The 227,112-nt window shown below is 72.2% G+C and carries 207 protein-coding genes and 1 tRNA gene (2 of these 208 cut by a window edge); 132 read left to right on the top strand and 76 right to left on the bottom strand.

Annotated features, from left to right (window positions below):
• The 3 genes from hrpA to ACYU8V_RS19320 all read left to right on the top strand — a co-directional run.
• A protein-coding gene (hrpA, locus tag ACYU8V_RS19330) for an ATP-dependent RNA helicase HrpA (RefSeq protein ID WP_460849664.1) crosses the window boundary here: on the top strand, window positions 1–2,279 show its 3' portion. It extends 1,474 nt beyond the left edge of the window; only the last 2,279 of its 3,753 coding nucleotides appear in the window; its start codon lies beyond the left edge, outside the window; its stop codon occupies window positions 2,277–2,279.
• Between the two features lie 5 nt (window positions 2,280–2,284).
• On the top strand, window positions 2,285–2,875 hold the full coding sequence (locus ACYU8V_RS19325) for a hypothetical protein (RefSeq protein WP_460849662.1): 591 nt from the start codon (window positions 2,285–2,287) through the stop codon (window positions 2,873–2,875).
• A gap of 191 nt (window positions 2,876–3,066) precedes the next feature.
• On the top strand, window positions 3,067–4,440 hold the full coding sequence (locus ACYU8V_RS19320) for an ABC transporter substrate-binding protein (RefSeq protein ID WP_460849661.1): 1,374 nt from the start codon (window positions 3,067–3,069) through the stop codon (window positions 4,438–4,440).
• A gap of 21 nt (window positions 4,441–4,461) precedes the next feature.
• Here ACYU8V_RS19320 and ACYU8V_RS19315 read toward each other — a convergent pair whose 3' ends face one another.
• The 3 genes from ACYU8V_RS19315 to ACYU8V_RS19305 all read right to left on the bottom strand — a co-directional run bounded on the left by ACYU8V_RS19315 (window position 4,462) and on the right by ACYU8V_RS19305 (window position 9,395).
• A complete protein-coding gene (locus tag ACYU8V_RS19315; protein ID WP_460849659.1) occupies window positions 4,462–7,365 on the bottom strand; it encodes a beta strand repeat-containing protein in 2,904 nt (967 codons plus the stop codon).
• Window positions 7,366–7,512: 147 nt separating this feature from the next.
• Window positions 7,513–8,784 (bottom strand): ribonuclease D, encoded by a 1,272-nt coding sequence (locus ACYU8V_RS19310; RefSeq protein ID WP_460849658.1) that lies wholly within the window; start codon window positions 8,782–8,784, stop codon window positions 7,513–7,515.
• Window positions 8,781–9,395 carry a DUF3000 domain-containing protein gene (locus ACYU8V_RS19305; RefSeq protein WP_460849656.1) on the bottom strand — a complete coding sequence of 205 codons (615 nt, stop codon included), beginning with the start codon at window positions 9,393–9,395 and terminating at the stop codon, window positions 8,781–8,783. The genes ACYU8V_RS19310 and ACYU8V_RS19305 overlap by 4 nt, the downstream gene beginning before the upstream one ends.
• 78 nt (window positions 9,396–9,473) lie before the next feature.
• Here ACYU8V_RS19305 and hemE point away from each other — a divergent pair, with 78 nt between their 5' ends.
• The 5 genes from hemE to ACYU8V_RS19280 all read left to right on the top strand — a co-directional run bounded on the left by hemE (window position 9,474) and on the right by ACYU8V_RS19280 (window position 14,383).
• Window positions 9,474–10,523 (top strand): uroporphyrinogen decarboxylase, encoded by a 1,050-nt coding sequence (hemE, locus tag ACYU8V_RS19300; RefSeq protein ID WP_460849823.1) that lies wholly within the window; start codon window positions 9,474–9,476, stop codon window positions 10,521–10,523.
• Between the two features lie 178 nt (window positions 10,524–10,701).
• The gene (locus ACYU8V_RS19295; RefSeq protein ID WP_460849655.1) at window positions 10,702–11,577 is read left to right on the top strand and encodes a DUF559 domain-containing protein; all 876 of its coding nucleotides are present in this window, start codon (window positions 10,702–10,704) and stop codon (window positions 11,575–11,577) included.
• Window positions 11,578–11,803: 226 nt separating this feature from the next.
• Window positions 11,804–13,147, top strand: coding sequence for a ferredoxin reductase family protein (locus tag ACYU8V_RS19290; RefSeq protein ID WP_460849653.1), 1,344 nt, complete (start codon window positions 11,804–11,806; stop codon window positions 13,145–13,147).
• Between the two features lie 10 nt (window positions 13,148–13,157).
• The gene (locus tag ACYU8V_RS19285) at window positions 13,158–13,637 is read left to right on the top strand and encodes an FMN-binding protein (protein WP_460849651.1); all 480 of its coding nucleotides are present in this window, start codon (window positions 13,158–13,160) and stop codon (window positions 13,635–13,637) included.
• Window positions 13,634–14,383: an FAD:protein FMN transferase gene (locus ACYU8V_RS19280; RefSeq protein ID WP_460849650.1), complete on the top strand. Its 750-nt coding sequence runs from the start codon at window positions 13,634–13,636 to the stop codon at window positions 14,381–14,383. The genes ACYU8V_RS19285 and ACYU8V_RS19280 overlap by 4 nt, the downstream gene beginning before the upstream one ends.
• A gap of 38 nt (window positions 14,384–14,421) precedes the next feature.
• Here ACYU8V_RS19280 and ACYU8V_RS19275 read toward each other — a convergent pair whose 3' ends face one another.
• A complete protein-coding gene (locus ACYU8V_RS19275) occupies window positions 14,422–15,357 on the bottom strand; it encodes a LysR family transcriptional regulator (RefSeq protein ID WP_460849649.1) in 936 nt (311 codons plus the stop codon).
• Window positions 15,358–15,625: 268 nt separating this feature from the next.
• Between ACYU8V_RS19275 and sfnG the strand changes: the two genes are divergently transcribed.
• From sfnG to ACYU8V_RS19220, 11 genes are all read left to right on the top strand, one after another.
• Window positions 15,626–16,750, top strand: a complete 1,125-nt coding sequence (gene sfnG / locus ACYU8V_RS19270; protein WP_460849647.1) for a dimethylsulfone monooxygenase SfnG — start codon at window positions 15,626–15,628, stop codon at window positions 16,748–16,750.
• Window positions 16,750–17,964 carry an SfnB family sulfur acquisition oxidoreductase gene (locus ACYU8V_RS19265; protein WP_460849646.1) on the top strand — a complete coding sequence of 405 codons (1,215 nt, stop codon included), beginning with the start codon at window positions 16,750–16,752 and terminating at the stop codon, window positions 17,962–17,964. Before sfnG ends, ACYU8V_RS19265 begins: the two co-directional genes overlap by 1 nt.
• A gap of 56 nt (window positions 17,965–18,020) precedes the next feature.
• Window positions 18,021–19,172 carry an LLM class flavin-dependent oxidoreductase gene (locus tag ACYU8V_RS19260; RefSeq protein WP_460849645.1) on the top strand — a complete coding sequence of 384 codons (1,152 nt, stop codon included), beginning with the start codon at window positions 18,021–18,023 and terminating at the stop codon, window positions 19,170–19,172.
• Window positions 19,169–19,678 carry an NADPH-dependent FMN reductase gene (locus tag ACYU8V_RS19255; protein ID WP_460849643.1) on the top strand — a complete coding sequence of 170 codons (510 nt, stop codon included), beginning with the start codon at window positions 19,169–19,171 and terminating at the stop codon, window positions 19,676–19,678. Before ACYU8V_RS19260 ends, ACYU8V_RS19255 begins: the two co-directional genes overlap by 4 nt.
• Entirely contained in the window at window positions 19,675–20,229 is a 555-nt protein-coding gene (locus ACYU8V_RS19250; RefSeq protein ID WP_460849641.1) for a flavin reductase family protein, read from the top strand. The genes ACYU8V_RS19255 and ACYU8V_RS19250 overlap by 4 nt, the downstream gene beginning before the upstream one ends.
• Window positions 20,226–21,233: a methionine ABC transporter ATP-binding protein gene (locus ACYU8V_RS19245; RefSeq protein WP_460849640.1), complete on the top strand. Its 1,008-nt coding sequence runs from the start codon at window positions 20,226–20,228 to the stop codon at window positions 21,231–21,233. The genes ACYU8V_RS19250 and ACYU8V_RS19245 overlap by 4 nt, the downstream gene beginning before the upstream one ends.
• Window positions 21,230–21,907 (top strand): methionine ABC transporter permease, encoded by a 678-nt coding sequence (locus ACYU8V_RS19240; RefSeq protein WP_460849638.1) that lies wholly within the window; start codon window positions 21,230–21,232, stop codon window positions 21,905–21,907. Before ACYU8V_RS19245 ends, ACYU8V_RS19240 begins: the two co-directional genes overlap by 4 nt.
• Window positions 21,908–21,956: 49 nt before the next feature.
• On the top strand, window positions 21,957–22,886 hold the full coding sequence (locus tag ACYU8V_RS19235; RefSeq protein ID WP_460849637.1) for a MetQ/NlpA family ABC transporter substrate-binding protein: 930 nt from the start codon (window positions 21,957–21,959) through the stop codon (window positions 22,884–22,886).
• 36 nt (window positions 22,887–22,922) lie between these two features.
• Window positions 22,923–24,158, top strand: coding sequence for an acyl-CoA dehydrogenase family protein (locus ACYU8V_RS19230; protein WP_460849635.1), 1,236 nt, complete (start codon window positions 22,923–22,925; stop codon window positions 24,156–24,158).
• 22 nt (window positions 24,159–24,180) lie between these two features.
• Window positions 24,181–25,410 (top strand): acyl-CoA dehydrogenase family protein, encoded by a 1,230-nt coding sequence (locus ACYU8V_RS19225; RefSeq protein WP_460849632.1) that lies wholly within the window; start codon window positions 24,181–24,183, stop codon window positions 25,408–25,410.
• Window positions 25,411–25,523: 113 nt separating this feature from the next.
• Window positions 25,524–26,849 (top strand): protoporphyrinogen/coproporphyrinogen oxidase, encoded by a 1,326-nt coding sequence (locus ACYU8V_RS19220; RefSeq protein WP_460849631.1) that lies wholly within the window; start codon window positions 25,524–25,526, stop codon window positions 26,847–26,849.
• Window positions 26,850–26,877: 28 nt separating this feature from the next.
• Here ACYU8V_RS19220 and ACYU8V_RS19215 read toward each other — a convergent pair whose 3' ends face one another.
• A complete protein-coding gene (locus ACYU8V_RS19215; RefSeq protein WP_460849630.1) occupies window positions 26,878–27,393 on the bottom strand; it encodes a cyclic nucleotide-binding domain-containing protein in 516 nt (171 codons plus the stop codon).
• 116 nt (window positions 27,394–27,509) lie between these two features.
• Between ACYU8V_RS19215 and ACYU8V_RS19210 the strand changes: the two genes are divergently transcribed.
• The 6 genes from ACYU8V_RS19210 (at window position 27,510) to ACYU8V_RS19185 (ending at window position 32,859) form a co-directional block, all read left to right on the top strand.
• Window positions 27,510–30,269, top strand: coding sequence for an AAA family ATPase (locus ACYU8V_RS19210; RefSeq protein ID WP_460849628.1), 2,760 nt, complete (start codon window positions 27,510–27,512; stop codon window positions 30,267–30,269).
• Between the two features lie 41 nt (window positions 30,270–30,310).
• A complete protein-coding gene (gene hemQ, locus ACYU8V_RS19205) occupies window positions 30,311–31,036 on the top strand; it encodes a hydrogen peroxide-dependent heme synthase (protein ID WP_460849626.1) in 726 nt (241 codons plus the stop codon).
• Window positions 31,037–31,100: 64 nt separating this feature from the next.
• On the top strand, window positions 31,101–31,553 hold the full coding sequence (locus ACYU8V_RS19200) for a cysteine dioxygenase (RefSeq protein ID WP_460849625.1): 453 nt from the start codon (window positions 31,101–31,103) through the stop codon (window positions 31,551–31,553).
• Window positions 31,550–31,987: a rhodanese-like domain-containing protein gene (locus ACYU8V_RS19195; RefSeq protein ID WP_460849624.1), complete on the top strand. Its 438-nt coding sequence runs from the start codon at window positions 31,550–31,552 to the stop codon at window positions 31,985–31,987. Before ACYU8V_RS19200 ends, ACYU8V_RS19195 begins: the two co-directional genes overlap by 4 nt.
• 21 nt (window positions 31,988–32,008) lie before the next feature.
• Window positions 32,009–32,410, top strand: coding sequence for a peptide-methionine (R)-S-oxide reductase MsrB (gene msrB, locus ACYU8V_RS19190; RefSeq protein ID WP_460849622.1), 402 nt, complete (start codon window positions 32,009–32,011; stop codon window positions 32,408–32,410).
• A gap of 14 nt (window positions 32,411–32,424) precedes the next feature.
• Window positions 32,425–32,859, top strand: a complete 435-nt coding sequence (locus ACYU8V_RS19185) for a rhodanese-like domain-containing protein (protein ID WP_460849621.1) — start codon at window positions 32,425–32,427, stop codon at window positions 32,857–32,859.
• Between the two features lie 200 nt (window positions 32,860–33,059).
• Here the strand turns inward: ACYU8V_RS19185 and ACYU8V_RS19180 are convergent, their stop codons facing one another.
• From ACYU8V_RS19180 to ACYU8V_RS19150, 7 genes are all read right to left on the bottom strand, one after another.
• Entirely contained in the window at window positions 33,060–34,139 is a 1,080-nt protein-coding gene (locus ACYU8V_RS19180; RefSeq protein ID WP_460849620.1) for a DNA polymerase domain-containing protein, read from the bottom strand.
• 81 nt (window positions 34,140–34,220) lie between these two features.
• Window positions 34,221–35,762: a S53 family peptidase gene (locus ACYU8V_RS19175; protein WP_460849619.1), complete on the bottom strand. Its 1,542-nt coding sequence runs from the start codon at window positions 35,760–35,762 to the stop codon at window positions 34,221–34,223.
• 128 nt (window positions 35,763–35,890) lie between these two features.
• Entirely contained in the window at window positions 35,891–36,457 is a 567-nt protein-coding gene (locus ACYU8V_RS19170) for an ester cyclase (RefSeq protein ID WP_460849617.1), read from the bottom strand.
• A gap of 8 nt (window positions 36,458–36,465) precedes the next feature.
• On the bottom strand, window positions 36,466–37,191 hold the full coding sequence (locus tag ACYU8V_RS19165; RefSeq protein WP_460849616.1) for a lysophospholipid acyltransferase family protein: 726 nt from the start codon (window positions 37,189–37,191) through the stop codon (window positions 36,466–36,468).
• Between the two features lie 58 nt (window positions 37,192–37,249).
• A complete protein-coding gene (locus ACYU8V_RS19160; protein WP_460849615.1) occupies window positions 37,250–38,158 on the bottom strand; it encodes an alkaline phosphatase family protein in 909 nt (302 codons plus the stop codon).
• A gap of 9 nt (window positions 38,159–38,167) precedes the next feature.
• Window positions 38,168–38,758, bottom strand: a complete 591-nt coding sequence (locus ACYU8V_RS19155; protein ID WP_460849613.1) for a mismatch-specific DNA-glycosylase — start codon at window positions 38,756–38,758, stop codon at window positions 38,168–38,170.
• A 21-nt stretch (window positions 38,759–38,779) separates the two neighbouring features.
• Window positions 38,780–40,024 (bottom strand): phosphodiester glycosidase family protein, encoded by a 1,245-nt coding sequence (locus tag ACYU8V_RS19150; RefSeq protein ID WP_460849611.1) that lies wholly within the window; start codon window positions 40,022–40,024, stop codon window positions 38,780–38,782.
• A 70-nt stretch (window positions 40,025–40,094) separates the two neighbouring features.
• Between ACYU8V_RS19150 and ACYU8V_RS19145 the strand changes: the two genes are divergently transcribed.
• Window positions 40,095–41,270: a site-specific DNA-methyltransferase gene (locus ACYU8V_RS19145; protein WP_460849610.1), complete on the top strand. Its 1,176-nt coding sequence runs from the start codon at window positions 40,095–40,097 to the stop codon at window positions 41,268–41,270.
• Here the strand turns inward: ACYU8V_RS19145 and ACYU8V_RS19140 are convergent.
• On the bottom strand, window positions 41,263–42,777 hold the full coding sequence (locus ACYU8V_RS19140; protein WP_460849609.1) for a WS/DGAT/MGAT family O-acyltransferase: 1,515 nt from the start codon (window positions 42,775–42,777) through the stop codon (window positions 41,263–41,265). The two genes, ACYU8V_RS19145 and ACYU8V_RS19140, sit on opposite strands and share 8 nt — an antisense overlap.
• Window positions 42,778–42,871: 94 nt before the next feature.
• On the opposite strand from ACYU8V_RS19140, the gene ACYU8V_RS19135 reads away from it, so the two are divergent.
• Window positions 42,872–44,383: an FG-GAP-like repeat-containing protein gene (locus ACYU8V_RS19135; protein ID WP_460849607.1), complete on the top strand. Its 1,512-nt coding sequence runs from the start codon at window positions 42,872–42,874 to the stop codon at window positions 44,381–44,383.
• Between the two features lie 76 nt (window positions 44,384–44,459).
• Here ACYU8V_RS19135 and ACYU8V_RS19130 read toward each other — a convergent pair whose 3' ends face one another.
• Both ACYU8V_RS19130 and ACYU8V_RS19125 read right to left on the bottom strand, forming a co-directional pair.
• Entirely contained in the window at window positions 44,460–45,302 is an 843-nt protein-coding gene (locus tag ACYU8V_RS19130) for an SDR family NAD(P)-dependent oxidoreductase (RefSeq protein ID WP_460849605.1), read from the bottom strand.
• The gene (locus ACYU8V_RS19125; RefSeq protein WP_460849603.1) at window positions 45,299–46,801 is read right to left on the bottom strand and encodes a flavin-containing monooxygenase; all 1,503 of its coding nucleotides are present in this window, start codon (window positions 46,799–46,801) and stop codon (window positions 45,299–45,301) included. The genes ACYU8V_RS19130 and ACYU8V_RS19125 overlap by 4 nt, the downstream gene beginning before the upstream one ends.
• A 50-nt stretch (window positions 46,802–46,851) precedes the next feature.
• Here ACYU8V_RS19125 and ACYU8V_RS19120 point away from each other — a divergent pair, with 50 nt between their 5' ends.
• Complete coding sequence (locus tag ACYU8V_RS19120; RefSeq protein WP_460849601.1) at window positions 46,852–47,442, top strand: TetR/AcrR family transcriptional regulator; 591 nt, start codon at window positions 46,852–46,854, stop codon at window positions 47,440–47,442.
• Window positions 47,443–47,680: 238 nt separating this feature from the next.
• On the opposite strand, the gene ACYU8V_RS19115 is transcribed toward ACYU8V_RS19120, so the two are convergent.
• Complete coding sequence (locus tag ACYU8V_RS19115) at window positions 47,681–48,928, bottom strand: C39 family peptidase (RefSeq protein ID WP_460849599.1); 1,248 nt, start codon at window positions 48,926–48,928, stop codon at window positions 47,681–47,683.
• A gap of 22 nt (window positions 48,929–48,950) precedes the next feature.
• Here ACYU8V_RS19115 and cysS point away from each other — a divergent pair, with 22 nt between their 5' ends.
• Genes cysS through ACYU8V_RS19095 form a run of 4 tightly spaced genes read left to right on the top strand, consistent with a single transcriptional unit; the run spans window position 48,951 to window position 53,986 of the window.
• On the top strand, window positions 48,951–50,339 hold the full coding sequence (gene cysS / locus ACYU8V_RS19110; protein ID WP_460849597.1) for a cysteine--tRNA ligase: 1,389 nt from the start codon (window positions 48,951–48,953) through the stop codon (window positions 50,337–50,339).
• Window positions 50,339–51,292, top strand: coding sequence for a 23S rRNA (guanosine(2251)-2'-O)-methyltransferase RlmB (gene rlmB, locus ACYU8V_RS19105; RefSeq protein ID WP_460849595.1), 954 nt, complete (start codon window positions 50,339–50,341; stop codon window positions 51,290–51,292). Before cysS ends, rlmB begins: the two co-directional genes overlap by 1 nt.
• Before the next feature lie 20 nt (window positions 51,293–51,312).
• Entirely contained in the window at window positions 51,313–52,815 is a 1,503-nt protein-coding gene (locus ACYU8V_RS19100; RefSeq protein WP_460849592.1) for a metallophosphoesterase, read from the top strand.
• 22 nt (window positions 52,816–52,837) lie between these two features.
• On the top strand, window positions 52,838–53,986 hold the full coding sequence (locus ACYU8V_RS19095; protein ID WP_460849590.1) for an acyl-CoA dehydrogenase family protein: 1,149 nt from the start codon (window positions 52,838–52,840) through the stop codon (window positions 53,984–53,986).
• 130 nt (window positions 53,987–54,116) lie between these two features.
• Here the strand turns inward: ACYU8V_RS19095 and ACYU8V_RS19090 are convergent, their stop codons facing one another.
• A complete protein-coding gene (locus ACYU8V_RS19090; RefSeq protein ID WP_460849589.1) occupies window positions 54,117–54,704 on the bottom strand; it encodes a TetR/AcrR family transcriptional regulator in 588 nt (195 codons plus the stop codon).
• Window positions 54,705–54,800: 96 nt separating this feature from the next.
• On the opposite strand from ACYU8V_RS19090, the gene ACYU8V_RS19085 reads away from it, so the two are divergent.
• Window positions 54,801–56,174, top strand: a complete 1,374-nt coding sequence (locus ACYU8V_RS19085) for a cytochrome P450 (RefSeq protein WP_460849588.1) — start codon at window positions 54,801–54,803, stop codon at window positions 56,172–56,174.
• Window positions 56,175–56,219: 45 nt separating this feature from the next.
• Here the strand turns inward: ACYU8V_RS19085 and ACYU8V_RS19080 are convergent, their stop codons facing one another.
• Window positions 56,220–57,092 carry a poly(ethylene terephthalate) hydrolase family protein gene (locus tag ACYU8V_RS19080; RefSeq protein WP_460849586.1) on the bottom strand — a complete coding sequence of 291 codons (873 nt, stop codon included), beginning with the start codon at window positions 57,090–57,092 and terminating at the stop codon, window positions 56,220–56,222.
• 149 nt (window positions 57,093–57,241) lie between these two features.
• On the opposite strand from ACYU8V_RS19080, the gene ACYU8V_RS19075 reads away from it, so the two are divergent.
• Window positions 57,242–57,316: transfer RNA gene (locus ACYU8V_RS19075), tRNA-Gln, on the top strand.
• A gap of 4 nt (window positions 57,317–57,320) precedes the next feature.
• Here ACYU8V_RS19075 and ACYU8V_RS19070 read toward each other — a convergent pair.
• A complete protein-coding gene (locus tag ACYU8V_RS19070) occupies window positions 57,321–57,515 on the bottom strand; it encodes a hypothetical protein (protein WP_460849584.1) in 195 nt (64 codons plus the stop codon).
• 116 nt (window positions 57,516–57,631) lie between these two features.
• Here ACYU8V_RS19070 and ACYU8V_RS19065 point away from each other — a divergent pair, with 116 nt between their 5' ends.
• On the top strand, window positions 57,632–58,240 hold the full coding sequence (locus ACYU8V_RS19065; protein WP_460849582.1) for a 2'-5' RNA ligase family protein: 609 nt from the start codon (window positions 57,632–57,634) through the stop codon (window positions 58,238–58,240).
• On the opposite strand, the gene ACYU8V_RS19060 is transcribed toward ACYU8V_RS19065, so the two are convergent.
• Window positions 58,201–59,220, bottom strand: coding sequence for a hypothetical protein (locus ACYU8V_RS19060; protein WP_460849580.1), 1,020 nt, complete (start codon window positions 59,218–59,220; stop codon window positions 58,201–58,203). The two genes, ACYU8V_RS19065 and ACYU8V_RS19060, sit on opposite strands and share 40 nt — an antisense overlap.
• A 61-nt stretch (window positions 59,221–59,281) precedes the next feature.
• Window positions 59,282–61,630, bottom strand: coding sequence for a lamin tail domain-containing protein (locus tag ACYU8V_RS19055; protein WP_460849579.1), 2,349 nt, complete (start codon window positions 61,628–61,630; stop codon window positions 59,282–59,284).
• A gap of 289 nt (window positions 61,631–61,919) precedes the next feature.
• On the opposite strand from ACYU8V_RS19055, the gene ACYU8V_RS19050 reads away from it, so the two are divergent.
• Window positions 61,920–63,101, top strand: coding sequence for a S53 family peptidase (locus ACYU8V_RS19050; RefSeq protein WP_460849577.1), 1,182 nt, complete (start codon window positions 61,920–61,922; stop codon window positions 63,099–63,101).
• Window positions 63,102–63,168: 67 nt separating this feature from the next.
• Here ACYU8V_RS19050 and ACYU8V_RS19045 read toward each other — a convergent pair whose 3' ends face one another.
• Complete coding sequence (locus ACYU8V_RS19045) at window positions 63,169–63,783, bottom strand: TetR/AcrR family transcriptional regulator (protein ID WP_460849575.1); 615 nt, start codon at window positions 63,781–63,783, stop codon at window positions 63,169–63,171.
• 97 nt (window positions 63,784–63,880) lie between these two features.
• Between ACYU8V_RS19045 and ACYU8V_RS19040 the strand changes: the two genes are divergently transcribed.
• The 4 genes from ACYU8V_RS19040 to ACYU8V_RS19025 all read left to right on the top strand — a co-directional run bounded on the left by ACYU8V_RS19040 (window position 63,881) and on the right by ACYU8V_RS19025 (window position 69,257).
• Window positions 63,881–65,362, top strand: coding sequence for an MFS transporter (locus ACYU8V_RS19040; RefSeq protein WP_460849574.1), 1,482 nt, complete (start codon window positions 63,881–63,883; stop codon window positions 65,360–65,362).
• A 31-nt stretch (window positions 65,363–65,393) separates the two neighbouring features.
• Window positions 65,394–66,890, top strand: coding sequence for a bifunctional UDP-N-acetylglucosamine diphosphorylase/glucosamine-1-phosphate N-acetyltransferase GlmU (gene glmU, locus ACYU8V_RS19035; protein ID WP_460849573.1), 1,497 nt, complete (start codon window positions 65,394–65,396; stop codon window positions 66,888–66,890).
• Window positions 66,891–66,923: 33 nt separating this feature from the next.
• Window positions 66,924–67,913: a ribose-phosphate diphosphokinase gene (locus ACYU8V_RS19030; RefSeq protein WP_460849571.1), complete on the top strand. Its 990-nt coding sequence runs from the start codon at window positions 66,924–66,926 to the stop codon at window positions 67,911–67,913.
• A gap of 96 nt (window positions 67,914–68,009) precedes the next feature.
• Window positions 68,010–69,257 (top strand): hypothetical protein, encoded by a 1,248-nt coding sequence (locus tag ACYU8V_RS19025; protein ID WP_460849569.1) that lies wholly within the window; start codon window positions 68,010–68,012, stop codon window positions 69,255–69,257.
• 16 nt (window positions 69,258–69,273) lie between these two features.
• On the opposite strand, the gene ACYU8V_RS19020 is transcribed toward ACYU8V_RS19025, so the two are convergent.
• Both ACYU8V_RS19020 and pepN read right to left on the bottom strand, forming a co-directional pair.
• A complete protein-coding gene (locus ACYU8V_RS19020; RefSeq protein ID WP_460849567.1) occupies window positions 69,274–70,461 on the bottom strand; it encodes an ATP-binding protein in 1,188 nt (395 codons plus the stop codon).
• Window positions 70,462–70,528: 67 nt separating this feature from the next.
• Complete coding sequence (pepN, locus tag ACYU8V_RS19015) at window positions 70,529–72,949, bottom strand: aminopeptidase N (protein ID WP_460849566.1); 2,421 nt, start codon at window positions 72,947–72,949, stop codon at window positions 70,529–70,531.
• A gap of 178 nt (window positions 72,950–73,127) precedes the next feature.
• On the opposite strand from pepN, the gene ACYU8V_RS19010 reads away from it, so the two are divergent.
• From ACYU8V_RS19010 to ACYU8V_RS18990, 5 genes are all read left to right on the top strand, one after another.
• The gene (locus ACYU8V_RS19010; protein WP_460849564.1) at window positions 73,128–73,766 is read left to right on the top strand and encodes a 50S ribosomal protein L25/general stress protein Ctc; all 639 of its coding nucleotides are present in this window, start codon (window positions 73,128–73,130) and stop codon (window positions 73,764–73,766) included.
• Window positions 73,763–73,915, top strand: coding sequence for a hypothetical protein (locus tag ACYU8V_RS19005; RefSeq protein WP_460849563.1), 153 nt, complete (start codon window positions 73,763–73,765; stop codon window positions 73,913–73,915). Before ACYU8V_RS19010 ends, ACYU8V_RS19005 begins: the two co-directional genes overlap by 4 nt.
• 3 nt (window positions 73,916–73,918) lie before the next feature.
• Entirely contained in the window at window positions 73,919–74,518 is a 600-nt protein-coding gene (pth, locus tag ACYU8V_RS19000) for an aminoacyl-tRNA hydrolase (RefSeq protein WP_460849561.1), read from the top strand.
• 106 nt (window positions 74,519–74,624) lie between these two features.
• A complete protein-coding gene (locus ACYU8V_RS18995) occupies window positions 74,625–75,407 on the top strand; it encodes a 3'(2'),5'-bisphosphate nucleotidase CysQ (RefSeq protein ID WP_460849560.1) in 783 nt (260 codons plus the stop codon).
• 39 nt (window positions 75,408–75,446) lie between these two features.
• Window positions 75,447–76,265 (top strand): hypothetical protein, encoded by an 819-nt coding sequence (locus tag ACYU8V_RS18990; RefSeq protein WP_460849559.1) that lies wholly within the window; start codon window positions 75,447–75,449, stop codon window positions 76,263–76,265.
• 83 nt (window positions 76,266–76,348) lie between these two features.
• Here ACYU8V_RS18990 and ACYU8V_RS18985 read toward each other — a convergent pair whose 3' ends face one another.
• The gene (locus ACYU8V_RS18985; protein ID WP_460849558.1) at window positions 76,349–76,963 is read right to left on the bottom strand and encodes an alpha-ketoglutarate-dependent dioxygenase AlkB; all 615 of its coding nucleotides are present in this window, start codon (window positions 76,961–76,963) and stop codon (window positions 76,349–76,351) included.
• 132 nt (window positions 76,964–77,095) lie between these two features.
• Here ACYU8V_RS18985 and ACYU8V_RS18980 point away from each other — a divergent pair, with 132 nt between their 5' ends.
• Complete coding sequence (locus ACYU8V_RS18980) at window positions 77,096–77,788, top strand: GntR family transcriptional regulator (RefSeq protein ID WP_460849557.1); 693 nt, start codon at window positions 77,096–77,098, stop codon at window positions 77,786–77,788.
• Here the strand turns inward: ACYU8V_RS18980 and ACYU8V_RS18975 are convergent.
• Window positions 77,763–78,407: an HD domain-containing protein gene (locus ACYU8V_RS18975; protein WP_460849556.1), complete on the bottom strand. Its 645-nt coding sequence runs from the start codon at window positions 78,405–78,407 to the stop codon at window positions 77,763–77,765. The two genes, ACYU8V_RS18980 and ACYU8V_RS18975, sit on opposite strands and share 26 nt — an antisense overlap.
• Window positions 78,408–78,465: 58 nt before the next feature.
• Here ACYU8V_RS18975 and ACYU8V_RS18970 point away from each other — a divergent pair, with 58 nt between their 5' ends.
• Window positions 78,466–78,765, top strand: a complete 300-nt coding sequence (locus ACYU8V_RS18970; protein WP_460849554.1) for a chorismate mutase — start codon at window positions 78,466–78,468, stop codon at window positions 78,763–78,765.
• Between the two features lie 70 nt (window positions 78,766–78,835).
• A complete protein-coding gene (gene lon, locus ACYU8V_RS18965; protein WP_460849553.1) occupies window positions 78,836–81,175 on the top strand; it encodes an endopeptidase La in 2,340 nt (779 codons plus the stop codon).
• Between the two features lie 27 nt (window positions 81,176–81,202).
• Here lon and ACYU8V_RS18960 read toward each other — a convergent pair whose 3' ends face one another.
• Complete coding sequence (locus ACYU8V_RS18960; RefSeq protein WP_460849552.1) at window positions 81,203–82,858, bottom strand: DNA repair helicase XPB; 1,656 nt, start codon at window positions 82,856–82,858, stop codon at window positions 81,203–81,205.
• A 174-nt stretch (window positions 82,859–83,032) separates the two neighbouring features.
• The gene (locus ACYU8V_RS18955; RefSeq protein ID WP_460849551.1) at window positions 83,033–85,291 is read right to left on the bottom strand and encodes a helicase-associated domain-containing protein; all 2,259 of its coding nucleotides are present in this window, start codon (window positions 85,289–85,291) and stop codon (window positions 83,033–83,035) included.
• 137 nt (window positions 85,292–85,428) lie between these two features.
• On the opposite strand from ACYU8V_RS18955, the gene ACYU8V_RS18950 reads away from it, so the two are divergent.
• Window positions 85,429–86,775: an FHA domain-containing protein gene (locus ACYU8V_RS18950; protein WP_460849550.1), complete on the top strand. Its 1,347-nt coding sequence runs from the start codon at window positions 85,429–85,431 to the stop codon at window positions 86,773–86,775.
• Between the two features lie 91 nt (window positions 86,776–86,866).
• On the top strand, window positions 86,867–87,262 hold the full coding sequence (locus tag ACYU8V_RS18945; RefSeq protein ID WP_460849547.1) for a cold-shock protein: 396 nt from the start codon (window positions 86,867–86,869) through the stop codon (window positions 87,260–87,262).
• Between the two features lie 7 nt (window positions 87,263–87,269).
• On the opposite strand, the gene ACYU8V_RS18940 is transcribed toward ACYU8V_RS18945, so the two are convergent.
• Complete coding sequence (locus ACYU8V_RS18940; protein ID WP_460849546.1) at window positions 87,270–88,703, bottom strand: MFS transporter; 1,434 nt, start codon at window positions 88,701–88,703, stop codon at window positions 87,270–87,272.
• Between the two features lie 63 nt (window positions 88,704–88,766).
• Here ACYU8V_RS18940 and ACYU8V_RS18935 point away from each other — a divergent pair, with 63 nt between their 5' ends.
• Window positions 88,767–89,546, top strand: coding sequence for a DUF3027 domain-containing protein (locus ACYU8V_RS18935; RefSeq protein ID WP_460849545.1), 780 nt, complete (start codon window positions 88,767–88,769; stop codon window positions 89,544–89,546).
• 55 nt (window positions 89,547–89,601) lie between these two features.
• On the opposite strand, the gene ACYU8V_RS18930 is transcribed toward ACYU8V_RS18935, so the two are convergent.
• Window positions 89,602–90,204 carry a class I SAM-dependent methyltransferase gene (locus tag ACYU8V_RS18930; RefSeq protein WP_460849544.1) on the bottom strand — a complete coding sequence of 201 codons (603 nt, stop codon included), beginning with the start codon at window positions 90,202–90,204 and terminating at the stop codon, window positions 89,602–89,604.
• Window positions 90,197–90,487: a DUF2530 domain-containing protein gene (locus tag ACYU8V_RS18925; protein WP_460849542.1), complete on the bottom strand. Its 291-nt coding sequence runs from the start codon at window positions 90,485–90,487 to the stop codon at window positions 90,197–90,199. Before ACYU8V_RS18925 ends, ACYU8V_RS18930 begins: the two co-directional genes overlap by 8 nt.
• A 70-nt stretch (window positions 90,488–90,557) precedes the next feature.
• Between ACYU8V_RS18925 and ACYU8V_RS18920 the strand changes: the two genes are divergently transcribed.
• From ACYU8V_RS18920 to ACYU8V_RS18880, 9 genes are all read left to right on the top strand, one after another.
• Window positions 90,558–92,003: an NCS2 family permease gene (locus ACYU8V_RS18920; protein WP_460849541.1), complete on the top strand. Its 1,446-nt coding sequence runs from the start codon at window positions 90,558–90,560 to the stop codon at window positions 92,001–92,003.
• 86 nt (window positions 92,004–92,089) lie between these two features.
• Window positions 92,090–92,515, top strand: coding sequence for a MarR family winged helix-turn-helix transcriptional regulator (locus tag ACYU8V_RS18915; protein WP_460849539.1), 426 nt, complete (start codon window positions 92,090–92,092; stop codon window positions 92,513–92,515).
• Window positions 92,516–92,609: 94 nt separating this feature from the next.
• Window positions 92,610–93,902 (top strand): MFS transporter, encoded by a 1,293-nt coding sequence (locus tag ACYU8V_RS18910; protein WP_460849537.1) that lies wholly within the window; start codon window positions 92,610–92,612, stop codon window positions 93,900–93,902.
• Window positions 93,903–94,054: 152 nt separating this feature from the next.
• Window positions 94,055–94,426 (top strand): 30S ribosomal protein S12, encoded by a 372-nt coding sequence (rpsL, locus tag ACYU8V_RS18905; protein ID WP_460787709.1) that lies wholly within the window; start codon window positions 94,055–94,057, stop codon window positions 94,424–94,426.
• A gap of 2 nt (window positions 94,427–94,428) precedes the next feature.
• Window positions 94,429–94,899: a 30S ribosomal protein S7 gene (rpsG, locus tag ACYU8V_RS18900; RefSeq protein WP_460849536.1), complete on the top strand. Its 471-nt coding sequence runs from the start codon at window positions 94,429–94,431 to the stop codon at window positions 94,897–94,899.
• 77 nt (window positions 94,900–94,976) lie between these two features.
• The gene (gene fusA, locus ACYU8V_RS18895; RefSeq protein ID WP_460849534.1) at window positions 94,977–97,091 is read left to right on the top strand and encodes an elongation factor G; all 2,115 of its coding nucleotides are present in this window, start codon (window positions 94,977–94,979) and stop codon (window positions 97,089–97,091) included.
• 113 nt (window positions 97,092–97,204) lie between these two features.
• Window positions 97,205–98,398 carry an elongation factor Tu gene (gene tuf / locus ACYU8V_RS18890; protein ID WP_460849532.1) on the top strand — a complete coding sequence of 398 codons (1,194 nt, stop codon included), beginning with the start codon at window positions 97,205–97,207 and terminating at the stop codon, window positions 98,396–98,398.
• A gap of 360 nt (window positions 98,399–98,758) precedes the next feature.
• Window positions 98,759–99,424 (top strand): response regulator transcription factor, encoded by a 666-nt coding sequence (locus ACYU8V_RS18885; RefSeq protein ID WP_460849530.1) that lies wholly within the window; start codon window positions 98,759–98,761, stop codon window positions 99,422–99,424.
• A 40-nt stretch (window positions 99,425–99,464) separates the two neighbouring features.
• Complete coding sequence (locus tag ACYU8V_RS18880) at window positions 99,465–99,821, top strand: response regulator transcription factor (protein ID WP_460849528.1); 357 nt, start codon at window positions 99,465–99,467, stop codon at window positions 99,819–99,821.
• An 18-nt stretch (window positions 99,822–99,839) separates the two neighbouring features.
• Here ACYU8V_RS18880 and ACYU8V_RS18875 read toward each other — a convergent pair whose 3' ends face one another.
• The 6 genes from ACYU8V_RS18875 to ACYU8V_RS18850 are packed head-to-tail and all read right to left on the bottom strand — an operon-like array spanning window position 99,840 to window position 111,017.
• On the bottom strand, window positions 99,840–101,552 hold the full coding sequence (locus ACYU8V_RS18875) for a GAF domain-containing sensor histidine kinase (RefSeq protein ID WP_460849526.1): 1,713 nt from the start codon (window positions 101,550–101,552) through the stop codon (window positions 99,840–99,842).
• A gap of 10 nt (window positions 101,553–101,562) precedes the next feature.
• Entirely contained in the window at window positions 101,563–103,992 is a 2,430-nt protein-coding gene (locus ACYU8V_RS18870; protein WP_460849524.1) for an FtsX-like permease family protein, read from the bottom strand.
• The gene (locus tag ACYU8V_RS18865) at window positions 103,992–106,403 is read right to left on the bottom strand and encodes an ABC transporter permease (RefSeq protein ID WP_460849520.1); all 2,412 of its coding nucleotides are present in this window, start codon (window positions 106,401–106,403) and stop codon (window positions 103,992–103,994) included. The genes ACYU8V_RS18870 and ACYU8V_RS18865 overlap by 1 nt, the downstream gene beginning before the upstream one ends.
• Complete coding sequence (locus ACYU8V_RS18860) at window positions 106,403–108,880, bottom strand: ABC transporter permease (protein ID WP_460849519.1); 2,478 nt, start codon at window positions 108,878–108,880, stop codon at window positions 106,403–106,405. The genes ACYU8V_RS18865 and ACYU8V_RS18860 overlap by 1 nt, the downstream gene beginning before the upstream one ends.
• Window positions 108,880–109,623 (bottom strand): ABC transporter ATP-binding protein, encoded by a 744-nt coding sequence (locus tag ACYU8V_RS18855; protein WP_460849517.1) that lies wholly within the window; start codon window positions 109,621–109,623, stop codon window positions 108,880–108,882. Before ACYU8V_RS18855 ends, ACYU8V_RS18860 begins: the two co-directional genes overlap by 1 nt.
• Window positions 109,620–111,017 carry an adenylate/guanylate cyclase domain-containing protein gene (locus ACYU8V_RS18850; protein WP_460849515.1) on the bottom strand — a complete coding sequence of 466 codons (1,398 nt, stop codon included), beginning with the start codon at window positions 111,015–111,017 and terminating at the stop codon, window positions 109,620–109,622. The genes ACYU8V_RS18855 and ACYU8V_RS18850 overlap by 4 nt, the downstream gene beginning before the upstream one ends.
• 133 nt (window positions 111,018–111,150) lie before the next feature.
• Here ACYU8V_RS18850 and ACYU8V_RS18845 point away from each other — a divergent pair, with 133 nt between their 5' ends.
• The 4 genes from ACYU8V_RS18845 (at window position 111,151) to ACYU8V_RS18830 (ending at window position 115,312) form a co-directional block, all read left to right on the top strand.
• On the top strand, window positions 111,151–112,152 hold the full coding sequence (locus tag ACYU8V_RS18845) for a cyclic nucleotide-binding domain-containing protein (protein ID WP_460849514.1): 1,002 nt from the start codon (window positions 111,151–111,153) through the stop codon (window positions 112,150–112,152).
• A gap of 29 nt (window positions 112,153–112,181) precedes the next feature.
• The gene (gene trmB / locus ACYU8V_RS18840) at window positions 112,182–112,904 is read left to right on the top strand and encodes a tRNA (guanosine(46)-N7)-methyltransferase TrmB (RefSeq protein ID WP_460849513.1); all 723 of its coding nucleotides are present in this window, start codon (window positions 112,182–112,184) and stop codon (window positions 112,902–112,904) included.
• A 209-nt stretch (window positions 112,905–113,113) separates the two neighbouring features.
• A complete protein-coding gene (locus ACYU8V_RS18835) occupies window positions 113,114–114,469 on the top strand; it encodes a PhoH family protein (RefSeq protein ID WP_460849512.1) in 1,356 nt (451 codons plus the stop codon).
• 174 nt (window positions 114,470–114,643) lie between these two features.
• Window positions 114,644–115,312: an aggregation-promoting factor C-terminal-like domain-containing protein gene (locus ACYU8V_RS18830; RefSeq protein WP_460849510.1), complete on the top strand. Its 669-nt coding sequence runs from the start codon at window positions 114,644–114,646 to the stop codon at window positions 115,310–115,312.
• A 56-nt stretch (window positions 115,313–115,368) separates the two neighbouring features.
• Here the strand turns inward: ACYU8V_RS18830 and ACYU8V_RS18825 are convergent, their stop codons facing one another.
• Window positions 115,369–116,790 carry an acyl-CoA synthetase gene (locus ACYU8V_RS18825; RefSeq protein WP_460849509.1) on the bottom strand — a complete coding sequence of 474 codons (1,422 nt, stop codon included), beginning with the start codon at window positions 116,788–116,790 and terminating at the stop codon, window positions 115,369–115,371.
• A 124-nt stretch (window positions 116,791–116,914) separates the two neighbouring features.
• Between ACYU8V_RS18825 and ACYU8V_RS18820 the strand changes: the two genes are divergently transcribed.
• Window positions 116,915–117,235: a hypothetical protein gene (locus ACYU8V_RS18820; protein WP_460849508.1), complete on the top strand. Its 321-nt coding sequence runs from the start codon at window positions 116,915–116,917 to the stop codon at window positions 117,233–117,235.
• Here the strand turns inward: ACYU8V_RS18820 and ACYU8V_RS18815 are convergent.
• The gene (locus tag ACYU8V_RS18815; RefSeq protein WP_460849507.1) at window positions 117,232–118,623 is read right to left on the bottom strand and encodes a class II fumarate hydratase; all 1,392 of its coding nucleotides are present in this window, start codon (window positions 118,621–118,623) and stop codon (window positions 117,232–117,234) included. The genes ACYU8V_RS18820 and ACYU8V_RS18815 overlap by 4 nt on opposite strands.
• A 73-nt stretch (window positions 118,624–118,696) precedes the next feature.
• On the opposite strand from ACYU8V_RS18815, the gene ACYU8V_RS18810 reads away from it, so the two are divergent.
• Window positions 118,697–120,460, top strand: a complete 1,764-nt coding sequence (locus tag ACYU8V_RS18810; protein ID WP_460849506.1) for a DUF429 domain-containing protein — start codon at window positions 118,697–118,699, stop codon at window positions 120,458–120,460.
• A gap of 27 nt (window positions 120,461–120,487) precedes the next feature.
• Here the strand turns inward: ACYU8V_RS18810 and ACYU8V_RS18805 are convergent, their stop codons facing one another.
• The 4 genes from ACYU8V_RS18805 to ACYU8V_RS18790 form a co-directional block, all read right to left on the bottom strand.
• Window positions 120,488–122,269 carry a hypothetical protein gene (locus ACYU8V_RS18805; RefSeq protein ID WP_460849505.1) on the bottom strand — a complete coding sequence of 594 codons (1,782 nt, stop codon included), beginning with the start codon at window positions 122,267–122,269 and terminating at the stop codon, window positions 120,488–120,490.
• Between the two features lie 121 nt (window positions 122,270–122,390).
• Complete coding sequence (locus ACYU8V_RS18800; protein ID WP_460849504.1) at window positions 122,391–122,831, bottom strand: hypothetical protein; 441 nt, start codon at window positions 122,829–122,831, stop codon at window positions 122,391–122,393.
• 12 nt (window positions 122,832–122,843) lie between these two features.
• Window positions 122,844–124,535, bottom strand: coding sequence for a fumarate hydratase (locus tag ACYU8V_RS18795; RefSeq protein WP_460849502.1), 1,692 nt, complete (start codon window positions 124,533–124,535; stop codon window positions 122,844–122,846).
• Window positions 124,536–124,607: 72 nt separating this feature from the next.
• Window positions 124,608–125,876, bottom strand: coding sequence for a choice-of-anchor P family protein (locus ACYU8V_RS18790; protein ID WP_460849501.1), 1,269 nt, complete (start codon window positions 125,874–125,876; stop codon window positions 124,608–124,610).
• 121 nt (window positions 125,877–125,997) lie between these two features.
• Here ACYU8V_RS18790 and ACYU8V_RS18785 point away from each other — a divergent pair, with 121 nt between their 5' ends.
• On the top strand, window positions 125,998–126,576 hold the full coding sequence (locus ACYU8V_RS18785; RefSeq protein WP_460849499.1) for a carboxymuconolactone decarboxylase family protein: 579 nt from the start codon (window positions 125,998–126,000) through the stop codon (window positions 126,574–126,576).
• Window positions 126,577–126,578: 2 nt separating this feature from the next.
• Window positions 126,579–127,457, top strand: coding sequence for an RNA polymerase sigma-70 factor (locus ACYU8V_RS18780; RefSeq protein ID WP_460849497.1), 879 nt, complete (start codon window positions 126,579–126,581; stop codon window positions 127,455–127,457).
• Here the strand turns inward: ACYU8V_RS18780 and ACYU8V_RS18775 are convergent.
• A complete protein-coding gene (locus tag ACYU8V_RS18775; RefSeq protein WP_460849496.1) occupies window positions 127,454–128,134 on the bottom strand; it encodes a YdeI/OmpD-associated family protein in 681 nt (226 codons plus the stop codon). The genes ACYU8V_RS18780 and ACYU8V_RS18775 overlap by 4 nt on opposite strands.
• Before the next feature lie 49 nt (window positions 128,135–128,183).
• On the opposite strand from ACYU8V_RS18775, the gene ACYU8V_RS18770 reads away from it, so the two are divergent.
• The gene (locus tag ACYU8V_RS18770; protein WP_460849495.1) at window positions 128,184–129,008 is read left to right on the top strand and encodes an arylamine N-acetyltransferase family protein; all 825 of its coding nucleotides are present in this window, start codon (window positions 128,184–128,186) and stop codon (window positions 129,006–129,008) included.
• A 56-nt stretch (window positions 129,009–129,064) separates the two neighbouring features.
• Complete coding sequence (locus tag ACYU8V_RS18765) at window positions 129,065–130,705, top strand: glycoside hydrolase family 13 protein (protein WP_460849493.1); 1,641 nt, start codon at window positions 129,065–129,067, stop codon at window positions 130,703–130,705.
• A gap of 3 nt (window positions 130,706–130,708) precedes the next feature.
• Here the strand turns inward: ACYU8V_RS18765 and ACYU8V_RS18760 are convergent, their stop codons facing one another.
• A complete protein-coding gene (locus tag ACYU8V_RS18760) occupies window positions 130,709–131,545 on the bottom strand; it encodes a class I SAM-dependent methyltransferase (RefSeq protein WP_460849492.1) in 837 nt (278 codons plus the stop codon).
• 99 nt (window positions 131,546–131,644) lie between these two features.
• Window positions 131,645–132,550, bottom strand: coding sequence for an alpha/beta fold hydrolase (locus ACYU8V_RS18755; RefSeq protein ID WP_460849491.1), 906 nt, complete (start codon window positions 132,548–132,550; stop codon window positions 131,645–131,647).
• 69 nt (window positions 132,551–132,619) lie between these two features.
• Between ACYU8V_RS18755 and ACYU8V_RS18750 the strand changes: the two genes are divergently transcribed.
• Complete coding sequence (locus ACYU8V_RS18750) at window positions 132,620–133,420, top strand: esterase/lipase family protein (protein WP_460849490.1); 801 nt, start codon at window positions 132,620–132,622, stop codon at window positions 133,418–133,420.
• 111 nt (window positions 133,421–133,531) lie between these two features.
• Here the strand turns inward: ACYU8V_RS18750 and glpX are convergent, their stop codons facing one another.
• Entirely contained in the window at window positions 133,532–134,542 is a 1,011-nt protein-coding gene (gene glpX / locus ACYU8V_RS18745) for a class II fructose-bisphosphatase (protein WP_460849488.1), read from the bottom strand.
• A gap of 72 nt (window positions 134,543–134,614) precedes the next feature.
• Here glpX and ACYU8V_RS18740 point away from each other — a divergent pair, with 72 nt between their 5' ends.
• Entirely contained in the window at window positions 134,615–135,205 is a 591-nt protein-coding gene (locus ACYU8V_RS18740) for a DUF4245 family protein (protein WP_460849486.1), read from the top strand.
• A gap of 4 nt (window positions 135,206–135,209) precedes the next feature.
• Here ACYU8V_RS18740 and ACYU8V_RS18735 read toward each other — a convergent pair whose 3' ends face one another.
• Window positions 135,210–135,413 carry an exodeoxyribonuclease VII small subunit gene (locus tag ACYU8V_RS18735; RefSeq protein ID WP_460849485.1) on the bottom strand — a complete coding sequence of 68 codons (204 nt, stop codon included), beginning with the start codon at window positions 135,411–135,413 and terminating at the stop codon, window positions 135,210–135,212.
• A complete protein-coding gene (gene xseA, locus ACYU8V_RS18730; RefSeq protein ID WP_460849483.1) occupies window positions 135,410–136,645 on the bottom strand; it encodes an exodeoxyribonuclease VII large subunit in 1,236 nt (411 codons plus the stop codon). Before xseA ends, ACYU8V_RS18735 begins: the two co-directional genes overlap by 4 nt.
• A gap of 83 nt (window positions 136,646–136,728) precedes the next feature.
• Between xseA and truA the strand changes: the two genes are divergently transcribed.
• Entirely contained in the window at window positions 136,729–137,565 is an 837-nt protein-coding gene (gene truA / locus ACYU8V_RS18725; RefSeq protein WP_460849482.1) for a tRNA pseudouridine(38-40) synthase TruA, read from the top strand.
• Complete coding sequence (locus tag ACYU8V_RS18720) at window positions 137,562–138,164, top strand: class I SAM-dependent methyltransferase (protein ID WP_460849480.1); 603 nt, start codon at window positions 137,562–137,564, stop codon at window positions 138,162–138,164. The genes truA and ACYU8V_RS18720 overlap by 4 nt, the downstream gene beginning before the upstream one ends.
• On the opposite strand, the gene ACYU8V_RS18715 is transcribed toward ACYU8V_RS18720, so the two are convergent.
• The 4 genes from ACYU8V_RS18715 to ACYU8V_RS18700 all read right to left on the bottom strand — a co-directional run bounded on the left by ACYU8V_RS18715 (window position 138,148) and on the right by ACYU8V_RS18700 (window position 142,398).
• Entirely contained in the window at window positions 138,148–139,032 is an 885-nt protein-coding gene (locus ACYU8V_RS18715) for a universal stress protein (RefSeq protein WP_460849479.1), read from the bottom strand. The two genes, ACYU8V_RS18720 and ACYU8V_RS18715, sit on opposite strands and share 17 nt — an antisense overlap.
• Before the next feature lie 73 nt (window positions 139,033–139,105).
• Entirely contained in the window at window positions 139,106–140,311 is a 1,206-nt protein-coding gene (locus ACYU8V_RS18710) for an MgtC/SapB family protein (protein ID WP_460849478.1), read from the bottom strand.
• Window positions 140,312–140,386: 75 nt separating this feature from the next.
• Window positions 140,387–141,046 carry a maleylpyruvate isomerase family mycothiol-dependent enzyme gene (locus ACYU8V_RS18705; protein ID WP_460849477.1) on the bottom strand — a complete coding sequence of 220 codons (660 nt, stop codon included), beginning with the start codon at window positions 141,044–141,046 and terminating at the stop codon, window positions 140,387–140,389.
• Window positions 141,047–141,054: 8 nt separating this feature from the next.
• Complete coding sequence (locus tag ACYU8V_RS18700; protein ID WP_460849476.1) at window positions 141,055–142,398, bottom strand: ABC1 kinase family protein; 1,344 nt, start codon at window positions 142,396–142,398, stop codon at window positions 141,055–141,057.
• Between the two features lie 46 nt (window positions 142,399–142,444).
• On the opposite strand from ACYU8V_RS18700, the gene ACYU8V_RS18695 reads away from it, so the two are divergent.
• From ACYU8V_RS18695 to ACYU8V_RS18675, 5 genes are all read left to right on the top strand, one after another.
• Window positions 142,445–143,212, top strand: a complete 768-nt coding sequence (locus tag ACYU8V_RS18695) for a TSUP family transporter (RefSeq protein WP_460849475.1) — start codon at window positions 142,445–142,447, stop codon at window positions 143,210–143,212.
• Window positions 143,209–143,595, top strand: coding sequence for a pyridoxamine 5'-phosphate oxidase (locus ACYU8V_RS18690; RefSeq protein ID WP_460849473.1), 387 nt, complete (start codon window positions 143,209–143,211; stop codon window positions 143,593–143,595). The genes ACYU8V_RS18695 and ACYU8V_RS18690 overlap by 4 nt, the downstream gene beginning before the upstream one ends.
• A gap of 321 nt (window positions 143,596–143,916) precedes the next feature.
• Window positions 143,917–144,966 (top strand): DUF222 domain-containing protein, encoded by a 1,050-nt coding sequence (locus ACYU8V_RS18685; protein ID WP_460849471.1) that lies wholly within the window; start codon window positions 143,917–143,919, stop codon window positions 144,964–144,966.
• A 12-nt stretch (window positions 144,967–144,978) separates the two neighbouring features.
• Window positions 144,979–145,122 (top strand): hypothetical protein, encoded by a 144-nt coding sequence (locus tag ACYU8V_RS18680; RefSeq protein ID WP_460849822.1) that lies wholly within the window; start codon window positions 144,979–144,981, stop codon window positions 145,120–145,122.
• 129 nt (window positions 145,123–145,251) lie between these two features.
• Window positions 145,252–145,545, top strand: coding sequence for a hypothetical protein (locus ACYU8V_RS18675; protein ID WP_460849469.1), 294 nt, complete (start codon window positions 145,252–145,254; stop codon window positions 145,543–145,545).
• Between the two features lie 51 nt (window positions 145,546–145,596).
• Here ACYU8V_RS18675 and ACYU8V_RS18670 read toward each other — a convergent pair whose 3' ends face one another.
• A complete protein-coding gene (locus ACYU8V_RS18670; RefSeq protein WP_460849467.1) occupies window positions 145,597–145,965 on the bottom strand; it encodes a YciI family protein in 369 nt (122 codons plus the stop codon).
• Between the two features lie 140 nt (window positions 145,966–146,105).
• Between ACYU8V_RS18670 and ACYU8V_RS18665 the strand changes: the two genes are divergently transcribed.
• Window positions 146,106–146,306: a hypothetical protein gene (locus tag ACYU8V_RS18665; protein ID WP_460849465.1), complete on the top strand. Its 201-nt coding sequence runs from the start codon at window positions 146,106–146,108 to the stop codon at window positions 146,304–146,306.
• An 8-nt stretch (window positions 146,307–146,314) separates the two neighbouring features.
• On the opposite strand, the gene msrA is transcribed toward ACYU8V_RS18665, so the two are convergent.
• Window positions 146,315–146,959: a peptide-methionine (S)-S-oxide reductase MsrA gene (gene msrA, locus ACYU8V_RS18660; protein WP_460849463.1), complete on the bottom strand. Its 645-nt coding sequence runs from the start codon at window positions 146,957–146,959 to the stop codon at window positions 146,315–146,317.
• 44 nt (window positions 146,960–147,003) lie between these two features.
• Between msrA and ACYU8V_RS18655 the strand changes: the two genes are divergently transcribed.
• From ACYU8V_RS18655 to ilvA, 4 genes are read left to right on the top strand one after another with little or no spacing between them, the layout of a single operon-like run.
• Window positions 147,004–147,453, top strand: a complete 450-nt coding sequence (locus ACYU8V_RS18655) for a hypothetical protein (protein WP_460849462.1) — start codon at window positions 147,004–147,006, stop codon at window positions 147,451–147,453.
• A 10-nt stretch (window positions 147,454–147,463) separates the two neighbouring features.
• Complete coding sequence (locus tag ACYU8V_RS18650) at window positions 147,464–148,636, top strand: cystathionine gamma-synthase (protein WP_460849460.1); 1,173 nt, start codon at window positions 147,464–147,466, stop codon at window positions 148,634–148,636.
• A complete protein-coding gene (locus tag ACYU8V_RS18645; protein WP_460849459.1) occupies window positions 148,633–149,919 on the top strand; it encodes an AI-2E family transporter in 1,287 nt (428 codons plus the stop codon). Before ACYU8V_RS18650 ends, ACYU8V_RS18645 begins: the two co-directional genes overlap by 4 nt.
• On the top strand, window positions 149,912–151,126 hold the full coding sequence (gene ilvA, locus ACYU8V_RS18640; protein ID WP_460849456.1) for a threonine ammonia-lyase: 1,215 nt from the start codon (window positions 149,912–149,914) through the stop codon (window positions 151,124–151,126). Before ACYU8V_RS18645 ends, ilvA begins: the two co-directional genes overlap by 8 nt.
• Window positions 151,127–151,129: 3 nt before the next feature.
• Here the strand turns inward: ilvA and greA are convergent, their stop codons facing one another.
• The 3 genes from greA to ACYU8V_RS18625 all read right to left on the bottom strand — a co-directional run bounded on the left by greA (window position 151,130) and on the right by ACYU8V_RS18625 (window position 154,278).
• On the bottom strand, window positions 151,130–151,630 hold the full coding sequence (gene greA, locus ACYU8V_RS18635; RefSeq protein ID WP_460849455.1) for a transcription elongation factor GreA: 501 nt from the start codon (window positions 151,628–151,630) through the stop codon (window positions 151,130–151,132).
• Between the two features lie 107 nt (window positions 151,631–151,737).
• A complete protein-coding gene (locus ACYU8V_RS18630) occupies window positions 151,738–153,786 on the bottom strand; it encodes a hypothetical protein (RefSeq protein ID WP_460849453.1) in 2,049 nt (682 codons plus the stop codon).
• 78 nt (window positions 153,787–153,864) lie between these two features.
• Window positions 153,865–154,278: a DUF4307 domain-containing protein gene (locus ACYU8V_RS18625; RefSeq protein ID WP_460849452.1), complete on the bottom strand. Its 414-nt coding sequence runs from the start codon at window positions 154,276–154,278 to the stop codon at window positions 153,865–153,867.
• A 41-nt stretch (window positions 154,279–154,319) separates the two neighbouring features.
• On the opposite strand from ACYU8V_RS18625, the gene mca reads away from it, so the two are divergent.
• Genes mca through ACYU8V_RS18605 form a run of 4 tightly spaced genes read left to right on the top strand, consistent with a single transcriptional unit; the run spans window position 154,320 to window position 156,544 of the window.
• Entirely contained in the window at window positions 154,320–155,216 is an 897-nt protein-coding gene (mca, locus tag ACYU8V_RS18620) for a mycothiol conjugate amidase Mca (protein WP_460849451.1), read from the top strand.
• 4 nt (window positions 155,217–155,220) lie between these two features.
• Window positions 155,221–155,478: a hypothetical protein gene (locus ACYU8V_RS18615; RefSeq protein ID WP_460849449.1), complete on the top strand. Its 258-nt coding sequence runs from the start codon at window positions 155,221–155,223 to the stop codon at window positions 155,476–155,478.
• Window positions 155,479–155,481: 3 nt separating this feature from the next.
• Window positions 155,482–156,129, top strand: coding sequence for a LysE family translocator (locus ACYU8V_RS18610; RefSeq protein WP_460849448.1), 648 nt, complete (start codon window positions 155,482–155,484; stop codon window positions 156,127–156,129).
• 46 nt (window positions 156,130–156,175) lie between these two features.
• On the top strand, window positions 156,176–156,544 hold the full coding sequence (locus ACYU8V_RS18605; RefSeq protein ID WP_460849446.1) for an MmcQ/YjbR family DNA-binding protein: 369 nt from the start codon (window positions 156,176–156,178) through the stop codon (window positions 156,542–156,544).
• 7 nt (window positions 156,545–156,551) lie between these two features.
• Here ACYU8V_RS18605 and ACYU8V_RS18600 read toward each other — a convergent pair whose 3' ends face one another.
• Window positions 156,552–156,920, bottom strand: a complete 369-nt coding sequence (locus tag ACYU8V_RS18600; protein ID WP_460849444.1) for a hypothetical protein — start codon at window positions 156,918–156,920, stop codon at window positions 156,552–156,554.
• Window positions 156,921–157,159: 239 nt separating this feature from the next.
• Here ACYU8V_RS18600 and ACYU8V_RS18595 point away from each other — a divergent pair, with 239 nt between their 5' ends.
• The gene (locus ACYU8V_RS18595; protein WP_460849443.1) at window positions 157,160–157,624 is read left to right on the top strand and encodes a phage tail protein; all 465 of its coding nucleotides are present in this window, start codon (window positions 157,160–157,162) and stop codon (window positions 157,622–157,624) included.
• 5 nt (window positions 157,625–157,629) lie between these two features.
• On the opposite strand, the gene ACYU8V_RS18590 is transcribed toward ACYU8V_RS18595, so the two are convergent.
• Entirely contained in the window at window positions 157,630–157,959 is a 330-nt protein-coding gene (locus ACYU8V_RS18590) for a lipopolysaccharide assembly protein LapA domain-containing protein (RefSeq protein ID WP_460849441.1), read from the bottom strand.
• A 168-nt stretch (window positions 157,960–158,127) separates the two neighbouring features.
• On the opposite strand from ACYU8V_RS18590, the gene ACYU8V_RS18585 reads away from it, so the two are divergent.
• The 3 genes from ACYU8V_RS18585 to ACYU8V_RS18575 all read left to right on the top strand — a co-directional run bounded on the left by ACYU8V_RS18585 (window position 158,128) and on the right by ACYU8V_RS18575 (window position 163,056).
• A complete protein-coding gene (locus tag ACYU8V_RS18585) occupies window positions 158,128–160,638 on the top strand; it encodes a WD40/YVTN/BNR-like repeat-containing protein (protein WP_460849440.1) in 2,511 nt (836 codons plus the stop codon).
• A 124-nt stretch (window positions 160,639–160,762) separates the two neighbouring features.
• Complete coding sequence (locus ACYU8V_RS18580) at window positions 160,763–162,601, top strand: hypothetical protein (protein ID WP_460849439.1); 1,839 nt, start codon at window positions 160,763–160,765, stop codon at window positions 162,599–162,601.
• Complete coding sequence (locus ACYU8V_RS18575; protein WP_460849438.1) at window positions 162,598–163,056, top strand: hypothetical protein; 459 nt, start codon at window positions 162,598–162,600, stop codon at window positions 163,054–163,056. The genes ACYU8V_RS18580 and ACYU8V_RS18575 overlap by 4 nt, the downstream gene beginning before the upstream one ends.
• A 43-nt stretch (window positions 163,057–163,099) precedes the next feature.
• Here the strand turns inward: ACYU8V_RS18575 and ACYU8V_RS18570 are convergent, their stop codons facing one another.
• The 3 genes from ACYU8V_RS18570 to ACYU8V_RS18560 all read right to left on the bottom strand — a co-directional run bounded on the left by ACYU8V_RS18570 (window position 163,100) and on the right by ACYU8V_RS18560 (window position 167,003).
• Window positions 163,100–165,226, bottom strand: coding sequence for a putative bifunctional diguanylate cyclase/phosphodiesterase (locus ACYU8V_RS18570; RefSeq protein WP_460849436.1), 2,127 nt, complete (start codon window positions 165,224–165,226; stop codon window positions 163,100–163,102).
• 62 nt (window positions 165,227–165,288) lie between these two features.
• Window positions 165,289–166,368, bottom strand: a complete 1,080-nt coding sequence (locus tag ACYU8V_RS18565) for a response regulator (RefSeq protein WP_460849435.1) — start codon at window positions 166,366–166,368, stop codon at window positions 165,289–165,291.
• A 125-nt stretch (window positions 166,369–166,493) separates the two neighbouring features.
• Window positions 166,494–167,003 (bottom strand): hypothetical protein, encoded by a 510-nt coding sequence (locus ACYU8V_RS18560; protein WP_460849434.1) that lies wholly within the window; start codon window positions 167,001–167,003, stop codon window positions 166,494–166,496.
• A gap of 306 nt (window positions 167,004–167,309) precedes the next feature.
• Between ACYU8V_RS18560 and ACYU8V_RS18555 the strand changes: the two genes are divergently transcribed.
• The 6 genes from ACYU8V_RS18555 (at window position 167,310) to ACYU8V_RS18530 (ending at window position 173,254) form a co-directional block, all read left to right on the top strand.
• Window positions 167,310–167,690, top strand: coding sequence for a nuclear transport factor 2 family protein (locus tag ACYU8V_RS18555; RefSeq protein WP_460849432.1), 381 nt, complete (start codon window positions 167,310–167,312; stop codon window positions 167,688–167,690).
• 107 nt (window positions 167,691–167,797) lie between these two features.
• Window positions 167,798–168,292, top strand: coding sequence for a MarR family winged helix-turn-helix transcriptional regulator (locus ACYU8V_RS18550; protein WP_460849431.1), 495 nt, complete (start codon window positions 167,798–167,800; stop codon window positions 168,290–168,292).
• Between the two features lie 99 nt (window positions 168,293–168,391).
• Window positions 168,392–169,198, top strand: coding sequence for an MBL fold metallo-hydrolase (locus ACYU8V_RS18545; protein WP_460849430.1), 807 nt, complete (start codon window positions 168,392–168,394; stop codon window positions 169,196–169,198).
• Window position 169,199: 1 nt separating this feature from the next.
• Window positions 169,200–169,610 (top strand): nuclear transport factor 2 family protein, encoded by a 411-nt coding sequence (locus tag ACYU8V_RS18540; RefSeq protein WP_460849428.1) that lies wholly within the window; start codon window positions 169,200–169,202, stop codon window positions 169,608–169,610.
• Window positions 169,611–169,721: 111 nt separating this feature from the next.
• Window positions 169,722–171,230, top strand: coding sequence for an MFS transporter (locus ACYU8V_RS18535; RefSeq protein WP_460849427.1), 1,509 nt, complete (start codon window positions 169,722–169,724; stop codon window positions 171,228–171,230).
• A gap of 29 nt (window positions 171,231–171,259) precedes the next feature.
• On the top strand, window positions 171,260–173,254 hold the full coding sequence (locus ACYU8V_RS18530) for a thioredoxin domain-containing protein (RefSeq protein WP_460849426.1): 1,995 nt from the start codon (window positions 171,260–171,262) through the stop codon (window positions 173,252–173,254).
• A 24-nt stretch (window positions 173,255–173,278) separates the two neighbouring features.
• On the opposite strand, the gene ACYU8V_RS18525 is transcribed toward ACYU8V_RS18530, so the two are convergent.
• Genes ACYU8V_RS18525 through ACYU8V_RS18515 form a run of 3 tightly spaced genes read right to left on the bottom strand, consistent with a single transcriptional unit; the run spans window position 173,279 to window position 175,964 of the window.
• Window positions 173,279–173,464, bottom strand: coding sequence for a hypothetical protein (locus tag ACYU8V_RS18525; protein ID WP_460849425.1), 186 nt, complete (start codon window positions 173,462–173,464; stop codon window positions 173,279–173,281).
• A 53-nt stretch (window positions 173,465–173,517) separates the two neighbouring features.
• Window positions 173,518–174,834 (bottom strand): flavin-containing monooxygenase, encoded by a 1,317-nt coding sequence (locus tag ACYU8V_RS18520; RefSeq protein WP_460849423.1) that lies wholly within the window; start codon window positions 174,832–174,834, stop codon window positions 173,518–173,520.
• Window positions 174,831–175,964 carry a serine hydrolase domain-containing protein gene (locus ACYU8V_RS18515; RefSeq protein ID WP_460849421.1) on the bottom strand — a complete coding sequence of 378 codons (1,134 nt, stop codon included), beginning with the start codon at window positions 175,962–175,964 and terminating at the stop codon, window positions 174,831–174,833. The genes ACYU8V_RS18520 and ACYU8V_RS18515 overlap by 4 nt, the downstream gene beginning before the upstream one ends.
• An 84-nt stretch (window positions 175,965–176,048) precedes the next feature.
• Between ACYU8V_RS18515 and ACYU8V_RS18510 the strand changes: the two genes are divergently transcribed.
• Both ACYU8V_RS18510 and rlmC read left to right on the top strand, forming a co-directional pair.
• A complete protein-coding gene (locus ACYU8V_RS18510; RefSeq protein ID WP_460849420.1) occupies window positions 176,049–176,918 on the top strand; it encodes a DUF1353 domain-containing protein in 870 nt (289 codons plus the stop codon).
• Window positions 176,919–176,928: 10 nt separating this feature from the next.
• Window positions 176,929–178,059 (top strand): 23S rRNA (uracil(747)-C(5))-methyltransferase RlmC, encoded by a 1,131-nt coding sequence (gene rlmC / locus ACYU8V_RS18505; RefSeq protein WP_460849419.1) that lies wholly within the window; start codon window positions 176,929–176,931, stop codon window positions 178,057–178,059.
• A gap of 7 nt (window positions 178,060–178,066) precedes the next feature.
• Here the strand turns inward: rlmC and trhA are convergent, their stop codons facing one another.
• Together trhA and ACYU8V_RS18495 are read right to left on the bottom strand one after the other, a co-directional pair.
• Window positions 178,067–178,774, bottom strand: a complete 708-nt coding sequence (gene trhA, locus ACYU8V_RS18500; RefSeq protein WP_460849417.1) for a PAQR family membrane homeostasis protein TrhA — start codon at window positions 178,772–178,774, stop codon at window positions 178,067–178,069.
• Window positions 178,775–178,783: 9 nt separating this feature from the next.
• A complete protein-coding gene (locus tag ACYU8V_RS18495) occupies window positions 178,784–179,890 on the bottom strand; it encodes an AIM24 family protein (protein ID WP_460849416.1) in 1,107 nt (368 codons plus the stop codon).
• 80 nt (window positions 179,891–179,970) lie between these two features.
• Between ACYU8V_RS18495 and ACYU8V_RS18490 the strand changes: the two genes are divergently transcribed.
• Entirely contained in the window at window positions 179,971–180,744 is a 774-nt protein-coding gene (locus ACYU8V_RS18490; protein WP_460849415.1) for an isoprenyl transferase, read from the top strand.
• Between the two features lie 36 nt (window positions 180,745–180,780).
• Entirely contained in the window at window positions 180,781–181,290 is a 510-nt protein-coding gene (locus tag ACYU8V_RS18485) for a hypothetical protein (protein ID WP_460849414.1), read from the top strand.
• A gap of 8 nt (window positions 181,291–181,298) precedes the next feature.
• Here the strand turns inward: ACYU8V_RS18485 and ACYU8V_RS18480 are convergent, their stop codons facing one another.
• Window positions 181,299–181,853, bottom strand: a complete 555-nt coding sequence (locus tag ACYU8V_RS18480; RefSeq protein WP_460849413.1) for an RNA polymerase sigma factor — start codon at window positions 181,851–181,853, stop codon at window positions 181,299–181,301.
• Between the two features lie 71 nt (window positions 181,854–181,924).
• Here ACYU8V_RS18480 and ACYU8V_RS18475 point away from each other — a divergent pair, with 71 nt between their 5' ends.
• The 15 genes from ACYU8V_RS18475 (at window position 181,925) to ACYU8V_RS18405 (ending at window position 202,135) form a co-directional block, all read left to right on the top strand.
• Entirely contained in the window at window positions 181,925–183,637 is a 1,713-nt protein-coding gene (locus ACYU8V_RS18475; RefSeq protein ID WP_460849412.1) for a serine/threonine-protein kinase, read from the top strand.
• 189 nt (window positions 183,638–183,826) lie between these two features.
• Window positions 183,827–184,843 carry a phosphate ABC transporter permease subunit PstC gene (gene pstC, locus ACYU8V_RS18470; RefSeq protein ID WP_460849411.1) on the top strand — a complete coding sequence of 339 codons (1,017 nt, stop codon included), beginning with the start codon at window positions 183,827–183,829 and terminating at the stop codon, window positions 184,841–184,843.
• An 8-nt stretch (window positions 184,844–184,851) separates the two neighbouring features.
• Window positions 184,852–186,069, top strand: coding sequence for a phosphate ABC transporter permease PstA (gene pstA, locus ACYU8V_RS18465; RefSeq protein WP_460849409.1), 1,218 nt, complete (start codon window positions 184,852–184,854; stop codon window positions 186,067–186,069).
• Window positions 186,062–187,732: a phosphate ABC transporter substrate-binding protein PstS gene (gene pstS, locus ACYU8V_RS18460; protein ID WP_460849408.1), complete on the top strand. Its 1,671-nt coding sequence runs from the start codon at window positions 186,062–186,064 to the stop codon at window positions 187,730–187,732. The genes pstA and pstS overlap by 8 nt, the downstream gene beginning before the upstream one ends.
• Window positions 187,732–190,365, top strand: a complete 2,634-nt coding sequence (locus tag ACYU8V_RS18455; protein ID WP_460849406.1) for a hypothetical protein — start codon at window positions 187,732–187,734, stop codon at window positions 190,363–190,365. The genes pstS and ACYU8V_RS18455 overlap by 1 nt, the downstream gene beginning before the upstream one ends.
• Before the next feature lie 131 nt (window positions 190,366–190,496).
• The gene (locus ACYU8V_RS18450) at window positions 190,497–192,407 is read left to right on the top strand and encodes an Ig-like domain repeat protein (protein WP_460849405.1); all 1,911 of its coding nucleotides are present in this window, start codon (window positions 190,497–190,499) and stop codon (window positions 192,405–192,407) included.
• A 2-nt stretch (window positions 192,408–192,409) separates the two neighbouring features.
• On the top strand, window positions 192,410–193,381 hold the full coding sequence (locus tag ACYU8V_RS18445) for a sortase (RefSeq protein WP_460849403.1): 972 nt from the start codon (window positions 192,410–192,412) through the stop codon (window positions 193,379–193,381).
• 25 nt (window positions 193,382–193,406) lie between these two features.
• On the top strand, window positions 193,407–194,267 hold the full coding sequence (locus tag ACYU8V_RS18440) for a phosphate ABC transporter ATP-binding protein (protein WP_460849401.1): 861 nt from the start codon (window positions 193,407–193,409) through the stop codon (window positions 194,265–194,267).
• A 10-nt stretch (window positions 194,268–194,277) separates the two neighbouring features.
• On the top strand, window positions 194,278–194,961 hold the full coding sequence (locus tag ACYU8V_RS18435) for a lytic transglycosylase domain-containing protein (protein WP_460849400.1): 684 nt from the start codon (window positions 194,278–194,280) through the stop codon (window positions 194,959–194,961).
• 49 nt (window positions 194,962–195,010) lie between these two features.
• A complete protein-coding gene (locus ACYU8V_RS18430) occupies window positions 195,011–195,328 on the top strand; it encodes a hypothetical protein (RefSeq protein ID WP_460849398.1) in 318 nt (105 codons plus the stop codon).
• A gap of 91 nt (window positions 195,329–195,419) precedes the next feature.
• Window positions 195,420–195,890 (top strand): DUF3817 domain-containing protein, encoded by a 471-nt coding sequence (locus tag ACYU8V_RS18425; RefSeq protein ID WP_460849397.1) that lies wholly within the window; start codon window positions 195,420–195,422, stop codon window positions 195,888–195,890.
• A gap of 54 nt (window positions 195,891–195,944) precedes the next feature.
• Window positions 195,945–197,285 carry a serpin family protein gene (locus ACYU8V_RS18420; RefSeq protein WP_460849395.1) on the top strand — a complete coding sequence of 447 codons (1,341 nt, stop codon included), beginning with the start codon at window positions 195,945–195,947 and terminating at the stop codon, window positions 197,283–197,285.
• A 37-nt stretch (window positions 197,286–197,322) separates the two neighbouring features.
• Window positions 197,323–200,892, top strand: coding sequence for a transcription-repair coupling factor (gene mfd, locus ACYU8V_RS18415; RefSeq protein ID WP_460849394.1), 3,570 nt, complete (start codon window positions 197,323–197,325; stop codon window positions 200,890–200,892).
• 30 nt (window positions 200,893–200,922) lie between these two features.
• Window positions 200,923–201,534, top strand: a complete 612-nt coding sequence (locus ACYU8V_RS18410) for a hypothetical protein (protein ID WP_460849391.1) — start codon at window positions 200,923–200,925, stop codon at window positions 201,532–201,534.
• Window positions 201,535–201,541: 7 nt separating this feature from the next.
• Window positions 201,542–202,135 (top strand): nucleoside triphosphate pyrophosphohydrolase, encoded by a 594-nt coding sequence (locus tag ACYU8V_RS18405; protein WP_460849390.1) that lies wholly within the window; start codon window positions 201,542–201,544, stop codon window positions 202,133–202,135.
• On the opposite strand, the gene ACYU8V_RS18400 is transcribed toward ACYU8V_RS18405, so the two are convergent.
• From ACYU8V_RS18400 to ACYU8V_RS18380, 5 genes are all read right to left on the bottom strand, one after another.
• On the bottom strand, window positions 202,127–203,125 hold the full coding sequence (locus tag ACYU8V_RS18400) for an ABC transporter permease (protein WP_460849389.1): 999 nt from the start codon (window positions 203,123–203,125) through the stop codon (window positions 202,127–202,129). The genes ACYU8V_RS18405 and ACYU8V_RS18400 overlap by 9 nt on opposite strands.
• Entirely contained in the window at window positions 203,122–204,630 is a 1,509-nt protein-coding gene (locus ACYU8V_RS18395; protein WP_460849387.1) for a sugar ABC transporter ATP-binding protein, read from the bottom strand. The genes ACYU8V_RS18400 and ACYU8V_RS18395 overlap by 4 nt, the downstream gene beginning before the upstream one ends.
• A gap of 25 nt (window positions 204,631–204,655) precedes the next feature.
• Window positions 204,656–205,678, bottom strand: coding sequence for a sugar ABC transporter substrate-binding protein (locus tag ACYU8V_RS18390; protein ID WP_460849385.1), 1,023 nt, complete (start codon window positions 205,676–205,678; stop codon window positions 204,656–204,658).
• A 16-nt stretch (window positions 205,679–205,694) separates the two neighbouring features.
• Window positions 205,695–206,822: a class II histone deacetylase gene (locus ACYU8V_RS18385; protein WP_460849383.1), complete on the bottom strand. Its 1,128-nt coding sequence runs from the start codon at window positions 206,820–206,822 to the stop codon at window positions 205,695–205,697.
• A gap of 115 nt (window positions 206,823–206,937) precedes the next feature.
• Window positions 206,938–208,005 (bottom strand): helix-turn-helix transcriptional regulator, encoded by a 1,068-nt coding sequence (locus tag ACYU8V_RS18380; protein WP_460849382.1) that lies wholly within the window; start codon window positions 208,003–208,005, stop codon window positions 206,938–206,940.
• A 194-nt stretch (window positions 208,006–208,199) separates the two neighbouring features.
• On the opposite strand from ACYU8V_RS18380, the gene ACYU8V_RS18375 reads away from it, so the two are divergent.
• Together ACYU8V_RS18375 and ACYU8V_RS18370 are read left to right on the top strand one after the other, a co-directional pair.
• The gene (locus tag ACYU8V_RS18375) at window positions 208,200–209,810 is read left to right on the top strand and encodes an amidase (RefSeq protein ID WP_460849380.1); all 1,611 of its coding nucleotides are present in this window, start codon (window positions 208,200–208,202) and stop codon (window positions 209,808–209,810) included.
• A 65-nt stretch (window positions 209,811–209,875) separates the two neighbouring features.
• On the top strand, window positions 209,876–210,604 hold the full coding sequence (locus ACYU8V_RS18370; protein ID WP_460849378.1) for a gamma-glutamyl-gamma-aminobutyrate hydrolase family protein: 729 nt from the start codon (window positions 209,876–209,878) through the stop codon (window positions 210,602–210,604).
• A gap of 585 nt (window positions 210,605–211,189) precedes the next feature.
• Here ACYU8V_RS18370 and ACYU8V_RS18365 read toward each other — a convergent pair.
• The gene (locus ACYU8V_RS18365) at window positions 211,190–211,690 is read right to left on the bottom strand and encodes a MarR family winged helix-turn-helix transcriptional regulator (RefSeq protein WP_460849377.1); all 501 of its coding nucleotides are present in this window, start codon (window positions 211,688–211,690) and stop codon (window positions 211,190–211,192) included.
• A 179-nt stretch (window positions 211,691–211,869) separates the two neighbouring features.
• Between ACYU8V_RS18365 and ACYU8V_RS18360 the strand changes: the two genes are divergently transcribed.
• Genes ACYU8V_RS18360 through ACYU8V_RS18340 form a run of 5 tightly spaced genes read left to right on the top strand, consistent with a single transcriptional unit; the run spans window position 211,870 to window position 217,783 of the window.
• Entirely contained in the window at window positions 211,870–213,342 is a 1,473-nt protein-coding gene (locus ACYU8V_RS18360) for an APC family permease (protein ID WP_460849375.1), read from the top strand.
• Window positions 213,343–213,374: 32 nt separating this feature from the next.
• Window positions 213,375–214,727 carry a glutamine synthetase family protein gene (locus ACYU8V_RS18355; protein ID WP_460849373.1) on the top strand — a complete coding sequence of 451 codons (1,353 nt, stop codon included), beginning with the start codon at window positions 213,375–213,377 and terminating at the stop codon, window positions 214,725–214,727.
• Window positions 214,728–214,758: 31 nt separating this feature from the next.
• Window positions 214,759–215,721 carry a PDR/VanB family oxidoreductase gene (locus ACYU8V_RS18350; protein ID WP_460849371.1) on the top strand — a complete coding sequence of 321 codons (963 nt, stop codon included), beginning with the start codon at window positions 214,759–214,761 and terminating at the stop codon, window positions 215,719–215,721.
• A gap of 10 nt (window positions 215,722–215,731) precedes the next feature.
• Complete coding sequence (locus ACYU8V_RS18345; protein ID WP_460849369.1) at window positions 215,732–216,751, top strand: Rieske 2Fe-2S domain-containing protein; 1,020 nt, start codon at window positions 215,732–215,734, stop codon at window positions 216,749–216,751.
• 27 nt (window positions 216,752–216,778) lie between these two features.
• The gene (locus ACYU8V_RS18340; protein WP_460849368.1) at window positions 216,779–217,783 is read left to right on the top strand and encodes an enoyl-CoA hydratase/isomerase family protein; all 1,005 of its coding nucleotides are present in this window, start codon (window positions 216,779–216,781) and stop codon (window positions 217,781–217,783) included.
• 3 nt (window positions 217,784–217,786) lie between these two features.
• Here ACYU8V_RS18340 and ACYU8V_RS18335 read toward each other — a convergent pair whose 3' ends face one another.
• Window positions 217,787–219,052, bottom strand: coding sequence for a cytochrome P450 (locus ACYU8V_RS18335; RefSeq protein ID WP_460849366.1), 1,266 nt, complete (start codon window positions 219,050–219,052; stop codon window positions 217,787–217,789).
• A gap of 143 nt (window positions 219,053–219,195) precedes the next feature.
• Between ACYU8V_RS18335 and ACYU8V_RS18330 the strand changes: the two genes are divergently transcribed.
• The 8 genes in view from ACYU8V_RS18330 to ACYU8V_RS18295 are tightly spaced (at most 31 nt apart) and all read left to right on the top strand, a layout consistent with a single transcriptional unit that may run on beyond the window.
• Window positions 219,196–220,017, top strand: coding sequence for an acetoacetate decarboxylase family protein (locus ACYU8V_RS18330; RefSeq protein ID WP_460849363.1), 822 nt, complete (start codon window positions 219,196–219,198; stop codon window positions 220,015–220,017).
• On the top strand, window positions 220,014–221,501 hold the full coding sequence (locus ACYU8V_RS18325; protein ID WP_460849362.1) for an aldehyde dehydrogenase: 1,488 nt from the start codon (window positions 220,014–220,016) through the stop codon (window positions 221,499–221,501). Before ACYU8V_RS18330 ends, ACYU8V_RS18325 begins: the two co-directional genes overlap by 4 nt.
• A complete protein-coding gene (locus ACYU8V_RS18320) occupies window positions 221,501–222,460 on the top strand; it encodes a DODA-type extradiol aromatic ring-opening family dioxygenase (protein ID WP_460849361.1) in 960 nt (319 codons plus the stop codon). Before ACYU8V_RS18325 ends, ACYU8V_RS18320 begins: the two co-directional genes overlap by 1 nt.
• 31 nt (window positions 222,461–222,491) lie before the next feature.
• Window positions 222,492–223,352 carry a fumarylacetoacetate hydrolase family protein gene (locus ACYU8V_RS18315; protein WP_460849360.1) on the top strand — a complete coding sequence of 287 codons (861 nt, stop codon included), beginning with the start codon at window positions 222,492–222,494 and terminating at the stop codon, window positions 223,350–223,352.
• A 10-nt stretch (window positions 223,353–223,362) separates the two neighbouring features.
• Entirely contained in the window at window positions 223,363–224,295 is a 933-nt protein-coding gene (locus ACYU8V_RS18310; protein ID WP_460849358.1) for a TIGR03619 family F420-dependent LLM class oxidoreductase, read from the top strand.
• The gene (locus ACYU8V_RS18305; protein ID WP_460849357.1) at window positions 224,295–224,999 is read left to right on the top strand and encodes a type 1 glutamine amidotransferase; all 705 of its coding nucleotides are present in this window, start codon (window positions 224,295–224,297) and stop codon (window positions 224,997–224,999) included. The genes ACYU8V_RS18310 and ACYU8V_RS18305 overlap by 1 nt, the downstream gene beginning before the upstream one ends.
• On the top strand, window positions 224,996–225,814 hold the full coding sequence (locus ACYU8V_RS18300) for an SDR family NAD(P)-dependent oxidoreductase (protein ID WP_460849356.1): 819 nt from the start codon (window positions 224,996–224,998) through the stop codon (window positions 225,812–225,814). Before ACYU8V_RS18305 ends, ACYU8V_RS18300 begins: the two co-directional genes overlap by 4 nt.
• Window positions 225,815–225,824: 10 nt before the next feature.
• Window positions 225,825–227,112, top strand: the 5' portion of a protein-coding gene (locus ACYU8V_RS18295) for an NAD-dependent succinate-semialdehyde dehydrogenase (protein WP_460849354.1). 56 nt of this gene lie beyond the right edge of the window; only the first 1,288 of its 1,344 coding nucleotides appear in the window; the start codon lies at window positions 225,825–225,827; its stop codon lies beyond the right edge, outside the window.

Below are 227,112 nucleotides of genomic sequence, written 5' to 3'. Positions count from 1 at the left end.
ACCTGTGGCGCTACGTGCGCGAGCAGCAGCGCGAGCTGTCCTCGAGCGCGTTCCGGCGGATGTGCAAGCGGGAGTTCCTCAACTACCTGCGGATCCGCGAGTGGCAGGAGCTGGAGAGCCAGCTGCGGCGGATCGCCAAGGAGATCAAGCTCCGGGTGGAGGCGCCCGGGGAGCCCGACGCGGACGGGATCCACCAGGCGCTCCTCTCCGGCCTCCTCTCGCACATCGGTCTGCTCGAGGAGCGCGAGAAGCCCGCCCCCGGAAGGCCCCGCGACAAGCGCCGGCCCGGGCCGCGCGAGTACCTGGGCGCGAGGGGCGCGAAGTTCGCGATCTTCCCGGGCAGCGGGCTGGCGCGGAGGAACCCGGCGTACGTGATGAGCGCGGAGCTGGTCGAGACCGGTCGGCTCTGGGCCCGCCAGAACGCGGAGATCAAGCCGGAGTGGGCCGAGCGGATCGGCGCGCACCTGGTCAAGCGCAGCTACTCCGAGCCGCACTGGTCGCAGAAGCGGCAGGCGGTGATGGCCCGCGAGCGGGTCACGCTGTACGGCGTACCGCTGGCGGCCGACCGTCTCGTCAACTACGGCAAGGTCGACCCGCCGATGGCGCGCGAGCTCTTCATCCGCCATGCGCTGGTCTACGGCGAGTGGGCGACCCGGCACCGGTTCTTCGCCGACAACCGCCGGCTGCTGCAGGAGGCCGAGGAGCTCGAGCACAAGGCCCGCCGCCGCGACCTGGTCGTCGACGAGCACACTCTGTTCGACTTCTACGACGCCCGCCTGCCCGACACCGTCGTCAGCGGGGCGCACTTCGACCAGTGGTGGAAGCAGGAGCGGCGCGAGCATCCGGACCTGCTCACCTTCGACCCGGCGATGCTCGTGCGCGACGCCGCCGGCGAGGTGAGCGCCGAGGCCTTCCCGGACCGCTGGGTCAGCCAGTCCCACGACTTCACGGTGCGCTACCACTTCGAGCCGGGCGCGGCCGACGACGGCGTGCTGATCGACATCCCGCTGGCCACCCTCAACCGCGTCGACGACGACGACTTCTCCTGGAACGTCCCGGGGCTGCGCGAGGAGCTGGTCACCGAGCTGATCCGCGCGCTGCCCAAGGCGATCCGGGTGCAGTGCGTGCCGGCGCCGAACACGGCGCGCGAGTTCCTGGCCGCCGTACCGGCCGGTGACGAGCCGCTGCTGACCGCGCTAGAGCGCTTCCTGCGCGGCACCCGTGGCGTCCACATCCCGCCCGGCACCTGGGATCCGGCGAACCTGCCGGCCCACCTGCGCCCGACGTTCCGGGTGGTCGACGAGCGCGGCCGTGAGCGATCGCGCGGCAAGGACCTCGACGAGCTCAAGGCGCCGCTGAGCGGCGACTTCGCGAAGGCGATGGCCGAGGTCGCCACGGACACCGGACTGGCGCGGACCGGCGAGACGGAGTGGGTCTTCGGCGACCTGCCGGAGGTGGTCGAGGAGAAGCGCGCCGGCCACGAGGTCGAGGCGCACCCGGCGCTGGTCGATGAGGGCGGCACGGTCGGGCTGCAGATCTTCGGCTCGGCCGCGGAGGCCACCGCACGGCACCGGTACGGCGTCGCGCGACTGCTCCTGCTCGCCCTGGGCTCGAGCCCGACGAAGGGGATCGTGGACGGGCTGTCGATGGCGGACAAGCTCGGGCTGGCGGGGTCGCCGTACCCGAACGTCGACGCACTGCTGACCGACTGCCTGCGCTGCGTGGTGCTCGACGCCGTCGGCGAGCAGGGCCCCCGCACCGAGCAGCAGTACGCCGACCTGCTGGCCGCGCTGCGCCGCGACGCCGGGCCCCGGGTGCGCGAGCTCGTCACGGGCAGCGTGCTGCGCGTGCTGGAGGGGTGGCGCGAGACCGACAAGGCGCTCAGCGGCCGGGTCGAGATGGCGCTGCTGCCGGCGCTCACCGACCTGCAGGCCCAGCTCGGCCGGCTGGTCCACGCGGGCTTCGTCGGCGAGGCCGGAAGCGCGCAGCTGGCCCGCTATCCGGCGTACCTGCGGGCGATGCGGGTGCGGCGCGACAAGCTCGCCGAGTCCGCCGCCAACGTGCACCGTGACCGCGAGGCGATGGAGCGGATCGGCCCGCTGCAGGACGCCTACCTGCATCGGGTGGAGGCGCTCGCCGAGGGGCGGCCGCCGGGCCCCGGGTTGCGCGCGGTGCGGTGGATGCTCGAGGAGTACCGGATCTCGCTGTGGGCCCAGCAGATCGGCACCGCCGGCCCGGTGAGTGACGTCCGGATCCGCAAGGCCCTGGAAGTAGCCTGAGGACGATGTCCGAGGATCGTCACCGCCACCACCGCCCGGCCCCCGTCGAGGGTCGGTTCTTCGACGACCACGCGGGCGGGCCCGACCCGGCGCTGGTGACCGAGGCGGGGGAGCGGGCGGCCGAGATCCTGGTCCGCGGGGCGCGCTCCAGCGGCGACGACGCGGTCGCCGACCGGCTGGTCCATCTCGCCGACACCGAGGGCATCGAGGCGATCGCCGAGGTCTGGTCCGGCGCGCCGTCCGACTCGCTGGCCGGCTGCCTGTGGCGGCTCTACCTGCTCCGCAGCTGGGTGTACGCCGACCCGGCCGGCGTCGCGCGGCAGTTCGACCAGGGGCGTCGTACCGATGCCTTCGCCGAGGTGGTCGCCGGCGTCGCCGACCCGCCCGGACCCGAGGAGCTGCGCACGATGATCGACGCGGTGCTGCGCGGCATCGCGTCCGGCGACTTCGCCGACGTGCTGTTCCGTGCCTCCGCGTTCGCGCGGATCGTCGCGGCCGGCCGCGCCGCCGAGGCCGACGGCGACGTACGCCGGATGCTGGGCCTGGCCGAGCAGCTCGAGGCGGCCGGTCACGCGGAGCTCGCGCGCGGCGCCTGAGACCGGCCACTCCCCGCAGGGGTGGGGACACGAGGAGGCCTGCGGATGACCACGGGTTCGGTAGAGTGGGCCACTGCACGCTGGGCCGCGGCAGCCCCGGGTCCCAATATCAGCCGCTACGAGCGGCCATGCGCCGTGAGGCGCTCCCGGTCCAGCGTGCTCAACATGACGGTCGGTGCTGAGGACGGCGGATGAGCTCGGAGCGGGTCGGCCGGCCGACGTACGTCGCCGCCGGGTGCCTGGCGCTCGCCGTGGTGGTCGCCTCGATCGTCGTCGCCGCGACCTCCTCGGGGCGGCACGCCGGCCGGACGCCGGCGCCGTCGCCGACCACGGCCGTCGTGAGCGGCGACCTCACCTTCGGCGTGTGGGGCACGGCGGCCGAGCTGGCGGCGTACCGCTCCATCGTGGCGACGTACAACGCGAGCGGGCCCACGGAGCCCGTGCGGCTGCAGACGTACGCCGACGCCGCCGCTCTCGAGGCCGCGGTCGCGGGCGACGACGCCCCGAACGTCTACCTGCTTCCCCGCAGCGGGCTCGGCGAGGTGATGGCCGACCACCGGAACCGGCCGCTCCAGGACCTGCTGTCGGACCGCGGCGTCAGCCTGGGCGACGACTACTCGCGCGACGCGATCACCGCGTTCTCGGCCGACGACGACCTGCAGTGCATGCCCTACACCGTCTCGCCGATGGTCATCTACTACAACACCGACCTGATCGACCTCGACGCGATGCGCCGGCGCGGGATGAACGTGCCGCCGGTCGACCGCTCGACGCTCACCCTGGAGGAGTTCCGCGGTCTGGCCCGCTACGCGGCCCGTGACGGCGCGGCCGGCCTGGCGATCGAGCCGACGCTGCGCGGGCTGGCGCCGTTCATCTACTCCGGCGGTGGGCAGCTGTTCGACAACACCACCACGCCGACCAGCCTGGCGCTCGGTGACGGCGGGTCGGTCAGCGCGCTGCGGAGCACCCTGGAGATCCTGCGCGACGCGCGGCTCACGCTCACCTCCTCCCAGCTCGCCGCACACAGCGCGGTGCAGTGGTTCGAGCGAGGGCGGGTCGGCATGGTCGCGGGCTTCCGCAGCCTGGTCCCCGAGCTGCGGCGTACCAGCGGGCTGCACTTCGACGTGCTGCCGATGCCGGCCGTCGGCGCGAACCGCACCGTCGGCGACTTCACCGGCGTCTGCCTGCTCGCCGGCCACCGCCACCAGCCGGCCCGGTCGGCCGACTTCCTCGCCTACCTGGTGGGCGACCGCGCGATGACGAGGCTGGCCGCTGCGGACTCGGTGCAACCCAGCAACCTGCACGTGGCGTACGCCGACAGCTTCCAGCAGCCCGGGCAGCAGCCGGCGCACGCGTCGGTCTTCACCGAGACCCTGCGCAACATCGTGGCGCCGCCCCTCGGCGTGCCGTGGGACCGGCTGGAGGCCCTGGTCGACCCCGACCTCACGGCGCTGATGTACCAGCCCGGCGACCTCGGCGACCTCGGCCAGCGGCTGGACGCGATCGACGTGGAGTCGGCGCAGATCCTGGCGCCGGCCGCGGCGAGCGCGACCGCCACCCCCTGAGCGGACCGGGCCGGGCCTCAGCTACCGGACGACATGGATCCGGATCACGTGGAGCCGGTCGCCGACCCGTACGCCGATGTTCCACCACGACTGGTGGAGCATCGCCGGCGAGAAGGTGACCCCGATCGCCCAACGTCCGCGGCCGATCCGGTGGAGGAAGTTGTCCTCGCCCACCGGCCGCCGGGGAGAGGGCATCGCGTCGACGTATCGCGGCGCCGTCGCCGCCGCTGCCAGCAGCGTCGACGTGTGGCCCGCGTGGACGACGTAGGCCCCACTGCGGAAGGGCGCGCCCGCGATGACGAAGTTGCTCACCCGGACGGTGCGCCGGGTCGTCGCGACGTTCCCGGCCCGGTCCCTCGCCGTCGCCGTGTAGACCTCGGTCGTGCCGCGACGCTGCTGCGTGAGGCTGCAGGAGGCGACGCCCGAGAGTGTGTCGCGGGCGTCGCAGTGGCCCACCGGGGCCGAGGCGAAGTACGGCGCCCGCGCGTCGATGCCGGTGATCGCCACCGTGGGCCGCACCCGGTCGATGTCGATGCCGCTGACGGCCACCGTCGCGACGCCTCCGTCGACGGCCCTGATCGTCCGCGCGACCGACTGCGCGGCAGCATTCCGCGACAGGGTGACGGCGCCCGGGCACGGAGCCGTCAGGCCGGCGCCGTTCGTGGCGCACGTGAAGTGGACGGTGACCGGGCTGCGGTACCACCCGCTGCGGGTGCGCGGGTGGGCGCTGGACAGGGTCGCCGTGATCGTGGGGTCGTGACGGGTGGTCGACGCGGACGAGGCCAGGAAGTCGGCGTCGCCGGCGTACTCCACGGAGACCTGGTCGGCCTTGCCCGTGGGCAGTGCGTAGGACAGCGTGCCGACCCCGGAGGCGAGGACCGCGGTGCCGACCGGGCTGCCGTCCACCGAGAACGTGACGGTGCCGCTCGGCGTACCCGCACCCGGCGCCACCGGCGCCACGGTCACGGTGAGCGAGTCGGCGTGCAGGGTCAGCGTGGACGTGGTGGCGGCCTGGTCGACGGTGAGCGTCTGGGGGACCGCGCTCGAGGAGCCGTACGACGTCGGGTCGCTGGGCGTGAACGTCGCACCCACCTGATGGGCCCCGGGGGCGAAGGTCCCGATCGCGGGGATCGTCGCCTGGCCGGCGGTCACCGTGACCGGCGCGCCCACGGCGTTGCCGTCGACGGAGAACTGCACGGTTCCGGCGAGACCGTCCGCGACCGTGGCGGTGGCCGACGTCGACTGGCCGACGACCGTGCCGGTGTCGCCGAGCGCGACCGACACCGAGGTGGCGACGACGTCGACGGTGACCGTCTGCGGTACCTCGGGGGCGGCGGCGTAGTCGTCGTCTCCGGCCTGGTCGGCGGTGACGACGCAGCTGCCGGCATGGTCGAAGGTCACCGTGGTGCCGGTGATCGAGCAGGCCGCGCCGGTCGTGCCGGACCCGACCGCGAAGGCCACCGGGTTGCCGGACGCGCCGCCGACGGCGGAGAGGGTCTGCTGGTCACCCACCGTTGCCGGCGAGGTGAGCGGGGTGAACGTGATCGCCTGGGCGCCGGGCCCGACCGTGATCGTCTGGCTGTCGCTGATCGCGTCGGGGGAGACCCCGTTGCTCGCGGCGACGGTGAAGGTCGATGCTCCGCTGCCGGTCGGGGTGCCGGAGAGCACGCCGTCACTGGCCAGGGTGAGACCCGCCGGCAGGGTTCCGGAGGACACCGCGAAGGTGGGCCCGCCGGATGCGGTGAAGGTGTAGGAGTAGGGCATCCCCACGGTGGCGGTCGAGGGTGCGCTGTCCGCGGTGAAGAGCGGGGCCGGCAGGTAGCTGAAGGCTCCGACGGCGGGCAGGGTGACGCCGCCGGCCGTCGTCACGCCGACCGTCTGCGGGTCGGTCGGCAAGGTGGCCGGTGCCGGAACGGTGGCCACCACCTCGGTGTCGGTCGAGGACGTCACCGTCGCGGCGAGTCCGCCGATCGTCACGGTCGCCCCCGCGAGGCCGGTGCCGTCGATGGTCACCGAGTCGCCGGCCTTTCCGGACGTCGGTGAGACCGAGGTGAGGTTCGAGGGGTAGTACACGGTGACGACACCGGCACCGCCGTGGTTGGTGACCGCGCCGGTCAGGGTGCCGGCGAAGTAGGAGCCACCGCCTCCGCCGCCGCCGGCGCTGGAGCCGTCGAAGGTGCCGCCACCTCCGCCGCTGTAGCCGCCGCCACCGCCACCGGCGTACCCCTGCGACCCGCCTCCGCCGCCGAAGCCGCCGTCGCCGAGGAAGCCGTAGAAGCCGGAACCGCCGGACGCGCCGGCCGCGACGGACTGGCCGCCGCCGCCGTCGGCATCGCCGCCGTTGGTGAGCAGGCCGCCGCCACCGCCGGCGCCGCCACCGAAGCCACCTCCGCCGCCGCCACCGCTGCCGCCGGTGCCACCCGCGCCGCCGCCGACGTCCCCGGCCGTGCCGGAGGTGCCGGTGCTGGCCGAGAAGGGGTACCGGTTCGATCCCGCGCCGCCACCGCCGCCCGCGGCGGCGAGGATGCCGCTCTGGTCCGCGGTGGTGTAGATGAACGAACCGCCGCCGCCCCCGGCGCCGGCGCCGTACTCGATGCCGTCCTGGCCCATGCCGCCGGCGATGATGTGCAGCGTCTCGCCGGGGGTGACGGAGAGGGTGCCGGTCAGCTCGGCTCCGCCACCGCCCCCGCCGAACGAGGCACCGCCCTGCGCACCGCTGATGTCGACGTAGAGCTGCGTGACGCCGGCCGGCACGGTCCAGTCCTGGACGCTGCCGGTGGCGGAGAAGGTCTGTGCCGTGTCGGAACCGGCTGCGAAGGACGGCGCGGCCGCGATCGTGGCCGTGGCCACGACGGTGCCGAGGAGGGTGGCGACGGACGTACCGCCGGCGAGGAGGCGGAAGCTTCGAGAGTTCCGAGAGTTCATGGGGGTGCCGTTCTGGATGGAGGCGGGACCAGCGAGGATCGCCAGTACAACACCGCCCGGAACCGCCCATATCGGTTTCGGGATCGCCCCGGGACTAAGGCCCGGAACGGCCGACCGAAGGGCCCATCGAGGGGCCCGTCGAAGGGATCAGGCCTGGTCGGCCTGGAGCACCGCCCGCGCCAGCGCCGCCCCGGTCAGGCCCACCTGCCAGCCGCGGGCGCCGTAGCCCTGGAGCTGGTCGATGATGGCCTCGAGCAGGGCCACCGGGTCGCGGGTCGCCGGCGGGGTCCACATGACCCGGCGCAGCGTGTCAGGGGTGAGCAGGTTCTCGAGCGGCAGGTTGTTGGTCTCCGCGATCTCCGAGACGGCGGCGCGGGCGTGCTCGAGCCGCCGGGCGGCGACCGGGTCGCGCTCGGCCCAGTTGCGCGGCGGCGGCGGGCCGTCGCTGCGCGCGGTGCGCACCGGCAGGTCCTCCTCGGGCATCTCGGCGGCCTGTTGGATCGCCGCCAGCCACTGCGCGGCGAAGCGCGACGCGCCGCGACCGTGGAAGCCGTCGGTGCTCATCATCGCGCCGCGGGTGGTCGGCATCGCGGTCGCGACGGCGACCATCGCGGAGTCGGGGATGAGCCGGCCCGGCGTGACGTCGCGCTCGCGGGCGATCTCGTCGCGCGTCTCCCACAGCAGCTTCACCGCGGCCAGCGAGCGGCGGCCGCGGACCCGGTGCAGCCCGCTGGTACGCCGCCACGCGTCCACCCGCGGGGTCGGCTCGAACCCGCGCAGGTGCTCGAACTCCTGGGCGGCCCAGTCGGCCTTGCCGGTCTCGACCAGCTCCGCGGCGATCAGGTCCCGCAGCTCGACCAGGACCTCGACGTCGAGGGCGGCGTACTCCAGCCACGGCTCGGGCAGGGGCCGCGTCGACCAGTCGACGGCGGAGTGCTCCTTGAGGAGGTGGACGCCGAGCAGGGTCTCGACGAGCGTCGCCAGCCCCACCCGCGGGTAGTTCAGCAGCCGCCCGGCGAGCTCGGTGTCGAACAGCGCGGCCGGCTTCAGGCCGACCTCGGCCAGGCAGGGGAGGTCCTGGGTGGCGGCGTGCAGGATCCACTCGGAGTCGCCGATGGCCTCCTGCAGCGGGGCGAGGGACTCGAACGGGATCGGGTCGATGAGGCCGATGCCGGCGCCGGCCCGCTTGACCTGGATCAGGTAGGCGCGGTTGGAGTAGCGGTAGCCCGAGGCGCGCTCGGCGTCGATCGCCACCGGTCCGGTGCCGCCGGCGATCTGTGCGCAGTACGCCGCCAGCGCCTCGTCGGTCTCGATGACCGGGGGCAGGCCGCCGGCCAGTCGGAGCAGAGGGACCTCGACGGGCTCCACGTCCTCGACGGGCGTGGGCTCCTCGCTGGGGGACTCGACGGAGTCGGTCACGAGGGAGCGCCTCGCTGGCCGCGGCGCGACGGCATCACGGCGACACCGTCCGGCACGGGCTCCAGGCCGCCGGCGGTGCACAGCAGGTCGCCCCACGCCTCGACGTGGCGGGTCAGCTCGGTGGGGTCCACGGGGGTCCACGAGGCCCGGATCTCGAGCTGGGCGTTGCCCGGCTCGTCGGCCATCGAGCCGAAGCTCTCGGTGGCCACGCGCGTGACGGTGCCGGATGCGGCGACGTGCTCGGCGCCGAAGGCATCCAGGGCCTCCATCAGCCAGGTCCACCCGACGTCGGCCAGCAACGGGTCGGTGGCCAGCTCGCCGTCGATCTCCGCGCGGCAGTAGGCGACGCAGCGGAAGGTGCCCTCCCATGCGTCGTTGCCGGCGGGGTCGTGCAGCAGCACGATCCGGCCGGTGGCCACCTCCTCGTCGTCCACCGTCACGTCGGCGGACAGCGCGGCGGCGTACGGCGCGATGCGCTGGGGCGCCGGCATCTCCTCGCACCAGACCTCGGGGCGGAAGGTCGCTGCGTGCAGGCAGGCGACCGCAGCGTCGAACTCCGGGGGACCGCCGGCCGTGCCGGAACCCCGGTGAGTCTCCTGCCGGGCCACCATGGGTCCAACATAGGCCGCCCCGCCCCCGGCGATGTGCGTCCCACGCCGTCCACCTGCGACCCTGACCCCGTGAGTGGGATGGTGAGTGACCTGTCGCAGAGTGCTTTCCTGGCGGCCGCGCGCGGCGAGACGCCCGCGCACACCCCGGTCTGGTTCATGCGTCAGGCGGGTCGCTCCCTGCCGGAGTACCTCAAGGTCCGTGAGGGCGTCGCCATGCTCGACAGCTGCATGGACGCCGAGATGATCACCGAGATCACCCTCCAGCCGGTCCGTCGGTACGCCGTCGACGCGGCCATCTTCTACTCCGACATCGTGCTGCCGCTCAAGGCGGTCGGCATCGACCTCGAGATCAAGCCCGGCGTCGGGCCGGTCATCGCGAACCCGGTCCGGACGCTGGCCGACGTCGAGGCGATCCCGGACCTCACCCCCGAGCACGTCCCGTTCATCACCGAGGCGGTCTCGACCCTGGTCGGCGAGCTCGCGTCGATGAACGGCGGCACCCCGTTGATCGGGTTCGCGGGCGCGCCGTTCACCGTGGCGTCGTACCTCGTCGAGGGTGGGCCGTCCAAGGAGTACGCCAAGACCAAGGCCCTCATGTTCGGCGCCCCCGACCTGTGGGACGCGCTGATGCGCAAGATCGCGGGCATCTCCGCTGCCTTCCTCGAGGTCCAGGTCGCGGCCGGCGCCTCGGCGATCCAGCTGTTCGACTCCTGGGCCGGCGCGGTCACGCCCGACGACTACCGGCAGTACGTCCGGCCCTACTCCTCGCTCGTGCTCGACCGGGTCGGCGCCCTCGGCGTCCCGCGGATCCACTTCGGCGTGAACTCCGCGCTCCTGCTCGACCAGATGGGGGAGGCCGGCGCCGACGTCGTCGGTGTCGACTGGCGCACCCCGCTGTCGTGGGGCATCGAGCGGATCGGCCCCGACCGCTGCGTCCAGGGCAACCTCGACCCGGCGCTGGTCTTCGCGCCCACCGAGGTCATGACCGAGCGCGCGGGCGCGATCATCGAGGCCGGCCGGGCCGCCAAGGGCCACATCTTCAACCTCGGGCACGGGGTCATCCCGTCGACGAACCCCGACCAGCTCAAGCGGCTCACGGACTTCGTGCACTCCTACCCGCTGGACTGACGTACAGGATCGCCCGCCCGGGCGATCGTGACCTCGGTCCAGTGGCGTACGGCGTACAAGATCGCCCGTCGGGTCGATCCTCGTGCCCTGTGGATGACGCCCGACGCCCGCGGCCGGTTCGGTTCATGCTGGTCCGGTGCTCGATCTCGGACGGCCCTTCCGCCGTACTGACGCCCTTGTGGCCGGGCTGACCGACCGCCAGCTCCGGTCGCCGCGCTTCGAACGGCTGCATGCCGGGATCTACCTAGCGGCCGACTCGGCGCCCACGCCGCTCCTGCGAGCCGAAGGGGCGCTCCTCGCGTTCGGCGAGGGCGCCTTCGCCAGCCACGCAACCGCCGCGCGGGTCTGGCGCCTCCCGGTTCCGACCCTCCCCGACGAGCACGTCACGGTGCTGACGGATGCGGATCGCCGCCGTCGGGCAGGCATCCGGTGCCATCTCGCGTCGGCCGAGCGGGATGTCGTGATGGTGGACGGTGTGCCGGTGTCGCCCCCGGAACAGACCTTCGCCGAGCTCGCCGAGCAGCTGTCCCTGGTCGATCTCGTGGTGGTCGGTGACCGCCTGGTCCGGAGCGGGCGGGTGCGGCTGCAGGCGCTGCGGGACTTCTGCGCCGCGTGGACCGGCCCTCGCGCGGCCCAGGCCCGCGCGGCGGCGGCGTTCGTGCGCGAGCGCGTCGACTCACCGATGGAGTCGCGGCTCCGGATGCTCATCGTGCTGGCGGGCCTCCCGGAGCCGCTCGTGAACGTCACCTACGGCGAGGAGGACGGACTGGTGCTCCGCCGCTACGACCTGAGCTGGCCCGAGATCCGCTTGATCGTCGAGTACGACGGCCGCCACCACATCGAGCGGATCGAGCAGTGGGAGTCGGACCTCGAGCGCCGCGAGGCGATCGACGAGTCCGGGTGGCGCATCCTCGTGGTGGTCTCATCGGGGATCTACGGGAACCCCGGCCGCACCCTGGAGCGGATCCATCGCGTGCTGCTCGAGCGCCGGATGCCGGGCGTCCCCAAGCGGCTGCGGTCGGACTGGCAGCGGCACTTCCCAGGGCGCTCCTGAACAAGATCGCCCACAGAGGGCACGATGTACGCCGCCAGCCGCTGATCGGGCGCGAGCATCGCCCGTGTGGTCGATCCTGCACTCCTACCCGCTGGACTGACCCACTCACAGGCAGCCCACAGCCCGCCCCCACCTGCGCTGAAGGTGGGCGGCCGAGAGTCGTGGTGTGAGCACGCCGACCCAGGCCCGACCGGTATCCCCGACCGTCCGGACGGTCCCGTCGCCGGTGACTCACGATGCCGCCGTCCGCGTCCTCGCCGGCCTCGGTCTGTGGAGCGGGCTGTTGCTGGTCACCTTCTGGTGGGTGGCGGACGGCGGCATCTCCGAGCTCTCGACCCGCGCGGGTGCGCTCACCGGCGTGGGTCAATCGACGGGTCTGGTCGCCTCGGTCCTGCTGCTCGCGCAGGTGCTGCTGATGGCACGCATCCCGGTGCTGGAGCGGGCCTACGGGCAGGACCGGCTGGCCCGGATCCACCGGGTCGTCGGGTTCGTCTCGTTCGACCTGATGCTGGTGCACGTCCTCACCGTCACCTGGGGGTACGCCGCCGGGTCGCTCCTCCGGCTGCCCGCCGAGCTGTGGGACCTGACCTGGGGCTACCCCGGCATGCTGCTCGCCGTCGCGGGCACGGCCTGCCTGGTGCTGGTGGTCGCGACGAGCGTGCGCGCCGCCCGGCGCCGGCTGCGCTACGAGTCGTGGCACCTGCTGCACCTCTACGCCTACCTCGGCGTCGGGCTGGCGCTGCCGCACCAGCTGTGGACCGGGCAGGACCTCACTCGCTCGACGGCCCGCACCGTGTTCTGGTGGACCGCCTGGGCCCTGACCGCCGCCGCGGTGCTGGTGTGGCGGATCGGCGTACCGGTGGCGACGAACCTGCGTCACCGGCTGCGGGTCGCGGCCGTCGTACCGGAGGGACCCGGCACCTGGTCGGTCCACGTCACCGGCCGTCGCCTCGAGCGGCTCCGGGTGGAGGCCGGCCAGTTCCTCGGCTGGCGGTTCCTGGGTCGCCCGGGCTGGACCCGCTCCCAGCCCTACTCGCTCTCCGCGGCGCCGGACGGCCGCTCGCTGCGGATCACCGTGGCCGCGGTCGGCGACGGCAGCGCGACCGTCGCCGCCCTCCGGCCCGGCACCCGGGTCCTCGTCGAGGGGCCCTTCGGCCGGCTCACCCCACGCGCCCGCCGCGGCCGGAAGGTCGCGTTCATCGGCGCGGGCGTCGGCGTCACCCCGCTGCGGTCCCTGCTGGAGGGGATGGCCTACGCGCCCGGCGAGGCCGTGTACGTCGAGCGCTTCCGGGACGAGCCGCTGTTCCGCGCCGAGGTCGATGCGATCGCGGAGCGGCGCGGCGCACGGGTCCTGCGGCTGCGCGGCCCGCGCCGGGCCGAGTGGTCCTGGCTGCCCCCGCTCAACCAGCCCGTCGACGACCTCGAGGCGCTGCGGCGCTGGATACCCGACATCGCCGAGCGGGACGTCTACCTGTGCGGGCCGGAGGCCTGGACCGGTCTCGTCCGCGCCACCCTCACTGCCGCCGGGGTCCCCGGCGAGCAGATCCATCTCGAGCTCTTCACCTGGTAGGGAGCACACCTTGCGCCGCATCGCCCTCTGGTTCGCCAGCACCGTCTCGGTCGTCGTCCTGCTGTTCGGCTACCACACCTCCACCGAGGGGGTCGCCGTGTCGGCGAGCGCGCCGCCGGCCGTCGTCTCCTCGGCCGGCGCCACGACTGCCTCCTCGACCGGCACCTCCTCGACCGGCACCTCCTCGACCGGCACCGCCAAGAAGAGGTCCACGACATCCACCGTCACCGGCGACGTGGCGCAGACCCAGTGGGGACCGGTCCAGGTCACGCTGACGATCACCGACGGGAGGATCACCGCGGTGGCGGTGCCGCAGTACCCGAACGGCAACCCCAAGGACCAGGAGATCAACTCCTACGCCCTGCCGACGCTGGTCCAGGAGACGCTGAGCGCCCAGGGCTCCGGGATCGACATGGTCAGCGGCGCGACGGTCACCAGCACCGGCTACCTGCAGTCGCTGCAGTCCGCGCTCGACAAGGCGAGCCTGTGACCATCCTTGCTCCGCCGGAGCGGCGGACCCTCGAGGTGATGGGCACCGTCGTCAGCCTGGCGATCCGCGGCCGGCACACCGCCGACAGCCGCGCCGACGAGGCGTGGGCCGAGGCGGTCGAGGTGCTCGAGGAGGCCGACCGGGTGTTCAGCACCTACCGTGCCGACTCGCCCACCGCCCAGTGGGCACGTGGCGAGAGGGCCCTCGCGAGCTGCCCGCCGGAGCTGGCCGAGGTGGTCGCGCTGGCCGAGCAGGCGAAGGACGTCTCCGACGGCGCCTTCGACATCGGGTACGCCGGCGGGCCGGCCGATCCCTCCGGCGTGGTCAAGGGCTGGGCGGTCCAGCGCGCGGCCGACGTGCTCGCCGAGCTGCCCGGGACCGACTTCTGCCTCTCCGCGGGCGGGGACCTGGTGTGCCGCACGGTGCGCCCGGAGGCGGGTCCGTGGCGGATCGGCATCGAGGACCCGCGCGACCTGCGCCGGGTACTGGCGACGGTGCCGGTCCGCAACGGTGCCGTCGCGACGTCGGGCACCGCCCAGCGCGGCAGCCACATCCTCGACCCGCGGACCGGCCGTCCGCCGGGCGAGCTGCTCCAGGTGACCGTGGTCGGGCCGGACCTGACCTGGACCGACATCGAGGCGACCGCGGCGTTCGTGCTCGGCCGGGAGGCGCGCCGCTGGCTGCTCGCCCGCCGGCGTACCGCCGTGATCGTGCCGGTCCACGGGGAGCCCGAGGTGGTCGGCTAGGCCCGTCGTACCTGACGAACGCGTTGCATTCCGGGGCGCTACCCAACGCGTTGGTCAGGTACGACGGCGAGCCCGCCCGCGTACTCCTCGGCCCGCGCCACCAGGATCGCCTGGAACTCCCGGACCGGCAGCGGCGCCTGGGCGGTCCGGCGCTCGCGCAGCACCAGCCGGACCACGGTGTGGTCGTCGGCGACGGGGCGGGTGTCGAGCAGGCCGGCGCGGTGCAGCGGGTCGCCGTGGACCGAGTAGTCCGGCAGCACGGTGATCCCGAGGCCGTCGACGACCAGCGCCTTGCCCATCTCCGCGCCGTCGGTGGTCTGGGTGATCGGCGGCAGGTCCGGTCCGAGCGCGCGATGGACCCACCGGTGCATCAGGTAGCCGGCGCGCATCATCACGAACCGCTCCGCCCGCAGCTCGTCCAGCGTCACCTCGGTGCCGGCGAGCAGGTGATGCCCGTCCGGCAGTACGACGACGGGCCGGCCGCGCAGCAGCTCGATCCCGCTCAGGCCGGCCGCCAGGTCGTCGCCGTCGAGCACGTTGACCAGACCGAGGTCGAGGCTGCCTTCGACCAGGCCCTCCTCGATCTCGGTCTGCTGCAGCGTGAGCACCTCGACCGTCGTACCGGGGTGGCGGTCCTGGAAGGTGCGCACGGCCGGCACCAGCAGCGTGGACGTGGCCGCGTGGACGGTGCCCAGCCGGATCAGCCGGCGGTCGGTGCGCTGCTCGCCGGCGGCGGAGCGCAGCCGGTCGACGGCGGTCAGCACCTCGGTCATGTAGGGGAGCAGGTCGCGGCCCTCGCGGCTGATCCGGGCACCGGAGCGACGCCGGTCGAGCAGGGTCACCCGCAGCTCACGCTCCAGCTTGGTGATCGCCTCGCTGAGGGCGGGCTGGGAGAGGTGCAGCCGGTCGCTGGCCCGGCGCAGCGAGCCGTGCTGGGTCACCGCGGCCAGGTACTCCAGCTGTTCGATCCGCATCCGCTCCTCCTGAGCACAACCACCGCCGGCACGTCAATGTCTAGTAATCTGATGTAGAAAGTAACACAGACCGGCCGTCCGCCCGGGATCCCCGCACTCACGCAGCAGCGGGGGCCCGGGCGGGGCCGTGGCAGGGGGTCGGTGATCGGTTCCGCCGATCACCGGTTCGCCTGAACCGAGGGTCCGCGGGCTCGTGTCGCGGCCACTCGGTCGCTAATGTCTATCGAAGTAGTCGACTTTATGTTTCCCCGTCCTCGAAGGAGTCGCCATGAGCGCGCAGCAGCACCCCGACCCGGCCGCCCTCGCCGAGCCGCTGAAGTTCGCCTACTGGGTGCCGAACGTCAGCGGGGGCCTGGTGGTCAGCAAGATCGAGCAGCGCACCGACTGGGGCTACGACTACAACGTCGAGCTCGCGCGGCTGGCCGAGAACAACGGCTTCGAGTACGCGCTCTCACAGGTGCGCTACATCGCGTCGTACGGCGCGGCGTACCAGCACGAGTCGACCTCCTTCAGCCTCGCGCTGCTGCTCGCCACCGAGCGGCTCAAGGTCATCGCCGCGGTCCACCCCGGCCTGTGGCAGCCGGGCGTGCTCGCCAAGTTCATCGCCACCGCCGACCAGATCTCGGGCGGCCGAGCCGCGATCAACGTGGTGTCCGGCTGGTTCAAGGACGAGTTCACCAAGCTCGGCGAGCCGTGGCTCGAGCACGGCGAGCGCTACCGCCGCGCCGAGGAGTTCATTCGCTACGTGCGCGAGATCTGGACCTCCGACCACGCCGAGCTCAACGGCGACTTCTACAACCTCCACGACTTCGACCTCAAGCCGAAGCCGGTCACCGGTCCCGGCCGGCCGCACCCGGAGATCTTCATGGGCGGCAACTCGACCGACGCCCGCGGCATGGGCGGCCGGGTCACCGACTGGTACTTCGCCAACGGCAACACCCCCGAGGGCATCGCCGAGCAGATCCGCGACGTCTCCGACGTCGCCACCGTCCACGGGCGGAGCGTGAAGTTCGGGGTCAACGGCTTCCTCATCGGCCGCGACACCGAGGCCGAGGCCCGCGACGTGCTGCGCGAGATCATCGACAAGGCCGACCACGAGGCCGTCGAGGGCTTCGGCTCCGCGGTCAAGCAGGCCGGCCAGTCCACCGGCGACAAGAAGGGCATGTGGCAGGACTCCGAGTTCGCCGACCTGGTCCAGTACAACGACGGATTCCGCACCGGCCTCATCGGTACGCCGGAGCAGATCGCGCACCGGATGCTGGAGTACAAGCGGCTCGGCGTGAACCTGTTCCTGCTGGGCTTCCTGCACTACCACGAGGACGTGCAGTACTTCGGCCGCGAGGTCCTGCCGATTGTCCGTGAGCTCGAGGCGCGCGAGCTGGAGCGGGTGTGATGGTGGCCCAGTCCGTCGTCGAGCTCGAGCACCGCGTGCCGGTGCTGTCCGCCGAGCAGGCCGTCGAGGCGGCCCGCGACCTCGGCGCCCGCTTCGCCGCCGGCGCCGCCGAGCGCGACCGCGCGCGGATCCTGCCCGTCGACCAGATCGACGCACTCTCCGCGTCCGGGCTGCTCGCGCTCACCGTCCCGCAGGAGTACGGCGGAGCGGGGCTGGGCGCCGGCGTACTGGCGGAGGTCGTGCGGCTGATCGCCGCGGGCGACCCCAACATCGCCCAGATCCCGCACAGCCACTTCGTCTACGTCAACGCGATGCGCGAGCAGGGCACGCCCGGCCAGAAGGCGTTCTTCTTCGGCGAGGTGCTGGCCGGCAAGCGGTTCGGCAACGCGCAGTCGGAGATCTCGTCCAAGCACGTGCGCGACCACGCCACGACGCTGCGGCCGGCCCCGGGCGGCGGCTGGGTCCTCTACGGCGAGAAGGGCTACTGCACCGGAGCGCTCTTCGCGCACTGGATCCCGGTGCTCGCCCACCTCGGCGAGGACGGCCCGCTGCACGTCGCGTGGGTCGCCCGGCACGCGCCCGGCGTCACGGTCGTCGACGACTGGGACGGCCTCGGGCAGCGGACCACCGCCAGCGGGCGGGTCCAGCTGGCGGGGGTGCGGGTCCCGCAGGACCAGGTCACGCCGTACCACCTCACCTTCGAGCGCCCGCAGACCTACGGCGCCTTCGCGCAACTGCTCCATGCCGCCATCGACGCCGGCATCGCGCGGGCTGCCCTGACCGACGCCGCGGAGTTCGTCACCACGCGGAGCCGGCCCTACCCGGACGCCGGCGTGGAGCGCGCGGCGGAGGACCCGCTGGTCGTGCACGCCTTCGGCGAGATGGAGCTCGCAGTACGCGGCACCGAGGCGCTGCTCGCCGAGGCTGGCCGGGCCGTGGACGCCGCCGACGCGCGGCTCACGGCCGAGTCGGCGGCGGCGGCCAGCCTCGCCGTCGCGGCCGCCCGTGCCAGCTCCACCGCGGTCTCCGTCGACGTCGCCAGCCGGCTCTTCGAGGTGGCGGGCACCCGCTCCGCACTGTCCTCGCTCGACCTGGACCGGCACTGGCGCAACGCCCGCACCCACACCCTGCACGACCCGGCGGCGTGGAAGGTGCAGCACCTCGGCCGGTTCGCGGTCGACGGCACCCCGCCGCCCAACCACGGCCAGATCTGAATCTCGATACGCCGCTCGCTGGCGCTCGCGGCTACTCGATCACCGAAAGGGATCCCATGTCTTTGAAGTTCCACTGGTTCCTGCCCACCAACGGCGGGGACGGCCGGCACGTGGTCGGCGGCGGGCACGGGCTCGCGCCCGGCCACTCCGGCCGGCCCGGCGACATCGCCTACCTGACCCAGGTGGCGCGGGCCGCCGAGGACAACGGCTTCGAGGCCGCGCTCACCCCGACCGGTGCCTGGTGCGAGGACGCGTGGCTGAGCACCGCGATGCTGTCGCAGACCTCGGAGCGGCTGAAGTTCCTGGTCGCGTTCCGGCCGGGCCTGGTCTCGCCGTACCTCGCCGCCCAGATGGCCGGCACGTTCCAGAACCTCTCCGGCGGCCGGCTGCTGCTCAACGTCGTCACCGGCGGGGAGAGCCACGAGCAGCGGATGTACGGCGACTTCCACGACAAGGACGCGCGCTACGAGCGGTGCGACGAGTTCCTCGAGATCGTGCGCCGGCTCTGGGCGGGGGAGACCGTCGACCTCGACGGCAAGCACCTCTCCGTGGAGGGCGCCAGCCTCGACCAGATCCCGCACCCGCTGCCGGAGATCTACTTCGGCGGGTCCTCGCCCGCGGCCGGCCGGGTCGCGGCCAAGCACGCGGACGTCTACCTGACCTGGGGCGAGCCGCCGGCCGCCGTCGCGGAGAAGATCGCCTGGATCCGCGAGCTCGCCGGCGACCGGCCGATCCGCTTCGGCATCCGCATGCACACCATCACCCGCGACACCTCCGCCGAGGCGTGGGCCGAGGCCGACCGGCTGCTCGCCCAGATCTCGCCGGACGCGATCGCGCAGGTGCAGCAGGGCCTGCGGCTCAGCGAGTCCGAAGGCCAGCGCCGGATGCTGGACCTGCACCACGGATCCACCGACGACCTCGAGATCTACCCCAACGTGTGGGCCGGGGTCGGCCTGGTCCGCGGCGGCGCCGGCACGGCGCTGGTGGGCTCGCACGAGGAGGTCGCCGACCGGATCGAGGAGTACGCCGACCTCGGCATCGAGGAGTTCGTGCTGTCGGCGTACCCGCACCTCGAGGGGGCCTACTGGTTCGGCGAGGGCGTGCTGCCGATCCTCGAGCAGCGCGGGCGCTGGAAGAGCCCAGTGCCGGCCCGCCACCACAACGCGGCGGTGCCGTTCCAGGCCGCCGGGAAGGTGGCGGTCTCATGAGCCGCACAGCCGTCGTCGTCGGCAACCCGAAGGCCGCCAGCCGCACCCTGGTGGCCGCCCAGCACCTCGCTGAGCGGCTCACCGGCCGCGCACCCGACCTGGTCGTCGACCTCGCCACCTACGGCGGCGAGCTGCTCGACTGGAAGAACCCGGAGGTCGACCGCGTGGTCGCCGAGGTCGGGTCCTCGGACCTGGTGGTCGTGGCGTGCCCGACGTACAAGGCGACCTACACGGGGCTGCTGAAGCTGTTCCTGGACCGCTTCGCGGTCGGACAGCTCTCCGGGGTCGCCGTGCCGCTCATGCTCGGCGGCGGCCCGGCGCACGCCCTGGCGCCCGAGCTGGGCCTCACCTCCCTGCTCACCCACCTCGGCGCGACCGTGCCGACCGGTGGCCTCTACGTCCTCGACCAGCAGTACGACGACCCGTCGGCGTACGACGCGTGGCTGGCCCGCGCCCGGCCGGTCGTGGACTCCCTGCTGCGCGCACCCGAAGGAGCCCCCGCATGACCGCCGCCACCGTCCAGCCCGTCCCGCCCACCCCCGACTTCTCCACCAACCAGGACCTCGACCCGTCCCGGCTGCGTCAGGCGTTCGGTGCGTTCCCGAGCGGCGTGGTCGCGGTGGCGGCCGAGGTCGACGGCGAGCTCGTCGGCCTGGCGGCCAGCTCCTTCACCTCGGTGAGCCTGGACCCGCCGCTGGTGTCCTTCTCGATCGCGAACACCTCCAAGACCTGGCCGGACCTGCGCCGCGCGCCGCGGCTCGGGGTCACGGTCCTCGCCGACCACCACGGCGAGACCTGCCGGCAGCTGGCGGGCCCGGTCGCCGACCGGTTCACCGGCGTCCCGGCGACCGTGTCGCACCGGGGCGCGGTCACGATCGACGACGGCCTGGCCCGCTTCGACACCTCGATCTACCGCGAGGTCGAGGCCGGCGACCACACGATCATCCTGCTCGAGCTGCACAGCGTCGCCCACGACTCCGGCGAGGCCGCGGTCCGCCCGCTGGTCTTCCACCGGTCGGGCTTCCAGCGGCTGCACGGCAAGGACGGGCCGCGATGATCGAGATCGCCGGCCTTACCAAGTCCTACGGCGGCGCCGTCGTCCTCGACGGCATCGACCTCTCGGTCGCCGAGGGCCGGATCGCCGCGGTCGTCGGGCCCAGCGGAGCCGGCAAGAGCACGCTCGCCCGCTGCGTGAACCTGCTCGAGCGCCCGACCTCCGGCTCGATCACCGTGGCCGGCCAGGACCTCACCCGGCTCTCGCGCGCCGACCTGCGCTCGGCCCGTCGGCAGATCGGCACCGTCTTCCAGTCGGCCAACCTGCTGCGCCGGCTGACCGCCGCGCAGAACGTCGCCCTCCCGATGCGGTACGCCGGCCTGCCGGACGCCGATGTGCGCCGCCGCGTCCACGACCTGCTCGAGCGGGTCGGCATGCTGCACCGCGCCAACCACTACCCGTCCCAGCTCTCGGGTGGCCAGCGCCAGCGGATCGGCATCGCCCGCGGCCTCGCGCTGCGGCCGCCGGTGCTGCTGTCGGACGAGGCCACCTCCGGCCTCGACCCCGAGTCGACCCGTGCGATCCTCGCCCTGCTCACCGGGCTGCGCGACGACCTCGGCGTGACGATCCTGGTGATCACCCACGAGATGGACGTCGTGCGCGGCATGGCCGACCACGTCGCCCAGCTGGACCACGGCCGGATCGTCGAGCAGGGCACGGTCGCCGACGTCGTACGACGCTCCGACTCGGTGCTCTCGCGCTCGCTGCTCCCGCTGCCGCCGGCCCAGGCCGCGGAGGGCCTGCGGACCTGGACGGTCCGCTACGAGGCGGAGCGGGTGTCGCCCACCTGGCTCGGGACGGCGGGCCGCGAGCTCGGCACCGACATCGCGGTGCTCGCCGCGCTCGTCGAGGAGACCGGCGCGACCCCGGTCGGCCGCCTCACGCTCGGTCTGGACCGCCGGCTCGACGAGCGCCGGGTGACCGAGGTGCTCGGCCGGCTCGGGATCGTGGCGGAGGCGGGACCGGACACGGTCGGCCGGCCCGTCCTCACCGAGGCCGTGGCATGAGCGTGCTGCCGCTGCTGGGCACCGCCTGGCCCGACGTACCGTCGCTGCTGGGGCCGGCGCTCTGGGAGACCTTCCGGATGGTCGGCCTGGTGATGGCGATCGTGGTGCTGCTGGGCGGCCCGCTCGGCCTGCTCATCTTCAACACCTCCCCGCTCGGGCTGGCGCCCCACCGGGCCGTCAAAGCCTCGATCAGCTGGGTCGCGAACCTCGGCCGCTCGCTGCCGTTCCTGGTGCTGATGGCCGCCGTCATCCCGGTGACCAAGCTGGTCTTCCACACCACCATCGGCTTCACCGCGGCGATCATCCCCATGTCCATCGCGGGCACCGCGTTCTTCGCGCGGCTCACCGAGAACGCCGTCCGCGAGGTGCCGCGCGAGCTGCTCGACGTCGGCCTGGCCAGCGGTGCCACCAAGACCCAGATCGTCACCGGCATCCAGCTGCGCGAGGCGCTCCCCGGGCTCGCGGCGGGGCTGACCCTCAACGTGATCGCGATGATCGAGTACTCCGCGATCGCGGGCGCGATCGGCTCCGGCGGGCTCGGCTACCTCGCGGTCAACTACGGCTACCGGCGCTTCGACAACCACATCATGATCGCCTGCATCGTGCTGCTCATCGCAATGGTCCAGGCCCTCCAGTTCACCGGCGACCGCGTCGTACGACGCCTGTCGCACTGACCCCTCTCGGCCCTGACCCGGCACGCCCGGCTTGATGAAAGGCACCACCATGTCCAGCACCCAACAGCGGCCGCACGCGGACGGCGACACCACCGAGATCGACCTCGGCGGTCGGGGCCGCAAGTGGCTCGTGCCCACCGCCCTCGCCGTCGTCCTCCTGGTCCTGGCGGGCGTCCTCGTCGCCAGGTTCAGCGGCGGCGGCGACAGCAAGACGGTCGCCGGCAGCCACTTCGGCACCGACTTCAAGATCTCCTACCAGGCCTCGAGCGCGAGCGAGGGCGCCTTCCTGGCCTACCTGAACAAGGAGATCGCGCCGAAGTACGGCGTCACCATCACCGGCGAGCCCATCGAGGACGGCAACCAGCTCGACCAGGCGACCGCCGACGGCCAGTACATCGCCAACATCTACCAGCACAAGCACTGGCTGCAGCAGGTCACCGACTCCACGGGCATGAAGCTGACCGCCCTGGGCCCGGTCTTCCAGTGGTCGTACTCGGTCTACTCCTCGAAGTACAAGACGATGGACGAGATCCCCGACGGCTCCACCATCGCGCTGCTCAACGACCCCGCGAACACCGCGCAGGCGCTGTGGATCCTCGAGCGCGGCGGCTACCTGACCTTCAAGCCCGGCGTCGACCCGTGGGCCGCGACCGACCAGGACATCGCGAGCAACCCGCACGGCTGGAAGTTCACCTACATGGAGTACGGCGCCGGTCCGCGCACGCTCGACTCCGTCGCCGCGGTCGTCGACTACAACATGTCCTTCGTCGACGCCGGTACGCCGGACTCCGACCGCATCTACAGCCCGCCGGCGCCGCGCGAGTTCGCCGGCCAGCTCGTGGTCGGCACCGACTACGTCGACGACCCGCAGGTCGCGACCCTCAAGAAGATCTTCTTCGACCCGGCCGTGCAGAAGTACCTGGCCGACAACGACGACCCCGACCTGTTGGGTCAGCTCGCCCCCGTCTCCCCGAGCTGACCCGGCTCGTCCCTCCCACACCGAGGAGCACCTCCCATGACCATCACCAGTCCCACCGCGACCACCGCGACCGCCGCGCCCATCCGCCCCGGAACCCCCGAGTGGACGGCCCTGCTCGCCCGCATCGCCGAGGGGGCCGCCGACCGCGAGCGCCACCGGGTCGCGCCGCACGAGATCATCGGCTGGCTCAAGCAGGCCGGCGTCGGGCGGCTGCGGCTGCCCGTGGCGGACGGCGGAGCCGGGCTCACCATCCCCGAGCTGTTCGCCGCGCTCGTCGACCTCGCCGAGGCCGACTCCAGCGTGCCGCACATCCTGCGCACCCACTTCTGGTTCGTCGAGCAGCACCTGCAGGCGGGTTCCGACCCGGCGTACCGCCGTCGGCTGCTGGACCTCGCCGGCACCGACAAGCTCGTCGGCAACGGCTTCAGCGAGCAGAGCAGGAAGCCCGTCGGCCTCTACTTCGACACCGCCTTCACCCCCGACCCGGCGGGCGGCTACCGGCTCAACGGCACGAAGTTCTACTCGACCGGCTCGATCTACTCCGACCACACCCAGATCTGGGCGGCCGCACCCGACGGGCGGATCGCCGGCGCGGTGATCCCGGTGGACCGCCAGGGCGTCACGATCCTCGACGACTGGGACGGCTTCGGCCAGCGGCTGACCGGCACCGGCACCACCCAGCTCGACGACGTCAAGGTCGAGGAGTCGGAGTTCTTCGACCTCGGCGAGCCCGACGGCGAGCCGGTCCCCGGCTACCAGGGCGCGTTCCTGCAGCTGTTCCTCCAGGCCGTGACGGCCGGCATCCTGCGCAGCGTCCGCAACGACGCGGTCGCGCTGGTCAAGCGCCGGCAGCGCAACTACAGCCACGCGGGTGCCCCGCAGGCGCCGACCGACGACCGCCAGGTCCTCCAGGTCGTGGGCGAGATCGCGGCGTCGGTGTTCGCCGCCGAGGCGATCGTGCTCCGGGCCGCCGAGGCGCTGCAGGTCGCGGCGGACTCGGTCGTCGACGGCGTACCGGGCAAGGAGGAGGCGGAGGCCGCGCAGCTGGCCGCCGCCGAGGCCAAGGTCGCGATCGACCGCTTCTCCTACGCCACCGCAGCCCAGCTCTTCGACGTCGGCGGCACCTCGGCCACCCAGTCGGTGCACAACCTCGACCGGCACTGGCGCAACGTCCGCACCATCTCCACCCACAACCCGACGTTCCTCAAGGCCTCGGCCGTGGGGGACCACCACGTCAACGGCACCGCCTTCCCGGCGAACGCCTACTTCTGATCACCCGAAAGCGAGCACACGCATGTCGATCGCAACGACCCCACGTTTCACCACCGTCCCGACCACCGCCGAAGGCTGGATCGAGCGCGCCCGCGAGGTCGGCACCCAGCTGGCCGTGGACGCGGTCGAGCGGGACCGCGCCAACCAGACGCCGTACGCCGAGGTCCAGCTGCTCAAGGACAGCGGACTCGTCACCCTGCTCGGTCCGGTCGAGCACGGCGGCGCCGGCCAGGACTGGACGACCGCCCTGCGCGTCATCCGCGCCGTCTCGGCGGGCGACGGCTCGATCGGGCAGCTGCTGGGGTACCACTACCTGTGGGCCTGGGCCGCGCGCCTGGTCGGCACGCCCGAGCAGATCGCTGCCGTGGAGCAGGCCGCGACCACGGACACCTGGTTCTTCGGCGGTGCCGTGAACCCGCGCGACGCCGACCTGACGATCCGTGAGGAGGGCGAGGAGCTCGTGTTCACCGGTCGCAAGTCGTTCTCGACCGGTGGCCGGGTCTCGGACGTGACCGTGCTCGAGGGCGTGCTGGAGGGGACCGACAAGCACATCTTCGCGATCGTTCCGACCGACCAGCCGGCCATCCGGTTCCTCGGGGACTGGGACAGCCTCGGCCAGCGGCTCACCGAGAGCGGCGGGGTCTCCATCGAGGGCGTGCGAGTGCCCTGGGCGGCGGCCGCGGGCTACGTCGAGCGCGACGGGGAGCACGTCTTCGAGCCGCGGGTCTACAACACCCTCAACGTGCCGCTCATCCAGCTCATCTTCGCGAACCTCTACGTGGGCATCGCCGAGGGTGCGCTCGCCACCGCGGCGACGTACACCCGCGACGTCACGCGTGCCTGGCCGTACGCGGGCGACGTGAAGCAGCGGGCCGCGGAGGAGTTCTACGTGCAGGAGGTGTACGGCGACCTGCGCTCGAAGCTGTGGGCCGCCGAGGCCCTGGCGGAGCGGGCCGCGGTGCTCATCGAGGAGATCAACGGCCACGCCGACACGGTCACGGAGACCGAGCGGGGCGAGGCGGCCGTGGTGATCGCTGCGGCCAAGCAGGTCGCGATCGACGCCGCCCTCGAGATCGGCACCAAGGTGTACGACGTCACCGGGGCCCGGGCGACCGCGAGCTCGGTCGGGCTCGACATCTACTGGCGCAACGTCCGCACGCACAGCCTGCACGACCCCGTCGCGCACAAGCGGGCCGAGGTCGGCAGGTACGCGCTGCTCGGGGAACTGCCCGAGCCCACCTGGTACACCTGAGCGGCCGTGGGTCCCGGGAGCGGACCGACGGGTGCGGGGGTGACGGGGGTCCGCGCGCGCTGAGGACCTACGCCCCTTGCGCCCCGAGCGGTCCGCTCTGGGACGCTGGCGGTGTGCAGGTGGTGGTGATCGGCGGAGGAATCGCTGGACTGGCGGCGGCGTACGAGCTGACCCGGGCCGGCCGCGACGTCATCGTGCTGGAGGCGACCGACAGCCTCGGCGGCAAGCTGCGCCGGGGCGAGGTCGCGGGGGTCACCGTCGACGTCGGGGCCGAGGCGATGATCAACCGCCGCCCCGAGGCGGTCGGCCTGGCGCGCGGCCTCGGCCTCGACCTCGTCCACCCGACCGGCGCGACCAGCCGGATCTGGACCCGCGACGCCCTCCGCCCGCTGCCGCGCACCCTGATGGGCGCGCCGGTCGACCTGGACGGGCTCGCGGCGTCCGGCATCCTCTCGGATGAGGGTCTGGCCCGCGCGCGCAACCAGACCCCGCAACCGATCGAGGGCGACGCGTCCGTCGGCGACCTGGTCGCGGCCCGCTTCGGTGACGAGGTCGCCGACCGCCTCGTCGAGCCGCTGCTCGGTGGCGTCTACGCGGGACGCGCCCGGGACATCTCGATCCGGGCCGCCGCGCCCCAGCTGATCGCGCCGCTCGCCGCGGCCACCTTCGAGGCGCCGGCCGGCCCGGCGACCGCGGAGTCGCCCGTCTTCGCGAGCATCCCGGGCGGGATGTGGCAGCTGCCCGAGGCGCTGGCCGGCGCGATCCGGGCCGCGGGTGGCGAGATCCGGACGGGAGCCACGGTGACCGGGCTGCGGCGTACGGCCGACGGGTTCGCGATCGCCCTCCCCGACGAGGAGGTCACCGCCGACCAGGTCGTGGTCGCCCTGCCCGCCCCGCCCGCAGCGCGGCTGCTCGCACCCGTCGCCCCGGCCGCCGCGGAGCTCGCCGCGATCGACTACGCCTCGAGCGCCGTGGTGACCTTCGCGTTCCGCGCCACCGACGCCGCGGACGCCCTCGACGTCGGCGCGTCCGGCTTCCTGGTGCCCACGGTCGACCACCGCCGGATCAAGGCGGCGACGTACTCCTTCGCCAAGTGGTCATGGGTCCGGCAGGCCGGGGAGGGGCTGTTGATCATGCGCACCTCGCTCGGACGGTTCGGCGAGGAGGAGACCCTGCAGGTGCCCGACGAGGAGCTCGTCGCCGCCAGCCTCGCCGACCTGCACGACGCGACCGGCCTGACCGCGACGCCGGTCGACGCCGTCGTCCAGCGATGGGGCGGCGGCCTCCCGCAGTACGCCGTCGGCCACCTCGACCGGGTCGCCCGCATCCGCGCGGCCGTGGCCGAGGTGCCGGGCCTGGCGATCTGCGGGGCGGCGTACGACGGCGTCGGGATCGCGCCGACGGTGGCGTCGGCGCGCAAGGCCGTCGCGACCCTCTGAGACCGGGCGCCCTCACAGGCGCCCGGGCTCAGAAGGCCTGGCCGAGGACGTCCTCGATCGGGCTGAGGGCCCGGGACCGGTCCGTGACGGCGGTACGCCGGTCCGCGACGTCGAGGATCGCGCGCAGGTCCTCGGCGGGGACGGCCACGCCGCGGACGCGGTCGGCCGTGACCACGCTCGTCGGCGCCGCGCGGTCGACCAGGGCGTGCAGCGCGACGAAGTCGCCGGTCGCGGCACCACCCACCTCGACGCCGTCGCGGCGGAAGGTGACCGACCCCTGGGTGAGCAGGTAGCAGTGGGTCGATCGGCTCGACTGGGCGATCATCGTCCATCGCGCCGGATACGCGAACCACACGCAGTGCTGGGCCAGCCGCCTCAGCTCGCGCTCACCGAAGCCGGCGAGGCGCGGGCAGTCCTGCAGGGCTGCGACGAACGCGCGCTCGTCCGCGCGGCTGAGCTTCCTCGGCTTGCCGCTGGGGAGCTTCAGCCCGGCCAGCCGCCAGTCACGGGGTGCCAATCGGTAGTCGTCCTGGTGCTCTCGCATCGACCTTCTCCTTGTTCTCCTGCCTCGGTCTCCCCTGTATGCGAGTCTTGGACGAAACCCCCGGGCTCGGGACAGGGGAGCACCCTGGTGTTAGGACCGGCCGAAGGACATGGGGGATGGACGAGGCCCTGATCGTCGAGCGCGACGTCGAGCGCTCGGCCCTGAGCGCGGCGCTCCACGCCGCGGTGCACGGCGACGGCGCGATGGTGGTGGTCGAGGGCCAGGCGGGCATCGGCAAGTCGACCCTGCTCGAGGTGGTGGCCGCCGAGGCGGCGCGGCTGGGCATCGCCCGACTTCGGGGCGCGGGCGGGCCGGTGGCGGGCGCGGTCCCGTTCGCGGTCGCCCGCGACATCCTCGTCCCGGCACTGCGCCCGGGCTCGGGTTGGGACCGCGCGGCGGTCCTCGCCGATGCGGCGGGCCTCGCCGCGCCCGCGCTCCAGGCGACCGGCCTGACCGGGTTGACCGGTGAGGACGTCGGACACCTCCAGGCCCGCGCCTCGGCGGTCCACGGGCTCTGCTGGCTGGCCCTCAACCTGGCGTCCCGCCCGCTGTTGATCACCATCGACGACCTGCACCAGAGCGACCCGGAGACCCTGGACTGGCTCGGCTACCTGCTGGGCCGGCTCGACGGGACGCGCCTCCTCGTCGTCGGGGCCACCCGCCCGTGCGAGCCCGGTACGCCGGCCGACCGGCTGCTCGCCCGGTTGCCGGCCGGCCGGCGGCTGACCCCGCCGCCGCTCAGCGCGGCCGCCGTGCAGGCGCTCGGCGCCGCCCGTGCCGTGTCGCTCAGCACCGCCGAGGCGGAGGAGATCGTCGCGGCGACGGGCGGCAAGCCGTTCCTGGTCGAGGCGATGCTGGCCGGGTCGACGACCGACCCGTTGCGCGACGTCGTACGACGCATCGCCGAGGCCGCTCCGCACGCGCTGGACGTGGCGCGGGCGTCGGCGGTCCTCGGCGAGGGTGCCTCCGCGCGCCACGTGGCCGGGCTGACCGGGCTGTCCCGGGAGGTCGTCGGTCATGCCGTCGCCGGTCTGTCGGCCGCCCACCTGATGAGCGGTCCGGACCCCGTGCGGCTGGCGCACCCGCTGCTCGAGGAGGCGGTGCTGCGGGTGGCGACCGACGAGCAGCGCGGCGGCGCCCACCGCCGGGCGGCCGAGCTGCTCGCGGCGGACGGCGCCCCCGTGGACCGGATCGCGGCGCACCTGGTCCTGGCGCCGCCGAGCGACGATCCCCGGCACGCGGGGTGGTTGAGCGACGCGGCCGACGACGCCGCAGCGGCGGGTGCGCCCACGACGGCCGCGGCGTACCTCCGGCGGCTCCTCGACGAGGACCTCGACCCGCCCGCCCGCGCGCACGCACTGCACCGGCTCGGACTCGCCGAGGTCGAGACCATGGCGCCGCGGGCCGCCGAGCACCTGGCCGCGGCGGCGAGCCTGACGGTCGGCGACGATCGCCACGCCACGGTCCGGCACGACCTCGCGATGGCACTGATCCTCGCCGGTGATCTCCCCGGGGCACGCGACGTACTCATGGAGCAGCGGGGTGGGGAGGGCGTGGCGCTGGACGCGCTTGCCGACGCCCTGGGCATCAGCCTGATGAACTTCGCCGACGACGCGGCCCTGCGCGACCTGGAGGAGCGGGTACGCCGGGAGCGGACGTACGACGGGTCGCCCGGCGACCGCCGTGCCGCGGCGGCCCTCGCCTTCGCCGGCGTCCGGGTCGGTGCGCCGGCCACCGAGTGTCTCGCCGAGGCGCGCTACGCGTTCGACCAGCCGCCCGGCGCGCTGGCCCGGGCGGCGTTCGCGCCGGCGTACGTCGTCGGCCATCTCGCGCTGAAGAGCTCCGGCGCGGCGAGCGAGGCGCGCGCCCTCGCCGAGCGCAGCCGCGACTGGGCGGCGGCGCGCGGTGCGCACGCGCTGTTCCACGTCAGCGCCTTCCGGGCGGCCGATGCGGCGTTCGGTCAGGGCGACCTGCTCGCCGTCCAGGGACTGGCCGACGACATGTTCCGGGCCGCCGCGGACGGCCTCATGCCGCTGCTGCTGCTCGGCGTGGCGCTGCCGTTGTGCGTCCGCACCCAGGTCGAGCACGGAGACGCGACGCTGGCCCGGGACATGCTCACCCAGTTCGGGATGTGGGACGCGCCGCTGGACGAGCACGCCTTCACCGAGCCGCTCCTCGCGCGGGGCCTGGCGCGGCTGGCGCTGGGCGACGCGTCGGGCGCACTCGCCGATCTCACGGCGTGCGGGCGCCGTCAGATCGAGACCGGCCATCACAACGGGGCCACCCTCTCGTGGCGGCTGGGCGCTGCCGAGGCGCTGCTGCGCCTGGGCCGGGCGGCGGAGGCCGCTGCGGTGATCGCCGACGAGGTGACGGTCGCCGAGCGGTTCGGCGCTCCGCACGCGCTCGGCACCGCACTGGTGGCGCGCGCCCGCGTCGAGCCGGACCGGGAGGCCGAGCAGACCCTGGCCGAGGCGGTCACCCTGCTGGCCGAGAGTGGCGCGCGGCTCGCCGAGGCCAAGGCGCTGGTCGCGTACGGGGCCCACCTGCGCCGCACGCAGCGCCGCCGCGAGGCGCGCGATCAGCTGCGGAGGGCGCGCGAGATCGCGGCGGCCTGCGGCGCTCCGCCCGTCGTCCGCGCGGCCGAGGAGGAGCTCGCGGCAGCCGGCGCACGTCTCGTCGAGCGACCCGTCACCGGCGTCGGCGCGCTGACCCCGTCCGAGCGCCGCGTCGCCGATCTCGCCGCATCGGTGATGACCAACTCGCAGATCGCGCAGGCGCTGTTCGTCTCGCTCAAGACCGTGGAGATGCACCTCGGCAACGCCTACGCCAAGCTCGGCGTCCGCGGCCGGCACGAGCTCGCGGAGGCGCTGGGCTGACCGGTGGTCCCGGGGCTTCCGGGGGTCGTCACAATGGAGCCATGACCGACCCGCAGGCCCACATCCAGAGCAACGCCGCCAAGATCAACGAGCTCAACGACACCGTCCGCTTCACGATGTGGTCGGTCTTCAGGCTCGAGCGGACGCTCGGGCCGAACGAGGTCGAGCGCAAGGCCGAGGCCGCCGAGGTCGAGACCCTCATCGAGGAGCTCGCCGTCGAGGACGTCGTCGTGCGCGGTGTGTACGACGTCGCCGGGCTGCGTGCCGACGCGGACCTGATGGTCTGGTGGCACGCCGCGGACTCCGACCAGCTGCAGAGCGCGTACCACCGCCTGCGACGGACCGCCTTCGGCGCCCGGCTCGCCCCGGTGTGGTCGCAGATGGCGCTGCACCGCCCCGCGGAGTTCAACCGCAGCCACCTGCCGGCGTTCCTGGCCGACGAGCGCGTGCACGACTACGTGGCGGTCTACCCGTTCGTGCGCTCCTATGAGTGGTACCTCCTCGAGGACGCCGAGCGTCGCCGCCTGCTCGCCGAGCACGGCCAGATGGCCCGCGGCTACCCCGACGTCCGCGCCAACACGGTGCCGAGCTTCGCGTTGGGCGACTACGAGTGGATCCTCGCCTTCGAGGCCGACGACCTGACCCGGATCGTCGACCTGATGCGGCACCTGCGCGGCTCGGAGACCCGCCGGCACGTGCGCGAGGAGGTGCCGTTCTACACCGGTCGACGGGTCGACGTCGCGGAACTGCTGGAGCGGCTGCCGTAGCCGACTTCCACTCGCGGGCGAGGGAAAGTTTTTAAAGTCTAGCGAGTTAGTGCATTATTGGAGCATGTCCATCGACACCGCCCCTCTCCCGCTGCTCGAGGCGGTCCGCGCGCAGGCCGCAGACCCGGACCTGCTCGACCTCCTCGACCCCGCCCCGGGGGACCGCACCTGGATCCGGCTGCTCGCCACCCCCGAGCACGAGCTGTGGCTGATCGCCTGGCCGCCGGGAGCCTCCACGGACTGGCACGACCACGGCACGTCCGCCGGTGCCTTCACGGTCCTCCGGGGCACGCTCACCGAGCACACCTTCCCCGGCTGCCTGCACATCCAGGACGTCGGTGTCGGTGACGGGCGCGCCTTCGGTCCGGGCTACGCGCACGACGTGCGCAACGAGACCGACGAGCCCGCGCTGTCGCTGCACGCCTACGGCCCGCGGCTCTCGACCATGACCCGGTTCCGCTTCCGCGGCGACCGGCTCGAGGTGCTCGGCATCGAGCAGGCGGGGGAGGACTGGTGAGCGCGCTCGCCGTCGAGCCCCGGCGCCTGGCGCGGTACGACGGCATCGACGCCATGCTCGCCGCCGCCCGCACCGGCCTGGACCGGCTCTCGCCGCGGGCCGCCTTCCAGGAGGTCATCACCGACGGGGCGGTGATCGTCGACATCCGCCCGGCCGCCCAGCGCGCGGCCAAGGGCGAGGTCGCGCCGTGGCTGGAGCCGCGGATCATCGAGCGCAACGTGCTCGAGTGGCGCTTCGACCCGCGCTCGGACGCACGGCTCCCCGAGGCGGCGTACGACCTCCGGGTGATCGTGCTGTGCCAGGAGGGCTACACGTCCTCGCTGGCCGCGCACGCGCTGCGCGAGATCGGGGTGCTGCGGGCGACCGACGTGGTGGGCGGCTTCGCCGCGTGGCAGCACGCGGGCATGCCGATCCTCGGCCCCGCTCCGGTGTGACCCGCTGAGTAGGCTGGGGACATGGCCTACAACGTGGAGAAGTCGGATGCGGAGTGGCGCGAGGAGCTCTCCCCGGAGGAGTACGCCGTCCTCCGCAAGGCCGGCACCGAGCGCGCCTTCACCGGCGAGTACACCGACACCGAGACGACCGGCGTCTACCGCTGCAAGGCGTGCCAGGCGAAGCTCTTCGAGTCGGACACCAAGTTCCACTCCGGCTGTGGCTGGCCGAGCTTCTACCAGCCGATCAGCGACACCATCGAGTACATCGACGACACCAGCCATGGCATGAAGCGGGTCGAGGTCCGCTGCGCCAACTGCGGCTCGCACCTGGGCCACGTCTTCCCCGACGGCTACGGCACCCCGACCGGCGACCGCTACTGCATCAACTCGATCAGCCTCACGCTCGAGCCCAAGGACGCCTGAGTGAGCGGTCGCCGATGACCGCGCCGCTGTCGTCCCGTTACGACGGCATCGACGCCCTCCTGGCCGAGGTGCGCGCGAACCTGGACCGAGTCTCCCCGTCGGCCGCGTTCGAGGAGGCGTCCTCCGGCGTGGCGGTGATCGTCGACACCCGTCCGGCCGCCCAGCGCGCGGTCGAGGGCGAGATCGCGCCCTGGCTGCCCGTGGTCCACATCGAACGCAACGTCCTGGAGTGGCGGCTGGACCCGCGCTCCGATGCGCGGCTCGACATCGCGTCGTACGACGCGCGGGTACTCGTCCTGTGTCAGGAGGGCTACTCGTCGTCCCTGGCCGCCGACACCCTCCGACGCCTCGGCCTGCAGCGCGCCACCGATGTCGAGGGCGGCTTCGAGGCCTGGCGGGCCCAGGGCCTGCCGACTCTCGCCGCTGAGGACGCCCGCACTCAAGACTGACCTGGGGCCGCCCCGAGCCGGATGCGTAATCGGCGGGGCGGCCCCGTGCGGCGGCCAGGAGGAGGGGGGTCCTCAGGACACTCCGCCCGCTCGAGCGCCAGGGGTGTGCATCACCTCGACCGGGAGCAGCGTCCTGAACGGCGCCGCGGCGCTCGGTACCCGGTCGGTGGCCGCGCATGCACACGCCCGAGAACTTTTCTTCAGGACGGGATCCGGTTCCCGTCCGCGTCCCAGTGCCCGGCCACCTTCTTCGACGGCTGCACACGCGGCGGCTCGCCCGGCATCTTGGGATAGTCCGGAGGGAAGTTGAGCTCGACGGGGTGGGCCTCCCACAGGTCGAGCAGCGGCCGGAGGGAGTACGCCGTCGCGTCCATGTCGCTCCACGCGTTCCCGTCCGCGAGGCGGTCGGGGACGGTGAGCAGGTTGAGCTCGCGGGGGTCCTTCAGGTCGGCCAGCTCGGCCCAGGTGAGCGGCGTGGACACCGGCGCCCCCGGGCGGGGGCGCAGCGACCAGGCCGACGCGATGGTGCGGTCGCGGTTGTTCTGGTTGAAGTCCACGAAGATCCGCTCGCCGCGCTCCTCCTTCCACCAGGCGGTGGTGACGCCGGGATCGCGTCGCTCCAGCTCGCGGCCGAAGCCGATGGCGGCGTGCCGCACGTCCTCGAAGGTGTGGTCCGGGCGGATCCGGACGTAGATGTGCACGCCGCGGTTGCCGCTGGTCTTGGCGTAGCCGCGCAGCCCGAGCTCCTCGAGCAGCTCGCGGGCCACGCCCGCCACCCGCACCGCGTCGCCGAACCCGGTGCCGGGCTGGGGGTCGAGGTCGATGCGCAGCTCGTCGGGATGGTCGGTGTCGGGGCGGCGTACCGGCCAGGGGTGGAAGGTGAGCGTGCCCATCTGGGCCGCCCACACCAGCGCCGCGGCCTCGGTCGGGCACAGCTCGTCGGCCGTGCGCCCGCTGGGGAAGGTGACCTCCACGGTCTGCACCCACTCGGGAGCACCGCGGGGGAGCCGCTTCTGGTAGAAGCCCTCGCCCTCCTTGTCCATCGGGCCGGTGGCGAGCCGCCAGCCCTCGCGGTAGCCGTCGGGCCACCGCTCCATCGCGGTGGGCCGCTCGCCGAGGGCGAGCATCAACGCGTCGCCGACGCCCGCGAAGTACTCGCACACCTGCAGCTTGGTGATCTCGGGGGTCCGGTCGGTGGCCTCGTAGATCACCCGGTCCGGGCTGGAGACCCGGACCTCGCGCTCACCCACCACGACCATCGCGGCCGCGCTCTTCGCCATGACCTCACCGTAGCGACCCGGGCCGACACGCAACGGTGCCCTCGCCGCAGGAGCGAGGGCACCGTGCTTGTCGGGTGATCGTTACGGCTGGGCGACCAGCTGACCGATGTAGCCGGGGGCCCGCGGGGCGCCCCAACCGGTCGTCAGGTCGTAGCCGGTCGTGGACGGGTAGCCGGGCACCGCGTCGGGCGTGACCGAGCCGTCGGCGAGCGTGTCCCACATCCGGTTGTCGTCGACCACGCCGCTCGGCGTCGTGCCGTAGGTCTGCGGCACGATGTCGGAGAAGGCGCTGGAGTGGTCGAAGCCGGCCGAGTAGATGGCCTTGTTCAGGTCACCGATCGGGCCCTTGCCGGCCGCGGCGCGGGCCTGGTTGGCCACCGCCGTGAGAGCTGCCGCCTGCGGCGAGGCCGCCGACGTACCGCCGTAGACCGACCACTGGTTGCTGCCCTCGACCTCCGGGAAGAAGGTGTGGAAGACGAGCACGCCGCCGTTGACGGCCGCGTTCCACGCCAGGTCCGGGACGCCGCGGTGGCTGCCCACGACGCTCGCCACACCGTCCTGGTACGCCGGCCGCGGGTAGACCGTCGACAGGCCGCCGCCGGTGCCGATGCCGGCCCAGCTCTCGTTCCAGGTCGCCTCGGTGTCGCCGCCGGCGACCCAGTTCCAGTACGCGAGGTTGCGCGAGCCGTCGGCGTTGAACGGCACGTCCTGCTGCGGGTCCCAGGTCCAGCCGTCCTGCACCTGGGTGCCACCGACCGAGGTCACGTACGGCGACACGTTCGGGTAGCTCACCTGCGGGTCCGGGGACGTGGAGCTGGCCCGGTGGGCGCGGGTGACGCCGATGCTGCCGTTGTCACCGGACGAGGCGAAGAACGTGTCGCCCTTGGCCTGACCGCGCTGGAAGGTCTGGTCGAACTTGGCGAACGAGGCCCTCGCCGACGCCTTCGGGAAGGCCGACTCGTCGGTGCCGAAGGACATCGAGAAGACCGTGCCGGCCGGGTACTTCGTGATCGCCCAGTCGATGGCCTTCATCAGGTTCGGCACGCCCTGCACGCCCTGGGTCTCGGCGACCGGGGTGGCGAGCAGCACGATGTGCGCCTTGGGTGCCATCGCGTAGGCCCACTCGATGTCGAGGTTGGCCTCGCCGGCCCAGCCGTCGGCCGAGACCGGGCCGGACTGACCCGAGCCGTTGCCGGTCGTGGTCGTGAAGCCCGGCTGGCCGAGCGGGAAGACCTGCTCGAAGCTCGGCGCCGGGCCGCCGAAGGTGGAGGCGAAGGTGGCCAGGTCGCTGGCCGCCGTCGGGGAGCCGTAGGAGTCGACGAGCACGATCGTCTGACCGGCGCCGTCGTTGCTGCCGGCGAGCGGGCCGAGGCCGTAGTGCGCGCGCAGCTGGTCGGGGTTGTAGCAGTGGATCGTGCTGGAGACCGACCCGTTGGGCCGGGCGCACGCGACGCCGAGGCTGCCCGCGTCGCCCGTGTGGAACGCCGACTCGGGCGCCCGGGTCACGGACGGTCCGGAGGGCGTGCTCGGTGTCGCCGTGCCCGCGAACGACGGCGGGGCGGTGGCGGCGGCGAGGCCGACCGCCGCTGTCGCAGCGATCGCCGCGACCTTGGAGTGCAACATCTTCTGACCTTCCCGGAAGGGCACTGCGTGGGGATCACCGTGTGCCTTGGGCGACGCTAGCCCCGGAAGATCCTTCGGCGGAAGGGGTGTGGGGCAAGGAAATATCGCGCCCCGGACCGGGGGTTCGCTCAGCGCTCCCGGACGTAGGTGTAGCCGGGGAACTCCGGCGGAGTGGTCTCGGTGATCCTCGGGTCCGGGGCCCCGCCGGACATCCGCAGCAGGCCCGCGACGACCCGGCCGAGGGTGAGCCATCCGCGCGGGCGCTTGAGGTCCAGGCCCCCGATCAGCTGCGCGACCATCGTGAGCCGGTCGAAGTAGACGCGCTCGCAGACGAGGTTCTCGTCCTCGTCGAAGATGAAGTACGCCGTCATCCGCGTCCGGTGCCGGCTGCCGGTCGCCGGGATCGGGCCGAGCGGGCCGAGGTGGGTGCCGAGCAGCCAGAACTCCACGATCACCGCGTCGTCGCTGTGCCGCAGCGCGATGATCTCGTGGTCCTGGTCGGGGAAGGCGACGCGCGTGTCGTGGTAGTAGGCGCGGACGTCGCTGTCGCCGTCGTGCACCTGCAGCAGGGGGATCAGCTCGTAGTGCGGGTGCGGGAAGGTCGACAGGGTGCTGTCCCAGTCCTGCGCGACCTCGTCGTGGAAGTGGTCGAGGACGAGCCTCTCGCGGGCGGCACGGATCTCGGGGGTGGGCATGTGTCTCCTCAGTCCCGGTTGCGGAAGCGGTGGACGGCGTACCCGAGGCCGACGGCGGCGACCCCGGCGGCGATCACGCCCGGGCGGGCCTTGAGGCGCCGGTAGTCCTCGGTGATGGTGGGCCACACCGCGTCCTCGATGAGCCCGGTCGCGTCCTCGGGCGTCGCGCGCAGCTCGCTGACGGCGATGGGCTCCGCGAACGAGACCTGCACCCGGCGGGGCAGGTGGTGGCGGCGACGCTCGGTCCCGGTCAGCGCGGTCGGCACGATCGGGGCGCCGCCCTCGATCGCGAGTCGGGCCGCACCCTTGCGGGGCCGGCCCAGCTCCTCGGGGTCACGGACCCGGGTCCCCTCGGGGAACAGCGCCAGGGCATCGCCGCGACGCAGGATCGTGAGCGCCGTCTCGATGGCGTCGGCGTCGGACTCCCCGCGGCGGACCGGGAAGGCGCCGAGCGCGATCAGGAGGCGGCCGGCGCGGCCCTCGAACAGCTCGGACTTGCCCATGAAGTAGATCCGCCGCTTCAGTGACGCCGCGATGAAGAAGGCGTCCCAGAAGCTCTTGTGGTTCGGTGCGATCACGACCGGTCCGCTGGCCGGCACGTTCTCCTGGCCGCTGATCCGCATGGCGAAGACCAGCCGCAGCAGCGGCATCATCACCAGCCGGACGAACAGGTAGGCGATCCGGCCCGGCCCCCGGCGCGCGACCTCGTGTGCCTGCGCATTGCTCATCGGCATGCCCACACCTTGCCGCTCGGCCGCGCGCCGGTCCAGCACCGGCGCGCCCCGAGCCGGCTCAGCCGTAGGTGAGGCCGAACGCGCTCAGGACCGAGGTCGCGGTGGCGGCGTGCCGCAGCGGCGAGGTGTGGGTGACCTGGGACAGCGAGCGGCTCAGCCCGTAGTGGTTGAGCGCCGTACCGACGACGCGGCTGTGCAGCGAGCGCTGCATCACGACGGTCAGCACCAGGTTGGACTCGTTGTGGTCGTCCTCGTCCGCGGTGATCACGATGGCCAGGCGGCCGCTGGTGAAGTCGGGCCCGGCCTTGACGGCGCCGACCTTGGCGCGCAGCCAGCGGTTGGCGGTGGCGAGCGAGCAGTCGTGGGCGTCGTTGCACAGGTTCGGGATCACCATGCCGACGTTCGGGAGGCGGCCGTTGGTGATGTCGCCGCTCAGTGCGGAGAGGGGTACGTCGCGGCGCCGGCACGCCGACCGCTCCGCGGTGAAGTAGGCCCACGGGTTGTGCTTCACCGCGTAGTTGCCCGCGGGATAGAGCGTGCAATTCGCAGGCATCGACTCGGCGTACAGCTTCGCCGAGTGGCCGCTGGACAGCGCGCGCCCGAACACCGACGCCCCGCTCAGCGGGTGCGCCGCGGGCGAGTCGTCGTCGGCCACGCCGAAGGTCGAGCCGCCCGCGATGGAGAGGTAGTTGGGCAGCGACGGGTGCCGGATCGCGTGGTAGTGGGTCGTGTAGCCGTAGGTCAGCGCCTGGTTGTAGACCCACGGCATCCCGGTCCTCATCTGGGACATCGAGTGGTTCTCGACCACGAAGACCAGCACCTTGGTGATCTGGTTGGCCGGCGTCGTGGTCTGCCGCGCGGGCGCCGCCTCCTGCTGTGCGGCGCTGTGCGGCGCGCTGCCGCAGCTCGCGGTGAGGGCGGCGGCGGCGAGCAGGCTGAACAGGGTGCGGAGGACCGGTCGGCGCATGCACCGACCCTACGTCGCCGGGAGCAGGCCCGCCGCGCGGCCGACCTCGGCGTACGCCCGGGCGAGCGAGGCGACGGTCTCGTGCGCGTTGAGCCCGCTCGGGTTCGGGACGACCCACAGCTCGCTCCCGGCGAGGTCCTCCGGCTGGCGTCCCATCGCCGCCTTCGGCAGTCCGAAGGCGGTGCGGTACGCCGTGATCCCGGCGACCGCCACGACCCGGGGTCGTCGCTCGGCGACCAGCGCAATCAGCGCGTCGCCGCCCCGCCTCAGCTCCTCCGCGGAGAGCTCGGACGCCTTCGCGGTCGCGCGGTGGACCAGGTTGGTGATGCCGATGCCGCGGGACCGCAGCCGGTCGCGGTCGGCGTCGGTCATCCCGTCCGCGGGGTCGATCGGCTCGGTGATCACGCCGCCCTGCAGCAGTGCGGGGTAGAAGCGGTTGCCGGGGTGGGCGAAGTGGGTCTGCGTGGCCGCGGTCCACAGACCCGGGTTGATGCCGACGAACAGCAGCCGCAGCTCCTGTCCGGGTGCCGGCAGCAGGTCGGGGACGACCGCGTCGCGGAAGGACTCGAGCTCCGCTCGGGAGAAGGTACGCCGGGCCACGGCGGTCAGTCTCTCAGCGACTCAGTGGTGCTGGGTGCGCGGCTTGCGGTAGGTGACCGCCAGCGCGTTGGCCACCTTCCGCGGCCGCCCGTCCGAGGGGGAGTTGAGCACCCGCTGGTTGTCGCCGGTGCCGGCGACCAGGGTGGTGGAGCCGCCGCCGTCCAGGTTCAGCGCGCTGGTGCAGCCCAGCATCCGCAGCCGGTGGGCGAGCTCGACCATCGTGTAGCCGTCGCTGAACTCCTGGCGGCCCTCGACGGTCAGCAGGAACACCCACTTGTGCGCGGGGTTGATGCCGACCGCGGTGCGCGGGTTCAGCTGGGTGTCGTCGGTGGCGACGACCTTCCCGCGGCGGATCAGGAACCGGTTGCCGGTGATCGCGGTCCGCGGGCCGCCCCGGACGGTCGCCCGCACCCAGAGCTTGTTGCCGACGCGGAGCCGGTGCAGGCGGCGTACCGCCGCGGCGCCGCGCGCCACCAGGTACTGGCCCACGATCCGGTCCCCGGCCTGGAAGCCGCGGCGGATCGCGACGACGCGGTGGTTCACCACGTGCGCCATCGCGATGTCCCTCTTCTGCCACTGCACCCACGCGTAGCCGCCGGTCGTGCCCCAGCGCCGGTCGTAGACGCCGATGCCGCCGGGCCGCACCTGTGGGGAGTTGAGGTTGGTCAACCCGAGGTGCGGGTAGAGCGGCGCGGTCAGGGTCAGGTCACGGGTGTCGATGTGCGGGACGCCGTACTTGTTGACGTAGAACGCGGAGTTCCAGCCCGAGTTGATGCCGTGCTCGACCTTCCCGGCCACCACGCCGAGACCGAGCGGGGCGCCGGTCTCGCCGATGTCGAAGAAGTCGCCGTTGACGCTGGCGACGGCGCGCGGCGTGTTGTGCGTCATCCAGCGCACGGTCTGCACCTGCCCGATGTGCGGCGGCTGCGCCAGCGTGAGGCCGACGCCGGGCGTCGTCCAGTGGATCCGGGTGACGTAGTAGCGGATGCTGCGCGCCCCGATCCGCTGCTGGTACGACGACACCCGCACCCCCGGCCGGATGAAGTACTGGTAGCGGGTGACGGTGCGCCGCACCGGTCGTGCGTACGGCGGCAGGGTCGGCCGGCTGGGGCCGACGACCCGGTCCGAGGTCTGCCAGCGCTGGCCGTAGGACGCGCCGGGCCCGTGCGGGCCGGGGGTCGGTCCGGGACCGGGACCGGTCGCCGCGGCGGCGGGCGCGAGGGTCAGGGGCAGGGCACAGCACAGCAGCGCGGGGAAGAGACGCATGCCCTCCACCGTAGGCAAATCGCCCGCGCGGATCGGGGAGATGCGGCGGCGTGTGGGCGAGGATGGGGCCGTGCGGGAGCCGTGGAACACCTTCGTCGAGGGCGACAACCTCGAGGTGCTCGGCCGGCTCGCGCCCGCGTCGTACGACCTGATCTACCTGGACCCGCCGTACAACACCGGCAACGACTTCGCCTACCGTGACGCCTTCCGCGGCCGGCACGGCCAGGGCCGCGAGGGCAGCCACGCGGCCTGGCGCGAATTCATGCGGCCGCGGCTGGAGGCGGGACGCCGGGTCCTCGCCGACACCGGCGCGATCGCCGTGAGCATCGACGACCACGAGGTGGCGCACCTGCGGCTGCTGCTCGACGAGGTGTACGGCGAGGCCAACTTCCTGGCCCAGGTGGTGGTGAACCTCAACCCCAAGGGCCGCCAGCTCGGCCCGGGCTTCGCGACCTCGCACGAGTACCTGCTGGTCTACGCGCGGGACGTGGTGCGCTGCGTGCTGGACCCGTCCTCGGCGTCGAGCGTGGTCGAGAGCGACTTCCCGCTGACCGCCGCCGACGGCCGTCGCTACCGGCGGCTGCCGCTGCGCAACACCAACAAGAGGTTCAACCCGCTCACCGCGCCGACCCTGCACTTCGCGGTGTGGGGCGACCCGGAGACGGGCGCGGTGCGCCTCGAGCCGTTCCCGGACGCGGTGGAGATCAAGCCGGTCTTCGGCGACGGCACGCCGGCGGTGTGGCGGTGGTCGCCGCCACGGATCGCCGAGCGCTCCGACGACCTGGAGTGCCGCTGGGTGCGCGGCGCGGCCGGCCGGCGCGCCGACGTGTTCCAGCGCGACTGGCGTCACCCGGAGGGCGGGCGGCGCAAGAAGCTGCGCACCATCTGGCTCGCCGAGGAGATCGGGTCGACCGACACCGCGGTCGCCGAGGTCAAGGAGCTGCTCGGGCCGGTGTTCGCCAGCCCCAAGCCGACCGGCCTGCTGCGCCGGATCATCGAGACCATGCCGCCCGACGCCCGGGTCCTCGACTACTTCGCGGGCAGCGGCACCACCGGGCACGCGGTGGCGCTGGCGAACGTGGCCGACGGCGGACGGCGTACCTGCCTGTCGGTGAACTCCGCCGAGCCCGTCGTCCCCGGCTCCAGCGCCGACGTCGCCGGCTACGCCACGGTCTCCGCGATCACCCGAGCACGGCTGCAGGCGGTCGCGGAGCGGCTCGGCGGCGGGTTCCGCGAGATCAGCTGACGCCGGCGGCCTTCTCCAGCGCCGCCACCTCGGTGTCCAGGTGGGTGAGGAGCCGCTGCAGGTGGGGGACGGTACGCCGGCACCCGGTCAGCCCGAACCCCATGTTGCCGTCGTACGACGTGCAGGTGATGTTGAGCGCCATGCCGTTGATCGGGATGGAGACCGGGTAGCTGCCGACCAGCTTGGCGCCGTTCCAGTAGTGGGTGCTGCGCGGGCCCGGCACGTTGCTGATGATCAGGTTGAACGGCGGCCGCACGAACCCCTGCATCCGCAGCATCGGCTGGATCATGGCCGGCGCCATCCCGAGCGCGCTCATCGCCACGATCTGGGTCGGCGTCATCGAGGACAGCGCCTCCTTGCCGTCCTTCATGGACTTGTGGATCGCCTTGAGCCGATCGGCGGGGTCGGGCAGCTCGGTGGCCAGCCGCACCATCACCGAGCCGACCGCGTTGCCGCCGCTCGCCGAGGCGGTGCCGGCCTCCTTGGCCTTCAGGCCGACCGGGACCATCGAGACCAGCGGCTCGTCGGGCAGCGCGTCCATCTCCCGCAGGTAGGTGCGCAGCGCGCCGCTGCACATCGCCAGCACCACGTCGTTGATGGTGGTGCCGGTCGCCTTGCCGATCCCGCGCAGCCGCTCGATCGGCCAGTCGTCGGCCGCGAACCGGCGCGACCCGGTGATGTTCTGGTTGAAGATCGTGCGCGGCGCGGAGAGGGAGAGCGCCGAGGTCTCGTTCTTCATGCCCTTGCGCAGGGTCTTGACCAGCGCGATCGGCATCCCGGCCGCCTCGGCGCTGATGCTGAGCGCGGTGCGGACCACGTCGGCGGGCAGCTCGGCCAGGGTCCGGGCGGCGGCCCCGGCGGCCCCGGTCGCGACCTCGGCGACCGCGCCGGCCGCCCCGACGGCGGCCTCGGACACGTTCGCGGCCTCGGGCGGCGCGGACTCCGACGGCTTGCGGCGACCCGAGGCCCCCTCGGCGAAGGGCGCGAGCATGTGGCGCCGGTCGGGGTCGGTGGACAGCACGCTGGCCGACAGCCGCATCGCGGAGATGCCGTCGACCAGGCTGTGGTGCAGCTTGGTGTACATCGCGACCCGCCCGTCGGCCAGGCCCTCGATCACGTGCAGCTCCCACAGCGGCCGCTCCCAGGCCAGCCGCGTGGAGTGCAGCCGGCTGACCAGCTCGAGCAGCTCGCGGATGCGGCCGGGCTGGGGGAGCGCGTTGTGCCGGACGTGGTGCTCGATGTCGAACTGCTCGTCGTCGCGCCAGACCAGCTGGCCCGCCGTACCGACCGAGCGGTAGGGGTGCTTGAGGAACAGCGGCGCGATCTGCTCGGTGTCCCGCATCGACTCGAACATCTCCCGGACGTACTCCGGTCCGGCGTCCGCGGGCTTCTCGAACAGCTGCAGCCCGGCCACGTGCATCGGCTGGGTCTTGGTCTCGGCGAGCAGGAAGGCGGCCGAGGTGGGATCGATGGGCCGGACGGACGGGAGGGACGGGAGGGAGACCACGAGGGCACCTTTCGAAGGGAGTGGCTGCATCCTCCCGCCGACATCACACCCCCACAAGGGTTTCGACGCAGGTCAAAGGGGCAGAGAGGTAATCGTGAGTGACTTCTCGACGCCCGCAGGCTGGTACCCCGACGGAGACGGTTGGGAGCGCCGGTGGGACGGCACGGCGTGGACCGACGAGCGCCGTCGTACGACGCCGACCCCGCCGGCCGCGCCGCCGCTGCCCCCGGCTCCGCAGGCCCCGCCCACGATGGCCCCGCCGGCGTACTCCCCGCAGGGCTACGCCCCGCCGGCGTACGGCGCCCCGAGCGGCCCGCCGCCGGGCCAGCTCCCGGCCAGCCCCGCGCAGGGCTGGGGCCCGCCCGCGGGCTACGGCTACCAGTCGCCGCTCCCGCCCCAGCAGCCGCGGCGCAAGGGGCCGGTGGGCCTGTTCGTGGCGCTCGGCGTGGTGCTGCTGCTGATCGCCGGCACCGGCATCACCCTCGCGATCACGCACCCGTGGTCCAAGGACAAGGGCGACTCGACCACCACGACCAAGGACAAGCCGTCGACGGTCCTCGGCGACCTCGACGGCGACGGCCTCGGCGACGTGCGCGCCGTCATCGAGGACGGCTACGACAGCCACCGCCAGATCACCGGCACCAGCGACGGCAAGCGGTTCAAGATCGCGACCCTGTCGGTGAACTCCGACAGCGGCGACAACACCGTGATCCTCGACTTCGACGGCGACGGCAAGCCCGACGCGGTGACCTACCAGTACGACGACGACGCGCACGACCTCTCGCTCTCCTCGACCTCGCCCGGCTTCCAGATCAGCTCGGCGATCCCGATCCCGTTCGCGAGCCTGTATGAGTACGGCGGCGCGCGGGTCCAGGTGGAGCCGGGCGACTTCGACGGCGACGGCAACGCCGACCTGCTGGTCGTGGGCCAGAACAACCAGAAGGTCGACATCTACGTGATGGCCGGTCACGGCGACGGCAGCTTCGACAGCCCCAAGAAGTGGATCTCGGTCCCGAACATGATGATGTCGGTCGCGCACCTGCTGGTCGGTGACTTCGACGGTGACGGCAAGACCGACGTGTGGACCGTGATGTCGACGGTGCCGCTGACGCGCAAGGACTACCAGCACGGCTACGTGTACGAGAACCTCGGCACCACCGTGCTCACGTCCACCGGGACCGGCTTCACGCCGCCGCACGTCGTGACCCCCTCGGAGTCCACGCGGCTGTACAGCATCGACGGCGTCATCGCCGGCGACGTGACGGGCACCGGCCGGGACTCGCTGGTCGTGCTCGACTCCGACAGCTACGACAAGGAGCTCACCGTCACGGCGTACAACGTCTCCACCGGCGGCCTGGTCCCCGAGACCGGCCTGGCCGAGACCGAGAACGGCATCGGCGACCGCGACGTGGTCGGTGCGGTGGCCACCGACGTCGACGGCGACGGCGACGCGGACATCGTCTACCTCGCCAAGAACTACGACGCGGCGCGGTTCTACGGGTTCCGGGTGATCCTCACCGACGGCCACAAGCTGGCCACCTCGCAGGCGTGGGGCGACCTGCCGCCGTGCTCGGACCGCTACTGCGAGCTGCAGTCGATGAGCTGACGGCAGCGCGAACGCCAGAGGGGCCCTCCCGGCACGATGTGCCGGGAGGGCCCCTCTGCGTTGGTCCGGTGCGCGGTCAGACGGCCTTCGCCTTGGCCGGCAGGATCCGCTTCGAGACCTTCGCGACGATGTCCTCGTAGCGCGAGCCGGTGAACTTCTGGAAGTTGTGCAGGGCGTGCGCGTCCAGACCGACCAGCACCCGGGCCCGGTTCTTGAGGATGCCGTTGACGATGATCTCGGCGGCGCGCTCGGGGGTCATCTTGGCGAGCTTCTCGTCGAACAGCTTCGCCGTGGCGGCCTTGTCCTCCTTGTCGGAGACGCGGGCGTTGCGGGCGATGGCGGTCTTGATGCCGCCCGGGTGGACGACGGTCACGCCGACCGGGTGCCCGGCGATGAGCATCTCCTCGCGCAGCGCCTCCGACATGCCGCGCACCGCGAACTTGGTGGCGTTGTAGGCGCTCTGGCCGGGCATCGCGAGCAGCCCGAACAGCGAGGACAGGTTGACCACGTGGCCGTCGCCGGAGGCGATCAGGTGCGGCAGGAACTCCTTGGTGCCGTGGACGACACCCCAGAAGTTGATGCCGACGATCCAGTCCATGTCCTCGTAGGTCAGGTCGTTCAGGTCACCCGACAGCGCCACGCCGGCGTTGTTGATGATCACGTTGACCCGGCCGAACTCCTCGGCGACGGCGGCGGCGTACGACGCGAAGGCGGCCCGGTCGGCCACGTCGAGCCGGTCGGTGCGCACCTGGGTCGCGCCGGCCTTCTCGGCGAGCACCCTGGTCTCGGCGAGCCCGGCCTCGTTGACGTCGGAGAGCGCCAGGTGGCCGCCCTTGCCGGCGATGTTGATGGCGAGGGCGCGGCCGATGCCGGAGCCGGCACCGGTGATGACGACGACCTTGTCTTTCAGGGACTTCATGCGATCACTGCTTCCTTCTCCTGGACAGGCTGTACAAGGTACTGGTCGGCGTCGAAGGCCGAGAGGTGGCGCCGGAACGTGAACGTCTGGCCCGGCCAGAGCGTGGTGTTGTTGCCGAACTTGTCGAGGTACCACGACGCGCAGCCGCCGGTCTGCCACACGGTCGGCTTCATCCGCTCGCGGATCCGGGCGGTCCAGCCCGCCTGCGCCTCGGCGGTCGGCTCGATGACCGCGTGACCCCCGCGGCGCATCGCCTTGACCGCCTCGACGACGTACTTCACCTGCGACTCGATGATGAAGATCATCGAGCTGTGGCCGAGGGCCGTGTTCGGGCCGACCAGCTGGAACAGGTTGGGGAAGCCGTGGATCGTGGTCCCCTTGTACGCCGCCATGCCGGCGCCGTCCCACAGGTCGGCCAGGGTGCGGCCGTCGCGGCCGGTGACGTGCTGGGCGATCGGCGGCTCGGTGACGTAGAAGCCGGTGGCGACGACGATCGCGTCGACCTCGCGCTCGACCCCGTTGCGGTCGACCACGCCGGTGGGCGTGATCGAGGCGATGCCGTCGGTCAGCAGGTCGACGTTGTCGGCGGCGAGCGCGGGGTACCAGCGGTTGGAGATCAGGATCCGCTTGCAGCCGGCCCGGTAGTCGGGGGTCACCTTCGCGACCAGCTCGGGGTCGTCCTTGATGCCGCGGGCGATGTTGCCGCGCACCATCCGCTCGGTCGCGGCCTGGAGCGCGGGGAAGCGGGTGAACGCCGGCGCGCGGGCCTCGAGGGTGGCGTAGATGAAGGCGCGGTAGGCGCGCTGGGCGAGCGGCACGCGGCGGAAGACCGCCTTCTGCCGATCGGTGTAGCGGTGCTCGTTGCGCGGGATGATCCAGTTCGGGGTGCGCTGGTAGACGTCGACGTGGCCGGCGATCCTCTGCAGCTCGGGCACGATCTGGATCGCGGAGGCGCCGGTGCCGATCACGGCGACGCGCTTGCCGGTCAGGTCGACGTCGTGGTTCCAGCGGGCCGAGTGGAAGATCTCGCCCGCGAACCCGTCGATGCCGTCGATGTCGGGCATTCGGGGCTCGGACAGGCCGCCGCTGCCGGAGATCAGCGTCCGGGCCGCGTAGTCGCCCGAGGTGGTCGAGACCAGCCAGCGCTGCTCGGCCTCGTCCCAGCGCGCGTCCTGCACCGCGGTGTTCAGCACCACCCGGTCGAGCACGCCGGACTCGGCGGCCACCTTGTCGACGTACGCCTTGATCTCGGGCTGGGGGGAGTAGTGCGAGGACCACTCCGGGTTCGGCGCGAACGAGAAGGAGTAGAGGTGGCTCGGGACGTCGCACGCGGCACCGGGGTAGGTGTTGGCGTGCCAGGTGCCGCCGACCTCGGTGTCCTTCTCGATGACGACGAAGTCGCGCTCGCCGGCCTGGTCCAGCTTGATCGCGGCACAGAGCCCGGCGAAGCCGGCGCCGACGATGAGGTGGTCGACCTGCGTGGTCGTGGGAGTGGGCATGGGGAGGACGGTATTGCGCTTATTGAACAAGTGTCAATAGAGTGGTCCCCGTGAGTACCGACACGCCGCGCACCCGGTTGACGCCGCAGGAGCGCCGGACGCGGCTGATCGAGCTGGGGGTGCGGCTGTTCAGCTCCCGCACCATCGAGGAGATCTCGATCGACCTGGTCATCGAGGAGGCCGGCGTCTCCCGCGGCCTGATCTACCACTACTTCGACGGCCTGCAGGGCTACCGCGAGGCCGTGGTGAGGTACGCCGCCGACGACCTCTACGCGCAGACGGCGCCCCCGCCCGGCGACGACCCACTGGAGCGGCTGGCCGGGTCGATCACGGCCTACATCGACTACGTGATCGCCAACGAACGGGGCTACCGCTCCCTGGTCGCGGCCGCCGCGGGCGGCAACGAGGCGATGCGCGCCATCTACAGCGAGACCTTCGAGGCGATGGGGGACCGGTTCTTCGTCGAGGCGCCGACCATCGACCTGCGGGACACGCCCGCGGTGCGGATGGTGATCCGCGGCTGGCAGGCCATGGTCGAGAACCTCGTCCTGGCCTGGTGCGAGGACCCCCAGACGATGACCCGCGAGGACCTGCAGCGTCTGGTCACCGAGGGCCTGCCGCAGCTCATCGCCCTCGTGTGACCAACCACAACAACTGGGAGAACCGGAGATCGTCTATGAAGTTGATCGATTCCGGGACCTCGCGTGATGAGGCAGGCCCGGACACCGGCGCGATGTCGGCTGCTGTGGAGTCATAGGGACGATCAAGGCCGGGCGGCGCCCGGCCAGGAAGGCGATGCCGCGCGCTCATCGCCCTTGCCGAGGCGTCGGAAGCGCCACACCGACGCTCCGCGAGGCGCTTCCGACGCCTCCGCGCGGGCTACCAGTTGGTCCAGTCGCCCGCGGGCAGCGGGTGCGCGGCGTCGCGGATGACGTACGCCGTCCCGCCCGACGCGTTCAGCCAGATCCGCTCGAACTGGGCGCGGTCGTAGGTGCGGCGCACGCCCGCGTCCGTCGACGCGGCGGGGTCGTTGACGACCACGTCGCCGGTGCGGGTGAAGCCGACGATGACGATGAGGTGGCCGTTGGAGGCACGGATCGGGGAGCCGGTCAGCTCGCCCGGCCCGAACGCCACGCTCACCACCAGCGGGATCCCCGCCGCGATGAACCGGCCGGCCTCGCGCAGGCTCCGCAGCCGGGTCACGAACGCCGTGCCGGCCCGCTGGCCGGCGTACGCGGTGTTGAAGGGCCAGTTGCCGGTGCCGTCGTACCGGGTGTCGAAGGTGGAGCGGGCGGCGAAGTCGACCCAGGGGGCGGCGTACGACTTGTCCACCCAGGCGTAGGCGGTCGGGCGCGGGAGCTTGCCGTAGTAGCCGAGCACCATGCTGGTCGAGGTCGGCGAGCACCACGCCTCCCCGCCGCCACCCCACTGCGGGTACTCGCCCTGGTGGACCATCTGGGAGTAGCGCGGCACGGCGAGGACCTTCCCGGCGCCCGGGCCGGGCGTCGACGTCGGGCCGGCGGTCGCGGGCAGCGACGAGGTCATGCCGGCGACCAGGTCGACATCGGGGGTGGCGGTGGTGCCGGTGCGGCGCATCAGCGACATCTTCAGCTGGTACGACGCCAGCCCGGCCGTCTGCCAGGTGTCGACGTTCACCGTGGTGCCGTCGTCGGTCTGGGAGCCGAGCGAGGTGCGGGTGACGTAGCGGTCTCCCGACGCCCAGCGGGCCAGCGTGTCCCAGGACGTCGCGGCCCCGGCGGCCGTGCGGCCTCGGACCTGCACGTCGAGCCAGCTGTCGCCCGGGGTGCGGGCCACCCAGGAGGCGATCAGCCGGGTGAAGGAGAAGCCGGGCCGCCGCCAGTTGGAGGTCCACGTCGCGGCGTCGTACCGCTTGCCGCCGAGCCAGCGGGTGCCGGTGCCGCCGGCGAAGACCAGCCGGCCGTCGCGGACGACCAGGCCGTCGAGCGTCCCGTTGCCGAGCGCGGCCGAGGTGTCCCAGGAGTGCAGGTCGATGAGCCGCGGGGCTGCGGCGGCGAGCCCGAGCGAGTCGTGCGGGCGGGCGCCGCAGCCGGAGAGGACCCCGAGAGCGAGAGCGACGGTGGCGATTGAGGAAACGGCACTGCGCATCACCTCACCCTAGACTCGACCGGTGACGTTCCGGCTCTATGACACTGCTACCCGCGAGGTGCGTGCGTTCGTGCCCCTGCAACCGGGCAGGGCCTCGCTGTACGTCTGCGGTCTGACGGTCCAGAGCGAGCCGCACGTGGGCCACGTGCGCTCCGGGGTGAACTTCGACGTGCTGCAGCGGTGGCTCCGCCACTCCGGCTACGACGTCACGTTCATCCGCAACACGACCGACATCGACGACAAGATCCTGGCGAAGGCGGCCGAGCAGGGCCGCCCCTGGTACAACCTCGCCTACGCGATGCACCGCGAGCTCACCGCCGCGTACGCCGCCCTCAACGTGGCGCCGCCGACCTACGAGCCGGCCGCCACCGGCCACGTCCCCGAGATGATCGAGCTGATCGGCGAGCTGATCGAGCGCGGGCACGCCTACGCCGCGGCCGACGGGTCGGGCGACGTCTACTTCGACGTGCGGTCGTGGCCGGCGTACGGCGAGCTGACCCACCAGGGCGTCGACGACATGGAGGCCGCCGCGGACGCGGACCCGCGGGGCAAGAAGGACCCCCGCGACTTCGCGCTGTGGAAGGGCTGGAAGAAGGAGACCGAGCCGGAGACCGCCGCCTGGCCGTCCCCGTGGGGTCCCGGCCGGCCCGGCTGGCACATCGAGTGCTCGGCGATGGCCGGCAAGTACCTCGGCCCGGCCTTCGACATCCACGGCGGCGGCCTGGACCTGCGCTTCCCGCACCACGAGAACGAGCAGGCCCAGTCGCGCGCGGCCGGGCGGCCGTTCGCGTCGTACTGGATGCACAACGCGTGGATCACCACCGCCGGCGAGAAGATGTCGAAGTCGCTCGGCAACTCGCTCACCATCCCGTCGGTGCTCGAGCGGTACCGCGGCATCGAGCTGCGCTACTACCTGGTCGCCGCGCACTACCGCTCGCACGTGGAGTTCAGCTTCGACGCGCTGGACGAGGCCGCCACGGGATTCCGGCGGATCGAGAACTTCCTGGAGCGCGTGGACGCGGTCGCCACCTCCGTCCCGGACGCGTTCGCGGCCGCCATGGACGACGACCTCGGTACGCCGGGCGCGGTCGCCGTCCTGCACGACACTGTGCGCGAGGGCAACCGGCTGCTGGCCGCCGGCGAGGACGTCTCGGCCATCGCCGGCTCGGTCGTCGCCATGCTCGACGTGCTCGGCCTGAACCCCGCCGACCCCGCCTGGGGCCCGGCCGTCAGCGCCGACGACAAGCTCACCGACGCCGTGGACGCCCTCGTCCGCGGCCTTCTCGACCAGCGCGCGGCAGCGCGTGCGGCCAAGGACTGGGCGGCGGCCGACGCCGTGCGCGACCAGCTCAAGGCCGCCGGCATCGAGATCACCGACACCCCCGATGGACCGAAGTGGAGCCTCTCCTGATGGCTGGCAATTCATCGCGCCGCGGCGCGACCCGCAAGAGCAGCAAGAAGGTCGTCGGCGGCACCGGCGGCAACGTCCGGCGCGGCCTGGAGGGCAAGGGCCCGACCCCCAAAGCGGTCGACAGGCCGTACCACAAGGCGCACAAGATCGCGGCCGCCAAGGAGCGAGCCGAGGCGAAGAAGCCGCGCCGCCGCCAGACCGGCGACGCCGAGTGGATCGTCGGGCGCAACCCCGTCGTCGAGGCGCTGCGCGAGGGCGTCCCGGTGACCGCCGTGTACGTCGCCGAGGGCATCGAGCGCGACGGCCGCACCCGTGAGGCCTTCCGGCTGTGCGCCGAGAAGGGCATCGGCCTGATGGAGACCACCCGGCGCGAGCTGGACCGGATCACCTCCGAGGCGGTCCACCAGGGCATCGCGGCCAAGGTGCCGGCGTACGAGTACGCCCACCCGGACGACCTGCTCGACCGCGCCGAGCAGGGCAAGGAGTCGCCGCTCATCGTCGTGCTCGACCAGGTGACCGACCCCCGCAACCTCGGCGCGATCGTGCGGTCCGCCGCCGGGTTCGGCGCCCACGGCGTCGTGATCCCCGAGCGCCGCGCGGCGTCGATGACGGCGTCGGCCTGGAAGACCTCGGCCGGCGCCGCGGCCCGCGTCCCGGTCGCGCAGGCGGTCAACCTGACCCGGCAGCTCAAGGCCTACCAGGAGGCGGGCTGCTTCGTGGTGGGCCTGGCCGCCGACGGCGACCTGACCCTGCCCGAGATGGTGGCCGACCGCGAGCTGGTCACGGGCCCGCTGGTGCTCGTCGTCGGCTCCGAGGGTGACGGCCTGTCCCGTCTCGTCGCCGAGACCTGCGACCGCCTCGTCTCGATCCCGATGGCCGGCATCCTGGAGTCGCTCAACGCCGGTGTCGCCGCCTCGGTCGTGCTGTACGCCGTCGCGGAGGCGCGCGCCTGATCCCCCCGCCCCGCTCCTGGGTGACGTGGCCGCGGCTGCGCCGCTGGGCGGGGTACGCCGTGGCCTGGCTGGTGCTGGCCGTCGGCATCACGGTGCCGCTGTTCCTGGGGTCCTCGCGGACCATCCAGGTCGCGAGCCATGAGTCGGTCGTGTCGCCCGATCTCAGCGGCCAGGTCGTCGTGCACACCGGACCGGTGCTGCCCGACGTCCGTGCCGCGTCGGGGTCGCGGATCGGCGTACGCATCGAGCTGGGGAAGACCGACGCCGCCTCGGTCAACGCCCTCACCCAGCGGTACGCCGCCATCGCCACCGACCCCGGCGCCCAGATCGCGGTCGTACGCCGGGCGGTCCGCTCGATGGCCCTCGCGGCCCTGCTCCGTGGTGGGGCGCTGGCGGTGCTGCCGCTGCTGCTGTGGGGCGCCGTCGGACGGGACCGGCGGGCGGAGCTCCGGGCGCGGGCGCGCAGCCGGTCCGGCCTGGCCACCGTCCTGGTCCTGGTGCTGGTCGCGGCCGGCGCCACCCAGCCGTGGCGGTGGCACGACGACGACCGGGCGTCGCAGCACTGGATCTCGCTGCAGGACTACGTCGGCCCGCAGGTGGACCTGCCACCGCAGGCCCGCGGGATCGAGCTCCTCGCCGACACCACGACCCGGGGGACGCGGGCGCTCCTGCAGAGCGCGATCCGCGCCTACCACGCCGGGCTGGACTTCTTCTCCGCTGCGCGGGTGCGCGCGGCCGGCCTGCAACTGCACGGGCCGGCCGAGGGCGACACGGTCGTCCTGCTGGTGGCCGACCGCCACGACAACACGCCGATGGACGCCGTCGCCCGGGCGATCGGCGACGCCGGCGGGGCGACCGAGGTCATCGACGCGGGCGACGACACGTCCGCCGGGCAGACCTGGGAGACGTTCTCGATGGACTCCCTCGCGGAGACGTTCTCGGGGATGCGGCACCGTTGGGCGGTCGCCGGCAACCACGACCACGGGACGTTCGTGCGGTCCTACCTGAGCTCCCGTGGCTGGACCTACTTCTCCGACCGGGTGCTCGACGGGCCTGCCGGATCGCGGATCTTCGGCGCCGACGACCCGCGATCCAGCGGCCTGGGCAACTGGGGCGACATGCACGGGCCGACGTACCTGAACGCGCGGCGGCAGCTCGCCGACCAGGTCTGCGCCTTCGCGGCGGCGGGGGACCGGATCACCACCCTGGTGGTGCACGACCCCAACATCGGCCGGGTCGCGCTCGACCGCGGGTGCGTCGACCTGGTCCTCGCCGGGCACATCCACGTGGAGGTGGGGCCGATCCGCGTCGCCGCGCCCGACGGGCACGTCGGCTACACCTTCACGGTCGGCACGACCGGTGGCGCGGCGTTCGCGGTCGCGCTCGGGTCGCAGCTGCGGCGTACCGCCGGCGTCGCGCTGATCACCTACCGCGACGCCCGTCCGGTCGGGATCCAGGGCGTGAGCCTCGAGCCGACCGGTCGCTTCATCGTCGACCGGTACGTCCCCCTGCGCTACCCCTGACGCGCGCGCTTAGGGTGGCCGGGTGAGCACTGAGGTGGACCGGCTGCTGCCGACCGAGGAGGCCGTGGAGCTGCTGGCCCTGGCCCGCGAGATCGCGACCAAGGAGCTGGCGCCGAAGGCGGCGGAGGCCGAGGCGCGGGCGGAGTTCCCGGAGGCGGCGTACCGGACGCTGGGGCGTGCGGGCCTGCTGTCGCTGCCCTTCGCCGAGGAGTACGGCGGCGGCGCGCAGCCCTACGAGGTCTACCTCCAGGTCCTCGAGGAGATCGCGACGGCGTGGCCGAGCGTCGGCGTCGGCACCTCGGTGCACGCCCTGACCGCGACGGTGGTCGCCGCCAACGCCTCGGAGCCGATGCGCGCCGAGTGGCTGCCGCGGATGCTGTCGGGGGAGTGGCTGGGTGCCTACTGCCTGTCCGAGCCGCAGGCCGGGTCCGACGTCAGCGGCATCCGCACCTCGGCGCGCCCGGACGGGGACGACTACGTCGTCAAGGGCGTCAAGCAGTGGATCTCCAACGGCTCCTGCGCCGACTACTACATCCTCTTCGCCCGCACCGGCGAGGACCGCACCCGCGGCCTGTCCGCCTTCGTGGTGCCCGACGGCACGCCGGGGATGGGCTTCGGCGCCCCCGAGAAGAAGATGGGCCTCGCGTGCGACGTCACCACCCAGGTGCTGTTCGACGACGCCCGGATCCCCGCCGCCCAGTTGATCGGCGAGGAGGGCCGCGGCATGCAGGTCGCGCTCTCGGCGCTGGACGCCGGCCGGCTGGGCATCGCCGCGGTGGCGACCGGCATCGCCCAGGCGGCGCTGACCCACGCGGTGACCTACGCCCGGGAGCGCGTGCAGTTCGGCCGCCCGATCGGCGACAACCAGGGCCTGCAGTTCCTGCTCGCCGACATGGCGGCCGAGGTGGAGCGGGCGCGGGCGGCGTACCTCCACGCGGCGCGGCTCAAGGACGCCGGGCGCCCGTTCAGCCGGCAGGCCTCGATCGCCAAGCTGACCGCCACCGACGCCGCGATGCGCGTCACCACCGATGCCGTGCAGGTGCTCGGCGGCAACGGCTACACCCGGGAGTACCCGGTGGAGCGGCTGTTCCGCGACGCCAAGGTCACCCAGATCTTCGAGGGCACCAACCAGATCCAGCGCCTCGTGATCGGTCGCGACCTGTTGGCCTGACCCCCACCCGCCAAAGAACTCGCGAATCAAGCGTTGTGGCCCGCCGAGATCGCGATCTCGACGGGCCAGAAGGCTTGATTCGGCGGGCCAGAAGGCTTGATTCGCGCGCGGGCGATCGCGAGGGATTCGGTCAGCGCGGCTCGAGCACCGACAGCGTGACGTCGGTGGCGGCGTCGACCATGGTCGCCGGGTCCCGGCCCTCCTCGAGGCTGAGCGCGATCAGCTCGCGCAGGCCGCCGACCAGGACGATCGAGGCCTCTCGGGTCGGCGGGGTGATGCCCGCGGCGCGCAGCTCGGGGGTGTCGCTCAGGGTCTGCAGCAGGTCGACGAAGGCGGCGAGGTCCTGGCGCACCAGCACGTGTCCCTCCTCGCCCAGCGAGCGCAGCGCGCGCATGGAGTGCAGGAAGACCGTCGGCCGCTCGTGCACGGAGGCGAAGAGCGCCTCGATCGCCTGCCGCACCTGCACGCGCCGGTCCGCGCTCGGGTCGACGGCGTCGGCGACCTCGGTGCGGCGGCGCTCGTTGTTCTCGCGGACCAGGGCGAGGAAGCACTCCTGCTTGCTCTCGAAGTACTCGTAGAAGGTCCGCTTGGACGTGCGGGCCTGTCCGACGATGTCCGCGATCGTGACGTCGTGGTACTCCCGCTGCTCCAGCGCCGCGGTCAGGCCGGCGAGCAGCCGCTCGCGGAAGCCGGTCGTGGTGCTGAGCAGGTCGGTCATGGCTCCGCACCCTAATCCCTTGTCCCGGCGACGCCGCGTTGGTACGGTCGGGTACCAGACGAGTCGGTACGTCGACGTACCGGGAGGGTGGTCGAGGTGTTGAAGCTGTCCGAGGGCGCGAGCCACGCCGGCGGGGCGCGACGAGCGGCCGCCGTGCCGCTGGTCCGGGCCGAGCACGCCGTCAAGAAGCCGGTCCGCTGGCTCACCAACCACGGGATCGCGCGGGTCATGATCACCCGCTCGGCGAAGCGCGGCGAGCTCCAGGGCCGGCTCATCGGCGAGACCAAGGGCGGCGACCACCGTGCCGTGCTCGAGCTCTTCGACGAGGTCCGGTCCCACGGCACGACGTACCAGGGGACCTTCAGCCTGGTGACCGTCGACCACGCCACTGTCAAGGCCGTGCTCAACAGCCCCGACTTCCTCACCGGGATGCCGAGCGCCGCGACCGGCTGGCTGATGCGCGCCGCGCAGTGGGCGCAGGTCGACGTGCTCAACCCGGTCGCGCCGCCGTCGCTGCTGGTCACCGACGGGGCGGACCACACCCGCTACCGCAAGCTGGTGACCCGCGTCTTCTCGGTCAAGGCGGTGGCCGCGCTGCGCACCCGCACCGAGGAGATCGCCTCCGCGCTCCTCGACGATCTCGCCGCCCACGCCGATGGTCCGGTGGATCTCGTCGAGCGCTACTGCGCGCTGCTCCCGGTCACGGTCATCTCCGAGATCCTGGGCGTCCCGGAGTCCGAGCGGGAGCGCGTCCTGGAGTTCGGCGCGGCGGCCGCGCCGAGCCTGGACCTCGGCCTGACCTGGGGCCAGTTCCGCGAGGTGGAGTCAGCGCTGGAGGAGTTCGACACCTGGCTCGGCGCGCACCTGGAGTCGCTGCGCCGCAACCCGGGCGACGACCTGCTCAGCAAGCTCGTGGCCGCGCGCGAGGAGGGCGTGGGGCTGACCGACCTCGAGCTGAGGTCGATCGCCGGCCTGGTCCTCGCCGCCGGCTTCGAGACGACCGTCAACCTGCTGAGCAACGGCATCGCGCTGCTCTGCGAGCACCCCGACCAGCTCGCGCTGCTGCGCGAGCGCCCGGACCTGTGGCCGAACGCCGTCGACGAGGTCCTGCGCCACGACCCGCCGGTGCTCCTCACCGGCCGCTTCTGCTCCCAGGACACCGACGTCGCCGGTACGACGGTCAAGCGCGGCACCCTCGTGACCACGGTGCTCGCCGGCGCGAACCGCGACCCGCAGGTCTTCCCCGACCCCGACCGCTTCGACGTGGCGCGGGAGAACGCCCACGACCACGTGTCGTTCTCCTCAGGCCGGCACTACTGCCTCGGCGCCTCCCTGGCGCGGATGGAGGGCGAGGTAGGCATGCGAGCGCTGGTCGACCGCTTCCCCGACCTCCGCCTGCTCCCCGGTGCCGAGCGCCGGTCGACCCGGATCCTGCGGGGCTGGGAGAACCTGCCGGCGTCCCTCGGCTGAGCCGCCGGCCGGCCCCGGGCGCCCCCCGGGACCGACCGCACGGGCTCAGCCGGCGACGGCGAGGGCTCGCGCGTTGCGCTCGAAGTCGGCCCAGGCCGACGAGGTGCACTCCCCGCAGGAGGGGCCGAAGAACTCGCTGCCGGCCTCCTGGTCGCCCATCAGCCAGTAGCGGAACCAGGCCGTGACGGGGCCGCGGAAGCCGCCCGCGTCACCGATCGCGGTGAAGTGCGTGGCACCGGCCAACAGGCCGTACTCGGAGACGACCTGGTCGGTCGCCTCGTAGCGGGGCTTGACCAGCAGGTTGGCGTTGACGATGTTGTCGTTCTGGCCCGCCAGCCACAGCGTGGGGCCGTGCAGCGCCGCGTTCGATCCCTGCGGCCCCGGCTCGATCGGTACGACGGCGTCCACGCGCGGGTCGGCGCCGGCGTTGACGGCACCGCCGCCGCCCTGGGAGTGGCCGGACGCGCCGATGTGGGCGAGGTCGACCTTCTGGTAGTAGATGCTGCTCGGGTCGGAGTTCTTCTCGGTGATCCAGTCGATGCCAGCCAGCATCTCCTGACCGCTCCCGGACTGCGTGGTGTTGGCGGCGACCACGATGAAGCCCTCGGAGGCGAGGTGCTTGAGGAGCCCGGCGTAGACCGAGGGCGTGGCGTAGGTGCCGTTGCCCCAGATGATCACCGGGTGGCTGGTGCAGCCCTGCCGGCCGAGGTTCGTCGGGCGGTAGACGGTGTGCGCGCTGTCGCCGGCCTCGGTGGTGACACCGAAGGGCCCGGGGCCGGCGTAGTCGCCGTTGACGCCCGGGCAGCCGTCCGCCGTCGCCGCGGTCGCGGTCGCGGCCGGCAGGTGCGTCAGTGTGGTGAGGGTCGTCAGGAGCGCGAGGAGCGCACCGGCGAGGACACGGAGTTGCAGGGGTTTCATGGAGGCTCTCCCGAGGTGGATGCTCGCGCCGCCGGGACCGGCGGCGCGGCCAACGCTGCCGGTCCCGGGCGCGGGTCGCATCGGCTGATCTACGTAGATCGGCCGCATATCGGTCCCGCCGGCCCCATGTCCTAGCCTTGAGCCCACCTTCCCCGGTTGCTCTGCTGGCACGGGCGGCCAGACTTTGAATCTGGTTTTCGTTGGTTCGATTCCAACCCGGGGAGCTGCTCACTCCGTGTCGTCGGGGCCGGCCCAGGTCGCCGGCGGGTCGCTCCCGGGGAAGGACTCCTCCAGGGCCTCGTCCTCCGGCTCCTCGACCGCCTGCTCCGGGTCGGTCTCGTCGGCGCTGGCCTCCGGGTCGATGTCCTCGACACTGGCCTCGGGATCGGTGTCGTCGGGCTCGTACCGCTGCGGTTCGGACATGAGCTGTCTCCTCTCCTCGGGTGCTGTCCTGTTCCCGGTCGGTCCGCGCGCAATCCCCGGCGGAGGCGACTCAGGTGACGTGGGCGGCGGCCGATGAGAGGTCCCGGAGGTGTCGGATGTTCCTGCGCGCAACTTTCGTCCCGTCGGTGGAGGTCCGTGAGCAGCTGCGCCTGGTGTGCGGCCAGCTCGCGAGTGTGGGCCTGCGCCCGACGCTGCCCGACGACCTCGAGGTCGTGCTGGCGCGGTTCGGCAATGTGACCAACGACGTCGCCGAGACCCTGCGGACGGTCCTCGAGCACGGTACGGCGGAGCTGCCCGGCTGCGCGGTCGCCCTGGTGGGCCCGCGCATCGACGGCGACCTGGTCGTCGCCGACCTGCGCGGCGAGGTCGACCGGGTCGCGGCGACGGCCGGCGCGGTGTCGCGGCTCGCCGAGGCGAGGGGGATCTACGTCGATCGCCGGGTGTTCCGGCACGGCGTGGTCCTCGCCCGGCTCGACGAGGACAACCACGGCTCGGCCATCGAGCACCGGCTGGGCCAGCTCACCCACTGGTACAGCAGCCCGTGGCTGGCCGACGAGGTCACCCTGGTCCGCACCGGCTGGCGGGGGGAGACGCCGATCGCCGAGCCCTGGTGCGCGATCCCGCTGGGCGGCGAGCTCGGCGAGATCGCCGAGATCGACGAGGGTCAGCCCTCGAGGATCGCGGCCACCTCGGCCGAGGCGTAGAAGGGCGCGAGCCGCTCGCGCAGGATCCGCTCGAGGTCGCCGTTCTCATGGGCGGCGGCCAGCGCCTCGGCCGCGACCCTGGTGGCCTCCGTGACGGCCACGTCGCGGTCGATGCCGAGGTCGACGAGCAGTGCCGAGGCCGGGTGCTCGCCGTAGACACCCCAGAACGCCGTCACCACCGCGTCGGCGAGCTCCAGGACGGGCGGCCGGGTGGCGGCGTCAATGGCGACGTCCTGCGCGAGGCCGGCGATCCGGCGTACCTCCTTGCGGGTGGTGACGTCGTGCAGGTGGGGGATCGGGTGATCGGCGTAGAGGTCGTAGACCTCGAGCACGGCGGCGCGGGCCGCGGGGTCGGAGAGGGTGTCGACCAGGACCCGGTTCAGGCGCTTGGCCGCGAGCGCCGCGCCCTTGGCGGTGACGTCGCCGAGCACCGCGTCGATCGAGCCCGACGCCGCTCCCGCGACCGCTCCGGCGGCGCCGAGGCCGAGGGCCATCAGGGCGCCCACCCCGGGCACCTTCTCGGCGACCGCGCGGTTGGACTGCAGCATCTCGTTGACCAGCCGGCCCACGAACCGCGACGCCAGGCCCGCGGCCAGCGGGCTGGCGCTCACGTCGTCGAGCAGGCGGCGTACGACGTCGGTGTGGGCCAGCGCCTCGTCGGTGATCCGCTCGACGTCCTCGCGCGCCACCACCTCGCTCAGCCGGTACGACGACGCCGGACCGGCGTACGCGACGTCGGCCAGGAGCTCGACGATCGTGCTGGCGCCCGTGCTCGCGGGCGCCACCTCGAGCAGCGTGCGGACGGCTCGCTTCGCGTCCTCCACGCCGAGGACCCTGCTGAGCGGGATGCGCGCCTCCGCGTCGAGCAGGGCGCGCACGTCGCTCCCGATCACGGCCGCGGCCTCGGGGCCGGTCAGCTGACCGACGAGCCAGGCCACCTGGGCATCGAGGAGGCGCTCGGACCGGGAGGGTGAGGTCATGACGCGAGGGTAGAGCGGCCGTGGGGCGGGCCGATCACACGGCCCACCCCACGACACCCGATCAGAAGGTCAGCCGCACCACCGACGGGTCGTGGTCCGACATCTGCGTGGAGAACTCGCTGTTCGCGTGCACCACGTCGTAGCTGAACGTCGACAGCGCGGGGGACAGCAGGATGTGGTCGAGCACCTGGCTGTTGCCCTGGTAGTCGTAGGTGTAGCGCTCGTTGGCCGGCAGCGTGCGCGGCAGGTCGTTGAGCGCGGTCGTCCCGGACCCCACGAGGATGTCCGCGGTCTGGCTGAACTCGTAGTCGTTGAGGTCACCCATCACCACGACCCGCGCGTTCGGGTCCGCGGCGAGCAGGCTGTCGGTGAAGGTGCGCACCAGGGAGGCCTGGTTGTGGCGCTGCGTCTCCGAGGAGTGCACCGGCGGCTGGTCCTTGCCGAAGTCCGGGTCGTCGCCGCCCTTGGAGTTGAAGTGGTTGGCGATGACGAAGAGCGACTTCCCGTTCCAGCTGAACTGCCCGACCAGCGGCTTGCGCGAGGAGCTCCACGCCGAGTTGGTGGGCTGGATCCGCGACGGGTTGGTGACGAGGGTGGTCGAGGAGCCGGTGCCGGACAGCGTCGCGTTCGTGCTGTACGTCGGAGCGCCCCGACCCGTGAACGAGAGGCCCCGGTCGGTGCGGTACATGAAGACCTGCCGGATGTTGCCGCCCGGCTCGCCGCCGTCGGTGTCGTTCTGCGGGTCGATCGAGGTCCACGAGTACGCCGGCCCGCCGGCCGCCGAGATGGCCGCGATCAGCTTGGCCATCGTCTGGTCACAGGCCACCACGCCGTCGTCGGTGGCGCCGTCGTTGTCCTGGATCTCCTCCAGGGAGACCAGGTCGGGCGACTTCAGGTTGCTCACCAGCTGCGCGGCCAGCCCGTCGAACTTGGTCTGCGGGTCGGTCGGGTCGAGGTTCTCGACGTTGAACGTCGCCGCCGCGAGCTGGCCGGAGGTGGCCGCGGTCGTGGACTCGGCCGTGAGGCCGCCGTGGGTGACCGACGGGGTCGCCGACGGCTCGAGGTCGTAGGTGCCGAAGCCGTAGTCGACGACGCCGGTCAGGTTGCCGAAGCCGTCGCCGACGTTCGCGACGGCCGACGGTGCGAGCAGGTCGGACACGACGATCCGCTCGGGGTTCGGGTCGCTCGCCGTCAGCTGGATCCCGCCGCGCGGCGTACGGGTGCCGGCGCCGTTGGGCACGATCGGGGTCTCGCCGTACGCCGTGCTGGTCGGGCCGACCACCTGCGCGCCGAGGATCGTCACGCGCATGTCCTCCAGCGACTCCCAGAAGTCGAGGCCGTCGCTCGCGGGGTCGAAGGTGTTGGAGGTCTCGACGTTGCCGCTGGAGTCGTTCTCGATGACCGTCGAGGGCACGATCCGGTCCGCGGACGCCGATCCGGCGCCGACGGTCACAGGAGCCGGCAGGGGGTTGCCCGAGGACACCTTCGTCACCGTCGGCGCGGTGATCTCGGTGCTGGTGAGGTTGGCCGTGGTCGTGCCGCCCGAGCGGTACTCGCTGACCGTGCCCGCGACCTTGACCGAGTCGCCGACGGCCACCGTGGGTGCCGACGAGGTGTAGACGTAGATGCCCTCCGAAGTCGCGACGCTGGTGTCCTGGCAGGCGGTCGGCTCCTCGAGGAAGAACCCGGCCGGGCCCACGCCGGTGACGATGCCGGCGACGCCGGAGACCGAGCCGGTGGTGGCGAGCTGCGAGGCGCCCTGGATGGTGTGGATCTGGGTGCCGGTGCACGAGGTGCCGCCACCACTGCCGAGGATCGAGGTGCCGGGCGTCGGGGCGGCCGCCGCGAAGTCGGTGCTGTTGTGGTCGGTGTCGGCGACCGTCCGCGTCACCGAGGCGGTGTTCGAGCCCGCCGGTGCGGCGGCGCCCTCGAAGTCGGTCGCGGTGCCGTAGCCGACGTAGTCCTTGACGCCGGAGGCGCTGTGGCAGGTCGCGCCGCAGGTCAGCGTGGTGTTGGTGGTGACCAGCGCGACCTTGCCCGAGGTCGCGCTCAGGTTGGTGGTGCCGGTGGCCTGCGGCGTCGGCAGCGCGCTGCCGGTCGTGCCGGTCGCCAGCTGCACCAGGTACGTCGCTCCCGCGGCGATCGAGCCGCTCAGCGCGGTGCGGCTCCAGGTGGTGCCGGACGCGCTGGCGTACTGCACGCTCCAGCCGGTGACGCTGACCGACGCGGAACCGGTGTTGATCAGCTCCACGAAGTCCGAGCGGTACGGCGCGCCGGAGTTGCCTCCGCCGCCGTACACCTCGCTGATGACGACGTCGCCGGAGACGGCGTGCGCGGCGGTGGGGACCGCGACGACGGCGCTCGCCGCCGCGGCTGCCAGCCCGAGGCCGGCAAGGAAGGGACGGGACACGGTGATTCCTCTCGAGAACGGAACACAGGACGGACCATCAGGCCCCGACGGGGCCAGGGCTGAGCCTCCCGCCGAGAAAGTCCGACCGCTACGGCCGACGCCAGTGCGCGCCGGAACTTCTTGCGATGTTCACCCGGATCGACGGCAGAAGGACACTCATGCGTACGCATTGCAGGAAGATGAAGGTGAAGATCGTCCGAACGGGCCTGGACGGCGGGGCGACCAGGCGATAGAACGTGATGCGCTGCCTGTTCGGGCGGCACGATCTCGATCCGGGAGGAACCCCACGATGAGAAGAGTTCTGGCTGCGCTCGGTGTGAGTGCGCTCGTGGCCACCGGGCTGGCTGCCACCGCGGCCGACGCCCACGCGAAGCCCGTCGCCCTCCACGCGCAGCGCGCGTGCGCGGCGGCCGTCGCCGGTCACGCGGCGTGCGACGCCAAGGTCCTGGTCAGCTCCGCCGGCGTCGTGCCGAACAGCACGACGCCCGCCGCCGGAGCGATGACCCCGGCCAACCTGCGTTCCGCCTACAACCTGGGCGGCACCAGCTCGGGCGGCCGGACCGTCGCCATCGTCGACGCCTACGGCTACCCCAACCTGGAGCGCGACCTCGCGACCTACCGCTCCTACTTCGGCCTCCCGGCCTGCACCTCCGCGAGCGGCTGCCTCAAGGTCATCGACGAGAACGGCGGCACCAGCCTGCCGCGGTTCAACACCGGCTGGGCCGGTGAGCAGGCGCTCGACGTCGACGCGGTCTCCGCGATCTGCCCCGACTGCAAGATCGTCATGGTCCAGGCCAAGTCGGCCAGCTTCGCCGACCTCGGCGCTGCCGTGAACACCGCCGCCAAGCAGGCCGGCGTGGTCGCGATCTCCAACAGCTACGGCGGCGGCGACGCGGCCGACTCGACCTACGGCACCTACTACAACCACCCGGGCATCGCGGTCACCGCGTCGACCGGCGACAACGGCTACCAGGGCGGCTCCTACCCGGCGTCCTCGTCCTACGTGACCGCCGTCGGCGGCACCTCGCTGGCCCCGGCCTCCAACGCGCGTGGCTGGACCGAGACCGTGTGGAGCGGCGCCGGCTCGGGCTGCTCGACGTACAACACCGCGCTGTCGGCGGCCTCGTCGTACAACACCGGCTGCGCGAAGCGCGCGATGGCCGACGTGGCCGCCGCGGCCGACCCGGGCCAGGGCGGCATGGCGGTCTACTACCCGACCAGCAAGACCGCGTCCACGTGGGCGCAGGTCGGTGGCACCAGCGAGTCCTCGCCGATCATCGCCTCGGTCTACGCCCTCTCGGGCAACACCGCCGGCTACCCGAACGCCGTGCCCTACGCCCACGCGGCCAACCTGTACGACGTCACCTCCGGCTCCAACGGCACCTGCCCCACCACCCAGTGGTGCAACGCCCGGGCCGGGTGGGACGGCCCGACCGGCCTCGGTACGCCGAACGGCACCGGCGCCTTCTGATCCCCAGCAGTGAGTACGACGCCCGTCCCGGCTCTGCCGGGGCGGGCGTCGTGCGTGTCAGGGGCGATCAGGCGGTGCCGTAGACGATCCGCAGCACGACCTCGGTGAGGTCGGCGACCGCGGCGTCGTACGCCGCACCGCGGAGCTGGGCGATCGCCCGCATCCGGGTCTCGCGCAGGTCGGCGATCATCTCCGCGAGTGCGGTGGCGCCGACGCCCGTCGGGGCGACGCCGGAGTCCTGGTCGCGCTGGATCTTCGCGGCGAGGCCGGTGACCAGGCGGGTGCGCGCCCGCTCGACCCACTCCACGAGCGGCTGGTACTCGACCGCACCGGTGGTGCAGGTGAGGATCGGCAGGTGCTCGCGCCAGACCTGGGCGACCAGGTGGTGGTGCTCGAGCAGGCCCGCGCGGTCGGCGCCCTCGCTGTCGAACCAGCCGTGGGTGCTGCCGAACTGCTCCCAGAGCCCGTCCAGGAGCGCGGCGACGACGGCCTGCTTGGTGGGGAAGTAGAAGTAGAACGCCGTGCGCGAGACGCCGGCCGCCTTCGCGATCGCGTCGATGGTGAGGTCGTTGACGTTGCGGTGTGTGAGCAGTGAGCGCGTCGCCTCGAGGATGGCCTGCTCGCGCTGGTCGCCCTTGGTCGGGCCGCTGCGGCGGCGCACGGTGGTGGACGAGGCGGTCATGCCCCGAGTCTACGCGTTCTCGACGATGCGTCGTTCGTGTTTGACGTCACGTCGTCGAAAATCGACACAGTGTCGATTACTGTGTCACTCTCGATTCATGACCACCACCCTCGACACCACAGCTGCCGTCGAGGCGCCCTCGGCCCGCCACCACAGCGGCCCCGCGACGTACTCACGGCTCGTCCTTCCCGCCATGGCGGCGAACGTCTTCCTGCTCTCCCTGATCCAGACGGTCGTCGTCCCGGCGCTCACCCTCATCGGCACCCAGCTGGGTGCGGCCGCGACCACCGTCGGCTGGGTCTCGACCGCGACGATGCTCACCGCCGCCGCGGTGACCCCGCTGTTCGGCCGCCTCGGCGACGTCCTCGGCAACCGCCGCGTGATCCTGGTCGTCCTCGGGCTGACCCTGGTCGGCAGCATCGTCGCCGCCACCGCCGACAACATCGGCGTGCTCATCGCCGGCCGGGCGCTGCAGGGCGCGAGCTTCGGCCTGTTCCCGCTCGCGATCAGCGTGCTCCGCCAGGAGCTGCCCGCGGAGCGCATGCACCACGGCATGGCCGTGGCCGCCTCCGCGCTCGGTCTCGGCGGCGGGTTCGCGCTGGTCGCGACCGGCGTGCTGACCCAGCACGACGGCGACTTCCACCGGATCTTCTGGCTGACCGCCGCCGCGTCGCTGGCGATGCTCGCGATCAGCGCCCTCGTCCTCCCGCGCCGTGCCGGACAGGGCGGCTCGGTCGACTACCGCGGTGCCGCCGTCCTGGCCACCGGCCTGATGCTCCTGCTGCTGCCGATCTCGCAGGGCCACGAGTGGGGCTGGACCTCGGTGACGACCCTCGGCATGTTCGCGGGCTCGGTCGTCGTGCTGGCCGGCTTCGGCGTGCTGCAGCACCGCACCGCGACCCCGCTGATCAAGCTGGACCTGCTGTCCCACCGGCCCGTGCTGGCGACCAACCTGGCCTCGCTGTTCGTCGGCTTCGCGATGTTCAGCGTGTTCCTCGGCGCCACGTACTTCGTGCAGACCCCGGACGTCCTGACCGGCTTCGGCTTCGGCGCGAGCGTGCTGCGCACCAGCGTCGTCTACATGCTGCCGGGGACGCTCCTGTCGATCCCGCTGGGTCCGGTCTCCGGCCGCTTCGTGGTCCGCTTCGGCGCCCGGCCGGTGCTGCTCGTCGCGAGCCTGCTGGGCGTCGCCTCGCTGAGCTCGCTGACGCTGCTGCACGGCAACAGCGCGGAGTTCATCCTCGCCCTGGTCGTCGGCAACGCCGCGATCGCCGTGGCGTACGCCGCCATGCCGGCCCTGCTCGCCCAGCACGTCGAGCTCGCCGACACCGGTGTCGCCAACTCGGTCAACTCGATCATGCGGACCATCGGCGGTGCGATCGGCTCGGCCATCGTGATCACGGTGCTCACCAGCTCGACCGCCAGCTACGCCACGCCTGCCGGCGCGGTCGCGCTGCCGACCGAGCACGCCTACGAGATCGCCTTCGCCCTCGGTGGCATCAGCTTCGCGATCGCGGCGCTGCTGGCCGCCTTCGGGTTCGGCCACCACGGACGGACGCCGGCGGGCGAGGCCTGCTGAGGCCGTCCCGCCCGCGGCTAGGCTGACACGCGTGACCGACCAGCTCACCGTGATCGTCCTCGCCGCGGGCGGCGGGACCCGGATGAAGTCCAAGACCCCCAAGGTGCTGCACCGGATCGGGGGCCGGTCGATGATCGGCCACGTCCTCCGCGCGGTCGCCTCGCTCTCACCGGCAGGCGTCGTCGCGGTCGTCGGGCACCAGCGCGAGCAGGTCGGCCCGCACGTGGCCGAGTCGCTGCCGGGCGTCGTGCTGGCGGTCCAGGACGAGCAGCTCGGCACCGGCCACGCCGTCCGGATCGCCCTGCAGGAGCTCGGGGGAGTGGGTCCGGAGGGCACCGTCCTGATCGCGTACGGAGACACCCCGCTGCTCGAGGGCGGGACGCTGGCCGCCTTCGTGGCGGCCCACCACGACGCGGGCGCCGCCGTCAGCATCCTCAGCGGGGTCGTCGAGAACCCGCGCGGCTACGGCCGGGTCGTCCGCTCCGAGGACGGCACCGTCGAGGCGATCGTCGAGGAGAAGGACGCCTCCGAGGAGCAGCGCCGGATCACCGAGATCAACTCCGGGATCCTCGCCTTCGAGGCGCGCTTCCTGCTGGACGCGGTCGGCCGGATCGGCAACGACAACGCGAACGGCGAGTACTACCTGACCGACGCGATCGGGCTCGCGCGCGAGGCGGGGCTGCCCGTCTCGGCGTACCCGATCGAGGACGTGTGGCAGACCGAGGGCGCCAACGACCGCGCCCAGCTCGCCGCCCTGGGCGCGGAGCTGAACCGCCGCACCGTGACCCGCTGGATGCGCGAGGGCGTCAGCGTCATGGACCCGGCGACGACCTGGATCGAGGCTGACGTGACGCTCGCGCCGGACGTCACGATCCTCCCCGGGGTCCAGCTGCTCGGCGCCACCTCGGTCGGCGAGGACGCGGTCATCGGGCCGGACACCACGCTCGAGGACTGCGAGATCGGCGCGGGCGCCCGGGTGGTCCGCACCCACGGCCAACTCGCCGTGATCGGGGACGGCGCCACCGTCGGCCCCTTCTCCTACCTGCGTCCCGGCACCACGCTCGGCGCCGGCGGCAAGATTGGCGCCTTCGTGGAGACCAAGAACGCGAGCATCGGCGACGGCGCCAAGGTCCCGCATCTGTCCTACGTCGGCGACGCGGAGATCGGCGAGGGCACCAACATCGGCGCCGGCACGATCTTCGCCAACTACGACGGCGTCGCGAAGCACCGCATCACCGTCGGTCGGCACGCGAAGACCGGGTCGAACAGCACCTTCGTCGCACCGGTCACGATCGGCGACGGGGCGGGCACCGGAGCGGGCACGGTCGTGCGCGACGACGTACCTCCCGGGGCGCTGGCGGTGAGCGCCGGACCGCAGCGCAACGTCCTCGGCTGGGCGCAGTCCCGGCGTGCCGGGACGGCCCAGGGGGACGCCGCGGCGGCCGCCATCGGTGGCGACGGTCACGGTGAACAGTCCCAAAACGGACCGGGGCTTGGGAGCGAACCCGGCGAGCAGGCACAATCCTGATCAGGACCCATTGGGCGAGCTGGGGAGCACAGCGTGGCTGGACTGAAGAAGACCACCGAGAAGAACCTGATGGTCTTCTCCGGACGGGCGCACCTCGAGCTGGCCGACGAGGTCGCGGCGCTGCTCGAGACCGACCTGGTGCCCACCGACGCGCGGGACTTCGCCAACGGCGAGATCTACATCCGCTACCAGGAGTCCGTCCGCGGCTGCGACGCGTTCGTGATCCAGAGCCACACCACGCCGATCAACCAGTGGATCATGGAGCACCTGATCATGGTGGACGCGCTCAAGCGCGCCTCGGCCAAGCGGATCACCGTGGTCATGCCGTTCTGGGGCTACAGCCGCCAGGACAAGAAGCACCAGGGCCGCGAGCCGATCTCCGCCCGGCTGGTCGCCGACATGTTCAAGACCGCCGGCGCCGACCGGATCATCTCCGTCGACCTGCACGCCGACCAGCTCCAGGGCTACTTCGACGGCCCCGTCGACCACCTGATGGCGCTGCCGGTCCTGACCGACTACATCAAGAGCAAGTACGGCGACGGACAGCTCGGCGAGCTCGCCGTGGTCTCCCCGGACGCCGGCCGGATCAAGGTCGCGGAGAAGTGGGCGGCCAAGCTCGGCGGCGTACCGCTGGCCTTCATCCACAAGACCCGGCGCACCGATGTCGCGAACGAGGTCGTCGCGAACCGGGTCGTCGGCGACGTCAAGGGCCGCATCTGCGTCCTCACCGACGACATGATCGACACCGGTGGCACCATCGTGAAGGCCGCCGAGGCCCTGATGGCCGACGGTGCCGCGGGCGTGATCATCTGCGCCACCCACGCGATCCTCTCCGACCCGGCCGTCGACCGGCTCAAGAACAGCCCCGCGCTCGAGATCGTCGTGACCAACACGCTCCCGCTGCCGCCGGAGAAGCAGTTCGACAAGCTGACGACGCTGTCGATCGCGCCGCTGGTCGCGCGCGCCATCCGGGAGGTCTTCGAGGACGGCTCGGTCACCTCGATGTTCGACGGCCAGGCCTAATTCGGCCGAATCGCTTGCCCGCGCCCGCGGGCAGGTTCACCATGTGAGGGTTCGCCCTCGGGGACGACGGCATATCCAGCCGACCCGGGAGGCGTCATGCCCCGTCGAATCCTCGCCGCTGCTGCGGCCCTCTCCTTCGCCGTGGTGTGGTCGCCGCCGGCGTACGCCGACAGCACGGTGACCGTGCGCGACCTGCAGTCGTCCAACCCCTTCAACATCCTCATCGACTGCAGTGGGGGCCTGGACTCGACGGGGGTCCAGCCGGCGTTCCACATCACGGGCTCGAACCCGTCGCCGGTCAAGGGCGAGGTGTCGTGGGGCATCGAGGACCTCGGCGCCGTGCCGGGTCAGTACGGCCCCGCGGTGGAGACGGCAGACGCGGCGGTGGTGGAGAACCAACGCCTCGCCGTGTACGGCGCCGGTTCCGGCGTGGCCGTGATCGACACGGCGACGCAGGACGCGACGGCTGACACGCAGTTCTGGATCGGCACCGCCTCCGTGGCGGGCACGGGCCACGTCACCCCCTCCTGGTCGACCGTCAGCGTGACGCCGTCCACGTCGTACTCGTGGCAGGAGTGGGACGGCTCCAACTTCCCGTACACGAAGATCGGCAGCCCGCAGACCGCGACCGTCGCCGCCTTCAACGCCGCTCACGGGGGAGCGCCGGCGGACAGCTTCGCCGGTTTCGCCTTCGGCTGTGACGTCCCGGAGGGCACGCCGTACTACTACGACGACCTCGAGGCGGGCCCGTCCGGGTCGGTGACCACCTACGACTTCGAGAAGCTGAACTCGACGGCGACCATGGGTGCCGCGCCCGCAGCCATCACCGCCGGCGGATCGGCGTCGATCAAGCTGCAGGGATCCTCGAGCCAGTCGGTCGACCTGCAGGCCAAGGCGTACGGATCGTCGACCTGGCGCACGATCAAGACCGTGACCGCGGGCGGCAGCGCCGCGGCGGTCGCGGTGAAGCCGGTCGTCCAGACGTCGTACCGCTGGTTCGTGGCCGGGTCGTCGTGCTGCCTCTCCGGCACCTCCACGACCGTCACGGTCAAGGTGCGCACGGCGGTCACCATCGGCCTCGCGGACTCGACCATCAAGAAGGGGCAGAGCCTCGTGGCGTCGGGCGTGACGAAGCCGCACAAGCCGGGCGTCGCCGTGAGCCTGTGGCGGAAGACCGCGACCGGGGCGAGCCTGCTCGCGACCTCGAAGGTGCACTCCGACGGCAGCTACAAGCTCTCCTACCGGGTGCCGAGCAAGGGCACCTGGAAGGTGTTCGTCAAGGTCGCCGCCGCGTCGGGCAACCTCGCGGGTCAGTCCGCGGTGCGGTCGGCCACGGTGAGCTGAATCCCGAAGAGACGGGTCAGGCCTCGTCCAGGCCGCGGACGAACTCCCCGAACCCGGGAAGGGTGAACCGGACCAGGCCGTGACCGACCGGCTCGATCACGCCCTTGTCGATCAGCCGTTCGCGCGGGACGCTGATGGCGCGCGAGTCGACGCCCATCAGGGCGGCGATGGAGGCCCGGGTGATGTTGCCGTCGCCGGCCCGGGCCATCGCGGCGAGGAACTGCTTCTCCAGGCGCGACGCCGCGCCCCAGCGCGCGCGGTGCATCGCGGTGAGCTGGTCGCGGGCGGTCGGCAGCCCGCGCCGGACCGCGGTCATCGTCAGCCGCGAGCCCGGCGACGGCTCGGCTGCGTCCCAGGTGGTGCTGCCGAGCAGCTGGATCAGGTAGGGGTAGCCGTGCGACTCGGCGACGATCGCGTCGAGCGCCGCCGCCGACCACCCGACGCCCTCGGCCTCAGCCGGGGCGAGCAGCGCCGAGCGGGCGTCGACGTCGGACAGCACGTCGAGGGAGACGAACGTGCTGCGCTCCCCGAAGGTGGCCGCCCTCGTGAGCGCCTCGGGGGTCACGGGCAGGCCGGCCGCCAGCGCGGCGAGAGGGTTCTCGGCGCGGTCGCCGTCGAGGTTCTGCAGCACGTTGAGCAGCACCGACATGTCGTCGGCGGATGCGGTGTGCAGCTCGTCGAGGACGAGCAGCAGGCCGGCGCCGCCGCGGCGACGTACCGATGCGGCGGCCTCGTGGAGCAGCGACTCCAGCAGGCCGATCGTCGCCGGCGCGGGTGCCGCCGACTCGTCGCGGGCCACCTCGGCCTGCACCTTCGCGCCGGGCAGGCCGACCTCCACGGTCAGTCGCTCCAGGCGGCCGCGCCACCGCGTGCCGGCGGCTCCGGGAGGTACGGCGTCGGCCTGCTCGAGCGCCTGGCCGATGCTGTGCGCGATCTCCGGCAGGACCGGCCGCTGGCGCGAGCAGGCGACCCATGCCGACACGAACCCGGCCTCGGCCGCCCGTCGCTGGCCGGCCCGCAGCAGCGACGTCTTGCCGAGGCCGCGGGGTGCGTGGAACACCATCAGCGGCCCGCCGAGCTCGCCGTAGGTGGCGACCCGCGCCAGCACGCCCTCGATCCTGCGCATCTCGACGGTGCGGCCGGCGAGGATGCGGGGGACCTGCCCGGGCGTGTACGGGTTGGCCGCTGTCGCCCTGGTCGCCATCGTCGCCCTCCGCAGAGCCGATACCTCTTTATACTTCGCCGAAGTATAAAGGAGTATCCGGCCGGCGTCAGCAGGTCCCGAGCGCCCGGTCGAGGTCGTCGAGCGCGTCGTTCCACGCGCGGGCCAGGACGGTCGGGACGTCGCCCTCCAGCGTGGCCGCGAGACGGTCCCGCAGCTCCCGGCGCTGCCGGTGCGGCATCGGCAGCAGGGGGAACGCGCGCCCGATGATCTGGCCCATCGCCTGGCCCGACGACCGCGCCAGGGCGAGCCCCTCGGTGAGGTAGCGGTCCAGGTACGGCGCCACCAGGTCGGCGTCGCTCCAGAACCCCTGGGCCACCGCGGTGAACTCGTGGTTGGTGAGTCTCCCCGACACCAGCAGGTCCCAGGCCGCCGCCTTGGCGGCCGCCGTCCCGATCGCGGCCCGGGCGGTCAGGGCGGCGTGGTGGCCCGAGACCGAGCGGTCCCGGCGCTCCTCGGCTGCCAGGAAGCCGATGTGGCGCAGCTCCGCCAGGCGACGGATCACGACCCAGCGCACCTGCTGGTCGACGTACGCCGGCGGGTCGGTCAGCCACGAGCAGAGCTGCTCCACGTCGTCGCTGGCTGCGGCGAGTGCCCGCGCCGCCGCCGGAGCGAGCGCCGGCACCTCGGACGCGAGGGCCGCGCGGGCCACCTCGGCGACCTGCTCGGAGAGCGCGGCGGCGGCCGGCGGATCGGCGTACAGCCGGATGATGCGCTGCACCGTGCTCAGCACGCCCTCGACGATCAGTGGCTCGCGCTCGGGCACCAGGTGCCGGGTGAGCAGGGTGCCGAGGTCGGCCAGCGAGTCGACCCCTGACTCCACCCGCTCCAGCGCCTGCCACCAGAGCACGGCCCGCAGCAGCGGCTCGGCGTACGCCGACAGGCCGGCGGCCGTCGCGTCCCGGGACTCCTCGTCCGGCCGGACGGCGGCGAACGTCTCGTCGCCCGCGTTGACGACCACGGCCCGTCCGGCGAAGGCCGGGAGCCGCACCGGCTCGTCGGCCAGGTCCACCAGAACGCGGCCCACCTCGCGCGAGCCGTCGAACGCGGCGACGGACAGGCGGTGCGGCCGGGTGCCGGTCCGGGTGAGCACCGGGACCGTGTCGTCGCGGGTGACCTCGATCGTGTCGAATCCCGTGCTGCGCAGCCACTTCCCGGCCCAATCGCGCACGTCGCGGTCGGTCGCCGCGTCGAGCGAGTCGAGGAAGTCGGCGAGCGTGGCGTTCCCGAACGCGTGCGCGCTCAGGTGCCGGTTGACCCCGGCCAGGAAGTCGTCGCCCAGCCAGATCCCGAGCTGGCGCAGCACCGCGTTGCCCTTGGCGTAGGTGATCATGTCGAAGTTGGCGAAGGCGGTGTCGGCGTCCGGCATCCGCTCGGCGTCCTCGGCCACCGGGTGCGAGGAGCGGCGCAGGTCGGCGCGGTAGCCGGTGGGCTTGCGGGTGAGGGCCGCGCCGGTCCAGGCGTCGTCGTACCCGGCGGCGGTCGCCGCGACGTCGTACCCCATGAAGTCGGCGAAGGACTCGTTGAGCCAGGAGTCCTCCCACCACCGCATGGTGACCAGGTCGCCGAACCACATGTGCGCCATCTCGTGGGCGATCGTGGTGGCGAGCCACTCCCGCTGCATCGCCGTCGGGGTGCCGGCGACGAGGTACTCGTCGCGGAAGGCGACGCAGCCGGGGTACTCCATCGCGCCCCAGTTCAGTCCGGGCGTGAAGATCTGCTGGTAGTCGGCGAAGGGGTACGCCGGCTCGAACACCGTCGTGTAGTGCGCGAAGCAGGTGCTGGTGATCCGGCGCAGCTCGGCGGCGTCGCGGCGCAGCGCGGGCTCCTGCGAGGCGCGGGCGTACCAGCCGAAGGGCAGCGTCCCTCCGGGTGCGGCGGCGTACGGCTCGTCCCAGGTCTCGCCGACCCAGGGACCAGCCGCCACGAAGAAGAGGTACGTCGAGATGGGCGGCGTCGTGCCGAACGACCAGCGCCGCGCGTCGCCACCGATCTCGGTGCCGAGGGTCGGCCCGTTGGCCAGCACGGTCCAGCGCGCGGGCGCGGTGACCGAGACCGTGAACGTGGTCTTCAGGTCGGGCTGGTCGAAGCAGGGGAGCACGTGGTGGGCGATGTCCATCCCGGTGAACGCGCAGACGTACCGCTCGCCGTCGGCCGGATCGGTCGTCACGGTCATCCCGTCGCCGTCGGTGACATAGGGCAGCGTGGCCCGCACCCGGACGATGTTGTCAGTGTCCACATCGAGCGGGATCCGCTGGCCGTCGTACGCCGTCGCGGGGGAGCCGTCGACGGTGACGTCTCGTGCTCCGGCCAGCTCGAGGAACGTCGTGGCGCCCGGCGTCGAGCACCGGAACCGGACCTCCGCCTCGACCACGTAGGACTCGGTCGAGGTCAGGTCGAGGTGGACGACGGTGTGGACGTCGGACAGCAGGGCGGCTCGCTCGCGCGCCTCGGTGAGGGTCAGGGGCACGGCCTCACTCTAGGAACCCGCCCGTGGATTGGCCCGACCGGCGGTGCCGTGCCTAGACTCTTCAGGTTGCCTCGGCGAGGGAGCATCCCGCGTGATGACTCCGTGATCGACAGGGCCCGATGTCGGGGCCGTCGTGCCTCGCCGGGCCCCGAGATCCCACCCCGTACAGGAGAAGCGCATGAGCACCGAGACCATCAAGGCTGAGGCCCGCACCGAGTTCGGCAAGGGTGCCGCCCGCCGCATCCGCCGCGAGAACAAGATCCCCGCGGTCATCTACGGCCACGGCAACGACCCCATCCACGTGACCATGCCCGGCCACGACACGATGATGGCGATCAAGCACGGCGGCGCCAACGCGCTGCTCGAGATCGAGATCGACGGCAAGACCCAGCTCGCGCTGACCAAGGCCGTCCAGGTCGACCCGGTCCGCCGCGTCCTCGAGCACGTCGACTTCGTCACCGTCAAGCGCGGCGAGAAGGTCACCGTCGACGTCCCCGTCCTCACCGTCGGCGAGGCCGCCCGGGACACCCTGGTCCAGATCGAGAACAACACCGTCCAGATCGAGGCCGAGGCCACCCACATCCCCGAGTCGATCGAGGTCGACATCGAGGGCGTCGAGGCCGGCACCCAGATCCTGGCCGGCGCGCTGACGCTGCCGAAGGGCTCGACCCTGCTGACCGACGCCGAGACCCTGATGGTCCACATCTCCGAGGCCCAGGCCGCCGACACCGGCGAGGAGTCGGAGGCTGCCGAGGGCGAGGGTGACGCCGAGGCCGGCGACGCCGCCGCCGAGGGTGCCGAGGGCGACTCGGAGTGAACCCGTTCGGTCGGCTCCGGTGGTTCCTGGGCCGGCTGATCTCCCCGGTCCGCACCCTCGGGCCGGGGAGCACCCCCTCCTCCGCGCCGGCCGATGTCGAAGCCGACCGGCCCGCGGACGAGACCGACGAGACCGACGACCAGGAGTGACCGATGGCCGACGAGCAGCCCGACGTGTGGCTGGTCGTCGGCCTCGGCAATCCCGGCCCGTCGTACGCCGGACACCGGCACAACATCGGCTACCTGGTGGTCGATGAGCTCGCCCGCCGGATGGGCTCGCCCTTCCGCGCCCACAAGACCGGCCGCGCCGACGTGGTCGAGGGGCGGCTGGGGGCTCCGGGCACGCCCGGCCCGCGGGTGGTCCTGGCCAAGTCGCGCAGCTACATGAACGAGACCGGCGGCCCGATCAAGGCGCTCGCCACCTTCTACAAGGTCGGCCCCGAGCGGATCATCGCCATCCACGACGAGCTCGACATCGACTTCGGCCAGCTCCGGGTCAAGCGCGGCGGAGGCGACAACGGCCACAACGGCCTGAAGTCCCTGCGCGGCTCGTTCGGCTCGGGTGAGTTCTTCCGGGTGCGGTCCGGCATCGGGCGCCCGCCCGGCCGCCAGGACGTCGCCGACTTCGTGCTGTCGAACTACTCCACCACCGAGCGCAAGGACCTCCCGTTCGAGGTCGACCGCGCCGCCGACGCCGTCGAGTCCCTGATCACCGAGGGTCTCGAGAAGACGCAGTCCCGCTTCAACTCATGACATTTGCGCGAGCGCGCGCAGTCGAATTTCGTAGGTCCTGCCTCGGTCTGGCGGCAAGGCAAGGCGGCCTCGTCCTCACCGACAGGCTCCTCGATAGGGTGACGCCGTGACTTTCGATCCTGGTACGCCGTCCCCCGAGGTCGTCGCCGACGACCACCGCCTCGCCGCGTGGCTGGCCGAGGTGGCCGGCCGCCGGCTGCTGGAGGTCCGTGCCGAGGGCCTGGCCGGCAAGGAGCTCAAGGACGCCGGCGACATGGCGGCGCACCACCTGCTGATGGACCTGCTGGCGACGTACCGTCCCGACGACGTCGTGCTCTCCGAGGAGGGCAAGGACGACAAGGCCCGGCTGAGCGCCGAGCGCGTCTGGATCGTCGACCCGCTGGACGGCACCCGGGAGTTCTCCGAGCCGCCGCGCGACGACTGGGCCGTGCACGTCGCGCTCTGGCAGGGCGGGGAGCTCGTGGCGGGCGCTGTCGCCCAGCCCGTGATCGGGGAGACCTTCAACACCGGCACCCCACCCGTCGTACCGGCGCGCACGTCGGCCCGGCCCCGCATCGCCGTCTCCCGCAGCCGGCCGCCGGCGTTCGTGGCGGCGCTCGCCGAGGAGCTCGACGCGGAGCTGGTCCCGATGGGCTCGGCGGGCGTGAAGATGATGTCGGTCGTGCGCGATGTGGCGGACGCCTACGTGCACGCGGGCGGTCAGTACGAGTGGGACTCGGCCGCCCCCGTCGCTGTCGCGCGCTCTGCCGGCCTGTTCACCTCGCGCGTCGACGGCAGCGAGCTGGTCTACAACCAGGACGACGTCTACCTCCCCGACGTCATCGTGTGCCGCCCGGAGCTGTCCGAGCAGATCCTGGCCTTCATCGCCCGGCACGGCACCGACGCCTGAGACCTGCGTCTCTTGAACCACCCGCGAGACTGGTAGGCGATGACGAAGCAGGACGACGCCCCGGCGAAGATCGACTGGCCGTCGGTCCTCGCGGGCGCCGGCGCCGCGGTCACCGTGGCGGTGCTGCTCTCGACCCTCGGCGCTGCCGGGACCCTCGTCGGCGCCGGGCTGGGCAGCGTCGTGGCCACGGTGAGCACCGCGCTCTACAAGCAGGCCCTCCAGTCCAGCCGGCGCAAGATGGCCGAGGTGCAGGCCACGGCGCTGCACCGTGTCGGCCAGGCCCAGCAGGAGGTACGCCGAGCGGCGGCCCGCTCCGACTCCCCGACCGTCGCCTCCGACCTCGCGCGCGCCGACGCCCATCTCGAAGGCGCGTCCTCCGAGCTCGACGACGGCACCGAGGAGGAGCCCGCGGAGCCCGCGCCGCTGTCCGTCGACCCCGCTCCGCCGGCCGCCCACGCGGCGCCGAGGAGGGGGCTGGCGACGCTTCCCTGGCGCCGGGTCGCCCTGCTCTCGGCCGCGGTCTTCGTGGTCGCGATGCTCGCGATCAGCGGCTTCGAGATGCTCGCCGGCAAGAGTGTGTCGTCGCTGACCGGCGGGACCACCACCGACAAGCGGACCTCGGTGACCGGCCTGTTCGGTGACACCACGGGCAGCCGGAAGCAGCCCGCCCCGACGCCGACGGTGACCGCGACCGTGACCACCACGGCGGTCCCGACCACGGCGGCGCCGACCCCGACGTCGAGCCCGACCGGTCAGACGTCGTCGACCGCGTCGCCGACCCCGACCGCCACACCGACGGAGACCGCGGTCTCCTCGACCTCGCCGTCGGCCACCGAGTCGGCCTCCCCGACGCCCTGACTCGGGGCCGTTCGCCTTGCCGCCACGCGAAGGTGCGCGGCAGCGCGGCGCCGCCGGCGCCGACGCGCTCGCGCAAATGAAAATCAGAAGACGTTCAGGGGGCGGAACTGGACCGAGATCCGCGGGCCGGCGGAGGCGACCTTCGGCACCGCGTGCTCCCAGGTGCGCTGGCAGCTGCCGCCCATCACGACGAGGTCGCCGTGGCCCATCTCGACGGCGATGCCCTCGCCACCGGAGCGCGGGCGCAGGCAGAGCCGCCGCGGGTCGCCCAGCGACACGATCGCGACCATGGTGTCCTGCGTCGAGCCGCGGCCGATCGTGTCGCCGTGCCACGCCACGCTGTCGCGGCCGTCGCGGTAGTAGCAGCAGCCGGCGGTGCGGAACGGTTCGCCGAGCTCCTCGGCGTACTGCTCGCTGAGGGCCTCGCGCGCCGTCGTCAGCATCGGGTGGGGGAGGTCCTCGCCGATCATGTAGGTGTGCACTAGGCGGGGTACGTCGACGACCCGGTCATACATCCGGCGGCGCTCCGCGCGCCACGGCACCTCCTGCACCATGCGGGCGAAGACCTCGTCGGCGTCGGGCAGCCAGGAGCGCGCGACGTCGACCCACGCACCGTCGCTCAGCGGCGTCCGGCCCAGCGTCGCGAAGCTCGGCCCGGCGGCCGGCTCGGCCGCGAACAGCGTCGACTGGAAGTCCATGCATCCACGGTAACACCGGATCGAACAGATGTTCGGCAGCCGCTGCATGGCAAAGAAAATCCGATTCCCGGGATCGGCCGGTTGGCCGCGCCCTAACCTGCGAGGAGAAGAACCGGACTGGGGGCAGTTGGTGTGAGCATCGCGCTGAAGCACGTGACCATCAGGGAGTACGTGCGCGCCCTGGTGGCCGAGAGCTCGCCCGGAGCAGCGGCACCGTCCGAGCGTGACCTGGTCGATCGCTTCGGCGTCGCCCGCATGACGGTCCGGCACGCGCTGGACGCCCTGGTCGCCGAGGGCGTCCTGGAGCGCTTCCCCGGGCGTGGCACCTTCGTGGCGCGACCGCGCCGGGTCCGCTCGCGGGTGTCCGGGTTCAGCGAGGACCTCGAGCGCCGCGGCCTCCTCGCCGAGTCGCGCAGCATCATGGCCGCGCGCTGCCCGGCGCCCACGCGGGTCGCGCAGGCGCTCGACGTCGAGCCCGGCAGCTCGGTGATCCGGTGGCGCCGGCTACGGCTGGCCGACGGGCGCCCGGTCTGCATCACCGACACCTTCCTCAACGAGCACCTGGTCCCGCAGTTCCTGGACGGCGAGCTCCCCAGCAGCCTGTACGCCGAGCTCGCCCGCCGCGGCCACCGCCCGACCTGGGCCGAGGACGCGATCAGCGCCGCCGTCGCCTCGCCGGAGGAGGCGCGGCTGCTCGAGATCGAGCCGGGCGCGGCCGTGCTGCGCCACTCACGCCGCGCGCTGTGGGGTGAGCGGCCGATCGAGCTGTCCCGCACCACCTACCGCGGCGACGGGCACGTCATCTCGCTGCAGTTCGAGGCCTAGCCGCCGCGAGCTCGCCGAGCTCGGCCGCGATGTTGCCGCGCGCCGCGGCCTCCCAGAGGCGGCCGGCCGCCTCGGTGCGGAACAGGGCCGGCCGGTCGAGCAGGTCGGCGAGCAGATCGGCGCGGCCCGCGGCGAAGACCTCGTCGGACAGATGGGCGTACTCCCGGCGGACGTTGGCGGCGTACGCCGCGTAGTCGGCAGCCGGCAGCGCGAGCACCCCGAGGTCGGCGTCGGACAGCGCGGCGCCGTTGGTGTCCTCGGGGTCGGGCCGGTGCGACTCGGTGAGCCGGACCAGGCGCGCGACCTCGGCGACGGTCGCCGCGTCGACGTACGCCGGCAGCGCGACCTCCGCCCAGGCGGCCGAGCGCTCTTCGGCGTCCCGCTCGCCGTCGTACACGGCGTCGTGGAACCACGCGGCCAGGCGGGTGGGGAGCGGGTCGAAGGCGACACCGTGCGCCGCGAGCTCGTCGAGGCGGACCAGCACCTCCCGCAGGTGCCGCCGGTCGTGGTAGGCCCGCCCCGGCTCGTCGTACGCCGCCAGCAGCTCCTCGCGCAGCGCCTCGGCATCGCTCAGCGGCCACGCGATCGGGGGATGGATATCGCGATGATGGTCCTCCATCCGGACATTGAAGCCCACGCGGTGCCCGGGTGGGGAGGGTTGGGGCAGGATTGTCCCCATGACTGAGGACCCCCGCGCCGAGCTGCTCCGGCTCCGGTCGAGCATCGACAACCTCGACGCCGCCCTGGTGCATCTGCTCGCCGAGCGGTTCAAGTGCACCGAGCAGGTCGGTCGCCTCAAGGCGCGTGCGGGCATGCCGCCGGCCGACCCGGGGCGCGAGGCGGTGCAGATCGCGCGGCTGCGCTCGATGGCGGAGACCTCGGGCCTCGACCCGCGCTTCGCCGAGCAGATCCTCGGCGTGATCATCGCCGAGGTGATCCGCAACCACGAGCAGTTCGCGGAGTCCAACGGCGCCTGAGCCGCCGGTCCGGCGGTTCGCCCTCCGCGAACGACGGAACACCCGCCCGCCCGCGGGCATTGGACCGGGCATGACGAACCCGATCCAGCTTCCGGTGCTGTTCCTCTCCGATGTGGTGGTGCTTCCCGGGATGGTGGTCCGGGTCGAGCTCGACGAGCCCGCCCGCGCCGCCATCGACGCCGCCCAGGCGGCCTCCCGCGAGAGCGGCGCCCCCACCCGCGTCCTGGTGGCCCCGCGCCTCGAGGACCACCGCTACGCGTCGTACGGCGTCGTGGCGACCGTCGAGAAGGTCGGCCGGTTCTCCGGCGGGGAGCCCGCCGCGGTGCTCAAGGCCGACGCCCGCGCCCGCATCGGCAGCGGGGTCAGCGGCCCCGGCGCCGCGCTGTGGGTCGAGGTCGAGGAGGTCGGCGGCGGCACGATCGACGACGACGTCCGTGCCCTCGCCGACGACTACCGCAAGCTCGTCGTCGGGCTGCTGCAGCGGCGCGAGGCGTGGCCGATCGCCGACCAGGTCAGCCGCATCGACGACCCCGAGACGCTCGCGGACACGGCCGGGTACGCGCCGTACCTCTCCGACGACCGCAAGCGGCAGCTCCTCGAGACCCCCTCGGTCCGTGAGCGGCTCGAGCTGCTGCTGGAGTGGACCCGCGACTTCGTCGCGGAGTCGGAGGTCAGCGACAAGATCGACGCCGACGTGCGCGAGTCGCTGGAGAAGAGCCAGCGCGAGTACGTCCTGCGCCAGCAGCTCGCGGCGATCCGCAAGGAGCTGGGCGAGGGCGACCCCGACGGCGGCGACGACTACCGCGCGCGGGTCGAGGCGGCCGACGTCCCGGACGCCGTGCGCGAGGCGCTGCTGCGCGAGGTCGACAAGCTGGAGCGGTCCAGCGACCAGAACCCCGAGGCCGGCTGGATCCGCACCTGGCTCGACACCGTCCTCGACCTGCCGTGGAACGTCACGACCGAGGACGACACCGACGTGGTCGCCGCCCGCGCCGTGCTCGACGCGGACCACCACGGCCTGGACGAGGTGAAGGACCGGATCACCGAGTACCTCGCCGTCCGCGCCCGCCGCGCGGAGCGCGGCCTGGAGGTCGTCGGCGGCCGCGGCTCCGGCGCGGTGATCCTGCTGGCCGGTCCTCCGGGAGTGGGCAAGACGTCGCTCGGCGAGTCGGTGGCGCGCGCCCTCGGACGGAAGTTCGTCCGCGTCGCCCTCGGCGGCGTGCGCGACGAGGCCGAGATCCGCGGCCACCGCAGGACGTACGTCGGGGCGCTGCCCGGCCGCGTCGTGCGGGCCGTCAAGGAGGCCGGCTCGATGAACCCGGTCGTGCTGCTCGACGAGGTCGACAAGGTGGGCTCCGACTACCGCGGCGACCCTGCCGCGGCGCTGCTCGAGGTCCTGGACCCCGCGCAGAACCACACCTTCCGCGACCACTACCTCGAGCTCGACCTCGACCTGTCCGACGTGCTGTTCATCGCCACCGCGAACGATGTTGGCTCGATCCCGGCGGCCCTGCTGGACCGGATGGAGCTCGTCGCCCTGGACGGCTACACCGAGGAGGACAAGGTCGCGATCGCCCGCGACTTCCTGGTCCCGCGGCAGCTGGAGCGGGCCGCGCTGTCCACCGACGAGGTGACGATCACTGACGAGGCGCTGCGCGAGATCGCGGCCAACTACACCCGGGAGGCCGGCGTGCGCCAGGTGGAGCGGCTGCTCGCCAAGGCCTTCCGCAAGGCGACCGCCCGCCTCGCGACCGGCGATGTGGACACTGTCCACATCGGTGTCGACGAGCTGAAGGACCTCATCGGTCGCCCCCGGTTCACCCCCGACCTCGAGGAGCGCACGTCGGTCCCCGGCGTCGCCACCGGGCTCGCGGTGACCGGCATGGGCGGTGACGTCCTCTACGTCGAGACCTCGGTCGCAGACGGCGACGCCGGCCTGACCGTCACCGGTCAGCTCGGCGACGTCATGAAGGAGTCCGCACGGATCGCGCTGTCCTGGGTGCGCGCCCACGCGTCCGAGCTCGGCATCGAGCAGAGCGCCTTCGAGCGGTCGATCCACGTGCACTTCCCGGCCGGTGCCGTCCCCAAGGACGGCCCGTCGGCAGGCGTCACGATGGTCACCGCGCTGGTGTCGCTGCTGACCGGGCGTCCGGTCCGCTCCGACATCGCGATGACCGGCGAGGTCACCCTGTCGGGACGGGTGCTGCCCATCGGCGGGGTGAAGCAGAAGCTGCTCGCCGCCCAGCGTGCCGGGGTCGCCGAGGTGTTCATCCCCGAGCGCAACCGGCCCGACCTGGACGACGTACCGGCCGAGATCCTGGAGGCACTGACCGTCACGCCGGTCGGGGCGGTCACCGAGATCCTGGAGCGGGCGCTGGTCGCCTCCACGGAGGCGGTCGCCGCGGCCTGACGGTGGGCCTGCCGCCGCGCGGCCGGCTCAGACCGACAGGTCGTCCGCGTCCACGATCCGGTAGGCGTAGCCCTGCTCGGCCAGGAACCGCTGCCGGTTCTGCGCGAACTCCGCGTCGACGGTGTCGCGGGCGACCACGGTGTAGAAGCGGGCGACCTTGCGCTCCCCGTCCGGGCCGGGCTCGCCGGGGCGCAGCAGTCGGCCCAGGCGCTGGGCCTCCTCCTGGCGCGAGCCGAAGGAGCCCGACACCTGGATCGCCACCTCGGCCGACGGCAGGTCGATGGAGAAGTTCGCGACCTTGGAGACCACCAGCAGGCCGATCTCACCGGAGCGGAACGCCTCGAAGAGCCGCTGCCGCTCCTTGACCGTCGTCTCGCCGGTGATGATCGGGGCGTCGAGCTTGTCGCCCAGCTCGTGCAGCTGGTCGATGTACTGCCCGATCACCAGCGTCGGCTGGCCGGCGTGCTGGGCGATGATCGAGCGGACCACGCCGAGCTTCTCCGGCGTACAGGCGGCGAGGCGGTAGCGCTCCTCCGGCTCCGCGGTCGCATACGTGAGCCGCGCCGACTCCGGCAGCGTCACCCGCACCTCCACGCAGTCGGCGGGGGCGATCCAGCCCTGCGCCTCGATGTCCTTCCACGGGGCGTCGTACCGCTTCGGGCCGATCAGCGAGAACACGTCGCCCTCGCGGCCGTCCTCGCGCACCAGGGTCGCGGTGAGCCCGATCCGCCGGCGGGCCTGGAGATCCGCGGTCATCCGGAAGATCGGCGCGGGCAGCAGGTGGACCTCGTCGTACACGATGAGGCCCCAGTCGCGCGCGTCGAAGAGCTCCAGGTGCGGGTAGACGCCCTTCCGCTTGGTCGTCACCACCTGGTACGTCGCGATGGTGACCGGGCGGATCTCCTTGACCGACCCGGAGTACTCGCCGATCTCCTCCGCCGTCAGGGAGGTACGCCGGAGCAGCTCGTCCTTCCACTGCCGCGCGCTCACGGTGTTGGTGACCAGGATCAGCGTGGTCGCCTGGGCCTGCGCCATCGCGGCCGCGCCGACGATGGTCTTGCCGGCGCCGCAGGGCAGGACGACCACACCCGACCCGCCGTGCCAGAACGACTCGGCCGCCTCGGCCTGGTAGCCGCGGATCTTCCAGCCGTCCTCGCGCAGGGAGATCGCGTGGGCCTCGCCGTCGACGTAGCCGGCGAAGTCCTCGGCGGGCCAGCCCAGCTTGAGCAGCGCCTGCTTGAGGTTGCCGCGCTCGGAGGGGTGGACCGCGACGGAGTCGTCGTCGAGCCTTGCGCCGAGCATCCCGGCGACCCGCTTGGCGCGCAGGACCTCCTCGAGCACCGGCCGGTCGGTGGTGCTCAGCACCAGCCCGTGCACCGGGTGCTTCTCCAGCCGCAGCCGGCCGTAGCGCGCCATCGTCTCGGCGACGTCGACCAGCAGTGCGTGCGGCACCGGATAGCGGCTGTAGGTGAGCAGGGTGTCGACGACCTGCTCGGCGTCGTGGCCGGCGGCGCGGGCGTTCCACAGCCCGAGCGGCGTGAGCCGGTAGGTGTGGATGTGCTCGGGGGAGCGCTCGAGCTCCGCGAACGGCGCGATCGCCTTGCGGCACTCGGCCGCCTGCGGGTGGTCCACCTCCAGCAGCAGGGACTTGTCGCTCTGCACGATGAGGGGGCCGTCGGTCACCGCACGAGTCTAGGCCGTGTCTCCCCATCCCGTGGCGGCGCCAGCGCCGCCCAGGCGGCACGCTCGCAGCGTTGCCGCCGCTCGGTAGACAACCCCGGTATGCCGTCGCGACGGCGCCTCGCGATCGCACCACCTGGACGACGCTGGCATCCGCCGAGGATGGGGAGACACGGCCTAGGTTGCCGGCCCGACACTGGTGATCCGGTGCATCGGGTAGCGCCGCTCGAGGTCCGGGTCGCCGTCGTCGTACGCCGTCAGCTGGCCGCCCTCGACCGACACCGGTCGCACCACGCGCTCGCTGATCACGCCGTGGTTGTCGGTGAAGCCGATGAGCACGGTCGCCCGCCGCTCGATCGCCTCCCGCAGCGCCGAGAGCGCCGTCGCGGGGGAGGAGGCGGTGGCCGGCCGCGATCGCGTCTCGGCGTCGCCCTCGCGCAGGGAGCGCACCGCCACCGCGACCTGGGCGGCCTGCCGCGCGCCGCCGGCCCGTGCGGGGGTCTTCGGCGTACGCGCCCGCAGGGACTCGGCGGCACCGACCCGCACGACCCCGTCGACGCCCTCGATGACCGGTGCCATGCCCAGCTCGCGCAGCCGCGGCAGCAGTACGTCGACCGGGGTGCTCGACACCACGACCGTCGGCGCGATCCGCTGCAGGCCCAGGGCCTCCGACTTCGGGTGCCGGACGAGGTCGAGCAGGGCCGCCTCGTCCTCGGACCGGATGAAGGCCTGCGCGAACCCGACCCGCAGCCGGCCGAAGGTGCGCACGGTGTCGTCGACCAGGTACGAGAGCGGCTGCGGCACGGCCGTGCGCGACGCCAGGGTCAGGAACGCGTGGATCTCGGCGCCGCTCCAGCCGATGTCGAGCGCCCGGCGGATCGAGTCGCGGGTGAACCGATAGACCGTGGCCGAGCCGTGCGACTCCAGGTCCGCGATCTGCTGCAGCTGGTGCTCCAGCGCCGACTCCAGCGGACCCGGCGCCACGGCGGTCAGGTCGGCCTGGATCAGCACGTGGTCGACGGGCGGCGGGAGCAGCTCCGCGAGCACCGGTGTCGGGTCCTCGCCCGCCAGCAGGCTGTGTCCGTACGACGCCAGCGCGCCGGCGCCGCTGATGCCGAGCGCCGCGGCCTCCTCGACCGCCCAGGCGACCAGGTCCGGCCGGGTCCGGGGCCGGCGCGGCCGCAGCCACACGACCCGCGCGACGAGGGACGGCAGCCCGGTCCCGGGCGCGAGCGTCTCGCCGTCGGGGAGCGCGCCGAGCTCGGTCAGCGCCATGACCTTGGCCTCGGGCATCGCGGCGGCGGAGAGCTCGGGGGTCAGCGCGTTCCATGCCTTCTGGTCCGGCCCGCGCTCGCCCACCAGCGACGGGAGCCGGGGGCTGGCCAGCCACGCGCGCGCCAGCGTGACCCAGCGCTCCGCGACCGACCCGGCCCGCCACTCGTCGTAGGCGTCGGTCGGCACCCACACGGGAGCGCCCTCGGCGTCGGCGCGGGAGGCCGCGAGCCCGGCGGCGGCCGCGACCTCCACGAGCAGGGCGGTCTGGCGCTCGTCGACGCCCAGGTGGCCGGCGGCCGACTTGAGCTCGCGGGCGGTCAGGCCGGTCGAGCGCAGGGCCGTCGCCGGCCGGTGGCCCCACCAGTCGAGCAGCAGCTCGACCCGGCGTACGGCATCGGTGGCGGAGCCGAGGGCGGCGTTGAGCGCGAGCCGGGTCGCCCGCGGAGTGGTCGCGATCTGCGGCGCCGCGTCGATCGGCGTGGTCGTGGTGCGCCCGCCGCGCAGCGCCAGGCCGACCTCGCCGGGCGCCATCAGCAGCCCGGGCCGCGTCGGCGCGGGCACCAGCAGCCGGTGGGCCACCAGCTCCTCGGCCGGGGTCTCGGCGGCCTCCGGGTCGATGCCGATGCGGGTGGAGCCGGCCGTTGCGTGGCCTCCCTCGTCGACGATGTGCTCGAGCAGTCCGCGCGCCCCGGGCCCGATCGTCGCCAGCCGTTCCTGGAGCTCGGTCTCCTCCATCGGCCGCGCCGACCGGGGGCATAGCCCGCTGATGCACGACGCGGGCCCGCCGGCGAGCAGGTCGGCCACGCCGCTGACGGCGCGCAGGCCCTCGGGGGAGTCCCACGCGAGCGCCAGGCCGCGCAGCCGGTCGACCGTCGCGTCGACGTACGACGGATCGGCGTACACGATCGCGCGGAGCCCCTCGTCGGTGGTCTGCCCGGCCACGACGAGGGCGTCGAGGACCAGCATCTCGCCCTGGGTCAGGGCGTCCAGCGCCCGCGAGATCGAGCCCTGTCCGGTGGCGCGCGCGGCGAGCTGCCCGAAGTCCGAGGGCGCCGGCGTGGTGAGGTCGGGGCGGGCGGTCAGCAGGTCGCGCAGCGCGTCCTCGGGCCACGACCGCAGCTGGTCGGCCAGTGATCGGTACGCGTCCGGCTCCTTCCCCACCCGCCCAACCTATCCAGGCCCCGATCGGGCCAGCGTGCGGACGGGCCGCGCCGCATGTGGTGGGATGGGGCCCGAACCGACGTGTGAGATCCGGGCGGGGAGCGCTCGGGTCGTGGAGGAGAAGGGGAAGCCCTCCCATGACTGAGCCCGCTGTCAACGACGCCCCGGCGTCGCTGTGGTCCTACCGTCCCGGGTCCTGGTACGCCGTCTTCGGCCCCCAGGTCGCCGTGGTCCTGCCTGCCGCACAGAAGGAGTACGTCGCCTCGCTGTGGTCGCTCGTCGACGGCGGCTCGGGCTTCGACGAGGTCCTCGACGCGCTGCTCGCCTCCGGCCTGAGCCGCCTGCCCGGGTTCGCCCTGGTCAGCACCGGCGCCGGCCCGACGCGGGTCCTGCTCCGCGGCGTCGGTACGTCGGCCACGGCGACCTCCGCCGACGGAGAGGTGGTCCTCGACGGCGCCGCCGGCGGTACATGGGTCGAGCGCTCGATCGACGGCATCACCTCGCTGACCGTGCAGGTGGAGGACGCCGCCGACGCGGACGGCGGCGAGCAGGCCGACCTGGCCATCCCCGCCGGCCTGGTGCGCGTGGCCCGGATCGACCGTCCCGCCGTGGTCCCCGTGACCGGCTCGCACGTGGCGGCCCCGGTCGCCGCGGTCCCCGACGCGATCGACGCGCCGCCGTTCGACGTACCCGCGGCGCAGGGGGCCGCCGAGGCGCCCGCCCCGCTCGAGCCGTCGCCGCTGGACAACGAGCGCTGGACCGAGCCGACCTTCGCCGGGGAGCCGCTTCCGCCCGGCGTCGTCGACCCGCGCACCGAGGAGCCGGCCGCGGACGACGCCGAGCAGCCCGCGGACAACGCGGACACCCCGGACACCGACTCCGACACCCCCGCCGACACCGAGCAGCCCGCCGAGCCCGCCCCGGCCGGCTGGGTGACGCCGTGGGGTCAGCCCGAGGCGCCGGCCGCCCCCGCGGCCCCGGCGACCCCCGAGGTCGTCGCGCCGGTCCCCGGCTTCGCCCCGCCGCCCCCGCCGCCGAGCGGTGGTGCACCGTCGCTGGCCCCGCCGCCGCCCCTGCCGATCGGCTCGTGGGAGGCCGCGTCCCCGTCGCCAGTGGCCGCCGACACGTCCGGTCCGGTCGCCAAGCTCGTCGTCTCCGACGGCCAGACGGTCCTCGTCGACGGCGTGGTCCTGATCGGCCGGGCGCCCGAGGCGCGCCGGTTCACCTCCACCGAGCAGCCGCAGCTGATCACCGTCCCGAGCCGGCTCCACGAGATCTCCTCGACGCACATCGAGATCCGGCCCGGCACCGGCACCGACCAGGGCTCCGCGGTCGTCACCGACATGGGCTCGACCAACGGCACCGTCCTGGTCCAGCCCGGCGTCGGCCCGGAGGACCTCAAGCCCGGGATCGCCGTGGCGCTGGTCCCGGGGGCGATCATCAACCTCGGCGACGGCGTCACCATCCAGGTCACCAGGCCCTGACAATCCGGTACTGGACGGCCACCGAGATGGCCTAGCATTGCCGCTCGCGGCGGGACCCCGCCGTACCCCCTGACGTAGGAAGGCCGGTCCCGTGCCTGTTGGCAAGGTGAAGTGGTACGACGCCGAGAAGGGCTTCGGCTTCCTCTCCCAGCCCGAGGGTGCCGACGTCTACGTCCACGCCGACGCGCTGCCCGAGGGCGTCGCGACGCTCAAGGCCGGCACCCGGGTCGAGTTCGGCATCGCCCAGGGCCGTCGCGGCGACCAGGCGCTCCAGGTCAAGGTCCTCGACGCGCCGACCTCGGTCGCCCGCAACCGCGCCGACGCCAAGCGCAAGAAGCCCGAGGAGATGGTCCCGATCGTCGAGGACCTGATCCGCGTGCTCGACGGCATCGGTGAGGGCTACCGGCACGGCCGCCACCCCGACCGCAAGGCCGCCGGGCCGGTCGCGAAGCTGCTCCGCGCGCTGGCCGACGAGCTCGAGGCCTAGACCGGCCCTAGACGGGCACTGCCTGCTCGTCCTTCGTGATCCGGGGCAGCACGATCATCGTGACCGCCCAGCCGAGCAGCGCCGCGCTCGCGACGCCCAGGCCCAGGTGAGGCTGCATCGGCAGCGCGATGCCGACGAACCCGCCGATGACCCAGGCGAACTGCAGCGTCGTGTCGCCCCGCGCGAACGCGCTCGCGTGGGCCGTCGCCGGCACGCCGGTCTGGATGGTGGAGTCGAGGGAGACCTTGGCGAGGTACTGCGCCAGCCCCGCGGTCACGCCCAGCAGCACCAGCGTGGGCAGGTTGTAGAACACCGCGGCGAGCACGATCGCCACGATGTCCGCGGCGAGCGCGGCGACCACGGTGACCGCCGGGCTGATCCTCTTCGCCAGGGACGCGGTGACGATGCCGAGGGTGTTGCCCAGGCCTGCCGAGCCGATGACGAGCGCGATCAGCAGGGCCGGGCCGTGCGTCCAGCCGTCGACGGGGTGCTCGCGCAGCACGAACGCGAAGTACATGGTCAGGAACCCGGACAGGAACCGCGGTCCGCAGTTGACCCGCAGCGCGAACGCGACCGCAGGAGGTACGCCGCGGCGCCGGCGCGGCTGCCGCTTCGGCGCCGCCCCCGCGTGGTCCGGCCGCGCCTGGACCTGGGCGATCCCGGTCTCGCCCGCGCTGGAGTCGACGCGGTTCGGCAGCCGGATCGCGAGGACCGTGCCGATCACGAACACCACGAAGCCGTAGCGCAGGTCCCACTCGGGACCGGCCAGCGAGGCAAGCCCGGCGAGCGGGGCGGAGACCGCGGCGCCGACCAGTCCGGCCAGGGCCACGCGCCCGTTGGCCTTGACCAGCGTGATCTCCGCCGGGAGCAGTCGCGGCACCGCCGCCGCTCGCGCGATGCCGTAGGCCTTGGAGGAGACGAGCACGCCCAGGGCGGCGGGGTAGAACCACGGGGTGTCGTTGGCGATCGCGTCGGCGAGCACCCAGCACAGGAACGCCCGCAGCGCGAAGGTCGCGCCGATGGCCCACCGGCGGCCGTGGCTGAACCGGTCGAGGAACGGGCCGATCAGCGGAGCCACGATCGCGAACGGGAGCATGGTCAGGCCGAGGAACAGGGCCACCTGGCCGCGTGCGTCGGACGTCGCGCCCTTGAAGAAGACGGTGCCGGCCAGCGCGATGGTGACGGCCGCGTCGCCGGCCGCGTTGGCCGCGTGCACCTCGATCAGCCGGTTCAGGCCGGACTTCGCGGCGCCCTGGGCGTCGGCCGCCTTGCGCGCCTGGCGGGCGGTGTAGCGGCCGAAGCGACCGGTGGCGCGGGCCGCACGCCGCAGGCCCCGGCCGGTGGCCCGCGCCCCGGTGCCGAGGCTGTGTCCGACCGAGGAGCCGCCGTCGACGTCGGGCTCGACCTCAGGGGGGAGCGACGATTCGCTGTCGGCGTGCACGTGCCTATCTTGCCCGGGGCCCCCGACGTGACGCGCCCAGGCCCGATGGGGGATGCTGTGCGCGTGTCCACCCTCGAGCGCAAGGCGGAGAAGCCCGACGCCGCGACCATCGGCGCGGTCGATGTCGCCCGCGACGCACTGCTGGCCGACGTGCCGGCGAGCGACGTCGGCGAGCACCTCGGCCACGTCGTCGACGGCCCGCGGGTGACCACCCACCTCTTCGCCTGCACCCGTCGCGGGTACGTCGGCTGGCACTGGGCCGTCACCCTCACCCGCGCCTCCCGCCAGCGCAAGGTCACCGTCGTCGAGACGGTGCTGCTGCCCGGCGACGACGCGATCACCGCGCCCGCGTGGGTGCCCTACCGCGAGCGGATCCGCCCCGGCGACCTGTCCCCGGGCGACCTGCTGCCCGTCGCGGACGACGATCCGCGCCTGGTCCCGACGTACTCCTTCGGCGACGACCCGCTCGACGCCGACGACAAGGCCCAGATCCGCACGGTCGCCAAGGACCTCGGCCTGGGCCGCGTGCGCACGCTGTCGATCGAGGGTCGCGACGCCGCCGCCGAGCGTTGGTACGACGCCGCCGGCCCCGAGGCCCCGATCGCCAAGTCGGCCCCCGAGCACTGCTTCACCTGTGGCTTCCTGGTCCGCCTCGCCGGCCCGTTGTCGCTCGAGTTCGGCGTCTGCGCCAACGGCGACGCGAACGACGACGGCCGGGTGGTCGCCTTCGGCCACGGCTGCGGCGCCCACTCCGAGGTCCGCCTCACCAAGCGCCAGCAGCCCGTCCCGCCCGCCCCGCCGGTGCTGGACACGATCGCGGTCGACGAACTAGAGCTGTTCTGATCTTTGGCGCGAGCGCGTCGAGTCGAGTAGGGGAGGCTTGGTCTGGCGGCAAGCCTCAGGCTGCAGCCAGCACCCAGACGGCGTACTGGTCGTTGACGGGCTCGAGCGCGTAGCCGCCGAAGCGGTGCTGCACGACCAGGCCCGCCGCGGTCACGTCGGCCACGAACTCCTCGGGTGCGTAGGAGCGCGCCGTCGAGGGTCCGCCGGTGAGGTGGAAGCCGACCAGGATCCGTCCCGTCGGCGCCAGCAACGAGCGCATCCGGGTCAGGCAGGCGACCTCGGTGCCCTCGGCCACGAAGGTCATCACGTTGCCGACGCACACGATGAGGTCGCAAGGACCCAGGTCCGCGGGCAGTGCGAGGATCTCGGCGGGCAGGACCTCCAGGCCCGGATAGGTACGCCGGGACTGCTCGACCAGCTCGGGGTCCGGCTCGGTCGCCAGGACCCGGTGCCCGCAGCCCTGCAGGTACGCCGAGATCCGCCCCATCCCCGAGCCGACGTCGACGATCCGCGCCCCGCGCGGCACGAGCGCGTCGGCCAGCCGGCCCTCGCCGACGATGTCCGCACCCTCCTCGACGAGGCGGGCGAACCGGCTCCCGTAGCCAGGGGCGGCGTCCTTGCCCAGCGCCCACCGGGTGGGCGGCAGGGACTCAGCCATCGGCGGCGTCGCGGGTCATCCGGAACGCCTTGCGGCGCTTGCAGTACTCCATGCCGAGCAGCCCCAGCCCCACGCCGGCGAGACACATCCACAGCAGCCAGGTGCGGCCCTCGGTCTCGAGACGGCCGTAGAACGGCAGCAGCGCCACGAAGGCCAGCGCGAACAGCGCCGTACCGACCTGGACGGTGCGCACGCCGTCGACGTCCAGCGGCTCCACCGGGGCGATCAGGTAGGTGCGCCTGCCGATCTTCTGCTCGGTCGGCTGTTCGTCGCGCAGTTCCACGCCTCCACGGTACCGCCCGGCCGGACCCGGGCCTCGCCGTCGTACGCCGATCCTGGAATGCTCACCCCTCGTGAGTGACTCCACGGCATCCCAGGGCGTCCTCGAGCGCCTCTTCCAGATCGAGCAGCGCGGCTCCAGCGTCGGGCGGGAGGTGCGCGGCGGCATCGTCACCTTCTTCACGATGGCCTACATCATCGCGCTCAACCCGCTGATCATCGGCTACGCCAAGGACCTCCACGGCAGCTACCTCGGCGGAGGGACCTCGGGCCCGAACATCGCCATGATCGCCGCCGCGACGGCGCTCGTCGCCGGCGTGATGTCGATCGTGATGGGCCTGGTCGCCAACTTCCCGCTGGCCATCGCCACCGGACTGGGCCTGAACGCCTTCGTCGCGTTCTCCATCGCCAGCCAGATGACCTGGGCCGACGCGATGGGCCTGGTCGTCATCGAGGGCCTGATCATCCTGGTGCTGGTGCTGACCGGCTTCCGGACCGCCGTCTTCCGCGCCGTCCCCGCCGAGCTCAAGATCGCGATCTCGGTCGGCATCGGCCTGTTCATCGCCTTCATCGGCTTCGTCGACGCGGGATTCGTCGGCGGCGGCGTCGGTACGCCGGTCCAGCTCGGCTCGACCGGCACGCTGTCCGGCTGGCCGGTCTTCACCTTCCTCATCGGCCTCGCGCTGGTCGTGGTGCTCTGGGTGCGCAAGGTCAAGGGCGCGATCCTGATCTCGATCGTCGCGACCACCGTGCTGGCGATCGTGATCGAGTCCATCGGCGACCTCGGGCGCAAGTCGGCCGACAACCCGGGCGGGTGGGGCCAGAACATCCCGAGGCTGCCGCACGACGTCGTCAGCACCCCCGACCTCGGCACGCTCGGCCACTTCAACCTGCTGGGCTCCTTCCAGCACGCCGGCGTGGTGACCGCCCTGCTGCTGCTCTTCACCCTGGTCCTGGCCGACTTCTTCGACCTGCTCGGCACGATGACCGCCATCGGCGCCGAGGCCGGACTGCTCGACGAGAACGGCATGCCGCCCCGCTCGCGCAACATCCTGGTCGTGGACGCGCTGGCGGCCTCCGCCGGCGGTGTCGGCGGCGTCTCCTCCAACACCGCCTTCATCGAGTCGGCCTCGGGCGTCGGCGAGGGGGCCCGCACCGGGCTGGCCTCGGTGGTGACCGGCGTGCTGTTCCTGCTCGCGATGCCGTTCGCGGCGCTCGTCGACGTGATCCCGAGCGAGGCGGCCGTGCCCGCGCTGGTGCTGGTCGGCTTCCTGATGATGCAGCAGGTCAAGGGCATCAGCTGGGACGACCTGGAGATCGCGATCCCGGCGTTCCTCACCATCGTGCTGATGCCGTTCACGTACTCGATCACGACCGGCATCGGCGCCGGCTTCGTCGCCTACGTGCTCATCAAGGTGGTCAAGGGCAAGGCGCGCGAGCTGCACCCGCTGCTGTGCGTCGTCGCCGCCCTCTTCGTCGTCTACTTCGCGATCCACCCGATCACCGACTGGCTCACCTGACCCGGTCGCCGAGGAGGCCGCGCCCGCGACGGCGCGGCCTCTCTCGGACACTTTATTTAGCAAAGGTAATGAGTTAGGCTAACGACATGCCGGACACCGGACTCGTCTCGGAGCTGCGCAGCGGCGTGATGCGGCTGCGCCGCCGCCTGCTCGCCGAGCGCGACCCGAGCAACGAGCTGAGCTTCGGCGCGATGGCGGTCCTGGGCGCCCTCTTCCGCAAGGGCGACCTCACCGTCGGGGCGCTCGCCGCGCACGAGCGGGTGCAGCCGCCGAGCATGACCCGCACCGTCAACTGTCTGGTCGAGGGTGGGTACGCCGAGCGCGCGGCCCACCCGACCGACGGCCGCCAGGTCGTGGTCAGCCTGACCGAGAAGGGGCGGCACGCCCTACTCGCCGACCGTGCGCGGCGCGACGAGTGGCTCGCCGTACGTCTCGAGGCCCTGGACCCCGCCGACCGCGAGGTCCTGCGCCGGGCCGCCCCGATCCTGCAGGCCCTCGCCGAGAGCGACTGAAGCCCGCCCGCCTACCCCCTGAGGAGTCATCACGAGTCCCACGTTCCGCTCCCTGTCCCACCCCAACTACCGCCTCTACCTCGCCGGCAGTGTGGTGTCGAACATCGGCACCTGGATGCAGCGCGTCGCCCAGGACTGGCTGGTGCTCTCCCTGCCCGGCAACGGCGGCACCGAGCTCGGCATCACGACCGGGCTGCAGTTCCTGCCCATCCTGCTGCTCTCGCCGTACGCCGGCGTGGTGGCCGACCGCTTCCCCAAGCGCCGCCTGCTGCAGCTCACCCAGGCGACCATGGCGCTCGCCGCGCTGGCCCTCGGCGCCACCGCGGCCGCCGGCGCCGCCCAGACCTGGCTGGTCTACCTGCTGGCCTTCGCCCTCGGCCTCGGTGCCGCCTTCGACGCCCCGGCCCGCCAGGCGTTCGTCTCGGAGATGGTCGGACCCGAGGACGTCACCAACGCCGTCGGCCTCAACTCGGCCTCCTTCAACACCGCCCGGATCATCGGTCCGGCCCTCGCCGGCCTGCTCATCGGCGCCCTCGGCGGCGGCGCGCGGGCGACCGGATGGGTGATCCTGCTGAACGCGGTGTCCTTCCTCGCCGTCATCGTGCAGCTGCAGCGGATGGACCCCCGCGCACTCACCGGCAAGCGCTCCACGCGGCCGGCCAAGGGCATGCTCCGCGAGGGCATCGGCTACCTGCGCGGCCAGCCCAAGCTGCTGATGGTGCTGGTCATCGTCTTCTTCGCCGGCACCTTCGGCATGAACTTCCAGATGACCTCGGCGCTGATGGCGACCCAGGTCTTCGGCAAGGGCGCGGGGGAGTACGGCCTGCTCGCCTCGGCGCTCGCCGTCGGCTCGCTGTCCGGCGCGCTCCTGGCCGCGGGGCGCCGCCGGATCCCGCTGCGGCTCATCGTCGGCGCCGCGCTGGCGTTCGGCATCGCCGAGATCGTCGCGGGATCGCTGCCCAGCTACCCGGTCTTCGCGCTGTGGTGCCCGGTCATCGGGCTGAGCACGATCACCATGCTCAACTCGGCCAACGCCACGATGCAGATCGAGTCCGACCCGGCGGTGCGCGGCCGGGTGATGGCCCTCTACTTCACCGTGCTGGCCGGCGGGACCCCCATCGGCTCGCCCGTGATCGGCTGGATCGGCGCCCACTTCGGAGCCCGCTGGTGCCTCATCGTGGGCGGCGTCCTGGTGATCGCGGGCGTCGGCGTCGCCTTCGTCGTCCGGAGGTACGCCGAGGCCCGGGTGGCCCGCCTGTCGGAGCCTGTCCCCGGGCCTGTCTCCGAGCCTGTCGCCACGCCTGTGCCGAACCCCGGTCCGAGCGTGGTTCCGAGCGCCGTCCCCGCGGGGTCAGGCGATTTGGAGGTTGATCTCGCGGCCGACTAATCTCGTACCTCGTGTCTGGTCACAGACACGTTGCGCCTGCCCTCCGGCGGTTCCCTCCGCTCGAGACGCGCGTGCGGCACAGCACCAAGCACCACCTCCGAGCCCGACAAGGCGTCGGGCCGTGACGAGTCAGCCAGAAAGGGAACCACCGAGTGCCCACCATTCAGCAGTTGGTCCGCAAGGGCCGCCAGGACAAGGCGTCGAAGACCAAGACGCCTGCCCTGAAGGGGTCTCCGCAGCGCCGTGGCGTCTGCACCCGCGTCTACACCACCACCCCGAAGAAGCCGAACTCCGCCCTCCGGAAGGTCGCCCGCGTGCGCCTCTCCTCCGGCGTCGAGGTCACCGCTTACATCCCGGGTGAGGGTCACAACCTCCAGGAGCACTCGATCGTGCTCGTCCGCGGCGGTCGTGTGAAGGACCTGCCCGGTGTCCGCTACAAGGTCATCCGCGGCGCGCTCGACACCCAGGCCGTGAAGAACCGTAAGCAGGCGCGCAGCCGCTACGGCGCGAAGAAGGAGAAGTAAGGATGCCTCGCAAGGGTCCCGCGCCGAAGCGCCCCCTGGACGTCGACCCGGTCTACGGATCGCAGCTCGTCACCCAGCTCGTCTCCAAGGTCCTCAAGGACGGCAAGAAGCAGGTCGCCCAGCGGATCGTCTACAGCGCCCTCGAGGGCACGCGCGAGAAGACCGGCACCGACCCGGTCATCACCCTCAAGCGCGCGCTGGACAACGTCCGCCCCGCGATCGAGGTCAAGTCCCGCCGCGTCGGTGGCGCGACGTACCAGGTCCCGATCGAGGTCAAGGGCAACCGTGGCACCACGCTGGCGCTCCGCTGGCTCGTGGGCTACGCCGCCGACCGTCGTGAGAAGACGATGGCCGAGCGCCTCATGAACGAGCTCCTCGACGCGAGCAACGGCCTCGGTGCCGCTGTGAAGAAGCGCGAGGACACCCACAAGATGGCCGAGTCCAACAAGGCATTCGCCCACTACCGCTGGTGATCTTCCGTACGGCGGGGCCGACCCGGCTCCGCCGTACGCCACCTGCCCATCCCAATATCTAAGGAACGCTGACTCACGTGGCAGTCGACATCACGACGGACCTCAACGTCGTCCGCAACATCGGCATCATGGCGCACATCGACGCCGGCAAGACCACCACCACCGAGCGCATCCTGTTCTACACCGGCATCACGTACAAGATCGGTGAGGTCCACGAGGGCGCAGCCACGATGGACTGGATGGAGCAGGAGCAGGAGCGCGGCATCACGATCACGTCCGCCGCGACGACCTGCTGGTGGAAGAAGCACCAGATCAACATCATCGACACCCCCGGGCACGTCGACTTCACCGCCGAGGTCGAGCGCTCGCTGCGCGTCCTCGACGGCGCCGTCGCGGTGTTCGACGGCGTGGCCGGCGTGGAGCCGCAGACGATGACGGTGTGGCGCCAGGCCAACAAGTACTCCGTGCCCCGGATGTGCTTCGTCAACAAGCTCGACCGCACCGGCGCGGACTTCTTCCGCTGCGTGGACATGATGGTCGAGCGCCTCAACTCCAACGTGCTGGTCCTGCAGCTCCCGATCGGTGCCGAGGGCGACTTCATCGGCGTCGTCGACCTGGTCGAGATGCACGCCAAGGTGTGGCGCGGCGAGACCACCATGGGTGAGGACTACGTCGTAGAGGAGATCCCCGCGGACCTCCTCGAGCAGGCCCAGGAGTACCGCGAGAAGCTCGTGGAGACCCTGGCCGAGGCCGACGACGACATCATGGAGGTCTACCTGGAGGAGGGCGACGTCTTCGACGTGCCCACCCTGAAGGCCGCCATCCGTCGCGCGACCCTCGCCGACAAGGTCAACCCGGTCCTGTGCGGCACCGCGTTCAAGAACAAGGGCGTGCAGCCCCTGCTCGACGCGGTCGTCGACTACCTCCCGTCGCCGCTCGACATCGACGGCATCGTGGGTCACGACCCGCGCGACGAGGAGAAGCTGATCACCCGCAAGCCCTCCGACGACGAGCCGTTCTCCGGCCTGGCGTACAAGATCGCGACCGACCCGCACCTGGGCAAGCTGATCTACGTCCGCGTCTACTCGGGCAAGCTCGAGGCCGGCTCGACCGTGGTCAACTCGGTCAACGGCCGCAAGGAGCGGATCGGCAAGGTCTACCAGATGCACGCGAACAAGCGTGAGGAGATCGCGTCGGTCGGTGCCGGTCAGATCGTGGCCGTCATGGGCCTCAAGGACACCAAGACCGGTCACACGCTGTCCGACCCGAACAACCAGGTCGTTCTCGAGTCGATGACCTTCCCGGCCCCGGTGATCGAGGTCGCCATCGAGCCGAAGACCAAGTCCGACCAGGAGAAGCTCGGCACCGCCATCCAGCGGCTGTCCGACGAGGACCCGACCTTCGTCGTCAAGACCGACGAGGAGACCGGCCAGACCATCATCGCCGGCATGGGCGAGCTCCACCTGGAGATCCTGGTCGACCGGATGAAGCGTGAGTTCAAGGTCGAGGCCACCGTCGGCAAGCCGCAGGTCGCCTACCGCGAGACCATCCGCAAGGCCGTCCAGAACCACAGCTACACCCACAAGAAGCAGACCGGTGGTTCGGGTCAGTTCGCGAAGGTCGTCATCTCGGTCGAGCCGAACATCGACCCCGAGACCGGTCTCGGTGCGGGCTACGAGTTCGTCAACAACGTCTCCGGCGGTCGCGTGCCGCGCGAGTACATCCCGTCGGTCGACCAGGGCGGCCAGGAGGCCATGGAGTTCGGCGTCCTCGCCGGCTACCCGATGGTCGACGTGAAGTTCTCGCTCGAGGACGGCGCCTACCACGACGTCGACTCCTCGGAGCTGGCGTTCAAGATCGCGGGCATCCAGGCGTTCAAGGAGGCGGCCCGCCAGGCGCGGCCGTGCCTGCTCGAGCCGATGTTCGCCGTGGAGGTGACCACGCCGGAGAGCTTCCTCGGCACGGTCATCGGCGACATCAACAGCCGTCGCGGCCAGATCCGCGCGCAGGAGGAGCGTCACGGCGACATCGTCGTGAGTGCCCTCGTGCCGCTGTCCGAGATGTTCGGGTACGTTGGCGACCTGAGGTCCAAGACCTCTGGCCAGGCGTCGTACTCGATGGAGTTCGACTCGTACGCCGAGGTTCCCACGAACATCGCCGACGAGATCATCAAGAAGGCGCGCGGCGAGTAACACGCTCGGGGCTCAGCCCCGAGTGCCCCGGGATCCCCGGCGGACTCACGTAGAACCTTCGGCGCACCACCCTTCCAGTACGAGTCAAGTAACAAACCCAGGAGGAGCCAGCAATGGCTAAGGCCAAGTTCGAGCGGACCAAGCCGCACGTCAACATCGGCACCATCGGTCACATCGACCACGGCAAGACCACGCTGACCGCGGCGATCTCGAAGGTCCTGCACGACAAGTACCCGGACCTCAACGAGGCCTCGCCGTTCGACCAGATCGACAAGGCTCCCGAGGAGCGTCAGCGCGGCATCACGATCTCGATCGCGCACATCGAGTACCAGACCGAGGCGCGCCACTACGCCCACGTCGACTGCCCGGGTCACGCCGACTACATCAAGAACATGATCACCGGTGCCGCGCAGATGGACGGCGCGATCCTGGTCGTCGCCGCGACCGACGGCCCGATGCCGCAGACCAAGGAGCACGTCCTCCTGGCCCGCCAGGTCGGCGTTCCGTCGATCGTCGTCGCCCTCAACAAGTGCGACATGGTCGACGACGACGAGCTCATCGAGCTCGTCGAGATGGAGGTCCGCGAGCTGCTCTCCGAGTACGAGTTCCCGGGCGACGACATCCCGGTCGTGCGCGTTGCTGCCTTCCCGGCGCTGAACGGCGACGAGAAGTGGGGCGAGTCGGTTGCCGAGCTCATGGCCGCCGTCGACGAGTACATCCCCACCCCGGCGCGTGAGACCGAGAAGCCCTTCCTCATGCCCGTCGAGGACGTCTTCACGATCACCGGTCGTGGCACCGTCATCACCGGTCGCATCGAGCGCGGCATCGTCAAGGTCGGCGAGGACGTCGAGATCATCGGCATCCGCGAGACCGCCCAGAAGTCGACGGTCACCGGTGTCGAGATGTTCCGCAAGCTGCTCGACGAGGGCCAGGCGGGCGAGAACGTCGGTCTGCTCCTCCGTGGCACCAAGCGCGAGGACATCGAGCGCGGCATGGTCGTCATCAAGCCGGGCACCACGACCCCGCACACCAACTTCGAGGCGAACGTCTACATCCTCTCGAAGGAGGAGGGCGGCCGTCACACGCCGTTCTTCAACAACTACCGTCCGCAGTTCTACTTCCGGACCACGGACGTGACGGGCGTCGTCACGCTGCCCGAGGGCACCGAGATGGTCATGCCGGGTGACAACACCGAGATGTCGGTCGAGCTCATCCAGCCCATCGCGATGGACGAGGGCCTGCGCTTCGCGATCCGTGAGGGTGGCCGCACCGTCGGTGCCGGTCGCGTCACCAAGATCGTCAAGTAGTTTCAAGACCGAAGCGACCCGCTCAGCCCTCTCGGGCTGAGCGGGTCGCTTCGGTTTTGGGCGGCCGTGGGGGGTCGAGCGTGTCGCCGCAGCCGCTCCCTCGCCGGACTTGCGGATCTCGGCTCCTCCGGTCGCTCGTTCCTCGCTCCCTCCGTCGCCTCGCTTCGCGCGCCCGGCCTCGGTCGCTGCGGCGCCACGCTGCCGACCCCCACGGCCTTGCGCGGTTGTCTCTCGTAGGTCCTGCCTTGGTCTGGCGGCAAGACTTTGCGTGCGCGCGCTTTGGCTGGGTCCTCGGTTCCGTGGGCGGCGAGACTTGGGCAATCGGCGTTCTCGCGTCTCGGATGCCCCTAGCATCGGAGCGTGATCAGGGTCGGGATTGCCGAGGACTCGCTGCTCGTGCGCGAGGGGCTGGAGCGGCTGCTCGACCGGGACCCCGAGCTCGAGGTGGTCGGGAGCTGTGCGGACCTTCCCTCGCTGGAGGAGATGGTCGCCTCGGCCGATCCCGACGTGCTGGTCACCGACGTGCGGATGCCGCCGACGTTCAGCGACGAGGGCATCCGAGCAGCGGTGGAGCTGCGGACCAGTCGGCCCGGAATGGGGGTCGTCGTGCTCTCGCAGTACGCCGAGCCGGCGTATGCGACCGCGCTGCTCGGGGGCGGGAGCGCCGGTCGGGCGTACCTGCTCAAGGAGCGGGTCAGCGAGCCCGGCCAGCTCGCCGACGCGGTGAGGATCGTCGCGGCCGGCGGGTCGGTGGTCGACCCGCACGTGGTGGAGGTGCTCGTGTCCGCCTCGACGCCGCAGGAGTCCTCGCCGATCAGCAGCCTCACCCCCCGCGAGGTGGACGTGCTGGACCAGGTGGCCCAGGGCAAGAGCAACGCGGCGGTCGCCGCGGCGCTGTTCCTGACCGAGCGGGCCGTCGAGAAGCACATCAACGCGCTGTTCCCGAAGCTCGGCCTGCTGCCGACGCCCGACGTCAACCGCCGGGTCGCCGCCGTGCTGCTCCATCTCTCGGAGCGGGGAAGGTAGCACCCTTCCGGGACGTCACCGGCTCGGCGAGGATGGTGACATGGTTGAGGTCCTCATCGTCGACGACCAGCTGCCCTTCCGGCAGGTCGCGCGCTCGCTGGTGTCGGTGGTCGGGGGATGGCACGTGGTCGCGGAGGCCGAGACCGGCGAGGCCGCCGTCGACGCCGTCGACCAGCTGCACCCCGACGTGGTCCTGATGGACATCAACATGCCCGGCATCAGCGGCATCGAGGCGACCCGGCGGATCACCGCCGCCCACCCGGAGACGAAGGTCGTCCTGCTCTCGACGTACGGCGTCGGCGACCTGCCCGCCGACGCACTCAGCTGCGGTGCGGCGACGTACGTCCACAAGGAGGACCTGACTCCCAAGGTGCTCCGCGAGCTGGTGTCCGCCTAGCTCGGAGAAGGCAGCGGATCAGGCCCCGGCAGGAAGCGGCTCGGCGGGCAGGATCGCGGTGATCCGCGTGCCCCGGCCCGGCTCGGACCAGACCTCGAGGGTGCCGCCGAGGGCGCCGAGGCGGTCCTGCATGTTGACGAACCCGTGGCTGAGGGCGACGTCGGTGGGTTCGAAGCCGGCGCCGTCGTCGCAGATCTCGACCTCGAGGCGGCCGTCGGTGCTGCGCGCGACGACCGACAGGGTGGCGTCGGGACCGGCGTGCTTGCCGGCGTTCTGCATGGCCTCGAGGGTGCAGAAGTACGCCGCCGTCTCGACGTCCTGCGGGAAGCGGCCCGGCAGGTCGGCCGCGATCGAGCACCCGATCGGCGAGCGGCTCGCCGCGGCCCGCAGCGCGTCGCCGAGCCCGCGGTCGCGCAGCAGCGGCGGATAGATGCCGTGGGCGAGCTCGCGGACCTCGTTGATCGTGACCCGGACGTCGTCGCGCAGCTGGTCCAGCATGGCCAGGACCGTCTCGGTGTCGCCGTCCTCGGCGATGGTGCGGGCCAGTCCGGCCTTCACCGCGAGCGCGACCAGGTGCTGCTGGGCGCCGTCGTGGAGGTTGCGCTCGATCTCGCGGCGGCTGGAGTCGGAGGCGTTCACGATGCGCAGCCGGGAGGCCTGCAGCTCGCGGTTGCGCTCGGCGAGCTCGTCGAGCGAGGCCTGCAGCGCCGAGTCGAGGTTCACGTTGTGCAGCGCCAGCCCGAGCTGGTGGGCGAGCTCGACCAGGGCGGTGTCGTCCTCCTCGGCGAAGACCTCCGCATCGGCCGGGCGGTAGACGCACACCAGGCCCAGCAGCTCGCCGAGGTGCGCGACCGGCACGATCCGCACGTCCCCGGCATCCTCGGTGGTGACCAGGGCGGGCAGCCACACCGACGCCCAGGCCCGCCCGCCGATCCGCGTCCGGGCGACCGTCAGCTCCTCGGTGGGTGTGACGGTGAGGCTGGCGGCCGGACGGCTGGGGACGCTGACGGCGCGGGTCAGCCGCGCCGCGCTGCCGGTCCACACCTCGGCGCGGGTCCCGGGGACGGTCTCGCGCAGCGACTCGGCGAGCTGGAGCAGCAGCTCGTCCATGGGGACGGCGCGGCTCATCCGGCTGCCGAAGGTGCTGACCACCTCGGCCGTGCTCGGCGTCTCCTCGTCCAGCAGCGACGTGATCCAGGCCCGCACCTGGTGACGGGCGGGCGGGACGAGGGCTGCGGCGACGACCGCGGCGACGAGGCTGGCCATCATGATGTCCCGCTCGTGGCCGTGCGGAGCGCCGTTGATCCCGACGACCAGCACCAGGTAGACCGCCACGATCACCAGCGTCGAGGCGCCGAGCGCGGTGGCGTTCACCAGGAACCACGCCGAGGCGCGCTCGCTGCCCACGAACACAGCGACGATGCCGAGGACGGGCACCAGGCTGCCGGCGTACTCCGTCCAGCGCAGCGGGCTCGCGGGCAGGCCGGTCATCTGGTGCAGCGCCCAGAACGACACGGCGGCCGCGGCCCCGAGCGACAGCGCGCCCAGCGACCAGCGCAGAGGCTCGCGGCCGAAGCGGACCGCCCGCCTGCCTGCCGGGAAGCAGAGCAGCAGGCAGGCGGCCACCCACCCGGCCAGCGCCACTACGGCGAGGTCGGGGAGCAGGAGCGCGAGCGCGTCGAGTGCGGTCAGCGCGACGGGGAGCATCAGCAGCCGGGTGCGGTCGTTCATCGCAGGTTCCTCACTCGGCACGCAGGGTCGGGGCCAGGGGACGACGCGCGAGGAGGGCTGCCGGTACGACGGCGATCGCGAGCGCGAGGAGGGGCGCCGCGACGAGCACCTCGACGCCGGCGAACCCCGGCGCGACGTACTGCAGCGGCATGACGGAGGCGAGCGCGCGCCAGGCGGTCCGGCCCACCGCGATCCCGAGAGGTACGCCGGCGAGCAGCCCTACCACGCACACGACCAGCACCTGGGTCAGCAGGATCAGCCCGGCCCCGGCCCGGGTCATGCCGACGGCACGCAGCACGGCGATCTCGCGGCCGCGGACCCGGGCCGTGACCGTGAGCGCGTGGGCCGCGGCACCCAGGGCCAGCAGCACCAGGAAGCATGCCAGGGCCAGCGGGAACCACCGCATCTGCCGCAGTGGGGTGGTGATCGCGCGCGGCGGGATCAGCTCACCGAAGTTCACCCCGCTCGCGCCGGCGGCTCCGTGCATCGCGTCGTCGAAGTCGATCCCCAGCCGCCACCACAGGTCGTCGCCGCTGCCCGCGGAAGGGTCGGTGGAGACGAGCGCCCAGTGCGCGTCGAAGCCTTTGAAGAGGTCGTCGTAACCGGCGTCGGTGACCCACCCTCCCTGGTCGTAGCGGGCCGGAGCGGTGTTGGGGACCAGTGCCTCACCGACGATCCGGAACGCGTGGCTGCCCGCGCTGCCGAGGAAGTCGACCTCGTCGCCGACCTGCGCGCCCAGTGCCCGCAGCGCACTCGGTCCCAGGGCGATCTCGTCGGCTGACTGCACCATCCGTCCGGCCAACACCGTGACGTGCAGCGGCTTGGTGGACACCCCGTAGCTCATCAGCGCGACGCTGACCGTGTGGTCCGTCGTGGTCGCGGTGCTCTGCCTCGGGAGGGCGACGCCGGTGACGTAGCCGAGTCCCTCGAGCGCCCGCTGTGCCTTCGCCCCGTCCAGGAAGGACCTGCTGCCGAAGCCGACGAAGGACGACGCGGAGTAGTTCTGGCCGTAGCGCTCCTGGTGCGTGAGGGCGTCATCCACCCCGTTGCCGATCACCACGGAGCTGACCACCCCGGTGACGGCCACGACCGCGGCCACTAGGGCGGGCATCGCCGGCACCGAGCGGCGGCCGCCCCGTGACTCGAGGGCGTAGCGGCCGCCGATCAGCACCGGGACCGGCGCCGCGCGCAGGACGTGGTGGAGCCTGCTTCGCCGCGGGTGCGCCGGCCGGCGTACCGCTCCGGCACCCGCGTGCTGTCGCAGCGTCATGACGCCGGCCGTCGTCGCCGTCGCCACGACGACGACGACGAAGATGCCCAGCAGCGGCCAGCTGTCGATCATGATCCCCGGCGTCGGCTCAGCCACGCGGGCCAGGCCGAGCGGGGTCCAGCGCGACGTCGCTGCGGCCCCGGCCACGCCCAGAGCCGCGCCCAGCGCCGCAGCAGCGGTCAGGGTCGTCGTGCAGACCGCCACGGCCTGGCCGGCCGCGAGGCCCAGCGAGCGCGCCGTCGTGAGGTCGTCGCGGCGTGCGGAGACCTGTCGGACGATGGCCTGGCCGACCATCACCACGGCGGCGAGCAGGGCCGCGAGCCCGAAGGCGAGGACGCCGACCGACTGCACGGCGATGTCGTGCTGGTGGGCCGACTGGCTCTGCTCGAGGTTGAGCAACGCGAAGTCGACGCCGGGGTACAGGCGGGCGAGGTCGTCGGTCAGCCGCCCGATGTCATCGGTCCCGTCGCGCAGGCGGACCATCGCGGCGACCGACGCCCACGGGCAGGCGCACCCGGGGCGCTTGCTGGTCTGCCAGGCGAACGGGTAGCGGGTGGCGAGGCCGGGGGAGGGGATGAGGGTGGAGTAGCCGCCTGGCCACTCGAGGTACTCCGGCGCCTTCACGACGCCGACGATCCGGAGGTGCACGATCGGACCCCGGGGGATGTTGCCGTCGCCGTACAGCTCCTGGTGCGGGGTGGACAGGAAGATGTCGACGGTGTCGCCGACGCCGAGGTGCCGCTGTGCGGACCACCCGGGCGTGACGACCGCCTCGTCCGGCGCGGCGGGGTCGAACATCCGGCCCTGGACGACGACGAGGCGCTCGGTGTCGGTGAACGCATCGGGGTCGACCGGCGACTTCTGTCCGGTGGCGCCGCTCTGCCCGTCGTCGACCAGCCCGATCCCGCCCTGCATGAAGCGGGTGAAGCCGATGACATAGGGCAGCTGCCGGATCGGCCGCACGTCCAGGCGGGCGTCGTACGTCGGCACCACGACCGTGGCCGGAAGACTCCGCGCGTCCAGCCGGGCGAGGGCCGTGTCGCCGCGGTGTGCGGCGGTGATCGCCGCCCCGACGACCCCCGTGCTGAGCGCCACCATCGCGGCGAGCAGCAGCAGCGAGCGCCAGTGGCGGCGTACGTCGACGCGGGCCCAGGTCAGGATCGCTCCCATCACTCGCTCCTCAGGGTCGCGGCCGGGTCGATCCGGGACGCCCGCAGCGCGGGCAGGACGGCGGGGAGCAGCGCGATCAGCAGCGCTGCGCCCGATGCGATGGCGATGGCCGCGGCGACCGACGGTGGCACGAACTGCAGCGGCGTGTACTGCGCGACCAGGCGCCACGTGGCGTGACCCAGCACGAACCCCAGCGGTACGCCGACGCCGAGCCCGATCAGTCCGATGGTCAGCGCCTGGGTGAGGATCGTCGCGGCCGTCTGTCGCGGCGTCATCCCGACCGCGCGCATGACGGCGAGCTCGGTGCGCCGGCGGCGCAGGTTCGCGCCGACGGCATGCGCGATCGCGCCGAGGCCGAGCAGCGCGACGAAGCCGGCGAACGCCCACGGCAGGGCCCTGACCTCCTGGGTCCGCTCGACCGAGGCCTCGGTGTTGAAGCCGATCTCATGGTCGGCCCCGAGGCCCGCGAGCCGCGGGTAGAGATCGGGTCGGGCGGCCTGGAAGTCGGTGAGCAGCCGGTCGTTGAGGCCGGCGGCCGGGGTGCCGGGCCTCGTCGTCGCGAAGGCGAGGTGCAGGCCCCAGCGGTCGTGGAAGAGCCGGGTGAAGCCGTCCGGGGTGACCCACGCCCCCGACGCGTACGTCGTCTGGATGCTCGACGGCACGAAGCCGGTCCCGGTCACCCGGTAGCTCTGCTCGGGTCCGTCGCCCGCGAGCTGCACGGTGTCGCCGATGCCGGCGCCGAGCTGGCGGGACGTGGAGGGCGCGAGCGCGATCTCGCCGGGACCGCTGGGCATCCGGCCGGTCGTCATGACCGTGCGCAGGCCGCCGTCGGTCGACCAGATGCTGACCGAGTTGAGGCCGTCGTCCGCGGTCGCCACGGCGAGCTCGACCGCGGCCACGCTCGCCGTGTAGGGCAGCGCACGCAGGGTGGCGACGACCTCGTCGTACGGCGCCAGGTCGGTGCCGTTGAAGCCGGTCAGCGCGGCGAACTGCCAGGTCTCGCCGAACCGCTCGGGGTGCCCGGAGGCGTCGTGCAGGCCGGCGGCCACCGAGAGGGCGCCGACCATGCCGGCCACGGCCGCGACCGAGGCCACGATCGCCGTGCGCACCGGCGTCGGGGACGTACGCGTGCCGGGGTCGAGGGCGTGGTGGACGCCGGTGCTGATCGGTGCGGCGACGCCCCAGCTGCGCAGCCGCGCGGCCAGCCCGGGGCGGGTGCGCGGGACCTCGCGCCGCGAGGTCGCCCTCGCGCCGAGGACCACGAAGCCGGCGAGGAGCGCCCCGAATGCCGCGAGGGTGCCGAGCAGCACGGCCGGGTCGACCGCCACCCCGGGGTCGGGCTCGACGTCGGTGGCCAGGCCGAACGGGAAGAGGGGGGACGCCGCGATCGCGAACGGTACGGCGAGGGCGAGTCCGGTCACGAGCGCGGCGCCGGGCACGAGCAGGGCGGACGCGAACCGCTGCCGCGGGGTGAGGCCGAGGGCCGCAGCCCGCCGCAGGTCCGCCGCGCCGGTCGCCGCGCTGCGATCGAGCGCCTGCCCGACGATGACCAGGCCGGCGATCGCGGCGGCGCCCGCGAACGCCAGCAGCCAGGTCGCCTCGATCCGCAGGGAGCGGCTGTACTGCTCATGGTCCGCGGCGAGGTTGACCACGTTGATGTCGGTCCGGCCGGTGAGGCGGGCCAGATCGGTCCGCAGCTGCGGCAGGTCGGCCTCACCGTCGCGCAGCCTGACCAGCGCGTTGAGCGGGGTCGAGAAGTTGCGGCCGTCGTAGAGATAGGCACGGTAGCGGCGGAAGAAGCCCCGGGTCGTCTCGAGCCGGCCGAGCCGGTCCTGGGTGTCGGCCCACGGCGCACGCACGATCCCCACGATCCGCTCCTGCGGCCGCGGTCCGGCGAGGTCGTCGAAGGCCGGGTTCTGCGGCTGCTCCATCTGGCGACGGCTCATCATCCGGATCTGGATGGTGTCACCGACGGCGTACCCGTAGAGGTCCGCGAAGCGCTGGGTGATGGCGACCTCGTCGGCGGACGTCGGATCCGGGAGCCGGCCCGCGAGGACGACCGGCCGCTCCAGGGAGTGGAAGCGCGCGTCGGTGGTGACCGGCCAGTCGATCGCGGTCGGAGGCACCCCGGCGACGCCCTCGGAGAAGGTCAGGACGGTCGGGTCGACCGCCTCGACGTAGGGCAGCCGCGCGACGGAGGACCAGTCGAAGTGCGGCAGGTTCGGGGTGACGTCGGCGGTCGCGGGCTCGGTCACCGCGAGGAGGCGGTCCAGGGCCGTCGCGCCGCGGTGGGCGCCGACCACGACCGCCGCGACCGTGCCCGTGCTGACCGCGACCAGGAGCGTGAGGCCGGCCAGGCTGCGCCACCGCCGGCGTACGTCGAGGCGGGCCCAGGCCAGCAGTGCGCCCATCACTCGGCCCGCAGGACGGCGGCCACCTTGGCCCGCGCGGCGTGGCGGGCCGGCAGGGCGGCCAGCAGGTTCACGATCACCACGACCGCGGGGATGGTGGCCAGGATCAGGACGAGGTCGCCGGGGGCGACGTACTGCAGCGGGAAGTGGAAGGCGATCCAGCGCCAGGCCGTGCGGCCCAGGGCGATGCCGAGGGGCAGGCCGAAGACCAGGCCCACGACGGCCAGCGCGCATGCCTGGACCACGACGATGACCCGGGACTGGGTCGGGGTCATTCCGCCGGCGCGCAGCACCGCGAGGTCGACCGCCCGGCGGCGTACCGCCGAGACCAGGGCGTGCGCGATGGCCGCGACCGCCAGCAGGATGAGGAAGGCGGCCAGGAAGTAGGGCAGCTCGCGGGTCTGGCGCAGCGACTCGGTGACCCCGTTCGTCGCGATGCTCAGCTGCGCGGCGGCGGGCGTGTTGATGGCCCACCGGCAGGTGGGGTCGCTGTTGCCGCGGCACTGCGACTCGGCGAAGGCCTTCACGGCGGGCAGGGCGGCCAGGAGCTGCTGGTTGACCCGCGCCAGCCCGGCGGCGTTGCGCGCGTCCGGCGCGAGGGAGAGGAACAGGACGTGGAACTTGTCGTCCTTGAAGAGCTGGTCGTATCCGGCGCGGGTGATCCAGCCGCTCTCGTCGTACCCGTTGTGCGGACCCTCGGGCATCAGCGTCCGACCCACCACGGTGTAGGTCCGGGTGACGCTGCCCGACGTCAGCTCGGTGGTGTCGCCGACCTCGAGGCCCTGCCGCCGCATCTCCAGCCAGCCGAGCGCGACCTCGTTGCTGGACTCCGGCATCCGGCCGTCGAGCACCGTGGCGGCCAGCGGCTTGGTGCCGGGGTCCCAGCTCCACAGCTGGACCGACCCGGTGCCGTGGGGGAAGTCCGCGACCTGCGCGTGGGCGTCGTCGATGCCGGTGACCTCGGGCATCGCGTCCAGGGCGCCGACCATCTGGTCGGCCGGCACGAAGTCGTGGCCCTGGAAGCCGACGAACCCGAAGGCCTGGTAGGTCTCGCCGAACCGCTCGGGGTGGTCGACCGCGTCGCGCACCCCGTGCCCGAAGACCCCCACCGCGACCACGCCGATGACGCCGACGACGGCCCCCAGCAGCGCGGGACGCACCGGGGTGGCGGTCCGTCCGCGGCCGCGCTCGAGCGCGAAGCGCAGCCCCATCGTCACCGGCACCGGGGCGCGCAGGTTGGCGGCGAGCCGGGTGATCGACGACTCGCCCCCGCCGGCGGCGGCGCGCCTGCTCGCGGCGGACAGGGCGCTCAGCAGGGCGGCCGCCAGCAGCAGCGCGGCGATGAGGAGCAGGCCGCCCGCCAGCACCGGCCAGTCGATCCGCGTGCCCGGGGAGGGCTCGGCGCTCGCCGCCGTACCGATCGGGAACCAGCGCGAGGCGTACGCCGCCACGACGACACCGAGCACGGCACCGGCCCAGCACGCGGCCACGGGCGCCAGGACCGCGGCGGCGGTGACCTGCCGCGGCTCCATGCCGAGCGCCTGTGCGTTGTCCAGCTCGGCGACCGAGGTGGCGACGCTGCGCCCCAGCGCCTGACCGACGAGCAGCGTCGAGGCGACCAGCGCAGCGAGTGCGAACGCCAGCAGGAAGCCGGCCTCGCGCCGGTTGGTGGACTGCAGGTGGTCGTAGCCCTCGTCGTAGTTCCAGACGTCGATCGCCTGGCCGGTGAGGCGCTTGAGGTCCTCGCGCAGCTGCGGGATGTCGGCGGCTCCGTGCGCCAGGCGAAGCGCGTCGTTCTCCCAGCCGGCCTTGCCGCTCGCTCCCATGAAGCTCGAGCGGTAGCGCGGCAGCAGCGCCGGTGACAGCTCGACGTCGACCGCCGCGCCGCCGTTCTGCAGCGCCCAGGGGGCGACGACCACGCCGACGATCCGGATCCGCAGCTCCGGACCGGCCAGGTCGGCGTACGGGAGCTCGTCCACCTCGCCCCGGTCGGCCTGTGCGGGGGAGGTGAGCCGGTAGTGCAGCACCTGCCCGACGTGGTAGCCGCGGTCCTCGACGCCGCGGGTGATGACCGCCTCCCGTGGGTCGTTCGGATCGAGCATCCGGCCCTCGAGCACCACCGGTCGCTCGACGGTGCGCATCCAGTTGGCGTCGTCGTGGGCGAAGCTGGTGGCCGCGGTGATGTCGTCCTCGGCGAACTTGCCACCACCGCCGCCCAGGAAGAAGTGGCTGTACGCCGTGACGTAGGGCAGCTGGTCCACGGGCCGCCAGTCGATCCCGGGGATGTTCGCCACGACCAGCCCGTCGATCGGCAGGGTCTGCGCGCGCAGTCGCGGGAGGGCGGTGTCCCCACGATGGGCGCCCGCGGCCGCGGTCAGGACGGTGCCGGTCGCGAAGGCGGTCAGCAGGCCGAGCACGGCGAGCGAGACCCAGCGCCGGCGCAGGTCCCAGCGGAGCCAGGCGAGGACCCCGGCCATCAGGAGTCCTGAGCCGCAGCCCCGTCGAGCCGGCCGTCCCGCATCGCGACGATGCGGTCGGCGCCGGCGGCCACGTCGGGCGAGTGGGTGACCATCACGACCGTCTGCCCGGTGGCGTGCAGCCGCCGGAACAGCTCCAGGATCTCCTGCCCGCCCGCGCTGTCGAGGGCGCCCGTGGGCTCGTCGGCGAGCAGCAGGGTCGGCTGGTTGACCAGCGCACGGGCGATGGCGAGCCGCTGCCGCTGACCGCCGGACAGCACGGCCGGCACGGCGTCGCGCTTGTCGGACAGGCCGAGCAGGTCGAGCAGCTCGTGGGCACGGGCGGTGGCGGCGCGGCGCTTGGTGCCGGCGAGGACGGCGGGAAGCACGATGTTCTCGGTGGCGCTGACGCCGTCGAAGAGGTTGAAGAACTGGAAGACGATGCCGATGTGGCGGCGCCGGAACTTCGCCAGCCACGCCTGCGACCGGCCGTCGATCCGCTCGCCGTCGACCTCGATGGTGCCCTCGTCGAGAGCATCGAGGCCCGCGATCGCGTTGAGCAGCGTCGACTTGCCGCATCCCGAGGGCCCCGTGACCGCCACGAACTCGCCCTTGGCGATGTCCAGGTCGAGCCCGCGCAGGGCGCGGATCGGCGCCAGGTCCGCGGTGAAGGTACGCCGGGCCTCCCGCACCTGGACGGCGAGGTCGGTGCCGGCCGGGGTGCCGCCGGGCGTGGGAGCCGGTGCGGTGGTGGTCTCGGTCATGACGGCTCCTGAGCGGGAGTGGTGAGGGAGATGTCAGCAGTCTGTTCTTCTCCGGATCGGTCCGGAGGCGGAACGATGAAAAGCGAGAAAGCGGAAACGGGGGCGGCGCGCCCCTTGACGGCGCGGTCGCCCAGGGCCTTCCACCCCGAACCGCCGGCGTCGCCCCCCACAGCGTCGACGCCGGCGGCCCGGAGGGTCTCGGCCGACGCGACGGTGGTGCCGCCGGGCCGGGCGAGGTCCTGGAGTCGCGCGGAGATGTTCACGGTGTCGCCGACCACGGTGTACTCCAGCCGCTCCTCGCTGCCGAGCATCGCGGCGGCGACGTCGCCGGTGGAGAGCCCGATCCCCAACGGGAACGGCGCCAGCCCCCGGTCGGCCCAGACGAGGTCGAGCTCGCGCTGGCGCTCGTGCATGGCGCGGGCGGCACGCATCGCGGCGGCCGCGTGGTCGGCCTGCGGGTCGGGAGCTCCGAAGACGGCCATCACCGCGTCGCCGATGTACTGCATCACGGTGCCGCCCTCGCCGAGCACGGCCGCGTTCATCGCCTTGCGGTGCTCGTTGAGCTGCTCGGCGAGCGCGCTGGGGTCGGCGAGCTCGGAGATGGTGGTGTAGCCGCGCACATCCGACATCAGCACGGTCACGGTGAGCCGCTCGGTGCGCGCGACGGCACCCCGGTCGCGCTTGATCTTCGCGGCGAGCCCGGACGGCAGCAGCCGCGACAGGGTCTCGCCCTGCTCCTCGCGCTGCAGGATCGCCGCGTGCAGCTGGCGCAGCCGCTTGAGCGCCTCGCCCCGGCCGGCCGAGGCGTCCTTGGCCAGGGTGAGGAAGAGGTCCTCGATGGCGTCGTTGACGGCCTCGGGCGTCTTCTGCCGCGACTGGGCGATCGCCTTCACCGGCCGCCCCGCCGCGACCTCCTCGAGCAGCGTCTCCTGCTCGGTGGTCAGGGTGCCGGGCGTGCGGGCCGGAGCGACGAGCGCGGCCACGATCTCGGGGTCGAGCATCGACCCGCCGGTCGCGACCTCGCGGATCGCGCTGCCGAGCCGGTCGCCGTCGGCGACCCGGTCCTTGAGCAGGTAGGCGTAGCCCGCCGCCCCGTCCTTGAGCAGCGCGATGGCGTACTCCGGGTCGTCGTACTGGCTGAGGATCACGACCGCGGTGCCGGGCAGCCGGCGGCGTACCTCCCGGGCGCCCTCGATGCCCTCGTCCTGGAAGGTCGGTGGCATCCGGATGTCGGTGACCACGACCTGCGGTGCATGCTCGACCGCACGGTTGACCAGCTCGTCGTAGTCGCCGGCGACGGCCACGACATCGATCGCCGCGTCCCGAGCCAGCAGCGCACGCACGCCTTCGCGGACGATCAGGTTGTCGTCGGCGAGCAGGACGGTGATGGGCATGTCCCCATGCAACCGGTCCCGGCGACCCGGGACCATCCGGTCAGGACCACGATCCATGGGGGTGCCAGCACCCCCCTGCGTTGGCCGGATGGCCCTCTCGCGGGGGCGGGCCCCGGAGGCGGACCGTGGGCACATGATCACCGAATCGACCGTCACCTCGCTGTCCTGGATCCCGTCCGAGAGCGTCTCCGGTGCGCTGAAGCTCGGGTTCACCTCGGGCGTCAGCCACTACGACGCGCCACCGCCGGACCACATCGAGGACATCTTCGCGCTGCGCGACGCCGACGGGTTCCGGTTCGCGAACCGGCTGCACGCCTGGGTCGAGTTCGACGGCGACCGGGTGGTCCGCTGCGGTCAGACCGGTGGCGTGATCATGGGCGCCACGACCGTCCGGGTGGCCGGCCTCGACGCCACGTTCGCCGGCGTCACGATGCCGGACCTGCGCCCCGACCCCGTCGTGGGCGACGGCTTCGTGACCTTCACCCAAACCACCGGCGGCCGCACCGCGTGCCCGCTGCCGCGCAAGACCAGCCGCCCGCCGTACCTCCGGATGCGCTCGCCGATCGTGTGGAGCACCCTGGAGCTCACCCTCCGCTGCGACGGTACGTCGGACTTCGCCCTCACCAGCGCCAGCCCCTTCCCCCGGCACTGGGTGTACGACGACGCGGGCGACCTCGCGCTCAAGACCGGCGTCGCCGACTGGCCGGCCTGGACCTCGCAGCCGTCCTGGACCCATACCCCGTGGGGCGACACCAGCACGCCCGCGATGGTCACCGCCGCCGAGACCGCCCTGGAGCGCGAGCTGTCGCGGCTGATCATGGGCGGCGACGTGAGGCCGCAGGTCCGCGACCTGGCCGAGGGCGAGGTGCTGACCCGCGAGGGCGACCCCGGTGACGAGCTGATGCTGCTGCTCGACGGGGTCGTCGGGGTGTCGGTCGGCGACCGGCAGCTCGTCGAGCTCGGCCCCGGCGCGGTGCTGGGGGAGCGGGCGATCCTCGAGGGCAGCCGCCGCACGGCGACCCTGACCGCGGCCACCCGGGTGCGGGTCGCGTCGGTCCCGGCGTACGTCGTGGACCGCGACGCCCTCGCGCACCTGGCCGCAGGCCACCAGCGCGAGCTGGAGATGCCCGTCTGAGCCGTCTCCCGGCCTAGGATCGGCCGGTCATGAACCACCAACTCCCGCCGGCCCGCCCGCACCACAAGCTCACCGAGGACGGCCGCCCGGTCCGCGAGATCCTCACCTACTCGCGGCGCGGCAGCCGGTTCAGCGCCACCCAGGAGGCCGCCTGGACGGCGTACGCCGACGCGTTCGTCATCCCCGACGAGGCGGTCGACGAGCCGGGATTCTCCCTGGCCGGCGCGTTCGGGCGCGAGGCGCCGCTCGCGGTCGAGATCGGCGGCGGCATCGGCGAGGCGACGGCGGCCCTGGCCGCGAGCCGGCCGGACATGAACGTGCTCGCGCTCGAGGTGTGGCGCCCGGGCGTCGCCGAGGGGCTGGGCCGGGTCGGCAAGGCCGGCGTGACCAACGTGCGCTTCTGCAGCGTCGACGCGGTCTGGCTGTTCGAGACCCTGATCGCTCCCGACAGCGTCGCCGAGCTGTGGACCTTCTTCCCGGACCCCTGGCACAAGAAGCGCCACCACAAGCGGCGCCTGGTCACGCCGCCGCACGCGTCCCTGATCGCCTCGCGCCTCGCGCCGGGTGCGACCTGGCGGCTGGCCACCGACTGGGCCGAGTACGCCGAGCAGATGGTCGAGGTCCTCGACGCCGAGCCGCTGCTGGAGGGCGGGGTGACCGAGCGGTGGGCCGAGCGGCCGCTCACCAAGTTCGAGCGCAAGGGCATCCGCGCCGAGCGGACGATCACCGACCTCGCCTACCGGCGTGTGTGACGCCGACACACGAAGTTCACCCACGAGGACGGGCGTGTCGCACGGGTTGGTCACCGCGGCGGCGTAGTTTCACGATCAATGACCGGTGGGGAAGCCGGTCACCATCGGGAGGCCCGACGTGTTGATCCACGGAAGAGCAGCCCGGTCCGTCTACCAGGGATAGGGCCGGGGCGGCCCTGGTGGGCGCGTGCGGTCCGGTGAGGTGAGTCGTGGCGAACACGAAGGCACAGACCACAGCGCGCAAGGCTCGTTCGAAGGCCGACAAGGATCGGCGTACCTACGTCCTCGACACCAGCGTCCTGCTGGCCGACCCCGGGGCGTTGCGCAGGTTCGCCGAGCACGAGGTCGTGCTGCCGGTGGTGGTCATCACCGAGCTCGAGGGCAAGCGGCACCACCCCGAGCTCGGGTTCTTCGCCCGCGGGGCGCTGCGGATCCTCGACGAGCTGCGCATCGAGCACGGCCGGCTCGACACCGCCGTGCCGATCGGCGACGAGGGCGGCTCGCTGCGCGTCGAGCTCAACCACACCGACGCGACGACGCTGCCGTCCGGCTTCCGGCTCGGTGACAACGACACCCGCATCCTCGCCGTCGCGCGCAACCTCGCCGACGAGGGCTTCGACGTCACCCTGGTCTCCAAGGACCTCCCGCTGCGGATCAAGGCCTCGGCGGTCGGGCTGACGGCCGAGGAGTACCGCGCCGAGGCGATCTCCGACTCCGACACGGGCTACACCGGCATGACCGAGCTCGAGGTCGCGGCCGCCGACATCGACGAGCTGTACGACGACGGCACGCTCGACCTCGAGGCGGCCCGCGACCTGCCCTGCCACACCGGCCTGGTCCTGCTCTCCGACCGCGGCACCGCCCTCGGCCGGGTCGGACCCGACAAGCACGTGCACCTGGTGCGCGGCGACCGCGAGGCGTTCGGCATCCACGGCCGCTCCTCGGAGCAGAAGATCGCGCTGGAGATGCTGCTCGACCCGGAGGTCGGCATCGTGTCCCTCGGCGGCCGGGCCGGCACCGGCAAGTCCGCCATGGCGCTGTGCGCCGGGCTCGAGGCGGTCATGGAGCGCGGCCAGCACAAGAAGGTCGTCATCTTCCGCCCGCTCTTCGCCGTCGGCGGACAGGAGCTCGGCTACCTGCCCGGCAGCGCCGAGGAGAAGATGGGCCCGTGGGGCCAGGCCGTGTTCGACACCCTCGGCGCGCTGACCTCGAACGAGGTGGTCGAGGAGATCATGGCCCGCGGGATGCTCGAGGTCCTGCCGCTGACCCACATCCGCGGCCGCTCGCTGCACGACGCGTTCGTGATCGTCGACGAGGCCCAGTCGCTGGAGCGCAACGTGCTGCTGACCGTGCTGTCGCGGATCGGCGCCAACTCCAAGGTGGTCCTCACCCACGACGTCGCCCAGCGTGACAACCTGCGCGTCGGCCGCCACGACGGCATCGTCGCGGTGGTGGAGAAGCTCAAGGGCCACCCGCTCTTCGCCCACGTCACGCTGACCCGCTCCGAGCGGTCCCCGATCGCGGCCCTTGTCACCGAGATGCTGGAGAACCTCAGCCAGGTATGACGGGCGTGACAACTCCGGCCGGTGTGTCCGCCCGTGATGCGGACACACCGGCCGCGGTGATTTGCAACGCATCCACCCGTCAGGCAGGGTGGTGCGATCGCCAGGGCGCCGGCTGCGATGCCGGCCCAACTCGGACCGGCGATGTGTCGTGTCGCCCAGCCAGGAACTGAGCATTTGTCGAACTCCAGCCGCCCCGCGCCCAAGCACCGCGGAGCCCCTCGGCATGCACACCTGGCCGAAGCTCCCAAGCGAGCCGCCCGCAACACCGTCGTGCTGTCGTCGGTGGCCCTCGCCGTCACCGGTGTCTCGGTCGGTGCGGGGATGCTCGGCAAGGACGCCGGTGCGCACGGCGCGGCCGACCTCAGCGGGTCGCTGGTCGCCGACGGCTCGGCGCTGAGCACCACCGCGACGACGGTCGCCACGCCCGTCGTACGGGCTCCGGAGCTGTCGCGCGGCGACGCCCGCCCGGCCGCGGACCCCTCGAAGCTGGCCGCGGTCGTCGACGACCAGCCGGCCGCGATCACCCAGTCGCGCACTCTCTCGCAGTCCGACCCGCACGACATCGCCAAGGCGCTGCTGCCCGAGTTCGGCTTCAGCAGCGACCAGTACGGCTGCCTGGAGTCGCTGTGGAACCGGGAGAGCGGCTGGAACGTGCACGCCGCCAACCCCTCGGGCGCCTACGGCATCCCGCAGTCCCTGCCCGGCTCGAAGATGGCCTCCGCCGGCTCCGACTGGCAGGACAACCCGGTCACCCAGATCAAGTGGGGCCTGGGCTACATCCAGGACCGCTACGGCAGCCCCTGCGGCGCCTGGGGCCACTCGCAAGCCACGGGCTGGTATTAGGCGAGGCCCCGCGGCGCGGTCGTTGGTTTCGATACGTCGCTCGCTGGCGCTCGCTCCTACTCAACCAACGACAGGCGGGTCTTCTGCACCTTCCCGAGCTCGTTGCGGGGGAGTGAGGCGAGGAAGCGGACCTCGCGGGGCCGCTTGTGGGCCGACAGCTCCGCGCCGACGTACGCCGTGAGCTCCGCGGCCAGGTCGTCGGCGGCGGCGTACCCCTCGCGCAGCACGACGCAGGCCACGATCCGCTGGCCCAGGTCCTCGTCCGGCGGGCCGATGACGGCGCACTCGGCGACGGCGGGGTGGCCGAGCAGGGTCGACTCGATCTCGCCGGCGCCGATCCGGAAGCCGCCCGACTTGATCAGGTCGACGGAGGCGCGCCCCACGATCCGGTGCACCCCCTCCGGGTCGATCACGGCCACGTCGCCGGTCCGGATCCAGCCGTCCTCGGTCCAGGCGGCGGCCGTGGCGTCGGGCCGGTTGAGGTAGCCGGCGAACAGGGAGGTGCCGGTGCCGCGGACCTGCAGCTGGCCGATCGACTCCCCGTCGGCGGGGACGGGCCGGTCCTCGTCGTCGCGCAGGCGCGTCTCCACGCCGGCGATCGGGACGCCCACCCAGCCGGCACGGGCCACGCCGTCGGCACGGGTGGCCACGGTGATCAGGGTCTCGCTCATGCCGTAGCGCTCGACGATCCGGTGGCCGGTGAGCTCCTCGACCCGCGCCAGGACCGGGACCGGCAGCGGCGCGCTGCCGGAGACCAGCAGCCGGGCGTCGCGCAGGGCCGCCGCGTGCTCAGGCTCCTCCGCGATCCGGCTCCAGACCGTGGGGACCCCGAAGAACATCGTCGCGCCCGCGCGGGCCGCGTCGGCGTACCTCTCGGGGGTGGGGCGGCCGGTGTGGATCAGCCCGCCGCCGACGTGCAGCGGGCCGAGGACGCCGAGGATCAGCCCGTGCACGTGGAACAGCGGCAGCCCGTGCGCGAGCACGTCACGGGGCGTCCAGGCCCATGCCTCGGCGAGGCCGTCGAGGCAGGCCAGGATCGAGCGGCGCGGCAGCAGCACGCCCTTGGGTAGCCCGGTGGTGCCCGAGGTGTAGAGCACGAACGCGATGTGGTCGGGGTCCACGGCCCCGGGTGCGTACGGCGCCCGCGCGCCGACGCGGGCGGGCAGGTGCGGCAGGCCGGTCTCCGGCGGGGGCGCGCCGAGCCAGGCCTGCGGCCGGGAGTCGTCGAGCACGTGACGCAGCTCCGCGGCGCCGGAGTCCGGCGGGACCAGGACCACCGTCGTGCCGGACAGCACCGCGGCCACGACCGCGATCACGGTCTCCATCGTCGCGGTGGCGTTCACGGCGACCCGGTCGACGCCGTCGAGCTCCTGCGCGGCCGCGGCCGCCGCGGCCAGGAGGTCGGCGGTCCGCAGCGTCGTGCCGTCGACGGTGAAGGCGTGCTCGGAGTCGGCGGCGTCGGGCAGCAGGTCGCTCACAGGTGCATTCTGCCGGGGCGGCGCGACACGCCGTACGCGGCACCGGAGCATCGCATCCGCGCTGGTCGGGTAAGGATGTGGGAGACCTCGGACGCACCCGCGTCCGCTCGGAAGGGGATGCATCATGGAACTTCTCTGGACCATCATCGTGACCCTCGTGGGCGGCCTGATCATCGGCCTGCTCGGCAAGGCGGTCGCTCCCGGCGACCGCGACAACATCCCGCTGTGGCTCACCGTGGTCTGCGGTGTCATCGGCATGCTCGTCGGCAGCTTCGTCTACTGGGGCCTGTTCGGGCACAACAACAAGCCCTTCGACGGCCACGCCGCCACCTGGGACAACTCCACCAACGGCGTCGACTGGATCCGTCACCTCTGGCAGATCGTGGTGGCCGCGCTGGCGGTGATGGGCGCCGCCCTCGCCACCGGCCGGAGCAAGAGGGTCTAGCTCGGGCGGGTCATCGACTCCACGTCGAGCGCGGCGTCCAGCTGCTCCAGGCTGAGCTCGCCGCGCTCGACGTACCCCAGCGCGAGGACGGTCTCCCGGATCGTGGCGCCGTCGGCGAGCGCTTTCTTCGCGATCTTCGCCGCGGCCTCGTAGCCGATCACCCGGTTCAGCGGGGTCACCACCGACGGCGAGCTCTCGGCGTAGCGGCGCAGCCGGGCGGGGTCGGCGGTGATGCCGTCGATGCAGCGGGTCGCGAGCGTGCGGCTGGCCGCGGCGAGCAGCCGCACCGACTCCAGCACGTTGCGCGCCAGCACCGGCATCGCCACGTTCAGCTCGAACGCCCCGCTCGCGCCCGCCATCGCGACGGTCGCGTCGTTGCCGATGACCTGCATGCACACCATCAGGGTGGCCTCGGGAAGGACCGGGTTCACCTTGCCGGGCATGATGCTCGAGCCCGGCTGCAGGTCGGGCAGGTGGATCTCCGCCAACCCGGTCGTGGGGCCCGACCCCATCCAGCGCAGGTCGTTGCAGATCTTGGTCAGGCCGACGGCGTACGTCCTCAGCACGCCGGACAGCTCGACCAGCGAGTCGCGGGTGCCCTGCGCCTCGAAGTGGTTGCGCGCCTCGGTGAAGTCCTGGCCGGTGGCGCTGTTGAGGGCCTCGATCGCGGCCTGCGCGAAGCCGGCGGGGGTGTTGATGCCGGTGCCGACGGCGGTGCCGCCCAGCGGGAGCTCCCGCACCCGGTGCAGTACGTCGATCAGCCGCTCGCCTGCGAAGTGGACCGTCGCGGCGTACCCGCCGAACTCCTGCCCGAGCATCACCGGCGTCGCGTCCATCAGGTGCGTGCGCCCCGACTTCACCACGCCGGCGAACTCCTCGGCCTTGGCCTCGAGCGAGGTCGCGAGGACGTCCAGCGCGGGCAGCAGGTCGCGCATCACCGACAGCGTGGCGGCGACGTGGATGGCGGTGGGGAAGGTGTCGTTGCTGGACTGGCTCGCGTTGACGTGGTCGTTGGGGTGGACCTCGAGGCCGTCGCGCGCCGCCAGCGAGGCGATGACCTCGTTGGCGTTCATGTTGGAGCTGGTGCCGGACCCGGTCTGGAACACGTCGATGGGGAACTGGTCGTCGTGCTGGCTGGCCGCCACCTCGCGTGCGGCGCTCTCGATCGCCGACGCCTGCTCGCCGGTGAGCACCCCGAGCTCGCCGTTGGCCACCGCGGCGGCCGCCTTCACCTCGCCGAGGGCGTGGATGAGGGCCGGCTCGATCGGCGTACCGCTGATCGGGAAGTTCTCCACCGCCCGCTGGGTCTGCGCCTTCCACAGCGCGTCTGCCGGGACCTCGACCTCGCCCATCGAGTCGTGCTCGACGCGGAACTCCTGCTTCGTCACCCTCCCGACGTTAGCCGGTCGACTCGCAGGACAGGAGGGGTGAGGAGGCAGCCGGGTAGGGCAGGCTGACCGCATGCACTACGTCGGAGTGGACCTCGCCTGGGGCGAGCGTCGGCCCACCGGGCTCGCCGTCGTCGACGAGGAGGGCCGCCTGGTGCACGTCTCGGCCGTCACGACCGACGACGAGATCGCCGCGGCCCTGGCGCCGTACGTCGACGGCGACTGCCTGGTCGCCCTCGACGCACCGCTCGTCGTCACGAACCCGACCGGCGCGCGGGCCTGCGAGACCGCGCTCAACCGCGACTTCGCCCGCTTCGACGCCGGCGCGCACCCCGCCAACACCGGGAAGCCGGAGTTCGCCGAGCAGCCGCGCGGCGCCCGGATCGCGGCCCGGCTCAAGCTGGACATGAACCCCCGCTCGGGCCGCAGCCGCCGCGCGATCGAGGTCTACCCGCATCCCGCGACGGTCGCGCTGTTCCGGCTCGGCCGCACGCTGAAGTACAAGAACAAGACCGGCCGCAAGGTCGAGCAGCTGCAGGCCGAGCTCACCGTGCTGATGGGGCTGATCGAGGGCCTCGCGCACGCCGACCCGCCGCTGGCCGTCGCGGGCGCCGCCTGGAGCACGCTGCACACCGCGGTGCAGGAGGCGCGGCGCAAGAGCGAGCTGCGCGTGGTCGAGGACCAGGTGGACGCGGTGCTGTGCGCCTACATCGGGCTGTTCGCCGATCGGCGGCCGGACGCCACGACGACGTACGGCGACTTCGAGACCGGCTACATCGTCACCCCGACCCTCCCCGAGGACCTGCGGCCGACACCCCGGGCCAAGCGCGCCGCGGCGGCGGCCGCGGGTGACGCCGGCGCGGCCGTGCGGGCGTACGCCGAGCGCTTCCCGGAGGTGCAGCGTGGCACCGACCTCTACGTCCAGCTGGTCACCTCGATCCTCGACGACGCGGGCATCAACTACCTGACCGTGACGGGGCGGGCGAAGACGGTCACGTCCTTCGCCGGCAAGGCCGTGCGCACCGTCGAGGGCCGCCCGCTCTACACCGACCCGTTGCGCGAGATCACCGATCAGATCGGCACCCGGGTCATCACCTACGTGCACAGCGACGTGCAGGCGGTGGCCGAGCTGCTCGGCCAGGCCTTCGTGGTGCTCGACGACCGGGACATGGGGCAGGAGACGGCCAGCGAGGGTCGCTTCGGCTACGCCAGCCGGCACCTGCTGATCGGCGTGGAGCCCGACGGTGGCGGGGCCGGCTACGAGACCCTGCGCGACCTGCACGCGCAGGTGCAGATCCGCACCGTGCTGCAGCACGCGTGGGCCGAGTTCGAGCACGACATCCGCTACAAGGGCACCATCCCCGACGCCCACATCCCCGACTTCGACCGCCGGTTCACGCTCGCGGCGGGGCTGCTGGAGCTGGCGGACCGGGAGTTCTCCACGATCCGCGACCGGCTGCGCGAGCCGCTCTCCACCGCGGCCCCGGAGACCGAGGACGACGACCCGCGGATCAGCCCGCGCGAGCTGGCCGCCTTCCTCGCCGGGCAGTACGCCGACGCCGGCTGGTCGCGCACCGACCACTACGCCTGGATGGCCGGCCTGGTCCTCGAGCTGGGCATCACCTCGCTGGCCGAGCTGGGGGAGACGCTGCGCTCGGTCGACGCGGAGGCCCTGGCCGAGCGGATGGACTACCGCTACCCGCCCGGCGCCGTACGCCGCCTCGACGACGCCCTGCTGTGGACCTACGGCGCGGCCTTCGTCGAGCTGCGCGGCAACGCGCACCGGACCGCCGCGCTGCGGGCGCGGCTGGCGAAGATGCGGCCCAGCGAAGCGTGACGCGGGCTCCGTCGGACTGCGCGGGCCTCACTGCCAGATCTGGTAGCGGACCGTCACGGTGAAGCCCTTCACGTCGTAGTGCTGCCGCGCTGCGGTGCCCGCGGTCCAGAAGACGTACCGGGCGCTGCCGATCCTCTTCACCATCGTCGACGCGGCCTTGCGCGGTCCGGCCCAGGTGCCGGCCCTCGCACCGAGGATCGTCTTGGCCACCTTGTTGTTGCGCGACGGGTCCTCGTAGTACATCACCGCCACCGAGCGGCCGAAGCCCTTCGCGGCACCGCCGTAGGCGCTGATCTGCACGTCCCGGTACGTCGCCGCGGCCGGCAGCCTGACGGAGTGCTCGGTCGCGACCGTGCTGTCGACGCCCGTGGTCGAGCGGCACCGGGTGTTCGCGAAGTAGCCGAGCGAGCCGGCCCACCCGTGCGAGGAGGGTGACGCGAGCCGGGAGCAGCGGCCGACGTACTGGTCGACCTTGGAGGCCTTCGCGGTGACCGTCTTCGTGAAGGTCCTGGCGGCGAGTCGCTGGACCTGCACCTTGAGGGTCGGGCCGAGGTTCCCGTTCGCGTCGCTCAGCTGCACGGTGTAGCCGCCCGAGGGGAGCGGGACCCCGTCCTCGTCGCGGCCGTCGAACTGCGCCTCCCAGGACTGGCCAGGAGTGACGATGCCGGGGAGGAACGAGCGCACCAGCTGACCCGTCGGGCCGAGCACCGTCCAGGTGTCGCCGTCCTCGGCGTTCGCGCCGGTGGCGGTGATCGTGACCAGGTCATCGCCGGCGCCGCTCTCGGGGCGGACGTAGGTGTGCGTCACGTGCAGCGAGCCCGGGTCGATGGTCGGGCCGGTCTTGTCGACCCGGAGGGAGCCGCCCTCGACCGGGACGTCGGTGTACGTGCCGAAGTCGGGGTCGTGGAGCGTCAGGGTCCCGACGACGGTGTAGTCGCCGTCGGGGACGTCCGTGGTGTCGAGCGTGACGGCGATAGGCGTGCCCGCGGTGAGCGATCCGGTGGCCGTGCCACCGCCGCCGACCTGGGTTGCGGGGGAGCCGGTCTCCAGGTGCCACGACAGCGTGTAGGAAGCCTCGGCCGTCGAGGGGGTGGGGTCGACCGTGTAGACCGGGTCGGGCGCGGCCGCGGTCGCCACGCCGACATCGCGCAGCCAGACGGCGCTCGCGGTCCGGCGTACAGCGAGGTCGTGCTCGAGCGGCGCGGTGAAGCCCAGGTCGTTGCAGACGAAGGGGCTGCCGCTTCGGCACCGCGTGATGCGGACGTAGCCGGAGCCATCGGCGTCGGCGGGCAGGACCGTCGTCCCGTTGTGCGCGACGACCGTGTCGAAGCGCTGGCCGTCGCTCACGAAGATCGCGTGGAGGTCGCCGCCGCCAGTGTCGCTGACGGTGATGCTGGGGTCGCCCTGACCGGGGCCGATCGTGCCGTCGTCGAACCAGGTGACCTGGGGCGTGACGTCGGTCGGGGTGAAGGCGGCGCTGGTGGCGAGCGACGAGCACGAGCCGTCGGCGGTCGCGGTGGGGCAGGCGGCGGCCTGGACATCGGTGGTCCCGCTGCCCGAGCCGTATCCCCAGGTCTCGAGGTCGAACGACCCGGTGCCGCCCGCTAGGGTCACCATCGACGTGGCGGTGTCGTTGTCCATCCGCACGAACACGTACGGCTGGTCGCTCGTCACCGTGCCGGTGACGTGCCCGGGCGTCGATGCGTCGAGGTTGGAGAACGTGGGTGCCGCCGGTACGGCGTGCGCGGGCGCGACGCCGAGGACGGTGAGCGGGCCGGCGATGAGCGCGGCGGCGAGCAGTCGACGCATTGGGATCCCCCTGACCGGCGCCGCGTCGGCACCGCGCGAGGATCGTACGACGCCCTCGGGCCGCTCCGTGGGTGAACCGGGATCCGCGCGCGCCTGCCCCGCGACCTCGGAACCGCCCGGGTCAGCGGGCGCGGCCCGGGAGGAGCGAGGCGATCAGGCCGAGCACGGCGAGGAGCGCGCCGCCGAACAGGATCGCCTGGAGCCCGGTCAGGTAGATCGAACCGTGGCCGGGGTAGTGGGCCCACTTCGAGGAGGGCGTGACGGCGACCCGGACCGAGTCGCCGGGCCGGGGGCGGGTGCGCGCGCAGTAGGACAGCCAGCCGGTACGGCGTACGCCGTGCTCGGTCCAGTCGACCTCTGCCGCCGGCCCTCCGATCCGGCCGCACTGGCCCGGCGCCGTGCCGGTGCCGACCGTGGCGGTCACCTCGTGCTGGCGCAGCAGCAGTTGGTCGCGCATGTCCGGGGAGAACGCGAGCCCGACCAGGGCGACGACCACGAGGATCAGTGCGACGAGCACGCACCCGGCCAGGTAGTAGCCGCCGACCTGGCGGACGCGTCGCACCGAACGGGCCCGCTACTCCGCGGACCGCACCCGGATCCCGGTGATCGGGACGGTCACCGAGCCGCCGGGGTCGGCGAAGAAGTCGTTGCCCTTGTCGTCGACCACGATGAAGGCGGGGAAGTCCTCGACCTCGATCTTCCACACGGCCTCCATGCCGAGCTCGGGGTACTCGATGACCTCCTGGCTCTTGATGCAGTCCTGCGCGAGCCGCGCGGCGGGGCCGCCGATGGAGCCGAGGTAGAAGCCGCCGTACTCGTTGCACGCCTCGGTGACCTGCTTGGAGCGGTTGCCCTTGGCGAGCATCACCATCGAGCCGCCCTCGGCCTGGAAGGCCTTGACGTAGGAGTCCATCCGGCCGGCCGTGGTGGGGCCGAAGGATCCGGAGGCCATCCCGGCCGGGGTCTTCGCCGGGCCGGCGTAGTAGACGGGGTGGTCCTTCAGGTACTGCGGCATGCCCTCGCCCGCGTTGAGCCGCTCCTGGATCTTGGCGTGCGCGATGTCGCGCGCCACCACGAGCGGGCCGGTGAGGGAGAGCCGGGTCTTGACGGGGTACGACGAGAGCTGGGCCAGGATCTCGCCCATCGGCCGGTTGAGGTCGACCTTGACGACCTCGCCGCCGGAGATGTCCTCGGCGACACCGGCGTCGGGCATGTACTGCGCCGGGTCGGTCTCGAGCTGCTCGAGGAAGACGCCCTCGCTGGTGATCTTGCCGAGCGCCTGCCGGTCGGCCGAGCAGGAGACGGCGATCGCGACCGGGCAGGAGGCGCCGTGGCGCGGGAGCCGGACGACACGGACGTCGTGGCAGAAGTACTTGCCGCCGAACTGCGCGCCGATGCCGAAGGACTGGGTCAGCTTGAAGACCTCCTCCTCCAGCTCCACGTCGCGGAAGCCGTGCGCGTCCATCGACCCGGAGGTGGGGAGGTTGTCGAGGTAGTGCGCGGAGGCGTACTTCGCGGTCTTCAGCGCGAACTCCGCGCTCGTGCCACCGATCACCACGGCGAGGTGGTACGGCGGGCAGGCGGCCGTGCCGAGGGAGCGGATCTTCTCGTCGAGGAACTCCAACAGCCGCTTCGGGTTGAGGATCGCCTTCGTCTCCTGGAACAGGAAGGACTTGTTGGCCGAGCCGCCGCCCTTGGCCATGAAGAGGAACTTGTACTCGGGCGACTTACCCTCGCCGCCCGGGGTGGAGTAGAGCTCGATCTGCGCCGGCAGGTTGGAGCCGGTGTTCTTCTCGTCGTACATGGTCAGCGGCGCGAGCTGGCTGTAGCGCAGGTTGAGCCTGGTGTAGGCGTCGTAGACGCCGCGCGAGATCCACTCCGCGTCGTCGCTGCCGGTGAGCACGCCCTCGGACTTCTTGCCCATCACGATCGCGGTGCCGGTGTCCTGGCACATCGGCAGCACGCCGCCGGCACTGATGTTGACGTTCTTGAGCAGGTCGAGCGCGACGAAGCGGTCGTTCCCGGACGCCTCGGGGTCGTCGATGATCTTGCGCAGCTGCTGGAGGTGCGCGGGGCGCAGGTAGTGGCTGATGTCATGCATCGCCTCGGCCGTGAGCTGCTGGATCGCCTCGGGGGCGACCTTGAGGAAGGTCCGTCCGTCGGGGCCCTCGACGGTCTCGACGCCCTCGGTGGTGATCAGCCGGTACGGCGTCTCGTCGTGCGAGGTCGGGAGGAGGTCGGAGTACCGGAACTCTGCGTCAGCCACGGCTCGCAGGATATCCCCACGGACGCGCGAGGGCCCGGCCGCCCATCGGCGGCCGGGCCCTCGTCGGGTGGTTCAGCTGATCTGCGTCGCGGCGACCGCCAGCTCGATGACCGCACCGACCGGAAGGTTGCCCTTGGGCGTGCCCAGGGTGATCCGGACCGCGGCGATCTCGTTGCTGTGCGTCGTCGGGTTGCTGGTGCGTGCGTTGAGCACGACCTTGCCCAACCCGGCGACGTTGATCGTCGTGTTCGGGCCGACGTTGATCGGGATGGCGTGACCGGCGACGACGAGGTTCACCGTCGTCATCTTCAGGCTCCGGGTCCAGACCCCGTCCTGCATCCGCCCGTACGCGACGACCTTGATCGCGGTCGCCTTGACCAGACCGCCGAGCAGGTTCAGCCCCGCCACCTGGCTGGTGTTGCGGATGTAGGCGTTGCCGAGCGTGTCCTTGTCGGAGGTGCTCGTCGTGGTCACGGCGCCCGTGGTGAGCACGCCGGGGACGTTGACGGTCGCGGTGGTGCGCAGCAGCGTCTTGTTGTGGCTGCTGTCGAACGGCGTGCCGATGAAGGCGGTGGGGCCGCTCTCGATCCGGGCGAGGTCACCCGCGGCGACCTTGGCCTGCGTGCCGTAGGCCATGCCGTAGAGCACCGCGCCCGGCGACGGGACGGTGTTGCTCAGGAACTGGGTCTCCGGGTTGAGCAGGATCGTCACGTTGGCGGGCATGCCCTGACGGGGCTCGAGCAGGGTCAGGCTGAGCGCCCAGCCGATGTTCGCCGAGCCGGAGCCGTCGTGGGTGCTCTGGCTCCAGTTCATCTGGACGTTCGCGACGCCCGGGATGGTGACCTGGTAGTTCTTCGGGATGTTCAGCGGCAGCTTCACGCCGGCGATGTGGATGCCCGCGAACTGGGTGTTGGCCGAGGTCGTGATCGTGCCCGACGTCGTACCTGTCGTGTACATGTTCGTGGTCACGGCGTCGATGTGGATCAGCCCGGACAGCACGTCGACGTTGGCCGTGCGCGCCCAGGAGTGCAGCGACGTCGTGGTCTCGGTCTTGGTCGCGACCGTGCTGGTCTGCACGGCGCCGGTCTTGACCGCGCCGCCGGCGATGTTGACCGCCGCGGTGCTGTTGGAGCGCCGCGAGCCGTTCGGGCCGCCGGTGATCGTGCTGGCGGCGGTGAGGTCGGAGCTGACCGTGCCGTCACCCAGCCGGACGTACGTGGCGCCCGCGCTGGCCTGGTAGGCCCAGAGCTTGGTGGCCGCCTGTGCCGACGAGGGAACCGCGACGAGGCTCAGCGAGACGCCGAGAAGGAGGAGGAGGGGGAGCAGGAAACGCGTTTTCATGGGAGGGGACTCCGAATCCCGAGGGAGGGGTGGACGTGGAGATGTCGTCAGGATGTCACACGAGGGTTCCGGGCGGTGTCTCCATGCCGACAACGACCGTTACCCCCAACAGGAGGAAGTCATGACCACCCGCATCCCCGCGACCGAGATCGACGGTCTGTACGGCGCCCTCGTCAAGCGGTTCGCCGCCAGGATGTTCGGCCACGTGCCGGAGTCGCTCGGCGTGATGTGGCACAACGTCCCGGTGCTCAAGGCGAGCATGGGCTTCGGCCAGAAGGTGCAGAAGTGGGACCGCTGCGAGGAGAGCCTGAAGTCCTTCGCGCACATGGCGGTGGCGTCCTACATCGGCTGCACCTGGTGCCTGGACTTCAACTACTTCATGGCCAAGGACAAGGGCCTGGACCTCGCCAAGGCCCGCGAGATCCCGCGCTGGCGGGTGTCCACGGTCTTCAGCCCGCTGGAGCGGGAGGTGCTGGAGTACGCCGAGGCGATGAGCGCCACGCCCGTCGAGGTCACCGACGCCATGGTCGAGAGCCTCACCCGTCAGCTCGGTCCGGCCGCCGTCGTGGAGCTGACCAACGTGATCGGCTTCGCGAACCTCACCACCCGCGGCAACGTCGCGCTCGGCATCGAGTCCGAGGGCTTCGCGGCCGCCTGCGGGCTCGCCCCGCTCGCCGAGCCGGCGGTCGTAGGGTCCTGACCATGAGCGAGGACCCGTTCATCACCCACCGCAGCCTGCTGTTCACCGTCGCCTACGAGATGCTCGGCTCCGCCGCCGACGCGGAGGACGTCGTCCAGGAGACCTGGCTGCGGTGGGCGGGCCTCGACGAGGGCGCGCGGGCCGAGGTGCGCGACCCGCGCGCCTACCTGGTGCGGATCGCGACCCGGCAGGCGCTCAACCGGCTGCGCACGATGGCGCGACGGCGCGAGGAGTACGTCGGCGAGTGGCTCCCCGAGCCGCTGCTGACCACCCCCGACGTCGCCGAGGACGTCGAGCTGGCCGAGAGCGTCTCCATCGCGATGCTCACCGTCCTGGAGACCCTCACGCCCACCGAGCGCGCCGTGTTCGTGCTGCGCGAGGTCTTCGACCTGCCCTACGACGAGATCGCTGCCGCCGTCGACAAGTCGGCGGCGGCCGTGCGGCAGGTGGCGCACCGCGCGCGGTCGCACGTCGAGGCGCGGCGGCCCCGGGTCAACGTCGACAGGGGCGAGCAGCGGGCCGTCGTCGAGCGGTTCCTCCGCGCGGTGACCACGGGCGACGTGCAGGGCCTGATGGACGTGCTCGCGCCCGACGTCGTGGTGATCGCCGACGGCGGCGGCTTCGCGACGGCCTCGCGGGTCCCGATCGAGGGCGCCAAGCGGGTGGTGGCGTTCCTGAAGAACTTCCCGAGGATCGTGCCCGACGCGACCGTCGAGACGATCTGGATCAACGGGGCTCCCGCAGCCCGGCTCGACCTGGGCGCGTTCGGGATGACCGCGATCAGCGTCCAGATCGAGGACGGCCGGATCAGCCGGATCTTCACGATGCGCAACCCGCACAAGCTGGAGCGGCTCGACGAGCCGACCCCGCTTCAGCGCTAGTCGCCGGAGGCGGCCGCGGCTGCGGCGGCCGCCGCCCGTGCGACCCACGCCGGCTCCTTGCCGTAGCGCTGGCTGGGGATCATGCGGCCGGCGGCGCAGTCGTCGAGCAGCTGCTGCATCCGCTTCTCGCGGGTGGCCTCCTGCTTGGCCGTGATCACCCAGTTCGCGCACAGGTGCCGGTACGACGGCGTGGCGATCGCCCAGAACGCGCTGGCGGCCGGGTCGGCGGCCAGCCGCTCGGCGTACTCCACGGGGAGCTCGGGCTTCTCGGCCTTCTCGTAGGCGTGGATCGTCGACGGCCGTCGGACCTCCCAGATCGCCAGGCCCGGCGGCTGGATGCGGCCCTCGGCGCGGAGCCGGTCGAACAGGGCGAGGTTGACCTGGGACCAGTTGCTGGTGGGCTTGCGCGGGGTCCAGCGCTGGCGGATCGCGTCCTCGTCGATGCGCTCGATCCTGGAGTCGATCCAGCCCCAGCACAGCGCCTCGGGGACGGCGTCCTCCCAGGTCAGACCGCGGTCGGCGACGTGCTTCTTGCGCAGCCCCATCCAGAGCTCGGTCTCGGTGGCGTGGCAGCGCTCCAGCCAGGCGCGGAACTCGGCGGCGTCGGCGAAGAAGCGGGCCGGCCGCTCCGGCGTACCGCCGAGGCGACCGGGGAGCGATGACTGCTCGTCGGGCATGGCGCCAGCGTGCCATCCCTCACCGACAGGCGCGTCCTAGAGTGAGCGCGTGCTGGACGAGTGGCAGGTGGCCGACCTGGACCTGGGGGCGTACCTCGCCCGGGTCGGCGTCGAGCCGAAGGAGCCGAGCGTGATCGCGCTCGGCGAGCTGCACGAGGCGCACGTGCGCACGTTCACCTTCGACAACATCGACGTGCTGCTGGACCAGCACCCCGGCGTCTCCCTCCCCGCGATCGCGGAGAAGTTCCTCGGGCGCGGCCGTGGGGGCTACTGCTTCGAGCACGGCTCGCTGTTCGCGGCCGTGCTGGAGCGGCTGGGGTACGACGTACGCCGCCAGCTGGGCCGCGTCGACAGCCCGACCGGGGTCGCGGCCCGTACCCACCTGACCGTCGGGGTCCGCCTGGGCGAGCGGTGGTGGCTGTGCGACCCGGGGTTCGGGATGAGCCTCATCCGGCCGATTCCGCTCGACGACGCCCGCGAGGCCGACCACTACGGCTGGCGTAGCCGGGTCGTGGCCGCGCCGGAGGTAGGCGGGTTCGAGCTGCACCGCGAGCGCGACGGCGGGTGGCAGCGGCTGCACACGATCGACCTGCTCCCGGTCCACCCGTCCGACATCGTCGAGGGCCATCACTTCACCAGCACCTTCCCGGGCTCGCACTTCCGGTCGGGGCTCATGGTGGCTCGCTACGTCGACGACCGCCACGTCACCCTCACCCACCAGACCGTCACGATCCGACAGGCCGGCCGGCCGACCGAGCACCGGCAGCTGCGGCCCGAGGAGGTCGGTGCCTGGCTGGACGAGCTCGAGGTGGCGCTGACCGCCGACGAGGGTCGCCGGCTGCACGCCAGGATCCGGGAGCTCGTCGCCCCGTAACAGGCCGTAACAGGCCGCGTCTTGGGCGCCCCTCATGCCCCTGGCAGGGTGGAGCCATGGCTTCGGAGCAGCACAGCGAGTGGTGGCGTGACGCCGTCATCTACCAGGTCTACCCGCGCAGCTGGGCGGACGGGGACGGCGACGGCGTCGGCGACCTGCCCGGCATCACGAGCCGGTTGGAGCACCTGGTCGACCTCGGCGTCGACGCGATCTGGCTCTCGCCCTTCTACACCTCGCCCCAGAACGACGCCGGGTACGACGTCGCCGACTACCGCGACGTCGACCCGCTGTTCGGCAGGCTGGCCGACGCCGACGTGATGATCGGTCGCGCCCACGAGCTCGGGCTGCGCGTCATCGTCGACCTGGTCCCCAACCACTCCTCCTCGGAGCACCCGTGGTTCCAGGCGGCCCTCGCCAGCCCGCCCGGTAGCCGCGAGCGCGCCCGCTACCTGTTCCGCGACGGCAAGGGCCCCGGCGGGGACGAGCCGCCGAACAACTGGCCCAGCGTGTTCGGCGGGCCGGCCTGGGAGCGGGTCGAGGACGGGCAGTGGTACCTCCACCTCTTCGACGCCTCCCAGCCCGACTGGGACTGGACCAACCCCGAGGTCCGCGAGGAGATGGAGTCGGTCATCCGGTTCTGGCTCGACCGCGGCGTCGACGGCTTCCGCGTCGACGTGGCGCACGCGCTGGTCAAGGAGCCCGGCCTGCCCGACCAGGACATGACCCTGGACGTGCAGAAGGTGGAGACCCGCGCGTTCCCGATGTGGGACCGCGACGGCGTCCACGACATCTACCGGCGCTGGCGCACCCTGCTCGACGAGTACGACGGCGAGCGGATCCTCTGCGCCGAGGCCTGGGTGACGCCCAACGAGCGGCTGGCGCGCTACGTCCGCCCCGACGAGATGCACCAGACGTTCAACTTCGACTTCCTCCTGACGCCGTGGCGCGCGCCGCTGCAGCGGGCCGCGATCGACCGGTCGCTGTCCTCGACCGGTGCCGTCGGTGCGCCCGCCACGTGGGTGCTCTCCAACCACGACGTCCCGCGGCACGCCACCCGGCTCGGCTTCCCGCCCGCGGACTCGGTCTCGATCGCGGGCATCGGTGCCGACGACCCGCAGCCGGACGCGGCGCTCGGCCTGCGCCGGGCCCGCGCGGCGACCACCTTGATGCTGGCGCTGCCCGGCTCGGCGTACCTCTACCAGGGCGAGGAGCTGGGTCTGCCCGACGCGACCCGGCTGCCCGACGAGGCGCGCCAGGACCCGACCTACGAGCGCTCCGGGCACCGCGAGCGTGGCCGGGATGGCTGCCGGGTTCCGGTGCCGTGGCACAGCGGTGCGCCGTCGTACGGCTTCGGGCCGGGGGAGGCGAGCTGGCTCCCGCAGCCCGAGGAGTACGGCGCCCTCGCGCCCGACCTCCAGGACGGCGACCCGGACTCGACCCTCGAGCTCTACCGGACGCTGCTGCGGGTGCGCCGGGAGCGGGGGCTCGGGCGGTCGACGCTGTCCTGGGCCGACGACACGGGCGAGGAGCTGCTGTCGCTGACCCTCACCACCGAGGCCGGCACCACCGCGGTGCTGGTCAACTTCGGGGCCGACCCGGTCCCGATCCCGGACGGTGCGGCGGTCCTGGTCGCCAGCGGGCCGCTCGCCGACGAGGGCGTGCCGTGCGACACGGCGGTCTGGTTGCGACCCGCCTGACCGCTACGCCTTGACGGCGAAGAAGCACAGGTGGCCGGTCACGACCAGCTTGCGCGCGTTGCGCAGCTTGTTGCCGTCACCGGGGTTCTCGACGTCGATGTGGTGGTTGAAGCCGCTCTCGGTGTGGAACGACCGGCCGAAGGCGGGCGGGCCGAACAGGGTGCGCAGCACCATGCTCGCGCCGTCGATCCCGGGCCGCAGCTCGATGTCGCCGAACCCGTGGTCGCGGAAGACGGTCACCAGGCCGTAGGGCGTCCAGTTGAAGATCGACTCCGCGTGGTACGGCTCCAGGAAGCTCACCGAGCCCGCGAACACGCCGCCCGGGCGCAGCACCCGCGCGATCTCGCCGACCGCCTGGTCGGGGTGGCGGACGTGCTCGAGGACCTGCTTGGAGAAGCACAGGTCGAAGGAGCCGTCCTCGAAGGGCATCCGGGTGCCGTCGTACGCCACGAACCGGACGTCGTCGCCGGTGTGCCGCGACTTGACGGGGACGGAGAAGTCGATGCCGGTGTAGCTGAGGTCGTCGATGATCTCGCGCAGCTCGGGCAGCCGGTCGCCGGACCCGGCGCCGAAGTCGAGGATCTGGATCCGGCCGTCGGTGCGCGGCACCTGCTCGAGGTTGCGCTGCAGCAGGCTGAGGGCGGTGAACTGGCGGGTCGGTCCGCCCGGGATCGCGTCGCCGATGCGGCGCATCAGGTGCCGGGCGGGGTCGGGCCGGCGGCCGGGGCTGCCGGCGTTGGCGACCTTCGTGGGGGCGGCCGGCGCGCTCGTCGTGTCCGTGCCGCCGCGGCGCAACCTGCGCAGCAGCGACCTCGGCTCTGAGGTGTCGGGGTTGCTCACGGTGCGCCCTTCCGGGTCTCGGCAGGCCCGCCGATCGACGGGCCCGCCCACCGTAACCGACGCTCGGTCGGCTCCCCGGGAGGCCCGGAGCAGGCGCGGTCAGGCGTGCGCGCGGTCGGCCGTGCGGCAGATGGCGGCGACGAAGGTGTCGAACAGCTCGACCGGCAGGTCGTGCCCCATGCCCGCGATGAGCAGGATCTCGGCGCCCGGGACCGCCGCCGCGGTGGCGCGACCACCGGAGACGTGCACCATCTTGTCCGCGAGACCGTGGACGACGGTGACCGGGATCCGGAGCTCGCCGAGGCGGGCGGTGCGGTCCGGCTGGGTGAGGACGGCGAGCATCTGGCGCATCACACCCTCCTGGGAGATGCCGCGGTCGTAGGTCTCCCCGGCCCGCTTGCGCAGCTTCTCGTCGGTCTGCTGGTAGCCGGGCGAGCCGATGATCCGCCACACCTTCTGCGCCGCGTCGAGGTAGGCCTCCCGGCTCGGGCCGCGGCGGGCGAGGAGCAGCGGGATGAGCGAGGGGTGCGGGCCGCCGACCCGGCGGCTGCCGGTCGTCGACATGATGCTGGTCAGGCTGAGCACCCGCTCGGGCTGCTCGATCGCCATGGTCTGGGCGATCATGCCGCCCATCGACACGCCGGCGACGTGCGCTGCGGGGATGCCGAGGTGGTCGAGGAGGCCGAAGGCGTCGCCGGCGAGGTCGGAGAGGCCGTACGCCGCCCGCGCGCCGCCGCCCACGAACGCGCGGATCAGGGTGTGCGGGCGCACCCGGCCGCGGCCGCGGCTCGAGCGCCCGGTGTCGCGGTTGTCGTAGCGGATGACGTAGAAGCCCGCCCGGGCCAGCCGCTCGCAGAGGTCCGGGTCCCACCAGGTCATCGGGCCGCCCAGGCCCATCACCAGCAGCAGCGGGTCGGCCGCCGGGTCGCCGAAGGTCTGGTAGCAGACCTCCAGGTCGGCCGACAGCGGTGCGAGGAGCTCGGGGGACGTCTCGACGGTCTGCACGGATCCAGTGTGACCCGAAGATGCTTGATATGCCGATGGTTGTTGGGTCAACAACGTAACATCGGTGATGTGAGTCACACTCTCGCGCCGTTCCTGCTGCCCGCCGGGTTCAGCCCGCCGCCGCTGCGCGCCCTGCTCCACGAGGCCAGCCTGGTGGAGGAGGCGGGTCGCGCCGTCGTACGCCGAGGTGCGGGGGTGGTGCGCCGCGCGGAGCCGCTCGGTGACGGCGACCCGGTGCTGCTCGTGCCCGGCTTCCTGGCCGGCGACTGGACGCTCGGGGGGCTCTCGGACCGGCTACGGCGCGAGGGCTTCCGCACCTACCGGTCGACCATCCACGCCAACATCGGCTGCACCCTCAACGCCGCCGCCCTCGTCGAGGCGCGGCTGGAGTCGATCGTCGAGCGGCGCGGGCAGCGGGTGCAGATCGTCGGGCACTCGCTGGGCGGGATGATCGCCCGCGGTCTCGTCGTACGCCGCCCGGACCTGGTCTCGGGCATCGTCACCATGGGCAGTCCGATGCAGGCGCCGGCCGCCCACCACGCGCTGCTGACCGGCGGCGTACGGCTGCTGCTGCGGCTGAGCGCCGCGGGCATCCCGGTCATGTCGACCGATTGCGTGTCCGGCCGCTGCGCGCACCTGTCCTTCACCGAGAGCCGCGAGCGGCTGCGCCCTGGCGTCGCGATGACCAACATCTACTCGCGCCGCGACGGCATCGTCGACTGGCGCGCCTGCCTCGACCGGCAGGGCACCGCCGTCGAGGTCACCGCGTCCCACATCGGGATGGCGTTCGACCCGCGGGTCGGGGACCGGGTGGTGGAGGGGCTGCTGGCGAACCGGGTGGCGGCGGAGGACCTCGAGCAGATCGCCTGACCACGTCCCCGATGCCGGCTGTCTTGCGGCCACGAGAGCCGGGCCAGCTACGTCAGACAACGCCGCGCGGCAGCGCGGCGCGAGGAACGAGCGACGCGCTCGCGCCATCAACTAGTCGAAGTTGACCGCGGAGAACGCCCGCAGCTTGACCAGCTTGTGCTCCGAGGTGATCGTCCGGACCGTCCCGCTCCGCGACCGCATCACCAGCGACTGCGTCACCGCGCCACCACCCCGGTAGCGGACGCCCTTGACCAGCTCGCCGTCGGTGATGCCGGTCGCCACGAAGAAGCTGTCGTCACCGGTGACCAGGTCGTCGGTGGCGAGCACGAAGTCGGGGTCGAGGTTGTGGCCGGCGTCCAGCGCCTTCTGCCGCTCCTCGTCGTCCTTGGGCCAGAGGCGGCCCTGGATGGTGCCGCCGATGGCCTTCATCGCGCAGGCGGCGATGATGCCCTCCGGCGTACCGCCGATGCCCATGAGCAGGTCGACGCCGGTGTCGGCGCGCGCCGCCATGATGGCGCCGGCGACGTCGCCGTCGGTGATGAACTTGATCCGCGCGCCGGTGGCGCGGATGTCGTCGACGAGCTGGTTGTGGCGCGGCCGGTCGAGCAGCACGACGGTGACGTCGGAGGGGTTGGACCCCTTGGCCTTGGCGACCTGGTGGATGTTCTCGGCGACCGGGTAGCGGATGTCGACGACGTCGGCGGCCTCGGGGCCGGTGACGAGCTTCTCCATGTAGAAGACGGCCGACGGGTCGTACATGGTGCCGCGCGGCGAGGCGGCCAGCACGGCGATCGCGTTGTTCATGCCCTTGGCGGTCAGCGTGGTGCCGTCGATCGGGTCCACCGCGATGTCGCACTCGGGGCCGGTGCCGTCGCCGACCTGCTCGCCGTTGTAGAGCATCGGGGCGTCGTCCTTCTCGCCCTCGCCGATGACCACGGTGCCGTTCATGGCGACCGAGGAGATCATCACGCGCATGGCCTCGACGGCCACGCCGTCGGCGCCGTTCTTGTCACCGCGGCCGACCCAGCGGCCGGCGGCCATGGCGGCTGCCTCGGTGACCCGGACGAGCTCCAGGGCCAGGTTGCGGTCGGGGTTGGACGGCTCGACGGCGAGGGCTTCCATACCGCGAACCTTAACGGCTTCTGGGGCATCCGCTGCCGGGCAGCACCCACCGTGGATGGACAATGGTCGGCGATGAGTACGACGGAGCACACCGGCCGGCCGGGCAAGTACCAGCGATCCGCCTTCGGGCTGGTGGTCGCGATGGTCACCACCGTCGTCGCGGTCGTCGCGGTCCTCGCGTTCATGGGGCTGTTCCGGCACACGACGGTCACGAAGCCGCAGGCGCTCGACTACCGCGAGGCGGTGACCGCGGCCCAGCAGGGCAGGCTCGACGTGGTCTACCCGTCGACCCTGCCGGAGGGCTACATCGCCACCCAGGCGCGGGTCCCCGACGACAACGACGGGTTCGAGATCGATCTGCTCAAGGGCGACACCGCCGACGCCGACTTCATCGGCATCCGCACCGCCCGCAAGGCCAACATCGCAGCGCTGGTCCACCAGGACGTCGACGCGAATGCCGCCAGCACGGCGTCGTACGACGTCCCCGCGACGATCGCCTCGCCGGTCGCCACCACCTGGAGCGGCTGGCAGGAGGGCGGCAACAGCGGGTACGCCGCCGAGGTCGGCGACCTGACGGTGCTCGTCTACGGCTCGGCCCCGGCCGCCGACCTGCAGCAGGTGGTCGACCTGCTCAGCACGGCGCCCCTGAAGCGGGCGAAGTAGCGGCTCAGTCCTCGTCGCCGGCCGCGACCACGGCGTCGAGCTTGGCGCGGGCACCGTCCAGCCACTCCTGGCAGACGGTCGCGAGCTTCTCACCGCGCTCCCACAGCGCGAGCGACTCCTCGAGGCTGGTGCCGCCGGCCTCGAGCTGCTGCACCACCTCGATCAGCTCGGCGCGCGCCTCCTCGTAGCTCGGTCGCTCGTCAGTCATGCGTTCTCCCCATCGATCTGCTCGATCCGGTCGGTGGTCACGTGGATGCGGCCGTCGGCGACCCGCACGCTCATCGCGTGTCCGGTCCTGACGCCGGCCACGCTGGTGATGACGTGCCCGTCGGCGTCCTGCAGGACGGCGTACCCACGCTGCAGGGTGGCCAGCGGCGACAGCGCGCGGGCGCGCGCCCGCTGGTGCCCGATGTCGTCGGCGGCGCGGTCGAGCCGGTGGGTCAGCGTGCGGCGCATCCGCTCGCGGGCCGCGACCAGCTCGTCCTCCTTGCTGGCGAGCAGGTTCCGCGGGTCGGCGAGGGCCGGCCGGGACCGGATCGCGTCGAGGCGCGCCTGCTCGCCGGCGAGCAGCCCGGCGAGGCTGCGCCGCGCCCGCTCCCGCGCCTGTCGTACGCCGTGCAGCTCCTGCACCACGTCGGGCACGACCAGCTTCGCGGCGTCGGTCGGGGTCGAGGCGCGCAGGTCGGCGACGAGGTCCAGCAGCGGTGCGTCCGGCTCGTGGCCGATCGCCGACACGACGGGGGTCCGGGCGGCGAAGACCGCGCGCACCAGTCCCTCGTCGGAGAAGGGCAGCAGGTCCTCGACCGAGCCGCCGCCGCGCGCGATGACGATGACGTCGACCTCGGGGTGCGCGTCGAGGCGGCCCAGCGCCTCGATCACCTCCGCGGCGGAGCGCTGACCCTGCATCGCGGCGTACGCGATCTCGAACGTGACGCCGGGCCAGCGGCGGGTGGTGTTCTCGACGACGTCCTTCTCGGCGGCGGAGTTGGGCGCGGTGATCAGCCCGATCCGGTTCGGCAGGAACGGCAGCCGACGCTTGCGCTCGACCGCGAACAGGCCCTCGGCCGCGAGCAGCTGTCGACGGCGCTCGAGCCGGGCGAGCAGCTCGCCGAGCCCGACCATCCGGATCGTCCGGGCCTGCAGGGAGAGGGTGCCGCGGTTGGGGTAGTACGACGGCTTCGCCTGGATCACCACGCTGGCGCCCTCGGTCACCGGCGTCTCCAGGCCGTCGAACAGCACCCGCGAGCAGGTCACCGGGACCGAGATGTCGGCGATCGAGTCGCGCAGCGTCATGAAGACCGTCTGCAGGCCCGGGCGCCGGCTGATCTGCGCCACCTGGCCCTCGACCCACACGACGCCGAGCTGATCGATCCAGCCAGCGATCGCGTTCGCGATCTGCCGGACCGGAGCGGGCTGCTCGGCGGACGTCTGCATGGCCACGGCCCTCACCCTATGTGCGGTCGTCAGGTTGAGCGGGCCGGATGGTGCACCGCTCAACCTGACGACCCCGATAGCCTCGGGGCGTGCGCGTCCGGATCGACCTTGCCTACGACGGCACCGACTTCAAGGGCTGGGCCGCGCAGCCGCTGCTGCGCACCGTGCAGGGCGAGCTCGTCGCGGCGCTGGAGACGGTGCTGCGGGTCGCACCCGGCACGATCCGGGTGACCTGCGCGGGTCGCACGGACTCCGGTGTCCACGCGCGCGGCCAGGTCGCGCACTGCGACCTGCCCGCCGAGGTGGAGGACGGGACGGTCGAGCGGTTGGCGCGCCGGCTCAACGGCGTACTGCCCGGGGACCTGCGGATCCACTCGCTCGCGCCCGCTGCCGAGGGCTTCGACGCGCGGTTCGCGGCGCTGTGGCGGCGCTACGCCTACCGGATCGCGGACGCGCCGGAGCTCGTGGACCCGCTGCGGCGGCGGTACGTCGTGACCTGGCCGCGGCCGCTCGACGTGGACGCCATGAACGCCGCGGCGTCCCGCCTGGTCGGGCTCAACGACTTCGCTGCCTTCTGCAAGCAGCGCGAGGGCGCCACCACGATCCGCACCCTCGAGGAGCTGTCCTGGTCGCGCGACGCCGACGGGCTGCTGGTCGGCCACGTGCGGGCCGACGCCTTCTGCCACTCGATGGTGCGGGCGCTGGTCGGCTGCCTGGTCGCCGTGGGGGAGGGGCGGCGCGACGCCGACTGGGCCGCGGCGATCCTCGCGGGTCGCCGTCGTGATCCCGAGGTCAAGGTGATGCACGCGCACGGGCTGACGCTCGAGGAGGTCGGCTACCCGGCCGACGAGGAGCTCGCGATGCGCGTCGAGCAGACGTCGGCGAAGCGGCAGACCGCGGAGCTGGATGGGGTGGATGAGGGATGAGCGAGGACCACTACTTCTCGGCGGACCCGGCCGCGGCCTTCCAGCGCGCCCCGGTCTCGGCGCACGTGTGGGGGCACGACCTGGACCTGGTCAGCGGGTCGGGCGTCTTCGCGCAGGGCCGCGTGGACATCGGTACGTCGGTCCTGTTCCGCGAGACCGAGCCACCCACCGGCGGCCGGATCCTCGACCTCGGCTGCGGGTACGGCGTCATCGGGCTGGCCTGCGCGGTCGCGGCCCCGTCGTCGGTGGTCACCGCTGTGGATGTCAACCGTCGGGCGCTGCTGCTGGCCCGGGAGAACGCCGAGTCGCTCGGCGTGGCGGACCGCTTCTCGGCCTACGAGCCGGACGAGGTGCCCGCCGACGCGACCTTCGACGAGATCTGGTCGAACCCGCCGATCCGGATCGGCAAGGACGCCCTCCACGAGCTCCTGCTGACCTGGTTGCCGCGGCTCGCGCCCGGCGGGCGCGCGGTCATGGTGGTCGGCAAGAACCTCGGCGCCGACTCGCTGCAGCGCTGGCTGGGCGACCAGGGCTGGCCGGCCGAGCGGCTCGCCTCGGCCAAGGGCTTCCGGGTCCTGGAGGTCACCGCCGCCGGTTAGGTACGACGGCGACCGGGCAGGTCGCCCGCTGCACGAGGTGCGTCGCCACCGACTGCAGGAAGAACTCACCGAGCAGTCCGTGGGAGCGCGCGCCGACGACGATGAGGTCCTTGCCGTCGGCGCGCTCGAGCAGCTCGATCTCGGCGGAGTGGTGACCGACGACCACCTCGACCTCCACGTCCGGGTACTTCTCGCACAGTCCGGCCGACGCCTCGGCGATGAGGCGGCGTACCTCGTCCTCGTCGATCTCGAGCACCGCCGCGTAGCCGCCCTCGGGGACCACCGGTCCGAGCAGCCAGTCGCTGTGCACGATCGTCAGCCGCGCGCCCTGGCGCGACGCGGCGTCGAACGCGAACTCGAGCACCGGGAGCGCACGCTCGGTGTCGTCGATCCCCGCGATCACGCCGTTGCCGGTCGGCGCGTGCTCGCCCGGACGGACGACCATGACCGGGCACCGCGCATGGCGGGTCAGGTGCAGCGCGACCGAGCCGACGTGCGAGGGCCCGAACATGCCCCGACCGCGGGTGCCGACGACGACGAGGTGGGCGCGCTCGGAGAGATCGGTGAGGATCTCGCGGGCGTCGCCCAGCACGATGTGGCTGTCGATCTCGACACCGGGGCTCTCCTCCTGGAGCCGGTGGACCAGCGCCATCAGCTCCGAGGCAGCGGCCTTGTGCAGCGGGGTCTCGAACGCGGCGAGGTTGCGGGCCCAGTAGTAGGCGTCCAGCGGCGCGATGGCGTGCACGAGGTGGAGAAGGCGGTGCTCGGAGGCAGCCATCGCGGCGGCGACGCTCGCCGCCTGGGTGGAGTGCACCGATCCGTCGACGCCGACCACGATGCCGTTGAGGTGGGGGAGGTTCTTGTCCATGACCCCACCCTGCGCCGGCCGCGACCGAGGTGTGCAGCGGCGAAGGTCACCGGTCGGGGGACGAAGGTCCCGCTCACGTGAGCCCGAGGGTCGCGGCCACCGCGACAGCCGGTACGACGTGTCCGCCGAGCACCGCGGCCGCGAAGGTCCGGTCGCCGGCGGTGAGGGCGGCGACCGCCTTGGCGAGCGTGTTCGCGCCCAGGCCCAGGGCGATGGCCAGCACCGCGGTGTCCGGAGGGATCCGCCCGTCGTGGACCAGGGTCGCGACCGCGACGCCGGCCGCGTGCGCGTCGGCCAGGCTTCCGATCACGGTGCTGGTCGTGGCCCCCGCTGCCCCGAACCGGTGGTCCATCCACGTGGCGAGCAGCAGGACCAGCGAGATGACGGCCGCGAGGACCAGTGCGGGGGCGAGCGCGAACGGGCGTCCCGCCGGTGCGTGGTCGGCGCGCGCCGGCGTACGACGTGCCAACCACCAGGTCTCGGCGGCGAGGACCAGACCGGCGGCTGCGAAGGCCGGCGCCAGCCGGGCCGCGACGTCGGCGTCCGCGACCGAGACGACCACCGACATGAGGACGAGCGTCGAGATGCTCGCGGCGAGGGCGCCGGCGACCGCGGCGGACCTGGGGATGCCGCCGGTGCGGGCGCGGCTGCCCATCGCGCCGACGGTGGCCGTCCCGGAGACGAACCCTCCCGCGATGCCGGCGACGACGAGTCCGCGGGAGGCTCCCAGCGCCCGCGTGGCCGTGTAGCCCACCCAGCCGACGGTGGTGACCAGCACGACCAGCAGCCAGATGTGGCGCGGCACCCACACGCCGTACGGTCCGAACCGTCCCGTCGGCAGCAGGGGGAGGACGATGAAGGCCGCGACGAAGAGCTTCAGGGCGTCCTGCAGCTCCAGCTCGGTCATGGTCTCGCGGACGAAGCGGTGGATCCGGTGCTTGGCGGCAAGGAGCACGGCGGTCGCCACGGCGAGCCCTGCGGCGAGCGCGGTGTGGGTGACGGTCAGCGCCCCCAGCGCGGCGGTCAGCACCAGGGCGATCTCGCTGGTCAGCCCGCGTGCGCTCGAGCGCAGGTAGAAGACCGATGCCAGCATCGCGACGCCGAGCAGGCAGCCGGCCGTTGCGGTGTCACCGAGGTGGGCGCCGACGCAGCCGAGGAGGGCCGCCACGGCGTACGTGCGGATGCCGGGGCCGCCGGTGGTCGCCTTGGTGCGCTCGCGTTCCATCCCGATGACCAGGCCGACGGCGAGCGCGACCCCGGAGACGAGCCATGGCTGCATCTGACCAGCGTCGGTCGCGGGTCCGGCGCGCGGCAGGGTCGGGTGACCCGGGCCGGGGTGACGTTCGTCCCGGCGTCAGGGCGTGAGAGCGACGGAGGCGAGGAGCGCCCCGACCCCGGCGTCCGGTGCCGGGGTGCGCTTCCACAGGGTCAGCAGCAGATCGGCCGCCGTGCCGGTGAGCTCGATCGGGTCGCCGCCGCCGATCTCCGTCGTCCGGCCGACGTCGGTGGCGGTGAGGACCAGCGTCCTCGCCAGAGGCTCGGTGCGGCCGAGTCGGACCTGGCGCGGGTAGAACATCGTCGCGACCTCGTCGACGCCGTCCCAGGCCAGCTCGGGCCGCGGCTCCCAGAGGTCGCCCCGGCCGGTGGCGAGGAGGGCGTCGTACAGGTGGATCAGGGTCTCGTGGACCTGGCGGCGCTGCCAGAAGCCGACGGTCCGATCGGGGCCGAAGGTCCAGGCGGGTGCGGTGGGGTCGGTGTCGAGAACGGAGGTCAGGCGGCCCGCCGCGGCCCGGTAGGCAGCGACGAGATCGTCGGCACCGACAGGCTCCGAGCTGCCGTTCGGGTCGCCCTCGGTGACGGCGTGCGCCGCCCAGAGGTGGACCTCGCGGACGTGGTTGCCGAGGTCGGCCAGCGACCAGCCGGGACAGCTCGGCACGGGCGCGTCGAGGTCGCCCCGCGCCAGCTCCGCGGCGAAGCCGTCGGTCAGTGACGTCAGCTCGGCGATCCAGTCCATGCCGTCGATCATGACAGCGACGGCGGCCGGAAGTCCGGCAGGAACTCCTCCATGATCGCCCGGAACGGCGCCTCCGCCTCGAGCTGGCTGAGCACCCCGACGCCACCGAGCCAGGTCCGGTGGATGAGCACGTACGACGGCGGCAGGTTCAGCTTGATCGTCACCGTGTACGCCGGGTCCCGCGGGTTGTTCAGACGCTGGAACTGCTCGCGCATCCACTCCCGGCTGAACCGGAACTTCTCGACGAGCGTCGGGTCGACGAACGGCGCGAGGTAGTCCATGAGCAGCTGCGGCTCGATCCGGATCCGGTCCTTGAGGAAGCCCTCCTCGCGCAGTCCGGCGATCAGGGCGTCGCCGTCGCCGGCGGCGCAGAGCGTGATCAGCCGGCCCATCGGCGCGGGGAGACCCCGCTGCGGCAGGCGGGCAACGGCGCCGTAGTCGAGGACGCCGATGCGGCCGGGGCTGCCGTCCTCGTTCGGGACGATCCGGAAGTTGCCCGGGTGCGGGTCGGCGTGGAGCAGACCGGTGCGGGCGGGCCCGGAGAACAGGAAGCGGGTGAAGATCTCGCCGTAGTGGTCGCGCTCCTCCGGGGTGCCGTTCGCGATGATCGCGGCCAGCGAGCTGGTCGAGTCGAGCCACTCGGTGATGAGGACGCGCGGACCGACGGCGACGACGTCGGGCACGACGATGTGCGGGTCGCCCCGGAAGGCCTCGGCGAACTGGCGCTGGGCATCGGCCTCGAGCTCGTAGTCGAGCTCCTCGCGAGCGCGGGCCTGCACCTCCTCGACGAGCGGCTTCATGTCGACGCCGGGGATGAGCGGGCCGATCGCCCGCGCGGCGCGCGCGAGGGTGCGCAGATCTGCCATGAGTGCATCGCCCGCGTTGGGGTACTGCACCTTCACGGCGACCCGCCGCCCGTCGTACCAGCGACCCTCATGGACCTGGCCGATGGACGCCGCGGCGGTGGGGGCGCCGTCCAACCAGACCAGCTTCGTCTGCCAGTCGTCGCCGAGGTCCTCGGCCAGGGTGTCGCGCACGGTCTGGGTCGGCATCGGCGGTGCGGAGTCCTGCAGCCGGGTCAGCTGCTCGCGGTACGGCGCCGCCATCTCCTCGGGCAGCGCCGACTCCAGCACCGACAGGGCCTGGCCGAACTTCATCGCACCGCCCTTGAGCTCGCCGAGCGTGCGGAACAGCTGCTCCGCCGTACGCTGCTGGATCTCGCTCATCACCGCCTCGGCCGGTGCGCCGCCGAGGCGCCGGCCGAAGCCGACCGCGGTCCGCCCCGCGTGCGCGAGCGGCAGCGCCGCCAGACGGGCGGTCCGGGCGGCAGCCTTGCGGGGGAGGTCGGCCATGTGCCCATTCTGACGGGCCGTCTGCAACGGTGCAGGATGTTTCGCGATGCCTGACCCGTCCGTCCTGCCCCTGCTCGCGCTCGCGGCCCTGGCCGCCGGGTTCGTCGACGCCGTCGTGGGCGGCGGGGGACTGGTGCAGCTGCCGGCGCTGCTGCTGGGCCTGCCCGGTGTCGCGCCGGTGCAGGTGCTGGCCACGAACAAGCTCGCGTCGGTCTGCGGGACCTCGGTCGCGTCGGCGACGTACTACCGCCGCGTCCGCCCCGACCCGCGCACGTTCGGGCCACTGATGGCGTGTGCGCTCGTGGGTGCGCTCGGAGGGGCGGTGATCGCCTCGCACCTCCCGGCCGCGGTGTTCCAGCCGGTCGTGCTGGTCGTCCTGGTGGTCGTCGGTCTGTACGTCGTGCTGCGTCCGACCCTCGGCGCCGCCACGTCGCTGCGGTTCTCCGGGCACCGGCACGTCCTCGCCGCGATGGGGGTCGGGTTCGTCATCGGTGTGTACGACGGTGCCCTCGGCCCGGGCACCGGCAGCTTCTTCGTGATCACGCTGGTCGGCCTGCTCGGCTACGACTTCCTCGAGGCCTCCGCCAAGGCCCGCCTCGCGAACTGGGCCACCAACATCGGGGCGCTGCTGCTCTTCGTGCCTTCCGGCGCCGTGCTGTGGCGGCTCGGGCTGGTGATGGGGCTGTGCAACCTGGTCGGTGGCTACCTGGGCGCGCGGGTCGCGGTGTCGCGGGGGGCGCGGTTCGTCCGGGTGTTCTTCATCGTGGTGGTGTCTTGCTTCATCGTGCGGATCGGGTGGAGCGTGTTCGGGTGAGCATCAAGGTGGACCTGGACGAGCTGGCTCGCATCGTCGGCGAACGGGGGAGCGGCTACCTGCTCACCACGTCCTCGCCGTCGGTCAAGGTGGTGACGGTGGACCCGGTGGTCTTCGACGGGGTCATGCGGGTGATCGGTCCGGGAGGCGGCACGCTCGCCAACGTGGCCGCCAACCCGGTGGTCACCCTGGTCTTCCCGCCGGCGGAGGTCCACGGCTACACGCTGCTGGTGGACGGGTCGGGGGTGGTCGCGGGCGAGGACGTGGTCATCACCCCGTCGGCTGCCGTCCTGCACCGTCCCGCCGCCCATGCCGACGGGCCGCTGCCTCCGGAGGGGTGCGGGCACGACTGCTCTCCCGTCGCCTCGTCGGTGGTCGAGTAGCCCGAGCCGTTAGGCGGGGGCGTATCGAAACCAACTCCTGCTCCGGGGCTGGTGTCGGGCGGCCGCACCTTAGCTCGTCGTCACCCGCCGTCAAGGACGCCTTCGGCGCCGCTGCGCGGCCGCTGCGCGGTCCTTGACTGCGGGTCCCGGACGACGAGCTGGACGGCGCGACAACGGCACGGGCTTCGCCCGCGCCGCCGCTTCGCGGCCGCCCACAAAACCTGTCCTGACCTGGGGATTTGTTCGATTTCGGGGTACCGAAAGCGTTCGAACAGGTGTACTATGAGAGGTAGTTGATCAGTCCGTCTCGGGGAGCTTGTCATGGTTGCAGGAACGGTGTCGTTGCACCCGATCCTCGGCTGCGCCCAAGCGCTGCAGAACGAACTTTCGGCGGTCGCGGACATGCCGGCTGACTACCTCCGCACCCGCGACAAAGCCGAGCTGCTCACCGACCTCGCCCGCGTGGAGGGCCAGCTCGCGGAGCTGAAGCTCCGCGTTCTCGCCGCCTCCTCCGACGTTGCCGAGGAGCACGGCTCGCGTGACGCCGGGTGCTGGCTCGCCCACACCACCCGCATCACCGCCCCGGCCGGCCGAGCTGCGTTGCGTCTGGCCGAGGCGTTGGAGCAGCATCCGCTCACCGCCGCCGCACTCAGGTCCGGCGACGTGAACGAGGCCCAGGCCCGGGTCATCATCCGGTCCGTCGACAAGCTCTCCGACGCCGTCGATGAGTCGGTGCGGGGCCAGGCCGAGGCGCACCTGATCGAGCTGGCCGCGATCTACGACCCGAAGGACCTCCAGGTCCTGGGCACCAAGATCCTCGAAGTCATCGCACCCGAGATCGCCGAGGCCGAGCTCGGCAAACGGCTCGAACGTGAAGAGCAGGCAGCTCGCGACGATGTCGCCATCAGGATCCTGAAACGTGGCAACGGGATCACGCGCTGGATCTGCGACCTCCCCGACTCCGTCTCCGAACGAGCCCTCACCTACCTCGAAGCCGAAGACTCACCCCGCGTCACCCAGACCCGAGCCCGCAACCGAGGCGAGGCGTTCTGCCGCCTCCTCGAACTGCTCGACCCCAAGCGGCTCCCCGACCACGGCGGCGACGCCACCACCGTCATGGTCACCATCTCGCTCGACCAGCTGGCCGAGGACCTCGGGTCCGCCATGCTCGGCGAGATACCGATCAGCGCCGGTGAGGCTCGCCGGTTGGCGTGCAAGGCGAAGATCATCCCCGTCGTCCTCGGCGGCAAGTCCGAGCCCCTCGACCTCGGCAGAGCACGCCGCCTGTTCCAACCGCCGCAACGCAAAGCGATGCGCCTACGCGACAAGCGCTGCCGTGCGGAAGGGTGCTCGATACCGGCTGCCTGGTGAGAGGCCCATCATCTGAAGCCGTGGTCGGAGGGCGGGAGGACCGACCTCGCCGACGGCGTACTGCTCTGCTCCCACCATCACCACCGGGCCCACGACACCCGCTACGCGATGACCAAGCTCGCCACCGGCGACTACAGGTTCCACCGCCGCACATAGGTCGGCAGCGAGGACCAGCGACCGTGCCTCACCATGGGGGTCATGACACGCGATTCGTGGGACCCGTACCCGGCGTCCTCCGCCGGAGCGGGTCAGCTTCCGGACGCCTTCGGGCCGGACGGCGTCCGCGTGACTCTGCGGGTCGAGCCTGCCGTGGACCGTTGGCGACGTGGCCTGAAGATGACCGCGGTCCCGAATCCCCTGGTGCCGGCGGCGATCGTGCGCGCCGAGCAGGGCTTCTTCGCCGGATTGGCTCAACGGTATGTCTTCGGTGGCAAATGGGTGGTCGACGTCGAGGCCGACAGTGGCCGCAGGCTCCGGATCGAGGAAGCGACGCGAGAGTTCGCGGTCGCCACCGCGAAGCGAATCCATGCCGGCGTCCGCGAGCGCGGCGTCGCGTTCCTGGACGTCCTCGAGCCCTGACGCTCGATGCCGGCGGCCGCCGGTCACCAGCCCCGAGGCGGGCGGATCGCGTCAGCGCTCGTTCTCGGGCAGCTCCCGGTGCGGCATGAAGCGACGTACCTCCTGGGGCCAGCCGCAGGCCGTGGCGATGCGCCCCGCCCAGTGGCGGGCCTCCTCCTCGGTCGCCACGTCGATCACCGCGAACCCGCCGAGGTGCTCCTTGGTCTCGGCGTAGGGGCCGTCGGTGAAGACCGGGGTCCCGCTCGAGGCGTCGACGGAGAACACCGGGTCCGCCGCGTCGATGCCGCCGGTGAAGATCAGGACTCCCCGCTCCTTCATCTCTGCGATCAGCGGACGCAGCGTCCGGGACTTCTCGGCGAGCTCCTCCTCGGTGTGGTCGGGCACCCACTCGTCGTTGAAGGCGATGACGTACTCAGGCATGACTTCCTCCTCATGGGCAGGCTCCAGCAGCCACCCTCCACCCTCCCCACGAACGACGGAAGCCGAGTTCGACAGCCGATCCGGATCGAGGGCGGGCCAAAGGTCGGACACCGCGAGGATCGCGGCCTTACGGTGGGGTGGTGCATGCGCGTGTCTACCTGCTCTTCCGCGCGTTCTGGCTGCTCGCGGCCGTCGCGCTGCTGCTGCTCTGGCTCCACATGCACGATCTGCCCCACCACCAGTACCGATCGTTCGCGGTCGCCACGATGTTCCTGTGGTCGCTGCTGATGATCTGGCGTCCGGACGGCCGGTTCGGCACCAGGCGCGCAAAGGGCCGATAGACCCCGGGCTATGCCTCCTGCGGGAAGGGGATGCCGGTGTTGGCGTGGCAGCGGTAGCCGTGCGGGTTCTTGTGGAGGTACTGCTGGTGGACCGGCTCGGCGTAGAAGTACTCGCCGGCGGGGGAGATCTCGGTGGTGATCTCGCCGTACCCGCGGCGCGCGATCTCGTCGCCGTAGATCTTGGTCAGCTCGCGCGCGGTCTGCTCCTGCTCGGGGGAGCGGAAGAAGATCGCCGAGCGGTACTGGGTGCCGATGTCGTTGCCCTGGCGCATGCCCTGGGTCGGGTCGTGGACCTCGAAGAACTGCTTGACCAGATCGGCGTACGAGACGACCTGGGGGTCGAAGACGACGCGCACGGCCTCGGTGTGGCCGGTGCGGCCCGTGCACACCTCCTCGTACGTCGGGTGCGGGGTGAAGCCGCCGGCGTACCCGACCGAGGTGGACCACACGCCCGGCTTCTGCCAGAAGATCTCCTCGGCGCCCCAGAAGCAGCCCAGCCCGAACTCCGCGACCTCCAGCCCGTCCGGCGGCGGGTCGGTGACGAGGGGGGTGTGCAGCACGATGTTCTCCGCCGGCACCGGGAACGGGTAGTCGGCGCGGCCCGGCAGGGCGCTGGTCGGGTCGATCATCTGGGTCTTGCGGGAGGCGAACACCCCTCCATTCTCCCCGTCTGCGCAAGTGCTGGCATGGTGGAGCCATGGGTCGATGGCGCGAGCTGCCGATGGGGCTGCGACACCTGATCAGCCTCGGCTTCTGCCTGCTGATCACCCCGATCGCGCTCGCCCTCCTCGACTTCGGCGCGGACGACTACATGCGGCGCGTGAACGTCCTCATCGCCGTGGGCCGCAGCGACACCGTCAAGGACGTCGCCCTGATCGGTACGGCGTGCGTGCTGCTCATCCTCGTCGCGGCCTGCGGCCGGGTCTCCGGCGTGGGGCCCGTGGTCGCGGGGGTCCTGTACGGCGTGCTCCCGTTCGCGTGGTTCGTCCTCGACAACGAGGGCTTCCTGCGCACGATGGTGCGGCTGCCCTCGACCCACCTGTGGTTCGAGGCGGCGCCGTACGAGCTGCCGCTCGCGGCCGTCCTCCTGGTCGGCGCGGGCGTCGTGGGGCGCTGGGGTCCACCACCCGCGACCCCACCTGGGTAGGCTCGCCGGGGTGACCGACCGCGACCTCTCCCATGACTTCGACGGGGCCGGGTTCGAGACCCGCGCGATCCACTCCGGCTACGAGCCGGACCCCACCACCGGTGCGGTGATCCCGCCCATCTACGCCACCTCGACCTACGCCCAGGACGGCGTCGGCGGGCTGCGCGGAGGCTATGAGTACAGCCGCTCCGCCAACCCCACCCGCACCGCCCTGGAGTCCACCCTCGCCGCCCTCGAGGGCGGCACGCACGGCTTCGCGTTCGCCTCCGGGCTCGCCGCCGAGGACACCCTGGTCCGCTCGCTGTGCACGCCCGGCGACCACGTCGTGCTGCCCAACGACGCGTACGGCGGCACCTTCCGTCTCTTCGACAAGGTCGAGCAGGCCTGGGGCATCGAGCACAGCCCCGCCGACCTCACCGACGTGGCGGCGGTGGCCGAGGCCATCCGCCCCGGCCGCACCAAGCTGGTGTGGGTCGAGACGCCCACGAACCCGCTGCTCAACATCGGAGACATCGCCGGCATCGCCGAGATCGCCCACGCCGCCGGCGCGGTGCTCGTCGTGGACAACACGTTCGCGTCGTCGTACCTCCAGCAGCCGCTCGCGCTGGGCGCCGACGTCGTCGTCCACTCCACGACCAAGTACGCCGGCGGCCACTCCGACGTCGTCGGCGGGGCCCTCGTCACCAGCGACCCGAGGATCGCCGAGCGGATCGGCTACCACCAGAACGCCATCGGCGCCGTGGCGGGGCCGTTCGACGCCTGGCTGACCCTGCGCGGCCTGAAGACGCTGGCGCTGCGCATGGACCGGCACTGCGACAACGCCGAGAGGGTCGTCGACTTCCTCTGCTCCCACCCCGCCGTCGGCGAGGTCATCTACCCGGGCCTCGAGACCCACCCGGGCCACGAGATCGCCCAGCGGCAGATGCGGCGCTTCGGCGGGATGGTGTCCTTCCGGGTCCACGGCGGCGAGGAGAAGGCGCTCGCCGTCTGCGCCGCCACCCAGGTGTTCACCCTGGGCGAGTCGCTGGGCGGCGTGGAGTCCCTCATCGAGCACCCGGGCCGGATGACGCACGCCAGCGTCGCGGGCACCGAGCTGGAGGTGCCGGCCGACCTGGTGCGGCTCAGCGTCGGCATCGAGACCGCGGAGGACCTGATCGCCGATCTCGAGCAGGCCCTGGGATGAGCGAGCCGGAACCGGAGCCGGACGCCCCACCCCCGCCGGAACCCGACCCCGCGTCCGACCCGGATCCGGATCCTGAGCAGCCTGGAGACCGCCGCGAACGCGACCTGATCCGGCGCTTCGCGCAGCTCTGGCACCAGCGCGAACGCGAGCGCGAGGTGCCGATCATCACCACGGGCCCGTCCGACCTGCGCCCGGCCTCGGTGCCGCACGGTCTCGACCTCGCCGCCAGCTGGGCCTGGCGGCTGCTGATCATCGGCGGCGCCCTCTACGTCCTGCTGCAGTTGGTCGCCTTCTTCGCGCTGGTCACGGTCCCGATCGCGGTGGCGCTCCTGGTCAGTGCCCTCGCGGCGCCGTCGGTCGCCCACCTCGAGCGGCTGCGCGTGCCGCGCGGGGTGGCCGCCCTCATCGTCGTCCTGCTCGGCATCGCGACGGTCGTCGCGCTGCTGACCTTCGCCGGCCAGCAGGTCGCGAACGGTGCGGCCGACCTGGCCGACTCGACGGTCAAGGGTCTCGGCGAGGTGCGCAGCTGGTTGCAGACCGGGCCGCTGCACGCCAGCGACAGCCAGATCAACGACTGGATCCAGAAGGCCCAGGACACCATCACCAAGCAGTCCGAGGGCGGGCAGGTCCTCGGCCGCGTCACCGAGCTGGGGTCGGCCCTCGGGCACGTCCTCGCGGCCTTCTTCATCACCCTGTTCGCGACGTACTTCTTCCTCGCCGACGGCCGCCAGATCTGGACCTGGATCGTCCGTATCGCGCCGCGCGCGGCCCGGGCTCGGGTGGACAGCTCGGGCCAGGTGGCGTGGCTGTCGCTGGTCCAGTTCGTGCGGGCGACCGTCATCGTGGCGCTCGTCGACGCGCTCGGCGTGGCCATCGGCGCGGGGATCCTGAAGGTGCCGTTCGTCCTGGCGATCGGCGTCCTGGTATTCCTCGGTGCGTTCGTGCCGATGATCGGAGCGACCGTCGCCGGGACCGTCGCCGTCCTGGTCGCGCTCGTCGACCGCGGCCCGCTCACCGCCGCCCTCATGGCGGCCGTCGTCATCGGCGTCCAGCAGCTCGAGGGTCACGTCCTGCAGCCGTTCCTGATGGGCCGGTGGGTCTCGCTGCACCCGCTCGGCGTGATCGTGGCGATCGCCAGCGGCGTGCTCGTCGCGGGCGTCGCGGGTGCCCTGGTCGCCGTACCTCTGGCTGCCGCGGGGAACGCGGTGGTGCTCCACCTCGCCGAGCTCGCCGGCACGCCCGACGACCCCGAACCCGTCCCGGAGGGAGCTCCCGATGCCTGACTTCGGCCTCGCGGAGATCGAGGCGGTGCGGCCCCTGGTCGACTCCGTCGCCGTGCGTACGCCGATGCACGAGTCCCGCTGGCTCAGCCAGCTCGCCGGCGTCCCGGTCTGGCTCAAGTGCGAGAACCTCCAGCGCACCGGCTCCTTCAAGGTGCGCGGTGCTGCCGTGCGGATCGCCCGGCTGTCGCCGGAGGTCCGCGCTCGTGGCGTGGTCGCGGCGTCCGCGGGCAACCACGCGCAGGGCGTCGCGCTGGCCGCCCAGCAGCACGGCATCCCCGCCACGGTCTTCATGCCCGACGGCGCGCCCCTGCCGAAGGAGCGCGCGACCAGGGCGTACGGCGCCGACATCGTCTTCGGCGGTCCCACCCTCGAGGACTGCCTCACGCTCGCGCAGGCGCGGGCCGACGAGACCGGCGCGACCCTCATCCACCCCTTCGACCACGCCGACATCGTGGCCGGGCAGGGCACCCTCGGGCTCGAGGTCGTCGAGCAGTGCCCGGACGTCGCGACGGTGCTGGTGCCGGCCGGCGGCGGCGGGCTGCTCGCCGGCGTGGCGCTGGCTGTCAAGGGTCGGCGCCCCGGGACGCGCGTGATCGGGGTCCAGGCCGCCGGCGCCGCGGCCATCCCGCCGTCGCTCGACGCCGGTCACCCGATCCGGCTCGACCGGATGTCGACGATGGCCGACGGCATCGCCGTCGGCCGGCCGGGAGCGTTCACCCTCCCGCTCGTCGAGGCGTACGTCGATCAGATCCGCACCGTCTCCGAGGAGTCGCTGTCACGCGGCGTGCTCGCCCTGGTCGAGCGCGAGAAGCTGGTCGTCGAGGCCGCCGGTGCGGCCGCCGCGGCCGGGCTCGCCGACCTGCTCGACGCCGGTGAGCGGCTGCCCGGACCGGTCGTGGTGGTGCTGTCCGGCGGCAACATCGACCCGCTCCTGCTGGGCAAGGTCATCCAGCACGGCATGGCCGCCGCGGGGCGCTACCTGAGCGTCGACGTGCACATCCCGGACGTCCCGGGCGGGCTCGTCGGGCTGCTCCGCGAGATCGCCGACGCCGGGGCGAACGTCCTCGAGGTCGCCCACGAGCGCGTCTCGCCCTCGCTGCACGTCGGCGAGGTCGTGGTGCACCTGCAGCTCGAGACCCGCGGCCCCGAGCACGCCGAAGCCGTGCTCGCGCGGGTGCGCGAGCACGGCTTCGTGGTGGGTCAGTAGCGCCTACGCGCCGTACGGCTTGGCGTCGAGGATGATGACGGTCTGGGTCTTGCCGTTGACCTCGTAGGAGACGGTCTCGCCCTTGCTGTGGCCGTTGATGGCCGCACCCAGCGGCGCCTCGGGGGTGTAGACCGCGATGTCGGACGGCGCACCCTCGCGGGCGCCGATCAGCAGGAAGGTCTCGGCCTCGTCATCGTCGTCGCCCTCGAACTTGTAGGTGACGACCATGCCCGGCTCGACCACGCCGTCGTCGGCGGGCGGGGCGACGATCTCGGCGCGCTCGATCATCTCCTGGAGCTGCGCGATGCGGCCCTCGTTCTTGCCCTGCTCCTCGCGAGCGGCGTGGTAGCCGCCGTTCTCCTTCAGGTCGCCCTCGTCACGGGCGGCGCTGATCTCGGCGACGATCTCGGCGCGGCGGGGGCCCTTGAGGTGGTCCAGCTCGGCCTTCAGCTTGTCGTAGGCGTCCTGGGTCAGCGCGACCTTGCCATGCTCGGTCTGCGTCATCGGGGGCCTCCTGCGGTCGGTTCGGGTGATGCTCATAAAGGATCACCGCCCGGGGCTGTCCCTCGGGCGGCGGAGGGGTAAGTCTACATCCGGGCCCGACGGGAGCGTCAGACGCGGCTGACCGCGACAGCGTCGACTTGCACCGTCTTGCCCGAGGACAGCACCTTGACCGAGACCGTCGCGGTGCGCAGCGAGAAGGCCGGCAGGGTGATGGTCCGGCGCGCCGAGGTCCCGGAGTGCAGGTCGATGCGGGCGATGCGCACCCCGCCGACGTACACGCCGACCACGCCGCAGGTCGCGCACTTGCGCGCCACCAGGGCCACGCGGTCGAGAGTGACCCCGGTGAGCGCGAGCGACGCCCCGTGGTGGGTCGTCGTGAGCGCCGTACCGTTGAACCAGCCCCTCGGCGCGGACCTCGCCCAACCGCTGGAGGCGGCGAGGTCGCGGTCGTCGAGGGGGATGGCGGTGCACCGCGCCGCCGACCAGGCCGAGGTGTTGCCGGCCGCGTCGGTCGCGTCCACGTGGAAGCAGTACGTCGATCCGCGGGCCAGCGACCCGACGCTGCGACCGGTCGCCGTCTCGGGCGAGGTGGCCGTCCCGGTCCAGGCGCCGAAGTCGGCGTTGTAGGGAGAGCTCTCCCACTCACTGCCCCAGCTCGCGATCCCGGCCACCGCGTCGCTGCCGCTCCAGGCCAGACCGACCCGCGTGGCGACGGTGACCCGGCTCGTGGGCGCGGTGAGCGCGGCTGCCGGTGCGGTCGTATCGACCTTGAAGACGTCGTCGAATCCGGCCGTGTTCGTCTTGGAGTCGGTCGCCGTCACGTGCAGCGTGTGCGTGCCGTCGGACAGGCCGGTGAGGGCGAGCAGCTTGGCGCCTTGGGTGCTGTTCCCGCAGGTCGTCGCCGCGGCGCCGTCGACGGAGCACGTCAGGTCCTGGAGGTAGAAGTTGTCGGTCGCGTGGACGGGGATCGACGGTGCCTGGCTGCCGTACGCCTTGCCCGCCGGGTCGTCGAAGGTGACGACCGGCGGCGTCGTGTCGACGAGGATGCTGTCGGAGTCGATGTACTCGCGGCCGTCGCTGGTGGTCGCCACGACGTTGAGCTGGTTCCAGCCGTCGACCCGGTTCGCCCGCTCGACCGGCGAGGAGCACGGTTGCCACCAGTCCTCGTCGATCACTCCGACGTTGCCGACCCCGTGCAGGAGCTGGCACTTCACGACGGTGGTGAACCCGCTGCCCGCCGCGGGGTCGGTGACGGTGAAGTCCCAGTGCACGGTGTTGGAGTTGGCCGCGGGGGTCGTGTAGCTGGAGAGGTTGACGTGTGGGTCGGCCGAGGGCACGCACAGGACGCTCGTGGTGATGGTGCCGCCGTTGAGGGTCTCGGTCACCGACGACCAGCCGGTGCTGGTGGGGTGCGAGTCGACACTGATCGCGCCGCTGTCCCCACCGGAGTGATAGGTGCCGCCCGCGATCGGCCGCATGCCGGCGGCGCAGCTGGCAGACGCCCCGGATCCCCATCCGGCAGCATCCGAATGCGTGACCCAGCGCGGGCCGGGGATGTTCGCGGTCGGTACGCAGTGCACGAACAGGTAGTTGTTGGAGCCCACGTCGCTGCTCCACGTCCGCGCCGTCCAGGCCGTCCCGCCGTTGCTGGGCGTGGAGGTGAGCGTGGTGCCGCCGGAGCCGGTCGGGTCCACGCTGCCGGTGAGGGCCGTCCATCCGGGGTCGCACTGCACCGTGCCCGTGGCGATGTCGTTGCTCCCGGTGGTGAAGGTTCCGACCTTGAGCACGGAACTGGAGAACGCGCTCGATCTCAGGCAGACCACCGTCGCGACCACGTGGATCGGTGTGGTGAACGAGGCGTTGCTGGCGTCCAGCAGCAGGTCGTAGGACCCGCCGTCACCGAAGTTGACGTACTCGGTCAGCCGGCGCACGTCGTTCGCGCCCGCGTCGACCACCCATCCGGCAGTGATGGGCGTCGAGCCGCTCGCGCACTTGGGAGTCAGGTGGACCGGTTGGCAGCAGACGTAGTAGGCGGACGCCGACACGCTGGTCGTGCTCCACAGCGAGGAGGTGGCGTCGGCGGTCGGTGCGGTTGCGATCAGGCCGAACGCGAGCACGAGCTGCAGGCCGGCGAGCAAGGCGATCAGACGGCGCATGGTGACTCCCAGGGACATCCCGAGAGGTCGGCTCTGCGCTCATTCTCACCCCATCCGTGCCGGATGTCCCCCCGAACTTCAGCGGGGGCGGGGCTGGCCCGGCGCCGTACAGCCCAGCCACTCGACCGACGCGGCCTCACGGGTGGTCGTGAAGGTGATCCGGTAGAGCTGGTTCGGCTTCGCGTCGCGGGGCGGGGTCACGCTCGTTCGCCCGACCTCCTCGCCGTCGCTGGCGAGCGCGCGGGCCGTGCAGGTGGCGTCGACCGGCCCGTCTCCGTAGCTCACCTGGTACTCGATCCAGGCCTGGTGCGTGCCGTGGCCCTTGGGCCCCTCCGCCGAGGACACCGCGGGGTCGGAGTTCCCGGAGATGGCCCACACCAGCCAGGCCACCAGGGCGATCACGACCAGGCCGACGACCACGGCCACGACGAGCCGGCTCGTGCCCGACGGCCTGCCGTAGCGCTGAGCCAGGGAATCGGGCGTGCTGCTCACGGGTTCATGGTGGCATGGCCTCCGGCACTAATCTCGTGCGCATGCCCACCGAGCGCACCGGTCTGCGTCTGATGCACGTGCACGCCCACCCCGACGACGAGTCCAGCAAGGGTGCGGCGTCGACGGCGCGGTACGTCGCCGAGGGCGTCGACGTCCACGTCGTCACCTGCACCGGTGGCGAGCGCGGCTCGATCCTCAACCCGAAGATGGACCGGCCCGGGATCCTGGAGAACATCCACGAGATCCGCCGCCAGGAGATGGAGCGGGCCCGCGACATCCTCGGTGTCACCCAGGACTGGCTGGGCTTCGTCGACTCCGGCTGGCCCGAGCCCGACGAGGACGGCAACAAGCCGCCGCTGCCGGAGGGCTGCTTCGGCCTGGTGCCGCTGGAGGAGGCGGCCCGCCCGCTGATCCGGCTGGTGCGCAGCTTCCGCCCGCACGTGATGACGACGTACGACGAGAACGGCGGCTACCCCCACCCTGACCACATCAAGTGCCACGAGGTGTCGGTCTACGCCTTCGAGAAGGCCGCCGATCCGGCGTACGAGCCGGAGCTGGGGGAGGCGTGGCAGACGCAGAAGCTCTACTTCCACCACGGCTTCAACCGGCCGCGGATACAGGCGCTGCACGACGCGATGGTCGAGCACGGCCTGGAGTCGCCGTGGGAGGAGCGGCTCAAGGACTGGAAGCCCGACCCGGAGTGGGACGCGCGGATCACCACCAAGGTGCCCTGCGCGGAGTACTTCGGCGTGCGCGACCAGGCCCTGCTCGCCCACGCCACCCAGATCGACCCGGACGGGTTCTGGTTCGCCGTACCGCGGGAGATCCAGGAGAAGGTGTGGCCGACCGAGGACTACGAGCTGGTCACCACTCACGTCACGAGCCCGACCCCCGAGGACGACCTGTTCGCCGGGATCACCGTCGAAGTGGGAGAATGAGGGCGTGTTCACCCTGACTGCCGCCCCCGCCACGCCCCCGCCGGACAACTCGGTCGTCGCGGGGCCGCTCGGGTTCGCGGTCTTCATCCTGCTGATCGCGGCCACGGCGTTCATCTGCTGGAGCTTCACCCGGCAGCTGAAGAAGGTCGAGAAGGCGAAGGCCGCCGGGGTGTTCGGCCAGGACGTCGCGGACCAGATGGCGCGCGAGAAGGCCGACTACGAGCAGTACGAGTCACCCACGAAGCACGACGCCGAGGCCTGATCCGTGGTCGGCCTGGACCAGCTGGCCGGGTTCGCCCTGGCCGCCTTCGTCGTCATCGTCATCCCGGGGCCGAGCGTGCTGTTCGCGATCGGCCGGGCGATCAGCTACGGCCCCAAGGTGGCGCTCGCGACGGTCGTCGGCAACACCAGCGGCCTGACCGCGGTCATGTGCATGGTCGTCGGCGGTCTCGGCACGATCGTGGCCACCTCCGACGCGGTCTTCATGACGATCAAGCTGGTCGGCGCGGCGTACCTGGTCTACCTGGGCGTCCAGGCCTGGCGCCACCGCAAGCAGGTGCAGTTGACCACCTCCGGTGAGCGCGGGCCGATGACGCCCTGGCGGGCGGCCCGGCAGGGATTCGTGGTCGGGGTGAGCAATCCCAAGGGCTTCATGATCTTCGCCGCGCTCCTTCCTCCCTTCCTGGACCGCTCGGCGGGCGCGCCGCCCGCGGCCCAGCAGATGCTGATGCTCGGCTGGATCGCGGTCGTGATCGGCCTGCTCAGCGACTCGGTGTGGGCGCTGGTCGCGGGTCGGGCCCGCGACTGGTTCGCCCGCTCGCCGAAGCGGGTGCAGCGCCTCGGCGCGGTCGGCGGTACGTCGATGATCGGTCTCGGCGTCGGCCTCGCGGTGACCGGCCAGCCGAACCACTGACCCGGGTCGGCCGCCGGCTGTCGGTGGCGTGTGACAGGTTGGCCCCGTGGCGGAGCGTCCCGATGTCCCTCTCGACATGGTCGAGCGGATCCGTGCGGTGCTCGAGCCGCTGCCGCAGGTCCACGAGGAGTCGGCGTGGGTGGGTCTGCGCTGGCGCGTGGGGCAGGCGACGATCGCCCACGTCTTCGGCGGCGAGGACCAGCTGTTCCGGGTGATCTTCCGCGCCGAGCCCGACGAGGTGATGGCGTTCGCGCACCTGGGCGCGCCGTACTTCAAGACCGAGTGGGGCGGCAACGTCGTCGGGCTGCTGCTCGACGACGCCACCGACTGGGTCGAGGTGGGCGAGCTGCTCACCGAGTCCTACTGCCTGCAGGCGCCCGCCAAGCTGGTCGCCCTCGTGGAGCGGCCCGCCTGACGCCGGCTCAGTCGAGCAGCCGCTGGTAGTAGCGGATGGTCTGCTGCTGCTTGCCGAGGTCGGCGTACCAGGTCGTGAGGTGGCCGCGGCAGCGCGCGCGGGCGCGCAGGGTGTCGTAGCCCTGGCACTCGGCGAGCGCCTCCGACAGCGTCTCGGCGTAGTCGATGGTGCCGTTGAGGTGCTGGACGTCGAACCCGTCGTCGGCGTTGCCACGGACGTCGATGATGGTCAGCCCGCTGATCCGCGGCGCGCGCACGGTGTCGCCGGATGAGGGGGAGAGCCCGGCGCCGAGCGCGAGGCCGGCGACCAGGGCGGCCAGGGCGAGGGCGAGCGCGCGGACGGGCCGGCGAGATCGAGATGAGGTGGAGCGGGGCATGGGTGCCTCCCGAGATGAGTACGCCGGACCCTCCGGCACCACGCACGCTAGGAACCGAGCCCGACACCGGGCGGCCGGTCGTCGTACCCCCTGTGGACAGACCGCCGGCAGCCCCGGCCTGTGGAGGGAGAACGGGTCCGTCGTGTGACGCGTGGGACGACGTGCGACGCTCTGTGTCACATTCGTGCGCCGACGGGCGTCGAGTCAGCGAACACATCGGATCCACCCAAGGAGCCCTCATGTCCTACGACGTCGACTTCGTGAACGTCTCGACGACCGGCCTGGAGACCTCGCCGGTCGCGGAGGCACTCGCCGGCCTGCGCGCCAACGAGGCGCGCTACTTCAAGAACAAGTACGACCACACCTTCACCACCGTCCCGGCGTCGGAGAACCCCGAGCTGCTGGCCTGGATCGAGCGGATCCTCAAGGAGGAGCGCGACATCGTCATCGAGTCGACGCCGCTCGAGGTCGCCGACGTCGAGGTCGAGGGCATCAAGTGGCCCTACGTCATCTACGAGTCGGGCCTGGTGGTCAACGTCCTCTACACGATCGAGGACGGTGGCAAGCGGGCCGTCGGCTTCAAGCTCTCCCAGGGCATGGACGTGCCCGCCGAGCTCGCCGACAAGTTCAAGTTCGCCCGCCAGAAGTCGAAGCTGGCCGGGGAGATCCGCGGCACCTTCTTCGTGATCAAGGGCTCCTACTAGGCGCCTCAGTCCTCGACCGGGTCGGCCGCCTTCTTCGACGCCCGCTTGGTACGCCGGACGCGCCGGCGCAGCTGCAGGATCCGCAGCGTGCCGGCGCACACCGCGATGAGCAGCCCCGCAGCGACCGCGGCCAGCAGCGCGACCGCCAGCGGCGGGTGCCAGGTCCAGCCCAGGAAGCGCACGGCGACCGCAGCGGTGTTCTGCGCGATGAAGACGATCAGCAGCACCAGCAGCACCGCCAGCCCGACCACCGCGGTCCAGGTCTTGCTGGTCCAGGAGCTGCGCAGCGGGTCGTGAGCGGGCTCGTGGTGTTCGTCCGAGATCCGGTCGGTCATCGTGGACTCCTCCTCGTCCGGGTGCTCGGAGGCTACAACGCGCGCGGGCCGGCGTGAGGGAGGACGGACGCCGGGTCGGTGTCTAGTCAGCCCCTAGCCGTCCGCGGGTTTTCGGCGCACGATGAGCAGCGGACGGACCATGATCGGCGGCAGGGGAGTCGTGGGGACATGAAGCTGGGCAACAGGCGTTTCCTCGTTCTGATCTCGGCTGCGGTCGTCGCAGTGGGGCTGGCGTTCGCGCCGGCCCACGCGGCCGTCTCGCACCAGGACGGCGACGAGTCGCAGGAGCTGGCCGACTCATTGGCCACGTTCTTCGGGCCGCGCTCGGCCCCGGCGGCCACCGTCGATCCGAAGGCCTACGCCGCGGCGGCCGCCGTGGCCGATCACGTCCCCTCGATTGACAGCACCCCGTGGAGCGAGCTGGGCCCCTACCGCTACCTCCCCGACGACCGGCGCTACCTCTCCCAGGACAGCAACAGCGGGAGCGGGAGCGGCTACAACACCGGCCGGATCACCGGCGTCGCCGTGGCACCGGACGGTGACGTCTACGCGGCCGGCGCGGGCGGAGGGGTCTGGCGGTCGACCGACGCGGCCCACCAGCAGTGGACGCCGGTCTTCGACACCCAGGACACCACGGCCGAGGGCACGCTGGCGGTCGTGCCGTCGAGCGACGGGAACCCGAGCCACTACACCGTGTACGCCGGCACCGGCGAGCCGACGATCAACCTCGACTCCTACGCCGGCATCGGCATCCTCGCCTCGACCGATCACGGCGCGAGCTGGAGCCGTGTCGGCGGCGACGAGCTGACCGGCGCGGCGACGTACCGGATCATCGCCGACGGCGACGTCCTGCTCGCCGCGACGAGCCACGGCCTGTATCGCAAGGCACCCACCGACGCCACGTGGCAGCGGGTCATCGGCGATCCCGACACGAACACCGGCACGCCGAACGCCCAGGTCCTCAACCTCGTCTCCGACGTCGCGGTCCGTCCGGGAACGGGTGGACGCGAGGTCCTCGCCGTACGCGGGTGGCGTGCCGGTGCCGCGACGAACGGGCTGTACGTCTCCTACGACGCGGGGCGCACCTTCAAGGGGCCGCTGGCACCGCAGGGCTACGTCGCGCAGTCGGCGCAGGGACGCGGCAGCATCGCGTACTCACCGGACGGCTCCAAGCTCTACGTGATGATCGAGGACCCGGTGGCGTTCAACCACACCGGCGGCGGGACGCTCCTCGAGGGCATCTACCTGTCGACGCGCGACGTCCGCGGGCCGTTCAACCAGATCGCGAGCCCCGAGGTCCTGATGAACAGCGGCTCCGCGCAGAAGCCGGGCGCGATCGGGACGGGATACAAGCCCGGCGTCCAGGCTTGGTACAACCAGTTCCTGGCCGTCGATCCGGCGAACGGCAACCACCTGTACGTCGGGCTCGAGGAGGTCTACGAGACGACCGACGCGGGGAAGACCTGGACCACGGCGGCGCCGTACTGGAACCTGACGCTCAAGTGCTTCAACGCCGACGCCACCGACTTCGGCGGCTGCCCGAACACCACGCACTCCGACCAGCACGCGGCCACGATCGCGAACGGCACGGTGTGGATCGGCAACGACGGCGGCGTCTACTCGCGCCCCACGAGCGTCCACACCGCGGGTGGCTCCTGGACCGACCACAACCGCAATCTCGGCACCCTGCAGTACTACTACGCCGACTCCGGAACCGACCCGGCCACGGGCCGGACCGTGTTCTGGGGTGGCCTGCAGGACAACGGGACCTCGAAGCTCATCGAAGGCACCGACAGGCTCCACCCGCTCGAGGCCAGCGAGCCGTTCGGCGGTGACGGGGGCGAGACGGTCGTCGACTCGGCCAACGCCGACAACGTGATGACCGAGTACACCGACCTCTCGCCGGCGGTGACCAACGATGGCGGACGCACGTTCGTGGACGCCGTACCTGCTGACCCGAACCCGCTGTTCATCGCGCCGTTCGTGCAGGACGACACGGTGCAGAGTGACTTCTACGCCGGTGGGGAGATCCTCTGGAGGTCGACCAAGGGCTTCCACACGACGGCCGCGGACTGGTCGCCCCTGTTCGACACCGGGGCCGGTCGGTCGATCACCGCACTCGCCGTCCGATCGGGCGTCGGGTTCGCCTCCTGGTGCGGTCCGTGCTGGCCGGGCTATGTGTCGGAGGTCGGGTTCAACCGGGGCATCATCACCAACGCCGGCACGGGCAGCTGGCACCAGCTCGACCTCGGCACGGTCCCGGCCGGGTGCGATCGGGTGCCGAACCGCTACATCACCGGCATCGCCATCGACCCGGCCGACCCGCAGCACGTCTACCTGTCGCTGTCGGGATACGCGCGGCACTGGATGGTCGGGCCCGACGACCCCGGCGTGGGCCACATCTACCAGTCGACCGACGGCGGTGCCTGCTGGCGCGACATCAGCGGTGACCTCGTCGACGCGCCGGCCAACGACGTGATGATCGTCGGCAGCCACCTCGTCGTGGCCGACGACGTCGGTGTGTTCGCCTCGGGCCTCGGCGGCGGTACGTGGAAGCGCGTGGGTGTGGGTCTCCCGCACACGATCGCCGCGGATCTCAACCTGACCCCCGACGGACGGGTGCTGGTCGCGACCCACGGCCGCGGGCTCTGGACGATCCCGCTCTCCGCACTCGGATAGTTGCCCGGTGTCCGGCCTCCCGACGACACACGGGAGGACGGGTCGACGCGTGACGTGGGGAAGCCCGCGGCGTTATCTTCGGTAGCCCCCACCACGTGCGGTTACACGACAGGACTGACTCGGCATGTTCGATCCTCGTACGGCGCGCTTCCGCGCCCTCGCTCTGGTCTCGGTCGCCGCGACCGTCGGCGCTCTCGCCGTCACCGGCTCCAGCCACGCCAGCGCGCCCACCTCCGGCACCCTCACCGACACCAGCGGCGCGCTGACCTGGACCGGTGGTCCGTTCGTCGCGGCCAACGCGACCGCGCAGGTCAACGGCGTGCCGGACTGCACCGTCCCGCAATCCTGCGACGACTTCACGCTGCACCTCTCGACCCCGGCGGGGTACGGCGACACCCACCAGCTCCAGATCGCGGTCGGCTGGGCCAACACGGCGGCCGACTTCGACGTCTACCTGCTCGACGCGGCGGGCAACCTGGTCAGCTCGGCCGCATCGAGCGCCGACCCCGAGACGATCCTGACCGCGCCGAACACCGGCGACTACACGGTGCGGGTGGTGCCGTTCGCGCCGCTCGGCTCCAGCTACACCGCGACGGCCTCGCTGGTCGACAAGCCGGCGAACCCGGCCCCGGGCACGGCCACCCCGCCGGGCTTCGCGACGTACGCCGCCCCGAGCAGCTTCGCCGACGCCAACAACGCCGGCGAGCCCTCCATCGGCACGAGCTGGAAGTCCGGCGCGACGATGTACCAGGCGGGGCTCTCCACCTTCAAGGCGACCTTCGACGACGCGGCCAGCCCGGCGACGGCGTCGTGGAGCGATGTGTCGGCCAAGGCCGCGAGCGGCTGCCCGCAGGGCTCCACCACGTCCCTCGACCCGATCCTGTGGACCGACCACACCACCGGCCGGACGCTGGAGTCCCAGCTCTCGGGGGTCGACTCGCTGACCTGCACCACCGACAACGACGGCGCCGCGTGGGCGCCCTCCCAGGGTGGCGGCATCCCGAGCGGGATCGACCACCAGACGATCGGCGGCGGCCCCTACTCCGCGAGCGGGGTCGGCGCGCTGCCCACCTCGACCTACCCGCACGCCGTCTACTACTGCAGCCAGGACATCGCCACCGCGTTCTGCGCCCTCTCGCGCGACGGCGGGACGACCTTCGGGGCCGGCGTGCCGACGTACAGCCTGCTCGACTGCGGCGGCATCCACGGCCACGTCAAGGTCGGCCCGGACGGCACCGTCTACCTGCCCAACCGCGGCTGCGGCGCCAACGCTGCCGTCGTGGTCTCGCGCGACAACGGCGCCACCTGGGCGGTCAAGAAGGTGCCCGGCACCAGCATCAGCGACGCCGACCCGTCGGTCGGGGTGGGTGCCAACGGCACGGTGTACTTCGGCTACGTCGGCGCCGACGGCAAGCCGGGCGTGGCGGTCAGCCACGACCACGGCGACAGCTGGGTGGACCTGCAGACCGTCGGCACCGAGTTCGGCATCCAGAACGCCGTCTTCCCGACCGTCGTGGCCGGTGACGACGACCGCGCGGCCATCGCGTTCCTCGGGACGCCGACCGGCGGCAACTACCAGGACACCGCGAACTTCAAGGGCGTCTGGCACCTCTACGTGTCCACGACGTACGACGGCGGCCGGACCTGGCAGACCTCCGACGCGACGCCGAACGACCCGGTCCAGCGCGGCTCGATCTGCACCGGCGGCACGACCTGCGGCAGCGATCGCAACCTGCTGGACTTCATCGACTCGACCATCGACAGCCACGGCCGGATCGAGGTGGCGTACGCCGACGGGTGCATCAACACCTGCGTGACGAACACCGGCGAGACATCCGGCGCCGGCCCGGCCGACGCGCAGGCGGCGTACGCGACGATCGCGCGGCAGAGCAGTGGTTTGACGCTCCTGTCCGCCTTCGACCCGGCGACCACCACCGCGACGAAGAAGACGAAGAAGCGGTGATCCGAGAGCTGGCGGCGGTCGCGGCGGCGGCCGCCGTCCTCGCCCTGTCCGCGGGGTGCGGCGACGAGGACCACGACGCCGACGCGCAGTCCCTGGGCACGGCCGCCGACCTCGCCACCTGCTACGCCGACGCCACCGCGGCGGCGACGCCCTACCCGGCCGGGTTCCCGCCGGCGTACCCGTTCCCGCAGCGCAGCGTGGTCTTCCACGCCGAGGATCGCGGCGGCGACGGGACGGTCGTCACGGCGATCTCGAAGCTGCCGTTCAAGGACGTGCTGGCCTTCCTCAACGGGCCGGTCGCGACCGCGGGGTTCACGGTGACCGGTGGGGAGACCGAGGAGCACGACGCCGAGGCCGAGTGGTCCGGCAACGGCTTCCACGGCCGGTGGGCCATCCGCGAGTCGGCGACCTGCCCGGGGGAGACGACGATCCAGGTGCTGTCGGCGAAGGACTGAGCCTCGGCGAGGTCAGGCGAGGTCAGGCGAGGTCAGGAGGAGGTCAGGAGGCCGTGCCGACCGCGCAGGCCACCGCCTCCGTCACCGGCACCGCGCCGCTGTAGAGGAACCCCTGGACCTGCTCGCAGCCGTGCGCCCGCAGGTAGCTCTCCTGGTGCAGGTGCTCGACGCCCTCGGCGATGACCTCCATCCCGAGCGCGTGCGCCATGCCGATGATGGCGTCGACGATCGGGGCCTGCGCGACGCCGGGCTGGATCTTGTTGACGAAGGCGCGGTCGATCTTGAGCCGGTCGATCGGGAAGCGAGTCAGGTAGGCGAGGCTGGAGTACCCCTGGCCGAAGTCGTCGATCGCGATCGTGATCCCGCTGTCGCGCAGCTCGCTCAGCACGTCGAGCACGTCCCAGCGCTCGTCCATCAGGACCCCCTCGGTGATCTCCAGCTCGAGCTGGTCGGCGGCCAGGCCGGAGCGCTGCAGCGCGCCCCGCACCGTGTCCATCCAGCCGGCGCTGTGGAACTGGCGCGGCGAGCAGTTCACCGCGAGCCGGAGCCGGCGGCCGAGCACGCGCTGCATCTCGGCCACGTCGTGGCACGCGCGCTCGAGCACCCACGCGCCGAGCTCCACGATCATGCCGCTCTCCTCGGCGACGGGGATGAAGTGGTCGGGCCGCACCGGGCCGCGGCGGGGGCTGTGCCACCGGGCCAGGGCCTCGAAGCCCACCACCTCGCCGGTGTCCAGCGCGAGCTGCGGCTGGTAGGCGACGGAGAGCTGTCCGGTCCGCAGGGCGACGCGGAGGTCGGAGGCCATCGACGTACGTTCGTTGGCGGCGTCCAGCATCGGCTCGGAGAACCAGGCGAAGCCGTTCCGGCCGGCCGCCTTGGCGTGGTACATCGCCGTGTCGGCGAGGCGGAGCAGCGCCGAGGGGTTGTCGGCGTCGCGCGGGCAGAGCACGCCGCCCGCGCTCACCGTGACGGTCAGCTCGGTGCCCTGGATGACCAGCGGCGCGGTGAGCGCGCGCAGCAGCTCGTGGATCGACTCGGTCAGCGCCGCGGGGTCCTCGACGCCGCTGAACAGCACGACGAACTCGTCGCCGCCGAGCCGCGCGACCATGTCCGCCCTCGGCGCCCAGCGCTTGAGCCGGTCCGCCACCTGCAGCAGCAGCACGTCGCCCGCGTGGTGCCCCAGGGAGTCGTTGACCCGCTTGAAGTGGTCCAGGTCCAGCAGGACGAGCGCCGCCAGGGTGTCCTCGGACCGGGAGCGATCGATGGCGCCGACCAGGTGCCGCACCAGCATGGAGCGGTTCGGCAGGTTGGTCAGCGCGTCGTGGCTGGCCATGAACAGCACCGCGGACTGCGCCTGCCGGTGCTTGGTGATGTCGTACGCCGCCGCGAGGTACCCGGTCACCGAGCCGTCCGGTCCGACCAGCTGGGTGATGCCCTCCGCCACCGGCACCATGGTGCCGTCGCTGCGCCGGTAGTCGCGCTCCCGCTCGGTCCCGGCCCGGGTCGCCAGCGAGTCGGCGAGCAGCTCGGGTCCGCCGCCGTGGGCGTGACCGATGCCGCTCAGCGGTCGGCCGATGAGGTCCTCCGGCGTACATCCCAGGAGTCGGGTGGCGCTCGCGTTGGCCGACACGATGATGCCGGCCGGGTCGGTGGAGATGACGCTGAACGGCACGCTGTCGAGGACGGAGGAGTGCGCTGACGAGGAGTCGCCGGTCGCGACCACCCGCGCGTCGGGCCGCGGCTCGCTGGCGACGATCGAGGCGAGCACGAACCGGTCCTCGCCGATGACGATCGGGTTGAGGCTGACCTCCACCCGCACCTCCGAGCCGTCCTTGCGGCGCGCGTAGACCTCGGTGCCGGCGCCCATCAGCCGGCGTCCGGGGGAGTCGAAGTACGCCGTCCGCAGGTGCGCGTGGCCGCCCCTCCCGCGCTCGGGGAGGAGGTCCTCGATCCGCATGGTCAGCAGCTCGTCGCGCGCGTACCCGAACGCCAGCTCGGCCTTGCCGTTCACCAGCGTGATGCGGCCCTCGCGGTCCACCATGACCAGCGCGTTCGGGGCAGCGCTGAGGATCAGGCCCAGCCGGCGCTCGTGGTCGGCGGTCCCGTCCGGCGGGTGCTGCGTGACGTTCTCCATGCGTGCGTGTCCTCCGTACGCCGGAGGCGCGCTCATCGGCGTGAGCGTCCTCTGCTGCTTCCAGTCGGCAGGGCGGCCGCGGATCTGAACCACGCGGGTCAGGCGCTCAGCACGGCCCTGACCTCGGCGACCAGGTCGAGCTGGCGCGACTTCTCCACGAAGCGGGAGGCGCCGGCGGCGAGCGCCTGGTCGGCGACGGTGTCGGTCGAGAACCCGGAGAGGACGATGATCCGCAGTCCCGGCGCGGTGTTGCGCATCATCGGGATCGCCTCGAGCCCGTCCATGATCGGCATCGCGAGGTCGATGACGACCACGTCGGGAAGCTGCTCGATCGCCAGCGCGACCGCGGAGGCGCCGTCGCCGGCCTCGCCCACGACCTCGAAGCCGGCCTTCTCGAGCTGGTAGCGCATCAGCGTGCGGATGCCCTCGTAGTCATCGGCGAGCAGGATCCGCGCGGCCGGCGGCGCCGGGGGCGGCGGGGCGCTCACCGACGGCTTGGCGTCGATGGTGCGCACCAGGCTGCCGGCGGTCGGCACCGGCAGGTCGGCGCCCAGCAGCAGGTCGCTCATCATCGTGCGAGCGGCCGCGAGCGTCTGGTCGAGCTGTACGCCGGCGGCGTCCAGGTCCCCGACGTGCAGCGCCATGGCGGCGACCGCGAGGCCCTGCACGACCTGGTCGTTGAGCTCGAAGGCCTGTCGGCGGCGTACCTGAGCCTCCCGCAGGTCCCCGGCGAGCCGCTCGCTCTCCTCCTCGGCGCGGACCCGCTCGGTCACGTCGACGCAGGTGCCGCGCATCCGGATCGGCGTACCGGTGTCGTCGGTGACCACGACGCCGTTGGTGTGCAGGTAGCGGATCTCGCCGTCGGGACGGACGATGCGCTCGACGACGCGCCAGCTGCCGCCCGTGGCGTAGGCCTCCTGGTGCATCGCGATGACCTTCTCCCGGTCGTCGGGGTGCACCATCTCGAGGAACTTGTCGTAGGCGGCGTTGAAGGCGCCCGGCTCGTGACCGTAGATCCGGTAGAGCTGGTCGGACCATGAGTTGGTGTCGGTGGCGATGTGCCAGTCGTAGTCACCCATGTTCGCCAGCTGCTGGGCGTTGTCGACCCTCGTCTGCAGGTCCGCGAGCGCCTGCTGGGTCTCCGCGAGCTCCTGGCGGAGCTGCTCCTCGCTGGTCATGGGTGCCACCTCTCATCGTTCGTGCCGCGGATCAGCGGGCGCGTGCCCGGATCCGTCCACCCCTCCCTTCGGCAGCGAGGGGGTGGGTCCTGAGGACACGCGCGGTGCGGGGTGGGCCGACTTCCTCATGCCTCCTGGGCAGCGACCGCCCGTGTGCCCGCCACGCCATGGGTCAGCAGCACCACCGTTGCGCAGATCAGCACCAGGTTCTTCAGCACGAACTCGCCGTCCGCCGTCAGCAGCAGCGGGTCGTCGTGCTGGAACATGATGCTGGGCACCATCACGAACGTGAGGAACGTGCCGACGAGGTGTGCGGCCAGCACCGGCAGCACCACGCGCAGCGCGATGCCGGCGATCACGCCCACGCCGAGGACGAGCTCGACCATGCCGAGGGTCGGTACGACGACATCCTTCGGCGCCCAGGGCAGGGTGCGGTGGACGAGGTCGGCGACGGGCGAGCGGCCCACCACCTTGAGCACGCCGAACCAGATGAAGACGAGGCCGAGGATCGTCCTCATCGCCGGAAGGGCCAGCGGTCGGAGCAGTGCGTGGACCCCCGCCTCGACGGTCAGCAGTCGGTCGACGACCGGCACCGAGGGCGGATCCGGAGTGCGGTGCGCCGTCGGGTGGATCACGTGGAGGCGCCTGCTGCGAGGTGGCTTCGCACCGGAGGGCGCGCGAGTAGTGGCCATCGGGACCGTCCTTGGGAGTGAGCGAGGGAGGCCGTCCGCTTCTCGCCGGGGAGTGAGCGAGTCCGAGGGGCCTGCGGATCCAGCCGTTTCCCCGAAGGTAGGGATGCCGGCTTGGACGAACCTTGGCGAGCCGACGCCGGGGCGACGACGGGGCAACGATCGTTGGAAATACCTGACGAGTCAGATAGTCTCGCGTCGCGCAAGCTCCTGCGCCGCAGGAGGACGCCCCGCCGCACCAGGAGGGATCCCATGTCCGCATCGGACAACAAGGCACTCGTGATCGCCTTCTACGAGCTGGCCTTCAACGCCGCCGAGCCCGAGGAGGCCGCGGCCCGCCATCTCGGCGAGAGCTACATCCAGCACAACCCGGGCGCCGGGGACGGCCCGGACGCCTTCGTCGGCTACGTCCACTGGCTGCGTGGGCAGTTCCCGGAGCTCCACCTCGAGATCAAGCGTGCGATCGCCGAGGACGATCTGGTCGTCACGCACAGCAACCTGCACCTGATGCCAGGAGACCGCGGCATGGCGGTCGCGGACGTGTGGCGCGTCGCGGAGGGCAAGATCGTCGAGCACTGGGGCGTCGTGCAGGAGGTCCCAGAGGAGAGCGCGAACCAGAACACCATGTTCTGAGCCTGCTCGGGGTCGCTTCGGTCCCTGCCGGGCCGGTCGATGCGGGACGTGTCGCAGCGAACGAGGCATGATCATCCGCAGACGGCGTCGAGCGGAATGTGCAGGGCATGGACGAGCAGGCGAACATCTCCACGGCCAAGGAGGCTGCCGGCCACGACCTGGTGGTCGCCTTCGGGCGACTGCAGGGCGCGGCCAACCGGCTCGAGTACATCGTCGGTCGTGCCCTCGAGCAGGAGTGCGGCATCACTCACCTGATGTTCGAGGTCCTGCTGATCCTCGGCCGTGCCGGCGAGCCGGGCCTGTCCATGCGCGCCCTCGCCCAGGAGCAGGTCCTGACGACGGGCGGGGCGACGAGACTCGTCGACCGGATGGAGGCGGCCGGGCTGGTCGATCGCGTCGCCGATCCCGAGGACGGGCGCGGCCGACTGGTGCGCCTCACGCCGGAGGGCGAGCAGACCGCGGTCGAGGCGGCACGCGTGCATGTGGCGAATCTTCGGGAGTACTTCCTGGCGCCCCTGCCGCCCACGCACCTGGACCGGTTCGCCGAGGACCTCCGGACCCTCAGTCACGCAGCGCGGGATGCGCTGCCGCGCCTGCCCTGACCGAGGAGCGTTGCGGGCGCGTGGAGCCAGGCCGGAATATCTGACGAGTCAGATACATTGCAACCGGTGCAAGCATCCACCCATCGCTAGGAGCCGAAGATGAGCACGCTCTCCTTCACCGTTCTCGACCTGGACTTTCCCGCTGGCAGCAAGAACAAGACGGCAACACTCGTGACCGGCGAGACCGACGCGCTGCTGGTCGACGCCGGCTTCACCCGCGCGGACGGCCACCGGATCGCCGCCGAGGTCCTCGACTCGGGCAAGAGGCTGACGACGGTCTTCGTCAGCCATGCCGATCCCGACTTCTACTTCGGCGCGGAGGTCCTCGCCGACGCCTTCCCCGATGCCGCGTTCGTCGCCACCCCGCTGGTGATCGAGCACATCCAGCACTCCTACGAGGGCAAGCTGACCGCGTGGGCCGGCCTGGGCGCCAACCTCCCCACGCGTCTCATCGATCTCGAGCCGCTGACCGGCGACCTCCTCCTTGAGGGGCACCGCTTCGAGCTCAAGGGCGGCACGCCCGCGCTGCCCGACCGTCACTACCTGTGGCAGGCCGAGCACCGGGCGCTCCTCGGCGGGGTCCTGCTCTTCCAGCACGAGCACGTCTGGGTCGCCGACACGCCCACCCCCGCGGACCGGACGGCGTGGATCGCCGTGCTCGACGAGATGGCGGGGCTGGATCCGGAGCTCGTCGTACCGGGTCACCGCCTGCCGGGCACCCCGGCGGACGGGTCCGCCATCAGCGCCACGCGGGACTACCTGCTGGCGTTCGAGGAGGAGCTCGGCAGGGCGGCCGATGGAGACGCGTTGATCGACGCCCTCCTGAAGCGCTACCCGGACCACGGGATGCAGATCGCCGCGCAGATCGGCGCCAAGGTCGCCCTCGGCGAGATGACGTGGGGCTGACATGACCGACCCGACAACCTCCTGCGCCCCCGCTGACGTCGTACGGCGCCTCTACCTCGCCTCCGCTGCCGGCGACCTGGCGGCGATCCGTGCCGGGCTCGCTCCCGACGTGGAGTGGACGGAGATGGCGGGCTTCCCGCTCGCCGGCACCTATCGGACGCCCGAGGGCGTCACGGCCAATGTCATGGAGAAGCTCGGCGCAGAGTGGGACGACTGGACGGCCCACGACGACAGCTACGTGGTCGACGGCGAGAACGTGGTCGTGCTCGCGCGGTACACCGCCGTCAACAAGGCGACCCGCAAGCCGATCGCCGTCCGGGTGGCCCACCACTACACCGTGCGCGGGGGCCTGATCGTCCGGTTCGAGCAGTTCGTCGACACCGCGCTCGTCCGCGACGCGATGACGCCGTGACGCCCTGACGCTCGCGGAGAGGGCGGTCGCGGCGCCACCGCGGCCCAGTGAGGACGACCGGTGTCCACGCCAGCGACGCCGAATGTCTGTGGTGCCTCCTAGGCTGGAGGGATGGCCGACCCTCTCGCGACCGAGCCCGTCCGGATGGGTTCGGCGCGCGGGCGCTGGGTGCTGCTGACCACCGTGCTCGGGTCGGGTCTCACCATGCTGGACTCGACCGTCGTCAACGTCGCGCTCGAACGCATCGGCACCGACTTCGGGGCGGGGTTCTCCGGCCTGCAGTGGACGATCAACGCCTATGCGCTGACCCTCGCCGCGCTGATCCTGCTGGGTGGCTCGCTCGGCGACCGGTTCGGTCGCCGGCGGGTGTTCCTTGTCGGCGTGGTCTGGTTCGCGGTCGCCTCGCTGCTGTGTGGGATCGCGCCGTCCATCGGGACGCTGATCGCGGCCCGCGCGCTTCAGGGTGTCGGGGGAGCGCTGCTGATGCCGGGCAGCCTGGCGCTGATCTCGGCGTCGTTCCACGGCGAGGATCGGGCCGCGGCGGTGGGGGCGTGGTCGGGCCTCGGCGGCGTCGCAGCCGCGATCGGCCCGCTGCTCGGCGGCTGGCTCGCCGACATCGACTGGCGGTGGGTCTTCCTGATCAACGTCCCGGTGGCCGCGCTGGTCGTCGTGGTGGCGCTGCGCTTCGTCCCCGAGAGCAGGGACCCCGAGTCCGCCGACCGTGTCGACGTCGTCGGCACGCTGCTGGGGGCGGCCGGCCTCGGCGCGCTGACCTTCGCCCTGACGCGGGCGGGCGACGTGGGCTGGGCCTCCTCGGTGCTGCTCGTCGGTGGGGCCGGGGTGGCGCTGCTCGTCGCATTCGTCGTGGTGGAGTCGGTCTCCGACCATCCCCTGGTGCCGCTCCGCCTGTTCCGCAACGCCCAGTTCAGCGCCGCCAACGTCGTCACGCTGCTCGTGTACGCCGCGCTCGGGGTGATCTTCGTGCTCCTGGTGCTGCAGCTGCAGGTGGTCGCCGGCTGGTCGCCGTTGGCGGCCGGCACGGCGATGCTGCCGGTCACCGTCCTGATGCTGCTGTTCTCGGCCCGCGCCGGCGGGTTCTCGCAGCGGATCGGACCGCGGCTGCCGATGTCCGTCGGGCCGCTCCTGGCCGCCGCGGGCGTGCTGTGGATGGGGCGGCTGGGTCCGGATGCGACGTACGTCCGGGACGTCCTGCCGCCGGTCGTCCTCTTCGGTGCCGGCCTGACGCTGATGGTCGCGCCGTTGACCGCGACCGTCCTCGACGCGGCCGAGGACCGCTTCGCCGGGATCGCGTCCGGCATCAACAACGCCGTGGCCCGCACGGCCGGCCTGATCGCGGTCGCGGTGATCCCGGTGGCCGCCGGGATCGGCGGAGCCGACTACCGCGACCCGACGGCCTTCGACGCCGGCTTCGGCAAGGCGATGACGATGTGCGCGGCCCTGCTCGTCGGCGGTGGCGCCCTCGCGTTCGCCTTCGTCCGTCGTCCGGCGGCCGCCGCCCAGCCCGAGGAACCGGGGCACGAGCCCCGCCTGCACATCGAGGACTGCCCGCACTGTGGTGTCTCGGGACCGCAGCTGCATCCGGTCGAGCACCTGCACTGACAGCACTGTGATCCTCCTAGGCTGGAGGAATGGCCAACCGTCTCGCATCAGCGACGAGCCCGTACCTGCTGCAGCACGCCCAGAACCCGGTGGCCTGGTGGGAGTGGTCGCCGGAGGCCTTCGAGGAGGCCCGGCGGCGCAACGTGCCGGTCCTGCTGAGCGTCGGGTACGCCGCCTGCCACTGGTGCCACGTCATGGCCCACGAGTCGTTCGAGGACGAGGCGACGGCGGCGTACATGAACGAGCACTTCGTCAACGTCAAGGTCGACCGCGAGGAGCGGCCGGACGTCGACGCGATCTACATGCAGGCCACCCAGATCATGACCGGGCAGGGCGGCTGGCCGATGACGGTCGTGCTCGACCACGAGGGGGCGCCTTTCTTCGCGGGGACCTACTTCCCTGACCAGCCGCGGCACGGGTCACCCTCCTTCAGGCAGATCCTCGAGGCGCTCAGCGACGCATGGCGCACCCGCCGCGTCGACGTGCACGCCGCGACCGAGCAGATCCGCGGCCACCTCACGCAGTCCGGGCAGCCTCCGGCCGCGCCCATCACGCGGGAGGTGCTCGACGCCGCCGTGGAGCGGCTCGCGAGCGAGTTCGACCCGATGGCGGGCGGCTTCGGGAACGCGCCGAAGTTCCCGCCGACGATGGTGCTGGAGTACCTGCGCCGGTACGACGGGCCGCACGCCGCCAAGGCGCATCACATGCTCGCGCGGACGACCGCCGCGATGGCCGGCAGCGGGATGTACGACCAGATCGCCGGCGGCTTCGCGCGGTACGCCGTGGACCGCGGCTGGATCGTCCCGCACTTCGAGAAGATGCTCTACGACAACGGGCAGCTGCTCGGTCTCTACGCCCGCCTCGGCACCGAGCAGGGCGACCGGATCGCCTCCGAGACAGCGGACTGGATGCTGCGCGAGCTGCGCACCGACGAGGGCGGCTTCGCCTCCGCGCTGGACGCCGACTCCGAGGGCGTGGAGGGCAAGTTCTACGCCTGGACGCCGGCCGAGCTGGTCGAGGCGCTGGGCGAGGCCAAGGGGCGGTGGGCCGCCGAGCTCTTCGGAGTGACCGAGGCGGGCACGTTCGAGCACGGGAGCTCCACCCTCCAGCTGCGCCACTTCCCGACCGATCCCACCGAGCAGCGCCACCTGAGCGAGGTGCGGGCCCGCCTGCTCGACGCCCGCGCCCAGCGCGTCCGCCCGGCCCGCGACGACAAGGTGGTCGCGGCCTGGAACGGCCTTGCGATCAGCGGTCTGTGCGACGCCGGCCGACGGCTGCAGCGCCCCGAGCTGATCGAGGCGGCGGTGGACGCCGCCGAGCTGCTCGTCCGCCTCCACCTGGTCGACGGCCGCCTGCTCCGCGTCTCCCGCGACGGCGTCGCCGGCAGCCACGCCGGTGTGCTCGAGGACTACGGATGCGTGGCCTCCGGCTTCCTCGCGCTGGCGCAGGCGACGGCCGAGGTCCGGTGGCTCGACCTGGCCACGGCCCTTCTCGACGAGGCGCTCACCGGCTTCGCGGCGGACGACGGCGGCTTCTACGACACCCACGCCGACGCCGAGCAGCTGCTCACCCGGCCCCGCGACCCCGGCGACAACGCCAGCCCCAGCGGGCTCTCCAGCCTGGTCCACGCCCTCGTCGAGGCCCACGCGCTCACCGGCACCGGACGCTACCGCGACGCGGCCGAGGCCGCCCTGGCGAGCGTGTCGGCCCTGGCCGAGCGCGCCCCGCGCTTCACCGGCTGGAGCCTCGCGGCCGCCGCGACCCTGGCCGCGAACGGCCCGGTCGAGGTCGCCATCGTCGGCGAGCCCGGTCCCGAGCGCGATGCCCTGGAGGCCAGCGCCCTGCGCATCCCGGGCGCCGTCGTCGTGAGCGCCTCGGCATCGACCGGCATCCCCCTCCTGGACGGTCGTACGCCGGTCGACGGGAAGCCCGCCGCCTACGTGTGCCGCGGCATGGTGTGCGACCTGCCTGTCACGACCGCCGACGACGTACAGGCCGTCGCGCGCCGCTCCGCCGCTGGGTGAGCCCGCGGCGGGGAGCTCCGCGCGTCAGTGACCCGTCGGCCCGAACGGCTGGTGGATCCGCATCGCGGAGGCCTCGCGGCCGCGGGCTAGGTCGGTCTCGGGACCGCCCTGGCGACGGGAGATGTGGGTGCCGGGGTGCCGGCGGTCGACGTACCAGGCGACGCCCAGGAGCAGAGCCATGATGCCGGCGACGATGGACCAGAAGATCATGCGGGGATCCTGCCCTGCCGCGACGGTGGCAAACCGGCGTCGGGGTGTGGCCGTCACCCCGCAGCGCGCGCCTCGCCCGCCTCGATCTCCTTCATCAGGTCCACGCAGTAGCGCCCGAAGTCGATCTGGATCGTGTGCCGCGGCGAGGCGTAGTACTGCTCGAGGTGCGCGGCCTCGTCCGCCGCCATGATCCGCAGCTGCTCCTCGACCGGCGGCAGCGCGTAGCGCCCGGTCAGCAGCCGCGCGAGCAGCTTCGACTGCTGCTCGGCCAGGTTGACGATGGTCGGCGACGACTGGGCCAGCCCCATGAAGAACAGGTGGTCCACGCCCGGCTTGATCATCCGCTTGAACAGCGGATAGCGGTGGTCGGCGTCGGGGTGCAGCTCGGCCTCGGCGCTGTCGAAGAACGGGAACTCCATCCGGTAGCCGGTGGCGCAGATGACCACGTCGGCTTCGACGGAGGACCCGTCCACCAGGTCCACCCGGCGCCCCGAAAGGCCGACGATCTCGGGCAGCATGTGGATGTCTCCGGAGCCGGCCTTGGTGAGGAAGTCGGCGCTGACCGACGGGTGCGCGGACAGCGGCTCGTGGTCCGGCTCGGGCAGCCCATAGGCGCTCATGGACCCGACCAGCTCGCGGATCAGCTGCCGGCTCGCGGCGAGCGCCACGTCCTTGGGTACGTCGGGCGGCGCCATCACCTTGTCCGCCGCCTGCCCGTTCCGGTACTTCGGCAGCACCCACACCCCGCGCCGCGCGGAGACGTAGAGCTTCGACGCCATCCACGGCGAGGAGAGCTCCGAGGCGATGTCCATGGCCGAGTTGCCCATGCCGACCACGACCACCGTCCTCCCGCGGATCTCGATCGGCTCGAACGGGTTCACGTAGTGGTGGCTGTGCAGCACCTCGCCCTCGAAGCCGTCCGGCTCGATCGCCCAATCCGGCAGGCGCGGGCTCCAGTGGTGGCCGTTGGCCACGATCAGGTCGGTGTAGTCGCGGGTCTCCCCGGTCGTCAGCGTGACCCGCCAGCCGTCACCGACCCGCGTCGCCCGCTCGACCCCGACGCCGAGCTCGATCCGCTCGCGCAGCCCGAAGTGCTCGGCGTAGTCGCGGAAGTACTGGTGGATCAGGGTGTGGTGCGGGAAGTCCGGGTACGACGCCGGCGCGGGGTAGTCCTCGAACTGCAGCCGGGTCGTCGAGGTGTCGATGTGCAGCGACTCGTAGACCGAGGAGAGGCCGTTGGGGTTCTTGAAGTACCAGTTGCCGCCCACGTCGTCGGACAGCTCGAACTGGTCGTAGTCGACGCCGAACTCCTTCAGGCGCTTCGCTGTCGTGAGGCCCGAGCAGCCGGCCCCGATGATGCACGCCCTCACGCGTCCGCTCCCTCCAGGCAGGCGAAGGCCGTGCGCAGGTAGGCGTCGGTCCGGGCCGAGGAGGTGAAGTGGTCGACGAGCCGGTTCATCGCGTAGGCGACGGTGACGCGGCGGTCGAGGTCGTTGACGACGATCGCGCCGCCGTACCCCGTCCACCAGCAGACCCGCCCCTGCGGTACGGCGGGCGCGGACTGCGGCTGCGGCTGGCTGTACCCGATGCCCCAGCGCAGCGGGACGAGCAGCACCTTGTCCGGACCGTCGGCCTGGACCTCGAAGATCCGGTCGATGGTCTCCTTCGACAGCAGCCGTACGTCGTCGAGCTCGCCGCCGTGCGACACGACGGCCTGGATCCGGGCGATCGAGCGGGCGTTGCCGTGGCCGTTGGCGCCCGCGACCGAGACCCGGCGCCACTCCGGGGTGTTGCAGCCGGCCATGTCGAGGACCGGGTTCACCAGCGTCGGGATGAGCAGGTTGTCCGGCGGCAGCGCCTTGAGGTCGAGGCCGCCGGGCGGCGGGGGCACCAGGTCGGCGCAGCGCGCCATCGCGTCCTCCGGCACGCCGAGGTGGAAGTCGGCGCCGAGCGGCTGCGCGACCAGCTCCGTGAACAGCTCCGACAGCGGCCGGCCGGTCGCACCGCGCACGAGACCGTCGACCAGGTGGCCGTAGCAGACCATGTTGTAGCCGGCGGCCGATCCCGGCTCGAACCAGGCGTCCTGCTCGGCGAGCAGGTTGTTGGCGTAGGGCAGGTCGAGCAGTCCCTCGATCGTCAGCGGCGCGGTCCATCCGGGGAAGCCCGAGGTGTGCGAGAGCACGTGCCGCACGAGCACCCGGTCGTCGCGGAACTCCGGCCAATAGCGCTGGACGGGCGCCTCGAGGTCGAGCACGCCACGGTCGACCAGCACCAGCGCGGTCAGGGCCGCCATCGTCTTGGTCACCGACCAGACCTGCACGATCGTGTCCTCGGACCAGTCGGTGCCGTCCTTCGCCGTACCTCCCCACAGGTCGACGACCAGCTCGCCGTCGCGCACCACGGCGAGCGACGCGCCGAGGTCGGTGCCGTCGGCGAGGTTGCCGGCGAGCAGGTCGCGGAGCGGCTCGAAGCCGGGGGAGCAGGTGCCGTGGACGGTCATGCCCCCACTGTAGGAACACGTTCTAGCGGGAGGAAGGGGGTGGTCGGGTCTAGCGTCGCCACCATGGTGGCTCCCCTTCCTCCGGTGACTCCGAACCGTGACCGCTTCTACGACGGAGGTACGCCGACCGAGCCGCCCGACCCGTCCCGCGAGCCGCGGATCTCGCTGATCCGGATCGACGACGGCGGCGTCGAGCGCTTCCGGATGGGGCGCCGGATCGCCTACCGCGACCGGCAGTACGGCGAGCTGCTGGTGCCGCCCGACCTCGACACCTTCGTCACCGACCTCACCTCGGTGCCCACGCTGTTCACCTGGCTGGTGCCGAAGACGGGCCGCTACCTGCCCGCCACGTTGCTGCATGACGGCCTGGTGCACGGTCCGCACGAGCCGGCGACGTACGTCTCCACCGACGGGCACGTCCTGGACCGCGTCGAGGCCGACCGGGTGCTGCGCACCGCCATGCGCGACCTGCAGGTCGGACCGGTGCGCGGCTGGCTGATCTGGTCGGCGGTCACGCTCGGCACCATCTGGAGCGGGCACGCGCGGTGGAGCCGGCGCGAGCACCTGCGCTACCTGGTGCCGATGCTGGCCTCGCTCGGCCTGGTGCTGGTGCTGGGTGTGATCGCCACGCTCGACCTGGTCGACGTCGTCGACTGGCTGCCGTGGATGGGCGATCGGCCGTGGTGGCTGGAGCTCATCGGTGGTCTTGCGGGCGCCATCGTCATCCCACTCGTCCTCGGCCTGACCTGGGGCAGGTTCGCCATCGCCGGCGCCATCACCGGGATCGCGCTCGCGGTGCTGCTGCACGCCACGGTGCTGCTGGCCGGGATCACCGCGCTCTACCAGGTCGCGGAGTGGATCGCGCGGCGTCGGCCGATCGGAACCCTGGTCGGCGCGGGCGTGGTGGTCGCCGCCTGTGCGGTGCTGACGGTGCTGCTGACGGCCACCCAGTAGTTTTCGGGGTGTGACGGTCCTCGACTGCCGGCACTTCGCCGTGGGGGAGTGCCGATCCTGCGCCTGGCTCGGTCAGCCGTACGCCGAGCAGCTGGCCGCCAAGGACCGCGCCGTCCGGTCGGTGGTGGACGCCGGTGAGTGGCTGCCGCCGCAGGCGAGCGCCTTCGCGGGCTTCCGCAACAAGGCCAAGCTGGTGGTGACGGGGACGGCCGACGCCCCGGTGCTGGGCATCCTGGGCCCGGACGGCGACGGCGTGGACCTGCGGGACTGCGGGCTCTACCCGGCCACGCTGCAGGCGGTCCTCCCCGTGCTGGCCGCGTTCGTCGGGCGGGCCGGGCTGGCGCCGTACTCGGTGAGGGAACGGACCGGGGAGCTCAAGCACCTGCTCGTGACCGAGTCGCCGGACGGGGAGCTGATGGTGCGCTTCGTGCTGCGCTCCACCGAGGCCGAGGCGCGGATCCGCAAGCACCTGCCGGGCCTGCTCGCCGACCTTCCGCGGCTCCGTGTTGTCACTGTCAACATCCAGCCCGCCCACGCGGCGGTGCTCGAGGGGGAGCGCGAGATCGTGCTCACCGAGGCCGACACCCTGCCGATGCGGGTGGGCGATCTCACCCTGCACCTGCGCCCGCGCAGCTTCTTCCAGACCAACACCGCGGTCGCGGCCGCCCTCTACCGCCGCGCCGCCGGGTGGATCGACGAGGTCGCGCCCGCCTCGGTGTGGGACCTCTACTGCGGCGTCGGCGGGTTCGCGCTGCACGCCGCCGCGCCGGGTAGGGACGTCGTCGGCATCGAGATCAGCGCCGACGCGATCGCCTCCGCCGAGCGTTCCCGTGACGAGGCGGGGCTGCCCGGCCGGGTCCGGTTCGAGGTGGGCGACGCGACGGCGTACGCCGCCGGGCGACCCGCCCCCGACCTGGTCGTCGTCAACCCGCCGCGGCGCGGGCTGGGCACGCTCGCCGCGGACCTGGAGGCGCTGGCGCCGCGCCATGTCCTCTACTCCAGCTGCAACCCGGAGACCCTCGCCCGCGACCTCGCGGTCATGGGCGGCTACCGGGCGGTGCGGGGGCAGCTCTTCGACATGTTCCCGCAGACCGGGCACGCGGAGGTGCTGGTCCTCCTCGAGGGCGGCGCGACGCGGTGATCGAGCGTCAGTGCTGGGCGTAGGTGGCCATCGAGACCCCGACGTACTGCGCGATGAACGCGGCCACGGTGAACCCGTGGAAGACCTCGTGGAACCCGAACCACTTCGGCGAGGGGTCCGGCCACTGGAAGCCGTAGACCAGCCCGCCCATGGTGTAGAGCATGCCGCCGACCAGGATCAGCACGAAGATGGCCACCCCGATGCCGACGCCGAGTGCCAGCGCGCCGTGCAGGAACGCCGGGATGAAGAAGACCGCGGCCCAGCCGAGCGCGATGTAGACCGGCGCCGAGAGCCAGCGCGGAGCGCTGGGCCACAGCATCTGCAGGGCCACTCCCACCGCCGCGCCCGTCCAGACGATGCCGAGCATCCACCACCGCGCGGCCCCGTGCAGCAGGGTCAGCGCGAAGGGCGTGTAGGAGCCCGCGATGAAGATGTAGATGTTGGAGTGGTCGAGCCGGTTGAGGATGGTCCACACCTTCGGGGACCAGGTCCCGCGGTGGTAGACCGCGGAGGTCCCGAAGAGCAGCAGGGCCGAGGCGACGTACAGCGAGGAGCCCACACGCGTCGCCGCCGTGGGCGAGAGCGTGATCAGCACCGTGCCGGCTGCGATGATCAGCGGGGTGGTGGCCGCGTGGAGCCAGCCGCGCAGGTGAGGCTTGACGTCGGCGACGGCCTCCCGCACATGCTCGCGGGTCTTCGACATCGCCTGGTTCATGGCGACAGGCTAGTGGGTGTGCGGAGGGACCGACGAACCCTCGGACGGCTGCACGATCACGAAGCCCGGACCCTGGAACGCGACCTGGAACGCCTCGCCCGAGCCGCGGCCGATCAGCGCGCCGGCGGTGAAGGTGGAGCGGATCGAGGTCTGCAGGTGGATCGACCACGCGACGAGCGCGTTGGCGTCCGCGAAGGTGGGCGCCTCCTGGGCGTTGAGGACCACCGGCTCGCCGTCGGTGACGATCGCGACCCAGCCGGTGCCGCGCAGGGTGGTGTTGAACAGGCCGCCGGCCGCGATGCTGCCGCCCTTGACCCGCTCGATGTTCCAGTCCAGCGACGCCGAGAACGCCAGCACGTTCTTGCCGTTGACCGACAGGCCGCTGTTGGTGAGGTGCAGCACGTGCACGTCCTTGGCCTCGTCGGCCAGGAAGACGTCGCCCTGCCCGCTGACCTGCATCAGCGACAGGCCCTCGCCGGTGAGCGCCTTCTTCAGGAAGCGGGCCGCGCCGCCGCCCTGGTAGGCGAAGTCGACGGCGCCCTGGTACGCCACCATCGCGCCGTGCCGGGCGAGGAACGGCTGGTCGATGCGCACCCGCAGCAGCTTCTTGTTCTGCAGCGTGGCGCCGGTGCCGCTCACCTCGCCGAACCGCCCGTCGACCAGGTCGCCGGAGATGCCCGCGAAGGCGCCCTGGAGGTTCGGGTCGGTGGGCGCGTACGCCGGCGGCTGGGCGGCGACGGGCTGGGCGACGGGCTGGGCGACGGGCTGGTACGCCGGCGGCGCGGCCGACGGCTGGACCCAGCCCGTGGCCGGGTCGGACGTGATCTCGGCGGATGCCTCGGCCGGCGCCTCGGCGGGCAGCTCGGCCGGGGCCTCCTCCGCGGCAGGCTCGGTCGCGGGCTCGTCGGCCACCGCGGCGAGCTCCTGGGCGTCGATCAGCTGCGTCTCGGCGTGACCCTGCTCGGCGTACCGGCTCTGCTCGGGGGTGCTCGGCCCCTCGAGCGGGTCCGAGCCGACATTGCCCTGGTTGCTGATGTGCTCGGTCCACTGGGTGCCGTCCCAGTAGCGCAGCTCGTGCCGGCCGGTCGGGTCGGGATGCCAGTTCGCGGGGGTCATGGCGCAATCGTGACATTCCCGTGGCTGCGCTCGGAAGCGAGTGCCCGGTGTGACGGCCCCGGACTGGTTACGATCGTCGGGTGGCGGATTGGAAGCGGGGCGTGCGCAGGGTGCTCTACCCGGCGTACGAGGCACGGATGCTGCGCCGGATGCCCGACAACCTGCCCCAGCACGTCGGCGTGATGCTCGACGGGAACCGCCGCTGGGCCAAGGCCGTCGGCCACGACACCGCGCACGGCCACCGCGCCGGCGCCGCGAACATCGAGCCGCTGCTGACCTGGTGCGACGAGATCGGCATCCAGGTCGTGACGCTGTGGCTGCTGTCCACCGACAACCTCAACCGGCCGGCCGAGGAGCTCGAGCCGCTGCTGGAGATCATCGTCGAGGCGGTCGACTCCCTCGCCGACCAGGAGCGCTGGCGGCTCAACCCGGTGGGTGCCCTCGACCTGCTGCCGCACGGCATGGCCGAGCGCCTCAAGCACGCGGCCGAGCGCACCAGCCACGTCGACGGGATGATCGTCAACGTCGCCGTCGGCTACGGCGGGCGGCGCGAGATCGCCGACGCGGTCCGGTCCCTGCTCGTCGAGGCCTCGTCCCGGGGCCTGTCGATCGACGAGGTCGCCCAGCAGATCGACGTCGAGCACATCGCCGACCACCTCTACACCAAGGGCCAGCCGGACCCGGACCTCGTCATCCGCACCTCGGGGGAGCAGCGGCTCGGCGGCTTCCTGCTCTGGCAGAGCGCGAAGTCGGAGTTCTACTTCTGCGAGGCCTACTGGCCCGACTTCCGCCGGGTCGACTTCCTGCGCGCCATCCGCGCCTACGCGCAGCGCGAGCGCCGGCACGGGGTCTGACGCAACCGACGGGGCGTGCCCGGCATCACACCGGACATGAGAACCCTTCCGTACGCCGCCGCGGCACTCGCGCTGCCGCTGCTCGTCTCGGGTTGCGGAGGCACCACGTCCGCCCAGCCCGCGCCCACGACCGCGCCCACGACCGGCACCAGCCCGGCCGGCCCGGCCCATAACCTCACCCTGACCCCGGCGGTGATCCACCGGCTGATCGTCGCCGGCGCGGCCGCCAAGCAGGTGCCCGCGTCCGGCTTCTCGGGCCTGGGCCGCACGCAGCGCTACTACGCCTACGACCCCGCCACCCGCACGTGGTGGGCGGCCGGAGGGATGGAGGCCAAGAACCCCGACGCCGGGGCTGCCGCTGTGTCACTCAACGACGCGGGCTCCTACGACGTCTTCCACCGCACCGCCGGGGGCCACTGGGTCGCGCGCGAGTCCGGTGGCGCCGGCGGGCCGGATCAGCCGCTGAGCCAGTGCGACGACTGGCCGCCGCGCTCGGTGCTGCGGCTGTGGCACTGGTCGCTGAAGGTGTGCCGGGCCCCCGCCTGAGCGTGCGGTCAGCCCTCGACGCGCAGCAGCGGCTGGACGGTCTGCCGCGCCCGGTGGATCCATGCCTTGACCGTGCCGAGCGGAGCGCCCATCTGCTGGGCGATCTCGTTGTAGTCCAGCTCCTGCACGTCGCGCAGCACCAGCGCCTCGGCGTGCTCGGGGTGGGTCGCGGCGAGGATCTCGAGCGCCTCGAGCAGGTCGAGCCGGCTTCCCGCGATGACCGAGGTGGTGCGGGGGTCGGCGGTCTGGGGGAGCTCGTCGTACCCGCGCTCGGCCGAGCGCCGCTTCAGGGTCCGGTACGTCGAGCGGGCGCTGTTCGACGCCACGGCGTGCAGCCACGTGGTGAACCGCGAGCGGCCGCTGAAGGTGTGGATCTTCGTCGCGACCAGCAGCAGCGCGTCCTGGGTCGCCTCCTCGGCGTCCTCGGGGTAGAGCAGCATCCGGCCGCAGATCCGGCGTACCCGCGGCTGGATCGCGGCGAGCAGGTCCTCCAGCGCCTCGCGGTCGCCGGCGGCCGCGCGGACGGCCAGCCCCTCGAGATCCGGAACTTCCGCGGTGTCCATCCCCTGCGCTCCCAAGAACGTCTCGGCGGTGCATCGGTTTGCCCGCCGAATCTGTGCGCCACAATACCCAGGTGACCCTCCCCGAACGGCTCGGCCGGCTGCGCCGCGTCGACCGCATCGGGGCGGGTGGTTTCGCGACGGTCTGGCTGTACCACGACGACGACCTCGACTCCCCGGTCGCGGTCAAGGCGCTGGCCGACAACTGGGCCGCGCGCGCCGACGTGCGCGAGCGCTTCCTGGAGGAGGCGCGGATGCTGCGGCGCGCCGACTCCGACCACGTCGTGCGGGTCTACGACATCGGCGAGGCCGACCAGACCCCCTACTTCGTGATGTCGTACGCCGATCGCGGCTCGCTCGCGACGCTGACCGACGTCGGTGCGATCTCGGCCGACCGGGCCGTCGACCTGATCGCCCAGGCCGGCATCGGGGTCCACGTCCTGCACCAGCGCGGCATCATCCACCGCGACCTCAAGCCACAGAACCTGCTGCTGCGCTCCGGCGACGACGACACCGAGGAGGTCCTCGTCGCGGACCTGGGCGTCGCGAAGGCGATGCTGCACGCCAGCGGCCTGACCCAGGTGGTCGGCACGCCGGCGTACATGGCACCCGAGCAGGCGATCGGCCTCGGCATCGACCGCCGGGCCGACGTGCACGCCCTCGGCGCGGTCGCCTACCAGCTGATGACGGGCCGGATCGCCCGGCACGGCGGCATCGCCGACCTCGGCTCCCCGCAGCGGCCGCTCGCGCCCTCGGAGATCCGCCCCGAGCTGTCGGCGTACGACGACGTGCTGCTGCGCTCGCTGGAGCGCGACCCGGAGCTGCGCTGGCCGGACGTGCCCAGCTTCGTCGGCGCGCTCAAGGCCGCGCGGCGGGAGGCGGCGAGCTCGGAGTACGCCTTCCTCTACGAGGCACCGCGCTCGGCGGACACCGAGACCGTCTACCTGCAGCGCACCGCGCTGGAGAGCCCCGTGCCGGCGGCGCCGGCGAGCCCGGTCCCCGTCGCCCCCGAGCAGCCCGGCCGTCGGCGGCGGGTCCCGTGGGTGCTGGCCGCCTGCCTGATCGTCGTCGCGGCCGTCGCCGGCGGGGGCTACGCGCTGATCACCGACCAGGGCAGGGGCGCCGGCGGGGGAGGGGTGCCCACCACGGGGCCGGCCTCGATCACCACGAGCGTCTTCGTCGCCCCGGACGTGAAGTACCCGCCGCTGAGCCTCAACGAGCGGCTGACGGTGACGCACAAGGTCGTCTCGCCGGGCGGCTCGGTGTGGAGCTATCGCGTCCCGAAGGGTTGGACCGCGTCGATCCTCAGCTCCAACGGCGAGGTCCTGCCGACCGCGGGCCAGCAGATCGACCAGCAGACCGAGGTCCGCTGGCGGCCGCCGAACGAGCCGACGATCGGCGGGTACAGCATCCGCTTCCGCGCGCTCGAGCCGACCTACACGCCGCGGGTCGAGGAGATCCAGCGCACGGCACTGCTCCGGAACGCGCACTACCCGGAGTTCGCCGTCTACCAGCGCACCAACGAGGCCATCTGGTTCAAGTACGTCGACGGCGCGCACCACCTGCGGTTCAACTTCTGGCGCTGGGTCCCGGACGCCAGCGGCAACGCCGGCCTGGAGATCTCCGTCTCCGGCCGCAAGCAGGACGTCGACGGTCTCGACGCCCTCCTCTCGGCGGCAGCGGCCTCGGCCCGCCCGGTCGTCCCGGCCAGCCCTGACGGCTCGGCCAGCCCTGACGGCTCGGGCGGCTCGGGCGGCCCCGACAGTCCGGTCAGCCCGGTCCGTTAGGCACGGGTTCACCACCCGTCCACCTGCATCGTGGGATCCGACAAGGAACCCGCCCACCACTGCACAGCCCTGGTTCGCCCTGCGTTCACCGTGCGCACGCCAACCGGATAGGTCTTCGGGTCACCGTTCGGGGGCCGCAGCCGCGGCAGAACATCGGCCCTCCGGGTGGGCCTCGAGCCAGGACGTACGGTGACGACCCTCCCGATTCGCGAGTTCGACGAGATGTCCGAGGACCTCGATCGTCCTCGCAAGATCAAGCTCGTCCGGGACACCCCGGACAAGATCTTCCGCGCGGTCGCGACCGCGGGCGGCATGACCGTGCTCGGCATCATGCTGCTGGTCGGCACGTTCCTGACGCTGCGGGCCTCGCAGGCCCTGCACAAGGCCGGCTTCTCCTTCCTCACCACCCAGGCGTGGAACCCCGACGGCGGCGACTTCGGCGTGGCCGCGGTCATCGCGGGCACGGTCCTCATCGCGACGGTGGCGATCTGCGTCGCCGTACCGCTGTCGACGTGCACGGCGCTGTACATCACCGAGTACGCGCCGCTGGGCATGCGGAAGTTCATGGTCTCCGTCATCGACCTGATGGCCGCGATCCCGTCGGTGGTCTACGGCCTGTGGGGCTTCTTCTTCCTGCAGGCGAAGGTCGCCCCGGTGTCGGGCTGGATCGCCCAGCACTTCGGCTGGATCCCGATCTTCAAGGTCGACGGGGTCGACGGCTCGACCCCGCTGTCCTCGATGACGATCTTCACCGGCACCACGCTGATCGCCGGGGTCGTCGTCGGCATGATGATCTCGCCGGTGGTCACCTCGATCATGCGCGAGGTCTTCTCGCAGGTCCCGATCGGTGAGCGCGAGGGGGCCCTCGGCCTCGGCGCCACCAAGTGGGGCGTGATCCGCACGGTGGTCCTGCCGTTCGGCAAGGGCGGCATGATCGGCGGCACGATGCTCGGCCTGGGCCGCGCGCTCGGCGAGACCATCGCGGTGTACATGATCATCTCGCCGGTCTTCACCATCCAGCCGCACATCCTGCAGAGCGGTGCGATCTCGGTGTCCTCGCTCATCGCGCTGCAGTTCGGCGAGGCCAGTCCGTTCGGGCTCTCCGCCCTGATGGCCGCGGGCCTCGCGCTCTTCCTGATGACCCTCGTCATCAACTTCGCCGCGTCGTCGGTCGTCGCGCGCTCCCGGTCGGGGGCGTCGAGTTGACCGCCACGATGGAGCCGACGCAGCAGCAGGTCACCACGACCCTGCCCGACCGCGAGTTCAGCGAGGAGGTCCTCGCCACCCGTGAGGAGCGTCGCCTGACGTCCGGCGTACGCATCGGCGACCTGCTGCACGTGGTGGGCGCGCTCGTCGCCGCGGCGGCGCTGACCGGCATCCTCGGCTCCCAGCTCGCGCCGGTCCACGGCCTCCTCGCGAACCTGGTGATCGGCTACGCCCTCTTCATCGGCCTGTACGCCGTCCTGGTGTGGCTCGACGAGCCGGGCCCGGTGGTCGGCGACCGGGTGATCTCGGTGATCGTCCAGTCCGGGGCGTTCCTGCTGGTGCTGGCGCTGGGCTCGGTGCTGGTCTTCACGACCATCAAGGGCTTCCCCGCGATCGTCCACCTGAACCTGCTCACGCAGGACATGTCCTCGACCGGTCCGTCCGACCCGCTGTCCAAGGGCGGTGTCATCCAGGGCATCGTCGGCACACTGATCGAGATCTCGATCGCCCTGGCGATCACCATCCCGCTCGGCATCACCACCGCGCTGTACCTCAACGAGGTGCCCGGCCGGCTGTCGCGCTTCGTGCGCACCATCGTCGAGGCGATGACCGCCCTGCCCTCGATCGTGGCCGGCCTGTTCATCCTGGCGACGCTGATCCTCGGGCTGGGCTTCGACAAGTCCGGCTTCGCCGCCGGTCTGGCGATCACCGTGATGATGCTGCCGATCATGATCCGCGCCTCGGACGTCGTGATCCGGCTGGTGCCGTCGACGCTCAAGGAGGCCAGCCTCGGTCTGGGCGCCGGGCAGCTCAAGACCGCGCTGCACGTGATCCTCCCGACCGCCCGGTCCGGCCTCACGACCGCCGTCATCCTGGCCACCGCGCGCGGGATCGGCGAGACCTCCCCGGTCCTGCTCACCTCCGGATTCGCGCAGTCGCTGAACTGGAACCCGCTCAAGGGCCCGATGGTGTCGCTGCCGCTGGACGTCTTCCAGTTCAAGCAGTCACCCGAGCCGGCCATGATCTCGCGGGGCTTCGGCACCGCGATCGTGCTGATGGTCCTCGTCCTCGTCCTCTTCGTCGCCGCCCGCGTCGCGGGCGCCCAGGACGTCGCCAAGTTGGCCAGGCGCCGCCAGCGCCGGGCCGCGCGCGTCGCCCGACTCCGGTCCCTGACCCGATCCCGTTCGCTCGCCCCCGCCACCACGGAGGAAACCTCTGATGCGTAGAAGCATCGCCCGTCTCGTCGCCCTCGCGCTCTGCTCGGGGCTCGCCGCGTTCGGCGCGGCCTCGGGTCCGGCGTACGCCGACACCTACTCGCCGGTCTCCGAGGACGGCTCCTCGTGGGCGTTCAACGCCATCGACGGCTGGCGCGCGGCCGTGCACACCCAGCTGACCGTGAACGTGGGCTCCAACGGCTCGGTGACCGGTCTCCAGGAGTTCGCCAACAACACCGTCGACTTCGCCGGCAGCGACATCCCCTACGGCCTGCCCAACGGCGCCAGCCCGGGGCAGCCGGGTCGGTCGTTCGTGTACGTCCCGGACGTCGCCGGCGGCACGGCGCTCATGTACAACCTCGCGGTCGGGGGGCAGCAGTACCAGAACCTGAAGCTGTCCCAGCCCACGATCGCCGGCATCTTCGCCGGCACCATCACCTCCTGGAACGACCCGGCGATCAAGAAGGACAACCCGGCGGTCGCCGCCCAGCTGCCCAGCCTGAAGATCACCCCGACGGTCCGCGCGGACGGCTCGGGCTCGACCGCGCTGTTCACCCAGTGGCTGTCCTACAGCGGCAGCCCGTGGACCTGTGGCGAGCTGTCCTTCTTCACCCAGTGCAGCAAGTACTCACCGACGGTCCAGCAGGCGAAGAAGGGCGACGACGGCGTCGCCGGCTACGTCAAGCAGTTCGCCGGCTCGATCGGCTACGTCCAGTACTCCTACGCGGTGAAGTCCGGGATGCCGGCCGCGAAGGTGCTCAACCGCGGCGGCTACTACGTCCTCCCGACGCCGTCGAACGCCTCGGTGGCGCTGCTGAAGGCGAAGATCAACCAGAACAAGGGCACCAGCGAGTACCTCACCCAGGACCTCACCGGGGTGTACGCCGACACCGACCCGCGCGCGTACCCGATCTCGTCGTACTCCTATTTCGTGATCCCCACGACCGGCTTCTCGGCCGACAAGGGCAGGAGCATCAGCTACTTCGCGAACTACGCGCTGTGCCAGGGCCAGCGCAGCGCGCTGCTGCTCGGCTACTCGCCGCTGCCGAAGAACCTGGTCGAGGCGGGCCTGGGGCTGCTCAGCCAGGTCCCGGGCCACATCTCGGGCATCAGCATCAAGAACTGCGCCGACAACCCGACGTTCTCGCCGAGCGGGGCGAACCTGCTGGCGCAGAACGCGCTCTACCCCGACAAGTGCGACAAGCTCGGCGCCGCGGCGACCTGCACGTACGGCACGGCCTCGAACGGCGGCAAGTCCGGCAGCACCGCCGGCCAGGGCGACAACAACAGCAGCCACGCCGGTGACGGGAGCGGCAACACCGGGTCGGGCGGGACCGGCGTCGTCACGACCGGCGGCGGCACCGGAACAGGGACCGGGACGGGCACAGGCACGGGGAGCGGCATCGCCGGTGGCCCGCCGGGCTCCGGCACTGGTACCGGCATGACCGGCGACGGCTCCGGCAGCGGCCCGATCAGCCTGCTCAACCCCGACGGCAGCACGTCGTGCGACCCCGACACCAGCCAGTGCACCAAGCTCGTCGCCAGCCCGGTCGAGGTCCCGTCCTCGTTCGGCTCGTCGATGGCCCAGCGCGCCATGTGGCTGGTGATCGCAGCGATCCTGGTCCTCATCGTGGTGCCGCCGATCCTGGTGATCAGTCGGCGGAAGGGCGCCTGATGACCACGCCGTGGTTCCTGCGCCGCCGCTGGCGCCACCTCGCGGCCGTCGCCCTGCTGCTCGACCTGTGCGTCGGCGTGTTCGCCACCGCCATGGCGGTCGGCGCCGGCGCCGGAGGTACGTCGACCGGCAGCGACCGCGCGGCCCGCACCGCCGCGACCGCCACGAGCAGCGTCACGGTCCCGTGGACCGATCAGCGCTCGACGTACGACCCCGACTGGAGCGCGGGCAGCAACGACCCGCAGGACCCGAACCAGAAGCTCTTCGGGAACCTCCAGGTGACCGTCGCCCAGACCACCGGCCTCACCGACCAGGGGCTCAAGGTCAGCTGGACCGGCGGCACGCCGACCGGCTCCGGGGGCGGCCAGGACTACCTGCAGATCATGCAGTGCTGGGCGAGCAAGAACTCCGGCCCGACGCCCCAGCAGTGCCAGTGGGGTGCGCCCAACCCCTCGCTGACCAGCGTCGTCGGCCCGAACGCCGCGGCCCGGACGCTCACCAGTGGCGGCGACGCCGACCCCAAGCAGGCGCTGGGTCCGGACTACACGCACAAGCCGTTCGGCCAGATCGCCCAGAACCTGGTGCCCTTCTGGTCGGTCTCCGACCCGGCCAAGGCGAACCTGGGCTGGACCAACGACAACGCGCACAAGCCGCCGTTCGACGCCTCCCTCTCCAACGAGGTCACCTACGCGACGACCGCCGCCGACGGGACCGGGCAGTACATCGTCAACCTGCAGAGCGCGCTCACCGCGCCCTACCTGGGCTGTGGCGACCCGCGGTACTCCGCGCAGGGCAAGTCCTGCTGGCTGGTCGTCGTGCCGCGCGGCGAGTACAACGTCAACGGCACCGACGCCACGACGGCGTACCAGAACGGCGACACGTCCTCGCCGTACACCGCGGGCTCGCCGCTGTCGGCCTCGGTCTGGCAGGACCGGATCCAGGTCCCCCTGTCGTTCACGGCCACCGGCTCGAACTGCGACCTGAACAAGAGCGGTGTCGACACGGCCGGCACCGACCTGTTCACGATGGCGTTCTCGTCCTGGCAGGCCGCCCTGTGCCGTGCGGACGGCAGCGGCCCCCTGTTCACCTACTCCGCCATCGGTGACCCGCCGGCCCGGTCCGCGGTGACGGCCGGCTCGCCGAACATGGACTTCGTCGCCTCGCCCGTCGACCCGACGCAGACCAACGGCGCGACGCTGGCCTATGCGCCGGTGACCAACTCCTCGCTGGTGTTCAGCTATCTGATCGACCGCAACTACTCCTCGAGCGCGACACCGGCGGAGAGGGCGACCAACGGCACCCTGGTGACGAACCTGCGGCTCGATCCGCGGCTGGTGGCCAAGATGCTGACGCAGTCCTACCGCGCCGACACCCCCGGCGACGGGCGGGGGACCGGGGCGACCGTGCCCGCCGGCAACCCCGACAGCGTGATCCACGACCCGGAGTTCCTCGAGCTCAACCCGGGCTTCAAGGACTTCTTCCCGAACTCCGCGCCCGAGGGCCTCATCGTGCCCTTCGGGGACTCCGACGCGGCCGCGACCGTGTGGGCCTGGCTGCGCGCCGACACGGCCGCCCGCAACTTCCTCGCGGGCAAGGCCGACCCGTGGGGCATGCGGATCAACGCGGCGTACAAGGACCTGGACCTGGGGACCGACACCACCGTCGACTCCTTCCCCAAGGCGGACCCGTCGCAGTTCCAGACCGGCGACGCACCGGCCCCCGGCTACGGCACCATCGACATGCTGCCCTACGCCAGCAGCTTCGCCGACGCGGCCGTGCGCACCGTCCTCGCCAACGCGGGCAACCGGACGTTCTGGGACAACACCAAGACCCCGCCGCAGTACGTCGCCAAGGGCGCCTCGCAGCCCGGGACCCGGTTCGAGATCGGCCTGACGACCTCACAGTCGGCCGCGCTCTACGGCCTGCCGGTCGCGTCGCTGGTCTCGGACCCGCAGGAGAACGGATCCGGGGTCGGCCCGACCGTCGCCGCGATGCTCGCCCAGCTGAAGAGCGCCTCGGTGCCGACGGCCGTGCCGGGTGTCTCGACCGTCGACGCGACCACTCCGGTCGACGGCGGCTACCCGCTGACGATGCGCACCTACGCGGTCATCAACGTGTGTGCGTCCTCGCTCGGCGACCTGTCCAGCTACGCCTCCTTCCTCGACTACGCGGCCGCGTCCGGGCAGAACCCCGGCAACGACCAGGGCCAGCTGCCCGCCGGCTACGCGCCGCTCAGTGCCGCGGACCGCAAGGTGACCCTGGCGACGGCGAAGCAGTTGCGCGCGGAGGTCAGCGACCCGCAGTGCGCGTCGCACAAGCCGGGTGCGAGCGCGTCGCCGACCCCCACGGCCAGCCCCGCCACGGGCGACGGAGCCGGAACGGGCAGCGGCACGGGCACCGGCGGCGGTGACTCGGTGCCGTCGGGTGACCTGCCCTCGGGCGACTCCTCCGGGGCGGCCTCGCCGTCGCCGATCGTGACGGTCAACGCGGACGCGCTGCCCGGCGGCATCACGCCGGCGGCGTACATCAGCCCGGTCGCGCGCTACTCGCTCCTGGCCGCGCTGTGCTTCGCCCTGCCCTGCCTGGTGATGGGCCCCACGTTCCTCGGTGCGGCTCGCCGGAAGGCGCCGTGATGCCGCTCCTCGTTCATCGGCGCGTCACTCGGCGCCCCCCTCTCGGACGTCCCCGCTTCCTACGTTCCCGGTGCGCTGGAAACCCATCGGGGGGCGGTCAGCCATCTGTCCCTTTCGAAAGGAATAACTCAATGAAGGTCACCACCTTCGCGAAGCTCGGTGTCGGCGTCACCGTGGCGGCGACGATGTCGCTCGGCACCATCACGGCGGCCAATGCCGCCGGCGTGACCGCCAACCAGGAGGACCCGACCGCCAACGGCTACCTCGTCGGCGTCGGCTCGGACACCATCCAGGACGTGCTCTACGGCATCTCCCAGGACCTGGGCACCACCCCCGACGGCTCGATGCCGGAGATGTCCTCGTGGACGGCCACCGGCACCGGCACCCTGACCTACCGCAGCGGCCTGGTCGCCAGCCCCCGTCCCAACGGCTCGGGCGCGGGCTTCAAGGCCCTCGAGGACTCCATCGGCGTGACCGCCGCGGGTCTCGCGAAGCCGGGCGACGTCGACTTCGCGCGTGCCTCCGGCACGCAGGCGACCGCCGGCGTCACGCAGCCGACCATCGTCAGCGGCTACACGACCGCCGCCCAGGCCGGTGTCGTCACCGAGATCCCGTTCGCGATCGACTCGATCAGCTTCGCGGTCCCCGCGGGCAGCCCGTTCCTGCTGTCCAACGGCGGCAAGGGCCTGACCGAGGCGAACCTCGCCTCGATCTACGACGGCACCAACAAGTACGTCTCCACCGTCGACGGCTCGCTCAGCACGACCTCGGGCGCCAACCTGATCCCGATCAACGCCTTCGTGCCGAAGCCCGGATCGGGCAGCCGCCAGTTCTTCCTCAAGGGCCTCAACGCCGTCGACAGCAGCGGCATCCCGCTCGGCTCGAACAAGGGTGACTCGCTGTTCGCCAGCGCCGGCACCCCGTCGGCCACCCCGACGCCGTACGTCGGTGCCACCGACTACTCCGGTGCCCCCGTGCAGGAGCACGACGCCACCGCCATCACCACCGGCGTCCCGGCGGGCGTCGCGGTCATCGCTCCCTTCTCGGGCGCGAAGTTCCTCGGCTACCACAACGGCGTGATCGCCGACCCGAGCGGCAAGGTCGCCGGCACCGACTACGTGCTGGTCCCGTTCGACTCCTCGATCGGTGGCACCGCCCACGCGGTCCTGCCGTACGTCGACCACAGCGGCACCTACGTCCCGAACCCGGCGTACATCACCGACGGCATCGAGAGCTCGGCCAAGCTGACCCGCGAGGTCTACAACATCATCGCCACCGACGTGGTCGCGAACCCGGGCGCCAGCATCAAGAACCGCGCCATGTACGACACCTTCGTCGGCAAGGGCTCGAAGATCTGCCTCGACACCGCCACCATCGCGGCGTACGGCTTCATGAAGGACGCGAACTGCGGCACGACCGGCTTCTCGGCCGACCTCCCGTCGGTCTCGACGCTGACCGTGACCCCGCCGGCCACCACGCCGGTCGCGGGCGGCTCGGCCATGTTCACCGTGGCCGCGCAGTCCACCGGCAACCTCGGCGGCACCGCGACGGTGACGATCAACGGCACGGCGTACCACGTGACGCTGCCCCCGGCCGTCGCCCCGGCGACCCAGTCGGTCGCGACGGTCAAGGTCCCGACGCCGGCCGCCGGCACCTTCACCATCGGTGCGGACACTGACGGCTTCACCCCGACGCTGCAGGGCGTCGCGCCGTCGCAGGAGGCCACGGGCACCTACGTCGTCGCCAAGGCCACACCGGTCGTCAAGGCCGTCGCGCCGAAGGTGTCGCACACGGTCGCCGGCAAGGTGACCGTCACGGTGACGGCCACCGGCCTCGCTCCCACCGGCACCGTCACCATCGTGGTCAAGAAGGGCACGACCACCAAGGCGACGCTGAGCAGCAAGGCCCTCGTCGGCGGCAAGTACGTCGGCACGCTGCCCAAGCTGCCCGCGGGCACGTACTACGTGTACGTCTCCTACAGCGGCAACGCCAACATCAGCGCGAAGGCTTCCACCAAGCTCGCCACGTTGACGGTCAGCTGACCTTGTCGGACTCGTCAACGATCGAACGGAGCGCCGCCCCGGCCAAGGCCGGGGCGGCGCGCCGCCGTCGTCCCGTCGTGACGGCGGCGCCGGTGGACCTCCGGCGTGCCGTCCCGCGGCCGTCGGAGCGCACGCTCCTGCAGCTGTCCGGCTGGGCCATGGTCCTGTTCGTGGCCCTGCTGGTCGGCCTGTTCCTGCACCTGCTGGTGATCTCGCACCTGGCCGAGCACCGCAGCCAGCGCCTGCTCTACAGCGAGTTCCGCAACGAGCTCTCTCTCGGCACCGCGCCGATCGGCCAGGTCGACTACAACGGCGCACTCCTGCCGATCGGTGCGCCGGTCGCGATCCTCTCGATCCCGGCCATCGGCGTGGACGCGACGGTCGTCGAGGGCACCTCCGGTCGCGCCCTGATGAAGGGCCCCGGACACCGGCGGGACACCCCGCTGCCCGGGCAGGAGGGCATCAGCGTCCTCTACGGTCGCCAGGCGGCGTACGGCGGTCCGTTCGGGGACCTCTCGCGGCTCAAGACCGGTGACACGATCACCACGACGACCGGCCAGGGCGTCGCGACGTACCAGGTCGTCGACGTACGACGGGCGGGTGACCAGGCGCCGCCGATGAAGTCGGCGACGGCGGGGCGCCTGACCCTGGTCAGCGCCACCGGCCTGGCGTTCGCCTCGGGCAGCATCGTCCGGGTCGACGCGGACATCGAGGGCAAGGCCCAGCCGACCCCGCAGCCGGTGCTGCGGCTCGGCTCGCTCAGCAAGGCGGAGGACCCGCTGTCGTCGGACCCGAGCGGCTGGCTGCCGCTGGCGCTGCTGCTCGAGGTCGTCGCCGTGGTCGCCGCGCTGCTCTACCTGGCGCTGAAGCGCTGGGGCCGTTGGCACACCTGGATCGTCGGTGTGCCCGTGATCATCCTTCTCGGGATCGAGATCGCACAGCAGGTCGTGCTCGTCCTGCCCAATCTGTACTAGCTCGTCCGAGATCTGAGGAAGAACCATGTCTGCATCCACCTTCGACGACACCAGCATCCTGCCGGTCATCGACGCCGAGCCGACGTCCCCGACGTCCCCGACGCCGGGCGCCCTGGCCGAGCTGAGGGCGGTCGACGTGTCCGCCTGGTTCGGCGACCACAAGGTCCTGGAGCGGGTCTCGCTGACGATGGGCGCCGGGGAGATCACCGCGCTGATCGGGCCGTCGGGCTGTGGCAAGTCGACGTTCCTGCGCATCCTCAACCGCATGCACGAGCTGGTGCCGATCGCCTCGCTCGCCGGCCAGGTGCTGATCGACGACGAGGACATCTACGACGCCTCGGTGCGGATCACGCAGGCCCGCCGCGACATCGGGATGGTCTTCCAGAAGCCGAACCCGTTCCCGGCGATGTCGATCCGGGACAACGTGCTCGCGGGCCTCAAGCTGACCGGCAAGAAGGCCACGAAGTCCGACAAGGACGAGCTCGTCGAGCGCTGTCTCAAGCTCGGTGGTCTCTGGAACGAGGTCAAGGACCGGCTCGACGCCCCCGGCGGCGGTCTGTCGGGCGGCCAGCAGCAGCGGCTGTGCATCGCCCGCTCGATGGCGATCAAGCCGCGCGTCCTGCTCATGGACGAGCCGTGCTCGGCCCTGGACCCGACCTCGACCCGGGTCATCGAGGAGACCATGAAGGAGCTCGCGCAGGAGGTGACGATCGTGATCGTCACCCACAACATGCAGCAGGCCGCGCGGGTCTCCGACAAGTGCGCGTTCTTCCTGGCCTCGCACGGCACGCCCGGCTTCATCGTCGAGCACGGCCCCACCGCCGCGATGTTCGGCAACCCGCAGGACTCGCGGACCGCCGACTACGTGAACGGTCGCTTTGGCTGATACTTCTCCGGTGCACCAGCGCCTGCCCCTCGTCTTCGTGAGCGGGATGGTGCTGCTCGTGCTCGGCATGGTCGGCATCGTGGTCTGGTACGTCGTGGCCGCCCCCTCCGGCGCCACGAGCATCGGCACCGTCCAGCCGACCGCCGGAGCGGCACCGCGCGAGGCGCGGGCGCCGACGGCGTCCGGCTCGGGGTCGGGAGGCACGACCGTGTCGCAGGCATGGGTCGACCGGGTCGCCTCCGAGGCGGGCATCCCCGCCACCGCCGTGCTGGCCTACGCGCGGGCACAGCTCGGTGCGCCCTGCACGATCGGCTGGACGACGCTGGCGGGCATCGGCTGGGTGGAGTCCCAGCACGGCACCCTCGGCGGCCGGACCCTTCTGTCCTCGGGCTACTCGTCCTCGCCCATCGAGGGACCGGAGCTGTCCGGCGGCCTGGACCGCGCCTACGGCCCGATGCAGTTCATCCCCGACACCTGGGCGCGCTACGCGGTCGACGGCGACGGCGACGGTCGCACCGACCCGAACGACCTCTTCGACGCGGCGGTCGCCACCGCGGCGTACCTCTGCGCGGACGGGTACGACCTCGCCACGTCGTCGGGCTGGGCGCAGGCGGTCTTCTCCTACAACCACTCCCAGGACTACGTGAACCAGGTGTACGCCGCCGCCGTCGCCTACGACCAGCGCACCCGCTGAATCGGTCGGATCGACCGCGGAGACGGTCGTGTCCCCATAGGGTCCCCTCGTGAAGTGGATCGGTCCCGGCATCCTGCTTGCCGCGGTGCTCGTGGTCGCCGGTCTGTGGCTGTACCCCATCCCTGTGGACCACCCGACCGTCAGCGTCCGATCCTGCGTGCCGATCCGTGAGGCCTTGAGAGGCCACCCGGACGGGTTGTCCATCGTTGCGGATCGGTGCCACGCCGGCGCGGTCGAGCGCGTCCGGATCGGTGCCTTCGGCGGGCTGAGCCTGGGGATCCTCGGCCTGGGCGTGCTCATCGGTGACCGCAGCTCCCGATCTGGCCGCGCGGACGCCGCTCGTCTGACCGACCCGAGCGAGTCGTAGCCGCCGACCCGGGTGCGGAGGAGCGAGGTGTGACCGACCTCAAGGTCGGACGGATGCTGCCTTCCACCGTGTCCTGTCTAGGCTCGGCGACGTGAGCTTCCTGTCCCGCCCGGTCACCGTCTTCCGCCGCGTCGCGATCGCCGAGGCGATCACCTGGGCGCTGCTGCTGTTCGGCATGTTCCTCAAGTACGTCACCCACACGACCGAGGTCGGGGTCCGCGTGTTCGGGATGATCCACGGCATCGTGTTCATCTCCTACGTCGTCGCGACCGCCACGGTCTGGGTGGACCAGCGCTGGTCGGCCCGCCGCGGGCTGCTCGCGCTGGCGGCGGCGATCCCGCCGTTCGCGACGTACGCCGTGGAGCTGGTGGCCGTGCGCAACGGCTGGCTCGCGGAGAGCTGGCGGCTGCGCGGCTCCGTCGCGACCGACGGGCTGTCGCTGCCCGAGCGCGTGGTGCGCTGGGTGCTGGACAAGCCGCTGCGCGGCCTGGCCGTCGCGGGTGTCGCCGTCGTGGTGCTGACCGGCGTGGCGCTGGTCGTCGGCCCGCCCGCATCCTCCTGACCCTTTCCTGACGCTCGCGGGAACCCGATCCGCCCGGGCCGCGTCGTACCGGACATGCTGGGAAGACGAGACCTGATCCGGGCAGGGGCCCTCGGCCTGCTGCTGACCTCGGCGGGAGGGCTGATGGAGGCCTGCGGCAGCGCTGCGAAGAACGACCCGAAGCAGGCGACCGGCGGCATCCAGCTGGTGTCGGCCGACGTCGCGCGGGCCGCCGCGGACCCGACGCTGGTCGGGCCCGCCGCGACCGCGATGGACGGCTTCGCCGTGCGCCTGTACGACGCGGTGCTCAAGGGGATCCGAGGGACGGCCGGCGGGCCGGGCAACCTGGTGATCTCGCCGTACTCCGTCGCCGTCGCCCTCTCCATGACCCTCGCCGGCGCGCGGGGCACGACCGCCGCGCAGATGGGCTCGGCGCTCGGCACGGGCGCGCTCGGCGACCGGTGGCACGACGGCATGGACGCGCTGACGTCGTACGTCGACGGGCTGGCCGGTGACGTCGAGCGGGCCGACGGCAGCAAGGCCACCCTCGGCATCACCACCGCCAACGCCCTGTTCGGGCAGCAGGGACTCGCCTGGGAGCGGCCGTTCCTGGAGCTGCTCGCGCGCGACTACGGCGCCGGCATGCGCACCGTCGACTTCGCGAATCCCGACCACGTGGCCGACCTGATCAACGCATGGGTCGCCGATCGCACCGAGGACCGGATCACGGACCTGGTGCCGCACGGCGCGCTGACCCGGGACGCGCGGCTGGCGCTGGTCGACGCGGTCAGCCTGACCGCCCCCTGGGAGCAGCCATTCGACAAGAAGTCCACCCGGCCGGGGGACTTCCAACTCGCCGACGGCCGCACCGTCCGAGCCCCGCTGATGACCAAGCCCGGCGTCGGCGTCGACCTGACCGACGGCCCCGGCTGGCAGGCCGCGCGCATCCCGTACGCCGGCGGCACCCTCGCGATGACCGTCGTGCTGCCCGACGCGGGTCGCTTCGACGAGGTCGAGGCCGGTCTCGCGAAGGGCGGGCTCGTGCGCGCCCTGGCGCCCGGCCGCTCCGCGACGGTGGACCTGACGCTGCCGCGCTGGTCCGCGCGCACGGCGGTCTCGCTGAAGTCCGCGCTGGAGGCGCTCGGCGTGACCCGGGCGTTCACCGACGCCGCCGACTTCTCGGCGATGACGACCGACGAGGGGCTCGAGATCGGCGACGTGCTGCACCAGGGCTACGTCAAGGTCGACGAGGACGGCACCGAGGCCGCGGCCGCGACGGCCGTGGTGATGGTCGCGACCGGTGCCCCGGTCGCCCCGGCCACGTTCACCGTCGACCGGCCGTTCCTCTTCGTCCTGCACGACACCGCGCACGGCACGCCGCTGTTCGTCGGGCGGGTCGCCGACCCGACGCGGTGAGGGCGGGTGGGGGTGGCGGCACCTAGACTCGGGCAACGTGTCGCTCGCCGGTCTCGCTGATCTCGTCCTCGCCGATCCGGCCCTCGCGGCGGCACTCGGCGGGACCGCCGTACGCACCGAGGACCTGACGGGTCCGACGCCGCTGCGGCCCTTCCTGGTGGCCGGTCTCGCGCGGACCGGGCGGACGGTGCTCGCGGTCACCGCGACGACCCGCGAGGCCGAGCAGCTGACCGCCGAGCTCGGCGACCTGCTCGACCCCGCGACGGTGGCCTACTACCCGAGCTGGGAGACCCTGCCGCACGAGCGCCTCTCGCCGCGGTCCGACACCGTCGGGCGCAGGCTCGCGGTGCTGCGCCGGCTGCAGCACCCCGGCACCGACGCGGCCACCGGTCCGCTGAGCGTCGTCGTCGCCCCGGTCCGCTCGCTCCTCCAGCCCCAGGTCAAGGGCTTGGGCGACCTGGACCCCGTCGAGCTGGCGACCGGTGCTACCGCCGAGATCGACAAGGTCGTCGAGGGGCTGGTGGGCGCCGCCTACTCACGCGTCGACCTGGTCGAGAAGCGCGGCGAGTTCGCGGTCCGCGGCGGCATCGTCGACGTCTTCCCGCCCACCGAGGACCACCCGGTGCGGGTGGAGTTCTGGGGCGACGAGGTCGAGGAGATCCGGTCCTTCGCGGTCGCCGACCAGCGCACCATCGACAAGCTCGACCGGCTCTGGGCGCCGCCGTGCCGTGAGCTGCTCCTGACCGACGCGGTCCGGGAGCGGGCCGCCGAGCTCGGTCGCAAGCACCCCGAGCTGCTCGAGATCACCGACAAGCTGGCCCAGGGCATCGCCGTCGAGGGCATGGAGGCCCTCATCCCGGTGCTCGTCGACGAGCTCGAGCTGCTCGTCGACCTGCTGCCGAGCGACGCCCAGGTGCTGGTGCTCGACCCCGAGCGTGCCCGGGCACGCGCCCACGACCTGGTCGCGACCTCCGAGGAGTTCCTGGCGGCGTCCTGGGCGGTCGCGGCGAGTGGGGGTCAGGCCCCGATCGACCTGCAGGCCGCGTCGTACCGCGAGCTCGGGGAGGTCCGCACGCACGCCCTCGGGCTCGGGGAGTCGTGGTGGACGCTGAGCCCGTTCGGGCTGGACGGGGAGACCGTCGCACCTGACCAACGCGTTGGGTCCGACGCCGAGAACCAACGCGTTGGTCAGGTACGACGGGTCCAGGCCGCGCCGACGTACCACGGCGACGTCGACAAGGCCCTCTCCGACATCGCCGCCTGGCACGCCGACGGCTGGACCGTGGTCGTGCTGCACCAGGGTCATGGCCCGGCCCAGCGCATGGTCGAGGCGCTGGGGGAGCGGGACCTGCCCGCGCGCCTGGTGGAGACGCTCCCGACCGGCGCCGACGTCAACCCGAAGGTGGTCACGGTCGCCTGCGGCGGCCTCGCCCACGGGCTGGTCGACGAGGGCCAGCGGCTGGTCATCCTCACCGGCGAGGACATCGTCGGCGCCAAAGCCTCGACGCGCGACAAGGGCGCGATGCCGACCCGGCGCAAGAAGCAGATCGACCCGCTGGAGCTCAAGACCGGCGACTACGTGGTGCACGAGCAGCACGGCGTCGGCCGCTTCGTGGAGATGAAGCAACGCGTCGTGCACGGCGCGACGCGCGACTACCTGGTGCTGGAGTACGGCGCCTCCAAGCGCGGCGCGCCGCCGGACCGGCTCTACGTCCCGGCCGACGCCCTCGACCAGGTGACGCGGTACGTCGGCGGCGAGCAGCCCAGCCTCGACCGGCTCGGCGGCGCCGACTGGAACAAGCGCAAGAGCCGCGCCCGCAAGGCGGTCCGCGAGATCGCGGCCGAGCTGATCAAGCTGTACGCCGCCCGGCAGGCCACCCAGGGCCACGCGTTCGGTCCCGACAGCCCGTGGCAGCGCGAGCTCGAGGACGCGTTCCCGTTCCACGAGACGCCCGACCAGCTCACGACCGTGGACGAGGTGAAGCAGGACATGGAGCGGGTCGTGCCGATGGACCGGCTGATCTGCGGCGACGTCGGCTACGGCAAGACCGAGATCGCGGTGCGGGCCGCGTTCAAGGCGGTCCAGGACGGCAAGCAGGTCGCGGTGCTGGTGCCCACGACGCTGCTGGTCACCCAGCACCTGAGCACCTTCGCCGAGCGGATGAGCGGCTTCCCGGTGGTCATCAAGGCGCTGAGCCGGTTCCAGACCGACAAGGAGGCCAAGGAGGTCATGGAGGGCATGGCGAACGGGAGCATCGACATCGTCGTCGGCACCCACCGCCTGCTCGGCGCGGAGGTGCGCTTCAAGGACCTCGGGCTGATCATCGTCGACGAGGAGCAGCGCTTCGGGGTCGAGCACAAGGAGCAGATGAAGCGCCTGCGCACCTCGGTCGACGTGCTCTCGATGTCCGCCACGCCGATCCCGCGCACCCTGGAGATGGCGATCACCGGCATCCGCGAGATGTCCACGATCACCACGCCCCCCGAGGAGCGGCACCCCGTGCTGACCTACGTCGGCGGCTACGAGGACCGCCAGGTCGTCGCGGCGATCCGGCGCGAGCTGCTGCGCGACGGCCAGGTCTTCTACATCCACAACCGGGTGAACTCGATCGAGAAGGCCGCCGCCAAGCTGCGCGAGCTGGTGCCCGACGCCCGCGTCGCCACCGCCCACGGGCAGATGGGCGAGAAGCAGCTCGAGCAGGTCATGCTCGACTTCTGGGAGAAGCGCTTCGACGTGCTGGTCTGCACCACGCTGGTCGAGTCCGGGCTGGACGTGTCCAACGCCAACACCATGATCATCGAGCGCGCCGACACCCTGGGCCTGAGCCAGCTGCACCAGCTGCGCGGCCGGGTCGGCCGGTCCCGCGAGCGTGCCTACGCCTACTTCCTCTACCCGACCGAGAAGCCGCTGACCGAGACCGCGCACGAGCGGCTCGCGACCCTGGCCCAGCACTCCGACCTCGGCGGCGGCATGGCGATCGCCATGAAGGACCTCGAGATCCGCGGCGCCGGCAACCTGCTTGGCGGCGAGCAGTCCGGCCACATCGCCGACGTCGGATTCGACCTCTACGTCCGGCTCGTCGGTGAGGCGGTGCGCGACTTCCGCAGCGACGGCGGCGCGCCGGAGGTCCTCGACGAGGTCCGCATCGAGCTGCCGGTCGAGGCCCACCTGCCGCACGACTACATCCCCAGCGAGCGGCTGCGGCTGGAGATGTACAAGCGGCTGGCCGAGGTCCGCTCCGACGAGGACGTCGACGCCATCGCCGAGGAGCTCCAGGACCGGTACGGCGAGCCGCCGGTGCCCGTCGTGGCCCTGCAGCTCGTCGCCCGGTTCCGTGCCCGGGCCCGCCAGGCCGGGCTCACCGAGATCACGACGGTCGGCAAGAACATCCGGTTCGCGCCGGTCGTGCTCCCGGAGTCGCGCGTGGTCCGCCTGCAGCGGCTCTACCCGAAGTCGATCGTCAAGAGCCAGGCCGAGGCCATCATCGTGCCGCGGCCCGGCACGCCGGGGCAGCTCGGCAAGCCGATCGAGGGCGTCGCACTGCTTGAATGGGCGCGCCTGGTCATCGATGCTGTGATCGACCCGCGCGATCAACAGGTCCCTTAAGGAGTCAGCGTGCGTCGTACCCCTGCTCTGGTGGCTGCCACCGCAGCCGTCCTGCTCGCCTCCGCCTGCGGCAGCCACGACGCTCCGCATCCCGGCGTCGCCGCTCAGGTCGACGGGACCAGCCTGTCCCTGACCAGCCTGGACAACCTGGTCGACGCGGTCTGCATCGCCACCGCGAACTCCCCGCAGGGCCAGGGGACCTCCCGCGGCTACGCGGCCAACCAGGAGGTCGGCACCTGGGTCACCGACCAGGCCTTCATCCAGTACGCCGCCGAGCACGGCCTCCCGGGCGCCCGCACCGCGCAGGACCTCTCCGGCGTCCCGGGCATCGATCAGATGACCGCCGACCAGCGCGCCGCACTGCAGGACCTCATCGACGACGAGGCCCAGGTCCACGCGATCAACCAGCTCGCCGGCGGCGGGCTGCGCCTGGACCCCGCCGACTTCGACATCGTGATCAACCCGCGCTTCGACCTGAGCGCCACGAGCCAGGGCCTGGTCCCGACCGACCGTCAACTCTCGGTCGCGGTGACCGGCGACGCCCTCTCCGGTGGGAGCCAGCCGACCGCGGCCGAGGTGGCAGCGCTGCCCGACAGCCAGCTGTGCGGCCCGCGACCCGTGATCGGCTCCACGGCCCAGTGACCCTCCCATGAGTGGGGGCGACGCCGTCGCCGAGCTCGTCGCGGTGATGCGGCGGCAGCGGGCGAGGGACCCGTGGAAGCAGGCCCAGACCCACCGCTCCCTCGCGCGCTACCTGCTCGAGGAGACCCACGAGACGCTCGAGGCCATCGACCGCGGTGATCACGACCACCTGCGTGAGGAGCTGGGCGACCTGTTGCTGCAGGTCGTCTTCCACGCCGTCATCGCGGAGGAGGCGGGGGTCTTCGACCTCGACGAGGTGGCGCGCGGGATCACCGAGAAGCTGATCCGCCGCAACCCGCACATCGACGACGGCGCCGAGGCCCTCACCATCGAGGAGGTCGACGCGCAGTGGCAGCGGATCAAGGCCGCGGAGAAGGGCCGCACCTCCCCGGAGGAGGGCATCCCACCCACCCTCCCCGCGCTCCTGTACGCCGACAAGTTGCTCGGCCGACTCGCCGACGAGGGGCGGCCGGCCGAGGTCGACCCGGCCGCCGCCGACCTCGGCGAGCGGCTGCTCGCGCTGGTGGCCGAGGCCCGCGAGGCCGGGGTCGACCCGGAGCAGGCGCTGCGCGACGTCGTACGGGCCCGGCTCTCAGGCTGAGGCCGCCACCGGCTCCTTCACCGAGGGTGGCTTGACCGCGGTCAGTGCCTCCAGCCGCGGCCCGAGGTAGGCCAGGCCGGCGGCGACCATCAGCGCGACGCCCTGCGCGACCTGCTGCCAGAACGTGGGTACGCCGATCAGGGTCAGGCCGTTCTGCAGGATGCCGAGGAACGCGACGCCGAGGACGACCCCGAACAGCGAGCCGGAGCCGCCGCTGAGGGCCACGCCGCCGACGAGCACGGCGGTGAGGACCGCGAGCTCGAAGCCGAGCCCCGACGTACCGGACTGGACGGCGCCGAGGATCGAGGCCTTGATCGCACCGGCCAGGCCGGCGGTGGCGCCGGTGAGCAGGAAGAGCGCGAACGGCACCGTCCGCACCCGTACGCCGGACAGGTACGCCGCCTCGCGCGACACCCCGATCGCGTAGACGTGCCGGCCGACGGGCGTCGCGAGCAGCACGAAGGCGGCGGCGAGCACCACGACCACCGCGAGGACGACCGGCGTCGGGATGCCGGCGGTGCTCGATCCGCCCAGCCACGCGAAGCTCGGGCTGAACCCGGTCAGCGGCAGCGGCGCGAGCTGCTGGGCGAGACCGCGGACGGCGGTCAGCGAGCCGAGGGTCACGATGAACGGCGACAGCCCGAGGCCGCAGCAGAGCAGACCGTTGACGGCACCGACTGCGAGGCCGGCGAGCACCGCGAAGAGCACGCAGCCGAGCAGGCTGCCCTGGTGCGAGGACGCCCACCAGCCGGCCGCGACGGCGCCGAGCGCCCAGGTCGAGCCGACGGAGAGGTCCAGGTAGCCGCTGATCACCAGCAGGGCCGACGGCACCGCGACGATCGCGAGCGTCGCGCTGTCCGAGGCGATGCCGAGCAGGTTCTGGTGGTTGAAGAAGCTGCCGGTCCAGATCTGGAAGCCGACGGTCATCAGCAGGACGACGGGCAGCAGCGGGTAGCGCCCGAGCCGGCGGACGGATGGGGGAGTGCTCATCGCACGGCCTCCTGGCTGGTGGAGTGGCTGGAGTGGGTGGTCGGGTGGTGGATGGAGTCGAGGAGCGCGTCCTCGGTGATGGCGTCGCCGACCAGCTCGGTGGCGATCCGTCCCTCGCGCATGACCAGGCAGCGGTCGGCGAGGGCGACGATCTCCTCGGGGTCGGTCGAGGCGAAGAGCACCGCCGTACGCCGCTCCGAGGCGATCGTGCGGACGACGCGGTAGATCTCGTGCCGCGCCTGCACGTCGACACCCTGGGTGGGCTCGTCGAGCATCAGCACGGTGGTGGGCAGCACGCCGTTGATCCACCGGCCGAGCAGGAGCTTCTGCTGGTTGCCGCCGGAGAAGCTGCGGGCCGGGGCGGCGGGGGTCGCCGGGTTCACCTTGAGCTCCTTGCTCATCCGGTCGAACGCGGCCAGCTCGGCCGACCTGCTCCGCAGGCCGAACCGGGACAGGGTCCCCTGGGCCGGCAGCAGCGCGTTGTCGAGCGCCGACAGGGAGGCGAAGAGCCCCTGCCCGGCGCGGTCGCCCGGGACCAGGGCGAGCCCGGCCCGCAGGCCGGCGCGCGGGGTGGCCCGGTCGACGGCGCGGCCGCCCACGACGACCCGCCCGCGTCGGCGGTGCCGGCCGTAGGTGAGCTCCAGGGTGCGGGTGCGGCCCGAGCCGATCAGCCCGAAGAGGCCGACGATCTCGCCGGGCCGGACCTCCAGGTCGATCGGCCCGACCCCCATCCCGCTGAGGCCCTCGAGCCGCAGCTGCGGCGGGTCGGCCTCGTGCACCGGTGCCCGCGGCGGGAGCGCCGCCGGCGGCTCGGCGATCGCGGCGATGATGTCGGCGCGGGTCTTGCCGGCCAGGCTCGTCGAGGAGTGCACGCGGCCGTCGCGCAGGACCGTCATCCGGTCGGCGAGCCGCTCGACCTCGCCGAGCAGGTGGGTCACGTAGCAGATGGCCAGGCCCTGCTCCTTGAGCCGCAGCACGGTCCGCTCCAGGGTGGCGATCTCGTGCGCGGACAGCGCCGCCGTCGGCTCGTCCAGGATGAGTACGACGGGGTCGCGGCTCAGCGCCTTCGCGATCTCGACCAGCTGCCGCTGGCCCATGGGCAGCGTCCCGACCCGGTCGTCGACGGTGCAGTGCGCGCCCAGCCGCTCCAGCAGCGCGGTGGCCCGGTCCCGCTGCGCCCGGCGGGACACGACGCCCACACGGGCGACCTCCTGGCCCAGGAAGATGTTGTCGACCACCGAGAGCGAGTCGACCAGGCTGAGGTGCTGGAAGATGATCGCGATCCCGGCGGCGATCGACTGGCGCGGCGTGAGCCCGGCGTACTTCCTCTCGCCGACCTGGATCTCGCCGCTGTCCGGGGTGAACGCCCCACCCAGCGCCTTGATCAGCGTCGACTTGCCGGCGCCGTTGTGCCCGAGCAGGGCGTGGACCTCACCGGGCTCGATGGTGAGGTCCACGCCCCGCAGCGCGCGGACGCCGCCGAAGGACTTGTGGAGTGCTGTCACGCGCAGTGCCATGGCCGGCGCTCGCTCAGCTGTACTGGGACATGATCGAGGTGAGCAGCGCGTCACCCTTCTTGACCAGCGCGATCGGGACGTTGATGCTCGCGTCCGCGTCGCTCTTCCCGGCGGCGACCGCTCGCGGCACGTCGATGATGGCGTTGCCGAGGTCGCGCAGCTGGAGGGCGGCCGAGGCGCGGTAGATCGTGCCCTGGTCGATCAGCTGCAGCGAGCCGAGGTCGCCGTCCTGCCCGCCGACGTAGGTGTTCGCGTCGGTCTGCGAGCGGCCCGACTCGAGCAGCGCCTTGTAGCCGCCGTACGCCGCGCCGTCGGTAATGCCGAGGACGATGTTGACGTCGGGGTGCTGGGCGAGGATCGCCTTGGTCGTGGTCAGCCCGCCGTCGGGGTCGATGGCCTGCGCCTTGGCGACGACCTCGACGTTCGGCGCGGCGGCCGTGAACGCGTCGATCATGCCCTTGGTGCGCTCGATGCCGAGCTGGATGGTGTTGTCGACGAGGAACGCGATCTTGCCCTTGCCGCCGAGGGTGTCGTTGGCCCACTTCGCGGCGTCGGCGCCGAGCAGCTGACCGCCCTTCTCGAAGCTGAACTGGATCGAGGCGCTCTGGTGCTTCAGGGTGCCGCCGTAGGTCACCCAGATCAGGCCGTTCGCGAGCGCCTGGGCGGCCTGGGTCTCGAGGGCCTCGAAGACCATCGGGAAGGACACGATGGCCGGCACCTTCTGGGCGATGAGGCTGTTCAGGTTGGAGGCCTGGGCGTCCGGCTTCCCGGCGTCGTTGGTCTCGTTGAGGCTGACGCCGAGCTCGGCTGCCCGCTGCTTGGCGAACTTCGTGACGCCGGCGTAGACGGGCAGGAAGGTGAAGGGGTAGTCGAAGGCGATCTTCTTCAGGTCGTCCGCGGAGCCGGCGATCCGCTTGCCGTCGCCGCTCTCCTGGGAGGGGGCGCTGCAGGCGGCCAGCAGCACGGCCGCGCCGGCGCCTCCGGTCCAGGCGAGGAAGCTGCGGCGGGACACGTCGCGGTGGGTCTCGGTGCTCATGGTGTTCTCCTGGTGCTCAGGCGCCGGCGGGCGCGGTGATGTCCGAGACGAAGGGGGCGACCCGGTCGAGCAGGGCCGTCTGGTGGGGCTGCAGCTCCAGCTGGCCCATGCCGCCGAAGATCGGCTCGTAGGGGTCCTCGAGCGGCTCGGTCACCCCGGCCAGCTCCTCGATGACGGCGAGCCCGCAGAACGGGACGTAGACCGGGTTGTAGCCGCCCTCGTGGCTCATCGCGAGCCGGCCGCCGCAGACCTTGGAGGCCATGTCGAGCAGCTGCCGGGTCATGGTGCGGTACGTCGAGCTGGTCAGCCCCTGGCGCGCCAGCGGGTCGGCCGCGTTGGCGTCGAAGCCGCTCGCCACCAGGATCAGGTCGGGGCGGAACCGCTCGATCGCGGGCAGCACGACGCGCTCCATGGCCGACAGGTAGCCGCCGGATCCGGTTCCCGGGGGCAGCGGCAGGTTGAGCGCGTAGCCGTGGCCGGCACCCTCGCCGCGCTCCTCGATCATCCCGGTGTCGGGCGGGAAGACCCGGTCCTGGTGGAGCGAGATGGTGAGGGTGTCGGGGTCGTCGTAGAACGCCGCCTGGGTGCCGTTGCCGTGGTGGACGTCCCAGTCGACGACCGCGATCCGCTCGATCCCGTGGGAGCGGCGTACCGCCTGGGCCGCGATGGCCAGGTTGGAGAACATGCAGAAGCCCATGCCGGTGTCGGGACGGGCGTGGTGGCCGGGCGGGCGGATGAGGGCGTAGGCGTTGTCGACGCGGCCCTCGACGACCGCCGCGGTCGCCTCGATCATGCCGCCGGCCGACAGCCGGCCGATCTCGATGCCGCCGGGCCCGAACGGGCTGAGCCCGTCGCCGGAGTCACCGCCCTTGGGCTGGTCGCTACCGTGCTTGATCCGGTCCAGGTGCTCCTCGGTGTGGACGAGCAGGATCTCCTCGTCGGTCGCCTTGCGCGGCGCGATCCGGGTCAGCCGGTCGATGACCCCCGAGACGACGACCAGCTCGTGGATGCGCCGCTTGGTCTCGGCGTTCTCGAAGTGCTGGAACGGCTGGATGCCCCGACGGTGGTCGGCCGGGAAGAGCCCCGCGTTCGTGCCGGTGTCGTGCCAGCCGAACACCTCGTGATAGACGTACCCGGTCGCCATGGTCGCTCCTGACGTGGGGCGCCGGCGGGTCCGGCGCAGCCCTCACATCGTGGGCGCGGGCCGTGACCCGGGTCATTGGCAGAATTGCCAGTCTTTCGGCCCCGAACGGAAAATGTCAGGGGCGCTGGAGCACCCGTGCCAGCGACCGGACCGAGTCCGGGTCCGCGTTCGGGAGGAGTACGCCGGCGGCGGTCGCCTTGGCCGCGGCACCCGCCCGCGACGAGACGCCGAGGCGGCTCAGGATCGCCTCGACGTGCGCCGCCACGGTGCGCTGGGTGAGGCACAGCTCCTCGGCGATGTCCCGGTTGCCGGCGCCGGTCGCGACGGCGGTGAGGACCTCGAGCTGGCGCAGCGTCAGGCCCAGGGTGGTCGGTGCCGGGCGGGTCGCGATGGTGAAGGGCTGTCGGCCGCGGCCCGGCCGGGGCGCGTGGACCCGCACCTCGACCAGGCGGCCGTTCTGCTGGTGCAGGAAGGTGGCGAACTCCGTGCGGGTCCCGAGCACGCCGCGCACGATGCCCATCAGCTCCTCGTCCAGCGCCACGTGCAGCGGCGCCCGGCCGACGACGGGGGTCGGGCGCCCTGCCGCGTCGACCCGCGCCACGGCGTACTCGCGGGGGAGGGTGACATCGGGGGTCGAGCAGGTGGCGACGGTTGTGAGCCGCGCGAACGCCTGGCCGAGCGGGCGCAGCGCGCCGGTGAGCTCGGGCGCGAAGTCGCGCGAGTCGTGCGCGGAGAGGTGCAGCAGGCCGACCAGCTGTGCGTGGGTGTCGCGCAGGGCGATGGAGACGCCGTCGGCGTACCCGGCCGGGTGGAGGACGTCGCGGTACGACGCCGACGCGCGGAAGTCGAAGGTGTCGTCGGCGATGCGCCGACCGGTGGGGGCGTCGAGGACGAGCCGGCCGTGGGGGGAGCGGGCGAGCTCGGTGCACAGGTGGCTGGAGACGTCCGGGTCGTAGCCGACGGTGGCGACGGTCTGGAATGCCGGGACCTGGACCTCGTCGGCGCCGGTGACGGCGGTGTCGAGCTGGCACGCGGCCGCGCCGCAGCAGTCGGCCAGACGCGCCAGGAGGTCGGGGGCGGCGGTGGCGTCCTCGGGCGTGGCGACGGATGCCAGGTCGCCGAGGAGGTCGATCAAGCGGTCCGAGACGGTGCGCGGGCCGGGTGCCCGAACCGGTGCTTCCATGCTCTCCCCACGGTGAGGACGGGGTCGTGAGTTCTCAAGGTAGGGACCGCGGCGGCCGCTGGCAAGGGTCGCGAGCGAGGCGCCCAGGGCGGGAACAGAGGGGTTGCGGATGTGACCGGCACCACTTACTGTTCGGGTCCGAATGAACTAGTTCGTATCGGAACGATCTCGGTCAACGGTCTGGAAGGACCTTCATGAGCACCCTCTCCCGTCGTGCCGTCGTCGCCGGAGCCGCAGGCGGCCTGGCCGTCGGTGCCGCCGCAGCGACAGCGTCCCGCGCCTCTGCCGCCCCCGTCTGGCCGACGGTCTCGCGACCCGCCGACCTGAGCCGCATCGTCCAGTGGTCCGCCGCCGAGCTCTCGGTCGCCATCCGCAACCGCACGGTCACCTGCGTGGAGGTAATGACGGCGTACCTCGACCACATCGCCGACCTCAACCCGAAGGTGAACGCCATCGTCGCGATGCGGCCGCGTGCCGATCTGCTGGCGGAGGCCGCGGAGAAGGACCGGTTGCTGGCCGCGGGCACCTACCAGGGTTGGATGCACGGCTTCCCGCAGGCCGTGAAGGACCTCGCCAACGTCAAGGGCATGCCGACCTCGCTCGGCTTCTTCGGCCAGCCCGGCGTCCCCGCCGCGCCGCCGGCCACCGCCGACGCGCTCTTCGTCGAGCGGGTCCGGGCCGCCGGGGCGATCTTCATCGGCAAGACGAACACCCCCGAGTTCGGCCTCGGCTCGAACACCTTCAACAAGGTCTTCGGCACCACCCTCAACTCCTACGACCAGACCAGGTCCGCCGGAGGCAGCAGTGGCGGCGCGTCGGTCGCGGTCGCGCTGCGGATGCTCCCGGTGGCCGACGGCAGCGACTTCTTCGGCTCGCTGCGCAACCCTCCGGGATGGAACAACGTGTACGGGCTGCGGCCGTCGTACGGACGCGTGCCGGGACTGGGCACCGAGCAGTTCATCCAGCAGGGCGGCACCGAGGGCCCGATCGCGCGCACGGCGAACGACCTGGCGCTCCTGCTCGACACCCTCGCCGGGTACGACGTCCGCGCCCCTCTCTCCATCGACCAGGACGTGCCGCCGATCAAGGGCAGGCCCTCGATGCGCGGGCGCCGGGTCGCCTGGATGGCGGATCTCGGCGGCTATCTCCCGATGGACCCCGAGGTGCTCACCGTGACCGGCGCGGCCGTCGACCGGATGCGGGGCATGGGCATGAGGGTCGACCGGCTCGACGGCCTCCCGACCGGCCCCGGCTTCGCCGGCAACGCCGACCTCTGGCCGGCCTGGCTGGTGTTCCGGCACTGGATGGAGGGCGGCCTGCTCAAGGGTCTGTACGACGTCCCCGCCTTCCGCGCCCACATGAAGCCCGAGGCGATCTACGAGATCGAGGGCCTGCTCGTCGGTGCCGACGGCAACCCGGCGATCTCCGGCATCGACGCCTGGAACGGCTCGGTCAAGCGGACCGCGATGTACCAGGCGTTCCGCAAGCTCTTCGAGACCTACGACTACGTCGTGCTGCCCACCGCCCAGATCTTCCCGTTCGCGGTCGCCGACGAGGAGTGGCCGAGCGAGATCAACGGCACGCCGATGTCGTCGTACCACCGGTGGATGGAGGTCACCGCGATCGGGACCATGCTGGGAGCGCCGACCCTCGCCGCTCCGGCGGGCTTCAGCGGGGACGGCCTGCCGATCGGGGTGCAGGTCCTCGGCCGCAACCACGACGACGCCGGCGTGCTCGAGTTCGCGGCCGCCTGGGACCGCGCGACCGACTTCGACAAGCACCTGCCGCCGCTGATCGCGCCGTGACCAGGGGGTGACCGGGGGCGGGTCCGTCCGATATCGTTCGGGAACGAACAATCTGGAGGTCCTGCATGTCCCGCCGTCCGCTGATCGCCATCCCGGCCCGCTTCTCCTCGTCCGCCGCGGCCCTGCGCTACGGCGCCGACGTGACCGCGCGAGCGCTCGTCGACGCCGTGTACGCCGCCGGTGGGGAGCCCCTGGTCGTCCACCCGGTCGCGACCGACGCGCGGATCGACGTCGAGGCCGTGGCCGAGCGGCTCTGGTTCGCCGACGGGGTGCTGCTGCCCGGCGGCGGCGACCTCGCCTCCCGCTGGTCGGGACAGGGCGACCACGACACCCTGTACGACGTCGACGAGGAGCAGGACGCCTTCGACCTGGCGGTCGCGCGTTTCGCCCTCGAGGGCGGCGTGCCGCTGCTGGCGATCTGCCGCGGGAACCAGGTGGTCAACGTGGGTCTCGGCGGCGACCTGGTCCAGGACCTCGGCGACCGCACCCATCGCCACGTCGTCCAGCCCATCTCCGTCGAGCCCGGCTCGGTCCTGGCGGCGGTGGTGGGGGAGCGCCCCGAGATCTCCTGCTTCCACCACCAGGCCCTCGGCCGCCTCGGCACCGGTCTGCGCGCCGTCGCCCACGCTCCCGACGGCGTGATCGAGGCCGTCGAGCTCGGCGGCCCCGGGTGGTACCTCGGCGTGCAGTGGCACCCCGAGGACACCGCCGCCACCGACCCGCGCCAGGCCGCCCTCTTCTCGGCGCTCGTCGAGGCCGCGCGGGCGTACGCCGCCGGGCGACTGGTGGCCTGAGGGTTCCTCGGGGTCGGTGTGGGCGGCCGCACCGTAGCCGTGCGCCTCCCGCCGTCAAGGACGCTCACTTCGTTCGCGCCGCTGCGCGGCGGCCTTCGGCCGTCCTTGACTGCGGGGCCCTGGCGCACGGCTGGACGGCGCGACAACGGCATGGGCTCCGCCCGCGCCGCCGCTACGCGGCCGCCAGCGGGGGTGGGTGTCGAGGCGCTAAGGACTATGGGTCACCTGGCCCATCGTCGCTAGCGGGTGGATCAGGTGTGCAAGATCGCCCGTGCGGGCGATGTTGACGCGCTTTGGGGCTGCCGCGCCTCTGAAGATCACCCGTGCGGGCGATCTTGTACGTCCCGGCCGGTCAGGCCGGGCCTGGGCTGTGCCGGGGGACGCAATGGGGAGTCCGCCCGGCACCACATGCCGGGAGAACTCCCCGATCACGGATCCAGCTCGCTCGATCCCATGGGTCAGGTGACCCATGGGGTCCAGCGACACGACACCGACCCGCAGGGCGGCCGCGAAGCGGCGGCGCGGGCGAAGCCCGTGCCGACTCCGCTAAGGTGCGGCCGCCCGCACCAGCCCCGCAGGAGAGCCTTACTCCTCGCCCTCCACCGCGATCACCACGTCGCGCAGCGTGCTGGTGAAGGCGCTGACCCGCCGGTCGGAGAGCTTGCCGATGATCTCGGACTCGACGGCGTTGAACTCGGGATAGATCTGCTCCATCAGGGCGATCCCGGCGGTGGTGAGGCGGAGGCGGACCAGGCGGCCGTCCTTGGGGTCGCCCTCGCGCTGCAGCAGGCCGCGGGCCTCCAGGGTCTTGACGACGCCAGTGAGGGTGGCCTTGGAGATGTCGGCGGACTCGGCCACGTGCCGGGTCTCCATGTCCTCCCAGATCCACACCACCCACAGCACGACGAACCCGGTCCAGGTCATGTCGTGCTTGCGCAGCACCCGGTTGGTGAGCTCGCTGCGCACCGCGTTGGCGGCGCGGAACAGGTTGGAGAGCGCGTTCGCGGCCTTGAAGTCCAGGGGCAGGTCGCCCACGTGGTCCTTCATGGCCTTCTCGGTCTCGGCGAGCGTGTGGCGGTCGGGCATGTCGATCAGAGTAGCCATCGCCGGAGCCGGCGGCCGGTAGGGCACAAAGTAATTCGGACCCGAACAATTTTGCCCTGAGGCATGGTGCTCCGGGTCACATCCGGCTATCGTACGGATCCGAACGACTTTCCGGAGCGCGACGGCGACAGGCCCCAGCGCACGACCAAGGAGGCGGACCGATGTCCGATTCGGTCAACACGACACTGCAGAAGAACGCGCTCGGGGTCGGCGCGATCGTCTTCCTCGTCCTCGCCGCGGTCGCGCCGCTCACCGGCATGGTCGTGGTGGCGTCGCTGGCGATCGCGCTCGGCAACGGCGGCGGCACCCCGTTCGCGTTCTTCGCGGTCGCGGTCGTGCTCCTGCTGTTCGCGATCGGCTACGGCAAGATGTCGAGCGAGCTGGTCAACGCGGGCGGGTTCTACGCCTTCGTGGTCAAGGGCCTCGGCCGGCCCGCGGGTCTCGCCGCCGGCTTCATCGCGATGCTCGGCTACAACTTCTTCGTCGTCGGCACCATCGGCACCAGCGGCTTCTTCATGTGGGTCGTGATCCAGACCCAGACTCACTGGGTCATGGGCGGCTTCTTCTCCTGGCTGTTCTGGGGCCTGGCCTCGATGCTCGTCGCCTACCTGATGGCCCTGCGCGGCGTCGACTTCAGCTCCAAGATCCTCGGTGTGTCGCTGGTCCTCGAGACCTCGATCCTGGTCATCTTCGACGTCGCGGTCCTGTTCAAGCACGGCTACTCGTTCGACGCCTTCTCCTGGCACGCGATCACCTCGGGCTCGCTGCCGATCGGCCTGCTGCTCGCCGCCACCGGCTTCCTCGGCTTCGAGGCGACCTCGCTGTTCAGCGAAGAGGCCAAGCACCCGCTCACGACGGTGCCGCGGGCGACGTACATCGCCATCACCCTGATCGGCATCGTTCTGGGCGTCACGACCTGGGCCCTCGTCAGCGCCACCGGCATCGCCGAGGCCCAGCAGACCGCCGGCGACCACGCCGCCACCGGCGACCTCGTGTTCAGCGTCGCCCAGGGCTACGTCGGCACCTTCCTCACCAACACCATGCAGTGGCTGCTCCTGGTCAGCCTGTTCGCCGCGATGCTGGCCTTCCACAACTCCGCGAGCCGCTACCTGTTCTCGCTCGGCCGCGCCCGGATCCTGCCGAACGTCCTCGCGACGACCGGCCGCCGCGGTTCGCCGTACGTCGCCAGCTCGGTCCAGGCCGGCTTCGCGGTCGTCGTAGCAATCGCCTTCAAGCTCGGCGGCGCCGACCCGATCCTGACCGTCGTCCCGAGCATGCTCGGCTTCGGCACCCTGGCGATCCTCGTCCTCCAGGCACTCGCCGCGCTGTCGATCGTGGTCCACTTCCGCCGCAAGCAGGACCCGCGGATCGGCTCCACGCTGGTCGCTCCGGGCCTGGGCTTCCTGGGCCTGTGCTTCGCGGTGGCGCTCGCCTTCCGGCACTTCACGATCGTCGCCGGCTCGACCGACCCGGCGATCACCAAGCTGCCCTGGCTGCTGGTCGCGGCCCTCGTGGGTGGCATCGGCTACGCCGTCTACCTGAGGTCGCAGCGGCCGAGCGTGTACGCCGCCCTCGACTCCGACCTCGAGCGCTTCGACGAAGCCCTCGCCGACAGCGTCGCTGTCACCCGATGATGAAGACCCACGACCGAGAAGGAGACCCGACGGTGGAGCACTGCGACGAGGGCGCCCTGCGCGAGACGGCCGACCGGCTCCTCGCCGACGGCATCGACATCCTCCGGATCGGCTACAGCGACCTGATCGGCACCGAGCGCGGCCGCGACGTCCTGGTCGACAAGCTGGACCGGACCGTCGGCGACGGCGTGGCGTTCTGCCGCTCGGTCTACGGAACCTCGCCGATGGGCGACGTCGTCGACATCGCCGGCGGCCTGTCGGCCGGCCTGCCCGACATCGTGGCCTTCCCCGACCTCGCCACGATCCGCAAGGTCCCGTGGGAGCCGGGTGTCGCGCACGCCATCGCCGACGTCTTCAACCCCGACGGCTCGCGCTCCGAGGAGGGCCCGCGCAACGTCCTCAAGCGCGTGGTCGACCGGTTCGCCGAGCTCGGCATGACCCCGATCGTCGGCCCGGAGCTCGAGTTCTACGTCCTCGAGCCCGACGCGAGCGCCCCCAACGGCTTCCGGCGGTACGGCGAGGCCGCGGGCAACGTCTACGTGTCAGGACTCAAGGGCGACCCGGAGAACACGCTGCTGTCCTCGCTGCGCGACCTGGCGGCGTACGACATCGACGTGGTGGCGGCGAACCACGAGTTCTCCAGCGGGCAGTTCGAGATCAACCTGTGGCACTCCCACGCCCTGGACGCTGCCGACCGCGCCTTCCGGTTCAAGACCGCCGTGCAGGAGCTGTCCCGGCGGCGCGGCAAGATGGCGACCTTCATGGCCAAGCCGTTCAACGACGAGGGCGGCTCCGGCTTCCACATCCACTTCAGCACCGTGGACGCCGACGGCCGGCCGATCTTCGACGACCCGGCCGGCGAGGACGGGCTGTCCAAGGTGGCCCGCTCCGCCATCGCCGGCGTACTCGCGCATGCTCCGGCGCTGGCCGCGATCAGCAACCCGACCGTCAACTCCTACAAGCGGTTCGGGCCGGACACGCTCGCGCCGTGGCTGGTCGACTGGGGCCTGGACAACCGCAGCGCGATGGTGCGGATCCCGCCGGAGCGCGGTCGCGCGTCCCGGATGGAGCTGCGCCTGGGCGATGCCTCCGCGAACCCCTACCTCGCGGTCGCGGGGCTGCTCGCCGCGGCGTACCTGGGCATCCGCGACGAGCTCGTGCCCCCGGCCAAGCTCGAGGGCTACGGCTACGACACCTCCAAGGCCGACAAGCTGCCCGAGAGCCTGGGCGCCGCGATCGACGCGCTGGAGCAGGACAAGGACCTGGCCGACCTGCTCGGCCCGACGTTCGTCGAGACCTTCGTGGCCTACAAGCGCAACGAGCTGGAGCGGTTCAGCCACTGGGTCACCGACTGGGAGTTCCGGGAGTACGCCTACCACCTGTGAGTGGGGCGTTCCCGGGAGAGGAGAGAGACCGATGACTTCGCAGCCCATCGTGCGCGAGTTCGAGGCGGAGCTGACCGTCGTGGAGGCGGCCACCGTCGCCGAGGACGTGGTCGCGCTGACCCTGGCGGCCGCCGACGGCTCGGCGCTGCCGCCGTGGACGCCCGGTGCCCACGTCGACCTGGTGCTCGGCGAGGACCTGGTCCGGCAGTACTCGCTGTGCGGCAACCCCGCCGAAGCCGGCCGCTGGCGGGTCGGGGTGCTCCGCGCCCCCGACAGCAGGGGCGGCTCCAAGGCGGTGCACGCCGAGCTCTCCGCCGGTACGCCGGTCACGGTCCGCGGCCCGCGCAACCACTTCCCCTTCGTGGCGTCGAAGCGCTACCTGTTCCTCGCTGGGGGCATCGGCATCACCCCGATGCTGCCGATGATCCTGGAGGCCGAGGCGTCTGGCGCCGACTGGCGCCTGGTGTACGGCGGCCGCTCGCTGGCCTCGATGGCGTTCCGCGACGAGCTGGAGCGGTACGCCGACCGGGTGACCCTCGTGCCCCAGGACACCGACGGCTTCCCGGACCTGGACGGCCTGCTCGGCACGCCCCAGCCCGACACGCTCGTCTACGCGTGCGGCCCCACGCCGTTCCTGGACGCGATCGAGCAGCGCTGCGCCACGTGGCCGGCGGGCAGCCTGCACCTGGAGCGGTTCGCCGCCAAGGAGGTCGACACCGGTGACGACGAGGCGTTCGAGCTGGTGCTCCAGCGCTCGGGCCTGACCCTGGAGGTGCCCGCCGACAAGTCGATCTTCGCGGTCTGCCGCGATGCCGGCGTCAGCGTCGTCGGCTCCTGCCTCGAGGGCGTCTGCGGGACCTGCGAGACCGAGGTCGTCGAGGGCGAGGTGGACCACCGCGACTCGATCCTCAACGACGAGGAGAAGGAGTCCAACGAGTTCATGATGATCTGTGTGTCCCGCTGCCGCTCCGGCCGGCTGACCCTGGACCTCTGAGGAGACCGCGATGAAGGACAGCAGCGTCGGCTACCCCCGCAATGCCTGGTACGCGCTCGCGACGTCCGAGGAGGTCACCCGCGAGCCGTTCGGCACCCGCGCCCTCGACCGCCCCGTGGTGCTGTTCCGTACGACGGACGGCGCGGCCGTCGCGCTCGGCGACCGGGACGCACACCGGCCCTATCCGCTCAGCCGGGGCCATGTCGACGATGACCTCATCGTGTCCGGCTACTCCGGCTTCGCCTACGACCGCACCGGCGCCTGCGTGCGGGTACCGTCGCAGGAGCAGGTGCCCTACGGCGCCCGGGTGCCGGCGTACCCGGTGCGCGAGGAGGGCGGCCTGGTCTGGGTGTGGCTGGGGGAGCCCGTGCTCGCCGACCTGCGCCGGCCGATCGCCACGCCGTGGCTCACCGACCCCGCCTGGGAGACGTTCGGCGGGCAGTGGGAGACCGCCGCGCACGTGCGGCTGCTGCACGACAACTTCGCCGACATCACCCACGTGGCCGTCGTCGACCCCGTCATCTCACCGCCCGTGCTCGCCGGCGTCGCGCCGGCCCTGCAGGTGGAGCTCACCGAGACCACGGTGTCCTTCCACCGTGACTGGCCCGCCGCGCCGGTCCCGGAGTGGCAGGCCAAGGTGTCGGGACTGTCCGGCTCCTCGGCGTACCCGCAGCGGGAGGAGGGCGCCTTCCTCGCCCCCGGCCTGTGGGCCGACCGCTGGGACGTCCTGGTCCCGGCTGAGGAGGGCGGCACGCAGACCTTCCGCTTCACCCACGCCGTCACGCCGGTCGACCAGCGGCACACGCGCCACATCTGGCGGGTCAGCCGGAACTTCGCGCCCGGCGCGGAGACCACCGACGTGCTGCGGCCGATCTTCGAGTCCTACTACCTGAAGGTCCGCGAGATCCTCGAGGCCATGCAGGACGTGATCGACCGCGACGGCTACGGCGAGGACGTCAACGTCGCCGCCGACCTCGCCGCGCTGCAGGTCCGCAAGATCCTCCGGCGACTGGTGGCCGACGAGGGCTGAGCCCGAGCCCCTGGGAGACTGGCCCGCATGGAGCAGGCGACCCCGGACCTGGACGTCCGCATCGAGCGGCTCGGCGACGTCGGCCGGATCATCCTCGACCGGCCGCGCGCCCTCAACGCGATCACCCTCGCCATGGTCCAGCGGATCCGCGCCGCGCTGGACGGCTGGCGCACCGCCGGGCTGCGCGCCGTGACCATCGAGAGCGCCTCGGACCGCGCGTTCTGCGCGGGCGGCGACATCCGGCGGATCCGGGAGAACTCCCTGGCCGGCTGGCACGACGCGAGCCTGCGGTTCTTCGAGACCGAGTACGCCGTCAACGCGATGCTCGGCAGCTACCCGGTGCCGGTGGTGGCCCTGGTCGGTGGCGTCTGCATGGGCGGCGGGATGGGCCTGAGCGTGCACGGCACCTTCGTCGTGGTCTCCCCGCAGGCCTCGTTCGCGATGCCCGAGACCAAGATCGGCTTCTTCCCCGACGTGGGCGGGTCGCACTTCCTGCCCCGGTTGCCCGGCGAGACCGGCCGCTACCTCGGCCTCACCGGCGCGCGCATCTCCGCCGCCGACGCGCTCGCGCTCGGTCTCGCCACCCACGCCTGCTCCGCCGAGGACCTCGCGCGGCTGCCCCACCTCATCGCCGAGTACGACGGCCCGCTGGAGCAGCTGCTGCGCGAGCTCGCACCCGGGGAGCCGGGAGACCCGGGTCGGCTGGCCGCGGTGCGCCCCGAGCTGGACTGGGCGTTCAGCGCCCCGGACCTGGCGGGCATCGGCACCCGGCTGGCCCACCTCGTGGCGAGCGGCGACGGTCCGGCGGCCGCCTGGGCGCAGGAGACGCTCGGCGAGCTGGCCGCCGCATCGCCGTACTCCCTGGCGGTGACGGACCGGCTCATCGTGGAGGGTCGCCAGCTCGACCTCGAGGCGTGCCTCGCGATGGAGCTGGCCACGGCGGGGGAGGTCATCGCGAGCGCCGACTTCGTCGAGGGGGTGCGCGCGGTCCTGGTGGACAAGGACCACGCGCCCCGGTGGAGCTCTGCCTGATCGCTACTTCGTCGTGACCTTCACCGGCAGCGTCTTGATGCCGTTGACGAAGTTGCTGCGGACCCGGCGTACGTCTCCGGCGAGCTGGATCGACGCGAGTCGCGGGATCAGCTCCTCGAACATCAGCCGGATCTCCATGCGGGCCAGGTTGTTGCCCATGCACAGGTGCGGGCTGCCCTTGCCGAAGGTCACGTGGTCGATGTTCTTGCGGGTCACGTCGAAGTCGTAGGGGTTCTCGAAGACGTCCTCGTCGCGGTTGCCGGAGGCGAACCACATGACGACCTTGTCGCCCTCCTTGATCTGCTTCCCGCCGAGCTCGACGTCGCGCGTCGCGGTCCGGCGGAAGTGGTAGACCGGCGAGGCCCACCGCAGGAACTCCTCGACCGCGTCGGGGATCAGCGACGGGTCCTCCTGCAGCTTGGCGAGCTGCTCGGGGTGCTCGAGGAGCGCCAGCATCGAGTGCGTGATGGTGTGCCGGGTGGTCTCGTTGCCGGCGACGACGAGCAGCAGGAAGTAGGAGTCGTACTCCGAGGCCGACATCGCCTCGCCGTCCTCGGGGATCTTGTTGACCAGCTGGCTGACCAGGTCGGTGCCGTCGCCGCCCTTGCGAGCCGCCGCGAGCTCGCGGCCGTAGTCGAAGACCTCCTGGGAGATGGGGGAGCGGAACGGCAGGTGCTTGTACTTCTCGCTCTCCGGGTCGTCGATGAGGATCGCGGCGTGCTCGGGGTCGGAGAACCCGATGATCTGGTTGCCCCAGTCGATCAGCTGCCCGGTCTTCTCCTGCGGTACGTCGAGCAGGCGGGCCAGCACCTGGATCGGGAAGTCCGCGCTGACGTCGGCGACGAAGTCGAACTCGCCCTTCGCGAGCGCCGCGTCGACGGTGGCGCGGGTGATGTCGCGCAGCAGCTCCTCGTAGTTGCGCATCAGGTTGGGGCGGCTGAACTCGCGCGAGATGAGCTTGCGCAGCGCGCGGTGACGCAGGCCGTCCATCTCCAGGATCGACCGGCGCTGCTCCTGCAGCTCCGGGTCGACCTCCTCGAGGTTGACGAAGTTCGTCGAGGTGAAGGTGTCGGGGTCCTTGTCGACCTCGCAGATGTCGGCGTGCTTGGTGACCGCCCAGAACCCGCTGCCGCCGTCGGTCTCGCGCTGGAAGTGGACGGGGTCCTCGCGGCGGAGCGTGTCGAGCATGCCCCACGCCTCGGGCCCGACGAAGCGGTCGAGATCGACGAGGTCGACATCCTCCAGGGCGACGTACGGCGGCTTGTCCACGGTGGCTCCATCCTTCGACGTTAAGATCGTTCGGACCCGAACAATATCCCTGGAAAAGGTTGGCCGCAAGGGTGGTCTTTCCGTCACGGAGTGGATATCGTACGGATCCGAACGATCTTGACTTCCGATCTGAGCGAGGACCGATGACCAACCTGCAGGGGTTCTTCTTCCCCCGGACCGCGACCGGCCGCTCGTCGGTGATCCCGTCACCGCCCTGGTACTACTCCGGTGACCTGCTGACCGTCGAGTACCGCACCGACCCGGCCCGGGTCGCCGAGCTGCTCCCCGAGCCGCTCGAGCTGGCGCCGGAGGACCCGGGCGCGGTCGCGCTGATCTGGGCCGACTGGCAGTCCTGCTCCGGCACCCGCGAGGAGCTGCTCGACCCGGTGCGCTCGCAGTACAAGGAGGCGTTCGTCGTCGTGCGCTGCGCGTACGAGGGCGTCACCTACTCCCGCTGCGTCTACATCTGGGTCGACAAGGACTTCGCCATCGCCCGCGGCATGCACCAGGGCTACCCGAAGAAGCTCGGCTCGATGTGGCAGACCCGCCCGCACCCCTTCAGCCAGGGCGCCCCGCAGATCGGGCCGGGCGGCGTCTTCGGCGCCACCCTCGCCGCCGGTGACCGCCGGCTCGCGCAGGCCGTCCTGACGCTGCGCGAGGAGTCGCCCACCAACGGCTTCGTCAACGGCCACCCGATGGCCCACCACCGCGTCTACCCGGGCATCGCGAAGAACAGCCCGGACGCGTACGTCGAGCTCATCGCCTCCGGCGCCAGCTCCTTCGAGGCCGGCCCGGCGTGGACGGGCGACGTCGAGGTCGAGCTGTTCGAGTCGCCGACCGAGGAGCTGCACCGGCTGCCGGTCCAGGAGGTCATCGGCGGCTACTACCGCCAGGTCGGCGTCGTCTGGGACGGCGGTACGTCGCTCGCGACCCTCACGCCGCAGCACGAGGAGGCCGCCCGATGAGCGACCACATCGCGGTCGTCGAGGGCGTCGAGGTCGACACCCGCCACTGGATCGGTGGCGAGCGCGTCGCGTCCGCCACGACCTTCACCGACATCAGTCCGATCGACGAGGCCCCGCTGGCCGAGGTCCACGCCGGCACCGCGACCGAGGTCGACGCCGCCGTCGCCGCCGCCCGTGCGGCGTTCCCGGCCTGGGCAGCGCTGTCGGTCAAGGAGCGCGGCGACATCCTGCGCGCGGTCGCCGACGGGATCGAGGCCCGCATCGAGGACCTGTCCCTGGTGGAGACCCGCGACAACGGCTCGCTGATCCGCAGCCACCGCCGCGGCGTCATGCCGCGCGTCGCCATGAACTTTCGTGCCTTCGCCGACTTCGCCGAGCACCAGCTCGGCCACCCCGACCTGGAGGTGCCGGGCCGCGGTCACCGCGAGCGGATCAGCTACGACCCGGCCGGCGTGGTCGCGATCATCACGCCGTGGAACGCGCCGCTGATGCTCGCGACGTGGCGGATCGGCCCGGCGCTGGCCGCCGGCAACACCGTCGTCGTCAAGCCGCCGGAGTGGGCGCCGCTCACGGCCAGCCTGCTCGCCGACATCATGCGCGACGCGGGAGTGCCCGCGGGCGTCTTCAACGTCGTACAGGGAACGGGTGCGGAGGCCGGTGCGCCGCTCACCGCGCACCCGGACATCAACCGGCTCGCGTTCACCGGCTCGGTCCCGACCGCCGGCGTGATCGCGAAGGCCGCCGCGACCAACATCGTCCCGCTGTCCTACGAGCTCGGGGGCAAGAGCCCGCTGCTGGTCTTCGAGGACGCCGATCTCGACCTCGCCGTCGAGATCGCGGTCGAGCAGTTCGACAACGCCGGCCAGGTCTGCCTCAAGGCCGCGCGGATGTACGTCCACCGCTCGCTGGCGGAGGAGTTCACCCGCCGCGTCGTCGAGGGCGCCGCGAAGCTGGTCCAGGGCGACCCGCGCGACGAGGCGACCGACGTCTCCGCGCTCGTCGCGCGCCGCCACTTCGAGCAGATCTGCGGGTACGTCGAGCGCGCGCTCGCCGACGGCGCCGAGGCGCTCCTCGGCGGCGGCCCGAACGAGGGGCTCGGCGGCCTCTACTACCGCCCGACGATCCTGGTCGGCGCCAAGGACGACTCCGAGATCATGACCGAGGAGGTCTTCGGGCCGGTCGTCACGATCAGCACCTTCGACACCGAGGAGGAGGCGATCGCCAAGGCCAACGACAGCCGCTTCGGCCTCGCCGCCACCCTCGTCACGGGCGACCGCGACCGCGCGGAGCGGGTCTCTGCCGCGCTCGACGCCGGGACCGTGTGGGTCAACTGCTTCTTCGTCCGCGACCTGAACGCGCCCTTCGGCGGCAACGGGAAGTCCGGCATCGGCCGGGAGGGCGGGATCTGGTCCTTCGACTTCTACACCGACATCAAGAACAGCGTGTTCTCGCCGACCGGCTGGCGCGCAGAGGGAGACCAGTGATGGGCGAGATCGTCGGCGCGGGCCTGATCGCGCACGTCCCCACCATCGTGCTGCCGGAGGAGACCCGGCGCGAGCTGAACAACGGCGAGGACAGCACCCTGGTGTCCGGCCTGCACCAGCTGCGCCGTGAGGTCTTCGACGTCCTCGACTATGACACCGTCGTCGTCCTCGACTCGCACTGGGCCACCACGGTGGAGTGGGTCGTGACGGCGCAGCAGCGTCGCAAGGGGCTCTTCACCTCCGAGGAGCTACCGCGCGGCATGAGCCAGCGGCCCTACAACTTCCGGGGCGACCCCGACCTCGCGCACCTGATCGCGAGCAAGGCCGCCGAGCACGGCACCTGGATCACCGCGATCGAGGACGACTGCCTGCCGATCTTCTACGCGACCACCAACGTGTGGGAGTTCCTCGGCGACGGCCTGAGCGACAAGCGCTGGATCTCGATCGGCGTGTGCCAGACCGCCGAGGGCGAGGACGCGCTGCGCCTGGGCCGTGCGCTCGGCGACGCGATCGCCGCCTCCGACCGCAAGGTCCTGCTGATCGCCTCCGGTGCGATGTCCCACACGTTCTGGCCGCTGCGCAAGCTGCGCGACCACGAGGCCGCGGGCGTCGAGCACATCTTCAGCCCCGAGGCCGCGGCCGCCGACGCCGAGCGCATCGAGTGGTTCAAGAACGGCGACCACGAGCGCGTGCTGGACACGATGGACGAGTTCTACCGGTTCAAGCCCGAGGCCCGCTTCCAGCACTACCTGATGATGATCGGCGCCCTCGGCGAGGGCGACTGCACCGCCACCGGACGCCAGTACGGCGAGTACGAGAACTCGGTCGGCACCGGCCAGGTCCACCTGTGGTTCGACCGTCCCGAGGGCGGCTTCCCCGCGCCCCGGCGTACCCCCACCGATCCCGACTTCGTGCGCCAGACGAGCGCGCCCGGCGCCGACGTACCGGCTGCCGGCTGACCACCCACCATCCCGATCATGAGGAACTGAGATGACCACCGAGTACCGCCGGATCCTGCTGGACGGCAACGCTGTCGACGTACGCCGGGACGGCGAGACCCTCGTCGCCGGCGACGGCCGCACCGTGGCGATCGCCGACGCGACCCACCTGCCGCCGGTGACGCCGAGCAAGATCGTCTGCGTCCACCTCAACTACTCCTCGCGGGTCGAGGAGATGCTGACCACGCTGCCGCCGGCGCCGACGTACTTCCACAAGCCGGTCTCCGCGCTGAACGCCCACGACTCAGCGGTGGTGCGGCCGCAGGGCTGCAAGTGGCTGAACTACGAGGGCGAGATCGCGATCATCATCGGGAGGACCGCGCGCAACATCTCGCCCGAGGAGGCCGGCGACTACATCCGCGGCTACTCGGTCGGCAACGACTACGGCCTGCACGACTTCCGCGACACCGACTCCGGCTCGATGCTGCGGGTCAAGGGCGCCGACACGCTGTGCCCGATCGGGCCTGGCATCGTCGAGGGCTGGGACTTCCGCGGCAAGCGGATCCGCACGCTCGTCAACGGCGAGGTCCGCCAGGACGGCAACACCGACGAGATGAAGTGGGACATGCACTACCTGGTCGCCGACATCGCGCGGACGATCACGCTGCACCCCGGCGACATCCTGATGTCCGGTACGCCGGCCATCTCCCGCACGGTCTACCCCGGCGACGTCGTCGAGGTCGAGGTCGAGGGTCTCGGCACGCTGCGCAACCACATCGTCGAGGGCCCCACGCCGATCCGCAGCGACGTCGGCGCGCAGCCGACCGAGAGCGAGGAGGTCCTCTCGACCGCCAAGGGCGGCGACTGGGAGTTCCGCGGCATCCGCAAGCCCGACCTGTCCAACACCCACTGAGGACTCCCCGATGCCCGCTCCCCGCATGCTGATGATCCTCAGCGAGAACTGGACCCTGACCGACGGCCGCAGCCTGAACGACCTGGTCACCTGGTCGCGGATCGCCGAGGACACCGGTTTCGACTCGGTGATGATCTCCGAGCACGTCGTGCTCGGCCCCGACGCCAGTGACAAGGGCGTCATGGGCAACCCGCGTGACTACGCGATGCCCGGCAACCAGGACCCGCTGATGCCTTGGCCCAACTCGCTGATGCTCTTCTCCTCGATCGCCGCGGTCACCTCCCGCATCCGGCTGGTCGGCGCCGCTGTCCTGGCGCCCCTGCGGCACCCGCTGCTGCTCGCCCGCGAGCTCGGCACGCTCGACCTGCTCTCCGAGGGCCGGCTCGTCGTGCAGCCCAACGTGAGCTGGAGCAAGGACGAGTACGCCGCCCTGGGCGTGCCCTTCCGCGAGCGCGGCAAGATCCTCGACGAGCAGCTCGAGGTGATGGACCTGGTCTTCCGGCAGTCGCCGGCGACGTACCAGGGCCACTACTTCGACTTCGAGGACATCTACCTGGAGCCGAAGGCCTTCCGGCCCGAGGGGCCGCGGATGTGGTTCGGCGGCCAGAAGGCGCACGGTGCCGTGGTGGAGCGCCTGGTCAGGTACGGCCACGGGTTCCATCCGCTCGGCCGCCCGACCGCCGAGGACCTCGAGATCATCCGCACCGAGATGGCCGCCGCCGGTCGCGACGTCGCCGACCTGGAGATGGTGGGCGGGGTGCGCTACTCCTTCCCCGACGACCACTCGCTGGCCGACCTGGGGGAGTCGATGGACTCGATCCCCGAGCAGCTGGAGCAGGGCTTCACCACGATCTGCATCAAGCCCTCGATGTACATCGACGACCAGTCCAAGATGGAGGCGTTCTGCAGGGACGTCATGAAGCGCGCGGAGGCGATGGGCTGATGGCTGGGCACGGCAAGCGGTTGCTGCTGATCGGGCACGACTACCTGGCGGCCGGCGCCATCCAGGGGCGGTTCGAGGAGCGCGGCTACGAGATCGAGAGCCTCCAGGTGGTGCCGCCGGAGCGCTTCGACGACCCCGCCGTCGACGTCGTCTTCCCGGACCCTCGGCAGTACGACGCGATCCTGGCGCTGGGCGCTCGCTGGAGCGCCTACAGCGACGAGATCGCGTCGTGGGCCAAGCCCGAGACGGATCTGCTGCTCACGGCCGACGAGGCCGGCGTCCCCGTCTTCGGGATCTGCTTCGGCGGCCAGATGCTGGCCCAGGCGCACGGTGGCCGCGTCGCCGCCTCGCCGGCGTCGGAGATCGGCCCGCACGTCGTGGCCGGCGTTCCCGCGGTCGCCGGGGTCTGGACCCAGTGGCACCACGACCGCTTCGACCCGCCCGCCGGGGCGACGGTCGTCGGCCGCAACGCCGCCGCGACCCAGGCGTTCGTGCTGCGCCGCAACCTCGCGGTGCAGTTCCACCCCGAGGTCGACGCCGACAGCGTGCGCGGGTGGCTCGAGGACGGTGGCGACCAGGACGCGCGCGACCATGGACTCGACCCGGACGTCGTGTTCGAGCACATCGCAGCGATCGACGCCGACGTCCGCGTCCGGGCGGCGGCCCTCGTCGACTACTTCCTCGACGAGGTCGCCCCGTCATGAGCCGGGTCGTCCTGGTCACCGGTGGCGGCACCGGCATCGGCGCCGCGGTCGCGCGGCTGCTGACCGCGGCCGGCGACCGCGTCGTCATCTGTGGTCGCCGTGAGGCGCCGCTGCGCGCGGTCGCCGAGGAGACCGGTGCCCACGTGGTCGTCGCCGACGTGAGCGATCCCGCGGGTGTCGCGGAGGTCGTCGGGTCGGCGGTGGCGACGTACGGGCGGCTGGACGGGCTGGTCCTGAACCACGGCATCATCCACGTGGGCGGCGTCGCCGACATCACCACCGAGCAGTGGGACGAGACGCTGCGCGTCAACCTGACCTCGCCGTTCCTGCTGGTGCAGGCGGCGCTCCCGCACCTGCTCGCTGCGCGCGGTGCCGTGGTGGGGGTGTCGTCGGTGGCCGCCCTCCGCGCGGCGGACGGCATGGCGGCGTACTCCGCGAGCAAGGCGGGCCTGCAGATGCTCATCCAGTCCCTCGCCGTCGACCACGGGCCCGACGGGCTGCGCGCCAACGCGATCTGCCCGGGCTGGACGGCCACCGAGATGGGCGACACGGAGATGGCCGAGCTCGGTGCCGAGCGGGGCATCTCGACCGAGGACGCCTACCGGCTGGCCACCGCCGTCGTACCCCAGCGGCGGCCTGCGCGACCTGAGGAGGTGGCGGCTACCGTGGCATGGCTGCTGTCCGATGCCGCGTCTTACGTCAACGGGGTTGTGCTTCCCGTCGATGGTGGATCGACTGTGGTCGACCCTGGCACGCTGGCACTGGACGCCCGCGTGTCCATCAACCTGCCCGACCTGCACGATTCTCAACGCTGAGGAGCACCCCATGACCGAGTACGCCGTCCGCAACCCCGCCACGGGCGAGCTGATCGAGGCGTTCACGACCGCCACCGACGCCGAGGTGGACGCCGCCGTCGGCGCCGCCACGGACGCCTACTACTCGTGGGGTCGCACCAGCAGCGTCGCCGACCGCGCGAAGCTGCTGGCGAAGGTCGCCGAGCTGCACCGCGAGCGCGCGGGCGAGCTGGCCGCGTCGATCAACGCGGAGATGGGCAAGCCTCTCGGCGACGCCGAGGGCGAGGTCCTCTTCTCCGCCGGCATCTACGACTACTACGCGCAGAACGCCGAGAAGATCCTGGCCGACCAGCCGATCGAGCTGCTCGACGGTGACGGCAGCGCGGTCATCCGCCGCAGCCCCGTCGGCCCGCTGCTCGGGATCATGCCGTGGAACTACCCGGTCTACCAGGTCGCCCGGTTCGCCGCGCCCAACCTGGCGACCGGCAACACCATCGTGCTCAAGCACGCGCCGCAGTGCCCCCGCTCGGCGGCCCTGCAGGCCCAGATCTTCCTGGACGCCGGCTTCCCCGAGGGCGCCTACAACAACGTCTACGCCACCAACGAGCAGATCGCCGACGTCATCGCCGACCCGCGCATCCAGGGCGTGTCCCTGACCGGCTCGGAGCGCGCCGGTGCGGCCGTCGCGGAGATCGCGGGACGCAACCTGAAGAAGTGCGTGCTCGAGCTGGGCGGCTCGGACCCGTTCATCGTGCTGTCCGCGGCCGACCTGGACAAGACCGTCGAGGCTGCGGCCGAGGCGCGCCTGGACAACAGCGGCCAGGCCTGCAACGCGGGCAAGCGCTTCGTGGTCGTCGACGACCTGTACGAGGACTTCACCGCCAAGTTCACCGCCAAGGTCCTCGAGCGCGGTGCCCCCGCGCCGCTGTCCTCGCTGGCCGCCGCCGAGAACCTCGCGCGCCAGGTCGACCAGGCCGTGGAGGCCGGCGCGAAGCTGGCCACCAACGGCGAGCGCGAGGGCGGCAACTTCCCCGCCGGCGTACTCACCGAGATCGCGCCGGACAACCCGGCGTACTACCAGGAGCTGTTCGGCCCGGTCGCCATGGTCTTCCGCGCCAAGGACGAGGCCGACGCGATCCGGATCGCCAACGACACCCCCTTCGGCCTCGGCTCCTACGTCTTCACCGACGACGCCGACCAGGCCGCCCGCGTCGCCGACGCGCTGGAGACCGGCATGGTCTTCGTCAACGGCGTCGGCGCCGAGGGCGTGGAGCTGCCCTTCGGCGGCGTCAAGCGCTCCGGCTTCGGCCGGGAGCTCG

The sequence above is a fragment of the Nocardioides ultimimeridianus genome, assembly GCF_054777895.1.
This window is presented reverse-complemented; position numbering and strand designations above follow the sequence as displayed.

What these genes read in the sequence shown, in the direction of transcription:
- ACYU8V_RS19325 (WP_460849662.1), top strand. Translation starts at nt 2,285, where the DNA reads ATGTCCGAGGATCGTCACCGCCACCACCGCCCGGCCCCCGTCGAGGGT.
- ACYU8V_RS19320 (WP_460849661.1), top strand. Translation starts at nt 3,067, where the DNA reads ATGAGCTCGGAGCGGGTCGGCCGGCCGACGTACGTCGCCGCCGGGTGC.
- ACYU8V_RS19315 (WP_460849659.1), bottom strand. Translation starts at nt 7,365, where the DNA reads ATGAACTCTCGGAACTCTCGAAGCTTCCGCCTCCTCGCCGGCGGTACG.
- ACYU8V_RS19305 (WP_460849656.1), bottom strand. Translation starts at nt 9,395, where the DNA reads ATGGTGGCCCGGCAGGAGACTCACCGGGGTTCCGGCACGGCCGGCGGT.
- hemE (WP_460849823.1), top strand. Translation starts at nt 9,474, where the DNA reads ATGGTGAGTGACCTGTCGCAGAGTGCTTTCCTGGCGGCCGCGCGCGGC.
- ACYU8V_RS19275 (WP_460849649.1), bottom strand. Translation starts at nt 15,357, where the DNA reads ATGCGGATCGAACAGCTGGAGTACCTGGCCGCGGTGACCCAGCACGGC.
- sfnG (WP_460849647.1), top strand. Translation starts at nt 15,626, where the DNA reads ATGAGCGCGCAGCAGCACCCCGACCCGGCCGCCCTCGCCGAGCCGCTG.
- ACYU8V_RS19265 (WP_460849646.1), top strand. Translation starts at nt 16,750, where the DNA reads ATGGTGGCCCAGTCCGTCGTCGAGCTCGAGCACCGCGTGCCGGTGCTG.
- ACYU8V_RS19260 (WP_460849645.1), top strand. Translation starts at nt 18,021, where the DNA reads ATGTCTTTGAAGTTCCACTGGTTCCTGCCCACCAACGGCGGGGACGGC.
- ACYU8V_RS19255 (WP_460849643.1), top strand. Translation starts at nt 19,169, where the DNA reads ATGAGCCGCACAGCCGTCGTCGTCGGCAACCCGAAGGCCGCCAGCCGC.
- ACYU8V_RS19250 (WP_460849641.1), top strand. Translation starts at nt 19,675, where the DNA reads ATGACCGCCGCCACCGTCCAGCCCGTCCCGCCCACCCCCGACTTCTCC.
- ACYU8V_RS19245 (WP_460849640.1), top strand. Translation starts at nt 20,226, where the DNA reads ATGATCGAGATCGCCGGCCTTACCAAGTCCTACGGCGGCGCCGTCGTC.
- ACYU8V_RS19240 (WP_460849638.1), top strand. Translation starts at nt 21,230, where the DNA reads ATGAGCGTGCTGCCGCTGCTGGGCACCGCCTGGCCCGACGTACCGTCG.
- ACYU8V_RS19235 (WP_460849637.1), top strand. Translation starts at nt 21,957, where the DNA reads ATGTCCAGCACCCAACAGCGGCCGCACGCGGACGGCGACACCACCGAG.
- ACYU8V_RS19230 (WP_460849635.1), top strand. Translation starts at nt 22,923, where the DNA reads ATGACCATCACCAGTCCCACCGCGACCACCGCGACCGCCGCGCCCATC.
- ACYU8V_RS19225 (WP_460849632.1), top strand. Translation starts at nt 24,181, where the DNA reads ATGTCGATCGCAACGACCCCACGTTTCACCACCGTCCCGACCACCGCC.
- ACYU8V_RS19215 (WP_460849630.1), bottom strand. Translation starts at nt 27,393, where the DNA reads ATGCGAGAGCACCAGGACGACTACCGATTGGCACCCCGTGACTGGCGG.
- ACYU8V_RS19210 (WP_460849628.1), top strand. Translation starts at nt 27,510, where the DNA reads ATGGACGAGGCCCTGATCGTCGAGCGCGACGTCGAGCGCTCGGCCCTG.
- hemQ (WP_460849626.1), top strand. Translation starts at nt 30,311, where the DNA reads ATGACCGACCCGCAGGCCCACATCCAGAGCAACGCCGCCAAGATCAAC.
- ACYU8V_RS19200 (WP_460849625.1), top strand. Translation starts at nt 31,101, where the DNA reads ATGTCCATCGACACCGCCCCTCTCCCGCTGCTCGAGGCGGTCCGCGCG.
- msrB (WP_460849622.1), top strand. Translation starts at nt 32,009, where the DNA reads ATGGCCTACAACGTGGAGAAGTCGGATGCGGAGTGGCGCGAGGAGCTC.
- ACYU8V_RS19185 (WP_460849621.1), top strand. Translation starts at nt 32,425, where the DNA reads ATGACCGCGCCGCTGTCGTCCCGTTACGACGGCATCGACGCCCTCCTG.
- ACYU8V_RS19180 (WP_460849620.1), bottom strand. Translation starts at nt 34,139, where the DNA reads ATGGCGAAGAGCGCGGCCGCGATGGTCGTGGTGGGTGAGCGCGAGGTC.
- ACYU8V_RS19175 (WP_460849619.1), bottom strand. Translation starts at nt 35,762, where the DNA reads ATGTTGCACTCCAAGGTCGCGGCGATCGCTGCGACAGCGGCGGTCGGC.
- ACYU8V_RS19170 (WP_460849617.1), bottom strand. Translation starts at nt 36,457, where the DNA reads ATGCCCACCCCCGAGATCCGTGCCGCCCGCGAGAGGCTCGTCCTCGAC.
- ACYU8V_RS19165 (WP_460849616.1), bottom strand. Translation starts at nt 37,191, where the DNA reads ATGCCGATGAGCAATGCGCAGGCACACGAGGTCGCGCGCCGGGGGCCG.
- ACYU8V_RS19160 (WP_460849615.1), bottom strand. Translation starts at nt 38,158, where the DNA reads ATGCGCCGACCGGTCCTCCGCACCCTGTTCAGCCTGCTCGCCGCCGCC.
- ACYU8V_RS19150 (WP_460849611.1), bottom strand. Translation starts at nt 40,024, where the DNA reads ATGCGTCTCTTCCCCGCGCTGCTGTGCTGTGCCCTGCCCCTGACCCTC.
- ACYU8V_RS19130 (WP_460849605.1), bottom strand. Translation starts at nt 45,302, where the DNA reads ATGAAGTCCCTGAAAGACAAGGTCGTCGTCATCACCGGTGCCGGCTCC.
- ACYU8V_RS19125 (WP_460849603.1), bottom strand. Translation starts at nt 46,801, where the DNA reads ATGCCCACTCCCACGACCACGCAGGTCGACCACCTCATCGTCGGCGCC.
- ACYU8V_RS19115 (WP_460849599.1), bottom strand. Translation starts at nt 48,928, where the DNA reads ATGCGCAGTGCCGTTTCCTCAATCGCCACCGTCGCTCTCGCTCTCGGG.
- rlmB (WP_460849595.1), top strand. Translation starts at nt 50,339, where the DNA reads ATGGCTGGCAATTCATCGCGCCGCGGCGCGACCCGCAAGAGCAGCAAG.
- ACYU8V_RS19090 (WP_460849589.1), bottom strand. Translation starts at nt 54,704, where the DNA reads ATGACCGACCTGCTCAGCACCACGACCGGCTTCCGCGAGCGGCTGCTC.
- ACYU8V_RS19080 (WP_460849586.1), bottom strand. Translation starts at nt 57,092, where the DNA reads ATGAAACCCCTGCAACTCCGTGTCCTCGCCGGTGCGCTCCTCGCGCTC.
- ACYU8V_RS19070 (WP_460849584.1), bottom strand. Translation starts at nt 57,515, where the DNA reads ATGTCCGAACCGCAGCGGTACGAGCCCGACGACACCGATCCCGAGGCC.
- ACYU8V_RS19065 (WP_460849582.1), top strand. Translation starts at nt 57,632, where the DNA reads ATGTTCCTGCGCGCAACTTTCGTCCCGTCGGTGGAGGTCCGTGAGCAG.
- ACYU8V_RS19060 (WP_460849580.1), bottom strand. Translation starts at nt 59,220, where the DNA reads ATGACCTCACCCTCCCGGTCCGAGCGCCTCCTCGATGCCCAGGTGGCC.
- ACYU8V_RS19050 (WP_460849577.1), top strand. Translation starts at nt 61,920, where the DNA reads ATGAGAAGAGTTCTGGCTGCGCTCGGTGTGAGTGCGCTCGTGGCCACC.
- ACYU8V_RS19045 (WP_460849575.1), bottom strand. Translation starts at nt 63,783, where the DNA reads ATGACCGCCTCGTCCACCACCGTGCGCCGCCGCAGCGGCCCGACCAAG.
- ACYU8V_RS19040 (WP_460849574.1), top strand. Translation starts at nt 63,881, where the DNA reads ATGACCACCACCCTCGACACCACAGCTGCCGTCGAGGCGCCCTCGGCC.
- ACYU8V_RS19025 (WP_460849569.1), top strand. Translation starts at nt 68,010, where the DNA reads ATGCCCCGTCGAATCCTCGCCGCTGCTGCGGCCCTCTCCTTCGCCGTG.
- ACYU8V_RS19020 (WP_460849567.1), bottom strand. Translation starts at nt 70,461, where the DNA reads ATGGCGACCAGGGCGACAGCGGCCAACCCGTACACGCCCGGGCAGGTC.
- ACYU8V_RS19010 (WP_460849564.1), top strand. Translation starts at nt 73,128, where the DNA reads ATGAGCACCGAGACCATCAAGGCTGAGGCCCGCACCGAGTTCGGCAAG.
- pth (WP_460849561.1), top strand. Translation starts at nt 73,919, where the DNA reads ATGGCCGACGAGCAGCCCGACGTGTGGCTGGTCGTCGGCCTCGGCAAT.
- ACYU8V_RS18990 (WP_460849559.1), top strand. Translation starts at nt 75,447, where the DNA reads ATGACGAAGCAGGACGACGCCCCGGCGAAGATCGACTGGCCGTCGGTC.
- ACYU8V_RS18985 (WP_460849558.1), bottom strand. Translation starts at nt 76,963, where the DNA reads ATGGACTTCCAGTCGACGCTGTTCGCGGCCGAGCCGGCCGCCGGGCCG.
- ACYU8V_RS18975 (WP_460849556.1), bottom strand. Translation starts at nt 78,407, where the DNA reads ATGGAGGACCATCATCGCGATATCCATCCCCCGATCGCGTGGCCGCTG.
- ACYU8V_RS18970 (WP_460849554.1), top strand. Translation starts at nt 78,466, where the DNA reads ATGACTGAGGACCCCCGCGCCGAGCTGCTCCGGCTCCGGTCGAGCATC.
- lon (WP_460849553.1), top strand. Translation starts at nt 78,836, where the DNA reads ATGACGAACCCGATCCAGCTTCCGGTGCTGTTCCTCTCCGATGTGGTG.
- ACYU8V_RS18950 (WP_460849550.1), top strand. Translation starts at nt 85,429, where the DNA reads ATGACTGAGCCCGCTGTCAACGACGCCCCGGCGTCGCTGTGGTCCTAC.
- ACYU8V_RS18930 (WP_460849544.1), bottom strand. Translation starts at nt 90,204, where the DNA reads ATGGCTGAGTCCCTGCCGCCCACCCGGTGGGCGCTGGGCAAGGACGCC.
- ACYU8V_RS18915 (WP_460849539.1), top strand. Translation starts at nt 92,090, where the DNA reads ATGCCGGACACCGGACTCGTCTCGGAGCTGCGCAGCGGCGTGATGCGG.
- rpsG (WP_460849536.1), top strand. Translation starts at nt 94,429, where the DNA reads ATGCCTCGCAAGGGTCCCGCGCCGAAGCGCCCCCTGGACGTCGACCCG.
- tuf (WP_460849532.1), top strand. Translation starts at nt 97,205, where the DNA reads ATGGCTAAGGCCAAGTTCGAGCGGACCAAGCCGCACGTCAACATCGGC.
- ACYU8V_RS18880 (WP_460849528.1), top strand. Translation starts at nt 99,465, where the DNA reads ATGGTTGAGGTCCTCATCGTCGACGACCAGCTGCCCTTCCGGCAGGTC.
- ACYU8V_RS18875 (WP_460849526.1), bottom strand. Translation starts at nt 101,552, where the DNA reads ATGAACGACCGCACCCGGCTGCTGATGCTCCCCGTCGCGCTGACCGCA.
- ACYU8V_RS18870 (WP_460849524.1), bottom strand. Translation starts at nt 103,992, where the DNA reads ATGGGAGCGATCCTGACCTGGGCCCGCGTCGACGTACGCCGCCACTGG.
- ACYU8V_RS18865 (WP_460849520.1), bottom strand. Translation starts at nt 106,403, where the DNA reads ATGGGCGCACTGCTGGCCTGGGCCCGCCTCGACGTACGCCGGCGGTGG.
- ACYU8V_RS18860 (WP_460849519.1), bottom strand. Translation starts at nt 108,880, where the DNA reads ATGGCCGGGGTCCTCGCCTGGCTCCGCTGGGACCTGCGCCGGCGCTGG.
- ACYU8V_RS18855 (WP_460849517.1), bottom strand. Translation starts at nt 109,623, where the DNA reads ATGACCGAGACCACCACCGCACCGGCTCCCACGCCCGGCGGCACCCCG.
- ACYU8V_RS18850 (WP_460849515.1), bottom strand. Translation starts at nt 111,017, where the DNA reads ATGCCCATCACCGTCCTGCTCGCCGACGACAACCTGATCGTCCGCGAA.
- ACYU8V_RS18845 (WP_460849514.1), top strand. Translation starts at nt 111,151, where the DNA reads ATGATCACCGAATCGACCGTCACCTCGCTGTCCTGGATCCCGTCCGAG.
- trmB (WP_460849513.1), top strand. Translation starts at nt 112,182, where the DNA reads ATGAACCACCAACTCCCGCCGGCCCGCCCGCACCACAAGCTCACCGAG.
- ACYU8V_RS18820 (WP_460849508.1), top strand. Translation starts at nt 116,915, where the DNA reads ATGGAACTTCTCTGGACCATCATCGTGACCCTCGTGGGCGGCCTGATC.
- ACYU8V_RS18810 (WP_460849506.1), top strand. Translation starts at nt 118,697, where the DNA reads ATGCACTACGTCGGAGTGGACCTCGCCTGGGGCGAGCGTCGGCCCACC.
- ACYU8V_RS18805 (WP_460849505.1), bottom strand. Translation starts at nt 122,269, where the DNA reads ATGCGTCGACTGCTCGCCGCCGCGCTCATCGCCGGCCCGCTCACCGTC.
- ACYU8V_RS18790 (WP_460849501.1), bottom strand. Translation starts at nt 125,876, where the DNA reads ATGAAAACGCGTTTCCTGCTCCCCCTCCTCCTCCTTCTCGGCGTCTCG.
- ACYU8V_RS18785 (WP_460849499.1), top strand. Translation starts at nt 125,998, where the DNA reads ATGACCACCCGCATCCCCGCGACCGAGATCGACGGTCTGTACGGCGCC.
- ACYU8V_RS18780 (WP_460849497.1), top strand. Translation starts at nt 126,579, where the DNA reads ATGAGCGAGGACCCGTTCATCACCCACCGCAGCCTGCTGTTCACCGTC.
- ACYU8V_RS18775 (WP_460849496.1), bottom strand. Translation starts at nt 128,134, where the DNA reads ATGCCCGACGAGCAGTCATCGCTCCCCGGTCGCCTCGGCGGTACGCCG.
- ACYU8V_RS18765 (WP_460849493.1), top strand. Translation starts at nt 129,065, where the DNA reads ATGGCTTCGGAGCAGCACAGCGAGTGGTGGCGTGACGCCGTCATCTAC.
- glpX (WP_460849488.1), bottom strand. Translation starts at nt 134,542, where the DNA reads ATGGAAGCCCTCGCCGTCGAGCCGTCCAACCCCGACCGCAACCTGGCC.
- ACYU8V_RS18740 (WP_460849486.1), top strand. Translation starts at nt 134,615, where the DNA reads ATGAGTACGACGGAGCACACCGGCCGGCCGGGCAAGTACCAGCGATCC.
- ACYU8V_RS18735 (WP_460849485.1), bottom strand. Translation starts at nt 135,413, where the DNA reads ATGACTGACGAGCGACCGAGCTACGAGGAGGCGCGCGCCGAGCTGATC.
- ACYU8V_RS18720 (WP_460849480.1), top strand. Translation starts at nt 137,562, where the DNA reads ATGAGCGAGGACCACTACTTCTCGGCGGACCCGGCCGCGGCCTTCCAG.
- ACYU8V_RS18715 (WP_460849479.1), bottom strand. Translation starts at nt 139,032, where the DNA reads ATGGACAAGAACCTCCCCCACCTCAACGGCATCGTGGTCGGCGTCGAC.
- ACYU8V_RS18710 (WP_460849478.1), bottom strand. Translation starts at nt 140,311, where the DNA reads ATGCAGCCATGGCTCGTCTCCGGGGTCGCGCTCGCCGTCGGCCTGGTC.
- ACYU8V_RS18705 (WP_460849477.1), bottom strand. Translation starts at nt 141,046, where the DNA reads ATGGACTGGATCGCCGAGCTGACGTCACTGACCGACGGCTTCGCCGCG.
- ACYU8V_RS18700 (WP_460849476.1), bottom strand. Translation starts at nt 142,398, where the DNA reads ATGGCCGACCTCCCCCGCAAGGCTGCCGCCCGGACCGCCCGTCTGGCG.
- ACYU8V_RS18695 (WP_460849475.1), top strand. Translation starts at nt 142,445, where the DNA reads ATGCCTGACCCGTCCGTCCTGCCCCTGCTCGCGCTCGCGGCCCTGGCC.
- ACYU8V_RS18685 (WP_460849471.1), top strand. Translation starts at nt 143,917, where the DNA reads ATGGTTGCAGGAACGGTGTCGTTGCACCCGATCCTCGGCTGCGCCCAA.
- ACYU8V_RS18670 (WP_460849467.1), bottom strand. Translation starts at nt 145,965, where the DNA reads ATGCCTGAGTACGTCATCGCCTTCAACGACGAGTGGGTGCCCGACCAC.
- ACYU8V_RS18655 (WP_460849462.1), top strand. Translation starts at nt 147,004, where the DNA reads ATGGGTCGATGGCGCGAGCTGCCGATGGGGCTGCGACACCTGATCAGC.
- ACYU8V_RS18645 (WP_460849459.1), top strand. Translation starts at nt 148,633, where the DNA reads ATGAGCGAGCCGGAACCGGAGCCGGACGCCCCACCCCCGCCGGAACCC.
- ilvA (WP_460849456.1), top strand. Translation starts at nt 149,912, where the DNA reads ATGCCTGACTTCGGCCTCGCGGAGATCGAGGCGGTGCGGCCCCTGGTC.
- greA (WP_460849455.1), bottom strand. Translation starts at nt 151,630, where the DNA reads ATGACGCAGACCGAGCATGGCAAGGTCGCGCTGACCCAGGACGCCTAC.
- ACYU8V_RS18630 (WP_460849453.1), bottom strand. Translation starts at nt 153,786, where the DNA reads ATGCGCCGTCTGATCGCCTTGCTCGCCGGCCTGCAGCTCGTGCTCGCG.
- mca (WP_460849451.1), top strand. Translation starts at nt 154,320, where the DNA reads ATGCCCACCGAGCGCACCGGTCTGCGTCTGATGCACGTGCACGCCCAC.
- ACYU8V_RS18600 (WP_460849444.1), bottom strand. Translation starts at nt 156,920, where the DNA reads ATGCCCCGCTCCACCTCATCTCGATCTCGCCGGCCCGTCCGCGCGCTC.
- ACYU8V_RS18595 (WP_460849443.1), top strand. Translation starts at nt 157,160, where the DNA reads ATGTCCTACGACGTCGACTTCGTGAACGTCTCGACGACCGGCCTGGAG.
- ACYU8V_RS18590 (WP_460849441.1), bottom strand. Translation starts at nt 157,959, where the DNA reads ATGACCGACCGGATCTCGGACGAACACCACGAGCCCGCTCACGACCCG.
- ACYU8V_RS18585 (WP_460849440.1), top strand. Translation starts at nt 158,128, where the DNA reads ATGAAGCTGGGCAACAGGCGTTTCCTCGTTCTGATCTCGGCTGCGGTC.
- ACYU8V_RS18580 (WP_460849439.1), top strand. Translation starts at nt 160,763, where the DNA reads ATGTTCGATCCTCGTACGGCGCGCTTCCGCGCCCTCGCTCTGGTCTCG.
- ACYU8V_RS18570 (WP_460849436.1), bottom strand. Translation starts at nt 165,226, where the DNA reads ATGAGCGCGCCTCCGGCGTACGGAGGACACGCACGCATGGAGAACGTC.
- ACYU8V_RS18565 (WP_460849435.1), bottom strand. Translation starts at nt 166,368, where the DNA reads ATGACCAGCGAGGAGCAGCTCCGCCAGGAGCTCGCGGAGACCCAGCAG.
- ACYU8V_RS18555 (WP_460849432.1), top strand. Translation starts at nt 167,310, where the DNA reads ATGTCCGCATCGGACAACAAGGCACTCGTGATCGCCTTCTACGAGCTG.
- ACYU8V_RS18550 (WP_460849431.1), top strand. Translation starts at nt 167,798, where the DNA reads ATGGACGAGCAGGCGAACATCTCCACGGCCAAGGAGGCTGCCGGCCAC.
- ACYU8V_RS18545 (WP_460849430.1), top strand. Translation starts at nt 168,392, where the DNA reads ATGAGCACGCTCTCCTTCACCGTTCTCGACCTGGACTTTCCCGCTGGC.
- ACYU8V_RS18540 (WP_460849428.1), top strand. Translation starts at nt 169,200, where the DNA reads ATGACCGACCCGACAACCTCCTGCGCCCCCGCTGACGTCGTACGGCGC.
- ACYU8V_RS18535 (WP_460849427.1), top strand. Translation starts at nt 169,722, where the DNA reads ATGGCCGACCCTCTCGCGACCGAGCCCGTCCGGATGGGTTCGGCGCGC.
- ACYU8V_RS18530 (WP_460849426.1), top strand. Translation starts at nt 171,260, where the DNA reads ATGGCCAACCGTCTCGCATCAGCGACGAGCCCGTACCTGCTGCAGCAC.
- ACYU8V_RS18525 (WP_460849425.1), bottom strand. Translation starts at nt 173,464, where the DNA reads ATGATCTTCTGGTCCATCGTCGCCGGCATCATGGCTCTGCTCCTGGGC.
- ACYU8V_RS18515 (WP_460849421.1), bottom strand. Translation starts at nt 175,964, where the DNA reads ATGACCGTCCACGGCACCTGCTCCCCCGGCTTCGAGCCGCTCCGCGAC.
- trhA (WP_460849417.1), bottom strand. Translation starts at nt 178,774, where the DNA reads ATGAACCAGGCGATGTCGAAGACCCGCGAGCATGTGCGGGAGGCCGTC.
- ACYU8V_RS18495 (WP_460849416.1), bottom strand. Translation starts at nt 179,890, where the DNA reads ATGACCCCCGCGAACTGGCATCCCGACCCGACCGGCCGGCACGAGCTG.
- ACYU8V_RS18485 (WP_460849414.1), top strand. Translation starts at nt 180,781, where the DNA reads ATGAGAACCCTTCCGTACGCCGCCGCGGCACTCGCGCTGCCGCTGCTC.
- ACYU8V_RS18480 (WP_460849413.1), bottom strand. Translation starts at nt 181,853, where the DNA reads ATGGACACCGCGGAAGTTCCGGATCTCGAGGGGCTGGCCGTCCGCGCG.
- pstA (WP_460849409.1), top strand. Translation starts at nt 184,852, where the DNA reads ATGGAGCCGACGCAGCAGCAGGTCACCACGACCCTGCCCGACCGCGAG.
- pstS (WP_460849408.1), top strand. Translation starts at nt 186,062, where the DNA reads ATGCGTAGAAGCATCGCCCGTCTCGTCGCCCTCGCGCTCTGCTCGGGG.
- ACYU8V_RS18455 (WP_460849406.1), top strand. Translation starts at nt 187,732, where the DNA reads ATGACCACGCCGTGGTTCCTGCGCCGCCGCTGGCGCCACCTCGCGGCC.
- ACYU8V_RS18450 (WP_460849405.1), top strand. Translation starts at nt 190,497, where the DNA reads ATGAAGGTCACCACCTTCGCGAAGCTCGGTGTCGGCGTCACCGTGGCG.
- ACYU8V_RS18440 (WP_460849401.1), top strand. Translation starts at nt 193,407, where the DNA reads ATGTCTGCATCCACCTTCGACGACACCAGCATCCTGCCGGTCATCGAC.
- ACYU8V_RS18420 (WP_460849395.1), top strand. Translation starts at nt 195,945, where the DNA reads ATGCTGGGAAGACGAGACCTGATCCGGGCAGGGGCCCTCGGCCTGCTG.
- ACYU8V_RS18405 (WP_460849390.1), top strand. Translation starts at nt 201,542, where the DNA reads ATGAGTGGGGGCGACGCCGTCGCCGAGCTCGTCGCGGTGATGCGGCGG.
- ACYU8V_RS18400 (WP_460849389.1), bottom strand. Translation starts at nt 203,125, where the DNA reads ATGAGCACTCCCCCATCCGTCCGCCGGCTCGGGCGCTACCCGCTGCTG.
- ACYU8V_RS18390 (WP_460849385.1), bottom strand. Translation starts at nt 205,678, where the DNA reads ATGAGCACCGAGACCCACCGCGACGTGTCCCGCCGCAGCTTCCTCGCC.
- ACYU8V_RS18385 (WP_460849383.1), bottom strand. Translation starts at nt 206,822, where the DNA reads ATGGCGACCGGGTACGTCTATCACGAGGTGTTCGGCTGGCACGACACC.
- ACYU8V_RS18380 (WP_460849382.1), bottom strand. Translation starts at nt 208,005, where the DNA reads ATGGAAGCACCGGTTCGGGCACCCGGCCCGCGCACCGTCTCGGACCGC.
- ACYU8V_RS18375 (WP_460849380.1), top strand. Translation starts at nt 208,200, where the DNA reads ATGAGCACCCTCTCCCGTCGTGCCGTCGTCGCCGGAGCCGCAGGCGGC.
- ACYU8V_RS18370 (WP_460849378.1), top strand. Translation starts at nt 209,876, where the DNA reads ATGTCCCGCCGTCCGCTGATCGCCATCCCGGCCCGCTTCTCCTCGTCC.
- ACYU8V_RS18365 (WP_460849377.1), bottom strand. Translation starts at nt 211,690, where the DNA reads ATGCCCGACCGCCACACGCTCGCCGAGACCGAGAAGGCCATGAAGGAC.
- ACYU8V_RS18360 (WP_460849375.1), top strand. Translation starts at nt 211,870, where the DNA reads ATGTCCGATTCGGTCAACACGACACTGCAGAAGAACGCGCTCGGGGTC.
- ACYU8V_RS18350 (WP_460849371.1), top strand. Translation starts at nt 214,759, where the DNA reads ATGACTTCGCAGCCCATCGTGCGCGAGTTCGAGGCGGAGCTGACCGTC.
- ACYU8V_RS18345 (WP_460849369.1), top strand. Translation starts at nt 215,732, where the DNA reads ATGAAGGACAGCAGCGTCGGCTACCCCCGCAATGCCTGGTACGCGCTC.
- ACYU8V_RS18340 (WP_460849368.1), top strand. Translation starts at nt 216,779, where the DNA reads ATGGAGCAGGCGACCCCGGACCTGGACGTCCGCATCGAGCGGCTCGGC.
- ACYU8V_RS18330 (WP_460849363.1), top strand. Translation starts at nt 219,196, where the DNA reads ATGACCAACCTGCAGGGGTTCTTCTTCCCCCGGACCGCGACCGGCCGC.
- ACYU8V_RS18325 (WP_460849362.1), top strand. Translation starts at nt 220,014, where the DNA reads ATGAGCGACCACATCGCGGTCGTCGAGGGCGTCGAGGTCGACACCCGC.
- ACYU8V_RS18320 (WP_460849361.1), top strand. Translation starts at nt 221,501, where the DNA reads ATGGGCGAGATCGTCGGCGCGGGCCTGATCGCGCACGTCCCCACCATC.
- ACYU8V_RS18315 (WP_460849360.1), top strand. Translation starts at nt 222,492, where the DNA reads ATGACCACCGAGTACCGCCGGATCCTGCTGGACGGCAACGCTGTCGAC.
- ACYU8V_RS18310 (WP_460849358.1), top strand. Translation starts at nt 223,363, where the DNA reads ATGCCCGCTCCCCGCATGCTGATGATCCTCAGCGAGAACTGGACCCTG.
- ACYU8V_RS18305 (WP_460849357.1), top strand. Translation starts at nt 224,295, where the DNA reads ATGGCTGGGCACGGCAAGCGGTTGCTGCTGATCGGGCACGACTACCTG.
- ACYU8V_RS18300 (WP_460849356.1), top strand. Translation starts at nt 224,996, where the DNA reads ATGAGCCGGGTCGTCCTGGTCACCGGTGGCGGCACCGGCATCGGCGCC.